The sequence below is a fragment of the Paraburkholderia xenovorans genome, assembly GCF_046030735.1.
Classification (GTDB): Bacteria; Pseudomonadota; Gammaproteobacteria; order Burkholderiales; family Burkholderiaceae; genus Paraburkholderia; species Paraburkholderia xenovorans_A.
Window position 1 is genome coordinate 57,672 of record NZ_JAQQBV010000003.1, and the last position, 230,686, is coordinate 288,357.

Annotated in this window: 174 protein-coding genes and 2 pseudogenes (2 of these 176 only partly in view); 75 read left to right on the plus strand and 101 right to left on the minus strand. The window is 62.9% G+C overall.

Translation table 11 applies throughout. From position 1 onward, the window contains the following. The 8 genes from PQQ51_RS03560 to PQQ51_RS03595 form a co-directional block, all read left to right on the plus strand. On the plus strand, positions 1-512 hold the 3' end of the coding sequence (locus tag PQQ51_RS03560; protein ID WP_408494897.1) for a TonB-dependent siderophore receptor. The gene continues 1,771 nt to the left of window position 1, outside the view; 512 of the gene's 2,283 nt are visible here — the last part of the coding sequence; the start codon falls outside the window, past its left edge; the stop codon is at positions 510-512. 19 nt (positions 513-531) lie between these two features. Continuing rightward, positions 532-1,428: an iron-siderophore ABC transporter substrate-binding protein gene (locus PQQ51_RS03565; RefSeq protein WP_408494899.1), complete on the plus strand. Its 897-nt coding sequence runs from the start codon at positions 532-534 to the stop codon at positions 1,426-1,428. Then, entirely contained in the window at positions 1,425-3,443 is a 2,019-nt protein-coding gene (gene fhuB, locus PQQ51_RS03570) for a Fe(3+)-hydroxamate ABC transporter permease FhuB (protein WP_408494901.1), read from the plus strand. Before PQQ51_RS03565 ends, fhuB begins: the two co-directional genes overlap by 4 nt. A 72-nt stretch (positions 3,444-3,515) precedes the next feature. Then, positions 3,516-5,177, plus strand: coding sequence for a cyclic peptide export ABC transporter (locus PQQ51_RS03575; protein ID WP_408494903.1), 1,662 nt, complete (start codon positions 3,516-3,518; stop codon positions 5,175-5,177). Between the two features lie 19 nt (positions 5,178-5,196). Next, positions 5,197-6,006, plus strand: a complete 810-nt coding sequence (locus PQQ51_RS03580) for an ATP-binding cassette domain-containing protein (RefSeq protein WP_408494905.1) — start codon at positions 5,197-5,199, stop codon at positions 6,004-6,006. A 402-nt stretch (positions 6,007-6,408) separates the two neighbouring features. Continuing rightward, positions 6,409-8,727: a sigma 54-interacting transcriptional regulator gene (locus PQQ51_RS03585; protein ID WP_408494906.1), complete on the plus strand. Its 2,319-nt coding sequence runs from the start codon at positions 6,409-6,411 to the stop codon at positions 8,725-8,727. Continuing rightward, positions 8,717-9,943, plus strand: a complete 1,227-nt coding sequence (locus tag PQQ51_RS03590) for an S-methyl thiohydantoin desulfurase domain-containing protein (RefSeq protein ID WP_408494908.1) — start codon at positions 8,717-8,719, stop codon at positions 9,941-9,943. Before PQQ51_RS03585 ends, PQQ51_RS03590 begins: the two co-directional genes overlap by 11 nt. Further along, complete coding sequence (locus PQQ51_RS03595) at positions 9,940-10,665, plus strand: aspartate/glutamate racemase family protein (protein WP_408494909.1); 726 nt, start codon at positions 9,940-9,942, stop codon at positions 10,663-10,665. The genes PQQ51_RS03590 and PQQ51_RS03595 overlap by 4 nt, the downstream gene beginning before the upstream one ends. Before the next feature lie 1,200 nt (positions 10,666-11,865). On the opposite strand, the gene PQQ51_RS03600 is transcribed toward PQQ51_RS03595, so the two are convergent. Further along, positions 11,866-12,006: a hypothetical protein gene (locus PQQ51_RS03600; protein ID WP_408494910.1), complete on the minus strand. Its 141-nt coding sequence runs from the start codon at positions 12,004-12,006 to the stop codon at positions 11,866-11,868. A 261-nt stretch (positions 12,007-12,267) separates the two neighbouring features. On the opposite strand from PQQ51_RS03600, the gene PQQ51_RS03605 reads away from it, so the two are divergent. Next, positions 12,268-13,446: an acyltransferase family protein gene (locus PQQ51_RS03605; RefSeq protein ID WP_408494911.1), complete on the plus strand. Its 1,179-nt coding sequence runs from the start codon at positions 12,268-12,270 to the stop codon at positions 13,444-13,446. Between the two features lie 99 nt (positions 13,447-13,545). Here PQQ51_RS03605 and PQQ51_RS03610 read toward each other — a convergent pair whose 3' ends face one another. Continuing rightward, positions 13,546-13,923, minus strand: coding sequence for a winged helix-turn-helix transcriptional regulator (locus PQQ51_RS03610; protein ID WP_408494912.1), 378 nt, complete (start codon positions 13,921-13,923; stop codon positions 13,546-13,548). A gap of 99 nt (positions 13,924-14,022) precedes the next feature. Here PQQ51_RS03610 and PQQ51_RS03615 point away from each other — a divergent pair, with 99 nt between their 5' ends. From PQQ51_RS03615 to PQQ51_RS03630, 4 genes are all read left to right on the plus strand, one after another. Continuing rightward, entirely contained in the window at positions 14,023-15,144 is a 1,122-nt protein-coding gene (locus tag PQQ51_RS03615; protein WP_408494914.1) for an NADH:flavin oxidoreductase, read from the plus strand. Between the two features lie 246 nt (positions 15,145-15,390). Beyond that, positions 15,391-16,014 carry a methylamine utilization protein gene (locus tag PQQ51_RS03620; RefSeq protein WP_408494915.1) on the plus strand — a complete coding sequence of 208 codons (624 nt, stop codon included), beginning with the start codon at positions 15,391-15,393 and terminating at the stop codon, positions 16,012-16,014. 24 nt (positions 16,015-16,038) lie between these two features. After that, positions 16,039-18,396 carry a putative bifunctional diguanylate cyclase/phosphodiesterase gene (locus PQQ51_RS03625; RefSeq protein WP_408494916.1) on the plus strand — a complete coding sequence of 786 codons (2,358 nt, stop codon included), beginning with the start codon at positions 16,039-16,041 and terminating at the stop codon, positions 18,394-18,396. 93 nt (positions 18,397-18,489) lie between these two features. After that, positions 18,490-20,040, plus strand: coding sequence for a methyl-accepting chemotaxis protein (locus tag PQQ51_RS03630; protein ID WP_408494918.1), 1,551 nt, complete (start codon positions 18,490-18,492; stop codon positions 20,038-20,040). A 74-nt stretch (positions 20,041-20,114) separates the two neighbouring features. Here PQQ51_RS03630 and argG read toward each other — a convergent pair whose 3' ends face one another. Next, complete coding sequence (argG, locus tag PQQ51_RS03635) at positions 20,115-21,449, minus strand: argininosuccinate synthase (RefSeq protein WP_408494919.1); 1,335 nt, start codon at positions 21,447-21,449, stop codon at positions 20,115-20,117. Positions 21,450-21,919: 470 nt separating this feature from the next. Here argG and PQQ51_RS03640 point away from each other — a divergent pair, with 470 nt between their 5' ends. From PQQ51_RS03640 to PQQ51_RS03680, 9 genes are all read left to right on the plus strand, one after another. Beyond that, the gene (locus tag PQQ51_RS03640) at positions 21,920-22,501 is read left to right on the plus strand and encodes an RNA polymerase sigma factor (RefSeq protein WP_408494920.1); all 582 of its coding nucleotides are present in this window, start codon (positions 21,920-21,922) and stop codon (positions 22,499-22,501) included. Between the two features lie 12 nt (positions 22,502-22,513). After that, positions 22,514-22,825: a hypothetical protein gene (locus PQQ51_RS03645; RefSeq protein WP_408494921.1), complete on the plus strand. Its 312-nt coding sequence runs from the start codon at positions 22,514-22,516 to the stop codon at positions 22,823-22,825. A 2-nt stretch (positions 22,826-22,827) separates the two neighbouring features. After that, positions 22,828-23,124 (plus strand): 4Fe-4S dicluster domain-containing protein, encoded by a 297-nt coding sequence (locus PQQ51_RS03650; RefSeq protein ID WP_408494922.1) that lies wholly within the window; start codon positions 22,828-22,830, stop codon positions 23,122-23,124. Positions 23,125-23,195: 71 nt separating this feature from the next. Beyond that, on the plus strand, positions 23,196-23,912 hold the full coding sequence (locus tag PQQ51_RS03655) for an O-methyltransferase (protein ID WP_408494923.1): 717 nt from the start codon (positions 23,196-23,198) through the stop codon (positions 23,910-23,912). A gap of 199 nt (positions 23,913-24,111) precedes the next feature. Beyond that, a complete protein-coding gene (locus PQQ51_RS03660) occupies positions 24,112-24,966 on the plus strand; it encodes a cytochrome c oxidase assembly protein (RefSeq protein WP_408494924.1) in 855 nt (284 codons plus the stop codon). A 276-nt stretch (positions 24,967-25,242) separates the two neighbouring features. After that, positions 25,243-26,082, plus strand: a complete 840-nt coding sequence (locus PQQ51_RS03665; RefSeq protein WP_408494925.1) for an ABC transporter permease subunit — start codon at positions 25,243-25,245, stop codon at positions 26,080-26,082. A 14-nt stretch (positions 26,083-26,096) separates the two neighbouring features. Next, the gene (locus tag PQQ51_RS03670) at positions 26,097-26,822 is read left to right on the plus strand and encodes an ABC transporter ATP-binding protein (protein ID WP_408495187.1); all 726 of its coding nucleotides are present in this window, start codon (positions 26,097-26,099) and stop codon (positions 26,820-26,822) included. Between the two features lie 32 nt (positions 26,823-26,854). Next, complete coding sequence (locus PQQ51_RS03675) at positions 26,855-27,859, plus strand: NrtA/SsuA/CpmA family ABC transporter substrate-binding protein (protein ID WP_408494926.1); 1,005 nt, start codon at positions 26,855-26,857, stop codon at positions 27,857-27,859. Between the two features lie 11 nt (positions 27,860-27,870). After that, complete coding sequence (locus tag PQQ51_RS03680) at positions 27,871-29,133, plus strand: acyl-CoA dehydrogenase family protein (protein WP_408494928.1); 1,263 nt, start codon at positions 27,871-27,873, stop codon at positions 29,131-29,133. Positions 29,134-29,152: 19 nt separating this feature from the next. Here PQQ51_RS03680 and PQQ51_RS03685 read toward each other — a convergent pair whose 3' ends face one another. From PQQ51_RS03685 to PQQ51_RS03705, 5 genes are all read right to left on the minus strand, one after another. Next, positions 29,153-29,620 (minus strand): MEKHLA domain-containing protein, encoded by a 468-nt coding sequence (locus tag PQQ51_RS03685; protein ID WP_408494929.1) that lies wholly within the window; start codon positions 29,618-29,620, stop codon positions 29,153-29,155. 87 nt (positions 29,621-29,707) lie between these two features. Next, on the minus strand, positions 29,708-30,043 hold the full coding sequence (locus PQQ51_RS03690) for a putative antibiotic biosynthesis monooxygenase (protein WP_408494930.1): 336 nt from the start codon (positions 30,041-30,043) through the stop codon (positions 29,708-29,710). A gap of 43 nt (positions 30,044-30,086) precedes the next feature. After that, positions 30,087-30,842 carry an SDR family oxidoreductase gene (locus PQQ51_RS03695; protein WP_408494931.1) on the minus strand — a complete coding sequence of 252 codons (756 nt, stop codon included), beginning with the start codon at positions 30,840-30,842 and terminating at the stop codon, positions 30,087-30,089. 33 nt (positions 30,843-30,875) lie between these two features. Next, positions 30,876-31,646 (minus strand): SDR family oxidoreductase, encoded by a 771-nt coding sequence (locus tag PQQ51_RS03700; protein ID WP_408494932.1) that lies wholly within the window; start codon positions 31,644-31,646, stop codon positions 30,876-30,878. 45 nt (positions 31,647-31,691) lie between these two features. Next, entirely contained in the window at positions 31,692-33,089 is a 1,398-nt protein-coding gene (locus tag PQQ51_RS03705) for an MFS transporter (protein ID WP_408494933.1), read from the minus strand. 225 nt (positions 33,090-33,314) lie between these two features. On the opposite strand from PQQ51_RS03705, the gene PQQ51_RS03710 reads away from it, so the two are divergent. Both PQQ51_RS03710 and PQQ51_RS03715 read left to right on the plus strand, forming a co-directional pair. Further along, positions 33,315-34,274 (plus strand): 2-hydroxyacid dehydrogenase, encoded by a 960-nt coding sequence (locus PQQ51_RS03710; RefSeq protein ID WP_408494934.1) that lies wholly within the window; start codon positions 33,315-33,317, stop codon positions 34,272-34,274. A gap of 34 nt (positions 34,275-34,308) precedes the next feature. Then, positions 34,309-36,150, plus strand: coding sequence for an IlvD/Edd family dehydratase (locus PQQ51_RS03715; protein WP_408494935.1), 1,842 nt, complete (start codon positions 34,309-34,311; stop codon positions 36,148-36,150). 40 nt (positions 36,151-36,190) lie between these two features. On the opposite strand, the gene PQQ51_RS03720 is transcribed toward PQQ51_RS03715, so the two are convergent. Continuing rightward, positions 36,191-37,243, minus strand: coding sequence for a LacI family DNA-binding transcriptional regulator (locus PQQ51_RS03720; RefSeq protein ID WP_408495189.1), 1,053 nt, complete (start codon positions 37,241-37,243; stop codon positions 36,191-36,193). 44 nt (positions 37,244-37,287) lie between these two features. Beyond that, entirely contained in the window at positions 37,288-37,446 is a 159-nt protein-coding gene (locus tag PQQ51_RS03725; RefSeq protein WP_408494937.1) for a hypothetical protein, read from the minus strand. Positions 37,447-37,666: 220 nt separating this feature from the next. Here PQQ51_RS03725 and PQQ51_RS03730 point away from each other — a divergent pair, with 220 nt between their 5' ends. Then, complete coding sequence (locus PQQ51_RS03730) at positions 37,667-38,566, plus strand: tetrahydrodipicolinate N-succinyltransferase N-terminal domain-containing protein (protein ID WP_408494939.1); 900 nt, start codon at positions 37,667-37,669, stop codon at positions 38,564-38,566. Positions 38,567-38,622: 56 nt separating this feature from the next. Here the strand turns inward: PQQ51_RS03730 and PQQ51_RS03735 are convergent, their stop codons facing one another. Next, a complete protein-coding gene (locus tag PQQ51_RS03735) occupies positions 38,623-40,500 on the minus strand; it encodes a methyl-accepting chemotaxis protein (protein ID WP_459252341.1) in 1,878 nt (625 codons plus the stop codon). 493 nt (positions 40,501-40,993) lie between these two features. Between PQQ51_RS03735 and PQQ51_RS03740 the strand changes: the two genes are divergently transcribed. Further along, a complete protein-coding gene (locus tag PQQ51_RS03740; protein WP_408494942.1) occupies positions 40,994-41,776 on the plus strand; it encodes an alpha/beta hydrolase in 783 nt (260 codons plus the stop codon). A gap of 40 nt (positions 41,777-41,816) precedes the next feature. On the opposite strand, the gene PQQ51_RS03745 is transcribed toward PQQ51_RS03740, so the two are convergent. From PQQ51_RS03745 to PQQ51_RS03760, 4 genes are read right to left on the minus strand one after another with little or no spacing between them, the layout of a single operon-like run. Then, positions 41,817-42,314, minus strand: coding sequence for a prolyl-tRNA synthetase associated domain-containing protein (locus PQQ51_RS03745; protein WP_408494944.1), 498 nt, complete (start codon positions 42,312-42,314; stop codon positions 41,817-41,819). Positions 42,315-42,329: 15 nt separating this feature from the next. Next, positions 42,330-43,766, minus strand: a complete 1,437-nt coding sequence (locus PQQ51_RS03750; protein WP_408494946.1) for an aspartate ammonia-lyase — start codon at positions 43,764-43,766, stop codon at positions 42,330-42,332. Continuing rightward, positions 43,759-44,742, minus strand: coding sequence for a LysR family transcriptional regulator (locus PQQ51_RS03755; protein ID WP_408494949.1), 984 nt, complete (start codon positions 44,740-44,742; stop codon positions 43,759-43,761). The genes PQQ51_RS03750 and PQQ51_RS03755 overlap by 8 nt, the downstream gene beginning before the upstream one ends. 11 nt (positions 44,743-44,753) lie before the next feature. Next, positions 44,754-46,124 (minus strand): MFS transporter, encoded by a 1,371-nt coding sequence (locus tag PQQ51_RS03760; protein WP_408494951.1) that lies wholly within the window; start codon positions 46,122-46,124, stop codon positions 44,754-44,756. 468 nt (positions 46,125-46,592) lie between these two features. On the opposite strand from PQQ51_RS03760, the gene atzF reads away from it, so the two are divergent. Continuing rightward, positions 46,593-48,455: an allophanate hydrolase gene (gene atzF, locus PQQ51_RS03765; RefSeq protein ID WP_408494953.1), complete on the plus strand. Its 1,863-nt coding sequence runs from the start codon at positions 46,593-46,595 to the stop codon at positions 48,453-48,455. A gap of 176 nt (positions 48,456-48,631) precedes the next feature. Here the strand turns inward: atzF and PQQ51_RS03770 are convergent, their stop codons facing one another. The 7 genes from PQQ51_RS03770 to PQQ51_RS03800 are packed head-to-tail and all read right to left on the minus strand — an operon-like array spanning position 48,632 to position 54,835. Beyond that, positions 48,632-49,531 (minus strand): ribokinase, encoded by a 900-nt coding sequence (locus PQQ51_RS03770; protein ID WP_408494955.1) that lies wholly within the window; start codon positions 49,529-49,531, stop codon positions 48,632-48,634. Then, positions 49,528-50,373, minus strand: a complete 846-nt coding sequence (locus tag PQQ51_RS03775) for a BtpA/SgcQ family protein (protein ID WP_408494957.1) — start codon at positions 50,371-50,373, stop codon at positions 49,528-49,530. The genes PQQ51_RS03770 and PQQ51_RS03775 overlap by 4 nt, the downstream gene beginning before the upstream one ends. A gap of 27 nt (positions 50,374-50,400) precedes the next feature. Continuing rightward, the gene (locus tag PQQ51_RS03780) at positions 50,401-51,048 is read right to left on the minus strand and encodes a TenA family protein (protein ID WP_408494959.1); all 648 of its coding nucleotides are present in this window, start codon (positions 51,046-51,048) and stop codon (positions 50,401-50,403) included. Then, positions 51,045-52,052, minus strand: coding sequence for an ABC transporter permease (locus PQQ51_RS03785; protein WP_408494961.1), 1,008 nt, complete (start codon positions 52,050-52,052; stop codon positions 51,045-51,047). Before PQQ51_RS03785 ends, PQQ51_RS03780 begins: the two co-directional genes overlap by 4 nt. Further along, entirely contained in the window at positions 52,052-52,846 is a 795-nt protein-coding gene (locus tag PQQ51_RS03790; RefSeq protein WP_408494963.1) for an ATP-binding cassette domain-containing protein, read from the minus strand. The genes PQQ51_RS03785 and PQQ51_RS03790 overlap by 1 nt, the downstream gene beginning before the upstream one ends. 6 nt (positions 52,847-52,852) lie before the next feature. Next, positions 52,853-53,797 (minus strand): ABC transporter substrate-binding protein, encoded by a 945-nt coding sequence (locus tag PQQ51_RS03795; RefSeq protein ID WP_408494965.1) that lies wholly within the window; start codon positions 53,795-53,797, stop codon positions 52,853-52,855. 21 nt (positions 53,798-53,818) lie between these two features. Further along, complete coding sequence (locus PQQ51_RS03800) at positions 53,819-54,835, minus strand: LacI family DNA-binding transcriptional regulator (protein ID WP_408494967.1); 1,017 nt, start codon at positions 54,833-54,835, stop codon at positions 53,819-53,821. A 240-nt stretch (positions 54,836-55,075) separates the two neighbouring features. Between PQQ51_RS03800 and PQQ51_RS03805 the strand changes: the two genes are divergently transcribed. Next, positions 55,076-55,843: a YkgJ family cysteine cluster protein gene (locus PQQ51_RS03805; protein ID WP_408494969.1), complete on the plus strand. Its 768-nt coding sequence runs from the start codon at positions 55,076-55,078 to the stop codon at positions 55,841-55,843. Positions 55,844-55,863: 20 nt separating this feature from the next. On the opposite strand, the gene PQQ51_RS03810 is transcribed toward PQQ51_RS03805, so the two are convergent. The 6 genes and pseudogenes from PQQ51_RS03810 to PQQ51_RS03835 form a co-directional block, all read right to left on the minus strand. Next, a complete protein-coding gene (locus tag PQQ51_RS03810) occupies positions 55,864-56,532 on the minus strand; it encodes a methionine ABC transporter permease (protein WP_408494971.1) in 669 nt (222 codons plus the stop codon). After that, positions 56,529-57,515: a methionine ABC transporter ATP-binding protein gene (locus tag PQQ51_RS03815; protein WP_408494973.1), complete on the minus strand. Its 987-nt coding sequence runs from the start codon at positions 57,513-57,515 to the stop codon at positions 56,529-56,531. The genes PQQ51_RS03810 and PQQ51_RS03815 overlap by 4 nt, the downstream gene beginning before the upstream one ends. Further along, the gene (locus PQQ51_RS03820) at positions 57,512-58,348 is read right to left on the minus strand and encodes a MetQ/NlpA family ABC transporter substrate-binding protein (protein WP_408494975.1); all 837 of its coding nucleotides are present in this window, start codon (positions 58,346-58,348) and stop codon (positions 57,512-57,514) included. The genes PQQ51_RS03815 and PQQ51_RS03820 overlap by 4 nt, the downstream gene beginning before the upstream one ends. 86 nt (positions 58,349-58,434) lie before the next feature. Continuing rightward, the gene (locus tag PQQ51_RS03825; RefSeq protein ID WP_408494977.1) at positions 58,435-59,190 is read right to left on the minus strand and encodes an isopenicillin N synthase family dioxygenase; all 756 of its coding nucleotides are present in this window, start codon (positions 59,188-59,190) and stop codon (positions 58,435-58,437) included. A gap of 22 nt (positions 59,191-59,212) precedes the next feature. Continuing rightward, positions 59,213-59,539, minus strand: a pseudogene (locus PQQ51_RS03830) (2-oxoglutarate and iron-dependent oxygenase domain-containing protein); the annotation flags it as partial. Positions 59,540-59,700: 161 nt separating this feature from the next. Beyond that, positions 59,701-59,988: an H-NS histone family protein gene (locus tag PQQ51_RS03835; protein ID WP_408494979.1), complete on the minus strand. Its 288-nt coding sequence runs from the start codon at positions 59,986-59,988 to the stop codon at positions 59,701-59,703. Between the two features lie 156 nt (positions 59,989-60,144). On the opposite strand from PQQ51_RS03835, the gene PQQ51_RS03840 reads away from it, so the two are divergent. Beyond that, positions 60,145-60,777, plus strand: a complete 633-nt coding sequence (locus PQQ51_RS03840; protein ID WP_408494981.1) for a TetR/AcrR family transcriptional regulator — start codon at positions 60,145-60,147, stop codon at positions 60,775-60,777. Positions 60,778-60,849: 72 nt separating this feature from the next. Here PQQ51_RS03840 and PQQ51_RS03845 read toward each other — a convergent pair whose 3' ends face one another. From PQQ51_RS03845 to PQQ51_RS03855, 3 genes are all read right to left on the minus strand, one after another. Further along, positions 60,850-61,281: a hypothetical protein gene (locus PQQ51_RS03845; RefSeq protein ID WP_408494983.1), complete on the minus strand. Its 432-nt coding sequence runs from the start codon at positions 61,279-61,281 to the stop codon at positions 60,850-60,852. A gap of 93 nt (positions 61,282-61,374) precedes the next feature. After that, positions 61,375-62,199: an N-formylglutamate deformylase gene (gene hutG, locus PQQ51_RS03850; protein ID WP_408494984.1), complete on the minus strand. Its 825-nt coding sequence runs from the start codon at positions 62,197-62,199 to the stop codon at positions 61,375-61,377. 35 nt (positions 62,200-62,234) lie between these two features. Then, entirely contained in the window at positions 62,235-63,200 is a 966-nt protein-coding gene (locus tag PQQ51_RS03855) for a LysR family transcriptional regulator (RefSeq protein ID WP_408494985.1), read from the minus strand. Positions 63,201-63,415: 215 nt separating this feature from the next. Here PQQ51_RS03855 and PQQ51_RS03860 point away from each other — a divergent pair, with 215 nt between their 5' ends. Genes PQQ51_RS03860 through PQQ51_RS03880 form a run of 5 tightly spaced genes read left to right on the plus strand, consistent with a single transcriptional unit; the run spans position 63,416 to position 68,747 of the window. After that, positions 63,416-64,603 (plus strand): NAD(P)/FAD-dependent oxidoreductase, encoded by a 1,188-nt coding sequence (locus tag PQQ51_RS03860; RefSeq protein ID WP_408494987.1) that lies wholly within the window; start codon positions 63,416-63,418, stop codon positions 64,601-64,603. 37 nt (positions 64,604-64,640) lie between these two features. Beyond that, positions 64,641-65,414: an electron transfer flavoprotein subunit beta/FixA family protein gene (locus PQQ51_RS03865; RefSeq protein ID WP_408495192.1), complete on the plus strand. Its 774-nt coding sequence runs from the start codon at positions 64,641-64,643 to the stop codon at positions 65,412-65,414. Continuing rightward, complete coding sequence (locus tag PQQ51_RS03870) at positions 65,411-66,361, plus strand: electron transfer flavoprotein subunit alpha/FixB family protein (protein WP_408494989.1); 951 nt, start codon at positions 65,411-65,413, stop codon at positions 66,359-66,361. The genes PQQ51_RS03865 and PQQ51_RS03870 overlap by 4 nt, the downstream gene beginning before the upstream one ends. Then, the gene (locus tag PQQ51_RS03875) at positions 66,358-67,071 is read left to right on the plus strand and encodes a HutD/Ves family protein (RefSeq protein WP_408494991.1); all 714 of its coding nucleotides are present in this window, start codon (positions 66,358-66,360) and stop codon (positions 67,069-67,071) included. Before PQQ51_RS03870 ends, PQQ51_RS03875 begins: the two co-directional genes overlap by 4 nt. After that, a complete protein-coding gene (locus PQQ51_RS03880) occupies positions 67,068-68,747 on the plus strand; it encodes an electron transfer flavoprotein-ubiquinone oxidoreductase (RefSeq protein WP_408494993.1) in 1,680 nt (559 codons plus the stop codon). Before PQQ51_RS03875 ends, PQQ51_RS03880 begins: the two co-directional genes overlap by 4 nt. A 20-nt stretch (positions 68,748-68,767) precedes the next feature. On the opposite strand, the gene PQQ51_RS03885 is transcribed toward PQQ51_RS03880, so the two are convergent. The 11 genes from PQQ51_RS03885 to PQQ51_RS03935 all read right to left on the minus strand — a co-directional run bounded on the left by PQQ51_RS03885 (position 68,768) and on the right by PQQ51_RS03935 (position 80,127). Then, positions 68,768-69,181 (minus strand): RidA family protein, encoded by a 414-nt coding sequence (locus tag PQQ51_RS03885; protein WP_408494995.1) that lies wholly within the window; start codon positions 69,179-69,181, stop codon positions 68,768-68,770. 92 nt (positions 69,182-69,273) lie between these two features. Beyond that, entirely contained in the window at positions 69,274-70,728 is a 1,455-nt protein-coding gene (locus PQQ51_RS03890) for an FAD/NAD(P)-binding protein (RefSeq protein WP_408494997.1), read from the minus strand. Continuing rightward, positions 70,725-71,957, minus strand: coding sequence for a YlbE family protein (locus PQQ51_RS03895; protein ID WP_408494999.1), 1,233 nt, complete (start codon positions 71,955-71,957; stop codon positions 70,725-70,727). Before PQQ51_RS03895 ends, PQQ51_RS03890 begins: the two co-directional genes overlap by 4 nt. Continuing rightward, positions 71,923-72,780, minus strand: coding sequence for an amino acid ABC transporter ATP-binding protein (locus tag PQQ51_RS03900; protein WP_408495001.1), 858 nt, complete (start codon positions 72,778-72,780; stop codon positions 71,923-71,925). Before PQQ51_RS03900 ends, PQQ51_RS03895 begins: the two co-directional genes overlap by 35 nt. After that, the gene (locus PQQ51_RS03905; protein ID WP_408495003.1) at positions 72,777-73,433 is read right to left on the minus strand and encodes an amino acid ABC transporter permease; all 657 of its coding nucleotides are present in this window, start codon (positions 73,431-73,433) and stop codon (positions 72,777-72,779) included. Before PQQ51_RS03905 ends, PQQ51_RS03900 begins: the two co-directional genes overlap by 4 nt. After that, entirely contained in the window at positions 73,430-74,077 is a 648-nt protein-coding gene (locus PQQ51_RS03910) for an amino acid ABC transporter permease (protein ID WP_408495005.1), read from the minus strand. The genes PQQ51_RS03905 and PQQ51_RS03910 overlap by 4 nt, the downstream gene beginning before the upstream one ends. A gap of 9 nt (positions 74,078-74,086) precedes the next feature. After that, positions 74,087-74,953 (minus strand): transporter substrate-binding domain-containing protein, encoded by an 867-nt coding sequence (locus PQQ51_RS03915; RefSeq protein WP_408495007.1) that lies wholly within the window; start codon positions 74,951-74,953, stop codon positions 74,087-74,089. A gap of 202 nt (positions 74,954-75,155) precedes the next feature. Beyond that, the gene (locus PQQ51_RS03920) at positions 75,156-76,163 is read right to left on the minus strand and encodes a sterol desaturase family protein (RefSeq protein ID WP_408495009.1); all 1,008 of its coding nucleotides are present in this window, start codon (positions 76,161-76,163) and stop codon (positions 75,156-75,158) included. Between the two features lie 69 nt (positions 76,164-76,232). Further along, a complete protein-coding gene (locus PQQ51_RS03925; protein WP_408495193.1) occupies positions 76,233-77,183 on the minus strand; it encodes a YncE family protein in 951 nt (316 codons plus the stop codon). Between the two features lie 230 nt (positions 77,184-77,413). Beyond that, positions 77,414-78,472: an MBL fold metallo-hydrolase gene (locus PQQ51_RS03930; protein WP_408495011.1), complete on the minus strand. Its 1,059-nt coding sequence runs from the start codon at positions 78,470-78,472 to the stop codon at positions 77,414-77,416. 185 nt (positions 78,473-78,657) lie between these two features. Further along, positions 78,658-80,127, minus strand: a complete 1,470-nt coding sequence (locus tag PQQ51_RS03935; RefSeq protein WP_408495013.1) for an MFS transporter — start codon at positions 80,125-80,127, stop codon at positions 78,658-78,660. A 159-nt stretch (positions 80,128-80,286) separates the two neighbouring features. Between PQQ51_RS03935 and PQQ51_RS03940 the strand changes: the two genes are divergently transcribed. Then, the gene (locus tag PQQ51_RS03940; protein WP_408495015.1) at positions 80,287-81,144 is read left to right on the plus strand and encodes a LysR family transcriptional regulator; all 858 of its coding nucleotides are present in this window, start codon (positions 80,287-80,289) and stop codon (positions 81,142-81,144) included. Positions 81,145-81,271: 127 nt separating this feature from the next. Here PQQ51_RS03940 and PQQ51_RS03945 read toward each other — a convergent pair whose 3' ends face one another. Together PQQ51_RS03945 and PQQ51_RS03950 are read right to left on the minus strand one after the other, a co-directional pair. Continuing rightward, positions 81,272-82,324 (minus strand): porin, encoded by a 1,053-nt coding sequence (locus tag PQQ51_RS03945; protein WP_408495017.1) that lies wholly within the window; start codon positions 82,322-82,324, stop codon positions 81,272-81,274. Between the two features lie 105 nt (positions 82,325-82,429). Next, positions 82,430-83,473 (minus strand): ABC transporter substrate-binding protein, encoded by a 1,044-nt coding sequence (locus PQQ51_RS03950; RefSeq protein ID WP_408495019.1) that lies wholly within the window; start codon positions 83,471-83,473, stop codon positions 82,430-82,432. A gap of 550 nt (positions 83,474-84,023) precedes the next feature. On the opposite strand from PQQ51_RS03950, the gene PQQ51_RS03955 reads away from it, so the two are divergent. Next, entirely contained in the window at positions 84,024-84,722 is a 699-nt protein-coding gene (locus PQQ51_RS03955) for an alpha/beta fold hydrolase (RefSeq protein ID WP_408495021.1), read from the plus strand. Positions 84,723-84,903: 181 nt separating this feature from the next. Here PQQ51_RS03955 and PQQ51_RS03960 read toward each other — a convergent pair. The 6 genes and pseudogenes from PQQ51_RS03960 to PQQ51_RS03985 form a co-directional block, all read right to left on the minus strand. After that, a pseudogene (locus PQQ51_RS03960) lies at positions 84,904-93,240 on the minus strand (autotransporter-associated beta strand repeat-containing protein); the annotation flags it as partial. Beyond that, entirely contained in the window at positions 93,237-94,568 is a 1,332-nt protein-coding gene (locus PQQ51_RS03965) for a beta strand repeat-containing protein (RefSeq protein WP_459252342.1), read from the minus strand. The pseudogene PQQ51_RS03960 and the gene PQQ51_RS03965, both read right to left, overlap by 4 nt. A 1,035-nt stretch (positions 94,569-95,603) precedes the next feature. Further along, positions 95,604-96,842: a serine hydrolase domain-containing protein gene (locus PQQ51_RS03970; RefSeq protein WP_408495026.1), complete on the minus strand. Its 1,239-nt coding sequence runs from the start codon at positions 96,840-96,842 to the stop codon at positions 95,604-95,606. Between the two features lie 302 nt (positions 96,843-97,144). Continuing rightward, the gene (gene bsh, locus PQQ51_RS03975; RefSeq protein ID WP_408495028.1) at positions 97,145-98,218 is read right to left on the minus strand and encodes a bile salt hydrolase; all 1,074 of its coding nucleotides are present in this window, start codon (positions 98,216-98,218) and stop codon (positions 97,145-97,147) included. A gap of 167 nt (positions 98,219-98,385) precedes the next feature. Continuing rightward, positions 98,386-100,359: an oleate hydratase gene (locus tag PQQ51_RS03980; protein WP_408495030.1), complete on the minus strand. Its 1,974-nt coding sequence runs from the start codon at positions 100,357-100,359 to the stop codon at positions 98,386-98,388. Positions 100,360-100,669: 310 nt separating this feature from the next. Beyond that, on the minus strand, positions 100,670-101,668 hold the full coding sequence (locus PQQ51_RS03985; RefSeq protein ID WP_527250796.1) for an NAD(P)H-quinone oxidoreductase: 999 nt from the start codon (positions 101,666-101,668) through the stop codon (positions 100,670-100,672). A gap of 191 nt (positions 101,669-101,859) precedes the next feature. Between PQQ51_RS03985 and PQQ51_RS03990 the strand changes: the two genes are divergently transcribed. After that, positions 101,860-102,744 carry a LysR family transcriptional regulator gene (locus PQQ51_RS03990; protein WP_408495032.1) on the plus strand — a complete coding sequence of 295 codons (885 nt, stop codon included), beginning with the start codon at positions 101,860-101,862 and terminating at the stop codon, positions 102,742-102,744. A 145-nt stretch (positions 102,745-102,889) separates the two neighbouring features. On the opposite strand, the gene PQQ51_RS03995 is transcribed toward PQQ51_RS03990, so the two are convergent. Then, positions 102,890-104,203, minus strand: a complete 1,314-nt coding sequence (locus PQQ51_RS03995) for an MFS transporter (RefSeq protein ID WP_408495034.1) — start codon at positions 104,201-104,203, stop codon at positions 102,890-102,892. A 148-nt stretch (positions 104,204-104,351) separates the two neighbouring features. Between PQQ51_RS03995 and PQQ51_RS04000 the strand changes: the two genes are divergently transcribed. Further along, positions 104,352-105,269, plus strand: a complete 918-nt coding sequence (locus PQQ51_RS04000) for a LysR family transcriptional regulator (RefSeq protein WP_408495036.1) — start codon at positions 104,352-104,354, stop codon at positions 105,267-105,269. A gap of 5 nt (positions 105,270-105,274) precedes the next feature. On the opposite strand, the gene PQQ51_RS04005 is transcribed toward PQQ51_RS04000, so the two are convergent. Beyond that, positions 105,275-107,026, minus strand: a complete 1,752-nt coding sequence (locus PQQ51_RS04005) for an IlvD/Edd family dehydratase (RefSeq protein ID WP_408495038.1) — start codon at positions 107,024-107,026, stop codon at positions 105,275-105,277. Between the two features lie 302 nt (positions 107,027-107,328). Then, positions 107,329-109,623 (minus strand): NADP-dependent malic enzyme, encoded by a 2,295-nt coding sequence (locus PQQ51_RS04010; RefSeq protein WP_408495040.1) that lies wholly within the window; start codon positions 109,621-109,623, stop codon positions 107,329-107,331. A gap of 134 nt (positions 109,624-109,757) precedes the next feature. On the opposite strand from PQQ51_RS04010, the gene PQQ51_RS04015 reads away from it, so the two are divergent. Beyond that, on the plus strand, positions 109,758-110,738 hold the full coding sequence (locus PQQ51_RS04015) for a LysR family transcriptional regulator (RefSeq protein ID WP_408495042.1): 981 nt from the start codon (positions 109,758-109,760) through the stop codon (positions 110,736-110,738). A 9-nt stretch (positions 110,739-110,747) separates the two neighbouring features. Here PQQ51_RS04015 and PQQ51_RS04020 read toward each other — a convergent pair whose 3' ends face one another. Beyond that, complete coding sequence (locus PQQ51_RS04020) at positions 110,748-111,656, minus strand: LysR family transcriptional regulator (RefSeq protein ID WP_408495044.1); 909 nt, start codon at positions 111,654-111,656, stop codon at positions 110,748-110,750. A 153-nt stretch (positions 111,657-111,809) separates the two neighbouring features. On the opposite strand from PQQ51_RS04020, the gene PQQ51_RS04025 reads away from it, so the two are divergent. Together PQQ51_RS04025 and PQQ51_RS04030 are read left to right on the plus strand one after the other, a co-directional pair. Beyond that, the gene (locus tag PQQ51_RS04025; protein WP_408495046.1) at positions 111,810-113,006 is read left to right on the plus strand and encodes an epoxide hydrolase family protein; all 1,197 of its coding nucleotides are present in this window, start codon (positions 111,810-111,812) and stop codon (positions 113,004-113,006) included. Continuing rightward, positions 112,999-113,895, plus strand: a complete 897-nt coding sequence (locus tag PQQ51_RS04030; RefSeq protein ID WP_408495048.1) for an alpha/beta fold hydrolase — start codon at positions 112,999-113,001, stop codon at positions 113,893-113,895. The genes PQQ51_RS04025 and PQQ51_RS04030 overlap by 8 nt, the downstream gene beginning before the upstream one ends. A gap of 72 nt (positions 113,896-113,967) precedes the next feature. Here PQQ51_RS04030 and PQQ51_RS04035 read toward each other — a convergent pair whose 3' ends face one another. Next, positions 113,968-114,582: an SAM-dependent methyltransferase gene (locus PQQ51_RS04035; protein ID WP_408495050.1), complete on the minus strand. Its 615-nt coding sequence runs from the start codon at positions 114,580-114,582 to the stop codon at positions 113,968-113,970. Between PQQ51_RS04035 and PQQ51_RS04040 the strand changes: the two genes are divergently transcribed. After that, positions 114,581-114,775: a hypothetical protein gene (locus tag PQQ51_RS04040; protein WP_408495052.1), complete on the plus strand. Its 195-nt coding sequence runs from the start codon at positions 114,581-114,583 to the stop codon at positions 114,773-114,775. The genes PQQ51_RS04035 and PQQ51_RS04040 overlap by 2 nt on opposite strands. A gap of 5 nt (positions 114,776-114,780) precedes the next feature. On the opposite strand, the gene PQQ51_RS04045 is transcribed toward PQQ51_RS04040, so the two are convergent. The 3 genes from PQQ51_RS04045 to PQQ51_RS04055 all read right to left on the minus strand — a co-directional run bounded on the left by PQQ51_RS04045 (position 114,781) and on the right by PQQ51_RS04055 (position 116,807). Continuing rightward, the gene (locus tag PQQ51_RS04045; RefSeq protein WP_408495054.1) at positions 114,781-115,164 is read right to left on the minus strand and encodes a nuclear transport factor 2 family protein; all 384 of its coding nucleotides are present in this window, start codon (positions 115,162-115,164) and stop codon (positions 114,781-114,783) included. Between the two features lie 81 nt (positions 115,165-115,245). Beyond that, positions 115,246-116,523 (minus strand): CDF family Co(II)/Ni(II) efflux transporter DmeF, encoded by a 1,278-nt coding sequence (gene dmeF / locus PQQ51_RS04050; RefSeq protein ID WP_408495056.1) that lies wholly within the window; start codon positions 116,521-116,523, stop codon positions 115,246-115,248. Positions 116,524-116,531: 8 nt separating this feature from the next. After that, on the minus strand, positions 116,532-116,807 hold the full coding sequence (locus tag PQQ51_RS04055; RefSeq protein ID WP_408495057.1) for a metal/formaldehyde-sensitive transcriptional repressor: 276 nt from the start codon (positions 116,805-116,807) through the stop codon (positions 116,532-116,534). Between the two features lie 248 nt (positions 116,808-117,055). Here PQQ51_RS04055 and PQQ51_RS04060 point away from each other — a divergent pair, with 248 nt between their 5' ends. From PQQ51_RS04060 to PQQ51_RS04070, 3 genes are all read left to right on the plus strand, one after another. After that, complete coding sequence (locus tag PQQ51_RS04060; RefSeq protein WP_408495058.1) at positions 117,056-117,700, plus strand: YbhB/YbcL family Raf kinase inhibitor-like protein; 645 nt, start codon at positions 117,056-117,058, stop codon at positions 117,698-117,700. Positions 117,701-117,850: 150 nt separating this feature from the next. Further along, a complete protein-coding gene (locus PQQ51_RS04065; protein ID WP_408495059.1) occupies positions 117,851-118,600 on the plus strand; it encodes a helix-turn-helix transcriptional regulator in 750 nt (249 codons plus the stop codon). Positions 118,601-119,112: 512 nt separating this feature from the next. Further along, positions 119,113-120,354, plus strand: a complete 1,242-nt coding sequence (locus tag PQQ51_RS04070) for an MFS transporter (protein ID WP_408495195.1) — start codon at positions 119,113-119,115, stop codon at positions 120,352-120,354. 132 nt (positions 120,355-120,486) lie between these two features. Here the strand turns inward: PQQ51_RS04070 and PQQ51_RS04075 are convergent, their stop codons facing one another. After that, positions 120,487-121,932, minus strand: coding sequence for a DEAD/DEAH box helicase (locus PQQ51_RS04075; RefSeq protein WP_408495060.1), 1,446 nt, complete (start codon positions 121,930-121,932; stop codon positions 120,487-120,489). Positions 121,933-122,471: 539 nt separating this feature from the next. On the opposite strand from PQQ51_RS04075, the gene PQQ51_RS04080 reads away from it, so the two are divergent. The 8 genes from PQQ51_RS04080 to PQQ51_RS04115 all read left to right on the plus strand — a co-directional run bounded on the left by PQQ51_RS04080 (position 122,472) and on the right by PQQ51_RS04115 (position 129,542). Beyond that, complete coding sequence (locus tag PQQ51_RS04080) at positions 122,472-123,473, plus strand: isopenicillin N synthase family dioxygenase (protein ID WP_408495061.1); 1,002 nt, start codon at positions 122,472-122,474, stop codon at positions 123,471-123,473. Between the two features lie 2 nt (positions 123,474-123,475). After that, positions 123,476-123,862, plus strand: coding sequence for a VOC family protein (locus tag PQQ51_RS04085; protein WP_408495063.1), 387 nt, complete (start codon positions 123,476-123,478; stop codon positions 123,860-123,862). A gap of 69 nt (positions 123,863-123,931) precedes the next feature. After that, positions 123,932-125,017, plus strand: coding sequence for a BMP family ABC transporter substrate-binding protein (locus tag PQQ51_RS04090; protein ID WP_408495064.1), 1,086 nt, complete (start codon positions 123,932-123,934; stop codon positions 125,015-125,017). 20 nt (positions 125,018-125,037) lie between these two features. Continuing rightward, positions 125,038-126,648: an ABC transporter ATP-binding protein gene (locus PQQ51_RS04095; protein WP_408495066.1), complete on the plus strand. Its 1,611-nt coding sequence runs from the start codon at positions 125,038-125,040 to the stop codon at positions 126,646-126,648. Next, positions 126,620-127,762, plus strand: a complete 1,143-nt coding sequence (locus PQQ51_RS04100) for an ABC transporter permease (RefSeq protein WP_408495067.1) — start codon at positions 126,620-126,622, stop codon at positions 127,760-127,762. The genes PQQ51_RS04095 and PQQ51_RS04100 overlap by 29 nt, the downstream gene beginning before the upstream one ends. A 1-nt stretch (position 127,763) precedes the next feature. Beyond that, positions 127,764-128,690 (plus strand): ABC transporter permease, encoded by a 927-nt coding sequence (locus tag PQQ51_RS04105; RefSeq protein ID WP_408495068.1) that lies wholly within the window; start codon positions 127,764-127,766, stop codon positions 128,688-128,690. Positions 128,691-128,741: 51 nt separating this feature from the next. Further along, entirely contained in the window at positions 128,742-129,389 is a 648-nt protein-coding gene (locus PQQ51_RS04110) for an isochorismatase family protein (protein WP_408495069.1), read from the plus strand. Positions 129,390-129,458: 69 nt separating this feature from the next. After that, positions 129,459-129,542: a hypothetical protein gene (locus PQQ51_RS04115; protein ID WP_408495196.1), complete on the plus strand. Its 84-nt coding sequence runs from the start codon at positions 129,459-129,461 to the stop codon at positions 129,540-129,542. Here PQQ51_RS04115 and PQQ51_RS04120 read toward each other — a convergent pair. The 6 genes from PQQ51_RS04120 to PQQ51_RS04145 all read right to left on the minus strand — a co-directional run bounded on the left by PQQ51_RS04120 (position 129,536) and on the right by PQQ51_RS04145 (position 139,772). After that, complete coding sequence (locus PQQ51_RS04120; RefSeq protein WP_408495070.1) at positions 129,536-129,976, minus strand: hypothetical protein; 441 nt, start codon at positions 129,974-129,976, stop codon at positions 129,536-129,538. The genes PQQ51_RS04115 and PQQ51_RS04120 overlap by 7 nt on opposite strands. A 324-nt stretch (positions 129,977-130,300) precedes the next feature. Further along, the gene (locus tag PQQ51_RS04125; protein ID WP_408495072.1) at positions 130,301-130,480 is read right to left on the minus strand and encodes a hypothetical protein; all 180 of its coding nucleotides are present in this window, start codon (positions 130,478-130,480) and stop codon (positions 130,301-130,303) included. Positions 130,481-130,528: 48 nt separating this feature from the next. After that, complete coding sequence (locus tag PQQ51_RS04130; protein ID WP_408495197.1) at positions 130,529-131,962, minus strand: efflux transporter outer membrane subunit; 1,434 nt, start codon at positions 131,960-131,962, stop codon at positions 130,529-130,531. 80 nt (positions 131,963-132,042) lie between these two features. Further along, on the minus strand, positions 132,043-135,366 hold the full coding sequence (locus PQQ51_RS04135) for an efflux RND transporter permease subunit (protein ID WP_408495074.1): 3,324 nt from the start codon (positions 135,364-135,366) through the stop codon (positions 132,043-132,045). Further along, the gene (locus tag PQQ51_RS04140) at positions 135,363-138,494 is read right to left on the minus strand and encodes an efflux RND transporter permease subunit (protein WP_408495076.1); all 3,132 of its coding nucleotides are present in this window, start codon (positions 138,492-138,494) and stop codon (positions 135,363-135,365) included. Before PQQ51_RS04140 ends, PQQ51_RS04135 begins: the two co-directional genes overlap by 4 nt. Positions 138,495-138,509: 15 nt before the next feature. After that, on the minus strand, positions 138,510-139,772 hold the full coding sequence (locus PQQ51_RS04145) for an efflux RND transporter periplasmic adaptor subunit (RefSeq protein WP_408495077.1): 1,263 nt from the start codon (positions 139,770-139,772) through the stop codon (positions 138,510-138,512). A gap of 913 nt (positions 139,773-140,685) precedes the next feature. Between PQQ51_RS04145 and PQQ51_RS04150 the strand changes: the two genes are divergently transcribed. After that, positions 140,686-143,442: a hypothetical protein gene (locus tag PQQ51_RS04150; protein ID WP_408495078.1), complete on the plus strand. Its 2,757-nt coding sequence runs from the start codon at positions 140,686-140,688 to the stop codon at positions 143,440-143,442. A gap of 39 nt (positions 143,443-143,481) precedes the next feature. On the opposite strand, the gene PQQ51_RS04155 is transcribed toward PQQ51_RS04150, so the two are convergent. The 3 genes from PQQ51_RS04155 to PQQ51_RS04165 form a co-directional block, all read right to left on the minus strand. Further along, a complete protein-coding gene (locus PQQ51_RS04155; protein WP_408495079.1) occupies positions 143,482-144,240 on the minus strand; it encodes an MHYT domain-containing protein in 759 nt (252 codons plus the stop codon). A 323-nt stretch (positions 144,241-144,563) separates the two neighbouring features. Next, positions 144,564-146,177, minus strand: coding sequence for a tetratricopeptide repeat protein (locus PQQ51_RS04160; protein ID WP_408495081.1), 1,614 nt, complete (start codon positions 146,175-146,177; stop codon positions 144,564-144,566). Positions 146,178-146,311: 134 nt separating this feature from the next. Then, positions 146,312-146,788, minus strand: a complete 477-nt coding sequence (locus PQQ51_RS04165) for a low affinity iron permease family protein (RefSeq protein WP_408495082.1) — start codon at positions 146,786-146,788, stop codon at positions 146,312-146,314. A 368-nt stretch (positions 146,789-147,156) separates the two neighbouring features. Here PQQ51_RS04165 and PQQ51_RS04170 point away from each other — a divergent pair, with 368 nt between their 5' ends. After that, positions 147,157-148,866 (plus strand): hybrid sensor histidine kinase/response regulator, encoded by a 1,710-nt coding sequence (locus PQQ51_RS04170; RefSeq protein WP_408495083.1) that lies wholly within the window; start codon positions 147,157-147,159, stop codon positions 148,864-148,866. Positions 148,867-148,973: 107 nt separating this feature from the next. On the opposite strand, the gene PQQ51_RS04175 is transcribed toward PQQ51_RS04170, so the two are convergent. Further along, a complete protein-coding gene (locus PQQ51_RS04175) occupies positions 148,974-149,765 on the minus strand; it encodes an alpha/beta fold hydrolase (protein ID WP_408495198.1) in 792 nt (263 codons plus the stop codon). A 1-nt stretch (position 149,766) separates the two neighbouring features. On the opposite strand from PQQ51_RS04175, the gene PQQ51_RS04180 reads away from it, so the two are divergent. From PQQ51_RS04180 to PQQ51_RS04190, 3 genes are all read left to right on the plus strand, one after another. After that, positions 149,767-149,934: a hypothetical protein gene (locus PQQ51_RS04180; RefSeq protein WP_408495084.1), complete on the plus strand. Its 168-nt coding sequence runs from the start codon at positions 149,767-149,769 to the stop codon at positions 149,932-149,934. Positions 149,935-149,963: 29 nt separating this feature from the next. Next, a complete protein-coding gene (locus PQQ51_RS04185) occupies positions 149,964-151,445 on the plus strand; it encodes an HD domain-containing phosphohydrolase (protein WP_408495085.1) in 1,482 nt (493 codons plus the stop codon). A 131-nt stretch (positions 151,446-151,576) separates the two neighbouring features. Further along, on the plus strand, positions 151,577-152,563 hold the full coding sequence (locus PQQ51_RS04190) for a LysR family transcriptional regulator (RefSeq protein WP_408495087.1): 987 nt from the start codon (positions 151,577-151,579) through the stop codon (positions 152,561-152,563). On the opposite strand, the gene PQQ51_RS04195 is transcribed toward PQQ51_RS04190, so the two are convergent. Beyond that, a complete protein-coding gene (locus tag PQQ51_RS04195; protein ID WP_408495088.1) occupies positions 152,527-153,504 on the minus strand; it encodes a cupin domain-containing protein in 978 nt (325 codons plus the stop codon). The genes PQQ51_RS04190 and PQQ51_RS04195 overlap by 37 nt on opposite strands. Positions 153,505-153,856: 352 nt before the next feature. On the opposite strand from PQQ51_RS04195, the gene PQQ51_RS04200 reads away from it, so the two are divergent. The 3 genes from PQQ51_RS04200 to PQQ51_RS04210 all read left to right on the plus strand — a co-directional run bounded on the left by PQQ51_RS04200 (position 153,857) and on the right by PQQ51_RS04210 (position 156,427). Continuing rightward, entirely contained in the window at positions 153,857-155,686 is a 1,830-nt protein-coding gene (locus PQQ51_RS04200) for an ABC transporter ATP-binding protein (RefSeq protein WP_408495089.1), read from the plus strand. Between the two features lie 61 nt (positions 155,687-155,747). Continuing rightward, positions 155,748-156,122, plus strand: a complete 375-nt coding sequence (locus PQQ51_RS04205) for a phage holin family protein (RefSeq protein ID WP_408495090.1) — start codon at positions 155,748-155,750, stop codon at positions 156,120-156,122. After that, on the plus strand, positions 156,119-156,427 hold the full coding sequence (locus PQQ51_RS04210; RefSeq protein WP_408495092.1) for a hypothetical protein: 309 nt from the start codon (positions 156,119-156,121) through the stop codon (positions 156,425-156,427). Before PQQ51_RS04205 ends, PQQ51_RS04210 begins: the two co-directional genes overlap by 4 nt. Positions 156,428-156,538: 111 nt before the next feature. Here the strand turns inward: PQQ51_RS04210 and phaP are convergent, their stop codons facing one another. Continuing rightward, entirely contained in the window at positions 156,539-157,054 is a 516-nt protein-coding gene (gene phaP, locus PQQ51_RS04215) for a phasin family protein (RefSeq protein WP_408495093.1), read from the minus strand. Between the two features lie 218 nt (positions 157,055-157,272). Here phaP and PQQ51_RS04220 point away from each other — a divergent pair, with 218 nt between their 5' ends. Continuing rightward, a complete protein-coding gene (locus PQQ51_RS04220) occupies positions 157,273-158,397 on the plus strand; it encodes an MBL fold metallo-hydrolase (protein WP_408495094.1) in 1,125 nt (374 codons plus the stop codon). Between the two features lie 83 nt (positions 158,398-158,480). Here PQQ51_RS04220 and PQQ51_RS04225 read toward each other — a convergent pair whose 3' ends face one another. From PQQ51_RS04225 to PQQ51_RS04295, 15 genes are all read right to left on the minus strand, one after another. Further along, positions 158,481-158,693 carry an MbtH family protein gene (locus PQQ51_RS04225; RefSeq protein WP_408495095.1) on the minus strand — a complete coding sequence of 71 codons (213 nt, stop codon included), beginning with the start codon at positions 158,691-158,693 and terminating at the stop codon, positions 158,481-158,483. Between the two features lie 65 nt (positions 158,694-158,758). Next, a complete protein-coding gene (locus PQQ51_RS04230; protein ID WP_408495096.1) occupies positions 158,759-159,289 on the minus strand; it encodes a sigma-70 family RNA polymerase sigma factor in 531 nt (176 codons plus the stop codon). An 80-nt stretch (positions 159,290-159,369) separates the two neighbouring features. Next, on the minus strand, positions 159,370-160,356 hold the full coding sequence (locus PQQ51_RS04235) for a TauD/TfdA family dioxygenase (protein ID WP_408495097.1): 987 nt from the start codon (positions 160,354-160,356) through the stop codon (positions 159,370-159,372). Beyond that, complete coding sequence (locus PQQ51_RS04240; protein ID WP_408495098.1) at positions 160,325-161,095, minus strand: thioesterase II family protein; 771 nt, start codon at positions 161,093-161,095, stop codon at positions 160,325-160,327. The genes PQQ51_RS04235 and PQQ51_RS04240 overlap by 32 nt, the downstream gene beginning before the upstream one ends. A 232-nt stretch (positions 161,096-161,327) precedes the next feature. Then, positions 161,328-162,425 (minus strand): GNAT family N-acetyltransferase, encoded by a 1,098-nt coding sequence (locus tag PQQ51_RS04245; protein WP_408495099.1) that lies wholly within the window; start codon positions 162,423-162,425, stop codon positions 161,328-161,330. 45 nt (positions 162,426-162,470) lie between these two features. After that, a complete protein-coding gene (locus tag PQQ51_RS04250) occupies positions 162,471-163,841 on the minus strand; it encodes a lysine N(6)-hydroxylase/L-ornithine N(5)-oxygenase family protein (protein WP_408495100.1) in 1,371 nt (456 codons plus the stop codon). 43 nt (positions 163,842-163,884) lie between these two features. Then, positions 163,885-172,503: a non-ribosomal peptide synthetase gene (locus PQQ51_RS04255; protein ID WP_408495102.1), complete on the minus strand. Its 8,619-nt coding sequence runs from the start codon at positions 172,501-172,503 to the stop codon at positions 163,885-163,887. Positions 172,504-172,573: 70 nt separating this feature from the next. Continuing rightward, positions 172,574-180,595, minus strand: coding sequence for a non-ribosomal peptide synthetase (locus PQQ51_RS04260; protein ID WP_408495103.1), 8,022 nt, complete (start codon positions 180,593-180,595; stop codon positions 172,574-172,576). A gap of 382 nt (positions 180,596-180,977) precedes the next feature. Then, positions 180,978-181,934 (minus strand): ABC transporter substrate-binding protein, encoded by a 957-nt coding sequence (locus tag PQQ51_RS04265; protein ID WP_408495104.1) that lies wholly within the window; start codon positions 181,932-181,934, stop codon positions 180,978-180,980. Further along, positions 181,927-182,904 carry a siderophore-iron reductase FhuF gene (gene fhuF / locus PQQ51_RS04270; protein WP_408495106.1) on the minus strand — a complete coding sequence of 326 codons (978 nt, stop codon included), beginning with the start codon at positions 182,902-182,904 and terminating at the stop codon, positions 181,927-181,929. The genes PQQ51_RS04265 and fhuF overlap by 8 nt, the downstream gene beginning before the upstream one ends. Beyond that, on the minus strand, positions 182,904-184,961 hold the full coding sequence (locus tag PQQ51_RS04275; RefSeq protein WP_408495107.1) for an iron ABC transporter permease: 2,058 nt from the start codon (positions 184,959-184,961) through the stop codon (positions 182,904-182,906). The genes fhuF and PQQ51_RS04275 overlap by 1 nt, the downstream gene beginning before the upstream one ends. Continuing rightward, positions 184,958-185,752, minus strand: coding sequence for an ABC transporter ATP-binding protein (locus PQQ51_RS04280; RefSeq protein WP_408495109.1), 795 nt, complete (start codon positions 185,750-185,752; stop codon positions 184,958-184,960). The genes PQQ51_RS04275 and PQQ51_RS04280 overlap by 4 nt, the downstream gene beginning before the upstream one ends. A 60-nt stretch (positions 185,753-185,812) precedes the next feature. Continuing rightward, positions 185,813-188,011 carry a TonB-dependent siderophore receptor gene (locus PQQ51_RS04285; protein ID WP_408495111.1) on the minus strand — a complete coding sequence of 733 codons (2,199 nt, stop codon included), beginning with the start codon at positions 188,009-188,011 and terminating at the stop codon, positions 185,813-185,815. A 161-nt stretch (positions 188,012-188,172) separates the two neighbouring features. After that, positions 188,173-196,326: a non-ribosomal peptide synthetase gene (locus PQQ51_RS04290; RefSeq protein ID WP_408495112.1), complete on the minus strand. Its 8,154-nt coding sequence runs from the start codon at positions 196,324-196,326 to the stop codon at positions 188,173-188,175. Then, a complete protein-coding gene (locus PQQ51_RS04295) occupies positions 196,326-198,269 on the minus strand; it encodes an amino acid adenylation domain-containing protein (RefSeq protein WP_408495113.1) in 1,944 nt (647 codons plus the stop codon). The genes PQQ51_RS04290 and PQQ51_RS04295 overlap by 1 nt, the downstream gene beginning before the upstream one ends. A gap of 244 nt (positions 198,270-198,513) precedes the next feature. On the opposite strand from PQQ51_RS04295, the gene PQQ51_RS04300 reads away from it, so the two are divergent. Next, a complete protein-coding gene (locus PQQ51_RS04300; protein WP_408495115.1) occupies positions 198,514-200,169 on the plus strand; it encodes a cyclic peptide export ABC transporter in 1,656 nt (551 codons plus the stop codon). A gap of 74 nt (positions 200,170-200,243) precedes the next feature. Here PQQ51_RS04300 and PQQ51_RS04305 read toward each other — a convergent pair whose 3' ends face one another. The 5 genes from PQQ51_RS04305 to PQQ51_RS04325 form a co-directional block, all read right to left on the minus strand. Beyond that, positions 200,244-201,161, minus strand: coding sequence for a sulfurtransferase (locus PQQ51_RS04305; RefSeq protein ID WP_408495116.1), 918 nt, complete (start codon positions 201,159-201,161; stop codon positions 200,244-200,246). Then, the gene (locus PQQ51_RS04310) at positions 201,158-202,375 is read right to left on the minus strand and encodes a phosphotransferase enzyme family protein (RefSeq protein WP_408495117.1); all 1,218 of its coding nucleotides are present in this window, start codon (positions 202,373-202,375) and stop codon (positions 201,158-201,160) included. Before PQQ51_RS04310 ends, PQQ51_RS04305 begins: the two co-directional genes overlap by 4 nt. A gap of 75 nt (positions 202,376-202,450) precedes the next feature. Beyond that, positions 202,451-203,077 carry a nicotinamide riboside transporter PnuC gene (gene pnuC / locus PQQ51_RS04315; RefSeq protein ID WP_408495118.1) on the minus strand — a complete coding sequence of 209 codons (627 nt, stop codon included), beginning with the start codon at positions 203,075-203,077 and terminating at the stop codon, positions 202,451-202,453. A 66-nt stretch (positions 203,078-203,143) separates the two neighbouring features. Continuing rightward, positions 203,144-204,064 carry an ABC transporter substrate-binding protein gene (locus PQQ51_RS04320; protein WP_408495119.1) on the minus strand — a complete coding sequence of 307 codons (921 nt, stop codon included), beginning with the start codon at positions 204,062-204,064 and terminating at the stop codon, positions 203,144-203,146. A gap of 39 nt (positions 204,065-204,103) precedes the next feature. After that, entirely contained in the window at positions 204,104-206,356 is a 2,253-nt protein-coding gene (locus tag PQQ51_RS04325; protein WP_408495120.1) for a TonB-dependent siderophore receptor, read from the minus strand. Between the two features lie 234 nt (positions 206,357-206,590). On the opposite strand from PQQ51_RS04325, the gene PQQ51_RS04330 reads away from it, so the two are divergent. The 5 genes from PQQ51_RS04330 (at position 206,591) to PQQ51_RS04350 (ending at position 211,871) form a co-directional block, all read left to right on the plus strand. After that, a complete protein-coding gene (locus tag PQQ51_RS04330) occupies positions 206,591-207,487 on the plus strand; it encodes a LysR family transcriptional regulator (protein WP_408495121.1) in 897 nt (298 codons plus the stop codon). Between the two features lie 246 nt (positions 207,488-207,733). Then, positions 207,734-210,079 carry a TonB-dependent receptor gene (locus PQQ51_RS04335; RefSeq protein ID WP_408495122.1) on the plus strand — a complete coding sequence of 782 codons (2,346 nt, stop codon included), beginning with the start codon at positions 207,734-207,736 and terminating at the stop codon, positions 210,077-210,079. Between the two features lie 22 nt (positions 210,080-210,101). Continuing rightward, positions 210,102-210,746, plus strand: a complete 645-nt coding sequence (locus PQQ51_RS04340) for a MotA/TolQ/ExbB proton channel family protein (protein WP_408495123.1) — start codon at positions 210,102-210,104, stop codon at positions 210,744-210,746. Next, the gene (locus PQQ51_RS04345; RefSeq protein WP_408495125.1) at positions 210,743-211,141 is read left to right on the plus strand and encodes an ExbD/TolR family protein; all 399 of its coding nucleotides are present in this window, start codon (positions 210,743-210,745) and stop codon (positions 211,139-211,141) included. Before PQQ51_RS04340 ends, PQQ51_RS04345 begins: the two co-directional genes overlap by 4 nt. After that, complete coding sequence (locus tag PQQ51_RS04350; protein WP_408495126.1) at positions 211,134-211,871, plus strand: energy transducer TonB; 738 nt, start codon at positions 211,134-211,136, stop codon at positions 211,869-211,871. Before PQQ51_RS04345 ends, PQQ51_RS04350 begins: the two co-directional genes overlap by 8 nt. A 52-nt stretch (positions 211,872-211,923) precedes the next feature. On the opposite strand, the gene cfa is transcribed toward PQQ51_RS04350, so the two are convergent. Continuing rightward, positions 211,924-213,132: a cyclopropane fatty acyl phospholipid synthase gene (cfa, locus tag PQQ51_RS04355; RefSeq protein WP_408495127.1), complete on the minus strand. Its 1,209-nt coding sequence runs from the start codon at positions 213,130-213,132 to the stop codon at positions 211,924-211,926. Positions 213,133-213,154: 22 nt separating this feature from the next. Then, on the minus strand, positions 213,155-214,216 hold the full coding sequence (locus PQQ51_RS04360) for an NAD(P)H-dependent flavin oxidoreductase (RefSeq protein WP_408495128.1): 1,062 nt from the start codon (positions 214,214-214,216) through the stop codon (positions 213,155-213,157). A 93-nt stretch (positions 214,217-214,309) separates the two neighbouring features. On the opposite strand from PQQ51_RS04360, the gene PQQ51_RS04365 reads away from it, so the two are divergent. Both PQQ51_RS04365 and PQQ51_RS04370 read left to right on the plus strand, forming a co-directional pair. Continuing rightward, positions 214,310-215,179, plus strand: a complete 870-nt coding sequence (locus PQQ51_RS04365) for a LysR substrate-binding domain-containing protein (protein WP_408495129.1) — start codon at positions 214,310-214,312, stop codon at positions 215,177-215,179. 3 nt (positions 215,180-215,182) lie between these two features. After that, positions 215,183-216,331, plus strand: a complete 1,149-nt coding sequence (locus PQQ51_RS04370) for a YbfB/YjiJ family MFS transporter (protein WP_408495131.1) — start codon at positions 215,183-215,185, stop codon at positions 216,329-216,331. A gap of 36 nt (positions 216,332-216,367) precedes the next feature. On the opposite strand, the gene PQQ51_RS04375 is transcribed toward PQQ51_RS04370, so the two are convergent. The 4 genes from PQQ51_RS04375 to PQQ51_RS04390 all read right to left on the minus strand — a co-directional run bounded on the left by PQQ51_RS04375 (position 216,368) and on the right by PQQ51_RS04390 (position 222,438). Beyond that, positions 216,368-217,339, minus strand: a complete 972-nt coding sequence (locus PQQ51_RS04375; protein WP_408495132.1) for a LysR substrate-binding domain-containing protein — start codon at positions 217,337-217,339, stop codon at positions 216,368-216,370. A 49-nt stretch (positions 217,340-217,388) separates the two neighbouring features. Continuing rightward, positions 217,389-218,225: a transporter substrate-binding domain-containing protein gene (locus PQQ51_RS04380; protein ID WP_408495199.1), complete on the minus strand. Its 837-nt coding sequence runs from the start codon at positions 218,223-218,225 to the stop codon at positions 217,389-217,391. Positions 218,226-218,339: 114 nt separating this feature from the next. Next, entirely contained in the window at positions 218,340-219,902 is a 1,563-nt protein-coding gene (locus PQQ51_RS04385; RefSeq protein ID WP_408495134.1) for an HAL/PAL/TAL family ammonia-lyase, read from the minus strand. A gap of 331 nt (positions 219,903-220,233) precedes the next feature. Further along, positions 220,234-222,438 (minus strand): OsmC domain/YcaO domain-containing protein, encoded by a 2,205-nt coding sequence (locus PQQ51_RS04390; protein WP_408495136.1) that lies wholly within the window; start codon positions 222,436-222,438, stop codon positions 220,234-220,236. 526 nt (positions 222,439-222,964) lie between these two features. On the opposite strand from PQQ51_RS04390, the gene PQQ51_RS04395 reads away from it, so the two are divergent. From PQQ51_RS04395 to PQQ51_RS04415, 5 genes are all read left to right on the plus strand, one after another. Beyond that, positions 222,965-223,294, plus strand: coding sequence for a hypothetical protein (locus PQQ51_RS04395; RefSeq protein ID WP_408495137.1), 330 nt, complete (start codon positions 222,965-222,967; stop codon positions 223,292-223,294). Between the two features lie 69 nt (positions 223,295-223,363). Then, positions 223,364-223,777: a DoxX family protein gene (locus tag PQQ51_RS04400; protein WP_408495138.1), complete on the plus strand. Its 414-nt coding sequence runs from the start codon at positions 223,364-223,366 to the stop codon at positions 223,775-223,777. An 83-nt stretch (positions 223,778-223,860) separates the two neighbouring features. Next, positions 223,861-224,475 (plus strand): thioredoxin fold domain-containing protein, encoded by a 615-nt coding sequence (locus tag PQQ51_RS04405; protein WP_408495140.1) that lies wholly within the window; start codon positions 223,861-223,863, stop codon positions 224,473-224,475. 243 nt (positions 224,476-224,718) lie between these two features. Further along, positions 224,719-225,888: an ABC transporter substrate-binding protein gene (locus tag PQQ51_RS04410; RefSeq protein WP_408495141.1), complete on the plus strand. Its 1,170-nt coding sequence runs from the start codon at positions 224,719-224,721 to the stop codon at positions 225,886-225,888. A 66-nt stretch (positions 225,889-225,954) separates the two neighbouring features. Beyond that, entirely contained in the window at positions 225,955-227,046 is a 1,092-nt protein-coding gene (locus PQQ51_RS04415; protein ID WP_408495142.1) for an SGNH/GDSL hydrolase family protein, read from the plus strand. Between the two features lie 70 nt (positions 227,047-227,116). On the opposite strand, the gene PQQ51_RS04420 is transcribed toward PQQ51_RS04415, so the two are convergent. The 4 genes from PQQ51_RS04420 to maiA all read right to left on the minus strand — a co-directional run. Then, the gene (locus PQQ51_RS04420; protein WP_408495143.1) at positions 227,117-227,977 is read right to left on the minus strand and encodes a carotenoid biosynthesis protein; all 861 of its coding nucleotides are present in this window, start codon (positions 227,975-227,977) and stop codon (positions 227,117-227,119) included. Positions 227,978-228,239: 262 nt separating this feature from the next. Beyond that, positions 228,240-229,778 (minus strand): MDR family MFS transporter, encoded by a 1,539-nt coding sequence (locus PQQ51_RS04425; RefSeq protein ID WP_408495144.1) that lies wholly within the window; start codon positions 229,776-229,778, stop codon positions 228,240-228,242. 42 nt (positions 229,779-229,820) lie between these two features. Further along, complete coding sequence (locus PQQ51_RS04430) at positions 229,821-230,336, minus strand: cupin domain-containing protein (protein ID WP_408495145.1); 516 nt, start codon at positions 230,334-230,336, stop codon at positions 229,821-229,823. Positions 230,337-230,422: 86 nt separating this feature from the next. Further along, positions 230,423-230,686, minus strand: partial view of a maleylacetoacetate isomerase gene (gene maiA / locus PQQ51_RS04435; protein WP_408495200.1) — the 3' end only. The gene runs 375 nt beyond the window's last position; 264 of the gene's 639 nt are visible here — the last part of the coding sequence; its start codon lies beyond the right edge, outside the window — the gene reads right to left on this strand; its stop codon occupies positions 230,423-230,425.

Below are 230,686 nucleotides of genomic sequence, written 5' to 3' on the forward strand. Positions count from 1 at the left end.
ATGTCGCGACGACCGATCCGGTCAATATCGGCTTCCAGGTGCAAACCGGCGAAGTGCGCTCGCAGGGTGTCGAGGTCGAGGCGCACGCCAGCCTGACCGACAACCTGCAACTGATCTTCGCGTACACGTACACGAATCTGCTCAACACGAAGAGCAATTCGGCGAATCTGGACAAGGTGCCGGTCGGCATTCCGCGCAACACCGCTTCGCTGTGGGCGGACTATGCGCTGAAGGCCGGCCCGCTCAACGGGCTGCAATTCGGCGGCGGCGTGCGCTATATCGGCGGGTCGTACGGCGACACCGCGAATACGCTGCTGACCTCGTCGGCCACGCTGATCGACCTCGCGGTGCGCTACGATCTCGGTCGCGCGTTTTCCGGGATGCACGGCTGGACCGCGTCGCTGAATGCAAGCAATCTGCTCGACCGTCACTACATGGCGTCGTGCAACAACGGCTCGTGCAATTGGGGCGAAGGGCGGCTGGTTCTGGCAGGACTGAAATATCAATGGTAACGACGTCTGGAACGCGCCGATGAAGCGGCGCTCGATGCTCCGCCTCGTCGCGGGCGCAAGCATGGCGGCGGCGGCTCGCGCGAGGGCAGGTACGCGCGCGCCGCCGCGGCGCATCGTCTCGCTCGACTGGGGGCTGGGCGAGATGCTGCTGTCGATCGGCGTCGTGCCGGTCGGCCTCGCGAATACGAACGGGTTTCGCAGCAGCTTCAGGACGTCGGCGCTGCCGGGGTCCGTCGTGGATCTCGGCCTGATGTTCCAGCCGAACATGGAACTGCTGCTGGCATTGCAGCCCGATCTGATTCTCGTGACGCCCGCGCATGCGGCGTTGCGCGCGTCGCTGGAGAGAATCGCACCGACGCTCACGCTCGGCATGTTCCGATTCAGCCCGACGCCGTACACCGCAGCCAGCGACGAAACGCTGCAACTCGCGCGCTTGCTTCAACGCGAGCCCGAAGCCACGGCCGCGCTCGCCGATGCACGGGGAAAAATCGACCGCGCTCGCAACAGGCTCGCCGCGTGCGAACCGGCTTGCGGCCGACCGCTTCACATCGCGCAGTTTCTCGACGAAACGCACGTCCGCGTCTTTGGCCCCCACAGCATGTACGGAGAAATGCTTAAGACGCTCGGTTTGCGCAGCGCATGGCAGGGCTCTGCGCATGCAGCCGGCGTCGCGACCGTAGGCTATCAGGCGCTCGGTTCCGCAGATGCTGCAACGCTGATCTGCCTGACACCGCTCCCCGCCTCCGTCGAATCGATGATGAAGACCAGTCCGTTGTGGCGCGCGATGGGCTACGCCGCCCCCGGCCGCATGCTTGCGTTGCCGTTGATTCCGCCGGGCGGCGGCGTGGTTTGCGCCGCTCACTTCGCCGAAGGGCTCGCCGATGCACTGGCGAAAACGGCGCAGGAGCGCGCATGAAAAGTGCCACCGCTACCGTGATGAAAGCGCCGCCACGCACACCGCTGCCGCTGCTGTGCGCGGTCCTCGCCTGCGCCGCGTTGCTGTTCTTCTATCAACTCGGCACGCATCTGCCGGCGTCGCTGTGGTGGCAGGCAATCGTCGCGCCGTCGCCCACCGATCTGCAGCAATTGCTCGTCCATGACAGCGCGTTGCCGCGCATCGCCGTGACCTGGCTGTGCGGCGCCGCACTCGGTCTTGCCGGCGTCGCGACCCAGCAGGTGCTGCGCAACGTGCTGGCTGAACCGATGACACTCGGCGTATTTCCCGGCGCTTATCTGGCGCTGTCGGCCGCCACGGTCTTCGCGCCGCACTGGCTTGCCGCGGGCCGCGACGTCGTCGCGCTGGCCGGCGCGGGCGCGGCGCTCGCCACCGTGTTCGCGCTCGCCGCGCGGCGCGGCATGTCGCCGCTCGCGCTGGTGCTGGCCGGCATGATCGTCAACCTGTGCTGCGGCGCGTTGAGCTTCGCGCTGTCGATCTCGCATTACGACGTGCTGACCGGCCTGATGATCTGGGGCGGCGGCTCGTTCGACCAGCACGACTGGCACGTCGCGTTCGCGTTGCTCGCGCGGCTCGCGCCGTGCGTCGGCTTGCTGTTGCTGTGCATGCGCCCGCTGACCATCTTCGAGGTCGGCGATGCAGTGGCGGGCAGCCTCGGCGTTTCGCTGCGCTTCACACGCGGCGCGGTGCTGCTTCTGACCTTGCTGGTGACCGCGTTCGTCGTGAGCGAAGTGGGCGTGGTCGGCTTCATCGGACTGGCCGGTCCGACGCTCGCGCGTCTCGCGGGCGCACGGCGCCTGCGCGACCGGATGGTGTGGGCGCCGCTGTTCGGCGCCGCGCTGCTGTGGCTCGCGGACGAGGCCAGCCAGCCGCTCTCCGCGCTGTACGGCACGGTGATTCCCACCGGCGCGATCACGACCTTGCTCGGCGCGCCGCTGCTGCTGGCGATGCTGCCGCGCCTGCACGGCACGCCCGACCTCGCGCGTGCCGCCCGGCTGCATCCCGCGCCGTTGTCGCGCCGCAGGCTGACCGGCATCGCGAGCACGAGCGCTGTCGCGTTGCTGATCGTCGCGCTCGTGTCGCTGAGCGTCGGGCGCGGACTGAACGGCTGGCATATCAGCAATGTCCACGAGATGAACGCGCTGCTGTTCCTGCGCCTGCCGCACGTGGTCGCCGCGGCGGCTGTCGGCGTTCTGCTGGCGCTTGCCGGCGGCATCGTGCAGCGTATGACGGGCAATCCGATGGCCAGTCCCGATCTGCTCGGCATCACCGCGGGCGGCGCGCTCGGTCTGATCGGCGCGCTGTTTCTGACCACCGGGCCGGGCGTGCCGACGTTCTTCGTCTGGTGTGCGGGCGGCGCGTTTGTCACGCTCGCCGCGCTGTTTCTGCTGAGCCGTTCATCGTCATATTCGCCCGATACGCTGGTGCTGACCGGTGTCACGATCAGCGCATTGTTCCAGGCGGTGTCGACGATCGCGATGGCCAGCAACGATCCGCGCGTGCTGGTCCTCTATGGACTTCTGGCCGGTTCCACGTATAACGTGAGCGCGTTCGCGGCGGCCGTCGTCGCGGTAATCGCGTTATGCTCGCTCGCTGTCGTGCCGTTATGCCGGCGCTGGCTGGACGTGTTGCCGCTCGGCGCGAACGTCTCGACGGCGCTCGGCGTGAACGTGACGCGCGCGCGTCTGTGGCTATTGCTGCTGGCCTCGCTGATGACCGCGGCCGCCACGCTGGTGATCGGCCCGCTGTCGTTCATCGGCCTGATGGCACCGCACATGACGCGTATGCTCGGCATCCGGCGTCCGCTTGCCCTGCTGTTCGTCTCGGCGCTGCTCGGCGCCGTGCTGATGGTGTTCTCGGACTGGCTCGGACGCTGGATCCTGTTTCCGCAGGAAATGCCGGCCGGCGTGATGGCCACGATGACCGGCGGTTTTTATCTGATCGTGACGATGCTCAGGCGCAATCGCGACAGTTGAGCACCCGACGTACCCCACACAGACGTACCCCATAAATAACACTCAGTTGACGTACAACTCTGAGGAAAATAGATGTCCCTACTCCTTTCGCTGACCCGCGGCTATCGCGGGATTCTTTTCATCGCGCTGGCCACGGGTCTGGTCAGCGGCTTCGGCAACGCGGGCCTCGTCGCGCTGATCAACCAGGCGCTCGGCGCGTCGACCCACACGCTCGCCGTGCTCGGCGAGCAGTTCCTGCTGCTCGGCATCGTCGTGCTGGTCACGCGCACGCTGTCGCAAACGCTGTTCATGTATCTCGGCCAGCGCGCGAAGGCGACGCTGCGCATGCGCACGATCGAACGCATCGGCGCGGCGTCGTATCAGCATCTCGAGAAACAGGGCGCGTCGAAACCGCTGGCCGTGCTCACGCAAGACCTCGACAGCATCGTCGTGTTCTTCGTCAATCTGCCGGTGCTCGCGATGCAAGGCGCGATCGTGCTCGGTTGTCTCGCGTACCTCGGCTATCTGTCGTGGCAGATCATGATCTTCGCGATTCTGACCATTTGCGTGGGCTCGCTCGGCTTTCGCTTCGCGCATCAGAAAGCGCTGTTTCATTTGCGCGGCTCGCGCAAGCGCGAAGACGATCTGATCCGGCATTTCCGCGGGCTGTTCGACGGCGCAAAGGAACTCAAGCTTCACCGGGCGCGCCAGCGCGCGTTCGTCGACGACACGCTCGCCACCAACGTGGAAGCGGTACGGGTTCAACGCACGCGCGGCTATGTGCTGTACGCGGCTGCGGCCAGTTGGGGCAACTTCATCCTGTTCGCGTTCGTCGGCATCACGCTGTTCGTGCTGGCGCGCCTCTTTCCCGTGGACACCCACGTGATGTCGGGCTATGCGATGACGTTTCTCTACATGATCATGCCGATCGAAGGACTGCTCGCCGCGTTGCCCACCATCTCGACCGCGCGTGTCGCGCTCGAACGGATCGAGCAGGTCAACGCCGAATTGCCGGTCGAGGAAGCGCGCAATGTGCCGCCGCCGGCGTCGTTCGACAGCATCGTGCTCGAAGGCGTCACGCATCGTTACTTCCGTGAACGGGAGAACAGCATGTTCACGCTGGGTCCGATCGATCTGAGCTTCCGGCGCGGCGAACTCGTCTATCTGATCGGCGGCAACGGCAGCGGCAAGACCACGCTGGCGAAGATGCTGGTCGGCCTGTACGCGCCGGAAAACGGCCGCATTCTGCTCGACGGACAAAACATCGACGCAGCGGCGCGCGACGGCTACCGCCAGTTGTTCTCGGTCGTGTTCAACGATTTCTTCCTGTTCGACAGCCTGCTCGGCTTCGGCCCGGAGCGCGCCGCGAGTCTCGACGCCGACGCGCGCGCATTGCTCGAACACCTGCAACTCGACCACAAGGTGGACATCGCCGACGGCAAATTCTCGACGCTCGATCTGTCGCAAGGTCAGCGCAAACGCCTTGCGCTACTGGTCGCGTATCTCGAGGACAGACCGTTCTACGTGTTCGACGAATGGGCCGCCGATCAGGATCCCGCGTTCAAGGAAGTGTTCTACCGGCGCCTGCTGCCCGAGCTCAAAGCGAGAGGCAAGACGGTGCTCGTGATCACGCACGACGACCGCTATTTCCACCTCGCCGACCGCTTCGTCAAGCTCGAATACGGCCAGCTCATCGAACAGGGCAGCGGCGAGCAACTCGATACCGGGCGCCGTCATCCGGCGTCGGCACTTTGAACCTGATCCGCTTCCGAACATGACCCCATCGTTTCAACGCGACCCCGCTGAACTGAACCCGATGTACGAACTCGACAACGTGTCGTTCAGCGTCGGCGAGCGCACGCTGCTGCATCCGTTGACGCTCGCGCTGCCCGCACAGCGCGTATGCGGTCTGATCGGTCACAACGGCTCGGGCAAGTCGACGCTGCTCAAACTGCTGGCGCGCCAGCAAACGCCGGGAGCGGGCGAAGTGCGCTTCGGCGGCCGGCCGCTCGCGCAATGGGACCACCGCACGCTCGCGCGCAAGATCGCCTATCTGCCCCAGCAACCGCCGGCGGCCGAGGGCATGACGGTGCGCGAACTGGTGGCGCTGGGCCGCTATCCGTGGCACGGCGCGCTCGGCCGCTTCACCGGCGACGACGCGGACAAGGTCGCGCAGGCGCTGGAACTGGCCGACGTCGCGAGTCTCGCGGAACGCGCGGTCGACAGCCTGTCGGGCGGCGAACGCCAACGCGCGTGGCTCGCGATGCTGGTCGCGCAGGACAGCGAATGCCTGCTGCTCGACGAGCCGACCTCCGCGCTCGACATCGCGCATCAGGTCGAAGTGCTGCAACTCGTGCGCCGCCTCAGCGCGGAACGCGGACTCGGCGTGGTCGTGGTGCTGCACGACATCAACATGGCCGCGCGCTTCTGCGACGACATGATCGCGCTCAAAGCAGGCCGGGTAGCCGCGCGCGGCACCCCCGCGCAATTGATGCATCCCGACACGCTCGGCGCCATTTACGGCATTCCGATGGGCACCGTCGGCCATCCCGGCGGCGGCGTGCCGATCAGCTTCGCGTGGTAAGGACCTCACGGCGTTAGCCCGCCCGTTACGCCGTAAGCGCGCACATTAAAGTAACGGCGCCCGGGCGCCGTTATCGCAACTACGTATCGACGAATCTCTACGACGCCATGCTGCCGTTGGCGCGGAAACTTCGTTGCTACGGCAACCGTTTGCCCGCCGGACAATCCAGCCCTGCTCGTACGACTTCACGATGACGCCGCCAGCGCCCCCACGGCGTTTAAATTCCAGCGACAAGACCGACCGCCAGCCGTCATACTCTGACACTTGTTGCGGCGGATGGTCCCGGCAACACAATCGAAAGACTTCTCCAGCTACACGATCGAAGCATGACCGTCCGCCTCGTCTCGTTCGCGGCAATTCCCGCGTCACGCCACGCGCGGTTCATGTGGAGCGTATTTTGTAATGAGTGACACCCTTGCCGCTCCGTTTGCTGACGACAACGCCCATTCGGGCGCCTTCGTGGGCAACGCGCCCGCGTTTCGTCAACTGGTCCGCATGATCGACCGGATCGCGCCGACCGATCACCCGTTGCTCGTTTTCGGGCCGACAGGCTCCGGCAAGGAACTGGTCGCACGCCGGGTCCATGCGCATAGCTCACGGCACAATCAACCATTCGTCGACGTCAACTGCGGCGCGATTCCGGAAAATCTCGTCGAAGCCGAACTGTTCGGGCACGTGAAAGGCGCGTTCACCGGCGCAGCCGAGAATCGCCAGGGGCTTCTGCAGCAGGTCGGCAAGGGCACGCTGCTGCTCGATGAAATCGGCGAACTGCCGCTCGCGCTGCAACCGAAACTGCTGCGCGTACTCGAAACGCGAACCTTCCGGCCGATCGGTTCGTCGACGAGCCTGCATTTCGAAGGCCGCGTGGTGGCCGCAACCCACCGCGACCTGCGCGAACTCGCGCGCGAGGGACTGTTCCGCGAAGATCTGTTCTACCGGCTCGCGGTGTTCGTGCTGGCCGTGCCCGGACTCGAACAACGCATCGAAGATATCCCCGCGCTCGTCGCGCACTTCGCGTCGCAGCACACACGCCGCCTCGAGTTTTCGCCGGCCGCGGTTCGCCGGCTGAGCCAGCACCCGTGGCCGGGGCACATCCGGCAACTGCGCAATCTGATCAGCCAGTTGAGCGTGCTCGCCGAAACGACGCTGGTCGACGCCGATTCGCTGGAGCCTTTTCTCGCCAACGAAGCCGGCGGCCCGGTCTCGCGCGCGAGCCTCGCCGACATGCTGCTGCAACTCGAAGGACGCGACAAGCTCGCCGCCGCCGAAGATCTGCTGATCGACCGCGCGCTGGAGCGCACCGGCCGCAACAAGAGCGCGGCGGCCACGCTGCTCGGCGTGGGCCGCAAGACCATCGAGCGGCGCTTGAAGTCGCGCGAGGAACATCACCGTGAGGCGCGCAAGAGTCTCGAACATGCGAGCGCGCTGATCGAAGAATCGAAATTCGCCGAAGCCATTCCGCTGCTGCGCCGCTGCCTCGACCTGCTGCAGACGCCGCATGAACCGGAAGCCGCGCGCCGTCTTCAATTCGACGCGTACCGGCTGCTCGGGATGAGCCTGCGCAGCGTACACGGCTGGCTGTATGCGGAGGCCACCGCCTGCTATTCCGCCGCGCTGGCGATCGGCGAAGGCGTGTGCGAGCCCGCTGAAATCGCCGCGATCCAGTTCGGCATCTGGACCACGCAACTGACCACGCTGCAACTCAAGCATGCGCGCGCGACCGCGCAGAACATGCTGGAGCGCGCGCAAAACGGCGGCGACCGGGTATCGCTCGACGAGGCGCATGTCGCGATGACCAACACGCTGTTCTGGCTCGGCGACAGCGAGGAAGCGCTCGCCTGCCTCGCGCGCGGCAACCTGCTCGGCGTCGCGCGCAACGACACCCGCACCGGCTCGCAAGGGGTCGATCTCGCGAGTCTCGCGCTGACGTTCGAAGGACTCGCGGCCTATCAGATCGGCGCGTTCGGCCAGGCGCGGCGCGCGATGGAAATGCTGATCCTGCGCGCGTCCGAACCCGGCTCGCATGCGTTCGCTCACGCGGTCAATCTACAGGGCGCCGCGTGGCTCGCGTGCCTGTTCGAAGACATGGAGCGGCTCGGCGAAGTGGCGAGCGAACTCGAATCGGTGTCGATTGCGAACGGCTTTGCGTTCTATCGCGGCGTCGGCCAGATTTTGCGCGCCTGCCATCTCAGCTGGCACGGCCATTCGGAAGAAGCCGAGACCATCATGCTCGACGGCTACGACAACCACGTTGTGTGCAACGGCGGCGCGCTGTTCTATTCGTTCAAGACGTGGCAGCACGGCGAACTGCTGCTGCGCGCCGGCGAAGCGAAGACCTGCGACACGCTGCTCGCCGCCGCGATCGACGAAACTCTCGCGCGCCAGGAGCGGGTGTATCTCGGCGAACTGCTCGTCACCCGAGCGCGCGCGCAGTGGGCGCTCGGCGACGTGCACGCGGCCGAACTGGGGCTGCGCACTGCGCTGTCCACCGCGCTCGCATTCGGTTCCGTGCCCGCGCGCGTGGACGCCGCCCGCTACCTTGCCGACCTGCTGCGCTCGACCGGCCGCAACGCCGAAGCCATCGACATTCTCGGGCGCGGTCTGCGCTCGCTGAAGTCGGATCCGACCACGCGCGTCACCCGCGCCGTGAACCTGCTGGCCGAACTCCAGCAGGAAGCGTCTTTTAACCTCGACAGTAAAGGAATCGCAAATGGCTTATGAGTTACGCCGGGAAGATCTGGAACCGCTGTTATTGGGCGCAGCGTTCTTCGGAAGCGGCGGTGGCGGCACGATCGAATCCGCGCGGCACCTGGCCGCGCATTTTGTACGCGGCGACTACTACCCGGCCGACACGGTCAAGGTCGTGTCGGTTGAAGAAGCCACCGAGGGCGCGGCCGTCATGGTCGCGTATCTCGGCGCGCCGGAAGCGATCAACTCGGCGACCTATCCGCTCGGGCCGGTGACGGCTGTGCAGAACGTCCAGAGCCGGCTCGCTTCGCAGGGTACGACACTCGCGTACGTGATGCCGCCGGAAAGCGGCGCGCTCGGCTTCACGGTGGCCGCGCTGGTGGCGGCGAAACTCGGTCTCGCGGTGATCGATGCCGACGGCGCCGGCCGTGCCGTACCGTCGTTGCCGATGCTCACGTTCGCGGCGGCCGAAATCGATCCGCGCCCGGCGTTTCTCGTGAGCCAGGGCGGCTTGTGCGTCGAACTCGACGTGACGCCTCGCGCCGACAGTAACGGCGGTCCGACCCATCAGCGCGACGTGTCGGCGATCGTCGAGCAGATGATGCGTCCGGTCGTCGCCGATCCGGAATTCGGGCAGTTCGGCGGCCTCGCGATGTGGGTCATGAAACCGGACGACATCCGCCGCGCAACGCCGATTCACGGAACGTTGACGCGCGCGCTGGAACTCGGCCGCGCGGTGCAAGCCGGGCAGATCGGCAACGCGCAGCAGATGATCGGCTATCTCGTCGAACGCTGCGGTCTTGCCGCGCGCGCGATCTCGGAACCGGGCGAACTGGTCTCCGCCGAAGTAGATACGAGCGGCGGCTTCGACGTCGGCAAGGTGCACATTCAGGCCGGCAAGCATACGTACACCGTGCTGTATCAGAACGAATCGCTGCTCGCGTGGGACAGCACGAATCCGCAACCGATCGTGCTGGCGCCGGACAGCGTCGCGTATTTTGTCGGCGGCGAAGGCCAGTCGATCTTCAGCAACGGCGATCTCGTGCAGGACAACGGCTCGCTGAATCCGGCTATCGGCAAGCGCCCCGTCACGCTGATCGGCTGGCGTGCCGAAGCCGAGTTGCAGAAGCCCGGCCTGATTCTCGACAGCTTCCTGCAAGTACTGAACACGCTCGGTTATCTTGGGCCTTATGTTCCGCTTGCATCCCTTCATTCGCTTCATGCCGCTCACAACGGAGACGCATCGTGACCTCACCGCTTCGCATCTGCGTACTCGTGCCCGTCGCCACATCGCAATACAACGACCGCATTCTGAAGGCGCTCGCACCGGTCGTGCCGCCGGACGTCGATGTCGAGATTCGCAACATCACGCAAGGGCACCCCGACATCGAGAACCGCACGAACTGGCTGCAGAACGGCATGCCCGTGGTCGAACTCGCGCAGGCGATCGCCAGCGACGGTTTCGACGGCATCTGGCTGACCGACTTCGACATGTGCGGCGTCGAAGCCGCGCGCGAGGTGATCGATATTCCGATCATCGGCGGTTTTCCGGCTGCGGCCTTCACCGCGCTCGCGCTCAGCCAGCGCTTCTCGATCATCACGATCCTGCAAAGCACGCTCGCGATGCAGCGCGGTCATCCGCAGAGCTACGGCATTCAGGACACGTTCGCGTCGATCCACGCGATCGATTGCCCGGTGGCGCAGCTCGACAACGTCGACGTGGTGGTGGTGCGCACGTTCGAGGCAGCGCTGAAAGCGATCAAGGAGGACGGTGCGCAATCGATCCTGCTCGGCTGCACGGGTTTCGTCGACGTCGCGAGCCGCGTCTCGACACTGCTCAGCGAGGCATTGGGCAGTTATGTGCCGGTGATCGATCCGAATCAGGCGGGCTTCAGCTTCCTCGTCTCGCTAGTGCGGATGCGATTGCGGCCGAGCCGATTGACGTATAGCAAGGTCAGTCTGCAGGCGTAATTCCAGCCCGTTTTCCCTCCACTCCGGCGCGGCGCACGGTCGCTGCGTTGCGCCGGAGCTTGCCGCCTACCCCTCTTCGCTTGTCTCGATATCGTCCTGCGGACGGAAAAGTCCTTTTTGCGCGTCGAAATGGCAGAATGGCCGAAATCGTCCATTCGGTAAAAAATGACCGGACGATACTGTCCAATGCATGTCGTCCATTTTTTGAATTCCTCTGCGTTTACATGGCCCTAATATTTGGCACGAACGTTGCTTTAATGAGATAGCAATCGCCGCCCGGTATGACCATGAACCGGGCGACGGCAGTGCCACAAGCACTCACCCAACGATCGAATGCCGGGAGCCTGAGAGACCAGAAACAGATCGCGCGCAGCTACGTTCGGATATCCCACGCCCCGCGGTGTGCGAGTTGTCCACTAGCCGACGCGCAGATCGACGCCGACGATACCAGGTCGTCGGCGACAGACCTGAGAGGGCTGTGCTGTTGTTGTAGTGACTGTCGTTTATCGACAGGTGGCAACGAAGTGCTTCCGCAGAGAACACCGTTGCAATACGTAACGCCAACATGGCGGAATCCGTCTGGCTATGTACCGGGCGGACCGTTGCTGGGCTCGGCCGTCGTTGCTCTGCTTCATTGAACGGGCAACGGCGGCTCGTCCTTTTTGTTCTTGCTGTATGTGTGTATGTGCAGTACGTGCGGTTCCGGTTTTTCCTGCTGTCCCTGTTGTCCCGTTGTCCGCTCCAATCGAGGCTTATTCAACGATGCTCCGCGAAGCAGTCGCTCACCGACTGCGGCCGCCGTACGTCCATTACCCTCGACAGCTTTTGCCGTATTGCCTGTTGCATGAGCGCAGAGATTTTTTGCGTGTAATAGAGATTGTTTATAGAAACCCTACGCGACGCCAGATTGTTAGCGGCCTCGCGAGCGATACCATTATGGCCATCCACGGGGAATTACACAGTGCACCACCATATTTTTGAAAGTGAACTCGTTCATCTCGAACGGGTGATTGCCTGCGCACCGCGAGAACCGTTTCCGCCGAAATACTGGCGAGATCGCGTCGAGCACTTGAGAAACTGTCCACAAGCCCCGCTGTATCGATACCGTATTGCCCGGCTGTCCCAGCTCGTCGCCGAGCTTGGCGCGGCTGCTTGATATCGACTTAATATCGGCTTGATATCGGCACGAAGGGCCTATTTTCAGGCATTGATATCCCGGCCTGGAATCTCCATCGTCTTTTTATCGGAGATAAAGCACGATTCGACCATTGCGACCGCGCGCGAATAGTGGTCGTCTCCGTACGGCAAGAAATACATCAACACGCCATTGCCTTTCAGCAAACCGCCATCCGGCTGTGCGAGACGCAGGAAAGCGATCGCGTGTATGCCGCTCTGCTTGAGAAGCGGCCAGGAAGCGGCCAGGCATAGGTTGCCTGACGGCCAATCTATTGTGCATGTCGGCCAACGCTGCGGCGTCGCGTTTCTGACGCAGTAGGCTTCGAGGCGTGCGTCGGGCGGTTTTCCGGGCCTTGTGCGCTTCGCGACCGAGCTGCTTGAGTCGATTGATTTGCCACCGTCGTTTCACTGACCGAGGTTTCAGGCATGGAATCCGACGCCCGCCACATTCGCGGCTTCAACGGTCTTCGCGCGATCGCAGTCGCGCTCGTCTTCATCGCGCACAAGCTGGGGCTCGGTCAGGTCGATATCGGCCGTGTCGGTCTGTGGCTGTTCTTCGTGCTGAGCGGCTACCTGATTGTGGGCATTCTGCATCGGGAAAGAATCGGTTGCGAGAGCGGTCGAACCAGTCCGGGCCCAGCCATCAAGCGGTTCTTCTTTCGACGCACACTGCGCATCTTCCCGATCTACTATCTGCTCCTCGCCGCCTGCGCGCTGGTTCTGGCGTATGCGCACTACACGGCCAATCAGTCGATCGCGGCGCTTTTCATCGGCGGCGCCACCGGCCTGATCTATCGCGCGTTCTATCTGTCGAATTTCCTCGTAGGCGTAAAGCTTCACCACTGGGTCGGTCTGCTCGATCATCTGTGGAGTCTTTCAATCGAAGAACAGTTTTATATCGTGATGGCCCCGCTCGTGCTGTTGATGCCGTCCAGACACCACATGAAACTCTGTATCGGGGTGTTCGTGATTGGCGTCGTCAGCATCTTTCTGCTGCGCGGTTTCAAGGTCGACGAAACCTTCACTTATACATTCACGCTGTGCAACTTCGCGATCATCGTTTCTGGCGCAATGGGCCGTCTTGCGTCGACCTGGCTCAAGCCGCATCTCAGCGGCCGCGCGCTGCCCATGGCGCTTGCATGTGCGGTTATCGTGCTGACGCTCGACCGTGACCTGATAGTCGGACCGGCCTCGGCGCCCGTCATCCAGGCGGTGATCGATCTCGCCATCATTGCCGGCTGCGCGACGGTGGTCATATGGATCGCGAGCAACCAGTTCTCGCGCATCACCGGGTGGCTCGAGTGGCGGCCGCTCGAATATGTCGGGCGGATCAGCTACGGCGTCTATCTGTATCACATGTTCGTGCCTGATTTCGGCAGCGGCGGCAAGCTGGCCGCGAAGTTCGGCTTGCCGATTACCCCGTTGACCGTCGTCGTGGGCTTGCTGGTCTGCTTCGCGATGACAGTCGGCGTTGCGCATCTGTCGTGGCGCTATATCGAGCAGCCGATCCTGCGCCTGAAGGATCGGCGTATCGGCCTCGAAATCGGTGGACGCACAGGCGGCGCAACCCCGCCGGCGACAACGACGACGATCGTCGAATCCTAGCGGCCTGCGTGCGGTGCTCGTATTCGACGATTCGCATCACGGAGCGACGAACTGCGTCGGTGCGATTGCAAGCTTCAGCGTTCAGGAACGACTGCGCCGCTACTCCTGCACCGCGCGCTCATCGTAACGAGCTCTCGCCCGTTCGACTTCAGGCAGATATTCAACCGTCCAGACATAAAGCGCTTCGAACGGCTGATCGAGCGAGCGTCCCAGCGAAGTAATTTCATACTCCACCGAAATCGGCGAAGTCGCGATCACCCTTCTCTCCACGATGCCGTTTCTCTCGAGCCTGCGCAGACATTGCGTCAGCGCTTTCTGCGTCACCCCTTCGATACGACGCTTGATTGCGTTGAATCGCAACGGCCCTTTGCGAAGCACCGCGAGAATCAGCACCGACCATTTATCGGCAATCTGGTCGAGCAATAAACGACTCGGACAATCCGCTACGGACAACACCTCTGTTTGATTCTTGTGCATGACGGTTTCCTGAATGCTACCTGGTTGCATTGTGGTGACTCATTGACACCTAGTATAGAACAGATACCATCGCCCTTTTCCTCCGAGAGGGTTTCAGTAATGACGAATACGCAACTCGACGTGTTGTTCAAACCGTTCCAATTGAAAACGTTGAATCTGAAAAACCGCATCGTCATGGCGCCGATGACACGCTCCTTCTCTCCAGAAGGCGTGCCCGGCGCCAATGTTGCGGAGTACTACAAACGCAGGGCAGCGGGTCAGGTCGGCCTCATCCTGTCCGAGGGCACGGTGATCGACCGGCCGTCGTCGCGTAACGATCCGGGTATTCCGTTCTTCCACGGCGAGGCTGCGCTGGCCGGTTGGAAGAAGGTCATCGACGGTGTGCACGAAGCCGGCGGCAAGATGGCGCCGCAAATCTGGCACGTCGGCTCAGTGCCGAACCCATTCACGGAATGGACACCTGATACGCCGGCCGAGAGTCCTTCCGGGCTCGTCGCGCCCGATAAACCGCGTGGCAATACGATGACCGACGAAGACATCGCGGACACGATTGCAGCCTTCGGACGCGCGGCCGCGAACTCGAAGCGACTGGGCTTCGACACAGTCGAAATCCACGGCGCTCACGGTTATCTGCTCGACCAGTTCTTCTGGGAAGGAACCAACAAGCGCACCGACCGTTTCGGCGGCAGCACGATCCGCGAGCGCTCGCGCTTCGCAATCGAAGTAATCAAAAGCGTGCGGGCCGCCGTCGGTCCCGACTATCCGATCATCATTCGCCTGAGTCAGTGGAAGCAGCAGGACTACGCCGCGCGGCTCGCGAATACGCCGGACGACATGGCGGACTGGCTGGTGCCGCTGGTGGATGCCGGCGCCGATATCCTGCACTGTTCTCAACGGCGCTTCTGGGAAGCCGAGTATCCGCAAATCGACGGCGAAAACGGACTGAACTTTGCAGGCTGGGCAAAGAAGCTGACCGGCGCGGCCACGATCAGTGTGGGATCCGTCGGGCTTTCAGGCGACTTTCTCGGCACGTTCGGCGGCGAGAGTTCTTCGCCGGTGGGACTCGACAATCTGCTCGAACGCATGGAGCGCGACGAATTCGATCTGATCGCCATTGGTCGCGCGATTCTGAGCGATCCGGAATGGGTCACGAAAATCCGTACTGGCAATACCGATAGCCTGAAAGACTTCAGTGCACAAGCATTGGGCGAGCTTTACTGATCGGGTCTCGATCGGCTACGCAGCGTCTGAAAGCCGCCGTTCATCATCTGAGCGGCTTTCACGGCGACGCGTAGCCGTCGGCTGATTACATTTTCATTCGCATTCCGTCCTCATAGCGTTTTCCGATCCTCCCATTGAATAATTTCATGTGACCCGAGTGGAATAACTTCACTCATAAGGTGTTGTATACGGCGAAACCAGAATAATACGGTCGACGTCCAGTCGCCCTTGCCGACCAACAATCACATGAAAACGAATAATCTACGGATGATGCTCGCCGGCCTCGCGGCCGCCCTGGCGAGTGCGATGTTCGCGGGCCCTGCGCTCGCCGCATCGTTGAGTGTTCACGTGTCCGATCAGAGCGGGGCGCCCGTGCAGGACGCGGTCGTCTACGCCATGCCCGTCGATGGCCGGCTGCCGAAGCGTGAGCCGGTCGGCGCCGAGATCGCGCAACAGAACAAGATGTTCACGCCGCTTGTTTCGGTCATTCAGACCGGCGCGTCGGTCAAGTTGCCGAATCTCGACGACATCGCGCACGAGGTTTACTCGCTATCCGCCCCGAAGCATTTCGAACTGAAGCTTTATCGGGGCGTCCCCGCGCATCCGGTTCTGTTCGACAAACCGGGCCTCGTCGTGCTCGGATGCAATATCCACGACATGATGGTCGCGTACCTGTACATCGTGGATACGCCCTACTACGCCAAAACCGATTCGAGCGGCAATGCGACGCTAACCGATTTGCCTTCTACGCTCTATCGCGTGACGGTCTTGCACTATCGTCAAAGCGACGCGAATGCGCGGCCCACGCAAACAGTCAACACATCGGCCAAAAGTCCCGCAACGTTCACCGTCAAACTGGACGCCGGTTGACCGGCGTATCGAGTGGGAAACACTATGCGCCTCCATCGTCTGTGGACGAGAATTGCACTGGTCTTCGTGTTGCTGATGCTCGCCGTGCAGGCCACGGTTTTCGTGGCGACGAGTACGGTCATCCGGTCCGTCGCGCGGGCCAACGCCGATAGCGATCTGGCCGTCGGCGAGCGCGTGTTCGAGCGCGTATTGCAATCGGACATCGAAAAGCTGACCCAGGCCGCCGCAGTGGTCGCGGCGGACTTCGGTTTTCGTGAGGCAGTCGCGTTGCGCGATCAGACGACGGTACTGTCCGCGCTGCAAAATCAGGGCGACCGCATTCACGCCGACATGGTGATGCTGGTCGGACTCGACGGCAAACTGATCGCCGACAGCCGCAGCCCGGCGAGTGCCGGAACGCCGTTTCCGTTTCCGTCACTGCTTCAGCATTCGGCGCGCAAAGACGCGGTGTCGCTGATCGGCGTGATCAACGGGCAGCCGTACGTGATCGTGACGGTGCCGGTAAAAGCGCCATTGACGATTGCATGGGTCGCGATGGGCTTTGCGATCGACGATGCCCTTGCACGTGATTTGCAAGCGGTGACGTCGCTCGAGGTTTCGTTCGTCGCGAACTCGGGCGCCGCGCCGTGGACCGTGCTTGCAAGCTCGCTGCCCGCGCAACAGCGCACCGAGCTGCAACTGGCGAGCCGCACCGCGATGCGGGTCGAACCGAAGAGCGCCAACGTAGTGCTGAACGACGGTTTCGGATCGCGCGTGCTGCCGCTTGCCTCGCCGGGAAAACAGGTCGTCGCGGTACTCCAGAAATCGCTCGACGAAGCGATGGCGCCTTACCGGAAACTGCAGTCGATGCTGCTTCTGCTGACTATGGGCGGCGTCATCGTCTCGATCGCAGGCGCGGCACTGACCGCGCGCAGTGTCACCCGTCCGCTTGCGGAACTGACGCGTTTCGCGCGACGCATCGGACACGGCGACTACAGTTTGCCGATCCCGACCGAGCGCAAAGACGAGATCAGCGAACTGGCGGTCGCGTTCGGACAGATGAGCGAGGGTATCGCCGAGCGTGAAGCGCGCATCACGGAACTCGCTTATGTCGACGGATTGACCGGCCTGCCCAACCGGGTCTCGTTCAACGAGCGCTTCCAGCAGGCAATCGCATCGGCTGCCGAGCGCGGCGGTTCCATCGCGATGATGGTGCTCGACGTGGACCGCTTCAAATATGTGAACGACGTACTCGGCCACCACCTGGGCGATCTGCTGCTGTCTGAAGTCGGTCAACGCCTGCGCGCCTGCCTGCCCGGCGCCTCGGATATCGTGGGCCGCCTCGGCGGCGACGAATTCGCCGTTCTTCTGCCCGACGCCGATCTGAGAGCCGCGCAGCGCGTCGCGAGCGTGCTGCTGAAAGCGCTGGAAGAGCCGATTCAGATCGAAGCGCACATCGTGGACGTGGCGGCGAGCATCGGTGTCGTCGCCTTTCCGGAAGACGGCACCGACATGCACGTGTTACTGCGGCGCGCCGACGTTGCAATGTACGCGGCAAAGCGCACCAACGCGGGCATGTCCATCTTCGATCATGGCGAAGAAATGCATGGCGCGGAACGGCTCTCGCTGATGAGCGGATTGCGTCATGCGATCGAGCACGCCGAACTGCGGCTCTTCTACCAGCCGAAAGTCCACCTTGCGACCAACGTGATGACGCATGTGGAAGCACTGGTGCGTTGGCAACACCCGACGCGCGGCATGGTGCCGCCCGGCGAATTCATTCCGTTCGCGGAACAGACCGGCTTCATCCGCTGGATCTCGCGTTGGGTCGCCAACGAGGCGATCGCGCAGTGTGCGCGCTGGCACGCAAAAGGATTGAAGCTCAGCGTGTCGGTCAATTTGTCCGCGCGCGATCTGTTCGATACGGATCTGCCCGATGTATTCGAAACGATATTGCGCCGGCACGGCGTCGAGCCTCGCTGGTTGTGGGCCGAGATTACCGAGAGCGCGTTAATGGAAGACCCGTCCAAGGCAATCGCGATACTCGAACGCTTGCGCCGCTTAGGCATCCGTCTTTCGATCGACGACTTCGGCACCGGCTATTCGTCGCTGTCGTATCTGAAACGAATGCCCGTCGACGAGATCAAGATCGACCGTTCGTTCGTGGCCAACATGGCAAAAGATACGGATGACGAAGTAATCGTCCGTTCGACAATCGCACTCGCGCACAACATGGGGTTGAGCGTGGTGGCCGAGGGCGTCGAGGATGCGGCGACGCTCGCGGCCTTGAGAGCGTTGCAATGCGATGTTGCGCAGGGCTATTACCTGAGCCGGCCATTGACCGCGGACGCGCTCGAAGCATGGATAGCGAAGCGCGACACGAATGTCCCGGCCACGATCTGAAGCGCTACCGCAGACCGTGAACCTTAACGAACGTCTACCCGACACGATGAACTCGTTGTACAGACGAAAGTGAAATGAAGAGAGAGTGAGATCATGACAATCGTTCGCCGTCTCGTTGTGACTTTAGGTGGTGTGCTGCTCGCGCTCGGCGTAGTCAGCGGTTATGGACTGGTGCAATTGCACGCGTCGTATCAGCGGATCGAAAACGTGGAAACCCGCACGATTCCGAGCCTGAAATCCATTTCCGCGGCGCTCGACAATGTGGCCGCAATGCGGCTCGCAGTCTATCGCTATGTGGTGGACGGAATCGACGAGGCGAGCCGCGCGGGAATGGAGCGAGAGATCGCCGAAGCCGACCATCGCTTCGACGACGCGATCTCGGCCATCCAGCTTCAGGACTCCAGCGACGGCGCGGACCCCAGGCTGCTCGACGCCGATCGCGCCAATATGGACGCGTACCGCGCGGCCCGTCACACGTTCTTCGAAAAGATGCATGCGGGCGACCGCGACGGCGCGCTCGCGATGCTTCACGACGGTGGCGGCGTACACAATGCCGCGCTCGCGCTGAGCGATGGCTTGCACGACCATCAGAACAACGAAATCGAGCGCTCGAATCATGTCAGAGAAGACAATGCGAGCGCTTATAAGCTGGCGTTTTCGTTGATGCTCGCAATTGCCGGCTCGGCTCTCGTGCTGACCGGCATCCTCGGCGCTCGTCTTTATCAATTGATCGGCGGCGGCCTGCGTCAGATGCAGGACACCTTGCGGGAACTGAGCCAATCGCTGGATCTGTCGGTGCGCGCACGCGTCGAACGGATGGACGAGATCGGCTATACGGCCACCGCGCTCAACAGCCTGCTCGATCGGGTCGCGAGTGTGGTTGAGATCACGCGGGCGTCGAGCGACGCAGTCGGTGTCGCGTCCCGGCAAATCGCCGCGGGCAATCTGGACCTGTCGTCACGCACCGAACAGCAAGCCGCTTCGCTTCAGGAAACTGCCGGCACGCTCAGCGAACTCACGGCCACTGTGCAGAAAAACGCGGACAACGCGCGGCAAGCGAATCAGTTGATGGTCGGCACCACGCATGTTTCCGACGAAGGAAGCCGCGCGGTCGAAAGAATGGTCGGTACGATGAATGAGATCGCGTCGAGTTCGTCGCGAATCGCGGAGATCATCGCGCTCATCGAGGGCATCGCGTTTCAGACGAATATTCTGGCGCTGAACGCGGCGGTCGAAGCCGCACGCGCCGGCGAAGAGGGACGCGGTTTCGCTGTGGTCGCTTCGGAAGTGCGCGCGCTTGCGCAACGGTCTTCGTCTGCTGCGAAGGAGATCAAGAACCTGATCGAGCAGTCGGTCGCGACAATGTCCTCGGGTTCGCAACAGGCCGAGGACGCGGCCCGCGCGACCGCCGAAGTGCAGCAGGCGATCCGCCGTGTGGCAAGTATTGTCGAGGAAATTGCGGCGGCGTCCGATGCGCAAGGCAACAGCATCAACGAGGTCAACGTCGCGATCAATCAGATCGACGAGGTCACGCAACAGAATGCGGCGCTCGTTGAAGAATCCGCGGCCGCCGCACAATCGCTCGACGAACAGGTGATGCGTCTCGACGAAACGGTCTCCGCGTTCAAGATGAGCGGCGCATAGCGTTCAATGGCATCCCGGCAGCGTGCTGAACGCACGCTGCCGGGATTGGGATTGCAAAGAACCCACGCTCCAGCTTACTCGGCGTCTTCTTTCAGTTGCGGCAGCGCTGAAGATTCACCCGGGGTCAGGAGGCCGACCTGTGCATACACGCGAAGCTTGTCGCGCGTATCGGTGATATCGAGGTTGCGCATGGTGAGCTGGCCGATCCGGTCTTGCGGCGAGAACGTCGACTCGACCTTTTCCATCGACAGACGTTCCGGCTGATAGGTCAGGTTCGACGACTTCGTGCTCATGATCGAATAGTCGTTGCCGCGCCGCAATTCGATGGTCACTTCACCGGTGATCGCACGAGCGACCCAACGTTGCGCGGCTTCGCGCAGCATGATCGCCTGCGGATCGAACCAGCGGCCCTGGTACAGCAGGCGGCCGAGACGGCGGCCGCTTTCGCGGTACTGCTCGATCGTGTCTTCGTTGTGGATGCCGGTCACGAGGCGCTCATACGCGATGTACAACAGCGCAAGACCCGGAGCTTCGTAGATGCCGCGGCTCTTCGCCTCGATGATGCGGTTTTCGATCTGGTCGCTCATTCCGAGCCCGTGGCGGCCGCCGATACGATTCGCTTCCAGCAGCAGTTCCACCGCGTCCGTGAATTCCACGCCGTTCAGCGCGGTCGGGCGGCCCTCTTCGAAGCGGACCGTGACCTGCTCCTTCGCGATCTGCACGTCGTCGCGCCAGAACGCGACGCCCATGATCGGGTTGACGATCTGGATGCCGCTTTCGAGGCTCTCGAGGTCTTTCGCTTCGTGAGTCGCGCCCAGCAGATTGGAGTCGGTCGAATAAGCCTTCTCCGCCGACATCTTGTAGTCGAACCCAGCCTTGCGCATGAATTCGGACATCTCGGCACGGCCGCCCAGTTCGTCGATGAACGCCTGATCGAGCCACGGCTTGTAGATCTTCAGGTCCGGGTTCACCAGCAGGCCGTAGCGATAGAAACGCTCGATGTCGTTGCCTTTGTACGTGCTGCCGTCGCCCCAGATATTGACGCCGTCCTGCTTCATTGCGTTGACGAGCATCGTGCCGGTCACCGCGCGGCCGATCGGCGTGGTGTTGAAATAGGTGACGCCGGCGGTCGAAATATGGAATGCACCAGACTGCAAAGCCGCGATGCCTTCGGCCACGAGCTGCGCACGGCAGTCGATCAGGCGCGCGCCTTCCGCACCGTATTGCATCGCGCGGCGGGGAATCTCATCGTAGTCGTCCTCGTCGGGCTGGCCCAGATTGGCCGTGTAGGCGAACGGTACGGCACCTTTGAGGCGCATCCAATGCAGCGCGGCGCTCGTATCCAGGCCGCCGGAGAACGCGATACCGACGCGTTGCTGGACGGGAAGGCTTTTGAGAATGGTGGTCATGATGAAATAGTCTGGTTAAGGTCGGCGTACAAACTGGAAAAAGTGGAACCGCGTGCTGAGCCGTGGGCGCCATGAATCCGCCCGATCGCCCCAGGTGAGCGCAGACACGCCGCGCACCGGTGCCGTTCGGCGCGCCGCGGCGTCAAAAATTGCCGGCGAAACCGCTATTTTGCCTCGATATTGGGCAAATGACGACCGGAACCGCGCTTGGACGCGTGCCGGCGACCCCGATTGCGGGGTCGTGCCGGCGGTAAATTGGCTGAAAATCGACGGAAAGGTGATGTTTTAACACACTGCCAGCGTGCCGCAGAGCGCGGCCCGGCGGCGCGTCCAGAATATCCGACCGGATCGCGGGCCTATACTTCTGCCCGACGCGTTGCAAGCGACCGCGCCCCATCAACCAGCGAAGCCTGACGAATAAATTTTCGCACTCGACACAATATCCCCGTTCCTGATCCGTCTTCACAGGCATGGAACAGCCACCCACATCGGACACGATGACCGACCGAGACAGCGACATCACCGCGGCCGTAGTGCGTGAGCGCGCGAAGCTCGGGAATTTCATCCGGCGTCGTGTGCGCGATCCGAACGATGCCGAGGACATCCTGCAGGATGTCTTCCACGAATTCGTGCAGGCGTACCGCCTTCCCGCTCCAATCGAGCAGGCGAGCGCGTGGCTGTTCCAGGTGGCGCGCAATCGCATCATCGATCGTTTTCGCAAGAAGAAAGAGCAACCGCTGGCCGAGGTTTCCAACGACGAAGATGAAAACAGCAGCGAGTACCGCCTCGATCTCGCGCTGCCGGCGCACGACGCGGGACCCGAAGCGCTGTATGCGCGCGCCGTGGTGCTCAAGGCCTTGCAGGACGCACTCGACGAATTGCCCGCGAATCAGCGCGACGTGTTCATCGCGCACGAGCTGGAAGGACGGAATTTCAAGGACATGGCCGCGGAAAGCGGCGTGCCGGTCAATACGCTGCTCGCGCGCAAACGCTATGCGGTATTGCATTTGCGCGCGCGGCTGCAGGTCGTTTATGACGCAATGGATATTTAAAGGAGTCGACGGATGAAGTTTCGGATCAGATGTATTGGAAAGGTGATCCTCGTGCTGGTCGGGATCGCGGTGCTCGGATGGGCAGTCATGACGCTGTGGAACTGGATCGTGCCGGCATTGTTCGTCGGCGCCCGCACGATCGACTTCGCGCGCGCTCTCGGCCTGCTGGTGTTGAGCCGTATCCTGTTCGGCGGATTCCGCGGACACGGCGGCGGCTGGCACAGACGGCATCACTGGCGCAAATGGCAGGCGATGACACCCGAAGAACGCGAGCGTTTCCAGGCCGCATGGCAATCGCGCCCTTCACGGCACAGTGGAGACTGAGCATGCGCGAAACAGCAACAGCCGACTGCAAACAGAGACCGGGCGTGATCGTGCCCGTCGTCGACCTGCGACGCTGCGAAGGCAAGGGCGATTGTCTGGATGTGTGCCCCGAAAATGTGTTCGAAATCCGGCGCATCGACGAAGAAGACTATCTCCGCCTCGGCACGCTGCAGCGCTTCAAGCTGCGCGTGCATGGAATGAAAGTCGCCTACATGCCTAACGCGGATGCGTGCCGCTCATGCGGTCTATGCGTGACGGCCTGCCCCGAACGCGCGATCAAGCTGGCGCGGGCGTCGTAGCATCGCCTGATTTTCGAGCAGCGATCGGATACATCGTCAGTAAAACGATTCGTCAAAATCAAGGAACACACATGGTTTCATCGAACGCAGTACTTCTGCAGCGTCTTCATGAACAGAGTCAGGCAGAAGTGATGACACGGGCACGCGCGCAGTTCCAGGGCTCAAACGAAGAGTTCATCGATCTCGCGGAGCAATACGATTCGCTCGCTCCCCGGCTGCGAGGACAGTTTCTCAGCATGTACGGGCTATCCACCGAAGACTTCGACACCTCGCAAGGCACGGCGCTTTCGTTGGCGATCTCCGCGGAATTGGGCCAGTTCCTGAGCAACATGGTGCTGTCGCACCGGCCGACCAGAATTCTCGAACTCGGCAGTTCCTGCGGCGTATCCACGCTGTATTTCGCCGAAGGACTTCGTACCTTGGGACGCGGCTCGGTTGTCGCGACCGAACTGGATCCGGCGAAGTGCGCGCAGCTTCGCGCTCACGTTCGCGCCGCGTCGCTCGAACACTATGTCGACCTTCGCGAGGGCGATGTCTTTCAGACCCTCACAGAACTGGATGGAACGTTCGACATCGTATTTATCGATGTATGGGCGAATGCGTATCTGCGTCTGTTCAGGGAAATCGAGCACCTGCTGCGTCCGGGGTCGATCGTTCTCGCGGACAACATGTACACGTCTGAAGATGCCGCGCAGCCCTACAAGGCATATCTCGACCAGCATCCGCGCTATTCGACTACGACGCTGAACTTCGAATCGGGACTCGAATTTACGGTTGTCATGTCCTGACCGTAGCGATCGGCCCGCGAATCAGGGGTACGCCGCGACCGCGACTTCGGGCGGATACGGTACCGCGCGATCGTGCAAGGCATCGAGCGGATCGGATATAAGGGCTGAAGAGGAGCGGCGCGCCCAACGGTCCTGTGCGTCACCTGCTAATATCCACGCACTCGTACCCGCGTCCTTTTCATTTCAGTTCTTTCTAATCATGTCCCTGCTGAGCCTGCTCGACCCATGGGAGCCTTCGTTCAGCCTCGTCGCAATTTTCGTCGTGGCTGCCGTGCTATTCGCGCGCGGCTCAAGCCGTATCCGCATCAGCTTTGCTCGACGTGCCGCCTTCTGGATCGGTCTTGCGTTGTTCTATATCGCTCTGCACACGCGGCTCGACTATTACGCTGAACATCAATTCTTCATTCATCGGCTTCAGCATCTGGTGCTGCACCACCTCGCGCCGTTGATCCTGATGGCGTCGTATCCGGGCAGCGCCCTTCGTGCCGGACTGCCGCTACGCTGGCGCATCAAGCTGCGACGCTGGCAGCATGGCCGGCCGGCGCGCGTTATCGCAGCCGTCGTATTCAATCCGGCGTTCATCTCGATAGCGTTCGTCGTGTCGGTCGTCTTCTGGCTGATCCCTTCCGTGCAATTCGTCGCGATGCTCGACTGGCGCATCTATCGCTTCATGAACTGGTCGGTTGCGATCAGCGGCCTGCTGTACTGGTGGATGCTGCTCGATCATCGCCCGTTTCCACCGAGCCGCACGCGCCCGGGTTTGCGTGTGCTGTCGCCGGTCATCACGATGACGCCGCAGATTCTGGTCGGCGCGATCATCACGTTTTCCTCCCGCGATCTTTATCCGATCTTCACGTTGTGCGGGCGGGCTTTCACGTCGGTGCCCGTTACGCTCGACCAGAGCCTCGGCGGCCTCATCATGTGGGTGCCGGCAGGCGTGCTCGAAGCGATCGGCGCGATGATGGCGCTGCGTCATCTGATGCGTTTGTCCACGTTGCCTCAGCGCGTGCCGGTGAAGCGCGCGACGAAAATCACGTCGCGCACGGCGATTTGATTCGACGATAGAACCGCAAAATCTCCGCATCGCGCGGCGGCCTGTCGCGCCACGTAAAGCCGTCATCGAGCGCGATCAGGTCCTTCATGTCGGGCCAGCACCCCACCGCCAAACCGGAGAAACAGAAAAGCAAAGCATAAAAAACCGTTTGTCATAGCGACGTTATGCGGCCTCTAATAGCAGGCTAAACGTCGCAAGACGGAAAAGCGGACAGGCTGAACCTGAACCGGTTCAGCCTCCGAGGCAGTCTCTTTTCACGGTTAAATTGGAACTGGCATGGCTGACGTAACTTCCTCCGGCAACAGCTATGTCTCTTCGAGACGAACGCATTCAGGAGCGTCGAAAACCGTACTGTACAGATGGCTCTCCTGGCTCGTCCCCGCTTTCGTGGTGGTGTTTTGGGAAGCGGTCGCGCGCCTCGGACTGGTCGCGCCGCAAGTACTCCCCGCCCCAAGCAGTGTCGCCGTCACCGCATTCGATCTCGCCAGAAACGGCGATCTGTTCGTTCACCTTGGCGTTTCGCTATTGCGCGCCGCCGCCGGCTTTGTGATCGGCGGCATCATCGGTCTTGCGCTTGGCATCGTGGTCGGCTTCTCGCCGCTGGCACAGGCGCTTCTCGATCGTTCGATCCAGATGGTACGCGCAGTCCCCTTCCTCGCGATGCTGCCCCTCGTGATCGTCTGGTTCGGCGTGGGCGAAGTCGCGAAAATTTTTCTGGTCTCGCTCGCAGTGCTGTTCCCGATCTATATCAACACGATGCTCGGCATCCGCCAGATCGATCCGAAGCTGATGGAGCTCGCCAAGGTAGTCGGGCTCAGCTGGAGCGCGGTCGTGCGCAGAATCATCCTGCCCGGCGCGATGCCGTCGATTCTCACGGGAGTCCGTTATGCACTCGCTCATGCGTGGCTCGCTCTCGTAATCGCCGAGACGCTTGCGACAACGAAGGGGATCGGCTTTCTCGCGATGGATGCCCGCGAATTCCTGCAAACCAATGTCATTCTGTTGACGATGATCATCTACGCGATCATCGGTGTCGTCGCGGACACGCTGGTGCGTTCGCTCGAAGGCCATTTCCTCGCGTGGCACGCGAATTACGCCAAAGGAGCGCAGAAGTGAGCCGAAGCATTGCAATGCCCCGAGGTTTCGACATTCCCGCATCCAACGACGAGCGCGCCGCTCATTCGCCGCTCGCCGTATCGGTTCGTGGACTGCAACGCAGCTATGGCGCGCGTGTCGTCATCGAGGCGCTGGATCTGGATATTCGCAAGGGCGAGTTCGTCGCGCTGCTGGGTGAAAGCGGATGCGGAAAGACCACGCTGCTGCGTTCGCTGGCAGGACTCGATCAGCCGGACGCCGGACAGATCAATGCGCCCGAGCGTCCTTCGGTCGTGTTCCAGGAGCATCGTCTGCTGCCGTGGGCTACGTTGTGGGAGAACGTCGCACTCGGCCATGAAACCACGATCGGCCGGGCCGGCGCGGCTCGTGCATTGGCCGAAGTCGGACTTTCAGGTCGCGAGGACGACTGGCCGCGCAATCTGTCGGGCGGTCAGGCGCAACGCGTGGCGCTGGCGCGCGCGCTCGTTCGCGATCCGGTGCTCCTGCTGCTGGACGAACCGTTCGCGGCGCTCGACGCGCTTACGCGAATAAAAATGCACGGGCTCGTGAAAGAACTCGTTGCTCGCCATCACCCGGGTGTGCTGATCGTGACGCATGACGTCGACGAGGCGCTGATTCTCGCGGACAGAATTCTCGTGATGCGTTCGGGACGCATCGCCGCTTCGTTCGAACCCAAAAACCACACGCCGCAGCAACTGCGATCCACCCTGCTCGAAGAGCTGGGCGTTCAGTCTCACTGAGCGTTTTCCTGCATGACAAGGACCTGAAAAGAATGAATGATTCATCGTTGAGCCGCCGCCAGCTATTGCGCGCGGCGGGCGGCCTGCTGGCCGGCGTCGCCGCGAGCAGCCTGTTGCCGGTGCGGGCAGCCGAGCCGCGCAAACTCACGCGCAACACGGATACGGTGCGCATCGGCTGGGGGTATGGCGCGCTGCCCGACATCGCGAAACAACGCGGCGTATTCGAAAAGACGCTCGCAGCAAAGGGCATCAAGGTGGAATGGGGCGGACCGTTTCCGAATCATGCACCGTCGATTCAGGCGGTAGTGGGCGGCAGCGCGGACTTCGGCTTCTGGGGGTCGACCACACCGGCGTTGGCCGCGATGCTGGCCGGCTCACCGATCGTGTTCAACGCATTCGACGTCTATTCCCCGCGCTCGACTGCGATCATCGTGAAGAAAACGAGCGGCATCAATTCGGTCGCCGATCTGGCGGGCCGCAAGGTCGCCGTCAATCGTTCGGGGCTGGGCGAATTCCTGCTGATCGCCGCGCTGGAGAAGCATCACGTCGACCGCAGCAAAGTCGAATTCGTCTATCTGAATCCGCCCGATGCAGCGCCTGCATTTGCGCAAGGCAAAGTCGACGCGTGGTCGATGTGGTCGCCGGCCGTGGATATCGCGCGCTTCTCGAACGACGCAAAGGATATCTTCAACGAAGGACGCGACCTCGACTTCCTGATCGACTATAGCTCGCTGGTGACGCGTCGAAAATTCACCGAGGAGAACTCCGAACTGATTCGCGCGGTGCTGGACGCATATTACGTCGAAGGTGCATGGCAGTCTGCGCACTCCGTCGAATCCGAGCAACTCGTGCAGCGAGAAGCGAAATATCCGGATCAGGTGCGCGACTATCTGGCCAGCCTCAAACGCGTGAATCAATTCCACGAACCGGACGACGCCGCTTTCATCGCGCAGTTCCAACGCGCGGCCGACTGGCTCGCGGAACGCAAGATCATCAACTCGCGCATCAAGGTCGCGGATTACAGCATCAAGGTATAAAGGATCAGGCGATGAGCGCAGCAAACACACACGCGGGGATCCATGTCGGCGCCAACGGAGGTGCGGGAAAACTCGTTTCACCGCTGTCCGTCACGCTGGGTTTCGCCGCGACTATCTCCGATATCGCGGCGACCGCGGCGGAGCGTGAACTCGCACATCGTCTGCCGAACGAGGAGATCGCGACGCTCAAGGCGCTCGGCTTCGGCGCATTGCGGCTGCCGGCGGATGCAGGAGGCTCGGGGCTTTCGTTGAGCGAGCTTCTCGCCGTAGCGCGCGACATCGCCGCAGCGGATTCGAATATCGCTCACGCTTTTCGCAATCATCTGTGGCAAGTGGAAGCCGCACTCAGACGGCAAGATCATCCCTTTCATGCGCACGTCCTCGACCTGACGAAGCAGAAGAAAACGGTCGGCCTCAGTTTTACCGAAACCGACACAGTCGCAGCCGGTGCTCGCCCAGGCCAGGTCCTGACCCGGCTCGAATGGGACGAAAACCGGCACACGTACGTGGGATCGGGCGAGAAGGTCTACGCAACGGGCAACCTGTACAACGACGCATTCGTCGGCATCGCCGTGGAAAGCCGCGCGGGTCGAACCGTGCAATATGTGCTGGAACGCGGCGAAGGCGTCGGCAATGACGACGACTGGCAAGGATTCGGTCAACGGCTGACAGGCTCGGGCACCGCGAAATTTCACGCGGTGACCGTGCCCGCCGACCATGTCTATCCGCCTGATCCGCCGAAGTCTGACGAAGCCGCGCCGTGGAGTTACACGTTCCATCAGGTCTATCTGTCGAACTGCATTGCGGGCATCGTGCGGCGAGTGGCGTTGGACGCCGCAGAGGTCTTGCGTACTCGTGGGCGCAACTTCTATCACGGCGAAGCAGCGCATCCGTCGGAAGAAACTGCGCTGCAAGCATTGCTCGGCCGCATCCGCGCTTACGCGGCAAGCGTGGAGGCGACGGTGGATCGCGCCGTCGCGGCGCTGCAACTCGCGTGGAATCACTACGGAACGAGCGACGAGTACGAGACCACGCTCGCCGCCACTCTGTCGGCGGCGGAAGCCAAAGTCGTGATCGACGATCTCGCGCCGCAGATTGCCAGTTGGCTGATCGACCTGGGTTCAGGCTCGGTCGTTTCGCGCAAGGGCGCGTTGGACCGGCACTGGCGCAATATCAAGGTGATTGCCTCGCACAATCCAAGGCTTTATAAAGAGCGGCTGCTCGGGCAGAACCTGCTGACCGGGCACTTGCCGCCCACCGGCGCGTTCTTCTGAATCGGAATAAGCGGCGGGCTCAGATATCTCGCGTCCGCGGAATGACGACTGCCTGGCCGTGCAGTTTTCCGTCCGCGTCGAACAGTTGCCACAGCGTGGCTTCCTCGATCATGAAGCGCTCGCCTGACTTGGTGACCCGCACGCCTTTATAGCCCGTCTCGTAGCCGAGCCGCTGAACGCGTGCGAGAAATTGCTCGCGCTCTTCGCGATTCGGCGCTTCCGCGGAGAGCCGCGACGGCAGCCGGGTGATTTCATCCCAGTCATATCCGAAGCGGCGCTGCGCGGCCTTGTTGCCGTAAATGAAAACCGGATCGGGGTTGGTGTTGTGCGCGAGCACGGCAAAAGGTGCGCTTTCATAAAGCCATTCGGTGGCTTCGGCTACCGGCATGGGCTGCGGCAAAAGCGGCCGGCCGAGCAGCCGCAGATAGCTGTCGGCAAGCAAGCTGTAGAAATCTGGGTTGTTGTGAAGCGGGATCGTCTGGGACATGTCGATGGAAATGATGACGCGTGCGCAAAGAAGAAAGCGCTAACGATATCAGTTCTACTTTTCTGTCTTATTACGGCCCACGTCTCGTCACGTTCCCGTCGGAAACACCTGCGCGTCGAATACGGTGTGAAAAACCGTACCTTCGAACATGTCGATCAGCACACGCGATTCGACCTGGCTTTCGCGTCGAACCGGCGAAGCCAGTGCCGCGTCGATATCGTCCTGACTATCGAACAGCATCGCGATCGCAAGCGGAATGGCGGGATCGTCCACGTCGCTATGCCGCTGGCGAATGACCCGCACGTCTTTCGCGCCGGGAAAACGCGTCCACAGCGGCACGAGCTTGTCTTCCACCTGACGGTAGAAGCGGCTTTCCATGCCGGGCTTGATACGCCCTTTGAAAAAGGCACAACGCATTAACATGTTTGCGTTCCTGAAGAGCGCGGCGCGCGCCGCATCATCACGTTCAGCCGCGCCCGATGAACGGCATATGACTCGCCATCACGGTCATGAACATCACATTGGCCTCGAGCGGCAGGCTGTCCATGTACAGAATGGCGCGCACCACGTTGTCCATTTTCATCCGCGGTTCCACCATCAGCGAGCCGTCGGCCTGCAACGTGCCTTGCGCCATCAGGTTGCTCATATCGCTGACCACGTTGCCGATATCGATCTGACCACACGCGATGTTGTAGCGGCGTCCGTCGAGTGAAGTCGCCTTGGTCAGGCCGGTGATCGCGTGCTTCGTTGCCGTATAGGCTGCCGCCTGCGGGCGCGGCGAATGCGCGGAAATCGAACCGTTGTTGATGATCCGGCCACCAGCCGGAGACTGGTTTTTCATTAATCTGAACGCACGCTGCGTGCAGAGAAACGCGCCCGTTAGATTCACGTTCACCGCCTGGGTCCACTGCTCGTACGGAAGGTCTTCGATCGAACATTGCGGCGTGAAAACGCCCGCATTGTTGAACAGCAGATCGAGCCGCTCCCACTTCGCTTCAATGGATTCGAACAGACGACGCACCGATTCGGAATCGCTGACATCGCAACTGACGCTCAGCGTTCGGGAGGCCGCGTCCGGTCCCGCTTCCTCCACTACGCTGTCAAGCGCGGCGGCGTTGCGCGCGGCGAGCACGACGCGATAACCGGCGTCCAGCAAGCCGAGCGCGACGCTGCGTCCGATGCCGGAGCTCGCGCCCGTCACAAGAGCAATTTTTCTGTTCATGCTTCACTCCAATGTCTATAAGATGCTTCACGCTCAGTTCGACCAGCCGCCGTCGATCACGTGGATCGCACCGGTGGTGAACGACGATTCATCCGAAGCGAGATACGTGACCAACGCGGCGATTTCTTCCGCGCGCCCTACTCGCCCGATCGGCTGCCGGGCGACAAATGCGGCACGCACCTGCGCGGGATCCTGACCGCTCTGCGCGGCCTGCGACGCAATGCGCCCATTCAGCGAAGGCGATTCAACCGTACCCGGACATATCGCATTGCAGCGCACGTTCGCCGTGATGAAATCGGCCGCGACGGCCTTGGTCAAGCCGATCACCGCCGCCTTCGTGGCACCGTAGACAAACCGGTTCGGCACGCCTTTGACGCTCGATGCGGCCGAAGCCATGTTGATGATCGATCCGCCTTGACCGGACTCCAGCATCGCGGGGACAAATGCGCGGATCGTCCGATACATCGACTTCACATTCAGATCGAACCCGAAGTCCCATTGATCTTCCGTGCACTTCAGGATATTGCCATCGTGCACATAGCCCGCACAATTGAAAAGCGCGTCGATGCGGCCCACGCGCGAAGCGAATGCGAGCACTGCGGCGTTGTCGAGCACGTCGAGCCTGCTGGTTTCGATGTGTGCGCCGTCCGGCGCTTCGTCCTTCAGTTTCGCCAGCGCGTTGTCGTCCACGTCGGTAGCCCAGACCTGCGCGCCTTCGGCGGCGAGCATGAGTGCGGACGCTTTACCGATTCCGTTTCCCGCAGCCGTGACGACCACGATCTTTCCTGCGACGCGATTACCCATTGCGACATTCCTCTTCAAAGTTGATTGTGCAGCGATGCATTGGCACTAGTGGATGGCGTCTTGCAGATCGGTGAGATCGCGCCCGCGCGTTTCCTTCGACAGGCTCACGCCGATCAGCGTGAACACCGACAGCACAGCGGTGTACACACCCATCACCCAGAACGCGCCGCCGGCAAGTCCGATCAGATAGATGCCGAGAATCGGCGCCAGTCCGCCCGACAGCACCGCGCCGATTTCTCTCGACAACGCCACGCCCGAGTACCGATAGCGATTGCCGAACAGTTCCGCGAAATGCGCGCACTGCGCACCGAGCATGCTGTTCGCGCCGATTGCCAGTCCACCGAACATCGCGATGGCGACCCACATGAACTCGCCGGTGTTGACCATCCACCACGAGGGCACCGACCACAGCAGCATGAAGATCGCGCCGCAGCGATACACGGTCTTGCGGCCGAAGCGATCCGACAACGCGCCGAACATCGGTGTGGTGATGACGCTGGACAGCGTGGCAATCAGCGCGCACGTGGTCCCCATCCGCGCAAGTTCCGTCGACGCGATTCCATGCCGTGCCGCCACCGTGCCGCTCAGGAACGCAATCACGATGGTGGTGTAGATGGTCGAGCCGCCCTGCTCGGCGAAGCGCATCAGCACGGCGGCGAGTACCGGGCGGCGGGCTTCTTTCATCACGAGCCGCATGGGAGAACGCACGACCTTGCGCCCGCTTTCGAGCGCGGCAAAAGTGGGGCTTTCACGCAAGCGCAAACGAATCCATAACGCGAGGCCGATCAGCGCGATGCTGCCGAGGAACGGAATACGCCAGCCCCAGGCGAGCAACGTGGTCTGATCCATCAAGTGCTGCATGATGCTGAAGGTCGCGGCCGCGATGCCGAAGCCCGCGAAAATACCGACGAAAGGCAACGCGGCATAGAAGCCGCGCCGCTTGACGGGGGCGACTTCCGCCATCAACGTGGAAGCGCCCGCCTGTTCCGCGCCCGCGCCGAAACCCTGAGTCAAACGCAGCAGCACGAGACCGACGGCGCCCAGCGGGCCCGCCGGCAGCAATCCGACCAGTGTCGTGGAAATACCCATGATCGCGATGGTCAGCAGCAGCACGAACTTGCGGCCCTTGCGATCGCCTAGCGAGCCGAAGAACAATCCGCCGAGCGGCCGCGCGAGAAAACCCACGCCGTACGTGGCGAAACTCGCCAGCAGGCCGGCATGCGCGTCGAGCGTCGCAAAGAAAACACGGCTGAAGATCAGCGCCGTGGCCAGTCCGAAGATCGCGAAGTCGTAATACTCGAGCGCACTGCCCACCGCGCTCGTCAGAATTGCCCGCCGCAATTGCCGCGTCGACACCTGAGCAGCAGGTGATTCTCCGGCGCCGTGCCGCGGGGAGCCGGCGAGCGCGTTGGCTGGTGTCACAGCCTTGTTGTGGGGCGTCATGTCGTCTGTCTCCTGATTCCTGCATGTGTCATCGCATATGTCATCGTTACCCCTTCGTCCGGCGTGGCGACGTGCCGGACGGAGTTCGCACTCTTGGCGGTGCGTGAAGACTCTGCTGCTGTCTTTTTTTGTTGCGTTCTACGGAAACGGCTTACCAACTTGCGTGGCTTGGGCTAAACTTGGTTATCGGTAACCACGAACAAAATCTAACACAAGGAGATGCAGATGCACAAGACAGAGATACTGGTCGTTTCCCCTTATCCGGACGCCGACATGGCGCTGCTCGCCGAGCAGTTCACGTTGCATCTGCTGCCCGCTGCGGAGGACCGTAACGCCTATCTGGCAGGCCTTGCGCCCCGAATCCGTGCGCTCGCCACCAACGGCGAATCCGGCGCGGATGCCGCGTTGATCGACGCGCTGCCGAATCTCGAAGTGATCGTTTCATACGGCGTAGGGGTGGATGCGATCGACCTCGCGCATGCCGCGCGGCGCGGCATTCGTGTCACGAATACGCCGGATGTGCTCACCGAAGACGTAGCCGACCTGGGCATGGCGCTGATGCTGTCGGTTGCCCGGGAGATCCCGCAGAACGACGCCGTCGTGCGTGCCGGACAGTGGGGCAAACGCCCTATTGCACTCGCGTCGCGGATGTTCGGCAAGCGGCTCGGCATTTTCGGCCTGGGTCGAGTCGGCCGCGCGGTCGCACGTCGCGCAGTCGCGTTCGATATGAAGATCTCGTATCACGATCGCGCACGATTCGACGACGTTGCCTATCCTTATTATTCGGATGCGGCCGCACTCGCGAGCGACTCGGACTTCCTGATGGTGTGCGCGGCGGCCGACAAGATTGCGCGCGGCGCATTGGGTCGCGACGTGTTCGACGCGTTAGGCCCGGAAGGCTTTCTGATCAACATTGCGCGCGGCAGCATCATCGACGAACCCGCACTCGTCGAATACCTGATCGACGGACGTATCAAAGGCGCAGCGCTCGACGTGTTCTGGAACGAGCCGGCCATCGATGCGCGCTTCCTGACGTTGCCCAACGTCGTGTTGCAGCCGCATCGCGCGAGCGCTACCGTCGAAACGCGCGCCGCGATGGCGCAACTCGTGCGCGAGAACCTGCGTGCATTCTTCGACGGCAAGCCGCTCGTGACAGAATTCACCGCTCATCTCGCCGGGCTTTGACTCGCCCCATATCAATGTTCTCGAGTATCCATTCATGACACAGACCAACAATCCCGTCTCCGCAAGCATTCAGCCGTCCGCAACGGAATCCGGTCAGGACGCCAGCGGGAAACGACTGCGCAGCCGCCGCTGGTTCGACGATCCGTCGGATCCCGGCATGACGGCGCTGTATCTCGAGCGCTACATGAACTACGGGATCACCCGCGAAGAGTTGCAATCCGGCAAGCCGATCATCGGCATTGCGCAGACGGGCTCGGACCTCGCGCCGTGCAACCGGCATCATATTGAGCTGGCCAAGCGCGTACGCGACGGCATTCGCGACGCGGGCGGCATTCCGCTCGAGTTTCCCGTGCATCCGATTCAGGAAACGGGCAAGCGTCCCACCGCGGCGTTGGATCGCAATCTCGCGTATCTCGGGCTGGTCGAAATCCTGCACGGCTATCCGATCGACGGCGTCGTGCTGACGACCGGCTGCGACAAGACCACGCCCGCCTGTCTGATGGCGGCGGCCACGGTGAATATTCCTTCGATCGTGCTGTCCGGCGGACCGATGCTGGACGGCTGGTGGAAAGGCAAGCTCGCGGGGTCCGGCACAGTCATCTGGGACGCCCGCAAGCGCCACGCGATCGGCGAGATCGACTACGAAACCTTCATGGAAGAAGTGTCGTCGTCCGCGCCGTCCGCCGGCCATTGCAACACGATGGGCACGGCCCTTTCGATGAATTCGCTCGCCGAAGCGTTGGGCATGTCGCTGCCGGGTTGCGCCGCGATTCCGGCGCCGCATCGCGAGCGCGGCTGGAGCGCGTATCGCACGGGCCGGCGCATCGTCGAAATGGTCGCGGAGAATCTGCGTCCGTCGGACATCATGACCCAGGCCGCGTTCGAAAACGCGGTGGTGGCCGCGGCGGCGCTCGGTGCGTCGTCGAATTGCCCGATCCATATGGTGGCGATCGCGCGGCACATGGGCGTCGACCATACGCTCGAAGACTGGCAACGGCTCGGGCCGAACATTCCGCTGCTGGTGGATTGCCAGCCCGCGGGCCGTTTCCTCGGCGAAGCGTTTCATCGCGCGGGCGGCGTGCCTGCCGTGATGCGCGAGCTGCGCGATGCCGGCAAGCTCAATACCGATGCGCGTACCGTCACGGGCAAAACGCTTGGCGAAGATCTCGCGACGGTGGCCGAGCCGGATCGCGAAGTGATCCGCGCCTATGAGCAACCTCTGAAGCCGGCGGCCGGTTATGTCGTGCTCACGGGCAATCTGTTCGACAGCGCGGTGATGAAAATCAGCGTGATCGACGACGCATTCAGAAAGCGTTTTCTGTCCGACCCGGAACACCCGAACGTATTCGAGGGCAAAGCCATCGTATTCGAAGGCCCCGAGGATTATCACGCGCGAATCGACGACCCGGCGCTCGACATCGACGAGCGCTCGGTTCTGGTGATCCGCAATTGCGGACCGGTCGGCTATCCTGGCGGTGCGGAAGTCGTGAACATGCAGCCGCCCGCGGCGCTCATCAAGCAGGGCATCACGGCATTGCCGACGTTGGGCGATGGGCGGCAGAGCGGCACCTGCGCGACGCCGTCGATTCTCAACGTGTCGCCCGAAGCAGCGGTAGGCGGCAACCTCGCCCTGCTGAAAACCGGCGACAAGCTGCGAATCGATCTGACGCGCTGCCAGGTCAACGTATTGATCTCCGACGACGAAATGGCGACCCGCCGCGAATTGCACGTGCCCATTACGCTTCACCACAAGACGCCGTGGGAAGAGATCTATCGCAGCATGGTGGGACAGCACGACACGGGTGCCTGCCTCGAACCGGCGACGCGGTATCTCGACATCGTCGAAACGCGCGGCGAATCGCGGCATAACCATTGACCTGGCCGCTGACTGTGCCGATGATCGCCTCGCGAAACCGTCACGCGCTTTCGCGGGGAATCACCTCGTAAGGAATGCGGATCAGCGCGGGCACGTCCTGCTGGGCAGGACGCACTCGTGCGATTTCGCGGCGCGACGTGTTCGGTGCTTCCGAGTTGTCGATCGCGGCAAGCAACGATTCGCCGGTTGAATGTCCGATACCGTAGGGATCGACCGAGACGGTCGTGATGGTCGGATAACAGTGGCGCGATACTTCGAAATCGCCGAAGCCCGCCACCGCGATGTCTTTCGGCACGACTAGCCCGCGCCGATGACTCGCCATGATCACGCCGAACGCGTGGATGTCGCTCGTGCACATGATCGCGTCCGTGTCCGGCCACTTGTGCAGTATCTGTTCGAGCGCCGCGCCGCCGTGGCCCATCGCCGCGCCGTGCGCCATGTCGGTGGTCCATTCCGTATGCGCGATTTCGCGAGGCTCGTGAAAACCGGCTTCCTCGACCGCGCTCAGATAGCCGTTGCGCCGCGCGATACTGCGCAAGTCGAGATGCGAAGCGCTACTCACGAAAGCAATGCGGCGATACCCGCGTTGATATAGATGTCGCATCATCGCCGCAGCCGCATCCGCATTTGAAAAGCCCACCACCCGATCGATGGGCCGCTCGGGAATCTCCCATATCTCCATCACCGGAACGCGGGCCTGCTTGAGCATCGCACGCGATTTGGCGGTGTGCTGGCCGCCGGTGATCACGACCGCACGAGGCTGATGGGTCAGCAGCTCACGAATGAGCGCTTCTTCCCTGTCGAGCAGGTAATCGGTGTTGGCCAGCAACAGGCGCAGATTGCGTTTTTCGACGACGTCGTTAATGCCGCGAACGGTCTCCGAAAAATTCGAGCTCGACAGCGACGGCACGATGACCGCGACGACATTGGTGCGGCCCGACGAAAACGCGCCGGCCACCGCGTCCGCTACGTAGCCGGTTTTGCGCACTGCGTCCATGACGCGCGCGCGGGTCTCGTCGCTGACGTGTTGGCCGGTCAGAACGCGCGAGACGGACATTTTCGACACGCCGGCAAGCCGCGCGACGTCGGCCATGCGCACGGGGGTGCCGGAGGAGGATACGGAATCGTTGCTGGAACTCATGCGCGAACCGAAGACGTGAGCAACGCAATGAAACCTTCGACCGCGTGCTCGTAAAGCGCTGTCGAGTTGGCCGCGTGCGCCAGCACGTAGCCGCCCTGGCGCACCGCCTGCGGTGCCTGGTTCGTGTCAATCAGCCGGTTGAAAGATGTGCTCATGGGCGCATTGTACGTACCCGTATGTTTCCATGCTACAGGCCGGAGACGCCAGCCGGCACGTAAAGGAAAACCATGACGCCCGCTGCGCAGTACATCGCCGGTGAAGTTCCCCGTCGCGCCAGAATCGGCCCTTCGGGCCTCGCCGCCGCCATTTCCTCGTTCAGCTATGATGGCCCGGTATTTCCGATCAATCGCCGCATGTCGACAAGAGGATTCTTCGATGGCTATTCAGCGAACCGGCCACCGGTACCGTGATGCTGCTACAGGCAAGACCATTGATGTCTGGTTTCCCGCTTCTGGCGCTGCAAAAAAGCGCGGTTGCCTTGCAGAGAAAGTCGGTGTCATTGCGGGTGAATTCGTCGATGTAGTCATTGAATCGCTCGACGCTCCACCTATCTCGACTGAAGATGCCTACCTGCGTTTGCACCTGCTCTCCGAGAGAACCGTCAAGCCCAACGAAATCAACCTCGACGGTATCTTCGGCCTGTTGCCCAATATTGCGTGGACCTCCGCAGGTCCCGTGCTCCCAGGCAATATCGACGACCTCCGGGACCGGCTCGCGTCCGAGCACCATCATCTAACGGTGTCGTCGGTAGATAAATTTCCGCGGATGACGGACTACGTGGTGCCGGAAGGCGTGCGGATTGCCGATGCCGATCGCGTGCGGCTCGGCGCACACCTCGCCAGCGGTACGACGGTGATGCACGAAGGCTTCGTCAACTTCAACGCGGGCACGCTCGGCGAGTCGATGGTCGAAGGGCGCGTGACGCCGGGCGTTACGGTCGGCAAAAATTCGGACGTCGGCGCTGGCTCGTCCATCATGGGAACGCTGTCGGGCGGCGGCAAAAGCAGGAACTCCATCGGCGAGCGCAGCCTGCTCGGCGCGAATGCCGGCATCGGTATTTCACTCGGAGACGAGTGTATCGTCGAAGCCGGCCTGTACGTCACTGCCGGTACGAAAGTGAAGTTGCCCGACGGCAACGTCGTGCCGGCCCGACAGTTGTCCGGTCGATCCGGCCTGCTGTTTCGCCGAAACAGCCAGACCGGTGCAGTCGAAGTGCTGCCTACCGATTCGTCCCGCTGGGGCGGGCTGAACACGAACCTGCACAGCAACGATTAAGCAGCGGCAATCCGCGGTTCACAGAAGCGAACCGCGGATTGAACGACGCAGAAACGTCACGCCCCCACCTTGAACGCCGACACAACCTGTTCCATTCGGCGCGCCTGTTCCTTGAGCGACGCGCTCGCCGCTGCCGCTTCTTCCACCAGCGCCGCATTCTGCTGGGTGGCCTGATCCAGTTGGGTCACGGCGATATTGACCTGCTCGATACCTTCGCCTTGTTGGGTCGAAGCATGAGCGATCTCGTTGACGATCGTGTCGACGCCTGAAATCGATTCGATCACGCTTCGAATCACCGAGTCGACATCTTTGAATAGCCGGGTCCCGCCGGTGACGCTTTCCGACGAACGGTCGATCATCTCCTTGACGTCCTTCGCGGCTGTCGAAGTCCGATGCGCGAGCGTGCGGACTTCCCCTGCGACCACCGCAAATCCTTTGCCCTGCTCACCGGCTCTCGCGGCTTCGACCGCAGCGTTGAGCGCCAGAATATTCGTCTGGAAAGCGATGCTTTCGATCGTGGATATCATGTCGGCCATTTCGGTCGAGCGCTTGCCGATTTCGTCCATGACGGCTGCCGCACGCGAAATGACTTCCCCACTGTTACTCGCCCTCGTCGACGCTTCGCGACTCAGCACACCGGCCCGTTTTGCGTTATCGGCGTTATGACGAACGGTCGACGTCAGCTCTTCCATACTGGCCGCCGTCTGCTCCAGCGAGGCCGCCTGTTCTTCCGTTCTGCGCGAGAGGTCGAGATTGCCGGAAGCGATCTCCTCACTGCCGACGAGTACCGCCTCCGCACTCGTCTTTGTCGTCGCGATGGCCGCGCCTAGCGACACGAGAAGCTTGTTCAACTGGTCTCGCACAGAGGCGAGTTCATCGCGGCCGTCGACCGCCAGTCGATGCCGCAGGTCGCCCGCGCTTGCCAGCCTCATGCTCTCTGCAATTTCCGCGACGTCACGATTGGTCTGAAACGCGAACGCTATGAACAGATAGAGCGCGAGCGCCACCGAAGTGCCGCTGACCACGCACATGAGCACGAAGTGCTCTGCGTCGGATTGGGCTCGCTCAGTCAAAAGATTGCGCAACATCACCGCAAGTTTTCCATGCGCGGCGTAAATCGAATCGACTGCCCGAGTTCCCAATGCGAAGAAACCGGCGCCATCCAGCGACTGGGTATCGTGGCCTTCGGCGGCAAGATCGCTGAGCACCTTTCCGAAGTCATCGAAATCATTGAAGCTCAGCTTCTGAATATCGTCGGCCTGCGCTGTGTTCGCGAGCGCGAGTTGCGCTCTTTGCAAATCTCCTCGCACCGTCTCCATCTGGTCCCGCAACAAGCTGGCGTGCACACCCAACGCGCCTTCGTCGTTCGGACTCAACTTTCCGTGACTCAATGCCGTGGCGCCTTTACCCCGTGCAATCGCCGCCATTTCCGCGAGACTCGGCAGCGAAAATGCAACGGCGTTCATCAGGTAATCGGTCTGCGCCGCAGGGTCCAATGACAGTTGCGAAGCGTCCGCGAGATCGCCGGTGAAAGAGAAGATCGCGCGCACAAATGCGGTGTGCGCGTCGAAAACGTCTTTGCCCGCTCCACTAAGCGGCATGGCCGCCAGTTTCGCGTACTGATCGGATAGCGCGTCGACCTGTTTCGCGATCGAGAACGTCTGCGTCGACCTGGCCTGATTCTGCAATGCGCTCATCAATCTGGCGGAGTCTTCATTCGCGGAATCGAAGGTCGCCCGCATCGCTTCATTACCCGCGATAACAGCGCCGCTCGCGCCTCGTCGTTTTTGAACGGCTTTGATCAACGCCTGGCTCGTCTCGAGCAACGACACGCCATCGAGTTCCTGCTGCGTGGCTCGATATGCGTTCGCGTCTTCGCGCAAAATGGAAAACAGACAGACGGAAAGCGGAAGTAAGAATAGGAGAGCAAGCACTACGAGCTTCCTCGACATTTTCAGTCGATTCATCAACGCCATGCCGGGAGCAAACAATCGCATTTTTCAACATCCTTTGTTCAACCAGTGCGTCGGCCGACCATCCGTTGGTTCGCCGCGAACCTGACAGGCCCAGAGAGCATATCGGCGCGCTCAGGCCAATCTGAAGCATTCCAGGAAACGTTTTTTCCGAAGCACCCCATTGGGGCGGCATCGCATCAAAAGAGTGCGAAAGAAAGCGAAAGGATGCGCGTAAAGCGGCATATCCAGATGAATGCCGGCGCGCGCCGCGACCGCTTAAAAAATTTTTCAGCCAACGGAATGTTTGCTCCGGGACCGTGTTTGCCCCTTCATACACCAGCATCCAGCGTCCGCTTGCAGTCGTAAGCATCGACCGGATAACCGACTGGGTATGGTTCGTCCGTATCGACTCGCCGCAACGGTTGAGCGAGATCCGCGAACCCGATCCTTCACACACCTCGGAGAAGTCCTCATGAAGTTGAATTCGTTCGTCCTCGCCGGTTTCGCCTGCGCCACGTTGCTGAGCGCAACCACATCGTTCGCGCAGGACAACGCCGCGGCCCCGTCCGCGCCGATCAGGAATGTCGTGCTGGTTCACGGGCTGTTTGCAGATGGTTCGAGCTGGCAGAAAGTGATTCCGCTGCTGCAGGCAAAGGGCCTGCACGTCACGGCGGTGCAGAATCCGACGACCTCGCTCGACGCGGACGTGGATGCGGTCAAGCGCGCGCTTGCGCAACAGGACGGTCCGACGCTGCTGGTCGCACACTCGTACGGCGGCATGGTGATCAGCCAAGCGGGTGACGATCCCAAGGTGGCGGGTCTCGTGTACATCGCCGCACGCGCGCCGGATGCCGGCGAAGACTATCCGGCGCTGACGAAAAAGTACAAGGCCGCGCCTGCGTCAGCGGGGCTGCAGTGGTCGACCGACGGTTACGGCAAGCTGTCCGAGCAGGCATTCGTGCACGACTTCGCCGGCGATCTGCCGACGGCCGAAGCCGAAGTGTTCTATGCGGTTCAACAGCCGATCGGCAAGGCGATTACGATGGCGAAGACAACTGTCGCCGCGTGGCACGACAAGCCGACCTGGTATGCGGTATCGACAGAAGACCGGACTATCGATCCGGATCTGGAGCGCTTCATGGCGAACCGGATGCACGCGCATACGATCGAGCTCAAGTCGAGCCACGTGTCGCTGATTTCGCATCCGACTGAAGTGGCCAATCTGATTCTCGAAGCGACCGGCGTGCAGAAGTAAGGCAGGGTTCGCGTCGAGACAAGCGCTCACGAAAAATCGTTCACGTCCGTGCCGCAAGGAACGTCCACGCAGGTGGATGCGCAATGCTCTCCAGAAAAGCTTCGAGGTCCCGTTTCGTCAAAGCGACGGTAGCGGCACTATCGAGCGGATGCAACAGGAAGGTCGACTCATTGCGCAGGTCTTCGTCGATTACGAGGTGAACTTCGTGCGACGCGTCGTTCACCAACGCAAGCGGGCTTAACGAGCCCGGCCGTACACCGAGCAGTTCACACAGGCGATCGGCGGAAGCGAATGAAAGACGCTTGCTGCGCAACGTATTCGCAACCGCCGATAACTCTAGCGATTTGTTCGCGGCCGTCATGACGAGATAGTAGCGACCGCTCTTGTCCTGAAGCAGCAAATTCTTGCAGCGGGCGCCTTCGAGCGAGAGTTCGAGCGCGCCCGATTCCGCCATATTGCTCACCGGTTCATGGTATTCGCACGCGAACTCAATGCGACCGTGCTTGAGCAAGCCGATAAGCTCTTCTCTTCCTAGCATTTTTCTATCATTTCTCTATCGTTGTCCTGTCGTGCCTGGTTTCACGTCGAAAACCGGATGCGAGGCCGTTTGAATCGCCGCCAACGCGTCGGCTTTGGTCAGCAAGCCGGACTCCTCCAGAATGGTCAGCAGCGGGCGCCCTTCCGCAACAGACTGGCGAGCCAGTTTGCTCACACGAGCGTAGCCAAGTCTGGGCACGAGTGCGGTGGCGACGGCCATCGAATTCATCAGATGCTGCTCATTTTTTTCGACATCGACTGTGATGCCGGCAACGCACTTTTGCGTGAACCGCTGGATGCCGTTTGTCAGCAACATGATGCTATCGAACACACGGGACGCGACGACGGGCTCGAAGTGATTGATCTCCAGTTCTCCATACTGAACCGCTTGCGCCACGGCAACGTCATTGCCGATCACAGCGAAGCTCAACTGGATCATCGCCATCGGCAAGACCGGGTTGACCTTGCCCGGCATGATCGACGAACCGGCTTGAGCTTCAGGAAGACGCAATTCCCCCAGCCCGCCCACCGGCCCGGACGACAGCACCGTGAGATCCGACGCGATCTTCGCGAGAGACGCTGCACAGGTACGCAGTTCGCCCGAAACGCGAGCAAACACGTCCAGATTCTGCATCGCGTCGAATGGGTTTGACGGTGCAACGTACTCCACGCCGACAACGCGTGACAGGTGCAGATAGACCGCCGACCGGTAACCAGCCGGTGCGCCGAACCCCGTGCCAATCGCGGTGCCGCCGAGCGGGAGCGTGCGTAGCTTGTCGCGAACAGCCGCCAGTTCCTCCGCGAGACGTCGGGCGAGCGACGCGTAGCCGCCAAAAAGTTGTCCCAATCGCATCGGCTGCGCATCTTGCAGACAAGTGCGGCCGAGATGCAACACGTCGGCGAACTCCGTCGCCTTGCCGTCCAGATGCGCGGCAAGCTGCTGAACTTCCGAGATCAGCGGTCCGAGCATCGCGTGCGTTGCAATTTTCAGAGCGGCCGGATAAACGTCGTTTGTCGATTGCGAACGATTGACGTGGTCATTGGGATGGATCACTTCATAGGACCCGGCTGCATGCCCAAGATGCTGTTGCGCCCGATTCGCGATGACCTCGTTGAAATTCATGTTCGTCGAGGTGCCGCCAGAACCTTCCAGCAAATCGACGATAAGCGAATCGTCAAACCGTCCTGCAATGACTTCCTGACACGCCGCCACAATCGCATCGCACTGCTGCGCACTCAGCCCGTCGTTATCGCAATTCGCGAGTGCGGCCGCCCACTTGCATTGCGCAAACGCCGTACGGAACTCAGGATAGTGCGCGATGCCGAGCGGGGACACAGTGAGATTGTCGACACCTCTCACCGTGTTGACCCCATACAGTTTGTCCACCGGTATCGCGACGTCGCCGACATAGTCGTGTTCGGTTCGCGATTCGGCGTGCGTAAGCTTATTCATGTGAGTTCCTTTCACCAACATTGACCAGTTCTTCAATACCCCGGCCCAGCGCTTTCAGTCTGGGCAGGAAAGATGTTTCAACCACCTCGCGCGCCGTCTCGCATGCTTCTTCGAAAAACGCACTGTACTCGTCGCGCCGCGCGACGAGATAAAGCGACCGTTCCAGTCCAAGGTTCTCCACCACATGCGTGGCGACCTGGCTTGCGTACGCCGCGCCCTGCAGCAGGCACATCGGCGAAGTCACCGCCCATCCAATACCTTCGGCAACCATCGAAGTCAGCGCATCGGCGTTATCGAGTTCCAGACGGATCGGCATACGCAATTCGATTCGGCGCAGGTAGCGTTCGATTTGCATGCCGACCTGCGAATTCCGGTTAAAGCGTACGATCGGCAGCGAATTCGCGAGCGCCCGCACGTCGTCCACCGTCTTGACGGACTTACGCCAGTCTTTAGGCGTGACGACGAGATATCGCTCTGAAAAAAGCCGGTAGCGGACCACGTCGTTGGCATCCATCAGCGCATCGCTCGTGACGATGAGATCCAGATCTCGCCGTAACAACGCCTCGCCCTGTTGAGGACTCAATCCGGTGCGGATGGAAAGCTGCGAAACTTTCCCCAGCAGGCTTTTGGTGAAGACCGAACCGCAGGTCGCCGCAAACGAATCGACCAGTCCAATCCGCAGGTCGGGCTTGATCCCTTGCCCTGCTTCGACAACCTGAGCCTTCAGATTCGCGATTTCCTCGTTCAGTATCGCGCCGCGGTTTCGCAACGCGATGCCGAACGGCGTCAGCGCGAGCGGACGAGTGGTCCGATTGACGAGTACGACGCCGAGTTCGTCTTCGAGTTGCCGGATGATCTGCGAGACGCCCGACTGAGAAATACCCATCCGCGCCGCGGCCCCCGACATGCTGCCTTCCTCCGCAACTGCAACGAAGACTTGTACTGCGTGCATATCGATTGGCTTGTTCGGCGACATGATGGGCTCTTCTAAACGTTGTTTCTGGATGACGTCGCCAATGCATCTTGTCGCGCGTCGCTTTCGTCACGTTGATCGGGCTTCATATCCGCAAGGTTCTTACTCCCCGTTTCCGGCGCAAAGATGTGGCAGAACACCCCACCGAACACCAGTACGCCGATACATACGCCCAGTGCCGAATGAATACCGACGTTGTGCATCGCCACCGGAAGAAGGAACGTGCTGATCGCCGAGCCAAAGCGGCTCGCCGCAACCGCGAGTCCAACACCGGACGCACGCAAGTCGGTCGGAAACAGCTCGGGCGGATACACAAACTCGAGATTGGCGGCCGCTGACAGAATGCAGGCAAAGATACCAAATGCGAGCATGGTTCCAAGCGGCCCGAAACCCGCGTAAGCCAGTACAGCGAGACTCACCGCAGCAAGGTAGAACGTGCCGATGAGGAATGCGCGCCGCGATAGCTTGTCGACGATCAGAAGACCGACAATGGCTCCAGCAAAAAGCAGCGCGTTATAGACAAGGCCCCCGACAAAGTTGTCTTTCACCTGCAGGGCCTGAAGTACCTTCGGCGAAAACGTGCCCAGCGCGAAATACGGAATGACCTGGCAGGTGTAAAACACGCAACCGACCAGCGTGTTCTTGCGCCAGCGCGGCGAGAACAGTTCAGACCAGGCGCCGCGCCGTTGCAAAGGAAGCGCCGAAGGTTTGGACAGGATCACGTCGGGTCCGAATTTGCCGCGAATGATGGAGAGTGCCTCGTCGCTGCGCCCGCGTTTCATCAACCACATCGGCGACTCCGGCACGCCAAGTCGAAACGGCAGAATCAGCAATGCCGGGATTCCGCTCGCCGCAAGCATGATTCGCCATGCGTCGGGGCCGATGTCACGAATGACGAACCCGACGATGTACGCGCCGACATAGCCTGCAGCCCATGCAGCGGCGAGCACGCTGAGCAAACGGCCACGATAGCGGCGCGGCGAGAACTCGGTCACGAGCGATTTGCTGACCACGTAATCGGCGCCGAGAATCAATCCCAGCAGCAGCCGGAGCACCAGCAGTTGCGCCGGTGACGTCACGAAATATTGCGCCGCCGAGATGATCGCGAATAACAGCATGTCGAATGCGAAGATGGTGCGCCGACCGTATTTGTCCGCAATCGGACCGGCAAACATGCTACCGAGAAACAGACCCGCCAGCGATGCCGCGCCGAGCAGCCCCATCCACAGCGGCGTCAAATGAAGCGATCCGGAGGCCATGCTCACCGCGATGCCGATGATCCCCAGCACGAAGCCGTCGCTGAACTGGCCGCCCGTTCCGCTGAACGCTACGCGCAAATGGAAGCGGCGCAGAGGAAGATCCTCTAGCAATACCTGGTTGCTCACTTTCGTCTCCTATGACTTTGATTATCGAGGCGCGTCGTTCGCCGCCCTGAAAACCAGTGTAGAGAGTCAGATTCAAGAAAACAGCAGGTGCAGTGACAGTATCAAACAATCTAATACTGAGTCATGCGCGTGCTGAAGGTGGAATGACCAACAGATCGTCGATATCCGACGCAGACGAGTCTAGTGACACCGAGACCTAGACAAATTAGCGGGTGGCCACCATTAGAAAAGCTGATTGTGTGGTGAAGCAGAGATGAAGTCGTGCGTTGGAACAGCGCGCTTGCGTCACCGATCCGCACTGCGGACGGCGATAAGCACAGTCTTTCCGCCGCTCGCACCACCAGCGGTTTCACGCCCACCGATCGGGCATCTCGCGCCACAGTAGTGCATCGTTCTCGGGCAACCGGAACCCGTAACCCCCTGCTACGACGTTAAAACAGGAGGCGCCGTCGTTGGCACAACTCTTGAATGCAGTTTTCCAAACTTGTACACAAGAAGGAATACGAGATGCTCGGCTGGACGATTTCGGATTGGCAGGACGCTTATCAGGGCGGCGCTACGCCCGCGTTATTGCTTGGCGAACTGATTCGCGAACTCACGCCAGACGACCCCGCCTGGATTTCAATCGCGACACGAGCCGTACTCGATGCGCAACTCGCACGCCTCGACGCGAAGCTTGCAGCGGCCGGCGGCGATCTGACGAAACTACCGCTTTACGGCGTGCCCTTTGCCGCCAAGGACAACATCGACGTACCCGGCTTCGAGACCACGGCCGGATGTCCCGCATTCGCGTACTCGCCGGAGCGCAGTGCAACCGTCGTTCAGCGGCTGGTGGATGCCGGCGCGATCGTCATCGGCAAAACCAATCTCGATCAGTTTGCAACCGGCCTCGTCGGCGTGCGCTCTCCTTACGGCATACCGACCAATGCGTTCGATCCCGGGTACATTTCCGGCGGCTCGAGTTCGGGCTCGGCTTCGGTCGTGGCGCGCGGGATCGTGCCTTTTTCGCTCGGAACCGATACCGCCGGCTCCGGACGCGTACCAGCGGGCCTCAACAACATCGTCGGACTCAAGCCGACTCGCGGCGCGTTCAGCAATACCGGCGTCGTTCCTGCTTGCCGCACGCTCGATTGCGTGTCGGTATTCGCAACCACCGTCGACGACGCAGCGCTCGTGTACGACACAGCGGCAGCGCTCGATCTGGCCGACGGTCTCTCTCGCGAAGCGCCCGCCTCTGTTCGCCACTGGCGCGTGTCGTCAACGCCTCGCTTTGCGGTGCCACTGCACCCGGAATTCTTCGGCGACGAACTCTCCGCGAGTGCTTTCGACGCGGCGATTGCACACATCGAAGCGCGCGGCGCGACCTGTGTTCCAATCGACTTTTCAATGTTCGATGAAGTCACCGCATTGCTGTATGACGGTGCGTGGGTGGCCGAGCGCTATGCGGCGACTCGCGAATTTGCCGATCGGCACGAGGCGGAAATTCATCCGGTGGTGCGCGACATCATCTTCAAGGCGAAGGAGTTCTCCGCAGCGGACACGTTCGATTCGATCTACAAACTCGCCGACCTCAAGCGCCGCGCCGATGCAATGCTCTCGCAATTCGACGCACTGCTCGTCCCGACCGCGCCGACGCACTACAAGATTTCCGAGTTGCTGGCGGACCCCGTGCGTCTGAATAGCAATCTCGGCAAGTACACCAATTTCGTCAATCTGCTGGACTGGAGCGCGGTGGCAGTACCGGCAAACCTGCGCGATGACGGCTTGCCATTCGGCATCACCTTGATCGCCGACGCGTGGCGGGAACGCGCACTCGCCGACTTCGCTGCGCAATGGCACGCATCCACCGGCCTGTTGCGCGGAGCAACGGGGCTGCCGTTACCGCCGAGTCGCGCCGGGCACACGCCCGAGCCAGCGATCGACGAGACCCGCAGCACGATCCGCATTGCGGTAGTCGGCGCGCATCTGCGAGGGATGCCGCTCAATCACGAGCTGACGAGTCGCGGCGCGCTCTTCGTGGAGAGTACGACGACCGCAGCCAACTACCGCCTCTTCTCGCTTGCGAACACCACGCCGCCGAAACCGGGACTGCTGCGATCCGACAGCGGCTCGGCCATTCAACTCGAACTCTGGGATGTGCCCGCCGCCGCATTCGGCTCATTCGTTGCGGGTGTGCCGGCGCCGCTGGGCATTGGTACCGTGACACTTGCCGACGGCAGGCAGGTCAAAGGCTTTATTTGCGAACCGTATGCGTTGCAGGACGCACACGAGATCACCGTGTTCGGCGGCTGGGCTGCATGGCTCGCCAGCCGGAAAGCGGCTTCGACGTGAGCCGGTTCCTGAGCTGAGACTGCCGTGCTCGATACCGTGCTATTGCCAATCGCGTCACGACGATTTAGTGCTGCCCGGCATCCTGGTCCTCACCAGGTATCCTTCGTCAAGCTCCCGTCTTACAAGCCGCCTTTCGTGAGTCGCTCGCCGCGCGGTGCCGCCTGATACTTACTCAATCACGCGGTTCCAACAATATCGCGCAGTTCGGCGACTGACGGAATCGCCGTATAAGTTCCGCTGCGTTCCACTGTCAACGATGCCGCCTTTTGCGCCGCGTCGATAGCGGTTCGCAGCGGCTTCCCCAGCGCAATCGAAGCCACCAGCACCCCCGAAAAGACGTCGCCGGCGCCTGAGGTGTCTTTCGCTTTCACCGGCTTCCCTTCGACAACGACGACGCCCTCTTTCGAAGCCAGCAGGCAACCACGCGCACCGAGTGTCACGATCACCCACTCAGGTCCTCGACTTTGTAGCCAGGTGGCCGCAAATTCAACGTCTCTCATGCTGGAGATGTCGCATATCTCGCCTTCGTTAGCGATGACGCCATCGCATTTCTCGAGAATCTCAGTACCGTCCCAATGCCAGGGCGCGGCGTTCACGATAACTTTACCGCCCCGTGCCCGTGCGAAATCGACGATTGTCTTCGTGCTCCCGGAGGACAGGTTTCCCTGCAGCAGCGCGTAATCGCCTGGCTGCAAGTCCCTTAGACAATTCGTAAGCTCGGTTGCATGGCTTGCTTGAGTACAGCCCACTGTCGTGACGATCGAGTTCTCGCCGTCCGCGGTGACGGTCAGGATAGAGACGTCGGTGGCCAACGGCAGCTTCAGCAAACGCAGGTCGCTAAAACGCTCCCGGGACAGCGCCGCTTCGATTTCAACTCCGGTGGCGTCCGTGCCGATAGCGGATACAAATGCCACGTCAGCACCCGCGCGTCGGGCCGCGACAGCCTGATTCAGTCCCTTGCCGCCGGGCGCGCGTGCGATTGAATCGGCAAGAACCGACTCGCCCGGCCGCGGGGAACGCCGCACCGAGAGCGTCAAATCCGCGACCGAATTGCCGACTACATAAACGCGTGTCATGAGCGGGCCCGATTCGCCGCGTTCATGAATTCACTCAGCCGACCGGCATCCACATCGTTCCACCATAGACCGTCTTTCTTGAGGTAGCTCGCCACGATGACTGCATCGGCAATGGTGAACATGTCCGCGACATTGCCGGGCGTGACACCTGAGCCGACCACTACGGGTAGCGACGTTCCCGAGCCGATCGCTTCCAGTTCGTCGAGGCTTGCGGAATCTCCAGTTCTCTGGCCGGTCGCTACCGCCGCATCCGCATCGAAGAACTCGACGTCGCGCGCCAACTCAGGGATCGAGCGATCCGCCGTAATCGCATGAGCACCATGTTTGACGTGAACATCGGCAAAGATCTTGATGTCCCGGGCATGCAACCACGAGCGATAGCGTGTTGCCTGTGCCGCCGGACCCTCGACGAAACCTTCGTTCGCTATATAGGCGTTCGCCCATTGGTTCACACGGATAAACGAAGCCGACGCCGCCTTTGCAATGGCGAGAGCCTGAATCGCACCGTTAGCTAACACGTTGATGCCAACCGGGCATGGCACCGCGCGCTTGACGGCGGCAGTGACAATCGTCATCGCAGCCACGGTCTCCGGTCCGATATCGCCCGGCTTTGCGAACGGAATGTCACCGTGATTTTCGACAATCAGGCCATCCACGCCGCCGTCAACCAGAATCCGCGCTTCGTTGCACGAGAACTCGATAATCTCTTCCATGCTCTGACCGTCATATCGCGCGGACCCCGGCAGCGGAAGACAGTGAAGCATGCCGATGACCGCCTTCTTCCGACCGAACAGGCTGGCGATGACGTTCTGCTTCTGATTAAGCACAAGTTTCTTTGACATGATTTGGGTGTTCGTTTGCTGTTGGGTTTACTCGTAAGCGGCGCTGTGAAAATCGATTTCCAGCGCAAGCGCCTTGGCGAAGACCGCATTCGTCTGCTCGAAGTCGAACTGGGCATCCGGCAAAGAGTCGATCTGGTGTCTGAGCCAGAGCGCCTGTTTCCTGAAGGTTTCGTCGGTGTGTAAAAGCACCCACGCGTTAATGCTCTGATTGGCAATCGCCACCTGCCCCGCCTCCGCGCACCAATCGGCGTACATCCACTCCGCACACATCATCGCGACGATGACATCGTGAAAGGAACCCTTTTCGGCGATTTCGAGCATCCCGTAGTTAAAGGCCCTCACATGATCCGGAAGCGAGTCGTCCGGACTCAGCGGTTTAACATCCAGCGCGTCGAACACCGCTTCGAAATACGGGATCTGCTCTGTCGCCAACGCATGCAGGACGCCAGCCAGCCAGCGCTTGCTGGCAAGGTCCGGCGCCTTGACGAGCGCATAGCCGAAGATCGTGATGGCGGTTTCGACGAACAGGTGTTCGTAACGCAGATAGTTGGCGAATACGGCGTCAGGGAGCACATTTCTCTTGATGTCGCGAACGAAGCGATGCGCCTGCATTTCGTTCCAACGCTCAATATTCTGTGCCTTCAACCGTTCCGAATGAGACAGTCGTACCATCATTTCTTTCCTTTTCTAGCCGTACGTAACTTGCTGAAGAACCGGGCGTTCGACCAGATGGCGAGCAGAATGATGACGCCCGTCACGATCTGGGTGAAGAACGGCGATACATGCAGCAGGATCAAGCCGTTTCCCAGCGTGGCAATCGTGAGCGCACCGAGGATGGTGCCGATTACTGTCGCTCGGCCACCCATCAACGACGTTCCGCCAAGAACCACGGCAGCAATCACATCGAGTTCGAATCCGGACGCGGCATTCGAAGAACCTGAACCGAGCCGTGAGGCCAGTACTAAACCGGCCAATGCGGACGCCGCCCCCGAGATGACGAATACCGATGCCTTGATGATGAGCGCCGGCATACCGGCACGTCGTGCTGCTTCGCTATTGGAGCCCACCGCGATGACTTGCCGCCCGTATCGCGTCCGGTTGAGCGCGACGTAACCGACAATCGAAGCGAGCACGGCAATGATCGCGGGCACGGGAACCCCGGCCACTGTTCCGGCACCGAAGAAGTCGAATCCTGTGCCGGGTTCGATAGGCACGGAAAAGCCTTGCGTCGAGTACAGCGCAATACCGCGAAGCGTTGAAAGTCCGGCGAGTGTGACAATAAAAGACGGGATCGCCTGGCTCGCGGAGAACCATCCTTGAATGAATCCGATACCTGCGCCGAGCAGTAGCGTGATGACCATCGCCAGCGGCCACGGAACGCCGGCCTGCATGACAATCGCAGCCAGAGAGTTGGTCAGCGCGACAACGGAGCCGACGGACAGATCGATGCCGCCCGTCGCAATCACGAACGTCATGGCAATCGCGACGATCAGCATGGGCGCCAGTTGCCGCAGGATGTTCAGAATGTTGGCGCCTGTCAGGAACGACTGCGTACTCAAACTGAACAGGACACAACACAACACGAAGAAGACCGCGATAGACGCAACCTGTGCGTGAGACAAAAGAAAGTCCTGATACTTCGAACCCTTTTGCCGTTCCGTATAGACCGAGGCGTTCATTAGTGACGCTCCCCGACAATGAGCTGGACAAGTTCTTCCAGCGATGTATCCGCTACACGTCGCTCAGCCACTTTCGTCCCCTCATACATGACGGCGATCCGGTCGCATACACGAAACAGGTCCTGAAGACGATGCGTAATGAGGACAACCGACACGCCTTGCGCCTTCACCCGATTGATCAATGCAAGCACAGCTTCGACTTCGGCGACGGCCAAAGCCGACGTGGGCTCGTCCATAATCAGCACGCGTGGTTCAAAAGAGGCGGCACGAGCAATGGCGATGGCCTGACGCTGGCCACCCGACAATTGTTCGACATTCGCGCTGAGATCGGGTATCCGGATCTTGAGATTGGCGAGCAGTCGTTTACCTTCTTCAAGCATCTTCTTGCGATTAAGGAAGCCCTTGCTGCAAATTTCGCGACCCAGATACAGATTGCCGGCAACATCGATCGCATCGCAAAGACTCAGATCCTGATAGACCATCTCGATGTGCCGTCCTCGCGCATCGGCGGGGTTCGCCAGTTTCACCGGCTCACCGCCGACGAAGATTTCGCCGCTATCGGGTATGTACGTACCCGCCATGATCTTGGTGAGCGTCGATTTACCCGCGGCGTTGTCCCCAATCAGCCCGAGACATTCTCCCGGATACAAGTCAAGGTCAACGCCTCTCAGGGCCTGAAACGAACCGAACGAGATCTTGATCCCGCGCAACGAGAGTACAGGCGCAACCTGCGAAACGGCTTGGGCTGCATTGCCTGTCCGCTCCGTCGGAATAGCGGTTTCAGTCTTTTCCATTTCGTCTCACTTCTTGAAATTGGCGCGGTACGGATCAACGGTTGCCTTCGTCACGACTGCGAGCGGAACGGTGATGGTCGGCGCAACGCTCTTTCCGCTGTGAACGTCGCTCAGTGCCTGAATCGCGGCACTGCCCATTCCCGCCGGGTCCTGCTGGACGACGCCCAGTACGACGCCACTATCCATGCCGCGGATAACTTCGGCCGCGAGGTCCCACCCGACCACCTTGACCTTCTTGTTGAGCCCTTGCGCATTGACAGCCGCAATGGCGCCGAGCATGGCCGGTTCACCCGTTGCATAGATGATGTTCATGTCGGGGTTTGCCGTAATGAGGTTCTCTGCGGCAGAGAGCGCAACGTCCTGGCTGTTTCGGCCGTCTACCGTGCCGACAATCGATATGCCGGGAACCTTTGTCCATTGGTCGATCGCGGCCTTTTGCCGGGCGTTCTGAATCGTCGAACTGAGCGCGCCGACTATACCGATCTTTGCTTTGCCACCGAGACTTGATTTCACGTAGTTAGTCGTGAAGTCGGCGATCATTTTTCCGCCGACTCCGTTATCCACGCCAACCTGCGACTTTTGCGGTCCCGTCGGCAGTACAGCGTCGATACCGACCACCGGAATCCCAGCGTCTGTTGCGGCTTTGATAGACGCACGCAAACCGTTGACGTCAATCGCATCCACCGCGATTCCGTCCACTTTCTGCTGGATGTAGTCGTCCATCGCATTGTTCTGCGCGCTCGGCGCATCGTTCGCGTTGAAAACGACGAGCTTCGCACCGAGTTTGTCAGCCTGCTTCTGTGCTCCCTCGCGCATCTGATTGAAGTAGGTGGCCTGCTGATTAATAAGGATCAGACTATATGTAGGTGCCGCCATGGCAGGCAGCGAACACGATAGTAGTAGTCCTAATGTAATATGGCGAAAATTCGTCAGACGAAAAGTGCGACGCATAAAGACCTCCAGATCAGATGGTTATGTTTCTCGGGGTACCGAGACAGACCCTCGCGCGATAAGCTCCACCGGTAACTTGAATTCAAGTTGGCCCGGACTTTCTTTCGATTCTGCCAACGCCAGCTCGACTGCTTTTCTTCCCATTTCCCGTATCGGTTGCCGGATTGCGGTTAGAGGCGGGTTGAAAAGATGTAAAGGACCGGCATCATCGAAAACAATCAACGACAGGCGTTCGGGCACCGCTACACCGGCAGCCTGAAACGCTTCCAGCAAACCAAACGCAATCTCGCCGCTCGACACGAAAACGGCGGTGGGATCTTCACTTGACTGGAGAATTTCTTCTGCGGCCAGTCTCCCGAATGTCGGAGAGTAGTTTCCAAAAGTACTTAAAACCACGCGGGCACCGTGTGCTTCAGCTGCGTCCCGTAGTCCACTCAAACGCTCTGTCGTACTGCGCAATCTCTCCGGTCCTCCAACGAATGCGATCCGCTTATGCCCGAAAGACGCAAAGTACTCGCCGGCCATGCGACCGCCGCCTTCGTTGTCGCAAAACACCTTTGCGCATTCGATTCCCGGCACGTCCTCATCGATCAGCACCAAACTGGGAACCGTGCCCAACGTGTGAGCCAGTTCGCGAGAGTTGTGATGTCCACTCACGAACAGGAGGCCACTCACCCGATTGCGAAGCATTCTGTCGACGTAATCGGCTTCTCGCGCGGCGCTATTCGACGTGGCGCTCAGCAGGACGCCTTGACCCCGCTCCTCCGCGGCTTGCTCGACCGCAGACGCCAACGCCGCAAAAAATGGGTTTGCGATGTCAGGTATCACCAGCCCCACCGTATCCGAACGGCCGCGACCCAAGCTCCTTGCGGCAGGGTTAGGAACGTACCGAAGCGCACTGATGGCCGAATCGATTCGTTCCGACGTTGCCGCGGGCAGCTTGATTGCCGAGTTCAGATAGCGCGACACCGTCGACGGCGAAACGCCCGCCGCCGCGGCTACGTCGTTCAGACTCGCTCCATACTTCTTCTGGGCCAAGTTTCCCTCTACGAAAGCGCTTTACTAAACCGTTTTCGTATTGAATTTGGCCATTAAGCCTGTGTCAAGCGCTTTTTCATATATGATAATTGTCAAGTCTCAGACCGGTTCGCCGCGGCTCGCACACATTCCGTGCGCTGGGCTCACAGCCAACACCTCGACTTTTTTAGTCATGTCCTGTCAGAATTTCAGCGCTGCGCCGACTAAGCGCGACACAACCGACCTGATAGGACAACCAGAGTGGACGATCTCGACTTCGCCTGCACCACATGTGGCCAGTGCTGCCACGATTTGCGCCTGCCGCTGACGATCGTTGAGGCGATCGATTGGCTGGGTCGCGGCGGACAGATAGAGCTGTTGTGCGAAGCCATTCCCTGGCCGGTCGAGCCTGAGCCCGAAAACGCGCAGGCCGCGTACAAGCGGGCACGTTCGTCGGCCGCCGCGAGCGGCACGTTGCCCGTGCGCATTACGGTCATTCTCACTGCTACGTTTGCCGGCGCGTGCCCCAATCTTCGAGCCGATATGCTCTGCAGCATTTACGAAGACCGCCCGCTGGTCTGCCGCATTTATCCGGCGGAAATCAATCCTTTTGTGTCGTTGGCGCCGGAAAACAAGGGGTGTCCGCCGCAAGCATGGCAAACGGCACCCTTTCAACGGGGCGGCATCCTTGTCGACGCGACGACCCATCAGTTGATCCAGCAGTCGCGTCTCATGAATCAGTCGGAAGCCTCGTTACGGATGCAGATTTGCGACGACCTTGGAATCGACCAGGCCGCACTCGCGAATGAGGGATTTGTCATTCATTCTCCAGACAGCCAGGCCTTACTCGCGGCTCTGGAGCGCTGCCGCCTGTCGCCGGCAGCGGATAATGAATCGGCGCAATGGACGTTCGTTTCGAATCGCTCGGAGACGATTGAAACACTCGCCAGTGTCGGCGCTGTCGGTCACTCCGATCGGTCCGCTGCCAATGACACGTGCGGATATCTCGGCTTCTTTCCGGCGTCGTAGATCATCAGGCAGTCGCCGGATCAGCGGCGATGAGCCAGCGAACGCACCACCCGGTCTCCCGTCATTTGCACGGCCTGCACCAGCACGACCAACACCACTACCGTGGCGGCCATGATCTGATTGTTGAAGCGCTGATAGCCATAGCGGATCGCCAGGTCACCGAGGCCGCCGCCGCCCACCACCCCCGCCATCGACGAAAAGCCGATCAACATCACCACGGTCAGCGTCAGTCCCGCCAGCAGCGACGGAAACGCTTCGGGCAGCAACACCTTCTGGATCACGTGGCGCGCGGTGCCGCCCATGGCTACCACGGCCTCGACGCGGCCACGGTCGATCTCGTCGAGCGCCGCTTCGACCACGCGGGCAAAGAAGGGAATCGCGCCGATCGACAGCGGCACCACCGCCGCCGAACTGCCGAGCGTCGTCCCGACGATCGCGCGGGTCAACGGAATCAGCGCGATCAGCAATACGACGAACGGCACCGACCGCCCGACGTTGACGATCGCGCCGAGCACCGCACCCAGACGCGGTGCATCGAGCGCGCCGCCGGCCCGCGTGACGAACAGCAGCACACCGAGCGGCAAGCCGACCACCAATGTCACGAGCGCCGATAACGCGACCATATAAAGCGTTTGCGAAGTGCCACGGAGAACTAGCGGCACGATGTCGATCCATGCATCGGGATTCATACTCGCTCCGCCCTCACGCCGCGATCGTTCAGAAATGCCAGCACGGCGCCGAAATCGAGGCCGCCTTCCGGCGCATGAAAACCGACGCGCAAACGGCCGACCCGCTGACCGCCGATATCTTCGACTCCACCGCCGAGCAGCGTCACGCCGATCGCATGCTCATGAGCGAGCGTACTAAGCGCGGGCGATGCTTCGACGGAATCGGTGAAGGTCAACTCGGCCACTGCATCGTGCCCCTGCGATGCGCTCGCGCATGCCGGCAACAACGCCCTGCCGAGACGCGACCTAGGATCGCCCAGCAAAGCCGCCAACGGCCCGGCCTCGACCACTTTGCCCGCTTCAAGCAACGCTGCCGAATCGCAGATCGACTTGACGACATCGAGTTCGTGCGTGATCAGCACGATCGTCACGCCAAGGCGTTCATTCACATCGCGCAGCAACGCGAGGATCTGCTGGGTGGTCTCGGAATCGAGCGCGCTGGTCGCTTCATCGCACAGCAGGCAGGACGGCTCGGCCGCCAGTGCCCGCGCGATCCCCACGCGCTGTTTCTGCCCGCCGGACAGTTGCGACGGAAACGCGTGCGCCTTGTCGGCAAGACCGACCAGGTCGAGCAGTTCGGCGATCCGTTGCTTGCGCTGCGCCCGCCCCATTCCGACGATCTCGAGCGGCACCGCGATGTTGTCGGCGACATTCCTCGCATGCAGCAGATGAAAGTGCTGGAAGATCATCCCGATGCGTTGCCGCTGCCGCCTGAGCGCGGCGGCCGGCAGTGCGGTCAGCTCTTCGCCGGCCACCCACACGCGCCCCGACGTGGGACGCTCGAGCAGATTCAGGCAGCGAATCAGCGTGCTCTTGCCCGCGCCGCTGCGCCCGACGATGCCGAAGATCGAACCGTCGGCGATCTCCAGTGAGACGCCGTCGAGCGCGACGAATTCGCCGCTGCCTGAGCGATAGACCTTGCGCAGATCTTCGACGCGAATCACGCACCGCTCCCGGCGGCATGAACCGGTATCACCGAGCCGCGATAGTGGTCGACGATGAACTTCGCGACTTGCGGCGACGCGAGCACGGCGGACAGACGCTTGATGCGCGGATCGTTGGCGAGTTGCGGCGTGGTCACCAGCACGTTCGCGTACGGATTGCCTTCGACCTTCTCGAGACCGAGCGCATCTTTCGCGGGCACCAGGCCCGCTTCCAGCGCGTAGTTGCCGTTGATCACGGCGAGATCGACATCGTCGAGCGAACGCGGCAGTTGCGGCGATTCGATCTCGACGATCTTCAGGTGCCTGGGATTCGACGCGATATCACGCGGCGTCGCGAGACTCGCTTCGCTGCCCGAAATACCCGGCTTCAGTTTGATCAGCCCTTGTGCCTGCAATAAAAACAGCGCGCGACTCAGGTTGGTTACGTTGTTCGGCACCGCCACCGAACCACCGTCCGGCACCTGCGCGAAACTTTTGTACTTGTGCGAATACACGCCAAGCGGCTCGATATGCACGGACGCGGCCACCGCGAACTTCTTGCCGAGCGCCTGTTCCTGCGAATGCAGAAACGGCACGTGCTGGAAATAGTTCGCATCGACGTCGCCGTGCGCAAGCAGTTCGTTCGGATTGACGCCGTTCGCGATCTCGATCACGTTCAGCTTCAGATCCGGCGCGATTTTTTGCACGTACGCGAGAATCTCGGCATGAGGCACCGCGTCGGCGGCGACGCGCAACGGCGGCGCATCGGCCGCGCTCGCGTGAGCCGCAAAAGTGAACGGCAGCACGGCAAAGGCCGCGTTGCGGACAAGGCGAAGCATCGCTGAACGGAGCATGGAGATCCCGGGTTTTAGACGAGTTGAACAACGCGCGAGCTGTGCGTCGCGCGTGAAGACACCACAAGAAAAACGGTCCGGACAGTTCAGGCCGACTGTGCGCCGAGCACGTCCTGGTAATGACGCTGAGCGACATCAGGATGCGAGCGCAAACGGCCCTTCAGATAATTCGAACCGGCGTCGTGAAAGAGCGGATTGTCCGGATCGCTGGCGGGGCCGCGCGCTTCGCCAGCCAGCGTGGGCGGCAAGCTCAACCGCGGCACCGTCGCGTCGAGCCGGGCGCCGAGAAAGAACGCGACCGACAATCGCTCGCGGCCCGCCGGCGGACTCACCACGCGATGCACGGTGGCGCGCAGATAACCGTTGGTCGCCAGTTCGAGCAGCTCACCGATATTCACGACAAAGGTATTCGGCAGCGGCACGGCGTCGATCCACCGGCCGTCGTCGGTAGCGACTTGCAGACCCGCTTGCGTGTCCTGCAGCAGGAAGCTCAGGAACTCCGAGTCCTTATGCGCGCCCACGCCCTGATCGCTCTGCGCCGCGTCGCGGCCTGGATAGCGAATGATCTTGATGTGCTGGTTCGGCGTGTCGCGGTAGACCGTTTCGAACGCATCCGCGGGTTGTTCGAGCGCCGCGGCAAATGCGCGAAGCAAACGGATCGCCACGCCGGTCAGTTCGGCTTGCCAGCGCAGCAGCACGGGTTGGAGTTCGGGCAGTGCGTCCGGCCATTGATTCGGACCTTGCAGACGGGTCCATACCGGCACGCCCTCCCCCTGTGCAATCGGTGACCGCTCGGCGCCGATGTCGAACTGCTCGCGCCAGTCGGGCTGGCCGCGCGTCAACTCGCCGCCGGCACTCGCCGCCGGCTCGCGTATAACCGCGAAACTGCGGCGAGCGCACCATATCGAGAGCGCGTTTATCTGATTCGGATAACTGAAAGAAGCGCCGCGACAGGGTTTGTACCTCATCGATCAGCGACGCGCTCACGCCGTGACCGCGCAAGTAGAAAAAGCCGATTTCGCGGGCGGCGTCGCGCAGATTCTCCAGAAAGGCCGCGCGCGTGTCTGCGTCGCTGTGATCGAATTGCGCCAGATCGAGAATCGGCAACGCTGGTGTGGTGATGTCTTGTGGGTGATTCATGCATTCTTCTTGTCGGGTATGACTGGCGATCCGGCGGCGACTACCTGCCATGCCGCGGATGTCCTTTGCTTCGCGCTGTGTTGCATCGTGCCATAGGCAGAATTCGTCGGCCGCAACGAATGTCTGAACCTGTCAATCGATGCTAGCAGCAGCGTTTGCGGAGCCCAACCAACAATTCACGCTTTCGATATGCTGACTCACTTCAATACGGACTACTTGACGAGAAAATCGTTGTAGTTCCGGTTCCGTATCCAGGACGGCGCGCGACCACGACCGCTCCATGTCGCACCCGTAACGGGGTCCCGATACTTCATCTGAGGCGGTTTGGTGTTGTAGGTGCCGCGCCGGTCGACGCGTAACTGGTTCGGCACGAGGTTGAAGAAGTTCATGACCTGGCGGACATGTTCGATAGCCGCTATCTGCTCCTGCTGCCAGGCGATCAGGATCCGTTCGTCGAGTTGCGCGAGTTGCTGCTTCAACCTCTTTACCCTGCTGCTCATGCTCTCTTTCCGTGTACGTGACCAGGGTGTCGCATCGCGCTCCCGGTCTTTGCGGTTGGCTTCACGCCCCACACCACCACATATCAACCGATATATGAAATGCAAACGTAATAATATCGAGTTGAATTTTAAATATCAACTGATATCCTTGCGGCCATGAAAACGGCGACCAAACCCACCCGGCTGAGCCGCGAAGAAAGTCGATTGCAGACTCGCGCCCAATTGCTTGCTGCGGCGAAGCGGCTGTTTGTCGACAGGGGTTTCGGCGCTACATCGCTTAGGGATATCGCGGCCGAGGCGGGTTATACGCAGGGCGCGTTCTATTCGAATTTCGCGAGCAAAGAAGATCTGTTTGTGGAATTGATGCGAGAGCGCTCAAAGACACAAACCGCCGATATCGCGCAAACGCTGAGTGACCCATCCGCGTCTGCGGACGACATATTGAGCGCGTTGGAAGTGTGGGCGCAGACCCTCGACGCCGAGCCCGAATGGTCTGTCTTGGGCGTTGAATTCAAGCTTCAGGGGCGCCGCAACCCTGTTTTTGCCACAGCCTCGCAGGCGTTGCTGGACGCGCACCGCGATGGCCTCGCCTATTGCATCGAGCAGATTTTCGCCAGGTTGGATCGCGTGCCGCCTGAATCGCCGACCGTGCTGGCCGCGTCCTTCATGGGGCTCTCACAAGGCCTCGCATTGCAACGCTCGATGCTCTCCGAGGCGCCCATTGGACACATGATCATGGTGTTCCTGCGCAGCCTGCTGGCAGCGGCGCCGCGTGTGAGTTGCGGCTGAGTTGCGTGTGAGTTGATAGAGACGCCCGTCACGACAGTGAACTCGTTGCCCCGATCTTCACCGATGCGCCGCTCAATGGTATGTCGTCGTGGACGACTGTAGTTTCGTCAGCTCGCCGCGTTTGAATCGGAACCAGCCTTGCGAGCTCTGCATCACCACTTCGTCGCTTTGCCAGAACACACGCCTCACCGTCATGCGCTTGCCCGAGCGCTGCACGAGCGGCGGACGCGTGCGAAAGTCGTACAGCACCGGGCCCGCGTCGGTCTGCACGAGCATCCGCGTGACGGTGTTGCCGGCGTTGCCGACGTCGTCGAAATGCGTGAGTGTGCTCGCGCTGAAACGATCGACGGTGTCCTTGTCGAGCATCACGACAAAATCGCGGTCAGCGCGCACGAATTGCAGTGGGCCCGCAGGCGTCGCGAGCGGGCCGGACTCGTTGCTTTGCGCATAGACGCCAGCCGCGCAAAAGGTCGTGGCGAGTGCAGCGAGGAACAGTCGTCTCATGGTGTCTTTTTAGATTCAGCGGCGTCTGCGATGACGGAAAGCGGCTCGCCTAACAGCGTATGTTAAACGACACACCTTCAGAGCGTGCACGATTCACAGACGCGAAGTGTCGACGTTCGACGCAGCGAGCTTGCGCACCGCATCGAGCGACGCGCCGACCATGCGTCGCAATGTCGACTGCACCGCGTCCGCGCGCGCGGGCAGGTAGTCGAAGGGCGCGTCTTCACTCATGTAAGTGGACTTGCACATCTCCAGTTGAATCGCATGAATGCCGCGCTCGGGCGCACCGAAGCCGCGCGTAATGTAGCCGCCCTTGAAGCGGCCGTTGGCCACCGACGTGTAAGGACTCTCGGACATCGCGTCGACAGCGGCGTGCTGCACGGCTTCAGCGCAGGTGCGTCCATCCTGCGTGCCGAGATTGAGATCGGGCAGCTTGTTATCGAACAGACGTGGCAGCACGCTCGCGATCGAGTGCGCTTCCCATAGAAGCACGTTCGCATGGTGCTCGCGCAAGCGCGCCAGCTCCGTGGCGAGCGCGTCGTGATAGGGCCGCCAGTACGCGGCGACGCGTGCCGCGCGTTGGGCCGCATCCGGCGCGCAGCCCGGCTTGTACACGGGTTCGCCAACAAACGTTTCACCGGGACACAGCCCCGTGGTGGTCTGCCCAGGATAAAGGCTCTCGTCGTTCGACGGACGATTCAGGTCGATCACGTAGCGCGACACGCGCGCACCGATCACGGTCGCGCCCATCTCACGAACGAACGCGTAGAGGCGATCGAGATGCCAGTCGGTATCGGCAACCGTCAGCGCCTCTTCCGTATAGAGATCGCGCAGACTCGCCGGAATGTGCGTGCCGAGATGAGGGATCGAAACAAGCAGCGGCGCGTCGCCGCGCGCCAGCGAAAATAATTCGTTCATTGGATTGATTCTCTCCGTGAGTACGTTGGCAAACGCTAGATCAGCGCGTCTGCCGGCAATTGCGGGACCGCCCGCGCAAGCGCGGGCTGAATCGAGCCGGCCAGCACGCGCCGGGTCAGCGTCACGATCTCGTGCGCGAATTCATCCCACTCGCCCTGCCGATGCAGCAGGAAAAAATCACGCCGCCCGAGGCGGCCGCCCGGCAGCGGCAACACCGCGATCTCGGGCAAATAATGGCGCGCCTGCCACAGGCAGAGCGGCGTCGACAGAGCGAAGCCCAGCCGCGCCGCGACGAGGCTGAGCAGCGGATCGGTGGCGTCGAACTCGAAACGGCGCGGGCTGTCGATGCCGAGGTGCCGGGCATAGCGCTCGGCCTGCTGGCCGATCACGGAGCGCGCGGTGTAGCGGATCATCGGCATTTCAAGCGCGAGCGTGCGCCAGTCGGCGCCGGGGTGCTCCGCGAGCCAGTCGCGTGAGACCACCGCGACGAAGGCCTCCGAAAACAGCGGCACTTCGACGATGCGAGCGTCGTTGAGCACGGTCTGCGTGCACACGGCAAGATCGAGCTCACGGTCGTGCAACTGCTTGCTCAAGCCCGGCGTCAGGCCGGACCACAGCGAAATCTGCCGTGCCGAGCCCGACACCGCGCGGATCAGTTCCGGTCCCACGGTAGCCGCGAACGAGTCCACGCAGCCGAGACGCACCGGCACCCTGCCCGCGTTCGACGCGTCGCCGATGCGCGTGCTCACCATCTGCGCATGCTCGAGCAATGCGCCCGCGAGCTGGAGCAGCGCGCGGCCCGCCGTGTTCGGCCGGGGCGGCCGGCTCTCGCGGTCGAACAGGGTCACGCCCTGGTCGCGTTCGAGCGCTGCGATGGCCTGACTCACCGCGCTCTGGCTCACGCCAAGCTGTTTCGCCGCGCCGGTCATCGAGCCGGTGTCGCATACGGCGAGAAAAGCCTGCAATGCATTCAGGTCGATGGGCGCTCGGGTTTGCCTCATAAAGACTCCACGGAAAGCCTGCGCGAACACGCCGCGTATTCGTCATTCATCGCTTCACGCTACCTATGATGAATCGCTCGAGATGCTGCCGCACCCTGTGCGGTATGCGCTGACGATGAGCGAATACGCTCACCCACCATAAGTTTGCCTAATACAAAAAAACGGCGAACGGCAAGGTCGCAAAATTCTACACATCATCAAATCAAGGGGGGCTCATGAGCCACTATGACTATGTCGTGATCGGCGCCGGCGTGATCGGCACGTCCGTCGCGCACCATCTGGCGTCGCTCGGGGCGACCAGCGTCCTTGTCGTCGATCAGGGGACGATCGGCGCCGGCACGACGTCGCAATCGTCCGGGCTGTTGCGCACGCACTATTCGGTGCGTCAGAACGTTGAACTCGCTCGCGCGTCGTGGTGGGCCTTCAATAACTTCGCCGACTATCTCGGCGACGAAGAAGCCTCGTGCGGTCTCGTCCGATGCGGCTACATGATCAGCGCGCCCGAAGGCGACAAACTCGACCCGCTGGCCGCGTCGCTACGCGCGCAGCAGGAGATGGGCATCGAAGTGCAACTGCTCGATCGCCACGAAGCGCACGCGCGCCTGCCGATCGCCACGTTCGACGACGCCGCGCTGATCGGCTTCGAGCCCGAAGCCGGTTTTGCCGACGCTTACCTGGTAGCCACGAGTTTTGCACGCTCGGCGCGCCGCCGCGGCGTGAAGATCACCGAGGGCGTGCGCGTGACGGGGCTCATTCGCGACGGCCGCCGCGTAAGCGGCGTGGAAACGACGGCGGGCCGCTTCAGTTGCGGCCATCTGATCAGTACGCAGAACATCTGGACGCCGGAGCTCGCCGAATGGATCGGCGTGCCGTTGCCGGTGAAGCCCGAGCGTCACACGGTGCTCGCGCTCGAATGCGAAGCCGCGCCGTACACGTTCGCGATGCCCGCGTTCAAGGATCTCGGCTCGCCAGGCATGCTGTATTTCCGCAGCTACGGCGGCAGCCAGATGCTGGTGTCCGAGGGCGTGGTCGGCGATACGCTCAACGCGCCCGAAACCGAGCAAGGGGACATCTCGCTCGACTACGTGGCCGAAGTCGGCGCGCAGGTCGCGGAACATTTTCCTGCGTACGAAACGGCGGGTCTCGCTTCCTCCTGGACCGGCGTGTACGACGTGACGCCCGACTGGAATCCCGTGCTCGGCAGCGTCAGCGACGTGGCAGGACTCACCGTGGGTTTCGGCTTCTCCGGCCACGGCTTCAAGCTCTCGCCGGGCATCGGCAAGCTGCTCGCACAACACGCGCTCGGCCTGCCTACCGACGTGTCGCTCGACCCGTACGCGCTCGACCGCTTCGCGCGCGGCGCACTGCTGACCGGCAAGTACGGCCTCGGCGCGGTGTCGTGACCCGCATTGAAATGCGACAAGGAATAAGCCAATGACTATCCGTATTCTGGTGCCCGTCAAGCGTGTGGTCGATCCGAACGTGCGCGTGCGGGTGAGCGCCGCCGGCACGATCGACACCAACGGACTCAAGATGTCGCTGAATCCGTTCGACGAATGCGCGCTGGAAAAAGCACTGCAACTGAAGGAGGCGGGCGTGGCCTCGCAGGTCACCGTGCTGACCTGCGGTTTGCCCGCGTATCAGGACGTATTGCGCACCGCGCTTGCAATGGGTGCCGACGACGCCGTGCTGGTCGACACCGGCGCGGCCACCGCAACGCTCGATTCGCTCGCCGTCGCGCGGCTCGTCGCCGCGCACATGAAAGAGGCGGAGTACGGCCTCGTGCTGTGCGGCAAGCAGGCCATCGACGGCGACGTGGGCGGCATGGCGGCCATGCTCGCCGCACTGCTGGGCTGGCCGCAGGCGCTCAACGCGAGCGCGCTCGAGCCTGTCGACGGCGGCTGGCGCGTGAATTGCGGCGACGACGCGGGCACAGCGACATGGCAGCTCGACGGCCCCGCCGTAATCAGCGCCGATCTACGCCTTGCTGAGCCGCGACGCGTGACGCTGCCGAGCATCGTCAAGGCAAAGCAGAAGCCGCTCGCGACGCGCGAGGCCGCCGCGCTCGGCGGCGCGTCCGCTGCGCAAAGCCGCGTGCTGACGCTGAACGATCCGCCCGCGCGCGAACCGGGCGTGAAGGTGGAGAGCGTAGCCGCCCTGCTCGACGCGCTCGCCGTTCAACGCGTCTTCGAAACCGTGGGAGCCCGACAATGAGAACGCTGGTCCTGTGCGATGGCGAAGCACGAACAATTTCCGACGTGACGCTGCGCGTCGTGAGCGCGGCCTTGCAACTGGCGCAGCCCGTCGATCTGCTCGTCTTCGATGACGCGAGCGCTGCGGCGGCGGCCCACGTGCGCGGTGTCGAGCGCGTGCTCGTCGCGTCGGCGGGCGCGGCCGATACGCTCGCGCCGGAAACGGTCGCGGCGCAGTTGCAGTCGCTTTCCGCTGAGTATGCAATCGTGCTCGCCGCGCATCGCTCGCTGGGCCGCGCAGCGTTGCCGCGCGCAGCGGCGTTGTGCGAAGGCGCGTTCATCGCCGACGTGACCGGAATTCGCGAGCGCACGCAGTTCGTGCGCGGGCTTTATGCGGGCAGCGTCGTCGCGACCGTCGCGAGCGCTGCCGCACGCACCTTTGCAACCGTGCGGCCTTCGTCTTTTCCGTCCGCTGCGGCCGAAGGCGGCGCTGCCACGCTTGTGCCGATTGTGCCGCTGGCGCCGATCGTGCCGTTTGCGAAGACCCGCCTCGTCGAACGGCATGCGTCCGCCCAGAGCGGACTCGATCTCGGCAGCGCGCGCGTCGTGGTCGCGGGCGGCCGCGGCCTCGCCTCGCAAGACAACATGACGCGTCTCGGACGCCTGGCGGCCAACCTGAGCGCAGCGCTCGGCGCGTCGCGGGCCGCCGTCGACGCCGGCTACGCGCCGAACGCCGCGCAGGTCGGACAAACCGGACGCAGCGTCGCGCCTGACGTGTACGTGGCCTTCGGCATCTCGGGAGCGATCCAGCATCTGGCCGGCATGAAGGACTCGAAGTTAATCGTCGCCGTGAACAAGGACCCGGATGCGCCGATTTTCTCGGTTGCCGATGTGGGCCTGGTCGGCGATCTGTTCGATGTGATCGGGGCGCTCGAAGCTCACGTTCAAAGCGCGGAGCAACACGTATGAGCGTGAATCGGGATGCTTCTTTGCGCGATGCGGGCATGGGCGTCGGTGTCAACGTCGATAAGGAAGCCCCTGCTTTCGCTGGCGATGCGAATGCCCCGGCCGTGCGCATCGTCGATTATTCGCGTATGCCGCCCGAACGCTGGGCCAACGGCGACGGCACCACGCGCACACTCGCGCGCGGCCCCGAACAGAATGGCGCTGCGACCTGGCGTCTGAGCGTCGCGACGCTCGACGGTGCTGCGAAATTCTCGCAATTCCCCGGTTACGACCGCACGCTGCTGCTCATCGACGACGGTGCGATCGATCTGCTTTCGCAAGACGGCAAGTTGCTCGCACGCGCCGGTCAACCGGTGCATTTCTCCGGCGAACTGCCCGTGTGGATCGATCTGCCCGTGCGCCCGGTCAATGTGCTCAACTTCATGCACCAGCGCGGCGCGCATCGGGTGCGGGTGAGCGTCGACACGCATTCGTTGCGCGTGACGCCCGCCGCCACGCATCTGTTCGTGAGTCTCGCCGGACAATGGGACGTGCAGAGCGCGGTCCTGCGCGATGTGACGCTGCCGCCGCTCAACGCGCTATGGACCAGCGGCCGCTCCGACGACCTCGTGTTGCGTCCCACTGCGCCGGGCGCGCAACTGGTATCGATCGCGATCGATGCCGATACATCAAATACAACCGACACCACCGGCATGGAAGGACATTCGCGATGACGAATCAGCTGGACGCGCTAATCGCCCAATACGGTCCACGCGAGTCGATGGAATACGACGTCGTGGTCGTCGGCGGCGGCCCGGCTGGCCTGTCCGCAGCGATCCGCCTGAAACAGCTCGCCGCTGAAAAAGGCGTCGAGATCGGCGTGTGCGTACTGGAAAAGGGCTCGGAGATCGGGGCGCATATCCTGTCGGGCGCGGTGATGGATCCGCGCGCGATCACCGAACTGATCCCGGACTGGAAGGAAAAAGGCGCGCCGCTCACCGTGGACGTGACCGAAGACAGATTCCTGTTCCTCACCGAAACCGGCTCGAAGAGCGTGCCGGCCTGGGCATTGCCCGATAACTTCAGGAACCACGGCAACTACGTGATCAGCCTCGCGAACGTCACGCGCTGGCTCGGTCAGCAGGCCGAGGCGCTGGGTGTGGAGATTTTCCCGGGCTTTCCGGCCGCTGAAATTCTCTATCACGACGACGGCTCGGTCAAAGGCGTTGCCACCGGTAATCTCGGTATCGGCAAGGACGGCGAACCCACCGAAAACTTCCAGCTCGGCATGGAATTGCACGCGAAGTACACGCTGTTCTGCGAAGGCGCGCGCGGACATCTGGGCCGTCAACTGGGCGATAGATTCAAGCTGCGCGAAGGCGCCGACCCGCAGGTCTACGGGATCGGCATCAAGGAACTGTGGGAAATCGATCCCGCGAAGCACAAGCCGGGTCTCGTGATGCACACCGCCGGCTGGCCGCTGGAGAACGACACCTACGGCGGCTCGTTCCTCTATCACATGGACAACAACCAGGTGGTGGTCGGCTTTGTCGTGGGTCTTGGGTACACCAATCCCTATCTGTCGCCGTTCGAGGAGTTCCAGCGCTACAAGACGCATCCGGCGATTCGCGCGGTGCTCGAAGGCGGCAAGCGCGTGTCGTACGGCGCACGGGCGATTACGGCCGGCGGCCTGCTGTCGCTGCCGAAGCTGGTGTTCCCGGGCGGTGCGCTGGTCGGCGACGATGCGGGTTTCCTGAACGCGTCGCGGATCAAGGGCTCACACGCGGCGATCAAGACCGGCATGCTGGCGGCCGATGCGGCGTTTGAAGCCGTGCAGGCTGGCCGGACCAGCGATGAACTCACGGCCTATCCGGAGAGCTTCAAAACGTCGTGGCTGCACACCGAACTGCATCGCGCCCGCAACTTCAAGCAGTGGATGAGCAAGGGCTTGTATCTGGGCACGCTGATGGTCGGCGTCGAGCAGAAGCTGCTCGGCGGCAATGTGCCGTGGACGCTGCATCACCAGCACTGGGATCACGAGATGCTGAAACCGGCCTCGCAGTGCAAGCCGATCGTGTATCCGAAACCGGATGGCAAGCTGACGTTCGATCGTCTCTCTTCGGTGTTCATCTCGAACACGAATCACGAGGAGAACCAGCCGGCTCACCTGACGCTGAAAGATCCGTCCGTGCCGGTGAACGTGAACTGGCAGACGTACGCAGGCCCGGAATCGCGTTATTGCCCGGCGGCCGTGTACGAGTTCGTGAAGAACGACGACGGCAGCGAGCGCCTCGTGATCAACGCGCAGAACTGCGTGCACTGCAAGACCTGCGATATCAAGGACCCGACGCAGAACATCGTATGGGTGACGCCGGAAGGCGGCGGCGGTCCGAATTATCCGAATATGTGATCGCGAACTCGCCCCGACGCTTAACGGTTCTTATAACCCACGAGATCGATTTCCACGAGCGCGCCGCGACCGAGTTTCGCGACACCGATGGTCGTGCGCGAAGGCAACCGCAGGCCATCCTGACGGAAATACCGTGCGTAGACCGTATTGAACGCCGCGAAATCACGGTCGAATTCGCTCAGGTAGATTCGCACAAACACGGTGTCGTCGTAGACATAACCCGTGTGCGCGAGAATCCGTGACAGGTTCTTGAAACAGAGTTCGGCCTGGGCTTCGATACCCGACGGCAAGTCGGCCTCGGGCGCATCGGGGTCGCTTGGAAGCTGACCGGTCACATAAAGCCAGCCGGCCGCTTCCACCGCGTGGGAATAGAGCGACGACGGAGGCGGCGGGCTGGCATCCGGAACGACGTGATGGATTTTCTGTGCGGACAATTTGAGGTTTTCCGAAAAGTTGAAAGTGGCCTGATAAATGGTTTCGACTACGACAAAGCGATGCAAAAACGCACACGTTGCCGGTCGTCTTGTCAGACCGGCACGCTGAGGATCGAGGTCTTCTCATCCTTGAGCAACCGCTCGATATGCCGGGCGATATCGGGAGCGCCGCTCATTTCACCGAAACTGCCGCGCGTGATCGGGCCAAAGGCAAAAAGGCCCGCAACAAGACCGCCGTCACGCTCCCTGAGTTGACTGTGCGAGTCGACGTCGAGGCCGATACCCGCGCCATCGAGACGCGCCCGACCGGCGGCCAGCAGCGAATGAACGAGTGGATTGGCGGAAATATTGCGCGCCGGCCCCGTGCAAAACACGATGCGATCGAATACGCGCTGCTCGCGTGCGCCCGACCGCTGTTTAAGTGTGACGACGAAGCCATCGCGCGCATTGTCGTCAATGCCGGCGATCCCCTTGGTTTCGACGACGATCCGGCGCGCGTCGATGGCTTCCCTGAGCACGGCATGAACCTGCGGCGCCACCCGAAACCGATGAACGTCCCAGAACGGCAGCAACCGTCTGACGACGCGCCGTTGTTCGCTGGGCGGCAAAGCCTGCCAGACCCGCGCAAGATCGAAGCGCAGCGCATCGACCGCGGGCTGCCAGCCACGCAACGGCATCTCGCGGGCAATCCGCTCGCGCAACATGCGGAGCAGCGCGCGAACGGTCGATGGAGGCTGCGCGTCGCCGAGAAAATCGGCCTCACTGGAAAAGAGGCCTTGCGGCTGTGCGAGTAGGCCGCGCCGCGAGATCGCGGTAATCGGTCCACGGTGGCCGCGTTCAAGCAGACTAACCGCGCAATCGGCCATGGTCAGTCCGGTGCCGACGACGAGTACCGACGCGTGCTGTGGAATGCGCTCAAACGCTTGAGGCGCCCACGGGTTCGTAATCAATGCCGGATTGCGCAGTGTGGCATCGGAAATCTCGCACGGCAGTGCCGGTGCCGCATGGCCGATGCACAGCGCGATGCGATCGGCCTCGATGGAAACGCCCGTGTCGAGTATCACCTCGTGTACCGTACCGGCGACGTGAATGGCCGTTGCCGATGCGCGCCAATGCGTGAAGCGCACCCGGTCGCCGGCGGCGGCAACCGTGTCGCGCAAGGTCGCGGCAACGTAAGCGCCGTAGTGTTCGCGCGAAACGTAGTGATGACCGTTTGCATCGGTGCTGCCTGGATCGAGCAAATCGTGTGCGATCAGCCAGCGCGTGGCATGCGTCGGGTCGTCGCAGAACAGACTCATCCGGTCGCTCGGGACGTTGATCCGGTGCAACGGATCTCGCGTGCTGTACGCGATGCCGCGGCCGATTTCCGCCGAACGTTCAATCAGATCGAACTGGAGCCTCAGAGCGGTCTCATCACCGGCCGCAGACTGACTTGCGTGGATCGCATGGATAATGAACGCAGCGCCGGTAAACCCGCCGCCGATAACGGCGATACGCAGCATATCGGACGACCTGCCTGCGGCAACCTCACCTGCCCTCGTGTTCATGACATCTCCAGCGCGTGAACGGCGGCTTCGAAACAGGCCACGGGCGCAGTGGCCACGCCGATGCCAATCCAACCGGTAGCGCCATCCCGATGGGCAATACCAGTATGAATGCGAACCGGCTCGCCGGCAGCGACGACCTTGCGCGCATCCAGCCCCAAGCCTACGCCTGCCGGACCTGCGAGTACCGGATCGATAACCGGATGGGAAACGTCGAAAAGCGCACGCATGCGCTGCCCCGCTGCGCTCGCCGCCGGCCACTCCTGATGCATGAGTCGCGCAAGCTCGGGAGAACAGTGGGCGATCGCGCCGCCCAGCCCATATGCTTCCATGATTGCGCTATCGCCGAGATCACCTTGCGCGTTTGCCCGTGAGTGCGGCGCAAAAAAGCCGCCGTCCGGTATCGAGGCCGGAGCCGTAAACCAGCGCGAGCCGCCGCCCGCAATGCGCACGCCGCACACGGTGCCATTACGCGCAATCGCGGTGACGATGCTCGATCCCGCGATACCCTGGGCGCGATCCAGCGCAAGCTTCGCAGCGGCCATCGCATAGTTGAGAAAATGCTGCGGATTATCGAGCAGCCAGGCCCTCACCGGATTGTCGAGTTGCGCGAGGCTGCGCACGAAGCCATACATGCCGCCGACGTTGCGTTGATGCACATCGTCGCCAAGCGCCACACCGTGGGCGATCAACGGCAGAAGGGGCAAGCCGCCCGCCGGCAGCGCCCGTTCGATAGCCGGACCGACGACGCGATCGAGATGATCGAGACCGGCCGCAACCTTGTCGTCATAAAAACCGAACCGCAGTACGAGACGCCCTGCTTCGGCGAGCGTCGCATACGTGACTCCCGCGCCGGCGCGGTTTTCGATTCGCATCACGGTCTGGTTTGGCCGCACGACGCCGGTCATCGGCGATACGGTGCCGAGGTCGTGATTCGACCGCAGGCGGATTTCGCCGCGCTCGATCAAGCTGCGCGCCGCGTCTCGCGTGCCCGCCCAGCCTTCGTGAAGTACGGCGCCGATCAGCGCGTTGAGCACCGGTGCGGGAATTTCCGCGAAGGACACGAAGGGCGGCCCTGCGTGGCCGAGTTCGCCGTCCGCGAGGCCTAGCGCGCTCGACGCAAGCTCGCATCCGGCCAGCACGGGCTCGGTTGCGATAATGCGCTCGACGGCAAGACGATTCGCGCCCGCGTTTGCGTCAGGAAGAGGACTCGGTGAGTTCCGGGTGGTCATGGCGGAATGGAAGTCGTGTGGTGTAGTTGGCTAGAAAGCTACGCGCGCGCTCAGTTTGCGGATTCGAGAAAAAAGCCTCCGGCGCGCCCGTCTCGACGATCTTTCCATTGTCCATAAATACGATGCGATTTGCGCTGCGGCGAGCAAAGCTCATTTCGTGCGTAACCACGAGCATGGTCATCCCGCGTTGCGCAAGATCCTGCATGATGCGCAACACGCCGTCGACCCGCTCGGGATCGAGTGCGCTCGTCGGCTCGTCCAGCAGGATGAGCGGCGGCCGCCCAGCCAGCGCGCGAGCAATGCCGACACGCTGACGCTGGCCGCCGGACAGTCGTGCCGGATAGACATCGCGCTTGTCGGCAAGACCGACCAGTTCGAGCAACGCTTCGGCCTCTTCACGCACTTCGGCACGGGGCCGGCGCTGCACGTGGAGTGGCGCTTCCATGATGTTCTGCAACACGCTCAAATGCGGCCATAGCGCAAAATGCTGGAACACCATCCCGATCTGCGTGCGTATCGACGCAAGCTCCCGATCCGACATCCTGTGTCCGTCCGCCCGCACGCCGACGCGTTGGCCGAGCAGTCGTACCGTGCCTTCATCGGGCGCTTCGAGCCAGTTGATACAGCGCAGTAGCGTCGATTTTCCCGATCCCGACGGGCCGAGCAGGCAGACCGTTTCACCGGCCGTCACGTTCAGATCGATAGCATCGAGAACGGTATGCCCATTGAAGCGCTTGGTCACGCCAGCCAGTTCAAGTACGGTTTCCGGCGTGGCGGCAGCAACGGGGGCGGCCACGGAGGCCGCGTGCGCGGACAGACTCATTGATATTGCTCCGAGACACGGCGCACTGCCGATACGCAGAATTCGATCGCCGAACACAACACCCAGTACAGCAGCACGGCCACGATAAATGCCGTGAAAGGAATGTAGTAATTCGACTGGATATTGTTCGCTGCATAGGTCAGTTCCGGCACTGCAATGATCGTGAGAAAGGAACTGTCCTTGACGATCTGGATGAACTGATTGCCTAGCATCGGCGCTGTCGAATAGAAAACCGGTGGCAGGATCAGCCGCCGGACCAGTTGGAAGCCATGAAAGCCGAACGCATAGCTCGCTTCGATCTCCTCGTGCGGGCGGTTGGCCCAGCCCGAGCGCAGTATCTCGGCAATATAGGCGGTGTTATAGAGAAGCAACGCCAGAAAACCCGCCGGCTCGTTGTCGAGCCGGATGCCGAAAGACGGCAGCCCGTAATAGATCAGATAGACCAGCAACAGGAACGGCGTGCAGCGCATCAGATCGACGAAACCCCGTGCCACCGTTGCAAGCGCGCGTCGCTTCGACATCAACACGACGGTAAGCAACGCACCAGTAACGAGCGAACACGCGCCCGTGAGCGCGGAAAGCACGGCTGTCGTCACCGCGCCGCTCAACAGTTCGTCTTTGTGAGCCCAGATAATCGCGAGATCGTGGGTCATCTCGCGTACCTCACAGCAGACTTGTGTTCGAGATACTTTTGCAGCCTCAGAAGACCGAACACGATGACGATGTAGATCAGTAGCGCACCGATGAGCGGCGGCAGCGGACGATAAGTGTCGGCGCCGATGCGAACCGCTGCGCGCGTCAGGTCGACGATGCCGATCACCGAGATTGCGGGGCTGTTCTTGATCAGCACGGTCATTTCATTGACGAGCGGCGGCAGATTGCTGCGTGCAACCTGCGGCAGCATGATCCGGCGCAACAGCAGGCCGCGATGCATGCCGGCCGCGCGCGCGGCCTCGATCTGCTCGCGCGGGAAGTTCTCCAGTCCCGCGCGCCAGATTTCGCAATTGAACGCAGAGGTGTTGACGGACATCGCGATGATCGCCGCCAGCGAAGCAGGCATGTCATAGCCGGTGGCGGCCGGAACCAGAAAAAATACCACCAGCGCTAGCGTCAGCAACGGCGTCGCCCGCACTACGCTGATATAAAGCGCAAGTAAGCGACCGAGTCCGGGCAGTCTGAGCCAGCGAAGAATGCCAAGCGCAAGTCCGAGTACCAATCCGACCACGATCGCAAGTACGGCAAGCCCGAGGGTGGTAACCGCTCCAGCCAGAAGCGACTCGATTCCCAAAGTTTCCACCACTCGATGTCAATACTCGGAAACGAAATGCTCAGGAGGAGCCGGGAAGCTGGTGCCGAACCACTTTTGCTGGAGCTTCGCGATATCGCCGTTCTGACGCTCTTCAGCCAGGAAGTCGTTCAGATACTTGAGCAGCGTCGTGTTGCCTTTCGCCACGCCCCACGCGACATAGGTTTTGCTCGATACCGGCTGGCCGAGTTCGAAGACGTCGCCCTTTTCCTTGATCAGCGTATTAAGTCCGACAATGTTATTGACGACATAGTCGGTGCGGCCCAGCGCGAGATCCTGATAGGCCTCGGGATACGACGTGTACTGCACGATCTTGCCGATCTTGCCGCCCGATGCCGCCAGCAGTTTTTCAAGCTCGGGCAGGCGTTGATACATCGCGCTGCCGGCCTGGACGCCGATCGTGAGGCCGTTCAGATCCGCCACCTTGTTGATCCGCTTGTCGCCCTTTCGCTTCACGTAATAGATCGTCGCTTCGGCGATCGGCGTGGTGAAGTCAAGCGACTGCTGACGTTCCTTGGTGATCAGCAAACCGGTTGTCGCGACATCGTATTTGCCGCTGACCACGCCGGCGAGCAGGCCCGTGAACGGAATGATCTGCTGGTGAACATCGAGCGGGCCACGCGCTTTGAGCTTCGCGACCAGTTCATTGTCGAAGCCGGTCGGCTTGCCGTCCTGAACAAATTCGAATGGCCGGAAATCGTCTTCGGTGACGACATTCAGAGAGCCGCGCTGCTTGATCTGGTCGAGCGTCGCGGCTGTGGACGGCACAGCTTGCAGAAGACTTGCGGCGCCAACCAGCGCGGCGCACATGACGACGGTGCCACGACGCCGAAACCATTCGGCGCGCGAGAGAGCTGAAGCAAACATTGAAGTCTCTGGAAATGGAAAGTGAAGAACCTGCGGAACTCGATGCGGGATGGATCGAAAAGTCTAGGGGACAACGCCACTTGCCAGCTAATAACAAATCAAACAATCGTTATCAGCAAAAAGAAAATGGAGCGTTGTCGCACACGAGTTCCGCGGCCGCTTCAATGCCGGCTTCGTCAGTTGCAGGGTTGGCCGGCTTCACTCACTCCATCGCACCGCCTGCGTAATTCCGCTGCCCGCGCAAACGCTTTGCAATCCGGCCAAACGCGAGCCACTGCTGCGCGATCAGTCCGTTGCCATACGAACGCCCTGCGCCGTGCGGCACGGGTTGCTGGTCGCGAATGCCGGTCGGCTCGACGGCCGGATTCCACGAAGCGGTGCGGAACATCATGTCCCACCATGGAAACAGCACGCCGAAATTACAACCGTAAGCCGTCCCTTCATGGCCGTAGCCGACCGCGTGATGGCGGCGATGGAAGACGGGACTGACGATGATGCGCTCGAGCAGCCAGCCGTACGGCAGACGCGCGTTGACGTGCTGAATGCTCTGCATGAAGTTGCTGAGCGCCACCAGCACCACGAACTGGTTCGGCTGCACGCCGATAAACAGCGAGATCGCGGCGAAGAACGCAGCCTGGATGATGTCGTCGAGAAAGTGGTTGCGGTCGTCGTTCCACAGCGACATCTGCTGCTGGCTATGATGCACCGCATGCAGTTCCCACCACACACCGAAACGATGCTGCCAGCGGTGATACCAGTAGCCGGCGAAATCGAGCACGACCAGGTAGATCAGGAACGACACGACCGGTTGATCCGTCACCCCTGGCCAGAGGCTGTCGATATCGATGTTCGGTATGCCGTAGATCGCGATCAGACTTTGCCAGTGATCGAATACCGGCTGAAGCATGAAGAAGAATGCAATGTTGATGATGCCGAGCTTGGCAATCCACGTATAGATGACGTCGGCACGCAGCGCCTTGCGATCCTGCCACTGCTCGACAGGGCGCAGCGCTTCGAGCGGCCGCAACGTCAGATACGTGACGACGATTTCCAGCACGCCGATGATCACCCAGTACAGCGCGTCATAGGTGTCTTCGTCGTACCCCATCAAGCCGAAGCGATAAAAGAACGGCTGCACCACGTCGACATAGAGCAGCGTCTGCAGCGCGGACACCATATTGTCGAGCTGTGCGACGATTTCATGAAACATCACAATCCTCGTGTTCTAGCAGTTCTGCCGATACTCATGTAACAACACGTTTGAAGCGGCCTGGCTGCCTCAGTCCGGATTAGGCGACACGACCGGCGCACGGTTGTCGAAGAAGATGCCGTGCGGCGAGCGGCCCACCGCAATGGTGTCGATCAGCTTGCGGGTCGTCATGTCGATGATGCCCACGTGCCTCGCGAAACGGAATCCCACCCATAGATAGCGCTTGTCGGGTGTAAGTTCCATATCGTCGGGACCGGGCAGCAATCCGGTGATATCGCCGGCATTGGTGAGCGTGGTGTAGTCGATGATGCTGATCGTGCTGTCGACGCGATTGGACACCACCACATGCTTGCCGTCGTCGAGGTTGCGGAAGTTGTGTGCGCCACGGCCGGTGTGGATCTTCTTGACGATCTGCTGCTTGTGCCAATCCACCACGGTCACGTCGTCTTCGCCGGTCATTCCAACCAGCAGGTAGCGCTCGCCCGGGATCATCCACAGACCTGCGGGTTCGTTGCCGACATGCATTTTCCAAAGCACGGTTTGAGTGGGCAGATCGATCGCCGCGAGTTCGCCGGAATCCTGCAGCGTGACGAACACGGTGCGGTTGTCGGACGAGAAAGTCATGTGGCTAGGCGTCCTGGCCAGTTCGATATGCTTGACCAGCGCCATATTCGTGCCGTCATAGCGGTAAATGTCGACACGATTCATGCGCAGCGCCGCCGTGACGAACCACTTGCGATCCGGAGAGAAGCCCAGTTGATACGGGTCTTCGATGTCTTCGACGGTGCGCTGCACCTTACCGGTGTGCGGGTCGAGAAACATCAGGTTGTTCGACACCGAATCGGCCACGATCAGCGAGCGGCCGTCGGGCGTGATCATCAGATGGTGCGGCTCCTTCCCGGTCGGCTCCGTGCCGACAACCTTGCGCGTGGCCGGGTCGATGAGCGTCAGTTGCGCTTCGCCGGAATCGAGCACGATCACGTTGTCTGCGGCATTCGCGTAGTTCGTGATGGCGAGCATGCCGCACAGCGACGCAGCGAGCGCTCCGATCCTTGTAATGGAAATGATAGAAGATGGCATGGGGATCGTAGTCACGTAGAAAGATGCACTGAGGCTGGATGCAATGAATATGTCGGCGATTCGTCAGCCGAACTCGACACGGCTATCGCTCTAACGTTTGAACCGCCGCTGCCGATGACACGGCAGACGGGGATAGATGCGGAAAAAAAACCTGCATCGCGCTTTCCACATTAGCGAGCGTCATCGGCACCCAACCGGAGCGTTTCTCCGTGATGCAATACTGAAAACAGGTTATCGGCCAACCCCGCTTTCCGGGTCGCTTCCTTGAGCAACCTGGGTGGTTCGTCGAACGGCTCTCCGGCGAGGGGGAACGTTCCCCAATGAATGCCGATTGCTCTTTTGGCCTTTACATCCTGAAAGATCTGCACGGCCTGCGCGGGATCGACGTGCTGCCCTTCCATGAACCACCGTGGCGCATACGCACCGATCGGGATAAGCGCGAGATCAAAGCCCCCAAATGCGGCGCCGATGTCTTTGAAGTCCTTCGAATAGCCGGTGTCGCCGGCAAAATAAAAAGAGAACGGTCTGCTTGCCCCCTTTCTCGTTTTTGCGACCCAGCCTCCCCATAGTGTTTGGGCACGATCAAATAAGGTTCGTGCAGACCAGTGCTGAGCTGGAACAAACCATACTTCGAGTCCATTCGACTCGACGTGATCGCCCCAATCCAGTTCGCAAGCGTTCTCGATGCCTGCCGTCGTCATCCACGACTTGACTCCCATTGGCACGAGAAATAGCGGTGGTCCTCCGCGCTGAGCATTGATCGCCACTACGCTGGCGGCATCGAGATGATCGTAGTGGTTATGGGAAATCAGGACTAGATCTATATGCGGCAACTGTTCAATCGACAATGCCGGCTCGACTTTTCGTCGGGGCCCGGTAAACGAGAACGGAGACGCTCGATCCGAGAAAACTGGATCGGTGAGGATATTCACACCTTGAATTTGCACCAGAGCACTGGCGTGACCGATCCACGTCAACGTGTCAACTGTCCGGTTCTGTTTGAGCCAGCTTACATCGGGGTAGTGACCTGGAAAGGCGTATCCGTTGACTGCCGGCTTCGGATAGCCATGTACCCGCTTCTCCCATTGCCACCGTAGAAACGACCTGCGTATCAATTGCGTGTAGTTATTTTCGAAGCCCGACGGCGTTCGTTTGGCATGGTGCAACGCAATGGGATCGGTATCATCTGCTTGCTGGATAGTGGGTATCGCAGCGGGAGTGTTGCACATGAAAGAACTTGATGAAGAGGTTAAAAAGTTCAGGCGATCCGATGCGCGTTACGCATCCACTGCACCATGAGGAGTTCCATCTTTCTTATGATTCGCTGGCATCCCCAGAGGCATGATATAGCGAGACGACATCAATCCGACAGATCGGATTCCATGGAGTATTTGGAGAAAAACGGGGCGGTCCCTCAACCGCGGCTTGCCTTGGTAGGCGCCGCTTTCGCGAGCGTGTCCCGCTGATCCGGCAGAAATAATGAAAGCACTCCGCCAATAACCAGCAACACCAGGTTGCAGCCGAGCGCAACCGCAAAGGCGTGACCGTACGCAACTGCTCCGCGGCCAGCACCCAACTCGGCATAGAAAACACCGCCGATGATCGCAACACCCAGCGCCGACGCGATCTGAAACGTCGAAATGACGATCCCAGAAGCGAGACCTGCATGCTTCGGCGCCACCCCGCCGATCACCGCTTTGATGACTGTCGGCATGACCGTGCCAAATCCGAGTCCGGCGATCGCAAGACCGGGAGAAAGACTGTCCGGCAGCGTTCCCGCCGCCGCAAGCAGCACAATGCCGAAGCCGACCACCTGCAGCGCGAAGCCGAGCGTCAGTGCGAACTTGCCAAGCCGCAGCATGACGTGAGCGGACGCAAGCGACGCCAGAAAATATGCAACGGCGTACGGCAACGTCGCGAGACCCGCCTGAAGCGGCGAGAGATGCAATCCGCCCTGCAGGTACACAGAAAACGTCAGATAGAACGAAGAAAGCATATACAGCGCGAGTGCCATCGCAACGCCGACCGCGAAGCCCGGTTCGCGGAACAACGCGAAGTCGACAAGGGGCGAACCACCGCTCGCCGCGAGGCGTCTTTCGAAACGCACGAACAGCGCGAACGCAAATGGCGCGACAACAAGCATGGCGATGATCCACATCGGCCAGCCGGTTTCCCGGCCCTCGACGAGTGGATAAACCAGAAGACCGAGCGCGACCGAAAGCAGTACGACGCCGCCGATGTCGAGACGTTGCGCGTGCTCGGCTCGCGAATCGCGCAGAAACGCAAGACCGCCGACGAAGGCCACGAGGCCGATCGGCACGTTGATCAGAAAGATCGCCTGCCAGGTGAATCCCAACGGATGGAGCGATACCAGCGCGCCGCCCAGCAACTGGCCACAGATGTTCGCAAAGCCGAACGTCGCGCCATAGAGCGCGAGTGCGCGCCCCTGTTCTGCGGGCGGGAACAGCACGCGGATGGAAGCCAGCACCTGAGGCGCCATGATGGTCGCGGTCAGACCCTGCAGGATGCGCGCCGCGACGAGTATCGCGGCGCTCGGCGCAAGTCCGCACAATGCCGACGCGAGCGTGAAGCCGGCAACGCCGGTCACGAACATTCTCTTGCGGCCGAACAGATCGCCGAGCCGTCCGCCGGTGATCAGGAACACCGCGTAGGTTGCCGCATACGCCGAAATGATGAATTCAATCTCACTCGACGTGGCGCCGAGATTCTGCCTGATCGACGGAAGCGCGAGATTGACGACGTTGAAGTCGAGGATCGGCAGGAACGCGCCCGTCAGCAGCACGGGCAGCGCGAGCCAACGCCGTGGGTCACCTGCGTGCGTGTCGAGTGGAGAATGCAGGCGCGCTTTGTCGAGTGTGCTCATCGGTGTCGTCGTTCGTCGAAAGGATACGGGGACGCGTGTCGCCCGGACAGTGCGGTCCGGGCTGAACGGGTGGTCGATGAAGCGCACTATGCGATACCTCTTGCCATAACTCAATGGGATGAGTGAAGATATCAGTGATAACGATTGGAGATGATAGACATGGCAACCCTCGATGTCGACGCGGTGCGCGCCTTCACGCTCGTCGCGGACTTTCAGAGCTTCACGCGCGCCGCGGAGGCAATGGACACGACGCAAGCCGCGATCAGCATGAAGCTGAAGCGGCTGGAGGAACGGCTAGGCCATAAACTCATCGAACGCACGCCCCGGCTGGTGCGACTGTCCGCACGCGGCGCCGCGTTTCTGGATGCGGCGCGCGAGTTTGTCGCCGCGCATGAGCGCGCCCTCGCCGAACTATCGGGTACCACGCGGCGTCTTGCGCTCGGCATCAGCGACCATGTGGCGGGTCCTGATCTGCCGGTTCTGCTGACGAGGCTGCATGCGTACGATCCCACGCTGCTGATCGAAGTCCAGATCGAATCGTCGCGCGAACTGCTCGACGCGTTCGAGCAAGGCAAGCTCGACGCTGCGATCCTGCGTCGCGAAGACGATCGCCGCAACGGTGAAGTGCTCGCGCTGGAGCCGTTGGGCTGGTTTGCATCGCCCGGTTTCGTGCATCGGGAAGGCGCGCCGCTGCGGCTCGCGGCGCTCTCGGCATCGTGCGGAATACGCAACGTGGCAACGCGCAAACTGGACGCCGCGGGGATTGCGTGGACCGAAGTATTCATCGGCGGCGGTACGGCCGCCGTCACTGCCGCCGTATCGGCGGGTCTGGCCGTTGGAGCGTTCGCTCAGCGGGTCGCGCCGCTCGGTGTCGTCGAAGTCGGCGCGCTGCTGGGTCTGCCCGCGCTTCCTCCGTCGGAGATCGTGCTGCATTCGAGTCTCTCGGACAGGAAGTCCCGCGAGGCCTTGCGCACGGTTGCAGCTGCATTTCGGGAGCATCGGCCGGCCACTCAATAAGGGGCTCGGCCGAAGGCTGCACGGTCAGGTTATTTTAGTCTGCGTCAATTCCCCGAGCGCCCTGTGAGCGGCGAGTCGCATTGCAGTCGCGTAGCCGCCGACGCTCGGGAGATCGCAAACAGGTTTTTTAGAACGCCGTTCTGAGTCCGCCTCCCACGGTATAACCCGAGGAACGCCTCGTCGCCCGATCGGACAGTACGGCGGTATAAACGTCTGTCCGTTTGGACAGCGAATAGTCATAACCCAATGCCCACGTGTTGCGATACACCGTGCTATGACCGCTACTCTTCGAATACGCATCAGATCCGAGAATATGTCCCTGGCCGACTGGTATCGAGAAACCCAATTGCCCGGTGTTGACGCCGACGTTGCCTGTCGTGTCGTAATCCCAGATATGCTGGTACTGGCCAAAAAGTTTTACCACGCCGAAGTCATCTGATACGCCAATGTTCATCACCGACTGCGTTGTCAAACCGGGCAGCGACGTTCCAAGATCGCCAGGCGTAATGCTGAACTTGACTTGCTGCCACACAGCGGACGCAGCGAAGCCCCCCATATTGTAGGAAAGCTGCCCGCTCCACTTGTTTTGCCCCAGATGCCCCGCTTCGTTTCCAAAGGAATACGCCGCTTTTCCGGAAAAAGGACCCATCTGCGGGCTCACGTACATCACGGAATTCGACCACTCGCCGGCATCGCCAAATACACCTTGCCCATTAACCCCGACGTAAGTTTGCAGAATCATCGGGGAAAAAACAAAGGAGTTGAAAAACGGATTAAAAAATATCGCGGAAAGCCATAGCGGAGGAGTTAGCCACCCGGCTGTCACCGTTCCATAATTTCCTTTGAGACCAACGAAAGCGTTTCGCGAAAAAAGACCATCAGACGGAAAACCGGTACGGCCGAACTGACCGTTCATGATGTTGATGTAGCCTTCGAGCTCGAATATTGCGCTAAGGCCTCCACCGAGATCTTCAGTGCCTTTCATTCCCCAAAACGAAGCAGTCATGCCACCGCTTCCCGCAAGGACTTGAGATTCGCCACCCAGTGCTTTCTTTGCGCCGACAAAAGCATCGAGTACGCCATAGAGGGTCACGCTAGATTGAGCAAAGGCCGCCTGGCTGGTAATGCCAACACTCAAAATACTCAATTGAATCAACCGATTCAATTTCTTCTTCCTCACGATCATTCTCCTTGGTCTTGGGATTTTTTATATAACGGTGCTGCAGTTATCGGTTGCGGTCGTCGTCCTGTCGACGCGGGTTCCGCGGCGCTCTCCAAACCCGATTCATCTGTTGGACACGGATAGGGCTGCGCGATCGAGGTACTGGAAATCGACATACTTGAGCGGATCTCGCAGCTCCTTCTTTGGCAAACCGAATTTGGAGCGCAGTTCCAGAACGCGCCGTATGCCTTCGATATTCGGGCGTGCATCGCGAAACACGCCCCCATCGGGATCGGTCGCTATTCCGTAAGTCCTGTGCGCAAGATCCGGCGTCATTCCGGGGACATTGGCGACGAGAATTGCTTCGACGGCGTCACGATTGGCGGGCTGGTAAAGCCAGTCGATCCCCTTCAGAAGCGCGCGCGTGAATCCCATTACTTCGGCGTCATGGGCCGTTGCCCACGATCTCTTCGCTGTCGCCACGAATCCCTGATAAGGCCCTAGCTCATCTTTCACTCGCAGCAGCGTGTGAAACCCTGCTCGCTCACCCATGAACTCAAAGGGGGTACCTTGAATTGTCGCCACGTGGTTCGGGTCGGCCAGCATGTCCTGAAGCCGTTGGGGAGTGCTCCCCATCTTGACAAAGGTGACGTCGCTGCCATTCAGGCCATGCCGCTCCAGAATTTCCCGCAACACGAAAGCGAACCCCGTCGTCATGGCATCCACCGTGAGCGTTTTTCCCCGAAGGCTTTCTACACTCGTGTATTGAGGCTGACTGACCAGCGACAGAAACGAATTGTCGGTACCGGCAAACACAAACAGATCCGGGTTCGGCGGAATCGGCACCTCGTTCTGCCCCTCCTGGTAAGCGACGACATTGTCCATCGCCGTCATCGCGAGATCGTACTTACCGGCAAGTAATTGACTCATCTGCGACGCGGAATTGGGGGTGTAGGTCAGTCGCACGTCCAGCCCTTCCGCCGCAAAAAATCCCTCCCGTTGCGCAACCCACATCGGCAGATTCGAAGCGCCACCGAACGTGACGACGGTTAACTCATGCGATGACGCCTGCGACGAAAGAGAAACGACTTTTGCATACGACCCTGCCGCACAAGTAAGTGTCAGGAAAAATGCGATTGCTTGCCCAAGGCAGCCAGCAGATTTCATTTCGTAATCCTGTCTAGCATGATGATGAATAACCCATAAGATCTGACAATTAATTCCGGACACATTCCAGTGAATAGCCGGCGACAACGTCCCAGCGTCGCCGGAAACATTCCTACGCCTTGTATAACGCTGCATTGCCGGCAGACCGGTTCACGGCGAACTCCATCGCGACCTCCCCGACGACCGGGTAGCCATTGGCGACAGCCGGATGATTTTGCGGAAACATTATGCAATCGATTGCATTGTTTGACGGCCAATTTTAATTTGTCAATCTGTTTTTGCGGGACGGTCCGGGCGCCAGGACCGGCTCATCGCATCGCCGCCGCAGCAACCCAGCGAGCAGCGGTGCGGCAGGATGGGCTGAGTTCGATTGGTCAGTCCGGCGCTAGCACAGCCAATTTGATGAAAAAACCGCAATCGATTGCATGCAAATCCCCCGAATGGGGAACCCAACCGCGTCGACAAGCAGTTTTCCGCTAATTGATAGAATCGGGCCGAAGAAATACTTGATCGCAACCCAGCTCAACCCACCGCGCACCTGTGAATGCCCATGCAACCTATTGTTCTCGTTCCCGGATTGCTCTGTTCGGCAGAAGTTTTCGCATCCCAGGTCGCCGCTTTGTGGCCGTTCGGACCTGTTACGGTCGCATCGACGCTGGAAGGTAAAACAATCTCCGAGATGGCAGCCGCGATCCTCGCCGCGGCGCCTTCGCGCTTCGCACTCGTCGGCTTTTCAATGGGTGGTTATATTTGCCTTGAGATCATGCGACAGGCGCCGGAGCGTATTCTCAAGCTGGCGCTTCTGGACACGTCGGCGCGCCCCGATACCGCTGAGCAGAGCCAACAACGGCGGGCTTTGGTTGCTGCCGCCCGGACGGGCGACTTCAGAAAACTCGTGTCGGAAACTTTGACTTTCCCGCATCCTTCGCGCAAGGACGACGCGAACCTCCGCGAAATCAACCTTCGCATGGCGATGGCGGTGGGTGTGGAGGGTTTTGCACGACAGACTGAGGCAATCATCACGCGGATCGATAGCCGCCCCAGTCTCTCCGCTATATCCGTACCTACGCTGGTGCTCGTCGGAGATGCCGATCCTTTCACGCCGCCAGAGCGATCCGAGGAGATCGCGGCGGCAATTCCCAACGCGCGCTTGACCGTCGTGCCTCATTGCGGTCATGGGTCGACGCTCGAACAACCTGACGCCGTGAACAAAGCGTTGATCGAGTGGATCGCCGGCCCGTCACGTTGAAGGTCGCAACCTCCGACCTTCAATGCTCAACCTCCGACCTTCAATGCTCAACGTTCAACGCTCAACGCAACTGACTTCGCGGCGTCACATCTGGCTGAGTATCCGCGCTTAGGCCACGTAGAGCGCTAACCTGTTTGCCGACTACATCCGGCAAACAGGTCGGCCCAACGCATCCAGCCGCTCAGAACTTCCACCCGAGGCGCCCCCAGATCGCATTGTCGTGCGAGCCGCCGCCGTACTGTCCGCTGTACGACACACCGAGCGTCATGTTCTTCGCGACGTTCGCGTCGAGCCCCAGTTCCAGCACCGCAGTATCGCGCGCGATCGGCACGCCGGTCACGTCGAACGACGAGCCGCCGCTGACGAATGCGAGCGTCGAACCCGGCTGCGAATTGCCGAACGCGTGACGCCAGCCGGCCATCGCGTGTGCGCTGAACACCGCGCTCGGCAGTGAGCCGAGACGCGTCGCAATGCGCAGACCCAACGTCGAGAAACCGATGTTGTCGGTCTCGCCTGCGCCGCGCAATGCACCATCGCCGCCGTTTTCGGTGAAGCCGTCGGTACGCAGGTTCACGTACGCGAGGCCCGCGAACGGTTCGAGCGCGAAACGGTTCAGCGGAATCGCGTAGCCGACTTCACCGAACACCTGCGCGGTCTTCGCCGAGTAGTCGGCCTTGTCGTGATCGCTGAAACCGGTGAAGTTCGGATAGCGGTCCATGCCGATGTCGTTCCACGTGTACGACGCACCGAGCCGCACGCCGACCGGCCCGTACTGCGCGCCGCCGTACATCGCGACGTGATAGCTGTCCACCGACGCCGACGAGTTCAGCGCATTGTCGAGCGAGCTACGCGCGAAGCCGCCCGCCAGACCGAAACGCCACGTGTCGTTCAGCGCCATATCCGCACCGCCGATAAAGCCCGCCGTGCTGCGGTCGATACCGGACGCGTTGCTGTTGCCGGCCAGCTTGCTGTCCGAACCGTAGGCTTGAGCCCACACCACCGGTTGATACGGCCGCGGATCGACGCACGCATCGCGCGAGCCGCCGTGCACCGCGTCGGCGCTGCCCGGCAACGCGCCCTGCGCAAGCCGCGTGTCGCACTGCGCCGAGCCCGACGACAGCGCCGCAAGCGGCCCGCTGGTCGGAGCGAGACCCTGGCGCAGCCGGTCGGTCACCGCATCGCGCACATAACGGCTGTCGATCAGCAGCATGCTTCGGGTGCTCGCATGCAGTTCGCCGTCGAGCTGATTGAACGCGGTGCGCGCGGTTTGCGCATCGGTCGACAGCAGCGCCGGGATCAGCGTGCCGCTGGTCGGCACTGTCGCCAGCGCGCCGGCTACCGCGCCTTCGTTCGGCGTGGTCGCGACCGACGAGAACGCCGTGCCATTCGGCTGCAGCCGAACGTACGCATGCGTCGGGTCGTACGACAGCGTCGGCGTGAGGAACGCGAGGTTCGACGACACACCTTCGAACGTGCCGTTGATCCCGCCCGTCGCGGTAATGATCGGATAGCTCGTCGACGGCGTATAGACGCCCTGTCCGGCCAGCACCTGCACCTGGCCGCCCGCGAGCGTGGTGCTGCCGCTCGAAGTCACCGCGCCGCTTTGCTGCGGATTGGCCACGACGTTCAGTTGCGAGCCCTGCTCGAACAGCACCGTGCCCGCGACGTTCAGGCTCTGGCCCGGCGTGCCGGCCGTCGCGGTCGCGCCGGTGCGCACGATCAGTCCGCCGATTGTGCCGATGCCGGTCAGCGCAGCGCCGGATTGCACGGTCACCGTCGAATTGGCGGCCGAGCCGTTCACCGCGAGCGTGCCGCCCGCCACCGTGGTCGGTCCGCTGAACGTGTTGACGCCGCTCAAGGTCAGCGTGCCGCCGCCGGCCTTGGTCACCGAGCCGGTGCCCGACAGCGCGCCGCCGAAGGTACCGCCGCCGTTCACCGTCAGATTCGCATTCCCGAGTTTGATCGACGCGCCGGCCACGCCGTCCAGCGACGCGAAGTTCAGATCGAGCGGCGGCGTGCCGACGCTGCCGCCGGCATTCAACGTGCCGCCTTTCATCGTCAGGCCGCCCGTGCCGAGCGCACCGTTCGACGCGAGCGTCAGCGTGCCGGCGTTCACGACCGTGCCGCCCGAGAAGGAGTTGGCGCCCGCCAGCGTCAGGTCGGCTGCGCCGTTCTTGACCAGACCGCCGCTCCCCGACACGACGCCTGACAGCGTGGTATCGGCGCTGCCGCCGATCGTCGCCATGGCGTTCACCACGAGCGGATTGGCGAGATTGACACTGGTCGTCGCATCGAGCGTGGCCGGCGCGTTGAAGGTCAGTGCACCTGTACCGAGCGCCGCGTTGTTGCCGACGACCAGCGTGCCGCCGGTCACCGTCGTGCCACCGGTGTACGTATTGGCCGTCAGCAGCGTCTGCGTGCCCGCGCCGGCCTTGATCAGCCCGCCATTGCCGCCGATGGTGCCGCTGAAGGTGCCGTCCGTACCGCCGCCGAGCGTCAGCGTATTCGCGCCCAGCGCGACGTTGGAACCGGCCGCGCCGGACAGCGAGCCGATTGTCGGCGTGCCGGTCGCACCGCTGATGTCGAACGCGGTGCCCGCATTCGCCAGGTTGACGTTGGTCGTCGTCGACAATGTGCCGCCACCGGCTAGCGCGAGCGTGCCGGCGTTCACCGTGGTCGCGCCGGTGTAGGTATTGATGCCGGTTAGCGTCTCGGTGCCGGTGCCCTGCTTGATCAGGCCGCCGCTGCCGCCGACGCCACCGGTGAACGTGCCGTCGGTTGCATCGCCGAGCGTCAGCGTGTTGGCGCCGAGGTTGACGCTGCCGCCGCCGGTCAGCGTACCGAACGTCTGCGTGCCGTTGCCCGCCGACAGGTCGAAGGTCGCGCCGTTCGCGACGTCGACGATGCCGCTCGCGTTCAGGCTCGCGTTCGCGCCGAGCGCCAGCGTGCCGGCGTCGATCTGCGTGCCGCCGGTGTAGGTGTTGGCGCCGTTCAGCGTCAGCGTCGCGAGACCGTCCTTGGTCAGCCCGCCGGTGCCCGACAACGAGCCGTTCAGCGTCAGATCGTTCGCGCCGTTCACCGTCAGTCCGGCGTTCATCACGATGTTGTTGGCGAGCGTCGCCGCGGTGCTACTGGCGAGCGTCGCCGCGCCGCCTACCGTCAACGCGCCGGTGCCGAGCGCCGTATTGCTGCCGACAATCAGGCCGCCCGCGTCCAGCGTGGTGCCGCCGCTGTAAGTGCTCGCACCCGACAGCGTCGTCACGCCGCTACCCTGCTTCACCAGGCCGCCCGTTCCAGTGATCGTGCTCGCCACTGTCTGGTCCGTCGCCGCGCCGAACGTCAGCGAATTGCCGCCCAGCGAGATCGTGCTGCCCGCCGCGCCCGACAGTGCGCCGACCGTCTGGCTGCCCGCCGCGGCGCTGATGTCGAAGCCGGTGCCCGCGCCGGCCAGATTCACCGCACTGCCCGACGCAAGGCTGCCCGCGCCCGACAACGCGAGCGTGCCGGCATTGATCGTCGTGCCGCCGGTAAAGGTGTTCGCGCCGGTCAGCGTTTCCGTCCCGTTGCCCGCCTTCACGATGGCACCCGTGCCGCCGATCGAGCCGCCGAAGGTCCGGTTCGAGCCATCGCCGAAAGTCAGCGTGTTCGCGCCGAGCGTCACGTCGCCGCCCGTGCCCGCCAGCGCACCGATGGTCTGGTTCGCGCCCGCGGCGCTGATATCCAAGCCGGTGCCCGCGCCGTTGAGCGTCACGCTGCCGGTCGCCGCGAGACTGCCGCCCGCGCCGAGCGCGAGCGTACCGGCATCGATCGTGGTGCCGCCGGTAAAGGTGTTCGCGCCCGTCAGCGTTTCGGTGCCCGTGCCAACCTTGAGCAGCCCGCCGGTGCCGCCGATCGAACCGCTGAAGGTGCCGTCAGTGGCATCGCCGAGCGTCAGCAGGTTCGCGCCGAGGTTGATCGTGCCGCCGCCGATCAGCGTGCCGAAGCTCTGCAGGCCGTTGCCGGCGGACAAGTCGAAGGTCGCGCCGGTTTCCACGTCGACGATACCGTTCGCGTTCAGGCTCGCACCCGCGCCGAGCGCCAGCGTGCCCGCATTGATCGAAGTCTGGCCGGTGTACGTGTTGGTGCCGTTTAACGTCAGCGTGGCGAGGCCGTTTTTGGTCAGGCCGCCGATGCCGGAGAGGCTGCCGTCGAGCGTCAGGTCGTTCGTGCCGAGCACGGTAAGGCCGTTGTTCAGCACGATATTGTTGGCGAGCGTCGTGGCGGCGCTGCTGTCGAGCGTGCCCGGGCCGTTCACCGTCAGCGTGCCGGTGCCGAGCGCCGAGTTGTTGCCGACGATCAGGCCGCCCGCGTTCAGCGTGGTGCCGCCGCTATACGTGTTGGCGCCGGATAGCGTCTCGACGCCCGAGCCGTTCTTGACGAGGTTGCCGGTGCCCGTGACCGAACCCGCAAAAGTCTGGTCCGTCGCATCGCCGAACGTCAGCGCATTGCCGCCCAGCGCGATCGTGCTACCGGCTGCGCCGGACAACGCGCCGACCGTCTGGCCGGTGGCCGCCCCGCTGATGTCGAAGCTTGCGCCCGCGCCGGCGACGTCGATCGCGCCAGTGGCCGCGAGGCTGCCGTTGCCGGCCACCGCCAGTGTGCCCGCGTTGATCGTGGTGCCGCCGGTGTAAGTGTTCGTGCCGGTCAGCGTTTCGGTACCGCTACCGTTTTTCACGAGACCGCCGCTGCCGCCGATCGTGCCGCCGAACGTGCCGTTGTTCGCGTCACCCAGCGTCAGCGTATTCGTGCCGAGCGTGACGCTCGTGCCGCCGACGCCATCGAGTGCGCCGATCGTCGGTGCACTGGTCGCGCCGCTAACGTCGAGGCTCGCGCCTGCGTTCGCCAGATTCACATCGCTCGATGCCGACAGGCCGCCGGCCCCCGACAGCGCCAGTGTGCCGGCGTTGATCGTCGTACTGCCCGTGTACGTGTTCGCACTGGTCAGCGTCTGGGTGCCGCTGCCGTTCTTGACGATGCCGCCGCTGCCGCCGATCGTGCCCGCGAAGGTCTGATTGGTCGCATCGCCGAAGCTGAGCGTGTTCGCACCGAGTAGCACCGTGCTGCCCGCCGCACCGGCGAGCGCGCCGATCGCCTGGTTCGCACCGGCATTGCCGATGTCGAACACCGAGCTCGCGCCCGCCAGATTGACCGCGCCATTTGCCGCGAGACTGCCGCCCGCGCCCAGCGCGAGCGTGCCGTCGGCAATCGTCGTACCACCGGTGAAGGTGTTCGCGCCGGTCAGTGTTTCCGTGCCGCTGCCGGCCTTCACGATGCCGCCCGTGCCGCCGATCGAGCTGCCGAGCGTCTGCGCGGTGGCATCGCCGAAGGTCAGCGCATTGGCGCCCAGCGTGATCGCACTACCGTTCACACCGGACAGCGCGCCGATGGTCTGATCGGCGCCCGAACCGCTGATGTCGAACCCCGCGCCGATGCCGTTCAGCGCGACTCCACCCGTTGCCGCCAGCGAGCCGCCTGCGCCGAGCGCGAGCGTCCCCGCATCGATCGCGGTGCCGCCGGTGAAGGTGTTGGTGCCGGTCAACGTTTCGGTGCCCGTACCGACTTTCACGAGACTGCCCACGCCGCCGATCGAGCCGCTGAACGTGCCGTTGCTCGCATCGCCGAGCGTCAGCACGTTGGCGCCGAGAATGATGTTGCCGCCGCCCGTCAGCGTGCCGAAGGTCTGCAGGCCGTTGCCCGCCGACAGGTCGAAGGTCGCACCGGTCGCGACGTCGACGATGCCGGACGCCGCAAGGCTCGCATTCGCGCCGAGTGCGAGCGTGCCGGCGTTCACCTGGGTGCCGCCGGTGTACGAGCTGGCGCCGTTTAACGTCAACGCGGCGAGGCCGTCCTTGGTCAGGCCGCCGGTGCCGGAAATGCCGCCGTTCAGCGTCAGGTCGTTGCTGCCGAGTACCGTCAGGCCCGCGTTCAGCACGACGTTATTGCCGAGCGTGGTCGCGGTGCTCGTATCCAGCGTGCTCGCGCCGCCTACTGTCAATGCGCCGGTGCCGAGCGCCGAGTTGCTGCCGACGATCAGGCCACCTGCGTTCAGCGTGGTGCCGCCGCTGTAGGTGTTGGCGCCCGTCAGCGTCTCGACGCCCGCGCCTGCCTTCACCAGACCGCCGGTGCCCGCGATCGTGCTGGCGAGCGTCTGGTTGGTAGCGTCGCCGAAAGCCAGCGTGTTCGCGCCCAGCGCGAGCGTGCTGCCCGCCACGCCCGACAGTGCGCCGACCGTCTGGTTCGCGCCCGCGTTGCCGATATCGAACACCGAGCCGTTGCCCGCCAGACTCACCGCGCCGCCCGCCGCCAGGCTGCCGCCCGCGCCGAGCGCCAGCGTGCCGGCATTGATCGTGGTGCCGCCGGTGTAGGTGTTCGCGCCGCTCAAGGTTTCGGTGCTCGCGCCCTGCTTGACGAGGCCGCCGGTTCCGCCGATCGTGCCGGCAAAGGCGGCGTCGACCGCATCGCCGAGCGTCAGCGTATTTGCGCCCAGCAAAACACTGGTGCCGGCCGTGCCGTTTAATGCGCCGATCACCGGCGCGCTGGTCGCAGCGCTGACATCGAACGCGGCGCCCGCGTTCGCGAGGTTGACGTCGGTCAGTGCCGACAGATTGCTTGCACCCGACAGAGCCAGCGTGCCCGCATTGACCGTGACCGGCCCGGTGAAGGTGTTGGTGCCCGCCAGCGTCAGCGTAGCCGCGCCGTTCTTGGTCAGGCCGCCCGTGCCCGACAACGCGCCGCCCAACGTCAGTGCGTTCGAGCCGAGTACCGTCAGACCAGCGTTCAATGCAATGTTGTTCGCCGCCGTGACCGCGACGCTGGAATCGAGCGTCGCCGCGCTGTTGACCGACAGTGCGCCGGTGCCGAGCGCCGCGTTGTTGCCGAGCACGAGGCCGCCACCGTTCAGCGCGGTGCCGCCGCTATAGGTGTTGGCGCCGGACAGCGTCTCGACGCCGGTGCCCTGTTTGATGAGACCGCCCGTGCCGGTGATCGAGCCGCCGAGCGTCTGATTGCTTGCGTCGCCGAAAGTCAGTGAGTTCGCACCGAGCGCGACCGTGCTGCCGGCCACGCCCGCCAGCGCACCGATGGTCTGGTTCGCGCCAGCGGCGCTGATATCGAAGCTGGATCCCACACCGCCCAGCGTGACGAGGCCGCTCGATGCCAGGCTGCCGCCCGCGCCCAGCGCGAGCGTGCCGGCGTTGATCGTCGTGCCGCCGGTGTAGGTGTTGGCGGCTGTCAGTATCTGCGTGCCGCTGCCCTGCTTGACGAGGCCACCGGTACCGCCGATCGCGCCGCCGAAGGTGCTGCTCGCGGCGCCCCCCAACGTCAGCGTATGCGCGCCGAGCGATACCGCGCTACCGGCCACGCCGGTTAGCGTGCCGATCGTGCGGTTGCCGCTCGCCCCGCTGATGTCGAAGCCGCTCCCCGCGTTGGCGAGGTTCAGGCTGGTCGCCGAGGACAGCGCGCCGGTGCCCGCCAGCGCCAGGGTGCCCGCGTCGACCGTCGTCGCGCCGGTGAACGCATTCGCACCGGTCAGCGTCTGGGTGCCGGCGCCCTGCTTGACGATGCCGCCGCTGCCGCCGATCGAGCCGCCGAAAGTCTGGCTCGTCGCGTCGCCGAACGTCAGTGTGTTCGCGCCGAGCGCGACCGAGCCGCCAGTGCCGGCGAGCGCGCCGATCGTCTGGTTGGCGCCGGACGCGCTGATGTCGAAGCTCGCGCCTGCGCCGCCAAGCGTCACGCCGCCGCTCGACGCCAGGCTGCCGCCCGCGCCCAGCGCGAGCGTGCCGGCGTTGACGGTCGTGCCGCCGGTGTAGGTGTTCGCACCGGTCAGCGTCTCGGTGCCGATACCTTGCTTGACGATGCCGCCGGTGCCGCCGATCACGCCGCCGAATGCGCCATTGGTCGCGTCGCCGAACGTCAACGAGTTCGCGCCGAGTCCGAGCGTCGTGCTGACCGAGCCGGTCAGCGCACCGATGGTCTGCGGACCGCTCGCCGCGCTGATGTCGAACCCCGCGCCGGCGTCGCCGAGCGTCACAGCACCGGTCGACGCCAGGCTGCCGCCCGCGCCGAGCGCGAGCGTGCCGGCGTTGATGGTCGTGCCGCCGGTGTAGGTGCTGGCCGCCGTGAGCGTCTGGGTGCCGCCGCCCTGCTTGACAATGCCGCCGGTGCCGCTGATCACGCTGCCCAGAGTCTGGCTGGTTGCGTCGTCGAAGGTCAGCGTGTTCGCGCCAAGCAACACTGCGCTGCCTGCCACGCCGGAAAGCGCACCGACCGAGCGCCCGCCCGCCGCTCCGCTGATGTCCAGTTGCGCGCCGCTGGCCGCGAGGCTGACCGAACCGGTCGACGTAAGGCTGCCGGCGCCGGACAGCGCGAGCGTGCCGGCGTTGATCGTCGTGCCGCCGGTGTACGTGTTCGCACCCGTCAGCGTCTCTGTGCCACTGCCTTGCTTGACGATGCCGCCGGTGCCGCCGATCACGCCGCTCAACGCGCCATTGGTCGCATCGCCGAGCTCAGCGTGCGCGCGCCGAGCGCCACATTGCCGCTGCCCGACAGTGCGCCGATCGTCTGGTTCGCGGTAGCGGCACTGATGTCGAGCGCGGTGCCTGCGCCATTCAGCGTCACCGCACCTGTCGGAGCCAGCGTGCCGGCGCCGCTTAGCGCCAGCGTGCCGCCGTTGACAGAAGTGGCGCCGGTGAAGCTGTTCGAACCAGTCAACGTCACCGTGGACGCGCCGTTTTTCGCGAGGCCGCCAGCGCCGCCGATCGCGCCGCTCAACGTCAGCGGATTGGTGCCGGCGAGGTTCAGTACCGCCCCACTGGCGACATTGACTGCGTTGCCCAGCGTCATGGCCGCGCTGGTATCGAGCGAGCCGGTCGCGTTCACATTGAGCGCGCCGCTGCCGAGCGCCCCGGCATTGCCGAGCAGCAGCCCGGCGCCCACTGCATTCAGATTCGTGCCGCCCGTATACGTGTTGACGTCGCCAAGCGTGACCACGCCCGTGCCGGCCAGCGTCAGGCCGCCAGTGCCGCTAGCTGCGCCGGACAGTGTCAGCGCGTTGACACCCTGCACCGTCAGACCGCCGGTGCCGAACAGCAGCGTGTTGTTCAGATTGAGGCCGGCGACGCTCGCCGCCAGCGCGCCGCCATTCGACGTGATCGTGCCGGTGCCGAGACCTGCGGCATTGTCGAGATTCGCGACCGAGCCGGACGCGAGCGTCGCATCGCCGACCGCCGACGCGCCGCTGATGTTCCACGTGCCGCTGTCGAGCGCGAGATGCTGGAAGTTGATGTAGTTCGGCATGCTGATCGACCCGCCGACCGGCCCACCCGTGCCTTGCTGCAGATGCAGCGTGTTGTTTCCGCCGGCGCCACCGTCGACGACGCCGGCCGCCGCGAAGCCGAGCGAAAAGCCGAGCACGCCGAGTATATTGCCGCTCGCGCCGGTACCCGCCGACACCGACGAGCCGGTCAACGCATTGAACGTGTTGGTCGCGCCCGCGCCTAGCGACACGCTGCCGGTGATCGTGCCGGCATTGGTGAACGTATTGCCGAGGCCTGGCGTACCCGGCGCCTGAAACGCAACCCGTCCGTTGATGACGCCTGCGGCGCCATTCGTGAAGCTGGTCTGGCCGCCGCCGTACACGGCAATCGTCGGCATGTCGCCGATACCGATGCTAAGACCGACAAGCGGCGTCACGCCGATCGAGCCGGTGTTCGAAATATTGGTCACGCCGCCAGTGCCGTTCTGCACCGCCAGCGCTAGGCCGGTCAGACCGTTGAGGTTGACGCCCAGCAAGCCCGTCGTGCCCTTCATCGTGCCGCTATTGGTCACGCTGACCGTGCTGGCCGTCGCGTTGCCGATCACGATGCCGCTCGACAGAATGCTGCCGAGACCGAGCAGTGACGGATCGACGGTGCCTGCGTTGTTCAGCGACACGTTGTTGCCGGTGAGCGTCAGCGCGGTGCCTCCGACGCCCAGCAGTACGCCAAGGCTCGCTCCCGGATTGACGGTGACCGACACGTTGTTGGCCCCGTTTGAGTAATTGGGCGCCAGCGGATTGGCCGCGCCGTTGCAAGTGACGACCGAACCGGCTGTCGAGCAGGCGGCCTGCGCTGTTTTAATTCCGGCCCCGCTGAATACGAGAAGCACGCTCACTGCGAGCGCGGTCTTTTGCGAATTGAGTTTGTATTGACCGGCGGCGTTTTTCAAAGCTCCCCCTCGATAACGGCAATTGACCGAAAATCAAATAAACCGACTAGGCGTTTTAAACGCGATAACACTGATCCCGCCCGGTCGAATATCGACAGGCACGATTGACAGCGGTTATGCCGGCTCAACGCCTCAGAGCGCGCACGCGAGCGCCGCGCCTCGCCAGGCACGGGTTAACGGCAACAGTGAGAAAACGGCTACAGGCGCGACGCCTGCTCAGGAAAAGCACATGGTTGACGGCCCTCAGGTTGATATGCTCTCTCGTATATCTTTTTTTACAACCTTACATCGCTTTCATCAGCATATACAAAGTTATTTGCTCCGCCATGCCTATTGCTTATCTTTTTTTGAATTCAAAAATCAAAATGCATAGGCGAATGGCAAATATGTCCGAATGACCTTTCGCACTGCACTAATTACAACGGATTTAAACCATCTTGAATAAATGTGAACGAATGCAAACCAATGCAAACCAATAGGGAATAGTCCGCAGTTGTCGTCGATCTCGATGTCGAGGTATCGAATCGTGCTTTCCGGCGGAAGAAGAGAAAGTCCGAGGCCATCGGTTCACCCATCGATGGCTCGTCGCTTCAAGAAGAACTGGCGTTTAACGTGAATGTCGGCGCGATGTGACGACAGTTATCCATATTGCGCAACGAGTGCGTACCACAACGCATAAATTTCCCGCATGCCTGGGTCGTGATCATTAGTCCATACAGCCGTTTGCACGAGTACGAGTTTCGAACGTGGATCGACAATGATTCTTTGCCCGTCCATGCCTTGCAACGCGAACATACGGTGGTCGCCCGGCAGTATCCAGACCTGATACCCATAGCCGAAAATCGGGTTGGCCTTCCCGGCTGCCAGAAAGCTATCGGGAGAGGTCACGCTCGTCGTTTGTAGTACCCAGTCGTGCGGAACAATCTGTTGACCGTTCCACTTGCCGTCATAGGCCAGCATCAGTCCGAGTCTCGTCCAGTCGCGCAATGTAGCGCTCACGCAGCAGTAGGTAACGTCTTGCCCGGTCGGATCGCGTCCCCATGATGCATCCGACTCCATGCCCATCTTCTTCCAGATGCGCTCGCTCGCGTACTGTGCCACCGACATATGCGTTGCCTGGCTCAAAACCAGTCCCAGCACTTCTGTTTCAATACTTGCGTAGCTGAAATGCGTACCCGGTGCGCGCTCGCGTGTGTCGAAGCGCTCGACGGCTTTGATTGCCCCTACGCCGTTCCTGCTCAAAAGATCGCGGCCCAGTTTGTCGCGATCGTCGCCGGGGTTGCTGTCTTCAAAGAAATGGACACCGGAAGACATATGCAGCAGATCGCGAATTGAAGTCTGGCCGTACGCATTGTTAGCCAACTCCGGGACATAGGCATCCGCGAGATCGTCAATCGAGTGAATTGCGCCTTCCGATATGGCGATGCCGATCAGCATTCCGACGATGGTTTTCGCCATAGATTGCGACATGAACCGGTCGGTGTCTTTGCGAGCGTAGCGATAATGTTCGTAAAGGATCGTATTGCCGCGCGCGATCAGCAGACCGGTCACCGGATTGCGGTCGAGATAATCGTTGACACTCCGATACTGGCCTCCGTACGGGTAGTTCAGGCTTAGTTCGTGTTCGGAGGCTTTGAGTGTGGACGGAGCGCCGTCTCTCACAATCGGATCAGTCGGATGGACCTGATCGAAATGGGTGTAGTAGCCGACAAACTGCTTTTGCGTTCGCGCCTGCCCCGGTGCGGGTACGGGATAGTGGTCTGCTGCACCGTAAGCGTCTGCAGCGTAGCCGGTGTCGGAGAACACCGCGTCCGACTGCGCCATCGCGCATGACAACGCCAGAATGCAGCCTACAGTTGCCTTAATGCTTTGCAGCATTGCAGAGTTCCTTTTTCACTTCAACGAAGCAGCGTTGGACGGATGACGAGCATTATTTCGTATGTTCCGGTTAAACGGCGGATTGCGCTAATTCCCGTCGGTGACCGCCTTATGGTTTGCGTGGGTGCCGGATGAAATGCGCGAAGAACAGTTTCTCGTGACCACTGGGCCGGCTAGCCGAGGCACGGGAATAACGGCATCCGCCGGTCAAAGCGTTTCTTTCCTGGCCGCAACAGGAGTTGCCGCGCTGAGTTCGTCGACGGCAAGCCACGATACAACACAGCATCCCCTGATCGTCAGCGTTACTCGCCGGCGCCCAGGCCAAGGAATCGAAACGGGGGTGCAGGCTGAAAGTACCTCGATACTTCGCCATCGAAAGTATTGCGCTGGTCTTTACCGAGGTCGAGACGTTTGACGGGGGCGTTCATGGAGAAGTCGACCTTCTTCAGATCGACCCAGAAGGTGTTTGGCGTTAGAGCCGATTCAAAGAAATAGAGCAGGCGCTTGTGATCGGCGACAGTGCGCCAGCGGGTGGATGAAATATTCGGCTCATCCGGAGTGGTGATGCCAAACGGCACGGACACGTTTCGGATCACACTGAACACGCTGGCCAGTGCGAGAACAGGGTCTTCGTTTTTAGGAATGGCATTGACGTAGAACGAAGCGCGCGCAAACCGGTCGGCGGAGCGGTTTGTGCCGGGCAGCCAGACTGTGCCGCCAATGCCCTTCCAGTATTCGTTAAGCGCGAGTTGCTCGTCAAAAGTCGGCGAGTTGGTCATCACCTGATATTGCCTGCCGTGATGGATGACCTGCTTGCCGGCGATGTACTCGACGATCGCGCTGTCGCCGGTGGCATCCGACATCGCGAGGTGCAGGGTGGCGAGGCGCTGTTCTCCGGGGACGTTGTCCGTGACGATGGTGAAAGGCTCTTTCTCGAGCGCCGCGACAGCTTCCGAAACGGTGGCGAAGTTATCCAGCACGTATTGCGCCCACGCGGCGATGGTCAGTCCCGGCTTCGAGTTTTTGTCGAAAGCCGGGTATTGCGATTCGACGAGCCACAGAAGTTCCGCGGCGAGCCCCTTCTCGTTCATGCCGTCGGTGGTAGAAACGTCATAGCCGGTAGCGACGACGCTACCGTATCTGGCGGTCCATTTGAGTGAGTTCGGCCCGGCTTCGCCGGTGCGGGCCATGCCGCGCGGCAGAATGTACAGATTGGTGGCGATGTCGAGCTTCCAGTCCATCGATCGTGCCGTGATGACGTCGTTGTTGTCGCCAAGATAGACGACTCGCGTGCAGGCGAGCGACGCAAAAGGAATAGCAATCAGCGTCGCCGCGGCAAAAAGACAGGGAAGCATTGACCGGGCGACGTGGCGCATGGCGATTCCTTACGATTGTCGATGGATGCGGATCGATTGATTTCCGGTACTCGCAACTGAAGCGGTCAGATGACTCTGGAAGCAATATACCGTGGCGGCGAACGCCACGCTTTTCGATACGTGGGCCTGGCTGCAGCGAGACCCGGCGTACCGGGTTTGGTCGAGTACTAACTCTTCCGGGAAGAGAAGCTCTCCCTGATCTGCTCCAGCCAACCTCCGATTGCACCCAGCTTCTCACTACCCTTGCCGAGTAGATGCTTCAACTCATTGTCCGCTTCGGCGCGCGTAGAGCGCTCCCCGCTCGGGAGCGGCGGCAGAATATGAGCGTAATAAGTCCTGGCCAGCAACCGATGCAGCAGCCGTTCGCCGGGGAACGGCTCGTTGTTGTTCAACGCCCGCGCGGCCTTCAGCATCGAGCGGATATCGTATTGCGCCGGACTGATGTCCGGCACCTGCTTGCGCAGACCGAGCAGCGTATAGACGGCGATCCGCGCAGTGCGAATCGAACTGTCCATCGTAAAGATGATGTCGTTCGACGTTTCCACGAACTGCCCCATCAGGCCCAGATTGGTGCACCCCTCCGGCACCACGTGCGGCCGATCGCCTGCCGCGCGCGGCATGAACATCGCGGTGATGTAAGGCATCGTCGCGAGGCGCACCTTCGTGTTCGCGGCCACTGCATCGAGCTGATCGGCAATGCCGAGGTGATAGCAAAGCTCCGCCAGAATGTCGTGCCCGGTGCACGCCGGCATCGGCTTTTTGACGTGATTGCCGTCCTTGTCCATCAACAATGCATACGCCCACAGCACCAGCACGTCCTTCGGCTGGTCGGGAAAATGCGGCTGACGATTGCAGGTCACGCTCAGCACCCAGTTGGAATCGGTGAAGGTGATGATTCCACCGGTTACCGTCTTGCCCGAATAAGGATCGTTGACCGAAAGTTCTTTCAGCCGTTCGATCAACGGTGACGGCTTGCACGTGAGCGTCACTGATTCCCACATCGACCGATCGGTATCGCCGTAGAACTTCTCCGGCTTACCGAAGATCGGCGATTGACTGGCAAGGTTCTTCCAAAGTGCCCAGTCGCTGTCGTCGCCGGGATCATGCTTGCTGCGTTCGAGCACCGGCGCATGCTCCATGTCGCCATAGGCCGTGCCCTCCGTCATCGAGCCGGTCAACGCAAAGACCACATCGTTCGGGCCGATCGGAATGACCGTGTCAGTGCCGTCGACTTTCGCCCGAATGGCTGTCACCGTGCGCGTGTCACCGTGGACACGCATGTCGAGGTCGTAGACCCGCGTGGCGAACTGCACCTTCACGCCGGCTTGCTTGAGGTGCTTGACCAATGGCCGAACAAAGCTGTCGAACTGGTTGTACTTCGGAAACACCAGCGCGGACATGTCGGCAAGTCCATCGATCGCGTCGAGGAAGCGGTGCATGTAAAGCTTCATTTCGAGCAGGCTATGCCAATTCTCGAACGCGAACATCGAGCGCCAGAAGTACCAGAAGTTGGTCTCAAGAAAGCCGGCGCTGAAATATTGCTCGATGGTGATGTCGTCGAGATCCTCTTTGCGCTTCAGAAACAGGCGGATCAATTCCCATTGCTGGGATTTCGACAGGCCAAACGTGGAAAAATCACGAATCTGCCCTTGCTTGTGCATGAGCCGTGCTTTCGAATAATTAGGATCGTTGTCGTTGACGAGCCGATACTCGTCCAGCACGCTATATCCTTCGGGCAATTCGAGCGCCTGGATATCCTGGAACATGTCCCAGAGATTGTCGTAGTTCCAATTCATCTCGCGGCCACCGCGGATGATATAGCCGTCCTCCGGATTGCCTGCGCCGTCGAGCGAGCCGCCCTCGATCTTCAGCGCGTCCAGTATGGTGATATTTTCACCGGCCATGCCGCCGTCGCGGATCAGATAGAAAGCTGCGGAGAGACCCGCGATGCCGCTGCCGATGATCCATGCCTTACGCCCTTCCACGTCCTGATCTGGCACGGGCCGGTTGCGCATATAGGCGCCCATCATGTCGGGTGGCGGAAGAGGATTGTCCGGGCTGTTGTGCCAGTAGGCAGCCGATGCGTCGGTTTCGACGACAAAGTCCTTCCCGGACTCGCCGACGGATTTATGAATGCTCATGACAGGCCTCTCAGATAAATTGGAATTCTATTCGCGCGGCGAATAGCGCTTTTGTGTTTCGTCATGCGCCTTTCTTCTCTACGTTCTAAATTGCAAAAGACGAGATACTAATAACTTGATCCATCACGTTGGAAAAGGTTCCTGTTGCGAGTCTAAAGGACTACCGGACTACCGCTGTGAGTGCGACTCTATGCCACATAATGCGTGATAACGATCGGCAGTACGGTGCCAACATCATCCCAGTACATCGCAATTCGCAATGAATAAAAGGTATTCACCGGGCAACCGATCGTCGAGCAGATAGCAGATATCAGCCGATGAGATCGGCACCTGTCGTCAGCACAATCTTTCCAAAGTGCGTACCGGAATCGATCAACTCATGAGCGCCACGAGCATCGGCAAGCGCGAAGGTCTTGTAGACAACCGGCTTGATCTTGCCGCTCTCGATGAGTGGCCAGACCTGCCGCTCGAGTTCATTGATGATGGTCGCCTTGTCCGCGGAGGAACGCGATCGCAATGTCGAGCCCATATGCGTCAAACGTTTCGTCAGCATCGGCACGATGTCGAGATTCTTCGCCGGCCCTTTGATCACACCCACCTGGAGAATCCGTCCGTCCATCGCCGCGGCGTCGTAGTTTCTGGCCACGTAGTCGCCGGCAATGATGTCGAGAATCACGTCGACACCTTTGCCATCGGTCAACCGTTTCGTTTCGGCGACGAAATCTTCGTCGCGGTATTCGATCGCGAGGTCTGCGCCTAGCGCCAGGCTCGCTTCCCGATGCGCGGGCGAGCCAACTGTCGTGATGATCTTCGCGGCGCCGAAGGCCTTCGCCAGCAGGGTCGCGGTGGTGCCGATACCCGACGCGCCGCCATGAATCAATACCGATTCGCCGGCAACCAGCTTGCCACGCTGGAACAGGTTCAGCCATACCGTCATGAGCGTTTCGGGCATCGCCCCCGCTTCTACCAACGTCAGGCCTTTGGGGATATGCATCGTATTGTCGGCATGCGCGACCGCATATTCTGCGTAGCCACCGCCGGGAATCAACGCACACACCAGTTCGCCGATCTGGAATTGGGACACGTCCGAGCCAACGGCAACGACCTGGCCCGCCACTTCCAGCCCTGGAATGTCTGAAGCGCCGGGAGGCGGATCGTACAGCCCTTTGCGCTGGAAAACGTCTGGACCGTTGACGGCAGCCGCGTGGACGCGGATCAGAACCTGATCGGCGGCCGGCGTCGGCACAGGGCGCGTAGTCGGCACCAGGACCTCGGGACCGCCGGGCTGTTTGATCTCAATCGCCGTCATGGACGACGGCACACGATAAGTTGATGCAGACATGGATACCACTCCTTCATATGGATGAAGCTCGATTGATCCGGCGGAGCATTTGATACGAGCAACCTCATGACGGAGTTCAGTATAGGTCTCGACACCACTGCATATATGCAGCAATATTCGTACTTTGAGATGCAAATTTGCATCATTGAGGCGACGCGATGAACTGGGATGACGCGCGAGTGTTTCTCGCGGTGGAGCGCGAAAAAACGCTCCGTGGCGCGGCCAGAACACTCAATCTCGATCAGGCGACGGTCGGCAGGCGCATTGCTGCACTCGAGCACGCGCTACGTGCAACGCTTTTCCTGCGCACGTCCGACGGATACAAGCTGACCGCCGCAGGCGAGGCCGCGCTGCGATCGGCGGAGAAAATGGAACACTCCGCACACGAACTCGTCCGACGAATTCAAGGCACGGATACCCGGCTTGCGGGAGACGTAAGAGTCACCAGCACCGATTCGATCGCGTTCGAATTCCTGCTGCCCGCCATCGAGCGTCTGCATGCTGCGCATCCGGAAGTCCGCGTGCTGTTGGACACGTCCACGCGCATGCTCAATCTGGCCAGGCGCGAAGCGGATATTGCAGTCCGCTCGGTCAGGCCGGATAACCCCGATCTTGTCGCGCGGCGCCTGGCTTGCTGGCCCATGGCGCTCTTCGCATCGCATACCTATCTCGGGCAGCACGGCAAACCCGCCGTGGGCTCCGCGTTCGCGGGCCACGATCTTGTCCTCTATCAGGGAAACGGAACAGCCAATCGATCGCCGACTCTTGCTGGCGAGCCGATACACGCGGGACGCATCGTGTCGACCTTCAATTCCAGCCTCATGCTGCGTGCCGCGGTAAAGGCCGGCATCGGCATGGGCGAGCTTCCGATCCATCTGGCTGAACACGACGGCCTCGTGCAGATATGGCCGGAATCCGCGCGTGCGGCGGTCTATGAAGTCTGGCTCGTCACACATCAGGATCTTCGGCATACCGCGCGCATCTCAGCCATGATCGACGGCATCGTGTCGGCGTTCGAAGATCACACGAACCACTCAAAATAGTCCCGCACCCTGCTTATACAAAAGTCACGCTTGTTAAGCGGTTCTTGTCTACTGCACTCATGTGACTCCTTGCATCATGTTGACGCAGTGGGAGCCTATTTCCTGAAGGCCGCGTTGCCCGCATCTCCGTAGGAACTCGCTTTCGTCAGCGATTCACTACACGCGCCGGAATGAAGGCCCAGACCAGAAACGCGGACAAACACAGCGTACCGGCAACCAGATACAAGCCGGACGACAACGTTCCGGTTTGCCCCTTCAGCCAGCCAATCACGGTCGGACTGACGAACCCCGCCAGATTCGCGGTCGAATTGATCAGCGCAATGCCGGCGGCGGCGCCTGCTCCGCCCAGAAACGACGTAGGTAACGCCCAAAACATAGGTAGCGCGCTGACAATGCCTACCGCGACCATCGTCAAACCCAGCATCGACAGCGCCGCACTGCCGGCCGTATTCGCACACAACACGAAGCCGCCGGCCGCGAACACGGCCGGCACGATCACGTGCCAACGTCGTTCGCGCCGCTTGTCCGCGCTGCGTCCGATCAGCAGCATCGCAATCAGCGCGGCGGTATAGGGAATTGTCGTCATCAAACCTATCAGCGCCGGACTTCTGATGCCCGTGCCTTTGATGATGGTCGGTTGCCAGAAGCTCAGCGCATAGGAGCCCATGATGATGCCGAACAGGATCAATGCAAGCAGCCAGACACGGCCTGAGCCGAATACCTGGCTTACCGAACCATGCGTCCGGGTTTTGCCTTCCGCATCGAGCTCGAGCTGCACCCGTGTACGCTCCTCGACACTGAGCCACGTTGCGTGCGCCACTTTGTCGTCGAGCCGACGATAGACCATCACGCCAAGCAGAATGCCCGGCAACGCTTCCAGGATGAACAACCACTGCCAGCCATGCATGCCGGCGAAACCGGCCGTCGCGGTCATGATGTAGCCCGACAGCGGGCCGCCGACGATGCCCGACACCGGATTGCCCGCGGTCAGCAACGCGACCATCCGGCCGCGTCTGTGCGACGGAAACCAGTACGTCAGATAGAGCAGCATGCCCGGATAAAAGCCGGCTTCCGCAATACCGAGGAGGAAACGCACGATATAGAAATGCAGCGGCGTACTCACCCACGCCGTGCACATCGAAAGGATCGCCCACGTGATCATGATCCGCGCGATCCAGCGCCTCGCGCCGACCTTGTGCAGCAACAGGTTGCTGGGCACTTCGAAGAAAAAATAGCCGATAAAGAACATCCCCGCGCCAAGTCCATATACCGCTTCGCTGAACCGCAAATCGTTCAGCATTTGCAGCTTGGCAAAACCGACATTCACACGGTCCAGATAAGCCACCACGTAACAGGCGAACAGCAGCGGCAGGAAGCGCCAGGCGATGCGCCGATAGACCGCGTCGGCGGATCCGGCAATGCCGATGCCGGCCGCAACATTGTGGGGATGGGAATTCAATGCGTGTCTCCGTTTTTTCAATGGCAATTGAAGCGGTATCGATGCTCGCAGTGTCACTTGTTCGGAGCACTCGAAAAAGCACCTTCCGGTGCGTTTAGACCATAAAATATTTTTCGTCTGAATGACCCTCACCGGCTAAGCTAATACGATGAATACCGAATACTTGGAAAGCTTTGTAGCTGCTGTCGATTGCGGCTCTCTGGCGGAAGCAGCCCGCCGTCTCGACGTGACGGCGGCCGCGCTGGCGGCCCGCGTGCATGCGCTGGAAGTGGACCTCGACATGCAGCTTCTCAAGCGTTCGGGCCGGGTCGTCAAGGCAACGGAAGCCGGCCTCAAGATTCTCGAACCGGCGCGCGCACTGTTACGCGACGAGCGCAATTTGCGTGTCATCGCGAGCGACGGCGCGCGAGTCGGCGAGTTGCGGCTCGGCGCTTTCGTTTCCGCGCTCACCAACGTTCTGCCGCCGGTGCTCAAGAACCTCTATGCGCGCTACCCGGAGGTGGCGTTGTTCATCACACCGGGGGCATCCATCGAGCTATGCCGCAAGGTTGGCAGCGGCGAGCTCGATGCAGCGGTAGTGGTCGAGCCGCAGTTCGCCATTCGCAAGACCTGCGAATGGCGTCCCTTTCTGGAAGAACCGCTGGTGGTCGTGGCGCCTGCCGCAATGGCCGGCCGCGATGCGCACGAGGTGCTGCGCACCGAGCCGTTCATTCGCTACGAGCGCTCTGTGCTCGGCGGTCAACTGGCCGATCGCTATCTGCGCGACCATCAGATCCATCCGCATCAACGGCTTGAGATCGACGGCCTGCTAGCGATCGCCGCGCTGGTCGACCAGGGCATCGGCGTATCGCTGTTGCCGGACTGGGTGTCGCTCTGGTCGAGCGGCATGTCGCTCGCGCGGCTGCCGTTGCCGGGCCGCGCGCCCGTGCGGCGCAGCGGCTTGATCTGGGCCAGCAACGGACCGCACGCGGCTCTCGCTCGCGATTTCTTCGAGGAGGCGCAAGCGATTTTCAGCACCACGCAGACAAAAACACGCGGTGCGGCACGGGGCCGCTCAACCCGCTAACGCCTCTAACCCTTCGGCGTCGTGTCGTGAATCTTCGCGGCCCGCAAGAAATCGAAATCGACGCCCTTGTCGGCCTGCAACACCGTATCGAGGAACAGTTTGCGATATCCGCGTTCAGCGGTCGGCACGTCGACAGGCGCGGCGGCTGCCCGGCGCGTCAGTTCGGAATCCGACACGAGCAATGTGATCTCACGCGCCGCCACGCTGAGCCGGATACGATCGCCGTTCTGAACATACGCGAGCGGACCGCCGACGGCCGCCTCAGGCGTCACGTGCAACACGATCGTGCCGAACGCCGTGCCGCTCATGCGTCCATCGGAAATGCGCACGATGTCCTTGACGCCGGCCCGCGCCAGCTTTTTCGGAATCGGAATATAGCCGGCCTCGGGCATCCCCGGTGCGCCTTTCGGACCGATGTTCTTCAGCACCAGAATATCGTCGGCGCTCACGTCGAGATCGTCCGAGTCGATGCGCTCGGCCATGTCCTGCCCGTTCTCGAACACCACCGCGCGGCCCTCGTGCTCCATCAGTTTCGCGTCGGCCGCGGATTGCTTGATGATCGCGCCGCCGGGTGCGAGATTGCCCTGCAAAACGGCAAGGCCGCCTTGCGGATAGATCGGATCGGCGATCGTGCGCACCACGTTTTGGTCGAAGCCGGGGCCGGCCCGTTCGATCTCCTCGCCCAGCGTGCGCCCGGTCACGGTCATCGCGTCGAGCTTGAGCAGCGGCTTGAGTTCGCGCAGCAACGTCGCCATCCCGCCGGCATGGTGGAAATCTTCCATGTAATGCTGGCCGGAGGGTTTCAGATTCAGCAGCACCGGCGTGTCGCGGCCCATCCTATCCAGCGCCTTCAGATCGACATCCAGGCCCATGCGTCCCGCAATCGCGGTCAGGTGCACGATGCCGTTGGTCGAGCCGCCGATCGCAAGCAACACGCGGATGGCGTTTTCGAATGCATCGGCGGTCAGAATCTTGTCGATGGTCAGGCCGCTGCGCGCCATCTGCACTGCCTGCGCGCCGGTCTCCTCGGCGATGCGGATACGATCGGCCGTCACGGCCGGCGGCGACGCGCCGCCCGGCACGGTCATCCCGAGCGCTTCGGCCACGCAAGCCATCGTGCTTGCCGTGCCCATGACCGAGCAGGTGCCGACGCTGGCCACCAGCTGGTTGTTCACGGCGGCGATTTCCGTACTGTCGATCTCGTCGGCGCGGAACTTGCCCCAATAGCGGCGGCAATCGGTGCACGCACCGACGCGCTCGCCGCGGTGCGAACCGGTCAGCATGGAGCCGGTGATCAGCTGGATGGCGGGAATATTCGCGGATGCAGCGCCCATGAGCTGCGCCGGCACGGTTTTGTCGCAACCGCCGATCAGCACGACCGCATCCATCGGCTGGGCGCGGATCATCTCCTCGGTATCCATCGACATCAGGTTGCGCAGATACATGCTGGTCGGCTGCGAAAAACTCTCGTGGATGGAAATGGTCGGGAAATCCATCGGCAAGCCGCCAGCCAGCATCACGCCGCGTTTGACCGCTTCGATCAATTGCGGCGCGTTGCCGTGACAGGGGTTGTAAGCGCTACCGGTATTGGAGATGCCGATTACCGGTCGATCCAGCGCTTCGTCGGTATAGCCGGCGCCTTTGATGAATGCTTTGCGCAAGAAAAGGGAGAAGCCGTTGTCACCGTAGTTGGTGAGACCTTTACGGATCCCGGTGACCGGTGCGACCGGCGAATCGTCTGGCTTGGTCTTGGACATGGAGCAACCCAACATGAGAATGAGTGAGAAAGAGGCGTCGCGCGGACTGCGGGCGCTGCTGCGCACGTGCTTTGCGGACGCCGTTCACATCCATTATGGGAAACGCTGAACAACAAAAAAACCGGCTTTTGATATCTTCAAACAACAAAAAAATTTCTATCTGGAACGGCCGCCGTCGCGCATTCGGCTCGCGATCTTCTCGAGCACCTCGCGCACGCGCAGGGCGGCGAACTCAAGAAAGCGGCGCCTCAACGGACACCGCGACTTCGACCGCCTTACGCAGAACGAATCCAAAAGACCGATCACGCCCTGCGATTCGCCTCGATCACCGTCAACGCCGCCATGTTGACGATTCGGCGGACCGTGGAGCTCGACGTCAGAATGTTCACCGGTGCGTTGACGCCCAGCAGAAAGGGGCCCACTGCCACGTTGCTGCCTGCGCCGGTCTTGAGCAGGTTATAGGCAATGTTCCCCGCATCCACGTTGGGACAGACCAGGAGATTGGCCGCGCCCTTGAGGGACGACGTCGGCAGAATGCGTGAACGGAGGGCTTCGTCGAGCGCACAGTCGCCATGCATCTCGCCATCCACTTCGAGATCCGGCGCAGCTTCACGCACGATCTCCAGCGCGCGGCGCATTTTCACACCCGAAGCCGCACTGCCTGAGCCGAAGTTCGAGCGCGACAGCAACGCGGCCTTCGGCGTCAGATTCAGCCACTCCATTTGCCTCGCCGCAGCAATGGTGAATTCGGTAATCTGCTCCGCGTCCGGATTGTCGTTGATGTGCGTGTCCACCAACGCCACCGTGCGCTGATCGAGAAGCAGAATGTTCATCGCCGCATACGTTTTTGCGCCGCGCTTCTTGCCGATCACTTCGTCGACGAAACGCAGGTGATCATGGTACGCACCCACGGTGCCGCAGATCATGCCGTCGGCGTCGCCGAGTCGCACCATCATCGCGCCGATCAACGTCAGGCGGCGGCGCATTTCAACGCGCGCCATCTCCTTCGTGATGCCGTCGCGGCACATCAACTCCCAGTACGTGGTCCAGTACTGCGGAAAACGTTCGTCGTATTCAGGGTTCGTCACTTCGACGTCCTGCCCGAGGCGCAGCCGCAAACCAAATCTCTCGATGCGCGCCAGCAGCACCTCTGGACGCCCGACCAGAATCGGGCGCGCCAGCTTCTCGTCGACGATCACCTGCACCGCGCGCAGCACGCGCTCGTCTTCGCCCTCGGTGAAGACGATGCGCGCATTGCCGCCCTCGCGCACAAGCTGTCTTGCCGTCGAGAACAGCGGCTTCATAAACGCGCCGGAGTGGTAGACGAATTGCTGCAACTGTTCGACGTAGGCGTCCAGGTCCGGCAGCGGCCGCGTCGCTACCCCGCTCTCCATCGCAGCCTTGGCGACAGCAGGCGCCACCCGCACGATCAGGCGCGGATCGAATGGTTTGGGAATCAGATATTGCGGACCGAATGCTGCGTCGTGCGCGCCATACGCGGCAACCACGACTTCGTTCTGCTCCTCCTGCGCGAGTCCCGCGATAGCATGCACCGCGGCGATTTCCATCTCGCGCGTGATGGTGGTCGCGCCCACGTCCAGCGCGCCGCGGAAAATGTACGGAAAGCAGAGGACGTTGTTGACCTGGTTAGGGTAGTCCGAGCGGCCGGTCGCGATGACGACGTCGTCACGCGTTGCATGAGCCAGCTCCGGGAAGATTTCCGGTGTGGGATTGGCCAGCGCGAGAATCAGCGGACGCGGGCCCATGCTCTTCAGCATCTCGGCGCTGACGATGCCACCTACCGACAGCCCCAGAAACACATCCGCGCCCTCGATCACTTCAGCCAGCTTGCGCGCGCCGGTTTCCTGCGCAAAGCGTGCCTTATCCGGATCCATCAAGGCGACCCGTCCGCGATAGACGACACCTTCGATATCGGTCGCCCAGATGTTCTCCACCGGCAATCCCAGATCGACCAGCAGATCGAGACAGGCCAATGCCGCGGCGCCCGCTCCCGACGTCACCACCTTGACCTCGGAAATGGTTTTGCCCACCACTTTCAGGCCATTGATGAACGCAGCCGCTACCGTAATGGCAGTGCCGTGCTGATCGTCGTGGAAGACCGGAATCTTCATGCGTTCGCGCAGCTTTCGCTCGACGATGAAGCACTCCGGCGCTTTGATGTCTTCGAGATTGATGCCGCCGAAGGTCGGTTCGAGTCCGGCGATGATCTCGACCAGCTTGTCCGGGTCGGTCTCGTTGATTTCGATGTCGAACACATCGATACCGGCGAACTTCTTGAACAGTACCGCCTTGCCTTCCATCACCGGCTTCGAGGCCAATGCACCGATGTTCCCGAGGCCCAGCACGGCGCTGCCGTTGGTAATCACGCCGACGAGGTTGCCGCGACTCGTGAAGCGATGCGCCAGTTGCGGATCTTCTGCAATGGCTTCGCAGACACTGGCCACGCCAGGCGTGTACGCAAGCGCCAGATCACGCTGGGTGACAAGCGGCTTGCTGGCCGTCACGGAGATCTTTCCGGGCGTGGGAAACTCGTGATAGTCGAATGCGGCTTGGCGATCTGTCTCTGTCTGCTTCATGTTTTTACCTCGGTGAGTGCGTCGGGCCCATCCCCACGCGATCCGTTGAGGCGATTCTAGAGACCTGCCATAAGGTGATAATTTTGTTTTAGTATGGGTCCATCATTTTTTCGTGATGCATCCGTCGGCCGTCAATGACATTTGAATCGAACGATATAGTCAGGCGGCTCAGCGCGCGCCTGAAAATACGGCACCTCGTGCTGTTGTTGCAAATCCAGCAGCAGGGATCGCTTACGCGTGTAGCGGAACACATGGCCAGCAGCCAGCCTGCGGTGACCAACGCGCTGGCGGAACTGGAAAGCATGTTCGGCACGCCGCTCTTCGAGCGCTCGTCTCGCGGCATGCTGCCCACAGCACTCGGTTCGGTCGTGCTCGAACGAGCCCAGGCGATGATCCACGATCTCGATCATCTCGCCCGCGACATGAAAGCAGTGGCTTCGGGGCATGCGGGGCATCTGCATATCGGGGTGATTCCGTTTATCTCCGGCCAGATGCTGTCGGCGGCGCTGAAGCGGCTGCAATCCGGCATGGAGCGGCGCCTGACCGTGACCATCCATGAAGGAACCAGCGATCAACTATTGCTGCAATTGCAGGACCATACGGTCGACATCGTGATCGGGCGGGCGTCGTCGGTGATCGATCTGAAGCAGGTCGGCTTCGAGGTGCTGTTCCGGCAGCAACCCCGGCTGATCGCGAGCCGGCGTCTCGCATCAAGACTGGCGCGCACGAAACTCGACTGGAACCAGTTGCTGACGCTGGACTGGATTCTCGGTGCGCCTCATACGCCGATGAGAGAACAGGTGGCCGACCTGTTTCTCGCTGCCGGAACGGCTCCTCCCGTGCCCGTGGTGGAAAGCTACTCGTCCAAACTCATCGGCGAAATGATTGCTTCGAGCGAAGGCGCGGTCTCCATCGTGCCCGCGGATATCGCCGAGGAACTGGTTCGAATCGCCGGCGTGGCTATCGTGCCTTATTCATTTGAATGGACACTTCCGCCTATCGCGCTGTTCACCCGTTCACAGGGGGCGCACTCCACGGCGCAGGATCTGTTCGTCGATGCGCTGCGTCAGATCTGCAAGGAAACCTATGCCGAGGCACGGAGCCCGGACCGATGAGCTGCGCGCTCAGGCACTGCGTGGATGCACCTGGCGCGACGCGAAGCACTCGATCAGATAATCGACAAAGCAGCGCACGCGAGCCGGCATGTGCGCGCCGCCGACGAACACCGCATGAATTTCCTCACCATCGCCCGGATTGAACGCTTCCAATAGCGGTACCAAACTGCCCGCTTTGATCTGGTGCTCCACCGTCTCGATGCATACGCGCGCTATCCCGACGCCTTCCGCAGCGAGTTGCCCCTGGGTGTCGCCATTGTTGGTCTCCACACTGCCTTTGACCATCAACGAGTAATCGTTGCCATCTTTGCGAAACGGCCAGCCAGGCGCAGCACGCTTGAAGTTGAAATTGACGCAGTCGTGGTCGAGCAGGTCCTCCGGTATCTGTGGCGTGCCGCGACGGGCCAGATAGTCCGGCGAAGCGACGATGACCTTGTGCGTCTCGCCCAGTTTGCGTGCCGTTAGCGGGCCGTCGGGAAGCGGCCCTAACCGCAAAGCGACGTCGGCCTCGCCTGCGGCAATGTCCACGACAGTGTCGGTCAAGTTGATGTCGACGAGGATGCCCGGATGCCTTTGAATGAAATCGCGGAGTAGCGGCACGAGGAATGCTTTGCCATACAGGATCGAACCGCTTACCCGAAGGCGTCCTCGTGGCGAACTCTGATCCGTGATCAGTTGTTCGGTTTCTTTGAGGTCCGCGAGAATCCGTCGGGCCGAGGAAAGGTAAGTCGCGCCTTCCGCAGTCACCGTCAGCGAACGGGTGGTTCGTAGCAGCAAGCGAACACCGAGCCGCGCTTCGATGCGATCGATTACGCGCGCAACAGATGAAGGCGCGAGGTTGAGCAGGCGACCGGCCGCCGAGAAGCTGCGGGTTCCGGCCACCAGCGTGAAGATTTCCAGATCGCCGGCAACGTCCATGAGAATTGACTTGTGCGCCAAACGCAAAAGCGCCTGGCAGTTTCAGGGGGTACACGTGCAAATCTTAAGGGTCTAGTATTGCGTAAAACAACGTAATCGGCAATTAACCGTCACAGGCGTCAGGCCCGATCCGTTGGCGAAGGTGCCAACTGCATGCTTCGATCAGGCAGCCCTTTCGAGGATAAATTTATGGTTTCGCCTTACACGATCCACCTATCCGAAGAGCGTCTCGCAACCATCAAGGCCAAGGTCCGCGCCTATGACTGGGACCAGCTTCCCGATGCCGGCGGATGGAAGTCCGGTGTAGGCATCGACGACCTCAAGCGTCTCGTCACTTACTGGGACGAAACCTATGACTGGCGCCGAGTCGAACGACGCCTCAATCAACTCCCCCACTTCACGACGGACATCGACGGCGAGCGCATTCACTTTCTCCATGTTCGGGGTAATGGCTCGAAGCCACCACTTCTTCTTCTCCACGGCTGGCCGGGCTCGTTCCTTGAATTTGAGCAACTGCTGGAACCTCTCGCGACAGACGGACACGATGTCATCGTGCCGTCGCTTCCTGGCTTCGCGTTCTCCACACCGATCACCGGCGTCATCGGCCCGCGTCGGGCCGCCGAACTCATGCACACACTGATGGTTCGACTGTTTGGGCAATCGCGTTACATCGTGCAAGGCGGAGACTGGGGACACGGCATCGCGGGCTGGATGGCGCACGACCGACCCGACGCATTGTTCGGCATCCATATCAACATGGTCAACCTCGTCGCCGAAGACGCGACGCCAACCACCGCCGAGGAGAAGGCCTATGTCGCGAGACGGGACGCGATCTTCGACTGGGAGAGCGGCTACAACCACGAACAGGAGACGCGCCCGCAGACGCTGGGCGTCGCGATGGCGGACAGTCCGGTCGGCGTGGCCGGGTGGATACTCGAAAAGTTTGGCAAATGGGCCGATCTACCGACCACAGCCGATGGCAGCCCCGACATCTGGAGCAAGTTCTCGGAAGAGGCATTGCTCACCAACATCATGCTGTATATCGCGCCATCGTCGGTCGTGACGGCGACGTGGATGTATCACGGCAAGCGGCTCGAAGGGTCGCACGTGTTTCCGGCTGGCACACGCATCCGGGTGCCGACCGGTGTCGCTGCCTTCCCCGATCCCGTGTTTCTGCCGCCACCGCGTTCGCTTGCCGGGAAGACCTACAACATCGTTCATTGGAGCGAGATGTCGTCGGGCGGGCACTTCGCGGCGCTGGAACAACCCGACGCGATGCTTGCCGACCTGCGCGCGTTCGTCTCCACCGTCACAGCGTCTGCGCGACCGCAGGGAGCATTTCATGGCTGAGCGTGCACTAAAGACCGTCGAAACCGATGTTCTGCGGATCGGTTATATCGAGCACGGGCCTGGCAGTGGCTGGCCGGTCATCCTGTCGCACGGCTTCCCCTACGACGTGCATTCATTCGATGAAGTCGCTGCAATACTCGTGCGAGCAGGGGCGAGGGTCATCGTGCCCTATGCCCGCGGCTTCGGTCCAACGCGTTTCGTATCCGACGATCTCATGCGAAGTGGCCAACAGGCTGCCCGCGGCCGCGACATCGTCCAGCTTGCCGACGCACTCGGTCTGGAACGTCCGATCCTCGGCGGTTTCGACTGGGGCGGCAACGCGTCCTGCGTGGCCGCAGCGCTGTGGCCGGAGCGTATTAGCGGCCTCGTGTCATACGCGGGCTACGACGTGATCGATGTGAGTCGACAAAGACACCCCGCTGCGCCATCGCTCGAGCGCATTTGCTGGTATCAGCACCTGTTCCAGACCGAGCGCGGGCGTGAATGCCTGCGAGAAAATCGTCGTGACCTGTGCAGGATATTGTGGGCCGAATGGTCGCCCGGTTGGCAATTCGACGATGCGACCTTCGCCCAGTCAGCAACCTCTTTCGACAATCCCGATTTCGTGGAAATCGTGATCCATTGCTATCGCCACATCTTTGGTCTGGAGGCGGGCGATCCTGCGTTGCAATTGCTCGAAGATCGCCTCGCGCAAAAGCCCACGGTCAAGGCGCCGACGGTGACGATCGACGGTTCGGCGGATCCGCTCAAACCCGGCGGGACCGCTGCGCACGCCGCCATGTTTGTCGGACTGCATGAACATCGCGTCGTCGATGCGGGACATAACCTTCCGCAACAAGCACCGCAGGCTTTCGCCGACGCTGTCATCAAGGTACGTGAGTGGCAATAAATTTGACGGCCAATGGCGGCCGCCCGTTCAGTTGAATGGTGAGGGTCTACTTATCGATGCTTACAGCGGACCTTACGACAGGTTTGTCATGATTCCATCGGTTTCCCGTTGGCTACTATCGGCTTTTGTCACCGTGCCGGAACCTCTGTGCGCGGGCCAGAAATACAAGGCGGCCGCGCCGCGCAGTCCGGGCCCCTCCCGGACCGCTGCGACTTGCCGTTCACGAAACCAGAATGTAAGCGATATCACCGGCGTACCGGGCTCGAGCATGCGATCGAGGAGAGCCGCCAATTTAGGCATAGGCTTTATCATCAGGTAGCAGGTAACCGCGTGCGCATCCCGCAAATCGCACTCGTGGAAATTACCCCGTTGCAAAAATACATTGGGCATTTTGCGCGTCCGGAAGCGGGCTACCCAATAAGGCAGCGGCGACGCTTCGATGCCTCGAATCCGCGCATCGGGAAACGCTCTTGCCAGAGCGATGACGAGCGAGCCCCAGCCGCTGCCCAGTTCGTAAACATTAGCCTGTTTCGGCAAGCCTGCCTGCTTCAACAATGCAACGACATCGGCCGCTTCCGATGCGCTTGAAGACATCGGAGGCACGCCAGTCACGATCTGAAAAATCAGCAGCGACGAGCAGATCGAGACTGCGATCAGCAGCACTACAAGCGACGGGATATCCAGCATGAAAGACTTACCTTGTGATGGTGACGACCTTGTACCCGATGAATGGATGAGGGCCGTGCTGCAACGAGAAAGCCAACACGACTGGTTCCGCCACCAGGACGAAGCGAGTTCTGCGGTGATTGTCAGCGATTCAGGCGGCGATGTCGAACGCGTCAAACTGGCGGATCACACTCCGACGCTGAATGAATCATAGCGTCGTCACGCGAGTTGCTGAACCCATTGACTGCGCCAACCCGGCGCTTCAAATGGATCCGAAAAATACTGTGTCTCGTGAATGACCTTGCCGTTGCGGAACGCCATGATGCTCACCGTGTAAGCCAGCCGCTCGTTATATTTGATCGAGTATTCCGTAATCCATAGATTGCCTTCTCCCTGAATTCGCCTGACATCGAAACCTGCTGGCTTGCCGGGATGATGACTCCGCAGTGCCTGCAAATTCTTTCGCCCAAGAATTCGCTCACCTGACTGGGGATAGTCACAGATGGCATCGTCATCGTAAATATCGTGCTCTGCATCGAGATCGCCGGCCGCCGACGCTTGCCAGTGCGCATTCAGGGCCTCACGTGTTTGCTCTTCCTGCATGGGGTGCCTCCGGATATCGTCTATGTTCAACCAGGGCGTGCGAACTTCATTTTGAGCTCGTACTGACTTGACTGCCACCAATCAGGCCACTGCCTGTAACGGCTGCACCTCGACAGTGATATGAGACAGTCCCTTGAATCGCCCGAGCACAGCATGATAGAAGCGCGAGTCTCGCTGGGTTTCATCCGTTGCCACCGACACCACGGCGCTCATGTGACCGGGACCCACCCGCCATACATGCAGGTCCACCACCTTGTCGCCGCGGTCCTCGATCGCATGACGCATGTGCTCCGCCATGCGCCGGTCGGGGTTCATGTCGAGCAGGATCGCACCCGTGTCACGCATCAAGCCGTACGACCAGTTTGCAATCACCAGTGCGCCGATGACACCGGCAAGCGGGTCCATCCAGAGCCAGCCAAATGCGCGTGCCAGTACAAGGCCGATGATAGCCAGCACGGAGACCGCCGCATCCGCCATCACATGAACGTACGCCGACCTGATGTTGTGGTCGCGCGTCGCCGCTTCACGCGCGTCGTCGTGATGTTCATGTTCTTCGAATTCGACTTCGTGCTCGCCGTCCGGCATCCGCACGATGGCTTTGAATGCGTGCGGCTCAGGAATGTCTTCCTTCGATTCCAGATAGCCGCCACGGTCAGCGAGCGTGAATACCTGCTCTGTCCCATCGGGCCGAACCGTCATAAGGAACACGGCTGACGCGTCCAGTTGTGAGTTCCCGGTCGCAGGCGTCATGCGGAAAACGGGTGGCACGCCGTGCTCGAAGATGGAGATTTCAAACACGCCGGATGGGGCAAAAATCTTCTGCGCCTCATCTTCGTGAGAGTGGCTATTTTGATCATGCCCGTGCCCGTGGCTATGACCGTGGACGTGTCCGTGATCGCCGCCGCTCAGAAGCCACACGCTCGCCAGATTGACAAGCAGGCCGACCACCGCGATGGGAATTGCTTCCCCAAAATGAATAGGTACCGGCGACAGAAAACGTGACACCGCCTCATAGCCAATCAGCACGGCAATCATTGCAAGCACGATGGCACTCGTAAACCCTGCGAGGTCGCCCAGTTTGCCCGTGCCGAACACGAAGCGGGAGTCGCCGGCGTGCTTGCGCGCGTAGGTGTATGCAAGGGCTGCAATCAGCATCGCGCCGGCATGGGTCGACATATGCAGGCCGTCGGCGACGAGCGCCAGCGAACCGAACATACTGCCACCGACGATTTCAATAAGCATCATCGCACTGCACAGTGCAATCACAGCCCACGTCTTGCGCTCGTTCTCTTCGTGACCCACGCCCAGAAAGATGTGCTCATGTGCCGCGCCGAATGCGCTGTTTTTGAAATCACTCATTTTCGACTCTACTTGAAATAGCTGTGTACCACTTCGATCAATTGTTCCGTCGCGCTACCACCGTCTTCCTCGCCGTGATCCGCATCGACAAGGTGGTTCCGGATATGGTCTTCCAACACCACAGCCAGCAATCCGTTCATCGCCCCTCGACAACTCGTAATCCGTTGCAGCACATCCGAACAACCGTGCTCTTCCTCTAACGCACGCTCGATGGCTTCTACCTGCCCTTTAATACGGCGAACCCTGTTAAGAAGCTTTTGTTTCTCCTGAACCGTGTGACCCATCACATCCTCCCAATACCCCTAGGGGGTATACAATTTCTGGAAGTCTATCATAGGGGGTGGGGGTATAGATACGGTATGTACCGATGCCGCAGTTACTCGACAAATGATCCTTAAACAATCAAATTGATTGGATATGGCGCACGGTTGACTGCCTGAGCGATCATTCGCTGACTCGAAGTACTTACAATGATTGGGTCGCATACGAATGCGTACTCAAATCTTCTTCGATCAAATGGAATGAACTTCATATGAAACTCGTCAGCCAGAGCTTCCAGGACGGCCAGCCGATCCCCGGTGAATTCGCGTTCGCCGTAACCGACGCAGTGAACCGCATCTCGCTGTCGGCAAACCGCAATCCGCACCTCGCGTGGAGCGACGTGCCCGAAGGTACGCAATCGTTCGTCGTGGTTTGCCATGACCCGGACGTACCGAGCCGCGGCGACGATGTGAATCAGCCCGGACGAGTCGTACCGGCCTCACTGCCGCGCGTCGACTTCTTTCACTGGTTGCTGCTCGACATCCCGGCCAGTCGCACGGAAATCGCGGCAGGCTCCCATTCCGACGGCGTGACGCCGCGCGGCAAGCCGGGGCTGGATGCGTCCGCAGGCCTGCGCCACGGCATTAACGACTACACAGGTTGGTTCGCCGGTGACGAGCAGATGAAGGGGGATTACCACGGCTATGACGGCCCTTGCCCACCCTGGAACGATACGCTCGTCCACCACTACGTCTTCACAATCTATGCGCTCGCCAATCCGACTCTGGAAATCAACGGCCCGCTGACCGGCGCGAACGTCCGCGCGGCCATCGCCGACGCGCACGTGCTTGGCGAGGCCAGCCTGACCGGCTTGTACAGCCTGAACCCCGACGTCGTGATCGACGCAATGGCATAGGCGAGAGAATCGAGTATGGCATTGATACCTTCAGCGGCCGGCATGCGGGAGCCTGTGTCCGAAAGATCAAATACGGATTTCTCATCGTCGCGATCTTCGTCTGGTGTACCGGTTTTAAGGCGCGCGTTGTGCGGCCTCGCAAAACCGCGCTTGAAACTGCCGCAACATACCTCGCGGTTCACGTTTCACGACGCGACGGTCCTGCTGATCGTATCCGGCCAACTCGATCTAGACGACGGCGTCAACGCGATGTCGGCGGACGGACCGGAATCGCTCGTATTGGTTGAACCCAATACCCGTGTGGATCTGCTGAAAACGCCGGGAGGAAGCGAACAACGTTTCCGCTCGATCTTCCTGACGTTCTCGTCCGTCTTGCTGGACAGCTTCCACCGCACTTATCCGGGCACAAGGAGCGAATGCACGCCCGCGATACCGTTCCGCACGTTATCGCTCGATCACGAACTCTCCGATACGCTGCGTCATGTCGTCGAAAGCATAGAGAACGGTTCCATCAGCGACGAGCGGCTTCGATGCCGGCTCATGGATCTGCTTCTCGCATTCGCCGAGCGTGGCCATTCGTTCGGCCGAGTCGATCTGGACAGCACGGCGGGGCGGCTTCGCGCCCTTATCGGTGAAGCGCCTGCGCACCCCTGGACGGCACAGAGCGTAGGCAAGGAATTAGCGATGAGCCCCGCCACGCTACGACGGCGCCTTGCCAGCGAACACGTCCGATTCGAGGACCTGTTGATCGATGTGCGCATGCATCACGCGATGATGCTGATCCAGACCACCGCATGGGGTATCGGGCGAATCGCGGAGGAGTGCGGCTACAAATCACGGGCACGCTTCACTGAACGATTCCAGGAGCGATTCGGGTATCTTCCTTCGGCTGTTCGATAAACGGCGCGAATACCTCATGACATCACGACACCGACGTGTCACGATTGTTGCAGGTCAATCGCACCGAACCGTTGCGCCGAGCAAACTGCCGCTACCGTCCTGGCGGAATAGGTTGCGGCAATTGCACTGCTTTGGAGAACATTGCAATCGCAATAGGTTACCGATCCTGCAGCGCCTTCAGTATCGCTTTTCGTCATGGAGTCGGCACGACAATCGGCGCTTCCCTTGAGCGACGTTTTGTGCGACATTAAGAACGGGTGCAGCTCCTACCGACGCCACCCGCTTCAAAGCGCCGACGAAAAAGTTATCTTGATCATTCAGTCGCCGGCCGACCATTGAGTGCAATCGCGCTCATATCAATCCAGACTGTTCTGATGTGCTGAACGTCGATCCGTTCGCACAACACGTCACCTCGTTAAAACTTCCCCGGCAGACATGAAGTGCTGCTGCCGCTTTCTGCTGGCTGTCGATATATCGCAGCCAGCCCGTCGTTCTTTGACTTCAGCCATCCTATGTCGACACTCGAGTCATTCTCTTCCAATCGATCACTGCGTTTTCTGCTGCGGATTCTAGCCATCATCGCGGGCGTTGCGATCGCCAACATTTACTATAACCAGCCGCTACTCAATAACATTAGCCACACGTTTCCTCACGGTGCTGCGTGGATCGGCGCCATACCCACCGCAACCCAGATCGGCTTCGCCGCCGGCATGCTGCTGCTCGCCCCGCTGGGTGACCGCCTTGATCGTCGCCAGATCATTTTGTGGCAAATCGCTGGAATCTGCGCGGCACTTCTCGCTGCGGCAACCGCACCGACATTGCTTGTTCTGATCTTTGCAAGCCTTGCAATCGGCGTGTTCGCGACCGTCGCGCAGCAAGCGGGACCGTTTGCCGCCGAGCTTGCGCCGACCGAACAACGAGGTCACGCTGTCGGCACTGTGATGAGCGGTCTGTTGCTGGGTATCCTGCTCGCGCGCACGGCGTCGGGTTTTGTCGCCGAACACTTCGGATGGCGTATCGTATTTGTTGCGGCCATTGTTTCGATGCTAGTCCTGGCCATCATGGTGATCAGGTATTTGCCCTCCAGCAAGCCGGCCTCGACACTGTCCTACGGCAAGCTCATAGGCTCGTTGTGGAATCTCACAGTCGAATTGCGCGGACTTCGCGAAGCCGCGCTTACCGGTGCGGCTCTGTTTGCCGCCTTCAGTCTCTTCTGGTCGGTACTGTCGTTACTTCTCGCTCGTACGCCGTTTAATCTCGGACCGCAGGCCGCAGGACTGTTCGGTATCGTCGGCGCAGCAGGCGCACTCACTGCGCCGTGGGCGGGTAAATTCGCGGATCGACGCGGGCCGCGCACAGCCATCTCGTTCGCAATCGGTCTTGTCGCATTGTCCTTTGTCGTCTTCAGCCTCTCGGGCTCGAGTCTCGTCGGCCTTGTAGCAGGCGTCATCGTGCTGGACATCGGCCTGCAAGTCGCACAAACGCCGAACCAGTCGCGCATTTTCGCGCTCAGACCCGAAGCGCGTGCACGAGTGAATACCATCTACATGGTGTGTTATTTCGCCGGCGGTGCCGTAGGTTCGGCAGCGGGGATCGTTGCGTGGCAGACATGTGGCTGGATCGGCGTATGCATCACCGGAATGATGTTTTCTGCCATTGCAGCGGGGAGTCACTTCAGAGGGAGTTGGCCTGCGCTGCTATCGGCTTTACCGGTGGGAAAAAATCGCGCAGAGGATCAGGGTCCGAGCCAGTAGGATCGGGGCACTGACAGGCTTCGCTAATCCGTTTGAATGCCCGGTCCTGATCGACCTTTGGGCATTCATGCCGGTTTGCCGACGGCCTCCCCCGCCAGGCTATTCCAGGCACGCGTTACTCATCCCCTCGGATCAGGGTTGGCGTTTGCTGCGGCCACCAGCGGGTTTGCCAACCGGCTTACGTGAACCCGCAGCTGGCTTGCTGGCGGGTTTGCTGCGTGGCTTTTGCACGCTGAATGGGCTACCGCTGGACGAGCTTGTGCCACCACCTGCGACGACAGCGCGCTGCGCTGCAGGCTTGCGTTTGTTCTCGCCACTTTGCGGACGCGGATTTTTGCTGAGTACCTGCATGGTGCCCGGCGCAGATTGCGGCACTTTCGGCTTCTTAGGCTTTTTGGGCTTCTTGATGATCTGGCCCGTCGCGCTAGTTTGCGGCACGCGATGTTCCGCTTCAAAACCCGGCTCTTCTTCACGAGGCAGCGTTTGCCGGATCAGCGCTTCAATCGCGGCCAGTTGCGGCGCTTCATCGGCACACACCAGGGACACCGCCACGCCGCTGGCACCCGCGCGGCCAGTACGGCCGATACGGTGCACATAGTCTTGCGCCACGATCGGCAGATCAACGTTGATCACCAGCGGCAGGTCGTCGATATCCAGCCCGCGCGCGGCCACATCGGTGGCTACCAGCATACGTACTTCGCCCGTCTTGAAGCGCTCCAGCGCACGCAGGCGGGCCGGTTGCGGTTTGTCGCCGTGGATGGTGTCGACTGAATAGCCCGCTTCATCCAGTATGGCTGCCAGGTAATCCACGCCATTGCGGGTTTTGACGAACACCAGCGCGTGCTCCCAGTTGTTCTCAGCCACGAGGTGCATGAAGAGATCAGGCTTGTTCTTTTTATCCACCGGCACCACCCACTGCTTGATCTTGCTGGCCGTGGCATTGGGTGGGCTGACACTGATATTGACCGGACCGCGCAGAATGCCCGCCGCCATGGCGCGGATATCGTCGGTAAAGGTGGCAGAGAACAGCAAGGTCTGGCGCTGAGCGGGCAACACAGCAAAGACGGCGTTGAGTTCGCGCGCAAAGCCCAGATCCAGCATGCGGTCGGCTTCATCCAGCACCAGCGTTTGTACTTGATCGAACTGCACTGCGTTCTGGCGATTGAGATCTAGCAGACGGCCCGGCGTGGCAACGAGCACATCTACGCCTTTGCGCAACTTCAGCATCTGCGGATTGATACTCACACCGCCGTAGGCGGCCAGAAATCGTAAGTCGAGACCTTTGCCGTAATCGATAAAACTTTGCAGCACCTGTTCGGCCAGTTCACGCGTGGGCACCAGCACCAGAACACGCGCGCGGTTGCTGGACACCGCGGGGCCATGTTGCACTAGCCGCTGCAACAGCGGCAGCGCAAAACCCGCGGTTTTGCCAGTGCCGGTCTGGGCTGCAGCCATGACGTCCTTGCCGCTGAGCACGGCGGGAATCGCCTTGGTCTGCACCGGCGTAGGTGTCTGGTAATTGAGGACCTGCAAATTACGCAGCAAGGGATCGATCAGGCCAAGCGACGCGAAAGACATCGGCGTGTTCCAGACTAAAGCCGCAATTCTAGCGGTTACCGCTTGATTGCGGCGCGTAGTTCAATGGTCCTGGTTACTCTGAAGTCTGGGATCAGATCGTCTGCATTGTTTTCTGTGTGAAAAGTCTGGACTGAAAGCAACACTCGCAGCAGCGCCCAACGCGCCACTTTGACATCCAGTGCCGCTGGCCGCATCCGCTGCACAACCGAGCAGTCCATGTGCGGCCAAATACTTACCCCCCGCCCCAAACCAATCCTGACCAACTGGTCAAAACCGGTGCGCAAACCCACCGCACTCGCCCCGGCAATGTGCCGCTCGCACGATTTATGTGCCGCGCTCACCGCGAGCGCCCCGATCGCGCCAACCTCGAATCACGTCTTCACGCCCACAACAACCTTCCCTATCGGCGCTGTCGCGCGAGGAACCTGTTCAACCGGTCAGATTGGCATGATCGTTGCATTGACGGCTGCGGATTGCGCCAACCCTACATACACAGCCGTTGCATCTATTCGACGACGGTTCAGCTTGAGGAAATAGCCATGACACTGCTGCATGTGCCCGTGATCGACCTTGCGCCTTATTTCGAGGGCACGCCCGAAGGCCGGCTCGAGGTTGCGAAGGAAGTGAACGACGCCTGTCGTAGTATCGGCTTCCTGGTCATCAGGAATCACGGCGTTCCGGAAGCATTGATCGAACGCGTATCCACGTTGTCGCGCGAGTTTTTCGCTCTGCCTCTCACCGAAAAGCGCAAGGTGGACAGGCCGCGTATCGACGCGGTACGCGGCTACAGCGCAGTCGGCGAAGAGGGTTTGTCGTACAGTCTGGAAGAAGCCACGCCCGGCGATCTGAAGGAATCCTTTTCGATCGGACCGGCCGATGTTCCGAATGACAACTATCATCGCGGCCCGGCCGCAGGCCCCCACTTCGAGCCCAATGTCTATCCGCCAATAGCGGGTTTCCAGCAGACATGGGACGAGTACTTCCAGCGAATGAGCGACCTGTCGCGTTCGTTGATGCGCATCTTCGCGCTGGCGCTCGAACTCCCCGAGACATTCTTCGACGAACGCATCGATCGTCATATCAGCATGTTCCGCGTACTGAGCTATCCGCCGCAACGCGAAGCGCCACTGCCGAACCAGTTGCGCGCCGGTGCCCATAGCGACTACGGCAGTCTCACGATCGTGCGCCCCGACGACAAAGGTCTGCAGGCATTGAACAAAGCCGGACAGTGGGTGGACGTACCGCTGATCGAGGGCGCGCTGGTCGTGAACATCGGCGATCTGATGATGCAGTGGACCAACGACCTGTGGATCTCGACCATGCATCGGGTCGAGAACCCGCCGTTCGAAACCGCCAGTACGAATCGCCGGCAATCGCTGGTGTTCTTCCATCAGCCGAACTACGACGCGATGGTCGAATGTCTGCCGAGCTGTCTCGCTGAAGGTGAAACGCCAAAGTACCAACCTGTTTCATCGGGCGATCATCTGCGGTCGAAGTTCGTCAAGCAGACGACCTTCGGCGGCACGGTCGAAGCGGCCTGACCATGGCGCATCTCTCGTATGTGAATGTGTTCGCGCGTGACGTGGTCGCGCTCTCGGGCTTCTATCAGCGCGTATTCGGTTTCGCTGAAATCGAGGCGATCCGCTCGCCGATCTTTCGCGGCCTCGACACCGGCAAGTCCAGCCTCGGCTTCAATGCGCTCGATGCGTACGCGCTATTGCATCTCGACGACTACGCGGAAACGCGCGGCGTGAAGTTCCTGCTGAACATCGACGTCGACTCCGAGGCGGACGTGGACCGCATGGTGCCGCTCGCGCTGGAAGCCGGCGCGACGCTCGTGAAACCGCCCTACGTCACCTACTACAACTGGTATCAGGCCGTGCTGCTGGACCCCGAAGGCAACGTCTTCCGCATCAACTTCATGATGTAGCAGTCCCCGAGCATCCCCGCGGCCATCGTGTCGCGAGGGCCCTTCGATCCCACGATATGACCACGTCCCATGCTACGTAAGCTGATTGAACGTATCGCACTCGCCGCGTCGATTGTCTGCTGTGCTGCCCCCGCGTTCGCCGACGGTTTCACGCTCAAGGCGCCGCCTAAAATCGCGATGCTCTACTTCGGGCCGAAGAACGACGGCGGCTGGAGCGAGTCATTCGACGAGGCGCGCAAGAAGATGGAAGCGGCACTCGGCCAGAAAATCCAGTTCGTGGAAAGCATCCCTGAAGACTCGTCGGCCATCACGCCGGTGGCGGAGCGCTTCATTCAGCGCGGCGCGAACATCATCATCGGCACCGCGTTCGGCTATTCCGATACGTTCAGGCAGCTTGCCGCGAAGCATCCGGACGTGGCGTTCCTGGACGGCTCGGGCACCACCAATGGACCAAACCTGGAGTCGTTCTATGGCCGCACTTACGAAAGTCAGTACTTGTGCGGCATGGCGGCGGCCGCTGCATCGAAAACGGGCAAGCTGGGCTTCGTCGCGGCGAACCCGTTCGGGGTCGTCAACTGGACCATCAATGCCTACGAACTCGGCGCACAGAAGATCAATCCGAATGCGACGCTGACCGTGGTCTACACAGGCGCATGGAACGACCCGGTCAAGGAACGCGCCGCGGCCACCGCGCTGATCGATCATGGCGCGGACGTGATCGGCCAGCACGTCGATACGCCCACGCCGCAACTGGTCGCGCAGGAACGCGGCGTATACGGCACGGGTCACCATCGCGATCTGCGCGAGTTCGCACCGAAGGCGACGGTCTGCTCGTCGGTGTGGGTGTGGGACAAGTTCCTGATTCCGGAAGTCCGCAAGATCGAGGCAGGCAACTGGAAGCCGTCGCCGACCGGCGCATTGATCGAGATGAAGGACGGCGGCACCGACATCGCGGGCTTCGGCGCAGCGGTGCCCGCGGACAAGCAGAAGCTGATCCTCGCCGAGCGCGACGCGATCATGCACGGCAAGCAGGTGTATGCAGGCCCGCTCTACGATCGCGACGGCAAGCTGCGCGTTCCGGCCGGCGGAGTATTGAGTGACGCCGATCTGTGGAAGATGGACTGGTTCGTCAAAGGCGTGGTCACGCAAAAATAACCGTGAAATCGGGAGTCCCTATGCCGGAGGCTTTATCGCTCACGGGCATCCGTAAGAGCTTCGACGGTTTCGTCGCGCTGGACGACGCCGATTTCACCGTGCGCTGGGGCGAAGTCCACGCGCTCCTCGGCGAAAACGGCGCGGGCAAGTCCTCGCTGATGAATATCGCGGCGGGGCTCTACACGCCCGAAGCGGGCACCCTGCTCGTCGATGACAATCCGGTGCGCCTCGCGGGTCCGCGCGACGCCGCGCGTCAGCGAATCGGGATGGTGCATCAGCATTTCAAGCTGGTGATGCCATTCACGGTGGCCGAAAACATCCTGCTTGGATTGCCCGACGGAAGCGTCGACCCGACACGCTCGCACGGACGCAAGCTGGCCGCGTTGCGTGAGGCCATCGTTCGGCAGGCGCAGGCGCTCGGCTTCGATATCGACCCCGACCGGCGCGTCGCACAATTGTCGGTGGCCGAGCAGCAGCGCGTCGAAATCCTGAAGGTGATGCTCGCCGGAGCGCGCATTCTGATTCTCGACGAGCCGACTGCGGTGCTCACTGCTGCAGAAGCCGCCGCGTTGCTCGGCACCGTGAGTCAGCTCGCGCGCGACGGCGCGGCCATCGTGCTCGTCACGCACAAGATCGCGGACGTGCGGCGTTACGCCGACCGCGTCACCGTGATGCGTGCCGGCCGCACGGTGACCACGCTCGATCCGCGCGAGGTCGACGAAGACGAACTCGTACGACTCACGGTCGGCGATGCCGTGGCGGTTCCGGCCCGGCCACGCGCGACGCCGGGTGCTGCCCGCCTCGTGTTGCGCGGTGTACGCACCTCGTCGGCGAAAGGACCGCCCGCGCTCGCCGGAATCGATCTGAGCGTGCGCGCAGGCGAAATCTATGGCCTCGCGGGCGTAGGCGGTAACGGTCAAGGCGAACTGGTCGCGGCGATCATGGGTCTCATGCCGCTCGCGGACGGTGCGATCGAACTCGCCGAAGTGGGCGACTTGCGCGCACTCGACACCGGCGCGCGACGCGATCTGGGTATCGCGTGGATTCCCGCCGACCGCTACGGACTCGCGTTGGCGGGCACGCTCTCCGTCGCGGAAAATTTTGGCGTCACGCAGGCGGATACCGGCCGCTTCGGCGGATTGCTGCGACTGGACCGCGCGCGCCTCGACGCCGCTGCGCTCGCGGCCGTGCACGCATTCGACGTGCGCGGCGTACGCTCGCCACGCCAGAAGACCGCGCTGCTGTCGGGCGGCAACGCGCAGAAGCTGGTGATCGCACGCGAGTTCGGCCGCACGCGCACGTTGCGCGTCGCGATCGCGCACAGTCCGAGCCGTGGGCTGGATGCACGTGCGGGCGCCCAGGTGCATGAACGTCTGTGCGTTGCGCGCGACGAAGGCGCGGCGGTGCTGCTCATCAGCGAAGACCTCGATGAAATTCTCGCGCTTGCGGATCGCGTCGGTGTGATCGTGCGTGGGCGCATCGTCGCCGAATTTACCGCGCCGGTGGATCGCCAGGCCGTCGGCCAGGCGATGGTGGCCACCGCAAAAGCGACGGCCCGCGATGCGCTTCACGAGCGCCCTGCCAACCCTCATGGACAGCAGCATGCCTCCGACACCGCCGAACACCCATAACCTGCCGGGCGTGAGCGCACCGGTACCTGTCGCACGACGTACGCCGCTGCTCGCGCGCCGCTATACGCTCGAGTTGCGTCAAAACGTGAGCGTGGCACGGCGCGCGACGATGTTCGCGTTGTCGCTCGCGGCAGGGTTGCTCGTCAGCGCGGCGATCCTGATCGCGGCAGGCGTGTCGCCCGCCGATCTCGTCGACGAGTTCCTCGTGCAGACTTTCACGGACCCCGAAAACCTCCGCGCCGTACTGTTCCAGGCGGCGCCGCTGATCGTGATCGGCATCGCGGCCGCGTTGGCGTTTCGTGCCCGCTTCTGGAACCTCGGGCTCGAAGGGCAAATGATTTTCGGCGCGATCGGTGCAACAGGTATTGCGTTCTATCACGTGGGGCCGCCCGCCGCGCAACTCTGGCTGATGCTGCTGGCCTCGCTGCTGGGCGGCCTGCTGTGGGTCGCGTTGCCGCTGTTGCTGAAGGCGCGGCTCGGCATCAACGAAATCATTTCGAGCTTGATGCTGAACTACGTCGCGTCGAACGGTCTGCTGTATCTCGTCTATGGCCCCTGGCAGGACCCGAAAGACGGCTTCCCGCATTCGCCGCTGTTTCCGGATTTCGCGTTGCTGCCGCATCTGCCTCACCAGGTCAGCAGCGCGATCGTGCTGGCCGCCCTGGTCGCGCTCGCGGCGTGGTGGTTCACCGAGCGCAGCCGCGCGGGGCTCTATCTGCGTTTTGTCCATGCCAGCGAAAGCGTCGCCGGCGCGCTCGGCGTGCCGGTGCAGCGGATGCTCGTCGCGACCGTGCTGATGTCGGGCGCGATCGCCGGAATGGCCGGTTTCGTGGTTGCCGATGGCCAGGAGGGACGGCTGACCGAAGCGTTCTACACGGGCTACGGATTCTCCGGTGTGCTGATCGCTTTTCTCGCCCGCAACAACCCGCTCGGCGCAAGCGCGGTGGCCGTACTCGTGGCCGTGCTGTTCGTCGCGGGACGCGGCTTGCAGGTCTTCTACCAGATTCCGTTTTCGATGGTTCAACTCATCCAGGCGATCCTCGTGATCAGCGTGGCGGCCTCGGACTTTTTCGTGCGTCACCGGTTCTGCCCGGTGCTCGCCGACGAGCAATGACATGACACTGATCGCCTCCTGGCTCACCAATCTCCCCGACTTCGCGACACCCTTCGCACTCGCCGCGCTCGGCCTGATCATTCCGGAGCGGGCGGGGATTCTGTCGCTCGGCGCGGAAGGCCTGATGCTGGTCGGCGCGCTGGTCGGCGTCGGCGCGCAACTGCAGTTTCACTCGCCGGGGCTTGCACTGGTTTGCGCGATGGCGTCGGCGTCGGCGGTGTCCGTGATATTCGCGACGCTCACGGTGTGGCTGCGCATCAACCAGATCATCGCGGGTCTGGCGCTGGTGTTTCTCTGCGAAGGCGGCACGAGCCTCGCGGGCACGATGCTCGACTGGACCAATCATCCGGTGACGGGACTGGCGGCGATTCCGCTCGGACCGCTCGCGCAATGGCCGGTAGTGGGCGGCCTGTTCAGACAGAACCTGCTGGTCTATCTGACGCCCGTGCTGTTCGCCGCCGTGACATGGTATTTGCAACGCACGACGTCGGGTCTGCGGCTGCGCGCGGTCGGCGAGAACCCGCAGGCGGCGGACGCGGCCGGCGTGCACGTGCTGTCGTACCGCTTTCTCGCGGTGCTGGCCGGCTCGGCGCTGGTTGGACTGGCGGGCGGTTATCTGTCGCTGGTCAGCACCAAACTATGGATTGCCGGGATGACGGGCGGCCGCGGCTGGATCGCCGTGGGCCTCGTGATCTTCGCGCGCTGGTCGCCGTGGCGCGCGTTGGCGGGCGCGTTGCTGTTCGGCAGCATCGAGGCGCTGATCCCGCAGCTTGCCGCCGCCGGTATCGCGTTGCCGCAGTATTTCGTGCTGATGACGCCCTACGTGGTCACGCTGGGCGTGATGGTGTGGGTCGCACTTGCGAAGCGCGGCGAAAACGATGCGCCAGGCGCACTCGGCGAGCCGTGGTTGCGCGAGGAGCGTCGCTGATTCTTTTCAATTTCCTGTTGATACTTTTCGACCATGACACTGCCGTTGCCGATGAAAAAAGTTAGCTGGAATCTGGACCCGCGTCGCACGGCGCTGATTGTCGTCGATATGCAGAAGGTGTTCTGCGAACCGGACGGCGCACTCTATGTGCCGTCCACCGTCGAGATCGTCGAGCGTATTGCGGGACTTGCCGAGGCATGCCGTGACGCGTCGTTACCGGTGATCTATCTGCGTCACGTCGTGCGTGGCGACGGCAGCGATACCGGCCGCATGCGCGACCTCTATCCGAACGTCGACACGATCCTCGCGCGCGGCACGCCGGGAATTGAGATCATCGACGCGCTGGCTCCGCAGCCGGGAGATATCGTCGTCGACAAGCTGTTTTACAGCGGTTTTCACAATACCGATCTCGACACCATCCTGCGTTCGCGCGACATCGACACGATCATCGTGTGCGGCACCGTCACGAACGTCTGCTGCGAAACGACCGTGCGCGACGCCGCGCATCGCGAGTACAAGGTGATCGTACTGGCCGATGCCAACGCTGCGATGCCCTACCCTGACATGGGATTCGGCGCAGTGTCCGCGCAGGACGTGCAACGCGTCGCGCTGACGGCGATGGCCTATGAATTTGCCGAAGTGATGGATACGGCAGGGTTGATCGCAAGGCTTGGAGCGGCCGTTAGTTGTGAGCGGTGATTGGAGATTTGCCGGTCCGGCAATCCAGGTCAATGGCGTGCCGGCACAACGCAAACCGGCACGATTCCATTGACCGTTCAGTATATTTCGACGGGCACTGTAACGGCAGGCACCGTCAAGGCCATGGCAACCTACACGCTGAGCTATCAGTAACCGCCAGGTCGCAACACCGCGCCACTCTCGGTCGCCGACCCTTTGTGCTGCGAAATGTCTACGGAGGCGTCAATTCCATTTCCCCTCCCTGCCGCCTCTGCCAGCAACTCCGCCGCATGCCGTGCCGTCATCCGGCTCTGCGCCACGCCCTTCGCATCGAGTGCGATCACCTGATAAAGCTCGCGATCGCATTCGAGTTCCTGCTGATACTGCTCGGCCGTCTCCACCAGCAATTCGAGCAAAGTCTGACGACGCCGTCTTTCTTCGCTCGTGATCGCAGGATTCCTACATATCGAAGACGCGAGTGTGATCAGCGTATCCAGTTGACCCACACTCCGGTCGCATAGATCGAATGCCGACAGCGCAAGCTTCTCGTACTGGAGGGCGTCGACAGGCGGACGCGAAGCCGGTCGAATTTTGTTGGATTTGCTCATGGTGCGATCTCCCTGTTACTTCTCGGATCGCCCGACACTCGCTTGCAAGGTGGGTGAGCGGGCACGAAGTGGGTTAGCAGACCGGGCTTGAAACAAACCGGCGAGCCTTGCGGCTCCCCACCACGGCCCGCCCATAGAGATATAGACGTGCAGAGGTAGACGCACGCCCCGCCGCGGCGGGTGTGCGGTTTCAAGCGCAGGCTGCTAAACCCGGTCATCGGGTGTTTCCCAACGACCCGAAGATTATAAATCAGACCACCCGATTTGCTTTCAGTCCAGCAAGCAAAAATTTGCTTTTGGCCGAACGGATAAGCCATGCTCACCTCAAAACTTCAGGCCGCGCACCATGAACGATGAAATGGCTGCCGAACGATGCGAGCCCGCCACGCAGCGCATGAGCGGATAGGGCGTGTCTCCGTCGATAAGATCGAGAAAGCCATTGCAATCGGCGCAATGGCGAGTGCCGACCGAGGCCGCCAGAAGAAGCGCGATGCTCGCAGCCACCTCGCCTCATGCCAGCACTCTGCGGCGTGCACAAACGTCGACGGTTTTTCACTGACCCGTCGCAGTGCCACTCCCCGTATCATTCGACAATTGCCTCTGCACATGCCGCGGATCATGCAACTCATCCGCCGACCATCCTCCCCCGAGATCGCCGAACAACGAAGCCGCATCCAGAAGCCGCGTCTCCTGAACATTCAACGCGGTCTGCTGCGTGTTCAACTGCGTAGCCTGCGCGGTCGCGACCGTCGTGTAGTCGACCGTTCCGGCCTGATATTCGTTGAACGCGATTTCCGCGCCTCGCGTGGCATCCTGCACCGCCCTATCCAGCACAACCGACTGTTCGGCCAGAATCCGCAACCCGCTCAAATCGTCTTCGACATTCTGAAACGCGGTCAACACCGTGCCGCGATAGGTGGCGACGGCCGAGTCATAAGCCGCCTTCGCCGCATCGACATTGGCGCTGCGCAAGCCGCCGTCGAACAGCGTCTCAGTAGCGCTGCCGCCCAGCGACCACACGTAGTTGGCCACATTGAACAGACCGGACAACGGCGACTGCGTGAGCCCGGCCAGCCCCGATAGCGAGATCGTCGGGTAATACGCCGCCACCTCCACGCCGATCGCCGCGTTTTGCGCGGCCATCCTGCGCTCGGCGACGGCAATGTCGGGCCGGCGTTCGAGCAGCGTCGACGGCACGCCGACGGGCACGCCCGGCAGCACCGGCATCGTGGTGCTGTGCGTGATCGACAGCTCTTCCGGGTTCTTGCCGACCAGCACGGCAATCGCGTGCGCGTCCTGAGCGCGCGCGACGCCGAGATTGATCAGACTAGATTGCGCCGATTCGAGTTGGGTGCGCGCAGTAATCACATCGGACGGCGCGATCGTGCCCGCCTTGTCCTGATCGGACACGACATCCAGATAGTGCTGATACGCAGTCACCGTTCTCTGCAGGAGGTCGATGTTGGCGTCGCTGGTGCGCAGTTCGATGATCGCGGTGGCCAACGCCACCTGCTCGGAGAGCGTCGCATTGGCAAGCGTCGCTTCGCTCGCCTGCGCAGTCGCGGCGTTTTCTTCGATCGTGCGCCGCACCTGCCCCCACAGATCCGGCGCCCAGCTCACGTTGCCTTCGAGCGAGCCCGAGTTGACCACGCGCGCCGTATTGCCGATCGAACTCCGCGCCTTGGTTCCCGAACCGGTCGCGCCGATGGTCGGAAACAGGCTCGCATGCGCGGCCCGCACTTCGGCCAGCGCCTCCTGATAGTTCGCGTAGTCCGCTCGTACGGTCTGATTCGATACCGACACCAGCGGTTCGAGCTGGTCCATCAGCGGATCGTTGAAGGCCGTCCACCAGTCGCCTTTCGGTTTGTCCGCTGCGGGTTCGGCTTGCGTCCAGCCCGGCAATTCCGAATACGTAGCGGGCACGTTGACTTGCGGCCGACGGTAATCGGGGCCGACCGTACAGCCGGCGGCCAACACCGCCAGCATCGCGACGGCCAGCGGCCGAAGCGGAGCACCACCGGACGTGTCGCCCGCCGTCGCAAAGCGGTTCAGGAAAGTCTTCATTTTCATGCCCTCGTATCCGGTTGTCCGGGTCGCTGCGCGTCGCGATTCCATGGCAGGTTGGCGGACCATCTGACCAGCCTGAATCGCAAGCGGTCGAGGTAGAGGTAAATCACCGGCGTCGTGTACAAGGTAAACACCTGACTCAGAATCAGGCCGCCCATCACTGTGATACCGAGCGGTTGCCGCAGCGAAGCGCCCTGGCCGATCCCGATCGCCAGCGGCACCGCGCCGAGCACCGCTGCGAAGGTGGTCATCATGATCGGCCGCAGACGGACCACGGCGGCCGAGTGAATCGCGTCCCGTGCCGGCATGCCTTCATTGCGCTGCAACTGGATCGCGACATCGACCATCATGATCCCGTTCTTCTTCACGATGCCGATCAGCAGAATGATCCCGATCATCGCGATCACCGAGAACGGCGTGCCGAAAATCAGCAACGCGAGCGTCGCGCCGATGCCGGCCGACGGCAGCGTCGACAGAATCGTCAACGGGTGAATCGAGCTTTCGTACAACACGCCGAGCACGATATACACAACGCCGAGCGCGGCGAGAATCAGCAGCGGCACCGTGCCCATCGACTGCGAGTAAGCCGCCGCCGCGCCCGCGAACGAGCCGTGAATGCTCGCGGGCATGCCGATCTCGCGAATCGTATCGTTGATCGACACGGCCGCCTTGCTCAACGATCCGCCGGCGGGCAGGTTGAACGAGATCGTCGCCGCGACGAGGCCGCTCTGGTGATTCACCTGCGTCGCCGTATGGCTGTTCGAATACGACGCCAGCGCCGCGAGCGGCACCATCGTTTCAGCCGACGTGCTGTCCGCGCTGCCGGTCGAACTGCCGCCCTTGCTGTTGGCGATGCTGTTGGTGGTCGCGTTGGCCTGCGCGTTCGAATTGAGCGCGTTCGTGCCCGACGACTTGCCCGTGCTGCTTTCGGTCGGCACGATCACGCCCGACACCGTCGCGCCCGGCATCTGCGTGCCTGCCGTGCCGGTGGCATTGCCCGACGCGGTGCTCAGGTAGATCTGGTTCAGCGCTTGCGGGTACTGCCAGTAGTCGGGCGCCACCTCCATCACCACGAAATACTGATTCAGCGGGTTGTAGATGGTCGACACGGTCCGCTGGCCGAATGCGTCATACAACACGTTGTCCACCTGATTCGGCGCGAAACCGTAACGCGCGGCCGTCGAGCGATTGACCTTGACGTAGGTTTGCAGACCGTTTTGCTGCAAGTCCGAATTCACGTCGAGCACCTGGTCGCGCTCCTTGCTGAGCGCGGCGACGAGCCGCGGCGTCCACTTGAACAGCGCGGCGGAATCGTCGCTGGTCAACGTGTACTGATACTCGGCTGCGGATTGCCGTCCGCCGATGCGCAAATCTTGCTGCGCCTGAATGAAGAGCCGCGCGCCCGACACGGCATTGAGCCTGGGCCGCAGACGATTCACGACGTCGGTGGCGGTGACATGGCGCTGAGCCAACGGCTTGAGTTCGATGAACACGTTCGCGGTATTCAACGCGCGGCCACCGGTAAAACCGGCCACCGACTGCACCGCCGGATCCTTCTGCACGATCTCCTGCAATTGCGCGAGCTTCTTTTGCATCGCGGGGAACGAGATGCTCTGGTCGGCAATGATCTGCCCGATCAGGATGCCCGTGTCCTGCTCGGGAAAAAAGGTGGCCGGCACCAGCTTGAACAGAAACACGTTAGCCACCAGCAGCCCGATCAGCAGCAGTATCACCAGCAGCGAATGATCCAGCACCGCTGTCAGCGAGCGCGCGTAGCCATTCTTGAAGCGGTCGAACTGCTTCTCGACCCAGATCGCCCAACGCGCTTTTGAGTGCCCCGCGTTATCGCGGCTCAGCACGTACGCACACATGGCCGGCGTCACCGTCAGCGAAATCACCAGCGAAATCAGAATCGCGATGGACAGCGTGACCGCGAACTCATGGAACAGCAGCCCGACCACGCCCGGCATCAGCATGATCGGCAGAAACACCGCGATCAGCGAGAGACTCATCGAGATCACCGTGAAGCCCACTTCGCCACTGCCTTTCAACGCGGCTTCTTTCGGACTGAGGCCAAGCTCCATGTGACGCACGATGTTTTCCAGCACCACCACCGCATCGTCGACCACGAAACCGGTGCCGATCGTCAGCGCCATCAGCGAAAGATTGTCGATGCTATAGCCGAGCAAATACATCGGCCCGAAGGTGCCCACGATCGACAACGGCAGCGCGACCGCCGGCACCAGCGTCGCGCGCGGCGACTGCAGGAAGATGAACACCACGCCCACCACCAGCAGCACGGCGATGAACAGCGTGCGCTCGGTGTCGCCCACCGACGATCTGACCGACTCCGAGCGGTCGATCGCGACGCCCACGTGCACACTGCTCGGCAGCGTCGCCTCGATCGACGGCAACACCTTGCGGATCTGCGCGACGGTGCTCACCACGTTACTGCCCGGCATCGGATACACGATCACGAGAATCGCGGACTTGCCGTTGAAGAGCCCGGCATTACGGATGTTTTCGTTCGAGTCCCTGACCTCGGCGACGTCGCGCAACTGGACCGGCGCGCCGTTGCGGTACGCGACTACGAGGTCGCGATACGGCGCGGCATGGGTGATCTGGTCGTTCGACGTGACCACGTAGCGCTGATCGCCTTCGTCGAGATGACCCTTCGCGCTGTCGGCATTGGCCGCGCTGATCGCCGCGCGCACGTCTTCGAGACCGATCCCGTAGCTGTTCAGCTTGCCTGGCTGCAACTCCACCCGCACCGACGGCAACGCGCCGCCGCCGAGCGTGATCTGCCCGACGCCGTTCACCTGCGAGAGCTGCTGCTGGATCACCGAATCCGCGGAATCGTAGAGCTGCGCCTTGGTGAGCGTGTCGGAGGTCAGCGAGAGCACCATGATCGGCGCATCCGCAGGGTTGTACTGGCGATACGTCGGGTTGCTGCGCAGCGTGGTCGGCAAATCGGCGCGCGCCGCCTGAATGGCCGCCTCGACATCGCGCGCGGCGCCGTTTATATCGCGGTTCAAGCCGAACTCGACCACGATCTGCGACGAGCCGACGTAGCTGATCGAAGTCAGTTCTTCGACATTGGCGATGGTGCCGAGCCGCCGCTCCAGCGGCTCGGCCACCGTCGACGCCATGATGTCCGGGCTCGCGCCCGCCATGTTCGCCTGCACGACGATCACCGGAAACGCGATGTTCGGCAACGGCGCGACCGGCAACCGGAAGTAGGCGAGCGCGCCGGAGATCAGGATCGCGACGGCCAGCAGCGTGGTTGCGACAGGCCGCCGGATGAATAACGCCGAGATGTTCAAGGCGCCTCCTCCGCCCCGCCTTCGGGCGAATCCACCGGCTTATTGCGGTTGCGCCAGCGGCGCGTGCGCTCGGCCATTCTGTCGAAGAACAGATAGATCACGGGCGTGGTGAATAGCGTCAGCATCTGGCTCAGCGTCAGACCGCCGATGATCGCGAGCCCCAACGGCCGGCGCAATTCGGAACCCGTGCCGGAGCCGAGCAGCATCGGCAGCGCGCCGAGCATGGCGGCGAGCGTGGTCATCAGGATCGGGCGGAAGCGCAGCAGCGACGCTTCGAAGATCGCGTCGCGCGGCGCCTTGCCGTGATTGCGTTCGGCGTCCAGCGCGAAGTCGACCATCATGATCGCGTTCTTCTTCACGATGCCGATCAACAGCACGATCCCGATGATGCCGATCACGTCGAGGTCGCTGCCGGCGATCATCAGCGCGAGCAGCGCGCCGATCCCCGCCGACGGCAACGTGGAGAGAATCGTCACCGGATGGATGAAGCTCTCGTACAGCACGCCGAGCACGATATACACCGCCACCAGCGCCGCGATCAGCAGATAGACCTCGCTCGACAGCGAATCCTCGAACGCCTGCGCCGCGCCCTGCAGCGACGACGTGATCGACGGCGGCAGGTTCACGCCCGCTTCGGCCTCGTGGATCGCCTTGACCGCCGTGCTCAACGACGCGCCCTTCGCGAGGTTGAACGAGATGGTCACCGAAGGGAACTGCGCGAGATGGCTGATCACGAGCGGCGACTTGGTGATCTCGATCTTCGCGATGCCCGACAGCGGCACCTGGCCCGTGCTGCTGGTCTGGCTCGGCAGATACAGATTGCCGATCGACTGCACGTTCGGCAGGCTCTCCGGTTTGGCGACCAGAATCACACGGTACTGATTCGACTGCTCGAAGATCGTCGACACGATCCGCTGACCGAGCGCGTCGTACAGCGCGTTATCGATCGTCGCGGGCGTGATGCCGAAGCGCGCCGCCAGTTGCCGGTTCACTTCGACGTTCACGCTGAGGCCGTCGCTATTCATGTCGCTTTGCACGTCGGCGAGCGACGGAATCTGCTTCATCTTCGCGATGAGTTCCGGCACGTACTTCTGGAACGCCTGCTGGCTCGGTCCGCGCAGCACGAAGCTGTACTGGTTCGGCGACACCGTGGTGTCGAGCGTCAGATCCTGTTCGGGCTGCATGTAGAGCTTCACGCCCGGCACATCCGCAACCGACTGTTGCAGACGCCGCGCGATTTCCTGCGCGGTATCGGACCGTTTGTCGCGGTCGCGCAGATTGATCAGGAAGCGGCCGTTGTTCAGTGTCGAGTTGGTGCCGTCGATCCCCACGTAAGACGTGAGCGACGTGACGTCCGGGTCTTTCAGGATCACATCGGCGAGCGCGCCCTGGCGTTTCACCATCGCCGAGTACGACACCGAGTTGTCGGCCACGCTGATCCCCTCGATCACGCCGACGTCCTGCACCGGAAACAGGCCCTTTGGAATCATCACGTACAGAATGCCGGTCAGCACCACCGTGCCGATCGCCACCACCAGCGTCAGCACCTGGTGATCCAGCACCCAGCGCAGGCCGCGTTCGTAGGCGTTGAGCGTCTTGTCGAACAGGCCCTCGCTGATCCGCTCGAAACGGCTCGGATGCCGCTCGGCCTGCGCGCGCAGCATCCGCGCGCACAGCATCGGCACCACGGTCAGCGAAACGATCGCGGAGATCACGATGGTGACCGCGAGCGTCACCGCAAACTCGCTGAACAGACGCCCGATCACGCCGCCCATGAAGAGCAGCGGAATCAGCACCGCGATCAACGAAATGGTCAGCGACAGAATCGTGAAACCGATCTGGCCCGCGCCTTCCAGTGCGGCTTCGAGCGGCGTCTTGCCCTCCTCCAGATAACGCACGATGTTCTCGATCATCACGATCGAATCGTCGACGACGAAACCGGTCGCGATGATCAGCGCCATCAGCGAGAGATTGTCGATCGAGTAGTTCAACTGGTACATCACAGCCAGCGTGCCGATCAGCGACACCGGCACCGAGACGCTCGGAATCAGCGTGGCCGGCACGTTGCGCAGGAACACGAAGATCACCGCCACCACCAGCACGATCGCGAGAATCAGTTCGAGCGCCGCGTCGGACACCGACGAGCGGATCACTCCCGTGCTGTCCGACACCACGGTGACTTTCATGCCGGCCGGCAGCGTGGATTCGAGCTGCGGCAGTTGCTTCATGATCTGGTTGACGGTCGCGATCACGTTCGCGCCCGGCTGCCGCTGCACGTTCAGCACGATCGCGGGCGAGCCGTTGTACCAGGCGCCGCGCTCGACGTCCTGCGCGGCCTGACTGACCCGCGCGACGTCGCGCATGAACACCGGCGCGCCGTTCTGATACGCGATCACCGTGTCCAGATAGTCTTTCGGATCGGTGATCTGATCGTTGCCGTTGATCGTGTAGTCGAGGTCCGGGCCGTCGAAGTTGCCCTTCGGCTGGCTCACGTTCACGTAGCTGAGCAGCGTGCGCAGATCGTCGATGTTCAGGCCGTAGGCGGCCAGCTTGTGCGGGTCCGCTTCGACGCGAATCGCCGGCACGTTGCCGCCGCTCGTGGTGACCACGCCCACCCCGGACACTTCGGAAATCTTCGTGCCGAGCCGGTTGTTCGCGACGTCTTCGAGCTGGGTCAGCGACATCGACTTCGACGTGACCGCGAGCGTCAGGATCGGCTGGTCGGCCGGATTCACCTTCGCATACGTAGGCGGCGCCGGCAGCCCGGACGGCAGGTAGCTGTTCGACGCGTTGATCGCCTGCTGGACGTTCTGCTCGGCAATGTCGAGGTTCAGCGAGAGATCGAACTGCAGTGTGATGACCGACGCGCCGTCCGAGCTATACGACGTCATCTGCTGCAAGCCGGGGATCTCGCCCAACTGCACTTCGAGCGGCGCCGTGACCGTGGTGGCCATCACGTCCGGACTCGCGCCCGGATAGAAGGTCTGCACCTGAATGGTCGGATAGTCGACGTTGGGCAATGACGAAACCGGCAGCACGCGCATCGCGACGAGGCCCACCAGCACGAGGGCAATCATCAGCAGCAGCGTGGCGACCGGTCGAAGAATGAACAGACGGGAGATATTCATCGGCGCGCGAGCCTGCTACGACGAAGCCGCATCGGCCGAGGCCGAGGTCGCCGCGGAAGCGGCGGCCGGCCGGGAAGCGGGGCGCCCGGCGGGCTCAGCAGCGGCGCCACTGGCCGCCGCGCCCGCAGATGCCGCTTTCGGCGCGGCCGCTTTGATCTTCGCGCCGTCGTTCAGACGGTCGGTGCCGTCCGTCACCACCTGGTTGCCTTGCGCCAGACCCGACTCGATCACCGTGTTCTTGCCGTCGCTCGGGCCGAGTTTGACCTTGTGCACCGAGACCGTATTGTTCGCATTGACCAGATACACGAAGTCCCCCGGCGCGCCGGTTTGTACCGCGGCGGTCGGCACCAGCACCGCGTTCTGCAACGTATCCACCAGCAGCTTGACGTTGACGAACTCGTTCGGGAACAGCGCTTCGTCGTCGTTGGCGAATCGGGCGCGCAACGTGACGGTGCCGGTGGACGTCGCCATCTGGTTGCTCACCGCGTATAGCGTGCCGGTGGCGACTGCGCGCGCGTTGTCGCTCGTATAGGCGGTGACCGGCAAGCTCGCGCCGCCGTTCAGGCGCTGCACGATCGAAGCCAGCGCGTCTTGCGGCACCGTGAACTGTACAGTGGTCGGCTTGATCGTGGTGATCACGACGATCCCCGTCGACGAAGAAGCGGTCACGTAGTTGCCCGGGTCGACGAGGCGCAGCCCGACCTTGCCCGACACCGGCGCGGTGATGCGGCAATAGGTCAGATCGAGGTCGTATTGCGCGATGGTCGCGAGATCGGACTTCACCGCGGCTTCGTCCTGCTGCACGAGGAATTGCTGATCGGCGAAAGTCTGCTGCGCGATCGATTTACGCTCGTTCAACTCCGTGTAGCGGACGAGATCGGCACGCGCCTGCGCGAGCGACGCGCGGTCTTTCGCGAGCGCCGCCTCGGCCTGCTGCTTGCTGATCTGATACTGGCGCGGATCGATCTGCGCGAGGAACTGGCCTTTCTGCACTTCCTGGCCTTCGTGATACCCGACCTCGGTGAGGTAGCCGCTCAACTGCGGCAACACGGTGACGGTGGCGGTCGGCGTGACCGTGCCGAGTTCGCTCAGCGTGACCGGCATCGAACCGAGCGTGGCGCTCGCCACGCTGACCACAATAGGAGCGACGTCGCGCGTGGGTTTCTTTCGGGTCAACAGGTGGACGACGACCAGCGCGATCAGCGCCAGCACGACCACCGCGAACAGAATGAGCCCGCGTCGGGAGCGCTTGGGTTGGCTGGGCGCGGCTTCGCTCATAGGTTTCTCCGAAAACAGATGCTGCCGTTAATGATTATTGGGGGAGCCGTTTTCTGCCGGACTCTTCGGACCATGCCACGGTTCGCGCAGGTTGTCATAACTCATGCCCCTTTTCCGCGATTTGTTATTCAATTGAAAGCAATGCGGACTACGAAAATACAACGCGTAATCAGCCGTAATGTTTTATCAAGGCGGCCCGGCGAGATAAAGAAGACGGCGTATGCCCGAGCGCCACATGACACTCGCAAGCGCGTTGTGGATGGATCGTATGTCGCGCATCCTGAGCCTGAAGGCATTGACTGGACAGTGATTGAGAAGCATGGCCCCAATGTACCAGGGACGCGCAACGCTTGAGTTACGGGTCTGAAACAAATTCAGAATTCGCAAGGTTGCGGTGGCTATCCGTGAGATACGCACCGAAAGCTATTTGAAATTTTTATTCGAAAACCGCTGCCCGTCTCAATGGAATTCTCCTGACATTTAATCGGCGCGCATTCTTCGAAAATTACGCGGTGAAATTCCGTTTTCGGGCGGCCACTTCGCATATCGGGCGAAGCGGGTCGCCGAATTGTGTAAGCGTGTGAGCAGGAGGCCGGCCGGTCGATACCGCAGTCGATACTGCGGTTTATACGATTGCGCGCCGAAGCCGAAGCGTTCATAACAAGAGACAGAGACATTGAAAACTATTTTTAGACCCCGGCTCGAGACGCCGACGATATCCGCTGACGCGCAAGCCGTGCAGGCACAGAGACCTGCGTCCCGCTCTACCCGCTCGTCTGGCAATGCGTTGATGCGAGGTCTCGCCGCAGTGCGGTCGACGCTGCCCGAGCGCGCTACGACTTCCCGCAATGCAAACGCGCCGGCCGCGTCGGCCCCGCGTCTGGGTGAACTGCCGGGCCCGCCTATGAGCGCGATGAATAAGGTCTCCGCCGCGCTGTCGAAAGCCACTCACATCAACGGCAACCTGCTGCAGCCCATCCTCACCACGAGTTCGACGCGCAACGGCCGCACCAGGATTCACTTCGGCGACAGGAAGTTCTTTTCCGGCACGGTCACGATCGAGCGTGACGGCCAGCCGCCCAAGCGTATCCAGGTCATCGCGGAGCGAGGCTTTCAGGGCGACGACATGAAGAAGTCGCGGCAAGCGTTCTATCCGCTCGACAACAATCTGCTGCCGGACACGTCGACCCGGCTTTATAAAAAGCCGGACGGCGAGTGGGGCATCGCCGAACAGAAACAGGACGACCCGTCGGCGCACTGGCTTCCCGCCAACGCGTTCGACAAGATCGCGAAAGACGGCTTCAAGTCCGGTTTTCACCGGGTGGGCAACCGGGAATTCTGTGTCGCGCCGACCATGCAGCATTCGAAGATGTCGAAGCAGTCGAAGCCGGTGCTGATCGAATGCCTGCGCGGTGCGACTCCGGGCGAAGACCGGTACTGCAGCGTGAACGCCGACCTGAGCGAGGGCGGCGCCGTCAAGCTGCCCGCGGACATGGCATCCGCCGATCCGTTCATCGGGCAGATTTCGAGCCGCATCGGCGCGATGTCGTGGACGAATGCCGACGGCAGCCAGCCTGCGAGGGCGGCAGCCATCAGTGCGTTTCGCGGCGGCGCGTCGGTCGTCGACGCGATCGCGTTGGGGCAGGATCTGACGCTCCGCGCGAAAGTCAATCTCGACGGCGACTCGTCGACTTATGCGGCGGCGGGCGCCAGCGCCGGCATCCTGCTGCGCGCCGGCGTGGCTCAGGACACGGCGAACCAGACAGCACAAACCGTCATCAGAATGGCGGAGACCATGCAGGCGGCGGCCGGCAACCCAACGCCACCAGTTGATCCGACTACGCTGCCGCCAGGACCGCAACGTCAATACGGAATACTGAAAGAATCCTATGACAAAGCGGCGGCCGGCTTCGGCGACACGAAACGCCAGCTTCGCGACATGGACCGCAGTGCGTTGGGCGCCGATCTCACCGGACTGACTGCGGCTGCGCGGCAATTGTTCATCGAAAAGCGATACAAGCCCAACGAGTTGGCCGACGTCGCGAAGGGATCGGCAGACAGAAGCGTCGCGCAGCTGCGCAAAGCAGTCGACCACACCGAAACGCAAGTGGTTGCGACACGCAACGCGTTGCTGGCAGCCGAGGCCGTAATCGCCGATCTCGAAGCACAACTCGCTCACCACGCACATCGACAGGGCAACGCTAATGCGACCAGCGGCACGCGGTTCGGCGCATCGCTGTTCTCGTCGCGACGCGGCGACGCGACCAACGCGAGCCACCCGGATGCGAACGTCATCGCGATCGAACGCCATCTGACGCTGGCAAAAGCAAAGTTGTCCGAGACGGAGCGCACCCACCAGACCGCATTGCAGGCACGCTCGCTCGCGGTTCGCGACCTGGACGGCGCGGGCCGCAATCGGAACGCGCGTCTTGACGTGGCGGTCAAGGCCCTTCTCGCGGCCCACACGGCCGCACCGAACGATCAGAACATCGCCCTCGCCGCCGCGCGCGCCGCGAGTGAGACGTTCCACGAGCCCGGCGACGAGCAGAAGGCCGAATGCGCGGCCGCGACCGCGCATCTCGCGATGCTGGCCGGCGCGTCGGAAAACGACGCGATGGCAGCCGCGCACCTGATCGCCGGCACATTCGATACAGGTGCCGCCTCGTTCAATACGACCGATCTGCACACGATGCAGGTCGCGTACGCACAGATCGCGAGTGCTTCCGGCAGAGCACCGACGGACGATGCCCAACTGCGTCCGCAGGTACTCGCCGCGACAGCCGCGATCGATACGCTGGGTCGCACGGGCACGAACGCGAACAACGTGACGGTTGCACGACTGATGGGCAAACTCGTTTCGGATGCCAAACCGTTGCCGGCCCAGCAGCAAACCGCGCCCGCACCGCTCTTCCAGTTCGACGAATCGCCGCCGGCGAAGACTGGCGCGCGGCCGAAGCTGAGCGCGATACCCGAGCACTACGAACCTGTCGAGTCCGAACTCGATGCGGACAAGGCGCCCTTTGTACAGGAATGGGGTCACGCGAAAATCCGCCAGGTCGAAAATCTTGGCATCAATCAAGGCGCGGGCTCGGCGACGACCACGTATCTCGTCCAGATGAAAGGGCCGAAAGGCATGATGTGGTCGGACTTCGCGTGGTCGCCGAACGCCAATCAGTTGTACGGGGAAATCCCGGTCAAGCCGCGCAACGCGCAGGCGGGGCAAACCGCGGGCCACGCCAAGGTGCTCGTCGCCTTCAACGGGATCACGGGCGAGTGGGAATCGTTTGAGCAGCGCTCAAGAGATCTGCTGGCAAAGACGACAGCGACGTTCAAAGAGATCGAGCAGGTGGTCAAATCTCGCGACGACCGGCTCGGCTTCATGCGACTACCGTATCGCGGCAAGGAGAGCGGCTACGTGCAGAACGTGCTCGATCATTTCAAAACCCAGGCGGAAGAGGAGATTCGCCTGTTCGTGCAAGGCCGCCGCAGCCAGCCGGCGTTCAAGAGCAAGATGGCTACGCTATTCATCGATCTGTCGACGAAGCTCGAGGGCGATCGCAGCCGCAAGAAGGCGATCATCCGGCATCAGATCGACTCGCTGATGCGCCTTGCGACGATTGCCGTCGGCGCGAGTTTCGGCGGCGCCCGGGTCGCCGCGGCGTTCGAATAATCCGGCCGGGCTACGCTCGCACTGCACGCAGTACCGGACTTATCGTACCGGCCCGCGGATGCGGTCGAGCGTATCGTCGATCCGCGCGACCGACCTGGCGAGAAACGCAACTCGCGCATCGAGGCGGGACAGCAGCAGCGTGGCGATGAGAATGGCGAACGCGAACGCAATCACCGCGGCTGCGAGCCATTCCGGTTTCACGCCGTTCGCCGCGCCACAAACCGAGCCGATCGGGAAATCGGCTGCGGCCATGCCCGTGTAGTGCATGCCCGCGATCGCGATGCCCATCACACAGGCCGCGCCGATGCGCTTGCGCATCACGTGCTGCTGATCCGCGCCACGCAGCGTGTTGGCAACCCAGAGCGCCACCGTGGACGCCGCGATCGCAATGACAATCGACGCGGCGAAAATTTTGGGATCGTAGCGAATCGCGGGGTTCATCAGCATCGCGGCCATGCCCATGTAGTGCATGCCGGCGATCCCCACTCCCATCAGAATGCCGCCTGCGAGCAAATGCGCGAACTTCAGACGTTCCCGCGTGACCACGTGCAATGCGAACCACGAAACGAGCACCGCGATAGCGAGCGAATAACAGGTGATCGCGAAATCGTAGCCGACCGGAATACTCAACGAAAACGATAGCATCCCGATGAAGTGCATCGACCAGATGCCGACGCCCATCGCCAAAGCACCGGCCCCGAGCCATAGAAGCCGGGCACGTGCGTAAAGGAGAATGGAAAGCCGGTCGGCGAGATCGATCGCCGTATAGGAAGCAAGCGTCGCCACAAGCAGTGACACGGCGACTAAGCCAAGGTTGTAGCTACTTTGCATAGGTGGGCGGCTTTTTCGCAAAAGCTCGATTAGTGTTAGGTCAGCAGCCCACGCGGCCCCAATGCCGGCGAAGACTGCGCTCTCAGTTCGCACTGGCCCGTGCGATTTATTCATTCTGGATTATTTGCGCCGCTCGATTGATTGCGCGGCAGTGCCGATTCTAGAACAAGTTCGCGTTTAATAGACTGTGATATTCCTCTATCGACCACGACGTCTGTCAAGATAAAAAGCAATGGAGCATCCGCTGTAATGGCTGCGGCCTCGATGGCAAATGCTCTTATTCAGCGTTTTTATCCCGCGAACGCTTCAGCACACGCTTGCCTCACCCGTTCGATGACCGCCGGCCATGCTTCGTCCAGCGTCTGCCGGAACAGACGAATCGTTTCCGGATACCACGGCGAGTCGGTGCGTGCGTGCATCCAGCGCCAGTCGGTTTGCTCGGCGGGCAGCATCACCCAGCAGCGCGTGCCGACGGACGCAGCGAGATGGGCAATCGACGTATCCACGCAGATCACCAGATCGAGTTGCGCGACGATCGCGGCGGTATCGGCGAGATCTGTGACGTCGGAGCCGAGGTGCAGCAAAGGCTGGCCGGCCGGCGGCGTACGGGCTTCGTCCTCGCCTTCGCCTTTTTGCAGACTCACGAAGCGCACACCGGGCACGCTCCAGAGCGGCGCGAGCATCGCCAGCGAGCGCAGCGAGCGGTTTGCATCGTTCTGATGCAGCGCGTTGCCTTTCCAGACGAGACCGATTGTGCGGCCCCCAGGAAGTGCGGCAAGACGGTCTCGCCAGACATCGACGAGAGACGGGTTCGGGGTCAGCCGCGCCGGCGGCGGGATGGTTTCCAACGTCGTCCCCATGTACAGCGGCACGCTCAACGGGCTCACCCAATAGTCGTAATGACGCGACGCCGCCCAACCGGCTTCGTGATCCAGCAACACATCGACGCCATCGAGCCCCGCCAACACGCGATGCAACTGCGGCGCGCAGGCAAACGCGATCTCGGCCGCGCCCTGCGCCTTGAGCCACGCAAAATAACGGCTGAAATGAATCGCGTCGCCAAGGCCGCCCTCCTGCCAGACCAGCAGCTTTTTGTCTGCCAGTGCTTCGCCTTGCCAGCGCGGACGGCCGATCACGTTCTGCGTCTTATGCTGGACCGAGTCGGGGTCTGCGTGACGCTCTTCGTAGAGCCGCCATCCTTCGTCGAAACGGCCGGTGCTGATCAGCAGTGTCGCGAGACCGAATTTCGCCGTCGGGTAATCGCCGCGAATCGCCAGCGCCTGACGGTAAGCGGCTTCGGCTTCCGGCAGGCGTCCCAGTTCTTTCAGCACGTTGCCGAGATTGCTGTGACCCATCACGAGGCGCGGGCTCGTTTCGACTGCCCGCTGATACGCTTGCACAGCCTCGTGCCAGCGACCGAGCGGCCTCAGGACGACACCGAGGTTGTAGTGAAACTCGGCGCGATCGGGGCGCAGCTGCGCAGCTTGCCGATAAGCCGCTTCCGCGTCGGACAAGCGCCCCTGGTTCTGCAACACGGAGCCGAGCTCGTTATGGATATCCGCGAGATCCGGATGCACTTCCAGCAATTGCCGGAACAGCAGCTCCATGTCGTGCAGGCGGCCGAGTCCTTTCAGCAGCACGGCGAGATTGACGTACGCGCCCACAAAGCCGGGATTCACGGCGATCGAACGACGCCAGTACGACTCGGCGTCGTCGAGCAGGCCGAGGCCGAGCGAGCTGACCGCCGCGATCTGCAATAGCTCGGCGAGCTGGTCGCCAGCTAAAGGCGGGTCAATGTCGAGCAACGGCTTCACCTTCGCCAGCGTGTCGACGTATTGTGCCGAAACGTCGGGCTGCGCGCGGTTGTCAGTGCCGGACGGCTCGCCGAGGGACGGTGAACTCATGGGGAATCGGAGCGATTGAGACGCGACGTTGCGCGCCAGCGGTGGACGACATTCGCGGATACGACATCGACATGCCCGCGGCCTGGTTTTGAACCGGCTCGATTCTACAGCCCACCCAGGTCCGGCATGCGTTTCTAGCCTTCACGTTGAGCCGGCTGATTCGCATCAGACTGAGTGGACAACCTCAAATACGCCGCGGCCAGTCTTCGCAATTCTTCCTCCGACGCATCTTCGATACCGATCAGATGATTGTTCGCGGCCCGATGCGACGAAAGCAGTTCGTTGAGCTTCAGATGCAGCGCGACACTATCCTTGTTCTGGCTCTGCTGGATCAAAAACACCATCAGGAAGGTCACGATCGTGGTGCCGGTGTTGATGACCAGTTGCCATCCGTCCGAGAAGTGGAAGATCGGCCCCGTCACGACCCACGCGACCACCGTCAATACCGCGAGACAGAATGCGGCCGGCGAGCCGGCCCATCGCGTGACGAGACTCGCGAAATGGTCGAACAAACGCGTGAGCGGGTGATGACCCGCATAGGCCGGACTCGCGGTGTCTGGGACGGTGCCGAGTTCGTCGATCGGCGAAGGTGTGGCGGGTTTGTTGGTCATGACCGGCTCCAGAGGTTGGCCTGGGGTTGAGCCCGAGGGTGAGCCCGTTCTGATCTGCAAAATACATGCCGCTACACGATGAAATGGATTTGCAAGGGTAAGCGCCTTAAAGAAAACCCAGCGCGCCCAACCAATCGCGGTCGCCCGCCTCGTGCGTCGGCAAGCGATACCGGATTTGCACTTTTTTCCGGGTAAGACTGACTGCCGCGACCATCGTCACGACAAGCCGCTCGCATCGCACCATGCGCCCTCACCCGCTCGCCGACAAAGCCCCGTACAATTCTTCAGGTGCCGGTCTGCAAACACGCGAATCACGCGCACCGTTGCAACCGTCCACCTCAATCTCTCTCCCAGCGCGACCCGAAGCCATGGCAAGCAATCGCAAACCCGCCCAGGCGAACGAACTCGGCACGCGTCCCGCCAGGCCGGCGGATCATGCCGCGGAAAACGGCGTTTTGCTCAGACTCGCCCGTGCTCAGTCAGGCTCGCGCGAGCAGTTGCTGCAAGAAATCGCGGAAGCCGCGCTGTCGCTGTGCGATGCGGGCAGTTCCGGCATCAGTCTCGTCGAAGGCGCCGCGCCCCATAAACAATTTCGCTGGCGCGCGGTAGCGGGCTTGTGTACGGGCCTGCAAGGCAAGACCACCGCGTGGCAGGAATGTCCGTGCCGGCTGGCGCTGGAATCGGCCGCGCCTCAGCTATTCGTGCGGCCACAGGAACATTTTGCGAGTCTGCAATTTCCCGGCGTCGATATCGCGGAAGGACTCGTCGTACCGATTCCCACCGATAGCGGCTTTGTCGGCGCGATCTGGGTGATGTCGCATACGCCCGCACGCCGCTTCGATCTCGAAGATGTGCGCCTGTTGTCGAATCTCGCGGTCTCGGCCGGCGCAGCGTTGACCATCGTGGATGCGCGCGACACCGGCGAGGAAAGCGAACGCCGGCATAGCGAGTTCATCGCGATGCTCGGCCACGAACTGCGCAATCCGATGGCGCCGATCGACAGCGCAATCGGCGCCGCCCAGCAATTGTGCGCGGACAACGACAAGGCGGTCGAAGTGCTGACCATCGCGCAGCGGCAGATGAGACATCTGCGAACGCTCGTCGACGATCTGCTCGACGCCGCGCGTTTGAAGCACGGCAAGCTCGCGATCAAGCATAGCGATACGTCGCTCAACGACATCGCGTTCGACGCAGTGACCGCGGTCAGGCATCACATCCAGTCGCGGCGGCATTCGCTCAGGCTAACCGGACTCGACATGCGGGTGCCGGTGCGCGCCGATCACGTGAGGCTGAGCCAGGTACTCGGCAACCTGCTGTCCAACGCCGCGAAGTACACGCCGATCGGCGGCACGATCGAGCTCGCAGTGAAAGTGGTCGACGACGAAACGGGCTCGGGCAACAAGGACGTGGTCGTGATCGAAGTGAACGACAACGGTATCGGCATCGACAGTTCGATCCAGCCGCATGTGTTCGAACTGTTCGCGCAGTCCGCGCGCGGCAATGCACGCGCCGAGGGCGGCCTGGGTATCGGGCTCGCGGTCGCGAAGCGCATGGTCGAGCTTCACGACGGCACCATCTCGCTGCAAAGCGAAGGAACCGGCAAAGGCACGTCGGTCAAATTGCGGCTGCCGATTCTGCGCTCCCACAGCGATTCGCCGGGCACCGCCGATGCGCCCCACGATACGGAGGTGGGCCCCGTGCGTCTGCTGCTCGTGGACGACAACGCGGATGCGTTGCAATCGCTGGGCGTGCTGCTGGAACTCGAAGGACACCAGGTCACGCTGTGCGACAGCGGGCGCGAGGCAGTCCATCTGATTCAGGAAACGTTGCCCGAAGTCGCGATCATCGATGTCGGCATGCCGGAGATGGACGGCTTCGAGGTCGCGCAGGCAGTCCGCGCGGATAACCGTCTCGACGACGTGATGCTGGTCGCGCTCACCGGCTATGCGGCCGAATCCGATAAATCCCGCGCGCTGGCTGCGGGTTTCGACTATCACCTCACCAAGCCGCTGTCGCTCGAAAAGCTGCAGTACATTCTCGTGAATCGCGCGGGCGGCAAACTCGGCGGGATTGTCTGATTCTTCTTTGACTTCTGTTACGAAGGCGCGCATCAGCGACCTGGCGCAGATGGCAGATGCGCGCCCGAGGCAGCCCAGGCATCGATCGATCGCCCAGGCTGCCGCGCTCACTTCGCCGTGCGAGCCGCCGCGATAATCGCCGCTGCGACTTCCGTCGGCTTCGACAGCATCGCGACATGGCTCGCATCCACCTTCACCACCGTCGCGCCGATCTGCTGCGCCATGGCTGCCTGCAACGGCGCGGGGATCATGCGGTCCTGCTGCGTCAGCACGTACCACGACGGCTTGTTGTGCCACGCGGCGTCGCTCACCTTGTCGTCGGTGCAGCCTGCAAACCACGGGCCTTGCGTCGCTGCTACGATGCGGGCTTGCGCCGGCGGCAGGTCCTGCGCGAAGTCCTTGAGGATCGCGTCTGTGGACAGTGTCAGGTAACCCGCCGAATCCTTGCGCAGTTCAGGCGCCCAGACCGGCGCCGGCTTGCCTTTGAGGATGTCGTTGATCGATTGGCCGCTGTCCGGCGCGAACGCCGCCACGTAGACAAGCGCCTTGACCTTGTCGTCGTTGCCGGCCTGCGAGATGACCGCACCGGCCCACGAGTGGCCGACCAGGATCACCGGACCGGTCTGCTGTTCGATCACGCGATGCGTGGCCGCGGCATCGTCGTCGAGCGACTTCAGGGAGTTTTGCACCGCCACCACGTGCAGGCCTTTTGCTTCGAGCAGCGGAATGACCTTGTTCCAGCTGGAGCCGTCGGCAAATGCGCCGTGCACGAGCACGACGCTCTTGCCCTTGAGGTCGTCGTTCGACGTTGCGGCGCCGGCCGGCGTCACGGCGGCCAGCGTCAGCAGGCCTCCGAGCATCAGCGTGGCGGCCAGGCATTTTTTGAGCAGGGTGTTCATCATGTTCATCCTCTTTGAAGGCTTGATCGGTTGGGAAAAAGTCGTGCAGCAGTTGGGAAGCAGCGAGCGGATTGAAGGATGCGCTGTTCGGCCGGATTCCTGTATCGGTCGAATGACCGAGTCGGCAAATCGAGCGGCAAACCGGGTCGGCAAACACGTCGCCGGATAAGCAGGTCATCACAACGAAGGTCGAAAGCTATGCAAGACGTTTCTGCAATCCGCGTGCTGGATGCCGCCAAGGCGCTAGCGTTCATCGGCGACCTCAGCATGGGACAGCCGACCGACCACTCGCCGCGCACCGGCTGGCTGGCGGCACGGCTCGCGGCGGAGGCGGGTCTGGACGACGCGCAGTGCGACGCCGTGAAGGAAGTGTCGCTTCTCAGATGGTCGGGCTGCACCGCGAATGCCGCCGGATTCTCCGACTGGCTCGGCGACGACGTCGGCGCGCGCGCGGCGATGCTCGCGATGCGGCCCAACTGGAGCGGGCGCGAAGAATCGCCGGCGCAATTCGGCGCCGCGATCACGCCGCTTGCGCAGATACATTGCGAGGTGTCGGGCGAAGTGGCCCACATGCTCGGTCTCGCCGACACCACTCAGGAAGCGCTGCGGCGCATCTTCGAAAGCTGGGACGGCGGCGGCTTTCCAGACCAGCGCGCGGGGCGCGACGTGCCCGCTGCGGTGTTCATCGTCGCGGTGGCCGGCGACCTCGAGATCCTGAGCCGCGTGTATGGCCTTGAAGGCGCGCAAGCCTTGATCGCGCAAAAGGCGGGGCGGCAGTATCCGAAGGAAATCGCGCAGCTCGCCTGCGCTCGTGCTGCAACGTGGCTCAAGGAACTCGACGCTTTGCCGGCGCAACCGCATGACGACCCGTTGTCCACGCAGGCGTTGCAGCTCGTCAGCAGGCCGGAAATCGTCGCCGACGTGATCGATCTGAAGCTCCCGTGGATGACGGGCTATTCACGCCGAGTGGCCGAAACAGCCGCTGCATGCTGCGCGCGTCTCGGGACCGGCGACGAAGTTCGGCGCACGACCTACACGGCAGCGCTGCTGCATGGGATGGGACGCATGGCGGTTCCCAACACGATCTGGAACACTGCCGGCGAACTCACGCGCGCGGCGTGGGAAAAGGTGCGCCTCGTGCCTTACTGGACCGCGCGCGCGGGCCAGCAGATCGAAGGGTTGGCGCGGGAGTCGGAGATTGCGTCCTTTGCATACGAACGTCTGGACGGCTCGGGTTATTTTCGGAACAGCGCCGGCGCTGCAATCGGACGCGAAGCGCGGATTCTGGCCGTCGCCGCCGCATGGACTGCGCTGCGCTCGGATCGCCCGTGGCGAGCGGCATTCTCCGCGGAGCGCGCCGCAGCGTTGCTCGATGAAGCAGCGCAAACAGGCCGCTTCGACGCCGAGGTGGTCAAGGCCACCGTTGGTGCGGAGCTCGACGAACCAGCCGGTTCCATCGACCGTGCGCGCAGCCCGAAGTCCGGACTGCTGTCGCCGCGAGAAGCGGAAGTGCTCAAACACATCAGTCTCGGCGCGAGCAACAAGGAAGTCGCGCGCATTCTGGACCTGAGCCCGAGCACCGTGCGCACGCATGTGGAAAGCGTGTTTCGCAAGCTCGAATGTTCGACGCGCGCCGCCGCTACCTTGAAGGCTTCGGCGCTCGGCTATCTGGGCGCGTAGCGTGCGCGCCGTATACTTGCGGGCGAGGCGCTCCGGATCATCGGTTTCGCCGTCATCGGTATTCACTTTCACCCAATCCTCTTCGGAAGAACGCCCGGTTCGCGTCAGAGAATCGGAGCGTCAGACACGCCATGGATTATTTTGCCGCGGTACGGGCCTTTGTTTGCGCAGCGGAACTGCAGAGCTTCAGCAAGACGGCTCATGAACTCGCCGTCAAAACCTCGACTGTTTCGCGCTATGTGAGCGAACTCGAAAAAGATCTGGGCATCGCGCTATTCAACCGCTCGACGCGTGGGCTCGTTTTGACCGAGGGCGGCCGGGTATTTCGTGAACACGCGCTGCTCGCGCTCGAAGCACTCGACGACGCGCGCCAGCTCACGTCGTCGCTGAATCTCACGCCGCAGGGCGTATTGCGCGTGACGATTCCGTCGGCATTCGGACGCCGTCATATCGTGCCGCATCTGCCTGCGTTCATGGCGCGCTTTCCCGATATCGACCTGGACATCGTGTCGACCGACGCCACACTCAACATGATCGAAGCCGGCATCGACGTGGCGATCCGGATCGGCGTGCTGTCCGATTCGTCGTTGATGGCGAGACGCATTGCGCCGCATCGGCGCATCGTCTGCGGCAGCCCTGCGTATTTCGAACGCAACGGAATGCCTCGGATCCCTGAAGATCTGGCCACGCACAACGCGCTACGCCTCGCGCTGCTGCCGGACGACAAATGGTCGTTCACACGCGCGACGGACGCAAAGGCATCGGCGGAACAGGTACTGGTGGAACTGCAAGGCCGTTTGCGCGCCGACGACTCCGAAGCCGTGCTCGAACTCGCGGTGGCCGGCTGCGGCCTCGCGCTTCTGCCGACGTGGCTCGCATCCACCGCACTGCGCGAAGGGCGCCTCGTGCACGCGCTGCCCGCCTGGGAAGCGCGCACCGGGCGCGCCGAACCCGCGATCTGGGCGGTCTATCCGCCGAAGAAAATCGTGTCGTCGAAAGTGCGCGCGTTCGTGGATTTCTACGCGGAGGCAATCGGCGAGCCGCCATACTGGGACGGCGAACTCGCGTCGACGCTTCAACCTCAGCGGGCAAAGCGGATATCGAGCGTGCGCAAGTAAGTCTGCAAGCCGGCGTCCTGAATCGGAATCACGTACGCGTTCTCGTCGGTTTCATTGAAATGCGCGTGCCAGTATCCCGGCGGCGTCACGAACGCCATGCCGGCCTCCCAATCCACCCGCGTCGGATTCGCGATATTGCCGTGCTCGTCCAGTTCCGTGCCGACCAGCGTATAGACGCCCGGCTGGCCGCCCGCAATGAAATCGAGCGCGATCGACTGGTGGCGGTGCGGCTTTTGCACCGAGTTGGGCGGCACGATCCCGAACATCGCCCACAACACGTGCGTGACGGTCCGCGTCTGCGGGAAGTGTGCGTTGCCCATCAGCACGCTGATGCGATTGCGAAGGCCCGCATTCGCTTCCTCCGACACTTTGCGCAACGCTGCCTGCGCCTGTGCGGCGGGATAGAGCGTCGGCGCGAAACGCGCATTCACGCCCGACACGCCGAGATACGTGAGCAACGGCGCGTCGTTGACGTAATAGAGCGTGGCCGTTTCGTCGGCGGACAGCACCGCGGCAGCGCCGCCCGGCAGCGTGAAGAAATCGCCCTGCGCGAACGGGAAACCGGTGTCGCGCTGCGTCACGCTACCCGTGCCGCTGATCACGTAGCAAACCTGCGAGGTCGCGTTCGGCGCGAGCGTCAATGCCTCTCCCGCGTTGATGCGCAGAAAATTGGCGCTCAGACCCGGACCGGTCGCCGGGCCGGGGCAACCTAATTCCTCGGAGAGATCGAGCGGCACGATGCGGGTCGCGCCGTCCGCATAAAGCGAAGGCGCGAAATTGCGGAACGGCACGCGCGAGATCAGCTTCGCGCCAATCGGATTCGCGGACGACGTGTATTCGAAGTATTGCGCGTCCGCTGTCACGTCCGCGGCGGCATTTGCCGCGTTTGCGTTGTCATCAGCGGATTCGGCGAGAAGCGCGGCGGAAGTCCTGGTCAACATGAGTCTGCTCCTTTCGATGAGGGGAGCTTCGGGCGACGCCATCGTCGAGTGTGGGCCGGCGTCCGAAGCTGACCCGACTATAGGTGCGGGGCCGCGGCCTCAGAAGTGCCGGGAATCGAAATCACCTTTGCGTAAAAGGGCACGCTCGTATCGCCGTCGAGCCTGATAAAAACGCTCGCAAACCATGCACTGCGCCGCTGGCGGGAATAAACGGGATTGTGGCGCGCCGCGTGGCACGGCGGTTGCGCTTCTCGTCTGCGGGAGCGAACCATCCCATCCTTCTTGCCGCCGTCGAGTGCGCTCGCCGCCGCCAGCAAGGTCCTCGCTCTGTCACCGCTACGGAGCCGATGCAATGCAACTTGCAGACGATGCCGACCACAGTCGCGCCGGACGGGTGCGCCGACGCCGGCGCTCGCGTGAAATCTCGCGATATGCGGGCAAACCGGTGCGCCTGCTCTGGCGCTATATCGGCCGCCGCAAGCTTGCGCATGGCGTGGTGATGGCGAGCGTCCTGATCGCCGTCGGCTGCGCGCTGGCGTCGCAATACGGGATCCGCAACCTGATCGACGCATTGCCCAACGGCCGCACGCATCCGGCAACCGTCATTCGCGCGTTCACGATCCTGGTCGTGCTGATTCTGGCCGACAACCTGTTCTGGCGGATCGGCGGCTGGGTCGCCGCGCGTGCGTTCGTCGCGGTGACAGGCGACATTCGCAACGAGATGTTCTCGTATCTGAGCGCGCACGCGCCGGTGTTTTTCTCCGACAAACAACCCGGCGTGCTGTCGAGCCGCGTATCGGCAATGGCGAACGCCGTCTATACCGTCGAGAACACCGTCGCGTGGACCGCGCTGCCGCCGTGTCTGACCGTGGTGGGCTCCATCGCGATGGTCGGGATCGTCAGCATCCCGATGAGCATGGCGCTCGTCGCGGTGTCGGCCGGCCTCGCGTTATGGCTGTTCCGGCTCGCGAGCAAAGGAACGGCGCGGCATCAGGCGTTTGCGTCGCAAGCCGCGTCGGTGGATGGCGAAATGGTGGATGTCATCGGCAATATGAGTCTCGTGCGCGCGTTTTCCGCGCTGATGCTCGAACGCAAACGGCTCGACACTCATTTGCGCAGCGAAGGCACGGCCCGCACGCGAAGCCTGCTCTACCTCGAAAAACTGCGGCTGCTGCACTCGATCGCCACCGCGCTCTTCTCCGCCGGGCTGCTCGGCTGGACCTTGTGGCTCTGGACCCAGGGCCGCGCGACGACCGGCGACGTCGTGCTGATCAGTTCGCTCGGCTTCGCGATCCTGCACGGCACGCGCGATCTCGCTGTCGCGCTCGTCGATCTGACGCAGCACGTCGCGCGTCTGGGCGAAGCGACGCAAACCCTGCTGATTCCGCACGAGATGGCCGAACGCGGCAATACGCAGCCGTTGCAGATCGACCAGGCTACCGTCGAATTCGACAACGTGTCGTTCGCTTATGCCGGCCGCCGGCCGCTGCTGAACGAATTCAATCTGAGCATTCGCGCCGGCGAGCGGGTGGGTCTGATCGGTCCTTCCGGAGCGGGCAAGTCGACGCTGTTCGCGCTGATCCAGCATTTTTACGAGCCGCAAACGGGTTGCGTGCGCATCTCAGGGCAGGACATTTCGCGCGTCACGCTGCACAGCCTGCAAACGGCGATTTCGATCGTGCCGCAGGACGCGTCGCTGTTTCACCGCTCGTTGCTCGACAACATCCGCTACGGTGTGCCGGACGCGACTGAGGCTCAAGTTCGCCGCGCCTGCGAAGACGCCAACTGTCTCGACTTCATCGATGCGTTGCCCAGTGGACTCGACACGATTGCCGGCGATCGCGGCGCGAAACTGTCCGGCGGACAACGGCAACGAATCGCCATCGCGCGCGCGGTTCTCAAGGATTCGCCGATTCTGCTACTCGACGAAGCGACTTCGGCGCTCGACACGACATCCGAACTCGCGATCCAGTCGGCGCTCGAACGCCTGATGCAGAACCGCACCGTGATCGCGATCGCTCACCGGTTGTCTACGTTGCAGACTTTCGATCGCATCGTCGTGATCAATCGCGGCCGTGTGGTTCAGGACGGCACGCCCGCGCAACTGGCGACCGTCCCCGGCATCTATCGGGAAACGCTTGCGCGACAACGCAGGCGGGTCGCCGCGCCGGAGATGAGTTGAAGTGATTGGCGTCGCCTGGCGGCGACGTCCACGCAAACAGGCCAGCATGAGGAGTTCCGCAATGTCCATGCGTTCGAAAGTGACGAAATGGCGCAACGTCGGCAGATTCTGCGTCGAACGGGCGACCGATTACGGCGAGCTCCTCGGTGTCGAACTCGAGGAGACGAGGAAGCGTCTGGTCCGCGAGTTGAGCGCATTCGTCGCGCTGGCTGTCGCGGGTCTGTTCACTCTTTCGTTCGTGTGCATTGCGATCATCGCCACGGCCTGGGGCACGCGCTATTTCATCCCGGTGGTATGGGGTATCGCGGCGATGTGGCTGGTGGTATTCGTGGTCTCGCTGCTGATCGTTCGCGCGCAGAAGCCGGGACGGTCGCTCCATATTCTGCAGAAGGAGATCCGCGACGATCTCGACACGTTGAAAGAGGCGCTCAAATGAATCACGAACCTATCCCTAACGAAACCGAGTCCGCGATTCTGCTGCGCATGGCGGCGTCGCGCGAGGCGCTGCTCGTGGCGAACCGCACGCCGCCATCGGTACCGGTCGTACGCGGGCAGACGCGGCCCGCGGTGGCCACGCTTGTTACATCGCTTGCCGAGGCGCCGCGCGTCACGCTGTTGCTGGCGCTGTGCGTCAGCGCGATCGTGCTCGGGCCGCGCCGGACAATCGGCGTTGCCGGTCGTTCGGGGATCGCTACGTGGTTGGGCGGCACGGTCCGCAAGGCATTTCGTCAAACCGCGTGAGCGATTGCGATCGAGCGGTGCGCGACACGCGTGAGCGATGAGGACGGCGCGTCTGTTCCGGCGCGTCCCCGTCCTTATCGCCAGGTTACCCGCGCCATTAACGGCGCAAAACTAGTGCAGATCGCGCCGCGCATCTTCTGAAGAAACCACCTGGCCCAAACTGTCCACGATCGCAACCGGCCCGGCAGAAGCGGCAACGGCCTGCTCCGTGACCAGCACACTCGTCTCGCCGAGTTGCTGCACCTCGTCCTCGACTACCTCAGACGCAACGCCGACCCTATCCGCGAACGTCCTGAGAGAACGATCGAACTGCTGCTGCCACGCCGTGAAGAGTCCTTCCCGCGTATGGGCCGCGATGTCTTCCACATGCCGCCAGTAGGCAAACGTCTTGGTAACGGCGGCAGGAAGCTGCTGCGATTGCAGATCGATGATCTCGCTGAGCGATTGGGCGGAAAGAGCCGCGTCCGCCAATGCCTGTTGCTCGGAAAGCGATGTTTTTACGGTCTGTACATTCAACTCGACCAATTTCTCGACGCCGGCAAAAACTTCACTGGAGTAATCGAAAGCCGTTGCAGCGGCGGTGTCACGTTGATGCGAGGCAATCTGGTTCACGGTTTCAGAATACATAGAGGCTCCATTGCGGTTAGGCGCGCACAGCACCGTCATGAGGATCGTCGTCCGGAAACCGGGCGCGTTCCTCCGGGTTCGCATGCGTCATGCCCGGAATGAAAATTCCCTGCACAACGGAGAAGCCGTTACGGCCACGGCGAACTCAACCACCGCCGGTTACACTGTGACACCCAACACGCTCTGCTACAGCCGCCTGGCGGCTTCGTCCATTGCCGATGCCACGTTCATTGCGCCTGCCCCTGCTTTGCATCGCCTTCACGCTGTGCGCCGCTACTTCGATCTGCACGGCAGGCGCGCAGGAAATCGATCCGTCACCTGAGCGCATCGCCGCGAGCGGCATTCATCATGCGCCGCACACGGAGAACGGTTTCGAAAACGCGGACGGTCCGCTCGCCCGCGGCTCGGTCTGGAAGTGGCGTTGGGAGCGTCTGATTCATCATCTGCCGCTGCCGCCGGAGAACGGCTACGCATTTCCCGTCGACCGTCCGGACGTTGCGTGGCTCAAGCAGAACCGCAGCGAAAACACGCTGACGTGGATCGGCCACGCAAGCGTGCTATTGCAGATCGACGGCGTAAACATCCTCGCCGATCCGGTGTTTTCCGAACGCGCGTCGCCGTTCTCGTTCATCGGACCGAAGCGGCACGTGCCGCCGGGTTTGTCGCTCGCGGAACTGCCGCATATCGACATCGTGCTGATCTCGCACAGCCACTACGATCATCTCGACGCGGCGAGCGTTCAGGCGTTGAACGCACAGCCCGGCGGGGCGCCGCTGTTTCTGGTGCCGCTCGGCATCAAGGACTGGCTCGAGAGAAAAGGGATCGTCAACGCGCAGGAACTGGACTGGGGCGACCACACACGAGCCGCGGGGCTCGACTTCTGGTTCGTGCCGTCGACGCACTGGTCGGCGCGCAGCCTGACCGACCGCAACGAAACGCTATGGGGCGGCTGGGTCGCGAAAACGCCGCCGCACGCGGCGCATCCGTTCTCGCTGTATTTCGCCGGCGATACCGGCTATTCGGCCGACTCAAAACGGCTCGGTGCGGCGTTCGGCTGTGTCGACCTCGCGCTGATTCCGATCGGCGCGTATGCGCCGCGCTGGTTCATGGGACCTCAGCACGTCGATCCGCAGCAGGCCGTGCAGATTTTCCAGGACGTGCATGCAAAAAAAGCGATCGGCATTCATTGGGGAACGTTCGAACTGGCCGACGAGCCGCTCGACGAACCGCCGAAAAAACTCGCCGAAGCCACACACGAAGCCGGCCTGCCCGCCGATGCATTCACGGTACTGCATCACGGGCAGATGATCCGGCTCGATACGTCGGATACCTGCTCGCGATGAACGCGATCGGGGCGCCACGATGTCGCTGAATCGCGCGTGACACCCCACACCCTCATTGAGCGAATCGAACCGATCACCCGGCGTCAAGCAGACTGCTGCTCGAGCGCGCGGCGCAAACTCAGCGGCCGCATATCGGTCCACACCTTTTCGATGTGTTCGAGGCATTCCTGCTTCTTGCCCTGCACGCCCACCTTGCTCCAACCTGCCGGCACTTCCTTGAAATCCGGCCAGATCGAGTACTGCTCTTCGTGATTGATGACCACCTGGTAGATGGCGTCGTCGTTATCGAAACTCATGATTTACTTCTCCTGGTTAGCATGACTCGAGTAGGTTCGCGCGAACAGTGCCGCGCGGATCGCATTCATTGACCCGGCCGGTACGCTTCGAGCCGCGCGCGGCAATGCACGGTCGCATCGCGCACCATGCAATTGACGAGCGTCGACGAAACACCGAGACGATCCGAAATCTCGCGCTGCGTGTATCCGTACACGTAGTACAGGCAAAAGGCCGTGCGCGAGCGTTCGGGCAGCGCGTCGAGCGCGTCCTCCAGCATGCACATGGCCTGGCAATTCATATTGGCCTGTTCGGGCGACGGCTCGTCGCACGCGATGTCGAGCGCGGCCTCTTCCGGCGCGCCGTAGCAGGCTTCGAGATTCAGGCGGCGGCAACGGTCGATCGCATGGTTGCGGACCATCCGCGCAATGTAGCCGCCGGGCTGGCGGATCTCGCCGAACTCGTCGGCTTCTTCCAGTCGCAGCCAGATGTCGTGAACGACATCCTCGCCGCCGCGCCGGCAACCGACGATGCGCGAAGCGGTATCGATCAACGCTCGCCGCGAAGATATCAGCGCATGCGCCAGCGCCTGCTTCTGAACCGGTCTCGGTTCTTGCATGATGGGACCTCGTGTACGTTCAAACAGATGGATTGGCGATCGCAGCAATCGCAGCGATGGCAACGATGAGCAATGGGCGCTTACGCGCCGTGCGGCTCCGCCATCGCCACGACGATTCGCCGCGGCCCGGAAAACGGCGCGCGGCCGTGGGTCAGCAACATGTTGTCGAGCATCATCACGTCGCCGCTTTGCCATGCGAAATCGAGCCGGTGCGCGTCGTACACCGCGCGCACGCTGTCGAGTTCGTGATCGGCGATCGGCGTGCCGTCGCCGTAATAGACGTTGCGCGGCAGGTCCTCTTCTTCGACGATGTCGAGCAGCGCCTCGCGGGTCACCTCCTCCAGCGACGACACATGAAACAGATGCGCCTGGTTGAACCAGACGTCCTCGCCCGTGCGCGGATGCCGCGCGACCGCCTGGCAAATCTGCCGCGTGCGCAGGTTGCCGTCTTCTTTCCATTCCCACTCGATCTGGTGCGCGCGGCAATACGCTTCGGCAACTGCCGTGTCGTCGGTGTTGAAGACCTGCTGCCACGTCAGATCGAGACCGCCGCCGTAGTTGCGCACGTACATCAGCTTGCGGCTCGCGAAGCGCTCGCGCAGCGCGGGATCGATGCCCTGGTACACGGCGCGCGCATCGGCCACCGGCGTTTCGCCGCGATCGGCCGGCGCGATGTCGCAGTAGAACCAGATCTTCATCGGCCAGTTCGTCGTGTACGCCTGTTCGTTATGCTGCGGAATCCATTGATGCGCGGGATAGTCGGTCGACGAATACACGCCCTTCTTCACTTCGCTGCGCGGTGTCGAGCCGAACTCGTACGACAGCAGCGGCGAACCGAAGCTCTTCGCGAATTCGTGAAAGCGCTCGATGCTCATGTCGGCGAAACCGCGCAACAGCACGCCGCCGTCGCGCGCCAGATGCGCGTGGATCGCGGCGTGCCAGCCACGCTCGAGAATGTCGGCGGCGCCGGCGGGCGCGCTCATGACCGGCAAGCGCGTGCGGCCTTTCTGCAAAACGGTATCGGTGAGCTGGATCTCAGCGGGTGCTTCCCGGACGTCGATCGACATGCGTGGCTCCTGACAGAATTGAGTGAAGGGGGGCGCCCGGCGAACTGCCGAGGGCGTCCATGACCGCCGCGAAGGCGGCGGCCGGATCGTCGCGAAGAAACAGGTGTCCGCCGTCGATTTCCCGGCCGGTGGTGGCGCCGCTCGACTCGTCGCGCCATGCCGCATACGCGGGCGCAAACGGGCAGCCGCTGTCGTCACGGCCGGCGAGAACATGGATCGGCGTGGCGAGCGGCGGGCGCTCGCGATAGCGGTAATCCGCGCAAAGCTGGAAGTCGTTGCGCACGACCGGCAGCATCAGCTCGCGCAACTCGCGGTTCTCCCACGCAGGATCGGCGCCGCCGATTCCGAACAACGTGTCGAGCACATGCCGATCGGAACAGGTGCGCCAGTCGGTGTCGGACAAACGGTGAGCGATACGAGGCGGCCGGCTCGCCGATACGATCAGCAACGCCGGTGCGGGCAGCCCGCATTCGCGCAGGCGGTGGGCCAACTCGAACGCGATCAGCGCGCCCATGCTGTGGCCGAACAATGCATAAGGCTCCCGCGCGGACGACTCGATCTGCGCGTACAGACAATCGAGCAACGGCGCCCATGCGCCAACGAGCGGCTCGCCCCACTGTGCGCCTCGTCCCGGCAAAGCGAGCGGCGTGACGCGCAACGTGTCGGGCGCGATAGCGCGCCACGGATGGAAGACCGCGCCGCTGCCGCCCGCGAACGGCAGGCAAAAGAGGTTCGACACAGCGCTCACGGCGTAGGCGGCGCGTCGGCCAGCGCGCAGATGAGGCGATTCGATACTGCGTATCGACGAGTCATTGAGTGACGTTCTCTCACGATCCAAATCGCATCACAATTGATAATGATTCTTATTTAATCCTGGCGACAAAACAATTGTCAAGTGACGTTTCGTTGAATGATTTCGCTCTCCGAAGCTAAAGGAGCGCCGAAGCGCTCCTTCTTCCCGCATTGCGGCTCTATCGGGGTCCAAAGTGTTCGAAGTAGGTTTCGCGCGCGAGGCTGACGAGAGCCGCGCGTTTATGCGGAAAGTCGAATTCCCTCTGTTTCACGCCGCCCTGCTCCTGCATGTAATCGATCCATCGCGCATTATCGATACGCGGTTCGCCGTAAATCGTCTGGGTGCGCGGATCGTCGAGGAACACGTAGTGGAACAGCGAACGCAGCCATGCTTCGAGTTTGGCCGGCCCCTGATGACGACGGTTGCCCACCAGGATGTGAATACCGCGGTCGTAATCGCCCGCGTTGCAGAACGGCGCGAGGCGATCCTCCTTCACCCAGTACACCTCGAAGTACGCGAACGGCTCGCCGTTGAAGCAGCCGAAAAGCGTCTGCGTATGCGGATCGGCTTCCTGGTCGGCCAGAAAGCGCGCATGCGTGATCGTGTCGTCGGCCTGGTCCCACACGCTCGCGACGTTCGGCAGATTCATCCAGCGATTGAACAGCTCGAGATCGCGTTCGCCGTCGATCGTGCGCAGCGAGAACGTCAGATCGAGATGCGGCAGTTGCCGCTCGTACACGACGCCGCGCGGCTTGGGCGGCCGCACCGGATGCCGGTGATGATTCGTCAGCGTGTAGCGCTGCGCGAAACCCGCGCTCGACGGCGCGCGCAACCACATCGCCGGATGCTGCCAGAAGCTCGCGCGACGGCAGCGCAGACGGCAACCGCCGGAGGTTTCACCGATTTCGTCGAAGATACCTTTGCGCACTGCTTCGAGCGCCCACGCGCGGTCCACCGGCAACGTGATTTCGATGGTCGACACGTGGGCCGGACGGCAAAAATACTCGGCGAGCAGCGGCAGAAAGATTTCCGCCGGCTGGCGCGCGATGCTGCTGGCGTCGGCCGCGAGGTTGTCGATCGACACGTGGGTGGAATCGAAGCGCGCGGTCAGCAGCGCCTGGGCTTCGCCGTCGACGTGCAGCGCGACGCTGCCGCCCGCGAGCACTTGCACGCAGCACACGCGGCCGTCGGGCAAAGCATGGGAAAACGACGAATATTCGCTGTCGCCCGCGCTGGTCGTTTCGCGCAGCGGCGCGGGGCTCAGAGCCTGGTTCATGGTTGTGTTCCGTGACTTGTCAAAAAATGGTTTGCCGTGCGTGCGCTACGCGACGGCATGCGCGCGCTGTTGCGCGAGCGTTTCGTAAGCGTCGTGCAGCGACGCGCAAATCTCGGCCGAACGGGTTGCGAGAATCGACAGCAACGTGTCGCTCAGGCCGTGGGTGGCTTCGCAGCCGCCTTGAATCCAGATGCCCGGCAGAAAATCCTCGCGGGTTTCGAGCCGGTAATCGCGGCCCACCGCGTGGTCGCCGAGATACGGCGCAAGACCTTCGAGCAGGCGTCGATGGTCGTCGCGCCGGTAGCCGGTCGCCGCGACCACCACATCGAACTCGCTGGTTTCGGTGACGTTGCGCGCGAGGTCGTCGAACGTCAGCGCGAGGCCGTGCCGGCCCGGTGTCGCAGCGGTCAGATGCCGTTGCGTCAGCAGCGTGTGACGCGGCTGCGCGCTGACCTTCTGCATGTAGAACAGCTCGTAAAGGCGTTCGAGCAGATCGACGTCGACCACCGAATAATTGGTGCCGCGGTATTCGTCGAAAAAGCGTTGGCGCTCCTCCGGCGAGCGGCGATAGATCGAATCGGTGAAGTCGGCATTGAAGATTTCGTTGACGAACGGGCTGTCGTCGGCGGGCTTGAGCGCGCTGCCGCGAATCACGAGGCTCACGTCGAGATCGTCGTCGAGGCTGCCGCGCTGAACCAGGTCCTGGAAGATCTCCGCGCCGCTCTGTCCGCCGCCGAGCACGGCCACGCGCACGCGGCGGCCGGCCGCCTGCGCCTCGGCGCGGCTCGCGCTCAACGCCGCGTCGATCTGCGGCAGATAGCCGGACGAATGCACGAGGCGGCGCGCAGCCGGCGCACCGCGTTCGACGAGCGCCGCAAGCGGCGCGGGCAGCGACGGACGGCCGCCCACCGCCATCACCAGGTTCGCTGCGATGCGCGTGGTTTCGCTGCCGTCCGCGCGCCGCGACGTCACCTCGAGCGCGCGCACCTTGCCGCCGGCGCTGCGCGGTTTGACGCCGAGCACGGCCTCGCCGTAATGAATCTGCTCGCCAAACGACGACGCGGCCCAGCGCAGATAACCGTCGTACTCGATGCGGGTCGGCAGGAAGCTGCGCAGATTGACGAAGTCTTCGAGCCGTCCCTGCGACTGCAGATACTTGAGAAACGAGAACGGGCTGCACGGATCGCGCAGCGTGACGAGGTCCTTCAGAAACGAAATCTGCATCCGGCTGTCCTGCAACAGCATGCCGTTGTGCCACGCGAAGTCCGGCTTCTTTTCGATGAAGCCGGTTTTCAGGCGACGTCCGGTCGCGCGCGCGTCCTCGTCGAGCGCAATCGCGAGCGCCAGATTCGAAGGACCGAAACCGATGCCGAGCAGATCGAGCGTCGGCAAAGAAACAGAATGATCGACGGCCATGCTTACGCACTCCTTCTGGAAATGATCGGGATGGGAAAGCCGCTCATTGCGGCCGTCCGTTGTCTACGGTGGCGCCGCCCGCGCGCAGAAGCGCGCGCACGGCGCTCAGCACCGACGGGTGATGAACGATTGCGTCGTGAGTCGTATCGAGCGCCGCCACGACGTGCGCGCGGCCTGCGGTGACCACGCTCCACGCGGATGCGCCGCCGCGCGTCGCGCCGCTGACATGCCAGACGTCGATGTCGGCGCGCAGCCGCGCGGGACGCCGTGTCGTGAGCAGACGCCGTTGCAGGCGCACCACGTCGACGAGGCTGTGCAGCGTGGCCGCTTCGTCCGCGTCGATCAGCGCTGCGGCGCGGGCCCGGGCGAGCAGCGCGGCGGCGTCGCCGGACGGCTCGGCGCCCAGCGTGTCGAGCGCCGCCGCGCGCTGCGGCGCGCGCGGCGCAAGATAGTCGCGCAGCGTGTCCACATCGAGCACGCTGGCGTTCGGATCGACGGGCACGGGCGCCGGATCGGCATCGAGCACGCCGAGCCACGCCACGCGTTCGCCCGCGCGTTCGAGCGCCTCGGCGATATGCGCGGCGAGCAGACCGCCGAGCGACCAGCCCAGCAACCGGTACGGACCGTGCGGCTGCGCCGCGCGAATCCGCGCAACGTAATCGGCGATCCAGCCGGCGAAGTCGGCGGGCTGCCATTGCGCTTCGGTGTAGCGCGGCGACTGCACGCCGATGACCCGCACGTCGCGTTGCAACGCGGCGGCGAGCGGCGCGTAGCCGTTCACGAGACCGAAGCCCGGATGAATGCAGAACAGCGTCGTGCCGGCTGTCTGCGGCGCGCCGTTCAACGCGACGAGATTGCCCGGCCAGTCCGCTGCGCCTTCCTCGATCGCCGCGGCGAGCGCGGCCGGCGTGCGCTGCACGAACAGCATTTCAAGCGAGCACGCCGCGACGCCGGCCGCGCGCAATTGCGCCATCACGCGCATCGCGGCGAGCGAATCGCCGCCGAGCTGGAAGAAGTCGTCGTCGATGCCGATTGCGCTTTGTCCGAGCACGCGCTGCCACGTCTGCACCAACGTCGCTTCGAGCGGACTGCGCGGCGCGCGTGGCGCGGCTGCGGGCGCGGCGTCGTCCGCGCAGGCCTGCGCGAGCGCGCGGCGGTCGAGCTTGCCGTTGGGGGTTTGCGGCAGCGCTTCGCAGATTCGCCAGACGGTCGGCACCATATGCGACGGCAGCGCGGATGCCACCGCGGTCTGCACAGCGGCCAACGCCAGCTCCGCGTGTTCGGCCGGCACCAGCGCCGCGGCGAGCCGCGCGGCCGCGCCTTCGTCGAGCAGCACGACGGCCGCATCGCGCACGCCCGGCTGCGCCCGCAGCACCGCTTCGATTTCGCCGATCTCGATGCGGTGGCCGCGCAGCTTCACCTGCTGATCGAGGCGGCCGAGGTAGCGCAGGCTGCCGTCCACGCCGACACGGCACGCGTCGCCGGTGCGGTACAAGCGCGCGCCCGGCGCGCCGAACGGATCCGGCACGAAGCGTTCGGCGGTCAGGTCCGCGCGGCCGAGATAGCCGCGCGCCAGATTTTCACCGCCGATGTAGAGCTCGCCCGCCCCGCCTCGCGGCACCGGGTGGCCGTGCGCGTCGAGCACGCGCAGCGCGGTGTGGCCGATCGGCGCGCCGAGGGTGATCGGCACGCCGGCGTCGACGCGCGCCACGCTCGACCAGACGGTCGTTTCGGTCGGGCCGTACAGATTCCACAACTCGACGCCGCGTGCGCGCAGCGCCGCGGCGAGATCGTCCGCGAGCGCTTCGCCGCCGCACAGCGCGCGAAAACCCGCGGGCGCTTGCCAGTCGGTTGCGAGCAGCAGTTTCCAGCCGCTCGGCGTTGCCTGCATCACGGTGGCGCGGGTCTGCGCGAGACGCGCGGCGAGCCGTTCGCCGTCGACCACGTCGGCGCGCGACGCGATTTCCACCCGCGCGCCGACCAGCAGCGGCGCATAGGCTTCGAGCGCGAAGATGTCGAACGACGGCGACGTCACCGACAGCAGCACGTCGCCGCGGTTGAGTCCGGGCACGTGCGTCATCGAATGGAGGAAGCGGTCGAGTGCGCCGTGGCTGATCGCGACGCCCTTCGGGCGGCCGGTCGAGCCCGATGTGTAGATCACATACGCGAGTTGTTCCGGCAGCAGTTCGGGGAGCGAGATTGGAGCCGTAGTGGCCTCGATGACGCTGCGGCTCGCGGTGTCGACATCGACGAGCTGGAGGCCGTCGAACAGCGCCTCGCTATCGGCAAGCCGCGTGCGAGTCGCGGCATCGGTGACCACGGTCCGAATGCCCGCGTCCTCGATCATCTGACGCAGACGACCGAGCGGATAGTCGGGATCGAGCGGCACATAGCACGCGCCGCTCGTCAATACGCCGAGCAACGCGAGCGGCAGCATCTCCGAACGCGCGACGCACACGCCCACGCGCGCTTCGCGAACCACACCCGCGCCGAGCAGGCTGACGGCGAGCGCCTGCGAACGCGCGCTCAGCGTGCGGTAGTCGAGCTGCCGTTCGCCGCAAGCGATTGCGATGCGTGCGCCATCACGCGACGCGGCTTGCGCCACGCGCACCGGCAGCGCGACAGCCCGCGCGAGTGCGCCGGTCGCATCGACGCCGGCAGCGGCAGCGGCATCGGCGCCGGCTTCAGCGTGTTCTTGCCGCACACCGATCGACCCGACTGTCGCCACCGAATCCACGGCCGACGCGTCGGCAAGTTGTTCGAGCAGATCGAGATAATCGGCAGCCAGCCGCGTGACCGTCGCGCGATCGAGATGTTCGCCGTCCCATGCCCATTCGAAGCTCAGCGTGTTGCCGGGCGTGACGCTCAACGTCAGCGGATAGTGCGTGCGATTGACCGCCGCCGCCGCACTGACCGTCAGACCGCCTGCATCGGCCGCGGAGTCTGCACGCCGCTCGCCGCTATCGTAGTTCTCGAAAATGAGCAGCGTGTCGAACAGCGCGCCGCCGCTGCGGCCGAGCCAGCGTTGCAGTTGCGCGAGCGACACGTGTTCGTGTTCGCGCAACTCGGCGTTGGCGCGCTGCAGTTCGCGCAGCCACTCGGCCGCCGGGCGCGCGGCGGGCACCCGCACGCCGAGCGGCAGGCTGTTGATGAAGAGCCCGAGCATCGCGTCGATGCCGGGCACGCGCTCGTTGCCCGCGCTGCGTCCCGAGGTCGTCACGCCGAACATCACTGCGTCGCGGCCGCCGTAGCGCGCGAGCAGCAGTGCCCAGCCGCCCTGGATCAATGTGTTGAGCGTCACCTGCGCGCGTTGCGCGGCGGCGCGCAACGTCCGTTCGACGTCGTCCGATATGCTCTGCTCAAAATGGAACAGGCCCTGGCGCGGCTGCGCCGTGCGTCCGAGCGCGCCGTCGAGCGTGACCGGATCGTCGAAGCCCACAAAGCGTTCTCGCCACACCGTTTCCGCCGACGCCTGCGCGCCCAGCCACGCGACGTAGTCGCGATAGCGCCCCGGCGGCGCGAGCTGCGCGGTCTCGCCGCGCGCGGCGGCCGCGTAGTGCGCACCGACCTCGTCGAGCAGACGCGCGCTGCTCCAGCCGTCGGTGAGCGCGTGGTGACTGGTCCAGATCAGATCGTGAGAACCGTCCGGGCGCTCGAACACGTTCACGCGCATCAGCGGCGCGCTCCCGATCTCCACGCCTTGTGCGAGATCCTGCGCGCACCACGCATGCAGCCGGTCGTCGTAGCGCACGCCGTTGCTTTCGCCGCGCCACGCGTGAAACGCCACCGGCAACTCGGCCGCGCGATACACCACTTGCAACAGTTCGCCGTCGCCGCGATAGTGGAACGCCGTGCGCAGCACGTCGTGACGCGCCAGCACGGCACGCCACGCGTCGGCGAGACGCGCCGGGTCGAGCGCGCCGCTCAGCGTCAGGCGCAGTTGATTCACGTAAGTGCCGCTGCCCTGGCGCAATTGCGCGTGGAAAATCAGACCCTGCTGCAACGGCGTGGCGGGATAGATATCGTCGACCTTGTCGAGCGGCAGAGCGAGCGCTTGCAAGCCGGCTTCGTCGAGACCGGCGAGCGGAAAATCCGCGGCCGTCGCGGCGCGCGGCGCCGTCGCGCAATGGTCGATCAGCGCTCGCAGATGCGTGTCGAAAGCGCTCGCGAGCGTATCCGCCACAGCCGGACTCAGCGCGCCCGGCACGTGGCGCCATTCGATCGACAATGCGCCGTCGACGATCCATGCATTGAATGCGAGCGCATGCCCGCAGCGCTCGAGCGGACTCGCGGCCTGGCCCGCGTGCTCGCCGGTAGCAATGCGCATGCGGCTTTCGCTCGCGCCTTCGCTTTGGCCGAACTGGCCGAGATAATTGAAGCTCACCTGCGAGCGCGGCAACGCAGCGATCGCCGCGCGCTCCTCTGCGCCGGCGAGGTACGCCAGCACGCCGTAATGCAAGCCTTTGTTCGGCACGCCGCGCAATGCGGTTTTCACCGACGCCAGAGTTTTCACGCCGTCGTCCGCGGCTTCGAACCACACCGGATAGCGTGTGGTGAACCAGCCCACCGTGCGCGTCAGGTCCACGCCGTCGATCACCTCTTCGCGGCCGTGGCCTTCCAGTTCCACCAGCACGCCAGCCGCTTCGCTCCAGCCCGCCAGCGTCTTTACCAGCGCCGCCAGCAGCACCTCGTCGATCCGGCTGCGATAGGCGCCCGGCACGTCTTGCAGCAGCGCCCGGGTACGCGCGCTATCCAGTTGCCGCACAATCGTCCGGCTCGCGCCGAGCGTGCAATCCACTTCATCGACGCGCGCCGCGAGCGGCAAGCCACCGTATGCGCGTGCTTCGCCGCTCCAGTTCGACGCCGCCGACAACTGCGTGCGCCAGTAGCTCAATTCATCGCGGACCACCTCGCGCTGCGCGTGCGCGGACAGCGCCACGCTCCATTCGCTCCAGCTGAGGCTGGGCGCCGGCAATGCGACCGGCTGGTGGGCCAGCGCCTGTTCGTAGGCGTCGTCGAGGTCTTCGAGCAGCACGCGCCACGACACACCGTCGATGCTCAGGTGATGCACGGCCAGCAGCAGACGCGATCCGCCATCCGGCACGTCGAACAGCATCGCGCGCCACACCGGGCCTTCGCCGATATCGAGCGAGGTCTGCACCTTCTCGCCATGCACCGACAAAGCCGCCTGCCAATCCGCGTCGTCGCTCAGATCGACGTGCTCCACGCCGCCCGCATCGGACGGCGCGCAGCGCTGCGTCCAGTGGCCCGCCGCATCGCGTGCGAAGCGCAGACGCAACGCGTCGTGGCGTCCCATCACCGCCTGCACGGCGACGCGCAACGCCTCCACCGACAAACGCTGGCCGGCGGCCAGCAGCATCGATTGATTCCAGTGATTCGGGCCGGCCGGATGCTCCGCGAAAAAACGCGCCTGAATCGGCGTGAGCGGCAACGTCGTCGATGCCGCCGCACGCTCCGGCTGGCTCGCGCGCGGCGCTTTCGACGTGACCGCGCGCGCGACCGCTGCGGCCGCTTCGATCGTCGGGTGTTCGAACACCTGCTTGGGAGTCAGACCGAGTCCGGCCTGGCGCGCCTTCGCGATGATGCGCAAGCTCAGAATCGAATCGCCGCCGATTTCGAAGAAATTGTCGGTGACGCCGATATCGTCGCGGCCGAGCGCCGCCTGCCAGATCGCCAGCAACGCCGCCTCCGCTTCGTTGCGCGGCTTGACGAGCGCGCGCGTCGCGGCGCCTTCACCCTCTTCCATCGGCGTCAGCGCGCGGCGGTCGATCTTGCCGTTCGGCGTGAGCGGCAGCGCGGCCAGCACCGTGAACGTGTCCGGCACGAGCGCGTCCGGCAGCGTGCGCGCAAGCGCGGCGCGCAGTGCGTCGGGGCGCAGGCCGTCGCCGGTCGCGAACGCGTGGAGTTGCACGCGGCCGCTTTCGTCGGCACGCGCCACCACGATCCCATCACGCACGCCCGGCAGCGCGCGCAGGCACGCGCCGACTTCTTCCGGCTCCACGCGATAACCGCGGATCTTCACCTGATCGTCGCGGCGGCCAAGAAACACGAAGCGCCCCTGTTCGTCGATGCGGCCACGGTCGCCGGTGCGATAAAGCCGCGCGCCGTGTCCTGCCGGATCGGGAACGAAGCGCTCGGCGGTCAGACCCGGCCGCCCCGCATAACCGCGCGCGACGGACGCCCCGCCGATGCAGATTTCGCCGTAAGCGGCGTCGCCCGCCCGATTGCCGTGCGCGTCGAGCAGTTGTACGTTTGCATGCGGCAACGCGTGGCCGAGCGGCAGGCTCGCGATGTCCGCGGCGCGCTTGCGCCAGGTCAGCGCGCCCACGGTGGTCTCGGTCGGGCCGTAGTGATTGAGCAGCACGCAGTCCGGCGCAAGCGCGGCGATCCGTTCGAGCAACGCACCGCTCGCCGCTTCGCCACCCAGCACGAGACAGCGCGCGGGCAGCACCTGTTCGGGCTGCGCCGCCTGCAACAATCCGCCGAGATGCGAAGGCACGATCTTCAGGATGTCGATCCGATGGCGGCGCAGATACTCGCCGCAAGCGTCGGGATCGAAACTCAGTGCTTCAGCGGGCATGTGCAACGTCCAGCCCGCCCACAGCGCGCCGAACAGCGTCGTGTGGCCGAGGTCGGCGGCGGGTGTCGATAGACAGGCCGCCCGTTCGATGCCGGCCGGCACGCGCGTGAGCAGCGCGTCGAGGTACGCGGCGAGCGCGTCGTGCGCGATCATCACGCCTTTGGGACGGCCGGTCGAACCCGATGTGTAGATCAGGTAGGCAAGTTGGCCCGGCAGTGGCGGTGCAAGGTCGACGCTACGCCACGATGCGTCGGCCTCGTCGCCGCTATAAGTCCCGGCCGGTTCGATCCGTGTCGTGCCGGCGGGCAGCCATGCGTCGACCGTGTGCGTGGCGATCACACACCGCGCTTGACTGTCGCTCACCTGCCACGCGAGCCGCTCGACCGGCGCGGCGAGATCGAGCGGCACATAGGCGCCGCCCGCGCGCCACACCGCGAGCACGCTCAGCACGAAATCGACACCGCGCGGCAACACCACCGCCACGCGTGATTCGCGGCCTACGCCCGCTGCCGTGAGGCGTTGCGCCAAACGTCCCGACGCGTTCCACACTTCGCGCCAGGTCAGCGATACGGTGCCGTCGGCGAGCGCCGCCGCGTCCGGTCGCGTGCGCACGTGTTGCTCGATTCGCGCGAGCAAGGTGTCGGAGGCGGCGGGCGGTGTGTACATCGCATGCGAAGTCGACGCAACAGAACTCGCCGGCAATCCGATCTCCCCCAGCGCACGCTCCGGATGCGCGGCGAACTCCGCGAGCAGTCCGCGCAATTGTTCACCGACCAGCGCAACGGCTTCATGCGTAAAACGTCGCGTGTCGTAGGCCAGCACGTAGTCGAACTGCGCGCCCGGCGCAACGATCAGGCTGAGCGGATAAGGATTGCGCCCATCGGTATAACGCATGCCGGGCTCGTGGACCTCGGCCGCGCCGAGCATCCTGACTTGCAGATCGCCCGCTCGCGCGCCGCGCGCGTCGACCGGATAGTTCTCGATCACGACGATGCTTTCGAACAACGCACGGCCGCCATTAGCCACCGCCTGAATCCGCGCGAGCGGCACGTGTTCGACCGCGCGCAGCGCGAACGACTGCGCCTGCAACGCGCGCACCCAGTCGCCCAACGGTTGCGCCGCCGACAACCGCACCGGCATCGGCACCGTATTGATGAAGACGCCGACCATCGCGTCCATTCCGTCGATCTCCGCCGGCCGTCCCGCAGCGGTCACGCCGAACATCGCTTCGTCGCGGTCCGCGCGGCGCGCCAGCAACAACGCCCACGCGGCCTGCACCACCGAGCCGAGCGTCACGCGCTGAGCGCGCGCGAAGTCGACGAGCGCGGCGCTTGCTTGCGAATCGAGCCGCAGACGCAACTCCGCATAGCGACGCTGCGCATCCTGCTGCGCCGCGCTCGCGGGCAATGGCGTGGGCACGTCGAGATCGGCGAGCGCGTCGCACCAACGTGCCTCGGCGGCGTCGCGATCCTGCGCGTCGAGCCAGCTTCGATAGCGCTTCAAGCTCGGCGCGTGGGCGAGCGGCTCGCCGAGCCCCGCGCTGCGTGCCGCATAGCGCGCCATCACTTCGCGCAGCACGATCGGCAGGCTCCAGCCGTCGAGTTGCACGTGATGCATCCGCCACACGAACCAGAAGCGCTGCGCCGCGACCTGGATCAGGTGCAATTGCAGCGAAGCCGCGCGCGCAAGGTCGAACCCCACCGCACGGCGCGCGTCCCATTCCTGCACGAGGCGCGCGTGCTGCTCGGCCTGCGGCAGTTCGCGCCAGTCGGCATATTCGCAGCCGGCGTCGGTCTGCCGGTAGACGATCATCGCGGGCTGCGCGAGCCCTTCCCAGCGGAAGTCCGCGCGCAATATCTCGTGACGCGCGACGACATCGCGCCATGCGCCGTCGAATGCGTCGATCGACAACGCGCCTTCCAGTTCGAACACATATTGCGAGTAGTACGGATCATCGCCGCCTGCCTGCAACGCCTGGGTCAGCAGGCCCGGTTGCACGCCGAGCAAACGGTGCACGGATTCGATGTTGCTCTTGCGACGGAAATCCGCATTCGTCGTCATGGTTGGTTCACTCATTAATGAGAATCGCTACTGTTTTTCGTTGGAACAGGCCGCCCTTGGGCGGCCGCGTTCAGTCGCCGATCTGGTCGAGCAATGCGTCGAGGTCTTCGCCGGCCAGATCGCTGTCGAAACTGTGGGTTGCCGCCGCGGCGTTGCTGTCGCGGTCCGCCAGCAACGCATCGAGTTGGGCTTCGAACGTATCGGCGAGCGCTTGGGCGCGAGCGGTATCGATCAGGCCCGGCAAGTAGCGCCAGTCGATCGACAACGCGCCGTCGACGATCAGCGCATTCAGTTCGAGCGCATACGAGAACGCGGTGTGCGCGCCCGCCGCCTGGCCCGCGTGCTCGCCGGTGGCGATGCGCATGCGGCTTTCGCCGGCACCTTCACCCGGACCGCTTTGGCCGAACTGACCGAGATAGTTGAAGCTCACCTGCGAGCGCGGCAACGCCGCGATCGCCGCCTGCTCGTCTGCACCGGCGAGGTACTCCAGCACGCCGTAATGCAGGCCTTTGTGCGGCACGCCGCGCAGCGTCGTTTTCACCGACGCCAGCGTTTTCGCGCCGTCATCGGCTGCTTCGAACCACACCGGATAGCGCGTGGTGAACCAGCCGACAGTGCGCGTGAGGTCCACGCCGTCGATCACCTCTTCGCGGCCGTGCCCTTCCAGTTCCACCAGCACGCCCGCCGCTTTGCTCCAGCCCGCCAGCGTCTTCACGAGCGCCGCCAGCAGCAGTTCATCCACGCGACCCTGCGGCGCCGCGGAGGCTTCCTGCAACAACGCGCGCGTACGTGCTTCGTCGAGCTTGCGGCGAATCACCTGGCTCGCGCCCAATGTGTGCTCCGCGTCGTCAAGACGAGCCGCGAGCGGCAAGCCGCCGCGTGCCTGTACTTCATCGCTCCAGTTCGAAGCCGCCGACAACTGCGTGCGCCAGTAGCCCAACTCATCGCGCACGGATGGCTGCTGCGCGTGCGACGACAACGCTTCGGTCCATTCACCCCAACTGAGGCTTTGCGCCGGCAACGCGACCGGCTTGCCGGCCAGCGTCTGCTCGTAAGCCTGAGCGAGCTCTTCGAGCAGAATGCGCCACGACACGCCGTCGATGCTCAGGTGATGGACGACCAGCAGCAGACGCGATCCGCCGTCCGGCACGTCGAATTGCACCGCGCGCCACGGCGGACCTTCGCCGATATCGAGCGAGGCCTGCACCTCGGCGCCACGCGCGGATAACGCCGCTTGCCAGTCGGCCTCGCCGCTCAGATCGACGTGCGCCACGCGGCCCGCCTCGGCGGGCACGCTGCGCTGCGTCCAGTTGCCTGCCGCGTTCGCGTCGTGTGCGAAGCGCAGACGCAACGCGTCGTGACGTCCCATCACCGCCTGCACGGCCGCTTGCAGCGCGGGCATCGACAGACGCTCGTTAGCGGCCAGCAGCACCGATTGATTCCAGTGCGCGGGACCGTCCGGATGCTCGCTGAAGAACCAGCGCTGGATCGGCGTGAGCGTCAACGGCCCTGCGAGTTCGCGGTAGGCGCGCGTCGGCGCGGCTTGCGGAATGCGCTGCGCCAATGCCGCCACGCTTTGATGCTCGAACAGTTCCCGCACCGTCAGCACCATGCCTTCGGCGCGCGCGCGGCTGATTGCCTGAATCGCGAGGATCGAATCGCCGCCGAGCGCGAAGAAGTTGTCGTCGACGCCGATCTCGTTGCGGCCGAGCACGCCGCGCCAGATCGCGAGCAAACGCGCTTCGCGTTCGTCACATGCGGCCGTGGTCACGCGCGGCGTGTCGGACTCGCCGATCAGCGGCTGCGGCAACGCGCGCTTGTCGACCTTGCCGTTCGGTGTGAGCGGCAAGGCGGCGAGCGGCACGACGGCCGCGGGCGTCATGTAGGCCGGCAGGCGCGCGGCGAGCGCCGCGTGCAACGCATCGGCCGCGCCTTCGCGCTCCGGTTCGTCGACCACCGCGTAGGCCAGCAGCTTGCGCGCGTCGTCCGCGCCGCTGATCAGCGCGACCGCCTCGCGTACGCCCGGCAGCGCGCGCAGCGCGGTTTCCACTTCGGTCAATTCGATCCGGTAGCCGCGCAGCTTGACCTGACGATCGTCGCGGCCGACATAGTCGAAGCCGTGCGCGGCAGCGCCTGCGCGCAGCACGCACACGTCGCCGGTGCGATACAGCCGCGAGCCGGGCGGCCCGAACGGATCGGGCACGAAGCGCTCGGCGGTGGTCGCCGGACGCCCCAGGTAGCCGCGCGCGAGCGCGTCGCCGCCAATGCACAATTCGCCCGCCGCGCCGGCCGGCAGCGGATTGCTCCATGCGTCGAGCAGCCGTGCGATACGGCCGGGATAAGGCAAGCCGATCGTCACGACCGGCGCGTCACGGTCGGCCTCCGCAGTCCGGCGGCTGAGCGCGGAAATCGCCGCTTCGGTCGGGCCATATGTGTTTTCGAAACGCACGTCGCGCAACGGACTGCTCTGCCAGCGCGCGAGCGCCGCGCCGTTCAGCGCTTCACCGCCGATCGTCACGAGCCGCAACGCGGGCAGCGCCGCCGGCAGATCGCGCAGCCATTGCTGCCAGAACGCGGTCGGCAGATCGGCGACGGTCACCGCCTCGTCGCGCAGCACCGCATTGAATTCCGGCCAGCTCCACAGATCCGGGCCGCGCAATACGACGCACGCGCCCACGCACAGCGCCGGCAGCAACTGCTCGAGCGCCGCGTCGAAATTGATCGTCGAGAACTGCAACACGCGATCGCCTGCGTGAACGCCGAAGCGCGCAATCACGTCGTCCACGTGCACGGACAGCGCCGCATGCGTCATCGCGACGCCCTTCGGCACGCCGGTCGAGCCGGACGTGTACATCACGTACGCGAGTTGTGCGGCCAGCGGCGCGCGCGGCTGGAAAGAGGACGCGGGCGCGGTACTCATGTCTTCTTCCAGCACGTGCAGCGTCAGGCCGGCGAGCACGCTACCCAAACGAGCCGCGCTGCTCCGATCCACCACGACATGTTCGATGCCTGCGTCGGCGACGATCTGCGCGAGCCGTTCGGGCGGATAGTCGGGGTCGAGCGGCACGAAGGCCGCACCCGCGTGCCAGATGCCGAACAGCGCCGCGACCATCGACGGCGAGCGCGACACGCACAAACCGACACGTGCTTCGTCGCGCACGCCGGCCGCATGCAGGACCGCACCGATGCGCGTGGCGCGCGCGGCGAGCGTCGCGTAGTCGAACGCGGGTTCGGCGGGCGTAGCCGGCGAACGCAATGCGGACGCGGCCGGTTGCGCGAGCGCCTGAAGAGCGAAGCGCTCAGGCACCGACAGATACGGCTGAACCGCCGCGGCGCGCGGGCCGGCTGCGAGTGTCAGCGGGAGTGCCGCGAGCGCGCGGCCCGGCGCGGCCAGCACCGCGTCGACGAGTTCGAGATAGTGATCCGCCAGTTGCTCGACCGTGGCGCGGTCGAAAATGTCGCTGGTGTAGCCGAACGACACGCGCAGCGACGCGCCCTGATCGATCACGTCGAGTGTGAGATCGAACTGCGCGGTCTCGCCGCCGAGCTCCGGCAGATCGAGCGCGCTGACCGTAATGCCGCTCAAACTCGCGAACTGCTCGGCAGGCGTGACCTGCAAATTAAACATAGTCTGAAACAGCGGCGTCAGACCGAGATCGCGTTGCGGCTGCACCGCGTCCACGAGTTGCGCGAACGGCACCGACGCATGCGCCTGCGCGGCGACCACCTCGGCGCGCGTGGCGGCCAGCAATGCGTCGAACGGCCGATGCCCTTCAGGCGCGCCGCGGATCACCAGCGTATTGATGAAGAAGCCGATCAGCGCTTCGGTTTCGAGACGCTCGCGGTTCGCAACCGGAATGCCGATGCGAATATCGTTCTGGCCGCTGTATCGATGGAGCAGCGTCTGATAACACGCGAGCAGCACCATGAAGAGCGTTGCGCCTTCGCGCTGCGAAAAATCGCGCAGCGCGCGGGTCGTCGCCGGATCGAGGTGACGGATGCAGCGGCCGCCCGCCGCGCTGCGCTTAGCGGGCCGCGCGCGCGCCAGCGGCAGATCGAGCACTGGCTGTTCGCCGCCGAGCCGCTCGCGCCACCAGCCGAGATCCGCCTCGCGGCGGCCGCCGTCGGCGCGTTCCCAGTGAGCGTGATCGGCGCACTGGATCGGCAAAGGCGGCAGTTCAGCCGCGAAGCCGCGCCGCGACGCTTCATAGCATGCGCAGAATTCTTCGATCAGCACATCCATCGACCAGCCGTCGGACACGATGTGATGCATCACGACCGCGAGCACATGTTCGCTTTCACCCGACGACAACAGCGCGACGCGCAGCAACGGCCCGTGTTCGAGATCGAACGGCTGGCTCACGCATGCACGCAGCGCGTCGGCCAGCGCGGCGGGATCGGCGCGATCGAGCGAGGTCTCGCGCCAGTCGTAACGCGCCGCGTCGGCGATGCGCTGGACCGGCTTGCCGTCGACGGTGGCGAACGTCGTACGCAGCGCTTCGTGACGCGCGACGATCGTGTCGAACGCGGCGCGCACGGCGGCGGCGTCGAGCGAACCGCTCAAACGCACCGCGCCGGGCACGTGATAAGCGACGCTTTCCGGTTCGAGTTGCCACAGCACCCACAGCCGCTCCTGCGCGAACGATAGCGGCACATGTTGCAAACCGGCCGGACGACGCGCGATCAGCGGCTCGGCGCGTTCGCCTTCGGCCGACGTTGCGGCTGCGATCGCCTGTGCGAGCTGCGCGAGCACCGGCAGACTGAACACGCTCTGCAACGGCAGCGTTACGCCCAGATGTTGACGCACTCGCGCCACGACCTTGACGGCCGACAGCGAATGGCCGCCGAGCGCGAAGAAGTCGTCATCGGCACCGGGCAGCGCGCCGCCCAGCACGTCCTGCCAGATTTCTGCGAGCGCGATTTCCTGCGGCGTGGTCGGCGCGACGCGCGAACGCCCGGCGACGATTTCGTCAGGCGCAGGCAATGCACGCACGTCGAGCTTGCCATTGAGCGTGAGCGGCAATGCGTCGAGCGCGACGAAAGCGGCCGGCACCATATGCGCCGGCAAGCGCGCGGCAACGTGCTCGCGCAGCGCCGCCATATCGGTTTTCCCGTTCAATCCGCCGACGTAGTAAGCGATCAGACGCAGCCCGCCTTGCGGATCGGCACCGGGCACGACCACGGCCGAGCGGATCGCCGGATGCGTGAGCAGCACGGCCTGAATTTCGCCCGGCTCGATACGGAAGCCGCGAATCTTGACCTGCGCATCGTTGCGGCCGAGGTATTCGAGTTCGCCGTCGCGACGCCGTCTTGCCACGTCGCCCGAGCGGTATAGCCGCGCGCCCGGCGCGCCGAACGGGTCCGGCACGAAGCGGCTCGCGGTCAGCGCAGCGCGGCCCAGATACGCGCGCGCGAGACCCGCGCCGCCCACGCACAGTTCGCCGCACACGCCGTCAGGCGCCGGATTCAGATCGGCGTCGAGCACGTGCAGGCTCAGGTCCGCGATCGGTGCGCCGATCAGGCTGGGCGCGTTCGCCGCTTCGGTGTCCGCGAACACGACGTCGCGCGCGGTCACGTGGACCGTCGTCTCCGTGATCCCGTACATGTTGACGAGACGCGGCGCGCTTTTACCTCGCCATGCGAGCCAGCGCGACAGCGTCGCCGGTTCGAGCTTTTCGCCGCCGAAGATCACGCAGCGCACGTCCGTCAGCGGTGCGTTCAGATCGCGCTCGATTTGCGTGAGCGGCAGGAACGCGGAAGGCGTCTGGTTCAGCACGGTCACGTGGGTGTCGCGCAGCAGCGCATGAAAATCCTGCGGCGAGCGCGCGACCCAGTGCGGCACCACCACCGCCACGCCGCCGAACGACAGCGCGCCGAAATACTCCCAGACCGAGAAGTCGAACGCATACGAGTGGAAGCAGCTCCACACGTCCGATGCGTTGAAGCCGAACTGCGCGTGCGTCGCATCGAGCAGCCGCGTGACGTTGCGATGGGTCACGCCCACGCCCTTGGGTTGACCGGTCGAGCCCGACGTGTAGATCACGTAGGCGAGCTGGTCGGGATGCGGCGTCGGCAACGCGACGTCATGTGCATCGCGGTCCTCTTCATCGGACACGACGGCGATGCAGTCGAGCGGCGCCAGCAGCGCGCCGACCCGTTCGCGCGACACCGCATCGACGACCACGCGGCGAATCCCCGCGTCGGCGATGATGTATTGCAGACGCTCGGGCGGATAGTCCGGGTCGAGCGGCACGTACGCCGCGCCGCTGCCCAGCACGCCGTATAGCGCGACCGGCAGCGCCGAAGCGCGCTGTACGCAGATGCCCACCCGTTCTTCCGGCTGAACGCCAGCGCGCAGCAGCCGCGCCGCCAGCGCGCGAGCCGACGTTGCCAGTTGCGCGTAATCGAGTTGCGCATCTTCAGCATGCACGGCGCGCGCGGAGGGCTGTGAACGCGCCAGCGCGAACAGACGATCCGCCAGCGACACGAACGGCCACGTCGGTAATGCAACGGCGGCACCGGCGGCAACGGCGGCAACGCCGGCAGCGGCCGATGGCAACGCACGCCCACCTACCCGCAGATTGCCCAGAGCGAGCGCGGGCTCCGCGACGATCTGGTCGATCAGGTTGACGTAGTCGTCGGCGAGTTGCGCGACGGTGGCTTCGTCGAAAACGTCGGTCGCATAGATGAACGCGCATTCGAACGTATCGGCGTTATCGCGGATGTCGAGCGACAGATCGAAGCGCGCGACCGGATGCTCGCCGCGCCACTCCGACGCGCGCAAACCGGGCAGCGCCGGCAGGCCGTCGTTGGACACGTCGAGCAGATTGAACATCGCCTGAAACACCGGCGTGACGCCGACGATCGCTGGCGGCCGCAGCGCTTCGACCACGCGTGCAAACGGCACCGACTGATGCGCGAGCGCTTGCGTGACGCGCTGCTGCACTTCGCTCAGCAGTGCGTCGAAAGGCGCGGCGCTGTCCGGCTGCGCGTCGATCACCACCGTGTTCACGAAGCAGCCGATCAGCCCGGCCGTTTCGGCGCGGTCACGGTTCGCGAGCGGCATGCCGACGCGCAACTCGCGTTGTCCGCTATGACGCGCGAGCAGGATATCGAAGACCGCCAGCATCGCAGCCGACACGGTGCCGCGCCGGCTGCGCACGAACGCGCGCCACGCGTGCGCGCGTCGTGCATCGAGTACGCGCACCACGCGCGCGCCGTGCGTGCTGCGGGCGCCGTTGCGCGCGCGGTCGTACGGCAGCGCGAGCGGTTCGTGCGATTCGCCGAGGCGGCTGCGCCAGTACGCGAGATCGGCTGCTTCGCGTGCGTCGTCGCGCCATTCGTTTTGCCACACCACGTAGTCGCGGAACTGGATCGGCAGCGCTTCGCGCGGCTGGGTGCCTGCGTCCGTTGGGTCCGCGTAGCCCGCGACGAAATCTTTCACGAGCACGCCGATCGACCAGCCGTCGGCAATCAGGTGATGCATCGTCAACAGCAGCAAGTGCGCGTGTGCGCCGATCGTCAGGAATGCGATGCGCCACAACGGTCCGCGCTCCAGATCGAACGGCCGCAGTGAAAACGCCTGCGCGAACGCGTCGATCCGGGTTTGCGGCGCGGCTTCGCCGCCCTCGCGCAGATCGTGAAATTCGCATAGGCGTGCGGCCTGCTCTGCGTGATACGCATCGGCGATTTGCAACGGCTCGCCGTCGCGCTCGACGATGCGGGTGCGCAAGCTCTCGTGCCGTTCGACCAGACTCGCGACACCGGCGCGCAACCGGTGTTCGTCGAGCGCGCCGTCGAGCCGCACGCCGCCGCTCACGTGATACGCGGCGCTGTCCGGCTCGAGCCGCGCGAGGAACCACAGTTGGGCCTGGCTGCCGGACAGCGGCGCAGAGCCGGCATCGGCGCCGGTTCGCGCGGCGATCGGCACGATCGGCAATTGCGCGGGATCGATGTTCAGTTCGACGACGCGAGCGCGCAATTGCGCCCGCTTGTCCGCACTCAGCGCGGCGTACTTGACGGAAATCGCGCGGCGGTCGCGCACTGCGGTGGCATTGCCCGCGTTGTCCTGAGCTGCTGGTGGCTGTTTCATGGTTACGTCGTAATAAGCGTCGGGGGCGCGCCGCGTTGTCGCGGCATCTGCGTCTCACCTGCTTGACGAATGGGAGGGGAGATTTGTTTAGGAGAATGATTCGTCCACGCTCGCGCAAGGCGTTCGACGTTCGAGCGGAACGCCGTCGACGAAGCACTGTGGGGAGAGAAAACTGCGGTGGGACTGGATGCGTGTATGCGTCGTGGATGACGCGTACAGCGTGTGATGCGCGGGTCAGGCGATAGCGTCGTTTTCGATCAGAAAACCGCTATGCGTGCAGCACGCTTAGGTGAATGCGTTGACGTCATCGGCATGACACGCTCGACGCCGAGCATGGACGCTGATGCATCGACGTCGAGTTTATTTATTTACCTGGCGATGCTCATGCCGCAGCAGCGTGAGGAGCAGTGCGATCGAGCGGCGGCAGCGCGGCGGCGACACGCTCCACGAAAGTCGTCATCGCGACGGGACCGCCGAAGGTCCACGTGCTGCGCGGCAGATAACCGACACGCCCCGCCTTCACCGAGGGCAACTCGCGCCACAACTGTTCCGTGTAAAGCGGCTGGTCCGGCGCATCGAGCAACAGCAGCATCCAGTCCGGATGCTCGTACAACGCGTCGAAGCCGAGCCGCACGCCCATCCGGCGGACCGAGGTCGTCGACCATGCGTTGCTCAGGCCGACGTGGTCCAGCAACGCGCCGACCGAACTGCGCCGGTCGAAACCCCAGAAGCCGTCGTCGCTCGCAAGCGGCGACATCAGCGCGGTAGGCCGGCGCGCGAGGCCCAGCGTCTGCACGTGTGTGCGTGCGGCGGCGAGCGCGGTGTCGAGCTTGCCGCGCAGCACGCCGGCCGCCTGCTGTGCGCCGACGCGGCTCGCCAGATCGTCGTAGACGCGCAGCAGGCGTGTGTACGCGTCGTCTTCGCCGGGCGGCGGTTCGAGGTCGTAGATCACGGTCGGCGCAATGCTCGCAAGCCGCTCGGCGATCCGCGCGTGACGCTGCGCATAGCCGACGATCAGGTCGGGACGCAGCGCGGCGATCGCAGCCAGATCCGGCTGCTGACGCGTGCCGACCGATACGGTGTCGCGTAGCGCGGGCGCGTCGATGCCGACCCATCGGCGATAGACGTCGGGGTCAGCGGTGCCGATGGGCGCGCGGCCGAGGCCGAGCAGCGATTCGGTGAACACGAATTCGAGCGAGACGATCCGGCGTGCGTCGGTGGTCGTGTTCGTGGAGCTGAGGCCGAGCGGCGTCTTTACGATCGCGCTGGATGAACGGCCGCAGCCGACGAGCGGCAATGCCAGCGAGGCGGCGAGCAGGCGTCGGCGGGTGCTATTCATGATGCGTGCCTCGGCGAGCGGGTTCATGCGGATCGGCGTGCGGGGGGCTTTTTTCGTGGGCGTGAGCGTGTTTATGGCCGTGCTCGTGCTCGTGCTCGTGCTCGTGCTCGTGCTCGTGGTCGTGATCATGCTCGACCGCCGCCAGCCTGTCGAAATGCGCATCCCGCTCCGCCATCGGCAATTTGCGCAGCAGCGGACAGGTCGTGCAGTACTTGAAATGATCTTCAAACGCGTAGCGCAAACAACAATTGCGCCGCACGCGAAACGGCTCCGACGCGAGCGGATGCACATCGTGCTGCAAACGGAACGCGTTGCGGTACGGATTCTCGCTCACGCCGTCCAGCGCGAGCGGCGCGGACAACAACGCGTCGCGTTCGGCCAGCGCAGCATCGGCGAGCGAAGGCACATGCTCGGCGAGCGACACGAACACCGTATCGATGCGCGTCGCGAGATTCACCCACAAGATATCGGCGGAGATTCCGCTCGCCCGCTGCAACGAATTCACGAGCGCCGGAAACACGTCGCCGAGCAACACGCGATAGCGCGACGCAAGATCGGCGCCGACCGGCTGCAATTCACGCGCAAGCCGCGCGCTTTTCGGATAGCCCTCAGGCGCAAACGAAAGCGCCGCGAGCGACAGATCCGGCACCGCGTTCAACAGCAGCGCGGGCACCGCGACCAGATACAGCATCGTGCCGGCAAAATAGATCGACCACTCGGACGCGTAAGCCCGCGTCAACATCTTCGCTTGCGACGCCGCGCCCGCTCGCGGGGCATCGTCCGCGACACGCACGCCGGCTGCGCGATCGCGCTCGGCGCAGCGTTGCAGTTCCTGCGCGAGCGCGTCCGGATCGAGCAGGATCGTGCCGGGCACGCGGCGCAGGCCGTCGTCCGCGAATGTGCAGTAGTCGCGCAGTTCTGCAAGCGCGGGTTGCGCGAGCAGCGCTTCGTAGTTCAGTGCGGTGCTCATCAGCCGGTACGCCGCAAATAGCTGCGCGCCAGCAGCCACAGAAAATAAGGAGCGCCGAGCGCGGCGGTAAGAATGCCGAGCGGCAGATCGCGCGGCGCAAACGCGACTCGCCCGATGCAATCGGCCACACCCAGCAGCAGCGCGCCGATCAGCATCGACGCGCCGATCTGCTGACGCTGCCCGCGCAGTCCGAGCAGACGCGCGGCATGCGGCGCGATCAGCCCGGCGAACGCGACCGGGCCGGTGCCTGACACCGCCGTCGCGGTCATCAAACTCGCCACCGCGAGCAACGCGAGCCGCACGCGCGACACATCGAGTCCGAGCGACGCCGCCGACGCATCGCCAAGCGACAGCAGTTCGAGCCAGCGTCCCGCGCGCCATGCGAACGGCAGCGAGAGGATCGCCCACGGCAGCATCGCGGCGAGCGCGCCCCAGCCCTGCGCATAGGTGCTGCCGACGAGCCAGCTGAGCGCCTGCGTAATGTGCACATGAAACTGCAACAACACGACGTTCAGGAATGCGGCCAGCAATGCGGAGCATGCGAGACCGGTCAGCGTGACGCGCATCGGTTCGAGCCCGCCGCGCCAGTTGAGCGCAATCACGAAGCCAAGCGCCGCAGCGGACGCGGCCCACGCAAGCGGCACGCCCCAGAACGCCATCGAAGCGGAAGCGGACGGCACGAGCAGCATCATCAGCAGCATCGCGAGACTGGCGGCCGCAGTGCCGCCGAACATCTCGGGACCGGCGAGCGGATTGCGCGTCATGCCTTGCAACAGCGTGCCGCTCGCGGCGAGCAGCGCGCCGCCGAGCATCGCGATCAGCGTGCGCGGCACGCGCAGTTCGGCGAGCGCCAGTGCCCGCGCGTCGCCGGCCAGCACGCCGTGCAGCAGCGCCGGCAGCGACACGCCGCTCGAATCGTGCGAAGCCGTGACGACGAGCACGCCGAGCAGCACCGCGCCGCCGCCCCAGAACAAACGCCGCGGCGAAACCGCGCGGGCACGAGCGTCGGCCACGCTCATCGTCAGACGCGCGGAGCTCGGCGCCGCGCTTCGGCGCAGGATCACCAGCAGCACCGGCGTGCCGATCAACGCGGTCATCACGCCGAGCGGCAACAGGCCGTCGTCGCCGGCAGCGATCACGACGGCATCGGCGATCAGCAGCAGCACCGCGCCCCACAGCGCGGATAGCGGAATCAGGCGCGACGGCCGATGCATGCCGGCCGCGCGCAACAGATTCGGCGCGATCAACCCGACGAAGCCGACCGGCCCGGCGCGGCCGATCGCGATCGCAGTCAGCCAGGTGGCGAGCAACACGCACGACGCCCGCAGCAACTGAGGCCGCAGACCCAGCAGGCTCGCCTGCTCGTCGCCGAGACGGATCAGATCGAGGCCGCGCGCCAGCAGCAACGCCAGCGCCAGCACCGGCAGCGCGAGCAGCGCGGCGGTTGCGATCCCGCCCGCGCCGATCTGCTGCAACGAGCCGGTGCTCCATTGCACGATGCTGACGGCGGAGTCGTCGCTGATCGTCAGCACCAGGCTCAGCAGCGCGTTCAGCGCGAGCGCGGTGGCCGCGCCGGCCAGCGTCATTCTGAGCGGCGACGCGCGCCAGCCGCCGGCAACCGCGAAGGTCAGCGCGGCGGCGATCAGGCCGCCCGCAAAAATGGTGGGCGCGACGGGCAGCGCGCTCCAGATGAAAGTCGCGACCAGCCCGAGCTGGGCGCCGGTCGTCACGCCGAGCAGATCGCTCGACGCAAGCGGATTGTGCGTGACGGTTTGCAGCAACGCGCCGGCCATCCCGAACGCGGCGCCCGCGAGCGCACCGGCCAGCGCGCGCGGCAGATGCAGATCGAGAAACAGCAAACGCGCCGCCGATGCCGGCTCGCCGAAAACCGCCCAGCCGGTTGCGGGCGTCCCGTAAGCGAACAGCGTGTTCCACGCGAGCATGGCGGCCAGCGCGACGAAACCGCCCGCGGCGAGATAGCGATACAGATCGAGCCGCGGCCGCAATCCCGCCGCCTCCGCCCCGTGCGCCGAGTGTGCGGTGTCGGCGGCGCTCATGGCGCCATCCGCGGCAGACACACGGGTTCGCCGTCTACGGTGAGACGCCGCATCGGCGTGTCGAATACCGGTTCGAGCACCTCGGGTTGCATGATCGTTTCGGGGACGCCGCGCGCGCGAATGCTGCCGTCCTTCATCAACATGATTTCGTCGCTGAAGAAGGCCGCCTGATTCAGATCGTGCAGCACCCACACCACCGTCAGCGACATCTCGCGCGCGAGATCGCGGATCAGCGTCAGCACTTCGACCTGGTGATGGATATCGAGGAAGGTGGTGGGCTCGTCGAGCAGCAACACGCGGCCGCCTTGCGCGAGCGCCATCGCGATGAACGCGCGTTGCCGTTCGCCGCCCGACAACTGCACGAGATCGCGCTTGCGCAGCGCCTGCAGATGCGTGCGTTCGATCGCACGTTCGATCGCGGCGGTATCGTCGGGACCGGGCCGCGCGCCGATGCCGGTGTAGCAGTACCGCCCGGTCGCGACGAGTTCTTCGACGAGCATCCCTTCGGGCACCAGCGGATTCTGCGCGAGCATCGCGAGGCGCTGGGCCCGTTCGCGCGGCGCGAAGCCGCCGAGCGGGCGGCCGTCGAGCCAGATCTGACCGCTGCCCGGCCGCAACAGCCCGCCGAGCGAGCGCAGCAACGTGCTTTTGCCGCAACCGTTAGGACCGCATAACGCGGTGATCTTGCCGGCTTCGAACGCAACCGACAAACCGTCGAGCACGGTGCGCGCACCGAGCCTGACGGTCAGATTTTCCGCGCGCAGCGCGGCTGCGGCGTGGACTTCATTCATGCGCATGACAGCTCCCTGGCGGCGGCTTGCGAGCAGTGCGACGTGATACCTACCACGCGCTTACCACGAATAGCGGGCAGTCAGCAGGACGTTGCGGCGTTCGCCGTATTGGCAACGAGTCGTGTTGCCGCAACGGGCCACATACGTGCGGTCGAACAGATTGTTCGCCGACAGCACGAAGCGCCAGTGCGGAATCGCGTAATGCACGGCGGCGTCCGCGACGGTGAACGAGCCGACCGACAACGAGTTATCCGAAGTCGCAAACGACGAACCCACGTACTGCACGCCCGCGCCGAAACCGAGGCCGCGCAGCGGACCCGCCGACAGCGAATAGTCGAGCCACAGCGACGCCAGGTTGCGCGGCGTTGCGGTCGGCGTCTTGCCGACAGTCGGATCGAGCGGGCTGCCCTGCGTGATGCCGACGTCCTGATACGTGTACGCGGCGAGCAGCTTCAGATTTTCGGTCAGTTCGGCGGTGGCCTCGAGTTCGAGACCGCGGCTGCGAATCTGGCCGGTCTGCACGCTGCCCGTCAACGCCGGATCAGGCGCGTCGGTCAGCGCGTTGTTCTGACGCAGATCGAAGAGCGCGGCGGAGAACGTCGCGTTCATGAAGGTCGGCTGATACTTCACGCCCACTTCCACCTGCTTCGAGCGCAGCGGCGTGAACGGCGTGTTGTACGCGCTCGTGCCGATCACCGGCGTGAACGCCGTCGAATAGCTGACGTACGGCGCGATACCCGAATCGAACAGGTACATCAGGCCCGCGCGACCGCTGAACGCGCTGTTGTGCTGGTCGGTGTTGGTGCCCGCCACGAGTTCCTTCGATGTCGACGAGACCCAGTCTTCCCGGCCGCTCAACACCAGAACCCACTTGCGGTACTTCATCTGGTCCTGCACGTAGACGCCGAACTGGCGCTGCACCTGATGCAACTGCGTGTCGTTGAACGACGGCGCGATGATCGGGTCGTTCAGCGTGGTCGGGTTGTACAGATTCAGCGGATGACCGTATGAATACCCTTCGCTATCGTAGAAGTTCTGGTTCGTGAAGTTGAAGCCGACCAGCACCGTGTGGTCGACCGGCCCCGTCTTCACCTTGCCCTGCAACTGGTTGTCGACGTCGACGTCGTTGAAGCTCGACTGCAGATTCATCGCCGCGCGCTGGATCGTTTGCTGATCGGCGCTCAATGCATAGCCGAACAGCGCCTGGTTGTTCAGGTCGAGGTGCGAGTAGCGGAAATTCTGCTTGAACGTCCAGTTCGGATCGAAGTGATGCTCGAACAGGTAGGAAAACGAATACTGCGTCTTGTCGTAGTTTTCGTAGTTCGGGTTGCTGGTCGCGAGGCTCGGCGAGATGTGCTGCCCGAAGATGGTCGGCGCAACCGTGCCGTAGTACGGCAGGAAGTTGTTCGAATCCATCGTGTTGTCGTGCAGATACGTCGCCATCAGCGTGAGCGACGTGTCCGCGCTCGGGCGCAGCGTAACGGACGGCGCGACCAGCGTGCGCGTGCCGTGCACCGAGTCCACCTGATTCTGGCTATAGGTTTCCTGCGCGATGAAGCGGTACAGCAGACGCTTGTCGGCGTCGACCGGCCCGGAGGTGTCGATGCCCACGCCGTAGTGGTTGAAGCTGCCCGCGAGCAGATCGACCTGGCCGCGCGTGTAGTCGGTCGGCATCTTCGACACCATGCTCACCACGCCGCCCGGCTCGCCGAGGCCGTACAGCACCGACGACGGCCCCTTGACCACTTCGATGCGTTCGAGCTGATACGGATCGACGCGCCACTGGTCGAGCGCGCGGCCCGGCACGGCGGGCAGGCGCGAGCCGTCGAGATAGAAGAAGTCGGAGCTGAAGCCGCGAATGTTGAATGCGTCGTTACGGGTGTCGTTGCTGTAATACGTGGCGACGCCCGCCGTATAGTGAAGCGCGTCGTTCAGCGTCGTGACGTTGCGGTCGTCGAGCTGGTCGCGGCCGATCACCGAGATCGATTGCGGGGTTTCATGAATCGGCGTGCCGGTCTTGGTCGCGGCGCTGCCCTGATACGCCACGAAGCCGTTGACCGGGCCGTCCGCGCGTTCCCGGTCGCTCTGCACCTTGATGCCCGGCAGCGTGCTGGTCGCGCCGGCGCCCGGCTTCGTGCCGTTGGCGGTGTCGTCGGGCGAGGCGGTCGTGGCCGCTGTGTCCGCGGCCCATACCGGCACCGTTCCCACCATCATTCCGACCAGAATGGCCAGTGTTTTCTTCTGAAACCCTGCTGTCATTTTTATCCCGTGTGGTCTGCAATTCGTCACTCGAGGCGCGTGCGATCCCCATCTTCGCGGCCTTGAGTTCACCCAATATTTCGTATGACGTGACAAACTCAAATGATAATCAATATCATTATCAAATGTAAAGTGACGCGTCGCGCATGACTCGCTTTCGCTCAATCCACGCTCAATTCGTCCAGCAAAGCATCGAGTTGATCGAGCGATTCCTCTGTTGCAGCAGAACCGCGGACACTGTCGACGCACGCGCTGAACGCTCGCAGCGTGGGCGCTTCGAACACCGTGCGCAGCGGCAACTCGACACCGAAATGCGCGGCGACTTGCGCGACTAGCCGGGTGGCCAGCAGCGAATGACCGCCGAGCGCAAAGAAATCGTCGCCCGGCGTAATCGTCGACACGCCGAGCAGCGTTTGCCAGATCGCCGCCATGTCGTCTTCGAAGGCGGTGCGCGGTTCGCTCGCGGCGTCCGTACGGTCGTCGTCTTGCGGATCGGGAAGCGCGCGGCGATCGAGCTTGCCGTTCGGCGTGAGCGGCATCTCGTCGAGGATCGCGATGTGCGCCGGCTGCATGTAAGCGGGCAAGCGGCTCGCGAGCGCCGCGCGCAACAGCGGCACGTCGGGTGTACGCCCGGCGCTCGCGCACACGTAGGCGAGCAGACGCAATCCGCCGGCACCTTCACGCGCGACGACCGCCGCCTGCCGCACGCCCGGCTCGCCGGCCAGCACGGCTTCGATCTCGCCCAGTTCGATGCGGAAACCGCGCACCTTGACCTGCTGATCGATACGGCTCAGATATTCGACGCCGCCGTCCGGCCGCCAGCGGACCAGATCGCCGCTGCGGTACATCCGCGCGCCCGGCGTTGCGGCCGACGCGAACGGATCGGGCACGAAACGTTCGGCGCTCAGCGCGGCGCGCCGGTGATAGCCGCGTGCGAGGCCCGCGCCGCCGATATACAACTCGCCGGCCACGCCGACCGGCGCGGGCTGCAATGCCGCGTCGAGTACATACAGCGTGGTGTTTCCGATCGGACGTCCGATCGACTGGTTGATCGGCTCGACGGTGTCGATGCGAGCCGCGCTCGTCCAGATCGTCGCTTCGGTCGGTCCGTACAGATTCCACAACTGCGCGCCGGGAACCGCGAGCGCGGTCGCCAGATCCGCAGGCAATGCCTCGCCGCCGCAGAACATGCGCAGCGCCGGTGTCGGCTGCCAGCCGGCTTCGACGAGCAGCCGCCAGGTGGCGGGCGTCGCCTGCATGACGGTCGCTTCGGCGAGCGCGCGTGTCAGGAAAGCGGGATCGCGCGCCTCGTCGTGTTGCGCAATGTGCACGCGTGCGCCGACGATCAACGGCAACACGAGTTCGAGCACGGCGATGTCGAAGGACAACGAGGTCACGGCGAGCAAGCTGTCGCTGCTATCGAGACCGGGTGAGCGCTGCATCGCCTGCATGAAGTTGGCGAGCGCGTCATGCGTGACAACGACGCCTTTCGGACGACCCGTCGAGCCTGAGGTGTAGATCACGTAGGCGGCCTGGGTTAGGGCGAAGGGGCGCGGCGGCGCGGTGACGGCGTGGCCCGCGCCGGTGTAGTCGCCCGCTTCGGCTTCGTCCGGCGCCACGATCGGCACTTCGGGCGACGACGGCAAGCGCGCGCGCCCCGCATCGTCGGCGATCGCGGCTCGCACGCCGGCGTCTTCCAGCACGTACGCGATCCGGTCGAGCGGATACTCGGGATCGAGCGGCACATAGGCCGCCCCAACCTTCCACACCGCCAGCATCGCAACCGGCATGTCGGCCGAGCGCCGCAACGCGATCGCGACGCGATCTTCGGTGCCGATCCCGAGGCTTTGCAGACGTCGCGCGAGCCGGTCGCTGCGCTGCTCCAACGCGGCGTAATCGAGTTGCACATCGCCGCAAGCGACGGCAATCGCCATCGGCATCGCCTGCGCACGCCGTGCAATCAGACGATGCACCGGCTCGCTCACAGGCGCCGACACAGGACCCACGCTATCGCGTTCGAAGATCGCGCGTTGTGCCGCATCGAGCAGCGTGATGTCGCCGAGCGTGACGATCGACGGATCCATCAGTTGCGCGGTCACCTCGCGCAAATGCACCGCGAGCCGCTCGACCGCGACGCGCTCGAAGCGTGCGGTATCGAAGCCGAACCGCACCCGCAACCCGGACTCGACAGTCGCCACGACGCTCATCGCATAGCCGGTCGTCTCGACCGTGGCCACGTCGCTGTAGCGCAATGCGCGCGGATCGTCGGCGTGTTCGTGCAGCGATGCATCGAGCGGATAGTTCTCGAACACCAGCAACGTATCGAACAGCACGCCGCCACCGTTGCGCAAACGCTGGATCTCCGCGAGCGGCATGTGCTCGTGTTCACGCAGCGCGAGATTTTCGTCCTGGAGCGCGCGCAGCCACGCATCGCGGCGCTCGCCGGGCGCAACCTCGCGCACGATCGGCAGCGTGTTGATGAACAGCCCGACCATTTCCTGCGCACCGGGCAGCGCATCCGGACGGCCGGCCACCGTCGCGCCGAACGCCACGGTGGCCTGGCCCGTGTAGCGCTGTAGCAGTACGAGCCACGCACCTTGCAACAGCGTGTTGAGCGTGATGCGCTGCGCGCGGGCGAACGCGGTGAGCGACGCGGTCTGCGCTTCGCTCCAGCCGAGGTCGAGATGATCGTGGCGCGGCGCGTCGGCAGGTTTCGTCGATGAACTTGCCGATGAATTTGCGGCCGGATTTGCGGTTGGATTCACGACCGGCGCAGGCAACGCGGCGGCCAACAGAGTCGGCGCGTCGGGCGCGTTGACGCGAGTGCGCCAGAAGGTTCGCCCTGCTTCGTCGAGCGACGCGCGCTGCGCCGTAAGCCAGCCGATGTAGTCGCGATAACGCGGCACCGCCGTCGACCACGCGGCCGAACCCGGATCGCGATACCGCGCGACCACTTCGGCCAGCACGCGCGCGCTGCTCCAGCCGTCGAGCAAAAGATGGTGACGTGTCCACAGGAACCGGTAGCGTCGATCCGGCAGCCGCACCAGCGCGGCCCGCATCAACGGCGCGCGGCTCAGATCGAACGGCGTCTCGCGATGCTGCTTCGCGAGCTGGGCAAGCTCGGCCTCGGGCGCCGCCGACGCGCTCAAGTCATACCGCTCGATCGGCATGCGCGCCGCGCGGTCCACCCATTGCAGCGCGATGTCGACGCCGTCGGCATCCACCGCGCCGGTCGTCGCGCAGATCGCCGTGCGCAATACCGGATGCCGCTGCAAGCTCGCTTGCCACGCCGCCTCGAAACGCGCGACGTCGAGGTCGTCCAGCGTCAGCGCGAACTGGTTCAGATAGCGCGCTTCGTCCGGCGCGTACTGCACCTCGAACAGAATGCCGCGCTGCATCGGCGACAACGGATACAAATCTTCGATCCGCGTGCGCGACGCCGGCAATCCGGACAGTTGTTCGACGCCGCGCGGCGCGGCCGGGAAATCGATCGGCACGAGCGTCGCGAAGCCGTCCTGCGTGCACAACGCGATCAACTCGTGCAACGCCTGCTGGAATGCAGCGGCCACCGCGTCGACGTGGGCCTGCGCGCAACGCGCGGTATCGAAGGTCCAGTCGGCGTGAAGCCGGCCGTCCTGCACTCGCGCATCGAGCGCGAGACCGACGGGCGGCGGCGCCAGCGGATCGCGCTCGCTGCCGCGCGGCTCGTCGCTCAATGCAAACAGGCCCGACGCATCGACGCCCGCGTCGATGCGTCCGAGATAATTGAAGCGCACCGTCGGCAGCGGCAATGCGCGCAGCCGCGCCTGGGTCGACGGATCGCCGAGTTCGCGCAGCAGACCGAAGCTCACGCCGTCGTCGGGCAGCGAGTGGCGGTGCTGGCGATTGCGTCCGAGCGCCACGGCGAGATCGTCGACGGCGCTCAGCGCGACCGGATAGAGGCTGGTGAACCAGCCGATGCTGCGGCTCAAGTCCGGCACATCGCGGTACGCCGCCAGTTCGTCGCGGCCGTGGCCTTCCACCTCGGTCCATACGACGGTATCCGTCTTTCCTGCCGCGCGCGCCAACGCTTGGGCGAACGCGGTCAGCAGCAGGTCGTCGATATGCAGACGCCGTTCGGCGCCGGGCAGCGCGAGCAATGCTTGCGTGGCCGATGCGTCGAGCGCGCTGCGTACGCATGCGACGCGCGGAGCGTTGTCGTGTGTGCGTTCGTGTTCGAGCAGTGGGTCCGCGGCTTCTCTACGTCCGAGGGAATCGAGCGGCCAGGGTGTGACGCCCTCGCCCGCTGCCAGCCATGCGCTCGCCGAGTCGGCAAGCGCGCCGTTGGCGAGACGCCGCTGCCATTCGGCTGCCCACGCCTGCGGACTTACGCCAGGCTCGGGCAAGTCGACCGCGCGGCCCGCCAGCGCCGCCTCGTAGGCCAACTCCAGTTCGTCGATCAGAACGCTCCACGACACACCGTCGACCGCCAAATGGTGAATCGCGATGAACAGACGCTCGCCGGAATCGGACGTGAGCTGATTCGGCAAGTTCAGATGCAGTGCGCGCAGCACTACGCCCGCTGCGGGATCGAGGCTGCGCTGCGCGGCGTCGCATTGGCGTTCGAGATCGGCGTGATCGGCAGCGGTGCGATGTTCGATGCTCGGCGCAGGCACTGGAGCGTGCGTGTGCGCTTGAGCCAGCGTCTGCGATTGCGCCAGCACCTGCGATTGCGCCAGCGCCTGCCCCCGCGCCACATCGCTCGCCACAACTGCCCGCACCTCCCAACGCCCATCCGCCCCTCGCGCAGCCCGCAGACGCAAAGCATCCTGACGCGCGATCAGCACCGCAAACGCCGCATCCAGCGCGACCGGATCGAGCGGCGTCGTGCAACGCAGCAGCACCGACTGATTCCAGTGCGCAGGGTTAGGCAGATCCAGCGCAAAAAACCGCGCCTGCGCGGGCGTCAACGCCGAATCGAGCACCACGCGCGCCGCATCGGCCACCTTCGGCTTCGCGGCCGCCGCGGCAAGCGGCACCGCGACCAGCGCCAACGCGGCGATGCTCTGCTGCTCGAACACCTGACGCGGTGTGAGCTTCAACCCTGCACGCCGCGCCCGTCCGATGATCTGCAAACTGAGAATCGAATCGCCGCCCAGATCGAAGAAATTCGCGTGCCGGCCCACCGCCGGCAGTCGCAGCACCTGCTGCCAGATATCGGCGAGCGTGCGCTCGGTTTCGCCTTGCGGCAACTCGTCGGCGGGTGCAGCGTCCGCCACGGGCTGCGGCGCGGGCAACGCGCGACGGTCGAGCTTGCCGTTCGGCGTGAGCGGCATGCGTTCGAGCGCAATCACCTGCGCGGGCACCATGTAATCGGGCAATTGCGCAGCGAGATGCGAGCGCAATGCGCCGGGCTCGACCACTCGACCCGCAGCAGCAACAAAGTAAGCGAGCAGTTGCAAAGCGCCGTCGTCGCGCGGCACGGCGATCACCTCGGCCTGCGCGACATCCGCGTGGCCGCGCAACACGTGCGCGACTTCGCGCGGCTCGACGCGATAGCCGCGAATCTTCACCTGATCGTCCGCGCGACCGACGAACATCACCGAACCGTCGGCGGTCCAGCGCGCGCGATCGCCGCTGCGATAGAGCCGTTCGCCCGAACCACGCGGGTCGGGCACGAAGCGCTCGGCCGTCAGACCCGGTCGGCCCAGATAGCCGCGCGCGACGCCCGGTCCGCCCAGATACAACTCGCCCTCGACGCCCACCGGCACCGGTTCGAGCCGCGCATCGAGAATCTGCGCATACGCATTGGGCAGCGGCCGGCCGATCGGCACTTCGGCGCCGACGCTGCTTTCGCCGACCTGAGTCGCCAGCACGCCGACCGTGGTTTCCGTCGGCCCATAGTGATTGAAGATCCGGCACGCGGGTTTCAGCGCGCGCACCCGCTCGACCAGCGACGCCGGCAGCGGCTCGCCACCGAGTACGAGCGCGTGCGCGGGCAGCGCGTCGGCCGCGCACTCCGCTTGCAGCAACGCGCCGAGATGGCTCGGCACGATCTTCAGCACATCGATCCGATGACGCGCGATGTAATCGGCGAAGCGGCCCGGGTCGAATGCGCAATCGGCGTCCGGCAGATAGAGCGCGGCGCCGCTGCAAAGCGCGCCGAACAACACCGTGTGGCCCAGATCGGCGGCGACGGTCGAGACCATTGCCATGCGCAGATTCGCGTCCCACGCGAAGCGCTCGACTACACCCTGCGTGTAGTCGGCCAACGCGCCGTGACTGATCAGCACGCCCTTGGGCTTGCCGGTCGACCCCGACGTGTAGATCAGATAGGCCGCTTGCTGCGCGGCAATGCGCGGCGCGCTGAACGCGTCATCCCGAGCACCCGCGGGTTCTGCGACGGATTCGTCCAGCAACGGCGCCGCCGCGTCGCCGGTCAGGATCAGCGGCTCGCAGCCTGCCGCGCGCAACGCGTCGACGCCCTCGCCGAAACCGAGCGCGCACCGCGCGCCGCTGTCGGCCAGCATTTCCGCGAGACGCGCGGGTGGCGCGGCAGGATCGAGCGGCACATAGGCCGCGCCGCTTTTCAGAATGCCGAGCAGTCCCATCGCGAACGCCGCCGACCGCGGCGCGCACAACGCAACGCGGCTTTCCGCGCGCGCGCCGAGCGCAGCCAGCCGTCGTGCGATCCGATCGGTCGCCGCGTCGAGTTCGGCGCGCGTTACTGCGCCGGCGGCGTCGGTATGCAGTGCGGGCGCGTCCGCGCGCGCCGCCACCTGCGCACGCCATGCCGACACCACGTCGTCATGCGGCCACGCGCGTGCCGCGCCGCTTGCTCCGTCGCGCGCACCCGGCAGCGTCAGGCGGCCAACCGGCGTTTGCGGCACTTCGGCGATCTGCGCGGCCACACCGGCGAATGCATCGGCAAGACGCTCGATCGTCGCGTGGTCGAACAGTTCGCTCGCGTAGCTGACCACGCCTTCGATACCGTCGGGCAAATCCGTCACGTCGAGACCCACGTCGAAACGGGTCGCGTCGTCGTCGAGCGCGAACGGCGTCACCGTCAAACCGCCCGGCAACGTATGCGCGACGAGGGGCAGTTGCTGCGTGAACTTCACCTGGAAGAGCGGATTGGCCGACAGGCTGCGATCCGGCTGCAATGCTTCGACGATCTGTTCGAACGGCACGTCCTGATTCGCATGCGCGTCGAGCATCGCGTGATGGGTGGCCGCGAGCAGCGCGTCGAACGGCAGGTCCGGCGCGGGCGTCGCGCGAATCACCAGCGTATTGACGAAGAAACCGACCAGCGGCGCGAGTTCGGCGCGCGCGCGGTTCGCGCTCGGCACGCCGACACGGATATCGGTTTCGCCGCTCAGGCGTGCGAGCACCGCATGCAAAACCGTCAGGAGTACGTTGAACAGCGTGGTGTCGCGAGCCAGCGCGAGCGCGCGCAGTTGCGCCGACAACGCGGACGGCAACGTGAAGCGCAGCCGCGCGCCGACAAAACTCTGCACCGCCGCTCGCGGACGGTCGGTCGCGAGCGGCAGACGCGCGCCGCCGGCGCCGAGCTGTTCGCGCCAGTAATCGAGTTGCCGTGCGAACACGCCGGTGCCCGCCAGATCGCGCTGCCACAGCGCGTAGTCGGCGTAGCTGATCGGCAATGGCGGCAGCGGCATCTGCGGCGCGGTTTCCGTTGCGCCATTGGCGAGCGCCGCATAAAGCGCGCACAGCTCGCGCAGCATGATGTCGCCCGACCAGCCATCGGACACGATGTGATGCATCGTCAACGCGAGCCAATGGCGGTCTTCGTCGAGTGCGATCAGACGGGCGCGCAGCAGCGGCGGCGCCGCGAGATCGAACGGGCGGTTCGCGTCGTCGCGGGCGAGCGCCTGCGCGCGGCGCTCGCGTTCGGCCGCGGGCAGATCGCGCAGGTCACGCAGATCGCTGAACACAATCGGCGTCGCAACGCGCGGTTCGACCGTCTGCCACGGCACGCCGGCCGAATCTTCCGCATAGCGGCTGCGCAGCGTGTCATGGCGCTCGACGAGGCTATCGAGACTGCGTTGCAGCGCGACGCGGTCGAGCGCGCCGTCCATGCGCAGCAGGCCGGAAATGTGAAACGCCGATTCGGCGCCGCCGAGACGCGACACGAACCACATCCGCTGCTGCTGGAACGACAGCGGGCGTTCCGCGTGAAGCGTCTTCGCGGGCACGATCGGCAACATCGCGAAATCGATGCCCTTCTCCGCCAACGCGCTCAGAAGACGGCCCCGCGCATCCGGCGCGAGCGCGGCAATGCGGCGCGCCAGCGCGTGTTTGTCGAACTGCTGCATCAGTTACGCTCCTCTTCGCTCAACAAGGCTTCGATCTCGGCGAGCGCACGCGCTTGCGCGTCGTTGCCCGTGTCGCGTTCGCCGTCGATGCGGCGTGCGAGGTCGGCGAGGCGCGGCGCGTCGAACAACGTCTCGATCGCGAAATCTGCTTGCAGACGCTCACGCACGAGCGCCTGCAAGCTGGCCGCCAGCAACGAATTGCCGCCGAGCTCGAAAAAATGGTCGTCGGCGCCGATCGGCGCGACATTCAGCAGACCGGCCCAGATTCCCGCGAGCGTCTGTTCGACTTCGCCGGAAGGCGCCCGATAAGGCGCGCGTGGAATCTCGGGGGCGGGCAATGCCGCGCGGTCGAGCTTGCCGTTCGGCAGGCGCGGCAACTTGCGCAGCGCGACGAGGCTGGCCGGCACCATGTGCGCGGGCAACTGCGCTTCCAGCCGCGCACGCGCGGCGCTTACGTCGGGCAACGAGAGATCGGCGACGTCGGCGGCCGCACCGGACGAATCGACACCCGCCGCCAGATAGCCGACCAGTTGACGGCCGGCCGCGGTCTCGCGCACCACCACGGCGGCTTCGCGCACGCCGTCGCAACCGAGCAGGCAGCGCTCGATCTCGCCCGGCTCGATACGCAGGCCGCGCAGCTTGATCTGATCGTCGGTGCGGCCCAGATACGCGTAGCCGCCGGTGGCGAGCGCTTCGACGACGTCGCCGCTGCGATAGCGGCGCGATCCTGGCGCGCCGTCCGGATCCGGTTCGAAACGCTCGGCCGTCAGCGCGGGGCGCCGGTGATAGCCGCGAGCAAGTCCGTAGCCGCCGATCAGCAGTTCGCCGCGCCGTGTCGGCGCGGCGGGTGCGCTCGCTGTCGCGTCGCTATCGTTGTTATCGTCCTGCGCATCGAGCGCGACATGTCTTTCGCCTACCGGCGTGCCGATCGGCAGATAAGCGCTGTCGCCGACGCCGGTTGCGTCGTCGCTCGTCCACAGCAGCGGCGTGATGACCGTCTCGGTCGGACCGTAGCCGTTCACCAGCCGCGGCGGCGCGAGCGCCGCGTCGATCACCACGTGGGTCTCGCGCGACATCGCTTCGCCGGCCGTCGTGTACGACCGCACGCCCGGCAGCCGGATCGCGCGCGCCGCGCACCATTCGGCCACCTGTCGCAGATACGCCGGTGGAAACGCGACCACGGTGATCGCCTCGCGCTGGATCGCGTCCACGGTTTGCGCGGCGTCCCACAACGCATCCCCACTGACGACGATCGCCGCGCCGGCAATCAGCGGCGCCAGCCAGCCTTCGTGCGCGCCGTCGAAATTGACCGACGCGAAATGCAGCACGATGTCGTTGTCCACGACGCCATAGCGCTCGACGATCGCTTCGCAATGCATCGACAGCGGACCGTGCTCGACGGCCACGCCCTTCGGCGCGCCGGTCGAGCCCGACGTGTAGATCAGATAAGCAAGCTGACGCTCATGCACTGCGCCGGCGAATGACACCGGCGGCACGGACGCCAACGCGCCGTCGAAGCCGTCGAAGGCCATCACGCGCGCCGGATCGAAGCCTTCGGACGCCGTGATACCGGGGCCGACGAGCCATAGCGCGATGCCCGCGTCGGCCGCGATATAGTCGAGACGCTCGCGCGGATAGGCGAAATCGAGCGGCACGAATGCCGCGCCGGCCTTCATCACCGCGAGCAGCGCGACGAACAGTTCGGCCGAGCGCTTCACGCTGACACCCACCGGCACTTCCGGGCCGGCGCCGCGTGCGGCAAGACGCGCGGCCAGCACGTCGGAGGCGGCGTCGAGTTCGGCGAACGTCATGCGGCGCGTGCCGTCCACGATGGCGAGCGCGCCTGGGCGCTGCTTCGCGCGCTCGCGGATCAGTTCGTGAACCGGTCGCGGACGCGCCGATGAGGAATGCGTGGATGCGGTATGTGCGTTTTGAATAGCCATGTCAGTCCGGCGAAAACCGGCAAGAGAGCAGCGACACCCTCCTGACGAACGGCAGGCAAAAATGTACAGTCCGCGGGCGGGGTTTTTTTTTCTGGCGCTCGTTCGTCTAAACAGCAGAACGCCGCGCTTTGCGCTCACATTGCGCTGTCAGGTCTGCTGTTTCGTCCGCTGGTTCGTCAACCCGGCAAGGACGGCCGGCGGCCCCGCGGCGGCAGGCATCCCACCATCAGCAGACAGGAATTCGATGAGACCCAACGTATCCCAACCTCCGCGCACGCTGGCCCTGCTGATCGGCCAGGTGCGCGGCCGGCTCGCGCTTGCCACTGGAGCCAGCATTCTGAGCGGCTTCGCGGGCGTCGCGCTGGTCGCGCTGCTGAATACGGCGCTCAACGTTCCGGCCGCCGAGTTGCCGGGGCTCGGCTGGCGCTTTCTGGCGGTCTGCAGCGCGGCACTGCTGTTGCGGCTCGTCGCCGTGTCGGTGTTCGTCAATCTGACCCAGACGACGCTCGCGAGCCTGCGCCGGCATCTGTCGACGCATATCCGCCGCGCGCCGTACCGGCAGCTCGAAACGATCGGCGCCGCGCGCCTGCAATCGCTCGCCAGCGACGACGCCGCGCTCGTCGCCACGCTGTTCGCCAGCTTGCCGATCATCGTGATGAACGGCGCGATCGTGGCGGGCAGCCTCGTGTATCTCGGCATGCTGTCCTGGCGCACGCTGCTGTTCGTCGCCGCGGCGCTCGCGCTCGGCTCGCTCGCGTTTCACCTCGCGCATGGCCGCGCGATGGTGCATCTGCGCAAAGCGGGACGCCTGCAGGATGCGTCGCTCGGCTATTTCGGCTCGCTGATCGCCGGCGCGAAGGAGTTGAAACTGAACCGCGCGCGCGGCGACGATTTTCTCGACAACGTGTTGAGCCCCGCACTGGAGTCCGTGCGCGCGACCCGGGTGCGCGGCATGCTGATCTACACCGGCGCAAGCAACTTCGGGCTGTTTCTGCTGTATGTGATCATCGGCGTGACGACGTTCTTTTTCACGCGCTACGCCGGATTGGACCCGCATACGAGTTCCGGCTTCGTGGTGGTGTTTCTCTACCTGATGGTGCCGCTCGACAGCCTGCTCAACAACTTGCCGCAAGTGCAACTCGCGCGCGTCGCGCTCGAACGGATCGAGACGGCCGTGCAGCAGATGCACAACGAAGAAACCGCCGCGACGGCCAACGTCGCGCCGTCGTTCACGCGCATCGACGTGAGCGGCCTGCAACACAGCTACTACCATGAACGCGCCGACGAGATCTTCCAGCTCGGACCGATCGACCTGTCGTTCGTGCCGGGTGAAATCGTCTTTCTGGTCGGCGGCAACGGCAGCGGCAAGACCACGCTCGCCAAACTGCTGACAGGGCTCTACGTCGCGGAGCGCGGTGAAATCCGGATCGACGGCCGGCTTGTGGACGACGCATCGCGCGACGCGTATCGCCAGCATTTCAGTGCGATCTTCTCGGACTTCCATCTGTTCGATTCGCTGGTCGGGCTGCCGCGCGAAGGACTCGACCGGCTCGGCAACGAGTTGCTCAAGCGTCTGCACCTCGATCACAAGGTGCGCGTGAGCGAAGGCGCGTTCTCGACGCGCGATCTGTCGCAAGGTCAGCGCAAGCGGCTGGCGCTCGTGGTCGCCTATCTGGAAGACCGGCCGTTCTACGTATTCGACGAATGGGCGGCCGACCAGGACCCGGCGTTCAAGGACGTGTTCTACCAGGTGCTGTTGCCCGATCTGCGCGCGCGCAACAAGACGGTGCTCGCGATCAGTCACGACGACCGCTACTTCCATCTCGCCGATCGCCGCATCAAGCTGGAAGACGGGCAAGTCGTCGAGAATGTCGCGTTGAAGGAAGGGGTGAGTGTGTGAATGCGATATGAGGCGGGATGCCGGCCGCGGCGCGATGCGTGGTACGGCGTTCAGGCGTTCAGTTGTTCAGGCGTTCAGTCTGAAATTTCGAGCGGCAGCGTGAAATCGGCCGCCCACTCTTGCAAGGAACCGTCGTAGACGCTGACATCGGTGCGGCCGGTCAGCGTCAGTGCGAGCGCGTCGACGGCGGCCGAAATGCCGCCGCCGCAGTACAGCAGCACCGGCGTGTTCGCATCCAGCGACGCAAGCGCGGTTTGCAATTCGGCTTGCGCGAGGTAGCGGCCTTGCGCATCGAACAGATCGCGTGCGGGCAGATTGACGCTGCCGGGGATATGCCCACGGCGCGCATACCGGCTCGGCGCACGGCCCGAGAAAGCCGCCTCCGATAACGCACACACCAACGTGCGCGACAAACGGCCCGCGAGCGCCGCTTCGACGTCTTCGCGCGCCGCCCACAAGCCCTCTCTGACCCGCGCGACGAGCGGCCGCGCAACCACGGGCGACGCAGCACCACGCTGCGTCGGCAGTCCCGCCGCGAGCCAGCCCTGCCAGCCGCCGTCGAGCACCTGTGCATCGATGCCGATCCAACGCAAAAGCCACCACAGCCGCGCGGCCCAGAAACCGTCGGCGCGGTCGTAGACCACCACGCGTGCGCCTTCACCGACACCGAGTCGGCTGAGCGCGTCGGCCAACGCATCGGACGTGGGTCGCATGAAGCTCAAACTCGCATGAGGCGCGGAGAGCGCATCGATCAGATCCGCATGACGTGAGCCGGGGATACGTTCGGCTAACCACGCGTCATAACCGCTCGTCACCCGATAGTCGCCGTCGAAACGCGGCGATGGCAGATCGACGTGCGCGTCGAGCACTACGGTTGTGTCGTCGTCGAGACGTTGCAGGAGCGCTTGCGGGTCGATCAGCATGCGGGCGCGCAGGTCATCGTTCGCCCCGCCTGCACCGCTGTCTCGCGGGTCGCGAATGCTGTCGTTCATACCGTCTCCCTGGGCCGCCGCGCACGACGTTCCAGCAACGCCAGCAACGCCTGCCCTTGCGGTTGCTCGAACCAGCGTGTGTGACCGATCAGATAGCCGTCGTACGCGACGTCCCCCGTTTCACGCGACTGCAGAATGCCCTCGAAGTACGCAACTTCAGAGAGCGCAAACTCCGTATGGACGATCGGCAACAGCGCGACCAATGCGGCGGATTCGTCGTCGCTCAACGGCGCGAGCGACTCGTAGCCGTCGAGCAACGCATCGACGTGATCGAGATGCACGTGGCGCGTCTCGGACGGCTCCAGCCATTCGATCGCATTGCGCTCGATCGCCAGCGCGAGATCGTAGACCGCGCAGGTCTTGTCCGACAAACCGAAATCGAGAACCGTGCGGACCTGGGCGCCGGGCGCATCATCCGTCCAGAGAAGGTTGGACGCATGCCAGTCGCCGTGCGTCCACAGCGGCGCGAGGGCCGGTAATAACGGCACGAGGCGTGCATGGTACGGCGCGATGATCCGCGCGATGTCGGCACGCCAGTCGCGCGTAGCAAGCGAACTCACCAGCAACGGCTGCGCGGCGACCCAGCGATCGAGCGCAGCCGACAGATCCGCGCAACTCAGCACGCGAAAGCTCGATAGCAGCGGCCGGATCGCGCGCGCCGGCGCCGGGTAGTCCGCAGCGGCGGCATGCAGACGCGCCAGCGCTCGCCCCGCCGAATACGCATGAGAAACATCAGCGAACGGCGTCCACGACATCGCGCCCCGATAGGCGTCGACGCCGGGCGCTGCGCCGTGAAGCTCATAGGTCCACTCGGCCTGCGTGACGGCTGTCACGCCCTCGCGGTTCGCCAACACATCGGCCACCGGCACACCGCGCGCGCGAAGATGCGCAATGAACGCATGCTCTTCCAGCAAGCCTTCGACGTCGCGAATGCTGACGTGATGACGCTTGACGAAGACGACCTCGCCCCGCACGGTAGTCACCAGAACCGCCGCGGAAAACGGTCGCGGACTATGCCACGACAGCCTCGCCACCGGACCGATCGCGGGATAGCCGGCAAGCACGCGCTCGACTTCGTCGCGGGTCATCAGCGGCCAGTCGCGCTCGGCCTTCTCGCCGCTGACGCCGAATTGCGGCGGCGCATCTGGCGTCGGGACCCTGGCGGGTTCGTCCTCGCGTGGGTGCCCGGCATCGTTCGATTGTCTGGATATCAAACTATTTTCCTGTGAACGGGTTCGGGTTCGGAAAGCCGCTCTTCTGGCTCTTGTGGCTCGCGTAGCGCGCCTGGTTCAAGCCGCCCGCGCCGCCGTGTCGTGATCGCCGGTGTCGGGCGTCGGCGCGTCGTTTTCCAGCGCCTTGCTCCAGTCACGCCATCCGATCACGGCCAGCACGATAAAAAACGCGTACAGCCCCGAGGTCGGATAAAGCCCCTTGAACACGAACATGCCGACGTATACGACGTTCACCGCGGTCCAAAGCCACCACGACGCGATATAGCGGCGCGCGGTCCAGTACTGCGCGACGAGGCTGAACGACGTGAGCGAAGCGTCGACGAACGGCAACGCGGCGTCGGTCAAGCGCGCCATCAGCCAGCCGAGCGCAACGCTGCCGACGGCCGCCGCCAGCAGTCCCGGCAGCAACCCGATCAGCGGGACCACCCGCACTCGAACTTCGCCGCCGCTCGCGGGCGCTTCGTCATTGCGCTGTTGCGCGAGCCAGCGCCACCAGCCGTACACCTGCAACACCGCGAATGCGCCCTGCAACAGCATGTCCGAATAGAGTTTCGCGTCGTAGAAAATCCAGCCGTACAACGCGACCGAAACCAGCCCGACCGGCCAGCACAGCATCTTGCGTCGCGCGGTCAGCCAGATCGCCAACGCGCTGACGATCACGCCAATGATTTCAAGAACGGACATCGTAGTCGCCTCGTGTCAGGGAAGGTGCGGTTCGTGTGGTTCGTGTAGTTCGGGTGGTTTGGATCATCAACGCGCGCCGTCGGGCAGAAAGGCGTTCGTCCACGCATGCCGGCTTTGCGCGGGATCGCGCAAGATCGCATGACTGGCGAGCCATTCGGCGTAAGGGCCGAGAAGCGCGTCGCGTTGGCGGCCCCACTCGCCTTCATGAGTCCACGTCGACGCGATCAACGGCAGCGAACGGGTCAGCAGCGCGCGCCGGAAATACGGAATCGTACGCTCCAATACCGGCAACGCGCGCAGCGGATCGGCGGCCGCCGCCAGATAGCCCCGCTCGGTTGCGCGCAGGAAGTGGCGCACCACTTCGCCGCGCGTCGCCAGCGTCTCTTCGTGTGCGCCCAGCAGATAGCTGTGATACGCGGGCGCGCCGATTTCGTCGACAGGCCAGATGCGGCGTTCTGCATCTGGCACATGTGTGTCGATCAGCGTGTCCCATGCCCAATAGCTGCCGAACGACGCATCCGCCTCGCCCGACTCGAAGCTATCCGGTTGCAATTCGCGCACCCCGCTGTCGACGAAGATGATCTGCTGCGGATCGCCACCGTCGGCCGCCACGAGGTGACGCGCCATCGCAATTCCGCGCGGCGTCGGATTGAGCGCGAGTCGCCGGCCCGCGAGATCGCGCGGCCGCTCGATGCCGGTCGACGCGATGGTCTGAATGGTCTCGAGCCCGCGGTGATTGATCGCGGCAATACCGACGAGCGGATTGCCGAGCTCGCGCTGAACGAACAGACGGTTGGCGGGAAACACGCCGAAATCGACATCGTGCCGCGCCAGATGCGCGAGCGCGTCACCGCGATGCGGGTCCGGCACGACGATCTCCACATCGAGTCCGAGTTCGGCGTACCAGCCCTCGTCGCGAGCCAGATAGAAGCCCGCTGAGTTGGTCCAGGGGTGGAAGTATTCCAGCATTACGCTGATCCTGGTCATGCGTGAAACCCCTGCCTGTAAATCCATTGTTCGTGCATGTCAGAAGTTGTAGGTCACCGAGAGGCGCGCGGTACGCGGCGCGCCGAGGAACAGATAGGCGTCGCCCTGTTGCTCGCCGGCGTCCTGCCAGTAGTACTTGTTGAACAGATTGTCGATCGCGAGTCGAACCACGGTCTTGTGTCCGCCGAGTTTCGTCGTGTAGCGCGCGCCGAGATTGAACACGAAATACGCCGGCACGCTCGCCGTGCCTTCCTCATTCGCCGCTTTGCTGCCGCTGTAATTGACGCCGCCGAGCAGATCCAGACCGGCGACGCCAGGCACCGCATAATCCGCGTAGAGCGCTGCGCTCAATCGCGGCACGTTGATCACCTGATGGCCTTCGTAGGCCGGCGTGCCCGAGTCGTACGCGCGGGCGCGAATCGCGGCGAGACTCGCGGTCAGCGACAGGCGCTCGGTGACGCGCCCCGCAGCGCTCAATTCGATCCCCTGGTGGCGCTCGGTGCCCTGCTGCACGAAGGTGTAGCCGGCGTCGCTGGAATCGGGCTTCGCGTATTCGAACGGCTTGCTGATCGAGAACACCGCCGCGGTGAGACTCAGGCGATCGAGCCAATCGTACTTGGCGCCCACTTCGGTCTGATTGGACACCACCGGCGGCAGAAAAGCGTAGGCGTTGCTCGCACGCACCGGCGCCTGGTCGCCGAGCGACAGTGCCTTGCTATACGATGCATACAGCGACAACGGCGCGACCGGCTTGTACACCACCGCGACCTGCGGCAGGAAGATGGAGCGGTCCGTCGTGGTGGACGGGCCGTCGATTTCCGTCCAGCTACGCTGGCGCAGCAACACGCCACGTCCTCCGGCGAGAATCTGCCAGTGTTCGTTCAACGCAATCCGGTCGGTGCCGAACACCGAGTACTGCCGCGAATCGAGTTGCCGGAACGACGCGCTCGGAGAATTCGGCGAAGGCGCGAATGTCTGGTCCGGCCCATCGATGTTTTCGCTGCCGACATAGTCGTACACCGCATCCGACAGATCGACGACCCGCCGTTCGACGCTCATCCCCAACGTCAATTGATGCCTGATCGGTCCGGTCGCGAATTTGCCGGTGAGCACAGCCTGCACCTCGTCGTTGCGACGATATTCTCCGGGGCTGCGGTAATCGTAGACGTCGAAGTCTCCGTTGGCGCTGAAGAAGTAAGGGGACGTGCCGCCCGCGCCGCAACTCGCCACGTAATAGCAGCCGTACGCGAACGCGGTGTTGTCGTCGATCATCGTGTGGCTGCGGCTGGCGGCGATATAACCCTGCCAGTTATCGCTGAAGCTGTAGTCGAAGCGTGTGTTCAGATTCAACGCATCGGTGGTCACCGGTTTGGCCCAGGGTTGCGCGCCGAGCAGCTTCGACGAGGACGGCGCCGACGGCACCACCGTGCCGCCCAGCAACTGGTAGCCGGACGCCGAACGCTGGATCAACTGCTGGAATTCGGCGTCGAATTGCAGGCTCGCGCGCGGGCTGATGACCCAGTCCGCCGCGATCGAGCCGAAGGTGCGCCGGCCGTTGGCGCCGTCCACGTACGAGTGAATGTTCTCCTTCGCCGCATTGATCCGGATTCCAAACTGATTGTCGTTGCCGAAGCGCTTACCGAGATCGACGGCGGCTGAAGTCGAGCCGCGGCTATCCACGTCGGCGGTAACGCTCGCGACATCTTCAGGACGTTTGGTCACGTAGTTGATGATCCCGCCGGGTGCGACCACACCGCTTTCGATGCCGGCCAGCCCTTTCAGAATCTCCACACTCTCCTTGTTTTCGAGCGCGACATTCTGCTCGCCGGAGATCGTCAGGCCGTTGATCTTGATCGCGCTGGCAAGATCGATCGGAAAGCCGCGGATCGTGAATCCCTGGTAATAGCCGACCGGCGCGTAATCGTTATTGACCGATGCGTCGTTGCGAACCACGTCGCTGAGCAGCTTCGCCTGCTGATCTTCGATCACCGCGCGCGTGATCACGTTGATCGACGCGGGCGTGTCCTGCAGCGGCGCCGAATCGAATCCGGCGACGGACGCCGAACGCGCGCGATACGAATCGCTGCGCGCGCCGGTGACGGTCACTGTGGGCAACGCAAGCTCATCGGGCGGCGTCGCGACATTGGCAGGCGCAGCGGGCGCTGCCGTTTGCGCATATACCGCGTGAGTGGCAAACAGTGCGGCGGCGGCGATCACGAACGCCGTTCTGCGCGGCGGCGTCACGCGCCCATACTGCCTCGGCGGAATCCGCCCTGGTCGATTATTTTTCATGTTGTTCTGGAAGAACTTCGAACTGCCCTGCGTCAGGCGACGACGACATTTAACGAATGTTGTGAGAATTAAAAATCAACCAATAAATTCGAATAAGGAAATCAGCGCTGCAATGATATAGAACGCGCGTCGAACACTCGTTAAATCAGCGCTAATCGATACAGGACGCGATTCGAACATGCAGTCAGAATGCCGTCAAATGACATATCTTCCAGCCGGTGATAACTTCGCGGAATGAACTTCTACCTGCTCAAATCGTTCGTTACGTTGGCCGAGTCTTTGCATTTCGGAGCAGCATCGCAAGAGTTGAATCTCTCGCAACCTGCATTGACCAAACAGATCAAGCGCCTCGAAGAGTATCTCGGCGCCCCGCTGTTTCGGCGCAGCCGGCATGGTACAGACTTGACCGAGTTCGGACGTTTTTTTCTGCGGCAGGCGCAGCCCTTGTTGCTCGATGCCGACAACGTGTTCCGGCAGGGACGGCGTGCCGCGCGCGGCGAATTGGGCAGCCTCGCGATCGGCTTCAGTTTCTCGACCGTCGACATCGTGTCGAGGGTATTGCCGCAATTCAGGCTCAGATATCCGGAGGTCGAAGTCACATTGCACGACCTCTCTTCAGCGGAGCAGATGCAGCGATTGCTGGAAGGCAGCCTGCAGGTGGGCTTCGTGCGACTGCCGGTTCACGAAGGTTTGTCCTGCCAACGCATTCTGTCCGATCGTCTCGCACTCGTCGTGCCGCGATCGATGGCCGGGCAGATTACGTCGTTCGACGTGCGCTCGATTCGGGACTTGCCCTTTCTGCTGTTGCAACGGGCACGCGCGCCGGGACTTTACGATCACATTACGCGCTTCTGCGCATTGCACGACTTCCATCCGCAAGTACTTCAGCACGCCAATGAGTCGTTGACGATATTGTCGCTGGTGGGGGCCGGTGTCGGCGTTTCGCTGATGCATGAATCGGCGTTGCGCACGCCGGGAGAATCGGTGGTGTGTCTGCCGATCACGGACCCACGCGCGCAATGGGACGTGGGACTCACGTGGCGCACCGACGAGCCCGATCCTGTGATCGAGAAGTTCGTCGAGCTGGTGTCGGCCATCGCTCCGCAACTCGCGCCGCCGGCGCTCGCCTGAACCAGGCGACGCCAGCAGCGTCATCCGCTTTCCCTTCGCACTTTCCTTACGATTGAAAGCCAGGGATCGTTCTGCGAAAAAACCACAGCAGCAGGTTTTATTTCTCAACGCAATAATATAACATTGCGCACGCTTACTTCCTCCGTGCTGAACCACACCTGCGCATAGCGTGAACTCGCGCTGATACGAAATCGATTGCCACGCGGTCGGACCACCCATTGGCATACCTAACAAATAACTGACAAGATGAAAAATCGCCGTCACATCACAACCGCTGCTTTGCTGCTGTTCACGCTTGCCTCTCACGCCTACGCGGCGGACGACGGTTCGATCACCGGCGCAATCTCCGACAGCACAGGCAAGCCCGTCAGCCAGGCCACCGTCACCATTCAGGATGCGAGCGGCAAAGCGGTAGGCGCAACGCAAACCGACGCCGGCGGCCATTTCACTGTCGACCACGTCAACCCCGGCACGTATGCGGTTGTCGTCACCGCTGCCGGTTTTGCCAGTGGCAACAGCATCGCTACCAGTGCACCGGGTCAGCAAAGCTCGGTGTCGATCGCGCTGGCGAAGAGCGACGCTCTCGACGTGCAGGTCAACGCTCAGCGTCTGAACCGCGCGCGCAACGACCTGCAGCCGGAAACGGGTAGCAGCATCTATCGCTTCAGCCAGAGCGACATCAACAATCTGCCGGCCGGCCAGGACACCGCACTGAACCAGGTGTTGCTGCAAGCGCCCGGCGTAGCGAGCGACTCCTATGGTCAACTGCATGTGCGAGGCGATCACGCGAACTTGCAGTACCGTATCGACGGCATCATCATCCCTGAGCCGATCAGCGGCTTCGGGCAATCGCTGGATACGCGCATCATCGATCAGTTGAATCTGCTGACCGGCGCGCTGCCCGCGCAGTATGGCTACCGGACCGCCGGCATCGTCGACATCCGCACCAAAACGGGCGACGACGGCAGCGGCGGCTCGATCGATGTTTTCGGCGGCAGTCACCAGACGATCCGCACTACCGCCGATGTGTTCGGCAGCCAGGGGCCGTTCAGCTATTACTTCAGCGGCTCGCTCGGCGAGAACAATCTCGGGATCGAAAATCCGACCTCGAGCGCGAGCCCGCTGCACGATCACACGCGTCAGGGCAATGCGTTCGGGTACATGTCGTACGTGATCAATCCGCTCACGCGCGTGAGCCTGATGTTCGGCACGACCAGCAACCAGTTCCAGATTCCGAATACACCGGGCCTCACGCCTTCTTTCACGCTGAACGGCAACAGCAATTTCGATTCGAGCCAGCTCAACGAAACACAATCGGAATTGAATGAGTTTGCCGCGTTGGTCCTGCAAGGAACCAACGGCGGAGCACTCGACTATCAACTGTCTTTCGTGACTCGCTATTCGCGCACGCAATTCAACCCGGACCCGATCGGCGATCTGCTGTTCAACGGTGTCGCGTCGAGCGATTTCCACAGCGACACCGCCAACGGCGTGCAGCTCGATACGACATACCGGCTCAACGACAAGCACACGATTCGCGCGGGCGTGTTCGCTCAACAGGAACATGCGGTATTCGACAACAATCTCTCTGTCTTCCCAGTCGATCAGAACGGCAATCAGACCTCCGATCAGCCGATCAGCATTCCCGACTCGAGCAGCAAGACCGGTTATCTCTACAGTGCTTATGTGCAGGACGAGTGGAAGCTCACCAGCAAGCTGACCATCAATTACGGCCTGCGCTACGACAAGATGGACGAGTACGTCAGCGCCAGCCAGTTGAGTCCGCGCGTCGGTCTCGTGTATGCGCTGACGCCGTCGACCACGGTTCACGCGGGCTACGCGCGTTACTTCACACCGCCGGCATTCGAACTGGTATCGAACTCGGACATTGCGCGCTTCGCGGGCACGACGGCCCAGGTGTCCGGGCAGAACGATCCTGTACAGCCTGAACGCAGTCATTATTTCGACCTGGGCGTGACGCAGCGGCTGACGCCGTCATTGACCGTCGGTCTCGACGCTTACTACAAGAAATCGAGCAACCTGCTCGATGAAGGGCAGTTCGGCACCGCGCTGATTTTCACGCCGTTCAATTACCAGTACGGTCGCGTGTATGGCCTCGAATTCACAGCCAACTACAAGCAGGACAATGTATCCGCGTATATGAACGTCGCGTTCAGCCGCGCGCAGGGTAAAGACATCGACTCGGCTCAATTCAACTTCGGCCCGGACGAACTCGCCTATATCAGCAGCCACTGGGTGTATCTCGACCACGATCAACGCGTGACCGCGTCGTTCGGCGGCACGTATTCGCTGGGGCAGACTACGTTCACGTTCGACGGCATCGTCGGCAGCGGCCTGCGCAGCGGCTTCGCGAATACCGATCGTCTGCCCGTCTATACGCAGGTCAATCTCGGCGTGATCCAGCACTTCAACTTCAATAATCCGCTGATCGGCAAGTTCGATGGACGCCTGTTGCTGGTCAATGCATTCAACCGCGTGTATGAGCTGCGTGACGGCTCGGGCATCGGCGTGGGCGCACCTCAGTACGGCCCGCACATCGCTGTGTATGCAGGCCTCACCAAGAAATTCTGATGCGTGATCAACGGACGCTGAAATGAAAGACTGGACCACTGTTCTGGACGCGGTGCGGCTTGGCGGATGGGTGATCTATCCGCTGAGCGTGCTGGCCATCCTGGCGATCGCGATTGCGATCGACCGCGCTTATGTTTTTGTGCGCTTTGCCCGCCGGCCGGATACGGGAGCGCCGCGTCCTGGCGACGGCGGCGCCCCGTCCTCGACGTTCGCTGAAGATCTGGATTCACTGCCGGCACGCCATGTTTTCCGGCGCCTGAGCGCACCGCTGGCAGATCGTCCGGCCGCACCGATCTGGTACCGCGAAGCAAAAGCCGAAGCGATTGCAGCGACGATCGAGCGGGACATGAGCAAGGGTTTCTGGGTACTCGAAACGATCGTGACCGCAGCGCCGCTACTTGGATTGCTCGGCACCATCGTCGGGATGATGCATTCCTTTCAGCTATTCGGCGGAAACGGCCTCGTCAATCCGGCCGGTGTGACCGGCGGCGTCGCGCAGTCGCTGGTCGCCACCGCCGTGGGCCTCGTCGTCGCGTTGTTCTCGCTGTTCACTTTCAACTATTTTTCACGCCGACTCGAAAGATTGATGGATGAACTCGAGTCGTTTGCGAACGAGCGGATCAGCGAAATTCGTCTTGCTACCGAAGAACAGGGTGCCGCGCCGTGAAGTTTCGTCGCTCTCGCGCCGCGAAGCGTGGCCGCATCGAGATCATTCCGATGATCGACGTGATGTTCTTTCTGCTGGCGACGTTCATGCTGGCCTCGCTTGCCATGCAACGGCTGGACGCCGTGAAAGTGAATCTGCCGTCGGGTAGCGCGCAACCGCTATCCGCCGATGCGCCGCCCACGCTGAGTATCGACCGAAGCAACGGGATTTTCGTCAACCGTGACGCGGTTCGCTCCGATCAGGTCGAGGCGGCCGTCAAGCGCGTATTGCACGCGGACCATACCGTCGTCATCGCCGCGGACGACGCGGCGGGACACGGCGTCGTCGTACAGACGATGCTCGCGGCCCGTCGCGCGGGCGCGGAGCATTTTCTGATCGCGGTGCATCGTGAATAACGTTTCGCGGATCGTCGTCAAAGCCGGTGACAATCAGAAGGCGAGAGTCGTCATGGCGGCGGCGCTGGGCGCATTGGTATGGGTAATCGTTCTTGTCGTGTTGGGGCGGGGTCTGCGTAATGCTTCCGTACCTGAACCTGCGCCGGAGCCGCCGCTGGAGATGAGTGTCGTTGAAATGCCGGTGCCTGCGCCGGAGCCAGTGGCACAGCCGGCTGCTGAACCCGTGCGACTTTCCTCTCCGAAACAGCCACCTGTCAAAGCCGTACGCACGCAAACGCCGCCGCTTCGCATGTCGACGCCGGCGCCGAAGTCCGAGCCGGTAACGCCTGCGGCGGAACCCACACCGGTCGCGGCGCAAGCGAGCCATTCGGCCGCTCAAACGGCGACGACCAGCGCGGCGTCGCCATCGCCCGAACGCAGCGCACCAGGCGCCGAACCGTCGTCGACGAGTTCGACAGCCGGCAACTCGCCCGCGCGCGCGATTTCCCAGCCGTTGCCCGCCGTTCCGGATGAGTTACGCGAAGAGGCCTACCAGACGGTTGCGATTGCTCATCTCGTGATACATACCGATGGTTCCGTCGCTGTCGAACTCACCAAGCCAACCCGGTATCCGCGCCTGAATCAGATTCTTCTGGAGACCTTGCGAAACTGGCGCTTCTTCCCGGCGATAAGAGACGGACATCCGGTTGAAACGCAGCAGGACGTCCGCGTACATTTCGACGTGAGTTGATCGCCTCGCGCATGCGCGTTCCGCGAAACACCGCCGCGCCCCGACGAAACCATTAACTCACTCGCCGATAGCCGTTCTCAACGCCAGACGGCGACAACACGATTTGCCAAAGCTGGGTTGCACGCGCCCTGAAGGTTCCTGCGCATGCCAGCAGATAGTAACGCCACATCCGGTAAAAGCGTGGGCCGTAGCGGTCGGTAAACTTCGGCCACGCGTGCTCGAAACGTGCATGCCATGCCATCAGTGTCCGGTCGTAATCCGCGCCGAAGTTATGCACGTCTTCGATGATGAATTCGCGCTGACTCGCATCGGAAATAGCGCCGAGATCCGGCAGTTCCCCATTGGGGAAAATGTACTTGTTGATCCACGGATCGACGCCGCCTCGCCGCTGATTCTTGCCGATCGTATGAAGCAGAAACAGCCCGTCGTCTTTCAGCGATCTTCTCGCGACCGAAAAATAAGCATCGTAGTTCTTGCTGCCGACATGCTCGAACATGCCGATAGAAGCAACGCAGTCGAACTTCTCCTTACCGTCGACGTTGAAAGCGCGATAGTCCGCCAGACGGAACTCGATGGGAAGTCCGACAGCACTGGCATTGTCATTGCCAAACGCGGCCTGCTCCCGTGAAATCGTCAGGCCGACGCACGTCACGCCATAGGTTTGCGCTGCGTACTTCATCAGGCTTCCCCAGCCGCAGCCGATATCCAGAAGTCTCATGCCCGGCTTGAGTCCGAGTTTCCTGCAAACCATATCCAGTTTTGCAACCTGCGCTTCATCGAGATCGGTAGCGCGATTCCAGTACCCGCACGTATAAGTCAGCCGCCGATCGAGCATGCTGGCAAAGAAATCATTGCCCAGATCGTAATGGACCTCGCCTACTTCGTACGCTCTTCGTCCACTCTGGAGATTGACGAATCGCGCACGAAGGCTCTGCCACACCAAGGCCGATCTCGCCACTTTCTCGTCCAGTTTTTCACGCAGCACACGTGTAAAGAATTCGTCCAGCCGGTCGCAGTCCCACCATCCGTTCATGTAACTCTCACCGAGTCCGAGGCTGCCGTGAGCCAGAACTCGCTGTACGGTGCGCAGGTCGTGAATCCGGATGTCCCATGGCCGCGAGCCGTTGATCTGAATATCGGCCTTGCCCAACAGATCACTCAGGAAATCCAGCCCCTGAACGACCGCGCGTGACGGAACGGCATCTTGCGCGCGCTGGAACGAAGAAACCAGCGCACTTGATTTTTGTGAGTTTTCGATCATGGTGTTTGACTCGTCAGATCAGTCAGCCTTGCAATTCCCGAGCAAGGGTCTCGACCAGTTGCGCTGCGGTCAGCTCGCGTGCCAGAGGCGCGCCCTGTCCCGCCCAATGCGCGGCAAACTCGTGGTTACCGAGTTTCGCCGCGGCCGCGTTCAATTGCTTGGCAGCGTCGTAAGCGACCGGGTAGGCCGCACGCGCCGGACTGCCCGCGGATTCGCCGAACGAGATGAGACGATTGACCATGCCGCGCGCCGGCCGACCGGACAGCACGCTCGTCAACCGGGTGGTCGCCGCACGCGCGCTCTTCAGATTGGCGCGGTAACTCGCATTGGCCGCGGATTCAGGGCACAGAACGAAAGCCGTGCCGAGTTGCGCGGCGGCAGCGCCGAGGTCTAGCGCGGCCTTGATTCCCTGGCCGTCCATGATGCCGCCGGCCGCAATCACGGGCAGCTTCGTGCGCTGAACCAGCAAGCGGACCAGCACCGCCGTACTCAACTGTTCGTCGATAGCGTTCGGGTCGAATACCCCGCGATGGCCGCCGGCCTCGATTCCTTGCGCCACGATCGCGTCGACGCCGGCCTGCTCGATGAGTTCCGCTTCGCGCAGGCTGGTGGCGCTCGCCAGCGTCGTGATACCCGCCGCGCGCAATGCCCGGATGCGCTCCGCAGACGGCAAGCCAAAGTGAAAACTGACAACCGCCGGCTGCTGCTCGATCAGCAGATCGAAGGTCGCATCGTCATCGAGAAAGGTCTTGTAGATCTCGTCGAGCGCGGCGGGAGGCTCGATGCCTGCCTCGGCGAACAGGGGCGCCAGGTACGTCAACCATGCCGTTTCACGCGCCACATCCCGCTCTGCCCGCACGTGGCAGAACACATTCACGTTGAACGGTTCGCGCGTCAGGCCGCGCGTTTCATCGATCATTTTGCGAGCCTGTTCTGCCGTGCTCGCCCCGATACCGAGGGAGCCCAGTCCCCCCGCATTGGAAACCGCGGCCGCAAGCTGCGGCGTGGAAACGCCCGCCATCGGCGCCTGAATGATGGGGAACTCGATGCCAAGTCTTGCGATGAAAGGATGTAGCGAGCTCATGTCGACTCCTGTTCTGGAACGGGTTGAACTGTCCGATGACAAATTCTCTACTTGAGAATACAATTCGTCAATCATTTCTTATACGAGAACCAAATGGATCTGGAGTCGCTCAATATTTTCTGCACCGTCGCCGCGGAGCTGAGCATCACGCGCGCGGCAAGCCGCCTGGGCCGGGTGCAGTCCAACGTGACCACGCGGATCCAGCAGCTGGAAGCGGATGTGGGCGTGGAGCTCTTCGTGCGCACGAGCAAGCGGCTCAGCCTGTCGACGGCCGGCGAGCGCTTTCTGGACTACGCGAGGCGGATGCTGGCATTGGAGGAGGAAGCGCGGCACGTGGTCACGGGCGGCCTCGACGGCGGGATCCTGCGCATGGGCTGCATGGAAAGCACGGCGGCCAGTCGTCTGCCCACCGTGCTCGCTGCGTACCATGCCCGCTACCCCACCACACGGCTTGAAGTCACGACCGGCCCGTCACGTCAGCTACTGGAGCAGGTCCACACCGGCAGGCTGGATTGCGCATTTCTCGCGCTGCCGCCCGCAACCAGCGACGACGCATCGCTGGCCGAGATGGGCCTCGTCGCGGAAAAAGCATGGCACGAGGAACTGCTGCTGCTGGCGCCCACCAGCGAAGCGTCTGCCGAAAGCGCGCGGGACATTCGCACGCGGTCGCTCGCAGCCTTCGCGCAGGGTTGTTCCTACCGCGCCATTGCGGAGAAATTGCTCGGCATTCCTGATGCCCCCGGTTGGCAGATTCAGGAAATGGGCTCGTACCACGCAATGATCGCGTGCGTTTCCGCCGGCGCTTGCGTCACGGTGCTGCCGAAGAGCGTCCTCGAACTGGTCAAGGTGCCGACCGGTCTGAAGACGCTGCCCGCCGGGCAGGTGGAAACCTGCCTGTTGTGGCGATCGGGCTATGACGTTCCCGCCTTCCAGAATCTGCTGAATCAGATGAAGAGAGTTTGAAAGATGAACACAATCGCAGCACGAACCGGCGCCACGCTGCGCCCGGCTATCGACGCAGCCTTGATCATGGCCATCGGCATGGGCTTCGGTCGCTTTGCATTCACCGCGATCTATCCGCATATGGTCGACGAGGGACTGCTTAGCCTGCATGGAGGCAGCCTCGCGGCATCCGCGAACTACGCGGGCTATCTGGTCGGCGCGTTGCTGGCGATCCGCGCGCAGGCACACAGTGCGCACCGCTTGTGTCTCTGGTCCATGGCCGGCACGGCGCTTTGCCTCGCCATCCTGTCCATCGTGGAGGCAACCTGGATCATCGTCGCGGTCCGAGGTATTGCCGGTGTGTTCAGTGCGCTCGCGATGGTCGCGGCTTCACTCTGGCTCCTCGAACATCGCCGGCAGCTTCACCACGCGCCACTGCTTTATGCGGGCGTCGGCCTGGGCATCGCGGTGTCCGCCGAACTGCTGGTGCTCGGCACGCATGTCGGGCTGCACAGCAAAGGGCTGTGGCTGCTGCTCGGCGTGACGAGTCTGATCATCGGGCTCGCGGCCACGCCGGGGTTGGTTGCTCGCGGCTCCGCGACGCTCGCTTCATCGCCGGGAGCCACGGCGGGCACACAGAAAACGGTCAAGCCCTGGCCGCTCGTGGCGATCTACGGGCTGGCGGGGTTGGGCTATATCGTCACCGCAACCTATCTGCCGCTGCTGGTCAAAAGCACGTTACCCAACGTGGACCCGGCTCATGTGTGGGCGGTCTTCGGATTGGGCGCCGCGCCTTCGTGTTTCTTGTGGCATCGTCTTCACGAGCGGCTCGGAACGCGTGCGGCACTCCTGACCAATCTAGTCATTCAGGCGGCCGGCGTCGTTCTGCCGATCGTTGCGCAATCCGCGGCCGGGTATCTGCTGAGTGCACTGCTCGTAGGCGGAACGTTCATGGGAACAGTCACCATTGCGATGCCCGCGGCGCAGCGCGTAGCGGGCAAGGTGCGCGGCAACCTGATGGCGATCATGACGGTGATTTACGGCATCGGGCAAATCGCCGGGCCGATGGTGGCCAACGTGCTCTATGCGCACAGCCACACCTTTTCCAGTTCGCTGGTTGCCGCTGCCGGCGCGCTGATCGTGGCCGCAATCATGAGCGTTCTCGCGCTGTAAGCAGTCGCTGCCGACGCGCGATACATCCGCTCGGTTTCAGTCGCCAAACATCGCTTTAATGTCGCGTCCCGTCTGCTCGGCCTCCTCGATCAGCCAGTCGAGAAATTGCCTGGTTGCAGGGGAGTCCGCCGCAGTTTGCTTCCAGCAAATGAAGTACGGGAACGGCATGGGTAAGGAAACCTTGAACGGCGCGACCAGTTCGTTTCGCTTGATGCTATCGATGGCAAAGAAGCCTTGCCCCAACGAAATGCCTCTTCCCCGAATTGCTGCATCGATTGCCATGCCGGAAACCGAGTAGGTGAGCGGCGCCCACACCTCGGGCAGGGCCACGCCAACCGCATGCAGCCAGTGTCCCCACGTGGGTGGCGACAGATTTGCCCATCCCCACTCGACGTGAATCAGCGGGTAACGCAAGATGTCCATCGGCTGCGCGATGGGTTTTCCTGTCTGCAACAGCGAGGTCGCGAACACGGGGGCAACCCGGTCCGTAAAGACAACGTGATACGGCGTTCCGTCTTTGGGTAAGGCCCCGTACGTTAACCGGATATCGGCATTTCTCGCAGCGACACTGGTTTCGTGGTCGACAACCTCGACATGGACCTGCACATGAGGGCAGATGGTGTGCCACTTGTCCAGTCTCGAGGCAAGCCAATGGGTCGCGATCGACGGGAAGGTCATCAGCGTGAGTCGGCGGCCCGTCTCCGCTTTGAGCGCGGCCTGGGCGCTATGAAAGCATTCGAACCCGCGAGCAATGTGCGAGTGGTATAGCTCGCAGAGCGGAGTCGGTCGCAGGCCCGTGTTTTCCCGCTCGAAAAGCGCGAACCCCACAAAGTCTTCCAGGACGCGAATCTGCTGACTAATCGCGCCGGGCGTCACGTGAAGCGCCTCGGCGGCGGCCACGACGCCGCCGTAACGAATGACGGCGTCGAATATCTGCAAGGCTCGAAGAGGAGGTAGGCGGTTCATGTCGTTGATCTGGCCAATGCCATCGTGAAGCCAGTCTAGCAAAGACTGATCTCCGCCTCGACGCACAACGGCGTCATGCCATTTCACACGCTTACGGCTTCACATCGGTCTTGAACCACTTTTCCGACAACCGCGTCACGGTACCGTCCGCAAGTGCTGCTGTGATGGCTGCGTCGAATTTTGCTTTCAGATCCGCATCCTGCTTGCGAAACCCAAGGCCTTCTCCCGGCCCCCACACCGCGCCGCCAATCGTGGGGCCTGCGACACGGATTCGAGCGGTCTCCTTGTTATCCGCGATTCCGGCGTAGTAGGTGACGTCGTCGAAGGCGACGTCGACGCGTCCGTTGACCAGGTCGAGATCACGTTCGGCCGACGTCTTGTAGAGGCGTATGGACGTGATGTCCTTGAAGTTGTCGGTGATGAACTTCGTATAGACCGTGCCGGATTGGATTCCGATCGACTTCCCTTTCAGTTGATCGCGCAGCGGGGCGACCAGCGGGCCATCGGTTTTGGGATCGCCAGTCAGCTTGAGGGAAGCGACTTTTCCTGCCGTGTTCGCCAGCCCATGCCCGTCTAGCGTCGCGAACGCGGCCGGTGTTGCGGCATAGGGGCTCGAGAAGGCGATCGCCTGTTGACGTTCTGGGGTGATCGCAAGTGCATCCATTACGGCGTCGAATTTGCCGGCCTGCAAGCCTGTGATCAGGCCGTCAAAGTCCTGGGCGACCGTCTCGCAGTGCAGGTTGACCCGCTTGCACAGATTGTCGAGTAATTCCGGTTCGAATCCCGAGATTTTTCCATTCGGCAAGGTCAGATTCCATGGAGCGTAACTGCCTTCCAGCGCAACCTTCACGGTCTTCCATTCTTTTGCCTGCGCGCCGTTTCCTGCGAGTGCCAGCACGCCGAAAAAGGTGACGAGAGAAGTCTTCAGGACTCTTGTGTAAATCGTATTCACATTACACCTCTATAGTGTCGAATCAGGGTTGTGCTTCGATTGAAAATACTTGGATCGCCACGTTTCGCGGCATGACTGGCGCTACCGGTTTCAGCTGTGCAATGTGCCTGCGATGCCTTCCACAATGCTGAGCAAGTCACCCTGTTCGACGAGACGGTGAACGCCCATCATGTCCGGATAGAAAAACCGGTCGCCTTCTGCTGTCGGAGCAACCTGTCGAATGCGCGCATACACTGCCGCGGTTGCGGGCGACGCGTCGGCGGGATCGAAGAAGTCCAGCGCCTGTGCGGCGGTGAGTAGTTCGATCGCCAGCACGTGCTGCAATTTTTGCGAAGTCGTATAGGCTTTTCGCGCCGCGTGATACGCAAAGCTCACCGGGTCTTCCTGGTTGCCGCTTGTGGGTACGCTATCGACGCTTGCTGGTTGAGCAAGGGTGCGCATCTCGCCCAGTAATCCAGCCGCCGTGTACTGAATGATCATGTAGCCGCTATTCAGTCCAGGATCTTTCGCGAGGAACGCGGGCAGTTCGCTGAAGTACGGGTTGACGAGGCGGTCCGTCCTGCGCTCCGAGATCTTCGCGAGCGTGGTCATGGCGATGCAAAGGAGATCGCACGAGATGCCGACGAACGTACCGTCGAAATTGGCGCCGGATATCGCGGTACCGTCCTCGCCTTCCGGATAGATCACTGGGTTGTCGCCGCACGATCCCACCTCGTCGAGAATCGCGTCGTACGCGTCCTTGATCGCCCGTTTGGACGCCCCGTGTACCTGAGCAATGCCGCGAAGGCTGTACGTGTCCTGTAGCCGGTAATCGGCAAAGCGCTCGCATAGCGCGCTTCCGGCCAGCAGGCGGCGGATGTTGTCGGCCGCGTTCCTCTGATCGACATGTTTCTTGACCGAGTGATAGCGCGCATCCAGCGAACGCGTGGTGGCCTTGAGCGGCTGCATCGACATCGATGCGGCAATGTCGGCCACCTTCGAAAGCTCGATCGCGTTATAGAGCGCCAGCATTCCGATTGCGGTCACCGACGTGGTGCCGTTGGTGAGCGAAAGCCCCTCTTTACAGCGCAGCGAGTGAGGCTTCAGGCCCGCTCGCTCCAATGCTTCGGCGCCGCTTATGCGTTCGCCGCGGTAGAACGCTTCTCCTTCGCCGATCAGCACGAGCGCCATATGGGCCTCGGGCGCGAGATAACCGACCGATCCGTCACCCGGCGCGAACGGCGTGATGTCGTTGTTCAGCAGCCCGGCGATTTGCTGTAGCAATTCGAGGCTTACGCCGGAATACCCCTTGCCGAGGCTGATCAACATCATCAGAAGCGTGGCTCGGACAATCTCGCGAGGCAGCGGCTCGCCAACCGAAACGGCATGGGAGCGCACGATATTTCGCTGAAGCTGCTCGGCGTCCTCCGGGCTGACGACGCGTGTCGAATTTGCGCCAAAGCCCGATGTCACACCATAGACGAGCCGGTTCTGGCTCAGAAAAAGATCGACGAGTCGCCGCGAATTCAATACACGCGCGCGATAGACGGGAGAAAACTTTATCTGTGCGCCATGTCGGGCTACCGCAATGAATTGCTCGATTGAAATATCGGATTGTCCGAGTTCAACTTCGGATATCTTGCCGGGTCGAGATTCGATGTGCGCCAAACTCATCTTTAATTCCTCTGTCGAATGCCTGGGATAAAAGGAATGGCAAAATCGGCTTTAAAGCTCGATGTTTTGCCTTGAGGTCATTGCAGCGCAATGTAGCGGCAGCAAAATTGGCGCACAAACGATTTGATTTGAGTTCGGATTTTAGTTTTACTAAAACGCAGGTATCGGATTATGGTGGATTTTAATTACCCACGCTGCCCGATTTTAAAATGAGGATTTTATTAGCCTTCAATGGCATGTTGCTGCTTATAAGCAGCAACATGCATTTCATCTGCTGCGCACATGCCGTTTCTGATCGGGTTATTGTGGCGGCACAGCAGATTCTCTAACTCTAACTGGCTGTAGCCGCTACTTCGGCCCGCGCCTTATGCAATTTCTTGTAGCTGTCGATCAGGCGGTGGTGCCTATCGAAACCCTCCAGCTTCATACTCGTCGGCGTGAGCCCATAGAAGCGCACGCTGCCGTCCACCGATCCCATTACCGCGTCCATTCGAGCGTTGCCAAACATCCGACGGAAGTTGACCGCGTAGTCGTCCATTTCCAGGTCGTCATCGAGCAGCACCTCCAGCACCGCATTCAAGGCCTGGTAAAACAATCCGCGCTCAACGGTGTTGTCGTTGTATTGCAGGAAAGCGCCCACCAGCTCTTGCGCCTCCTCGAATTGCTGCAAGGCGAGATGAATCAGCAGCTTCAACTCGAGAACGGTTAGCTGCCCCCAATCTGTATTCTCGTCAAATTCGATGCCGATCAACGTGGCAATATCGGAGTGCTCGTCCAGCTCACTGTTCTCCAACCGCTCAAGCAGGGCGGCCAGGGCGGCATCGTCGAGTCGATGCAAGTTCAAAATATCGGCGCGGAACAACAGCGCCTTGTTTGTGTTATCCCAGATCAAATCCTCTACCGGGTAAACTTCCGAATAATCGGGCACCAGAATCCGGCAGGCGACGGCACCCAGTTGGTCATACACCGCCATGTACGATTCTTTGCCCATGTCTTCAAGAATGCCGAACAAGGTGGCTGCTTCGTCGACGTTGGAGTTTTCACCCTGGCCGGAAAAATCCCATTCAACAAACTCGAAGTTCGCTTTGGCGCTGAAAAAGCGCCACGACACCACACCGCTGGAATCGATGAAGTGCTCAACGAAGTTATTCGGTTCAGTCACGGCGTTACTGACGAAGGTGGGCTGCGGTAAATCGTTCAGGCCTTCAAAACTCCGTCCCTGCAGCAATTCCGTCAGACTCCGCTCCAGCGCCACCTCGAAGCTCGGATGCGCGCCGAACGAGGCAAAGACGCCGCCTGTGCGCGGGTTCATCAGCGTGACGCACATCACCGGATAAGTCCCACCCAGCGACGCATCCTTTATCAGCACCGGAAAGCCCTGCTCTTCCAGCCCCTGAATCCCGGCCAGAATGCCGGGGTATTTCGCCAGTACTTCGTGCGGCACATCAGGCAATGCGATTTCACCTTCCAGAATTTCGCGCTTTACCGCCCGTTCGAAAATTTCGGACAGACATTGCACCTGCGCTTCGGCCAGCGTATTACCGGCACTCATGCCATTGCTGACGTACAGGTTTTCGATCAGGTTGGAGGGGAAATACACCACCTCGCCATCCGAGTGCCGCACAAACGGCAGCGAACAGATACCGCGCTGCGCATTGCCGGAATTGGTGTCGATCAGATGCGAGCCCCGCAACTCGCCATCGGGGTTGTAAATTGGCAGGCAGTAGTCGTCCAGAATCTCAGCCGGCAGTGCATCTTTACGGCCAGGTTTGAACCAGCGCTCGTTCGGGTAATGGACAAACGCCGCGTTGGCGATGTCTTCGCCCCAAAACGCACCGCCATAGAAATGGTTGCAATTCAGGCGCTCGATAAACTCGCCCAATGCCGACGCCAACGCGCTTTCTTTGGTTGATCCTTTGCCATTGGTAAAACACATCGGCGAGTGTGCATCGCGGATATGCAGCGACCACACGTTGGGAATGATATTGCGCCACGAAGCGATTTCAATCTTCATGCCCAAGCCGGCCAGAATGCCCGACATATCGGCGATGGTTTGCTCTAGTGGCAGGTCCTTGCCTGGAATGTAGGTGCGGGCATCGGAGTCGGGATTGAGCGTGAGCAACGCCTGAGCATCGGCGTCCAGATTCTCCACCTCTTCAATTACGAACTCGGGCCCGGCTTGCACCACTTTTTTGACCGTACAACGGTCGATGGAACGCAAAATACCCTGGCGGTCTTTGTCCGAGATATCCGCCGGCAACTCAACCTGAATCTTGAAAATTTGCTGATACCGGTTTTCCGGATCGACAATATTGTTTTGCGACAGACGGATATTTTCGGTAGGAATATTGCGAGTTACGCAGTACAACTTTACAAAATAAGCTGCACACAAGGCCGACGAGGCCAGAAAATAATCGAAGGGTCCCGGCGCCGAGCCATCGCCCTTATAACGGATAGGCTGGTCGGCCACGACCGTGAAGTCGTCGAACTTGGCTTCAAGACGTAGCTTATCGAGAAAATTGACTTTAATTTCCATGGGGAAATTCCAAAAATGGTGCTCAAAACAAAGATAAGGCGCTGTAAAAAACAGGGCTTTAATAGCCAATCAACTAGCGAATGACGTTCCTGGCGGGGATTCTACTCCCCCCGCTCGCGAACAGGCTTGCTTGCCCCCGTAGCATGGCGCTTTCGCCGATTTCGTGTGTGCAGATTGCAGCCGCTACGACTGCCAGCGGGAAAACAGCGCAACGGTGGCCATCCGTTCGCGTCAACTCCAACCGGTTTTCCGAACTCGGCTCGAACAGAGGGTGAGCGCACATCGCATCGAGGCGTGCGTCCGTCATCGCGAAAGCTCTCGACGACAAACATCGGATAAAACTGGAATTTTCTACGCGATCTACAACAGCAGGGGTAGGGGCCCCGCGCGAAGCCAGGGAATCCGTGGCTGCATATTTGAATATTCAAGTATATACTTCGATGAATTAGTTGATTTTTCAAATTTACATGGGTGGCGGCGGCCAGCGCGCCGCGCCGCGTTCCGTTCTCTCTACTGGCCTGCCGTCATGAATGACAAGATTGAGCTGAAAGAGCATTTCGCCATCGATCTGACAATTGAAGATTCACCGGTCTACGCCTACCCCCGAGGTCTGGGTGCGTCGGAAGGCGCAGTTGCTCGACTTCGAGCGACTGCGCCTTCTCGCGATCGCAGCGACCATGTACGTCTACCTGCCCGAATCGATGCGGTTTCTGATGTTGCGCCAACGGCAAACCGATCGGGTCGCGGTGTGGTGGCGAAGAATCGCACCGCATGGGTGGCGAGCTCGTTCGCAAAAAATTCGTTGGCAGCCCAAGGACAGATGCAAAGCCAGCGAGTACCGCGGGGCGGATCTTAAAAGCTCCGCCATCGCAATTTTAAGAGTAGTTATGCTACTCAATTTTTAAACCATCAGCCAGGAATAACCATGCGCTATTCAATGTTTGAAAAAACAAAAGATGAACTGATTTTAGTCTCGCGAATTCTTTTAATGATCCTCTTCATCGTGTTCGGATGGGAGAAGATGACCGGGTTCTCAGGAACTGTCGAGCATCTGGCTGCCATTGGCACTCCCGCGCCGACCCTTGCCGCAATCGTCGCGGTTGTGTTCGAGGTTCCACTGGCAATTGCTATTCTAGTCGGGTTCTACACCCGCCCAGTAGCCTTCTTATACGCTTTCTATACCATCGCCACCGCCTTGATCGGGCATCAGTTCTGGAAGTTAACTGGAATAGCTGCCGTAGGAAGTGAAATCAATTTCTTCAAGAATGTCAGCATCATGGGCGGTCTGTTTTTGCTGTGCGTGACGGGGCCCGGGAAGTACTCTTTCGATAAAAAGTAGTTGTTCGCCCTGAAAATTGCCAGATCAAACGGAAATGGTGGCACGCCGCAGCTGTTTAATCGACCCACGAATGGAAGATCGTCATGTTGAAATACGCCAGATTTTTTGCTGCCGCAGTTGCCATTGGTTCCTCTACTTTGGTTTTAGCGGCGAAGCAAGACGAACCCAACTACCTTGCGGCGTCCACCATGCCGGCGTTGAACAACGCATCCGCGATTGTCGAAGGCGCCTCGGGCAAAGATGTCAAGTCAACGATCTATGTGTTCATGGACCCTAACTGCATTTTTTGCCATTACGCCTGGGAAGCTTTGCAGCCATACGAGGCTGCGGGGTTGCAGGTGCATTGGATTCCATTAGGTTTTCTCAAACCGGACTCAATGGGTAAAGCTGCTGCGTTGCTCCAAAGCCAGAATGGCCCCCAATTGATGCGCGTGCTCGAAACCAGGTTTTCGGAGAAAAATGAATCCGGAGGTATTGACCCGTTGCGTGACATCCCTTTTGCCACGCAAATGAAGATCAACAGTAATGCACAACTATTCAAAAAATTGGGTTTCGATGGAACACCTACGATCATTTATATGACCAGCACCGGAAAATGGGCTGATGTCAGTGGTCTTCCGCCGCTCACATCATTGCCGGAAATCCTACGCCTACCGGAGCAGCCGGAAAACGAGCCGAATTTGCAGCGATTCCGCTAGCAAGCGTCGCGACTACGGCTTGTACTTACCGGCATACGAACCCGCGGCTCAACTGACTTCTTAAGAATCTGCGCAGCGTGCCGGAGCCGTCGGAATCGAATTGCGCCGACGCGCGCCGGCGTGTGCGGCGAGTTCGCTCGAGTAGCGACCTCGATGGAATAAACGGCAGCGCTCGAATGTTCAATACGGTTAGATTCTCGTTTTCACGAGACAGAACCCGTTATTCAACTGAAAGCAATCCACATGAATTCCTTTTTTTCGTCCGCGCTCAAACCGCTTTACGTCGCCTGTCTAATCGCCTGTAGCTTGAGTCTGCAAGCGCATGCCGAGGTGAAAATCGGCGTGACCGTCTCGGCAACCGGCCCCGCCGCATCGCTGGGCATTGCGCAGAAGAACACGATCGCGTTGTTGCCGAAGGAGATAGCCGGACAGAAGGTCGACTACATCGTGCTGGACGACGCGTCCGATCCCACCGCGGCGGTCAAAAACGCCCGCAAGCTCACGAGTGAAGATCACGTCGACGCATTGGTCGGCTCCACGATCGTACCGAATTCGTTGGCAATGATCGATGTCGCCGCCGAGAGTTCGACGCCGATGATCGCGCTGGCCGCCGCTGCATCGATCGTCGAGCCGATGGATGCGAAGCGTGCGTGGGTGTTCAAGACGCCGCAGAACGATGCGCTGATGGCAGGCGCAATCGTGCAGCACATGGTCGCGCATCACGTCAAAACGGTAGGCTTCATCGGCTTTGCGGATGCGTATGGCGAAAGCTGGCTCAGCGAATTCAAAAAGGCCGCCGACAAGGCGAATCTCAAACTGGTGGCGAGCGAACGCTTCGCGCGCAACGACACGTCGGTCACGGGACAGGTGCTGAAGATCGTCTCGCAGAATCCGGATGCGGTCCTGATCGCCGGTGCGGGAACGCCGGCCGCGCTTCCGCAGAAGACGTTGAAGGAACGCGGCTATAAGGGCCTGTATTATCAGACCCACGGCATCGCGAACAACGACTTCCTGCGCGTGTGCGGCAAGGATTGCGACGGCACATTTCTGCCGGCCGGCCCGCTGCTGGTGTCCGGACAACTACCGGATTCGAATCCTGTGAAGCGTAGTGCAATTGCCTATCGGCAGGCCTATGACGGCGCATACGGCGCGAATACCGTATCGACGTTCGGCGGCAATGCGTGGGATGCAGGCTTGCTGCTGCAACATGCAATACCGCTCGCGCTGAAAAAAGGCCAGCCCGGCAGTCAGGCGTTCCGCGAGGCGCTGCGCGCGTCGCTCGAAAACACCAGCGATCTTCATACGTCGCAGGGTGTCGTCAATATGACCGCGGCCGATCATTCCGGCCTCGACGAGCGCGCTCGCGTGATGGTGCAGATCGTGGACGGCACGTGGCGGCTCGCGCCCAACTGACCGCGACGTCGGATCGATGCAAACATATCGTCAGTGCTTTCATTTTTTGAACCTTCCGAGACTCCCATGCTAAAAATCCGTCGTCGCGCATTGGTTTCGTTGACCTGCTCATTGACGTTTTCAGTCACCTGCTACGCTGCGGGCGCTTCGCCAGCATCGAATGCAGCGGGCGATTTCGCCCATGCACAACCCTCGCAGAAGCAAGTCGTCTCGTTCGGCGACAGTCTTTCGGACGTCGGCACCTACGCGTATGCCCGGCAATTCGGCGGCGGCAGCTACACGACCAATCCCGGCGCCACTTCGGTCCAGGTTATCGCGGAACACTATGGATCGCATCTGACGCCGGCGTTAACGGGCGGCTTCGGACGCCCGAGCGTCACCCATGCGGAAGGATTGGGCTATGCGCAAGGCGGCGCCCGAGTCGCCGCGCCGCCGAATCCCGGCGATGCGACAGGCGACACCGGCGAGTTGCAGACGCCGCTGACCTTGCAGGTGGCCGCCTATCTTCAGACGCATGCACGCTTCACTGCGAAGCAACTCGTACTGATTCAGGGCGGCGCGAACGATGTGCAGGATGCGTACGGCGCGTGGGCCGGCATGGTGGCGAGCGGTGGCGATCCGGCTGCATCGCTGCAAACGGTGCTGCCTTCGCTGCGCCAGGCCGCGCGCCAACTGGCGGAGCTCGTGCAAAACGTACGGCAGCATGGCGCCACACATGTCGTCGTGCAGAACGTACCGGACATCAGCAAGGCGCCGGTCGCGAACCTCGCCGATCAGCAACTGCCTGGGTCGGCGAAAGTGCTGCGCACTATGGCGCAAATATTCAATGCCGAATTCGATAGCACGCTGCCCGCATCGCCCGCGATATTGCGTATCGACGCGTTCACGTTCATCGATCAGGTGTCGAACAACTATCGCCAGCTCGGCTTCCGTTTCGACGGCAGCCGCGGCGCCAACGTAGCCTGCGCGCCCGCGAAGCTGCCGCAGGCTTTCCAGGCTGATGACACCAGTGCGCTCTTCTGCTCGAAATCGACGTATGTGTCCGCGAACGCCGACAAAATCTATATGTTCGCCGACGCTTATCATCCGACCACCCATCTGCAACAACTCGTGGCGGATCATGTCGTCGCGCAGATCGATAAGTGGTTGCACGAGTAAAGCGTTGTCCTGTCATTCGGAATCGAGCATCGATTCGCCGATACCGAATGACAGGTCTCATCGAAAGCCATTACACGGGGACGTTGTCCCTTGCTTGCCTCGCGATTCCGATCAACGCCAGCAGTGTGATGAATCCCATCGTGAACACGTCGACGACGCGCAACTCGGGGATAGTCTGCGCGATCAGATGATCGATGGCGACCATTGCGTAGCAGATCGCCGGTAGCGCGCTAAAGACGCGTGTTTGCGCAGCGTGCGCTGCGTCCGGCCGAATACGCCGGGACACAATGCCGAACAGCAGATAAACGATGAACGTCGTTGCGAGCCAGCCTGCGTAGTTGTGCAACGGCACGCCGAAATAGGCGCCGCCGTTTTCCCACACCCAGTTTCCCGCGCGGCTCATGCCAGGATCCATCACCGCGTCCCACGCCGTCATCACCATCGATGCAACGACCGCCCGGCTCACGATGCCCGTGGACGTGTCCCGGGCCGCGAGGCCCAGCAATGCCGATGCGACGACCCACGACGGGTAGATCATCATGAACCACGCGAGCGGGATGATCGCGGGGACCAGACCGAGCTTCGGGCCCAGCATGTTGCTGTAGTGATAGTGGCCGTACACCCAGCCCGTCGCGACACCCACTTCTTCCAGCAGCCAGGAAACGACGGCGGAGATCGCGAAGAACGCCAGCGTCCGGTACCGACCCAGCGATACGCCGCTATGCAGCAACGCGAAGCCGCTGAATATCAGCGTATAGGCGACGTTGCCGAGCGATGGAAGCGGCCAGCCGGTGAGAAACCGGATCCAGTTGTCGAGGTGCCGAAGCGCGATGACGACGAACAGCAATATCGCCAGGCGCGCGGCGAGCGACATGCCGGTAACCGGTGGAACAGGCGAGTGCTGCGAGGTATCAGGCAGTGTGCGATTCATGAAGATCCGGGAAGTTGAATACGTCGGGTGTCAACGGCCAGCCGCTTTCGGCATCGCGCTGTCGAGACGCAGCTTACCCGCTACGGCGTAGTTTCGTTGCTGCGCGACCGCATGTTGAGCGCGACCTGGAAGTCGCGCAGGCGCCGTTGCAGCGGCGAACTGTCATAAACGGCGGAGCCGCCGACCACGCGCGCCCGATTCACTCGCGCAAGCTGCCCCTTAGTCAGTGAGCATCAGGCAGCTTTTTCTAACTATTCCGTCTCTACACCCCCGCATCCTTCGTGGCTTCAAACCGCGCCGCAGTCGTGCGGAACGGGATCACCTGAAGGTTGTTCAACACCAACCATGCCAAAGCCAACGTAGCCGCGCAAGCCGCGAAAAAAACACCGAATGCGTGGGTCACGTTGACTGCGCCGGCGGCCGCTCTCGCCAACCCTTCCGATACCCCCGCATCCGCGGCATGCAGACCGGCATGTCCGGCATGCCCGCTACCTGGCAGATTCGCATCCGTGCCGAGCAGATGCAACACCAGCGCGCTGAACACCGCGACTCCGATCGTCCCGCCCACTGCGCGGAAAAACGTATGCACGGCGGTCGCGATGCCGATATCGCTCGCCGGCACGGAGTTTTGCGACGACACCATCATCGGCGGCAGGCTCGCGCCGATTCCGACGCCCTGAAAAAACGTCAACACGACGATCGCGGCCACCGGCAAGTCCGCAATGCTGTAAGCGAGGATCGCCAGCATTGGGGCGGCGACCGCCAGACCGGCCAGCGGCGGTAGTTTGTATTTGCCGCTGTAGCGCATGTATTGCCCCGAGAGGTAGGAGCCGAGCACGACGCCGAACAGCGGCGCCGTCAGCATGCCGCCCGCCTCGCCGACGCTCTGTCCGCGACCGATCTGAAGATAGAGCGGCAGATAGATGCTGAACGCGATGTTGACCATCGTGATCAGCACAGCGCCGATCGAAGTGACCACAATAATCCGGTTATGGAGGATCGACAGCGGCAACAGCGGCTCGACGGCGCGCTTCTGCCAGCCCACGAAGAGCATCGCAAGCACGATTGTCCCGACGAGCAATGCAACGGTGGGCCACGCGTCCCATGCGAAGCGGCGGCCGCCCCAGGTGAGCGCGAGCAGAAGGCAAACGGTCGAGCCGACCATCAGCACCGAGCCCAGGTAGTCGATTCGGTGCTGCGTGCGCCGCGCGGAGAGACCGCTCAGCGTGACCCAGCTCAGCGCGGCGGCGATCACGATCAACGGCAGGTTGATCCAGAAGATCCAGCGCCACGAGTAGTGGCCGGACAACAGTCCGCCGAGCACCGGACCCGCAAGGCTCGAGACGGCATAGGTGCCCGAGATATAGGCCTGATAGCGGCCGCGCTCGCGCGGCGACAGGATATCGGCGACGATCGTGTTGGGCAGCGCCATCAGCGCGCCGCCGCCGAGGCCCTGGATGCCGCGTCCGACGATCAGCGTGTTCAGGTCGGGCGCCCAGCCGCACACCACGGAGCCCGCCAGAAACAGCACCAGCGCACCGATCACGACGCTACGCCGTCCGTGGATGTCGCTCATGCGTCCCGCCACGGGCGTGCTCGCCGTCGAGGTCAGCAGATAGGCGGTGACCACCCAGGAAACGCTGTCGAAGCCGCCCAGCTCGTTGGCGATCGGCGCGAGCGCCGGCGCGACGATCGCCTGATCGATCGTCCCGAGCAGCATGATCAGAACCAGCCCGCAGAAGATGGTGTGAATCTGTCTGCTGGTGTAACGCGTTTGCACATCCGCAATAGAACGACTCATGACTGATTGCCTGTCCGCCTGATTGAAATGGAGCGAGATTGCTCAGACCGCCGCGACGTGTTCGTTCGCGTAGATATGCTTCAGGTGCCCGTCGTCCTCGCGCGCCAGCGTCCCGAGACTCGCATTCTGAGGCAGGTTCTGCAAGCGCAATAGCACCAGCGGCACCTCGCCTTCCAGGTTATGGACCGCATGCGTGTGCCAGGCCGGCACGAACAGCACGTCGCCCTCCGCGACGCGTTGCCGCCGGAGCTCGGCGCCAAGGCTCACTTCGCCGGCCCCCGCACGCACGATGTAGAGATGCCAGAACGAATGCCGGTGCGGCTTCGTCGTTTCGCCAGCCTTGAGGACCTGCACCACCAGCGAGAGGCCGGGCGCAATGGTGGCGCGATCGACGGCCTCGCCGTCCGCGAGCACGAGCGTGCCCTGCACGTTGTGAGGCCGGCTGGCGAGCGACGCCGCAACGTCGTGCCATTTCCAGACCACCGCCTCCTGCGACGGACGCGCGGTCTGTTCGAGGTAGGCGGAAAAATCCAGGATGTCGCCTTGGGCTATCTGCATTGCCGAACTCCTTCGAAAGTGTATTGCGTGGTCATGCTCGCCTTGTTGAACTTGCGCGGTAAGTGCCGACATTTCACGCTCATTGCTCATCGAGCCGGGTTGTGCCGGTCCGGATGCGCGTCCTGAAACCCCTTCTCGTCCTGACAAGCCTCGACGATTCGCGCGAGCGTCGGCCATCTGCCGATATCCAGATCGAGCCGCCGCGCCGCGAACACTTGCGGCACCAGCGCGAGATCGGCAAGCGTGGGGCGATCGCCGTGACAGAAGCGGCCGGTTGCCGGGCTCTTCGTCAGCAGTTGTTCGAACGCCCCAAAACTTTGCGTCAGCCAGTGGTGCTGCCACGCGCGCAG

What these genes read in the sequence shown, in the direction of transcription:
- PQQ51_RS03565 (WP_408494899.1), top strand. Translation starts at nt 532, where the DNA reads ATGAAGCGGCGCTCGATGCTCCGCCTCGTCGCGGGCGCAAGCATGGCG.
- fhuB (WP_408494901.1), top strand. Translation starts at nt 1,425, where the DNA reads ATGAAAAGTGCCACCGCTACCGTGATGAAAGCGCCGCCACGCACACCG.
- PQQ51_RS03575 (WP_408494903.1), top strand. Translation starts at nt 3,516, where the DNA reads ATGTCCCTACTCCTTTCGCTGACCCGCGGCTATCGCGGGATTCTTTTC.
- PQQ51_RS03580 (WP_408494905.1), top strand. Translation starts at nt 5,197, where the DNA reads ATGACCCCATCGTTTCAACGCGACCCCGCTGAACTGAACCCGATGTAC.
- PQQ51_RS03585 (WP_408494906.1), top strand. Translation starts at nt 6,409, where the DNA reads ATGAGTGACACCCTTGCCGCTCCGTTTGCTGACGACAACGCCCATTCG.
- PQQ51_RS03590 (WP_408494908.1), top strand. Translation starts at nt 8,717, where the DNA reads ATGGCTTATGAGTTACGCCGGGAAGATCTGGAACCGCTGTTATTGGGC.
- PQQ51_RS03605 (WP_408494911.1), top strand. Translation starts at nt 12,268, where the DNA reads ATGGAATCCGACGCCCGCCACATTCGCGGCTTCAACGGTCTTCGCGCG.
- PQQ51_RS03610 (WP_408494912.1), bottom strand. Translation starts at nt 13,923, where the DNA reads ATGCACAAGAATCAAACAGAGGTGTTGTCCGTAGCGGATTGTCCGAGT.
- PQQ51_RS03615 (WP_408494914.1), top strand. Translation starts at nt 14,023, where the DNA reads ATGACGAATACGCAACTCGACGTGTTGTTCAAACCGTTCCAATTGAAA.
- PQQ51_RS03620 (WP_408494915.1), top strand. Translation starts at nt 15,391, where the DNA reads ATGAAAACGAATAATCTACGGATGATGCTCGCCGGCCTCGCGGCCGCC.
- PQQ51_RS03625 (WP_408494916.1), top strand. Translation starts at nt 16,039, where the DNA reads ATGCGCCTCCATCGTCTGTGGACGAGAATTGCACTGGTCTTCGTGTTG.
- PQQ51_RS03630 (WP_408494918.1), top strand. Translation starts at nt 18,490, where the DNA reads ATGACAATCGTTCGCCGTCTCGTTGTGACTTTAGGTGGTGTGCTGCTC.
- argG (WP_408494919.1), bottom strand. Translation starts at nt 21,449, where the DNA reads ATGACCACCATTCTCAAAAGCCTTCCCGTCCAGCAACGCGTCGGTATC.
- PQQ51_RS03640 (WP_408494920.1), top strand. Translation starts at nt 21,920, where the DNA reads ATGGAACAGCCACCCACATCGGACACGATGACCGACCGAGACAGCGAC.
- PQQ51_RS03645 (WP_408494921.1), top strand. Translation starts at nt 22,514, where the DNA reads ATGAAGTTTCGGATCAGATGTATTGGAAAGGTGATCCTCGTGCTGGTC.
- PQQ51_RS03650 (WP_408494922.1), top strand. Translation starts at nt 22,828, where the DNA reads ATGCGCGAAACAGCAACAGCCGACTGCAAACAGAGACCGGGCGTGATC.
- PQQ51_RS03655 (WP_408494923.1), top strand. Translation starts at nt 23,196, where the DNA reads ATGGTTTCATCGAACGCAGTACTTCTGCAGCGTCTTCATGAACAGAGT.
- PQQ51_RS03660 (WP_408494924.1), top strand. Translation starts at nt 24,112, where the DNA reads ATGTCCCTGCTGAGCCTGCTCGACCCATGGGAGCCTTCGTTCAGCCTC.
- PQQ51_RS03665 (WP_408494925.1), top strand. Translation starts at nt 25,243, where the DNA reads ATGGCTGACGTAACTTCCTCCGGCAACAGCTATGTCTCTTCGAGACGA.
- PQQ51_RS03670 (WP_408495187.1), top strand. Translation starts at nt 26,097, where the DNA reads ATGCCCCGAGGTTTCGACATTCCCGCATCCAACGACGAGCGCGCCGCT.
- PQQ51_RS03675 (WP_408494926.1), top strand. Translation starts at nt 26,855, where the DNA reads ATGAATGATTCATCGTTGAGCCGCCGCCAGCTATTGCGCGCGGCGGGC.
- PQQ51_RS03680 (WP_408494928.1), top strand. Translation starts at nt 27,871, where the DNA reads ATGAGCGCAGCAAACACACACGCGGGGATCCATGTCGGCGCCAACGGA.
- PQQ51_RS03685 (WP_408494929.1), bottom strand. Translation starts at nt 29,620, where the DNA reads ATGTCCCAGACGATCCCGCTTCACAACAACCCAGATTTCTACAGCTTG.
- PQQ51_RS03690 (WP_408494930.1), bottom strand. Translation starts at nt 30,043, where the DNA reads ATGTTAATGCGTTGTGCCTTTTTCAAAGGGCGTATCAAGCCCGGCATG.
- PQQ51_RS03695 (WP_408494931.1), bottom strand. Translation starts at nt 30,842, where the DNA reads ATGAACAGAAAAATTGCTCTTGTGACGGGCGCGAGCTCCGGCATCGGA.
- PQQ51_RS03700 (WP_408494932.1), bottom strand. Translation starts at nt 31,646, where the DNA reads ATGGGTAATCGCGTCGCAGGAAAGATCGTGGTCGTCACGGCTGCGGGA.
- PQQ51_RS03705 (WP_408494933.1), bottom strand. Translation starts at nt 33,089, where the DNA reads ATGACGCCCCACAACAAGGCTGTGACACCAGCCAACGCGCTCGCCGGC.
- PQQ51_RS03710 (WP_408494934.1), top strand. Translation starts at nt 33,315, where the DNA reads ATGCACAAGACAGAGATACTGGTCGTTTCCCCTTATCCGGACGCCGAC.
- PQQ51_RS03715 (WP_408494935.1), top strand. Translation starts at nt 34,309, where the DNA reads ATGACACAGACCAACAATCCCGTCTCCGCAAGCATTCAGCCGTCCGCA.
- PQQ51_RS03720 (WP_408495189.1), bottom strand. Translation starts at nt 37,243, where the DNA reads ATGGCCGACGTCGCGCGGCTTGCCGGCGTGTCGAAAATGTCCGTCTCG.
- PQQ51_RS03725 (WP_408494937.1), bottom strand. Translation starts at nt 37,446, where the DNA reads ATGAGCACATCTTTCAACCGGCTGATTGACACGAACCAGGCACCGCAG.
- PQQ51_RS03730 (WP_408494939.1), top strand. Translation starts at nt 37,667, where the DNA reads ATGGCTATTCAGCGAACCGGCCACCGGTACCGTGATGCTGCTACAGGC.
- PQQ51_RS03740 (WP_408494942.1), top strand. Translation starts at nt 40,994, where the DNA reads ATGAAGTTGAATTCGTTCGTCCTCGCCGGTTTCGCCTGCGCCACGTTG.
- PQQ51_RS03745 (WP_408494944.1), bottom strand. Translation starts at nt 42,314, where the DNA reads ATGCTAGGAAGAGAAGAGCTTATCGGCTTGCTCAAGCACGGTCGCATT.
- PQQ51_RS03750 (WP_408494946.1), bottom strand. Translation starts at nt 43,766, where the DNA reads ATGAATAAGCTTACGCACGCCGAATCGCGAACCGAACACGACTATGTC.
- PQQ51_RS03755 (WP_408494949.1), bottom strand. Translation starts at nt 44,742, where the DNA reads ATGTCGCCGAACAAGCCAATCGATATGCACGCAGTACAAGTCTTCGTT.
- atzF (WP_408494953.1), top strand. Translation starts at nt 46,593, where the DNA reads ATGCAGTTTTCCAAACTTGTACACAAGAAGGAATACGAGATGCTCGGC.
- PQQ51_RS03770 (WP_408494955.1), bottom strand. Translation starts at nt 49,531, where the DNA reads ATGACACGCGTTTATGTAGTCGGCAATTCGGTCGCGGATTTGACGCTC.
- PQQ51_RS03775 (WP_408494957.1), bottom strand. Translation starts at nt 50,373, where the DNA reads ATGTCAAAGAAACTTGTGCTTAATCAGAAGCAGAACGTCATCGCCAGC.
- PQQ51_RS03780 (WP_408494959.1), bottom strand. Translation starts at nt 51,048, where the DNA reads ATGATGGTACGACTGTCTCATTCGGAACGGTTGAAGGCACAGAATATT.
- PQQ51_RS03785 (WP_408494961.1), bottom strand. Translation starts at nt 52,052, where the DNA reads ATGAACGCCTCGGTCTATACGGAACGGCAAAAGGGTTCGAAGTATCAG.
- PQQ51_RS03790 (WP_408494963.1), bottom strand. Translation starts at nt 52,846, where the DNA reads ATGGAAAAGACTGAAACCGCTATTCCGACGGAGCGGACAGGCAATGCA.
- PQQ51_RS03795 (WP_408494965.1), bottom strand. Translation starts at nt 53,797, where the DNA reads ATGCGTCGCACTTTTCGTCTGACGAATTTTCGCCATATTACATTAGGA.
- PQQ51_RS03810 (WP_408494971.1), bottom strand. Translation starts at nt 56,532, where the DNA reads ATGAATCCCGATGCATGGATCGACATCGTGCCGCTAGTTCTCCGTGGC.
- PQQ51_RS03820 (WP_408494975.1), bottom strand. Translation starts at nt 58,348, where the DNA reads ATGCTCCGTTCAGCGATGCTTCGCCTTGTCCGCAACGCGGCCTTTGCC.
- PQQ51_RS03835 (WP_408494979.1), bottom strand. Translation starts at nt 59,988, where the DNA reads ATGAGCAGCAGGGTAAAGAGGTTGAAGCAGCAACTCGCGCAACTCGAC.
- PQQ51_RS03840 (WP_408494981.1), top strand. Translation starts at nt 60,145, where the DNA reads ATGAAAACGGCGACCAAACCCACCCGGCTGAGCCGCGAAGAAAGTCGA.
- PQQ51_RS03845 (WP_408494983.1), bottom strand. Translation starts at nt 61,281, where the DNA reads ATGAGACGACTGTTCCTCGCTGCACTCGCCACGACCTTTTGCGCGGCT.
- hutG (WP_408494984.1), bottom strand. Translation starts at nt 62,199, where the DNA reads ATGAACGAATTATTTTCGCTGGCGCGCGGCGACGCGCCGCTGCTTGTT.
- PQQ51_RS03855 (WP_408494985.1), bottom strand. Translation starts at nt 63,200, where the DNA reads ATGAGGCAAACCCGAGCGCCCATCGACCTGAATGCATTGCAGGCTTTT.
- PQQ51_RS03860 (WP_408494987.1), top strand. Translation starts at nt 63,416, where the DNA reads ATGAGCCACTATGACTATGTCGTGATCGGCGCCGGCGTGATCGGCACG.
- PQQ51_RS03870 (WP_408494989.1), top strand. Translation starts at nt 65,411, where the DNA reads ATGAGAACGCTGGTCCTGTGCGATGGCGAAGCACGAACAATTTCCGAC.
- PQQ51_RS03875 (WP_408494991.1), top strand. Translation starts at nt 66,358, where the DNA reads ATGAGCGTGAATCGGGATGCTTCTTTGCGCGATGCGGGCATGGGCGTC.
- PQQ51_RS03880 (WP_408494993.1), top strand. Translation starts at nt 67,068, where the DNA reads ATGACGAATCAGCTGGACGCGCTAATCGCCCAATACGGTCCACGCGAG.
- PQQ51_RS03890 (WP_408494997.1), bottom strand. Translation starts at nt 70,728, where the DNA reads ATGAACACGAGGGCAGGTGAGGTTGCCGCAGGCAGGTCGTCCGATATG.
- PQQ51_RS03895 (WP_408494999.1), bottom strand. Translation starts at nt 71,957, where the DNA reads ATGACCACCCGGAACTCACCGAGTCCTCTTCCTGACGCAAACGCGGGC.
- PQQ51_RS03900 (WP_408495001.1), bottom strand. Translation starts at nt 72,780, where the DNA reads ATGAGTCTGTCCGCGCACGCGGCCTCCGTGGCCGCCCCCGTTGCTGCC.
- PQQ51_RS03905 (WP_408495003.1), bottom strand. Translation starts at nt 73,433, where the DNA reads ATGACCCACGATCTCGCGATTATCTGGGCTCACAAAGACGAACTGTTG.
- PQQ51_RS03915 (WP_408495007.1), bottom strand. Translation starts at nt 74,953, where the DNA reads ATGTTTGCTTCAGCTCTCTCGCGCGCCGAATGGTTTCGGCGTCGTGGC.
- PQQ51_RS03920 (WP_408495009.1), bottom strand. Translation starts at nt 76,163, where the DNA reads ATGTTTCATGAAATCGTCGCACAGCTCGACAATATGGTGTCCGCGCTG.
- PQQ51_RS03925 (WP_408495193.1), bottom strand. Translation starts at nt 77,183, where the DNA reads ATGCTCGCCATCACGAACTACGCGAATGCCGCAGACAACGTGATCGTG.
- PQQ51_RS03930 (WP_408495011.1), bottom strand. Translation starts at nt 78,472, where the DNA reads ATGTGCAACACTCCCGCTGCGATACCCACTATCCAGCAAGCAGATGAT.
- PQQ51_RS03935 (WP_408495013.1), bottom strand. Translation starts at nt 80,127, where the DNA reads ATGAGCACACTCGACAAAGCGCGCCTGCATTCTCCACTCGACACGCAC.
- PQQ51_RS03940 (WP_408495015.1), top strand. Translation starts at nt 80,287, where the DNA reads ATGGCAACCCTCGATGTCGACGCGGTGCGCGCCTTCACGCTCGTCGCG.
- PQQ51_RS03950 (WP_408495019.1), bottom strand. Translation starts at nt 83,473, where the DNA reads ATGAAATCTGCTGGCTGCCTTGGGCAAGCAATCGCATTTTTCCTGACA.
- PQQ51_RS03955 (WP_408495021.1), top strand. Translation starts at nt 84,024, where the DNA reads ATGCAACCTATTGTTCTCGTTCCCGGATTGCTCTGTTCGGCAGAAGTT.
- PQQ51_RS03965 (WP_459252342.1), bottom strand. Translation starts at nt 94,568, where the DNA reads ATGAAGGGCACGACGGGCTTGCTGGGCGTCAACCTCAACGGTCTGACC.
- PQQ51_RS03970 (WP_408495026.1), bottom strand. Translation starts at nt 96,842, where the DNA reads ATGCTGCAAAGCATTAAGGCAACTGTAGGCTGCATTCTGGCGTTGTCA.
- bsh (WP_408495028.1), bottom strand. Translation starts at nt 98,218, where the DNA reads ATGCGCCACGTCGCCCGGTCAATGCTTCCCTGTCTTTTTGCCGCGGCG.
- PQQ51_RS03980 (WP_408495030.1), bottom strand. Translation starts at nt 100,359, where the DNA reads ATGAGCATTCATAAATCCGTCGGCGAGTCCGGGAAGGACTTTGTCGTC.
- PQQ51_RS03985 (WP_527250796.1), bottom strand. Translation starts at nt 101,668, where the DNA reads ATGACGGCGATTGAGATCAAACAGCCCGGCGGTCCCGAGGTCCTGGTG.
- PQQ51_RS03990 (WP_408495032.1), top strand. Translation starts at nt 101,860, where the DNA reads ATGAACTGGGATGACGCGCGAGTGTTTCTCGCGGTGGAGCGCGAAAAA.
- PQQ51_RS04000 (WP_408495036.1), top strand. Translation starts at nt 104,352, where the DNA reads ATGAATACCGAATACTTGGAAAGCTTTGTAGCTGCTGTCGATTGCGGC.
- PQQ51_RS04005 (WP_408495038.1), bottom strand. Translation starts at nt 107,026, where the DNA reads ATGTCCAAGACCAAGCCAGACGATTCGCCGGTCGCACCGGTCACCGGG.
- PQQ51_RS04010 (WP_408495040.1), bottom strand. Translation starts at nt 109,623, where the DNA reads ATGAAGCAGACAGAGACAGATCGCCAAGCCGCATTCGACTATCACGAG.
- PQQ51_RS04015 (WP_408495042.1), top strand. Translation starts at nt 109,758, where the DNA reads ATGACATTTGAATCGAACGATATAGTCAGGCGGCTCAGCGCGCGCCTG.
- PQQ51_RS04020 (WP_408495044.1), bottom strand. Translation starts at nt 111,656, where the DNA reads ATGGACGTTGCCGGCGATCTGGAAATCTTCACGCTGGTGGCCGGAACC.
- PQQ51_RS04025 (WP_408495046.1), top strand. Translation starts at nt 111,810, where the DNA reads ATGCTTCGATCAGGCAGCCCTTTCGAGGATAAATTTATGGTTTCGCCT.
- PQQ51_RS04030 (WP_408495048.1), top strand. Translation starts at nt 112,999, where the DNA reads ATGGCTGAGCGTGCACTAAAGACCGTCGAAACCGATGTTCTGCGGATC.
- PQQ51_RS04040 (WP_408495052.1), top strand. Translation starts at nt 114,581, where the DNA reads ATGAAAGACTTACCTTGTGATGGTGACGACCTTGTACCCGATGAATGG.
- PQQ51_RS04035 (WP_408495050.1), bottom strand. Translation starts at nt 114,582, where the DNA reads ATGCTGGATATCCCGTCGCTTGTAGTGCTGCTGATCGCAGTCTCGATC.
- PQQ51_RS04045 (WP_408495054.1), bottom strand. Translation starts at nt 115,164, where the DNA reads ATGCAGGAAGAGCAAACACGTGAGGCCCTGAATGCGCACTGGCAAGCG.
- dmeF (WP_408495056.1), bottom strand. Translation starts at nt 116,523, where the DNA reads ATGAGTGATTTCAAAAACAGCGCATTCGGCGCGGCACATGAGCACATC.
- PQQ51_RS04055 (WP_408495057.1), bottom strand. Translation starts at nt 116,807, where the DNA reads ATGGGTCACACGGTTCAGGAGAAACAAAAGCTTCTTAACAGGGTTCGC.
- PQQ51_RS04060 (WP_408495058.1), top strand. Translation starts at nt 117,056, where the DNA reads ATGAAACTCGTCAGCCAGAGCTTCCAGGACGGCCAGCCGATCCCCGGT.
- PQQ51_RS04070 (WP_408495195.1), top strand. Translation starts at nt 119,113, where the DNA reads ATGTCGACACTCGAGTCATTCTCTTCCAATCGATCACTGCGTTTTCTG.
- PQQ51_RS04075 (WP_408495060.1), bottom strand. Translation starts at nt 121,932, where the DNA reads ATGTCTTTCGCGTCGCTTGGCCTGATCGATCCCTTGCTGCGTAATTTG.
- PQQ51_RS04080 (WP_408495061.1), top strand. Translation starts at nt 122,472, where the DNA reads ATGACACTGCTGCATGTGCCCGTGATCGACCTTGCGCCTTATTTCGAG.
- PQQ51_RS04085 (WP_408495063.1), top strand. Translation starts at nt 123,476, where the DNA reads ATGGCGCATCTCTCGTATGTGAATGTGTTCGCGCGTGACGTGGTCGCG.
- PQQ51_RS04090 (WP_408495064.1), top strand. Translation starts at nt 123,932, where the DNA reads ATGCTACGTAAGCTGATTGAACGTATCGCACTCGCCGCGTCGATTGTC.
- PQQ51_RS04095 (WP_408495066.1), top strand. Translation starts at nt 125,038, where the DNA reads ATGCCGGAGGCTTTATCGCTCACGGGCATCCGTAAGAGCTTCGACGGT.
- PQQ51_RS04100 (WP_408495067.1), top strand. Translation starts at nt 126,620, where the DNA reads ATGCCTCCGACACCGCCGAACACCCATAACCTGCCGGGCGTGAGCGCA.
- PQQ51_RS04105 (WP_408495068.1), top strand. Translation starts at nt 127,764, where the DNA reads ATGACACTGATCGCCTCCTGGCTCACCAATCTCCCCGACTTCGCGACA.
- PQQ51_RS04110 (WP_408495069.1), top strand. Translation starts at nt 128,742, where the DNA reads ATGAAAAAAGTTAGCTGGAATCTGGACCCGCGTCGCACGGCGCTGATT.
- PQQ51_RS04120 (WP_408495070.1), bottom strand. Translation starts at nt 129,976, where the DNA reads ATGAGCAAATCCAACAAAATTCGACCGGCTTCGCGTCCGCCTGTCGAC.
- PQQ51_RS04130 (WP_408495197.1), bottom strand. Translation starts at nt 131,962, where the DNA reads ATGCTGGCGGTGTTGGCCGCCGGCTGTACGGTCGGCCCCGATTACCGT.
- PQQ51_RS04140 (WP_408495076.1), bottom strand. Translation starts at nt 138,494, where the DNA reads ATGAATATCTCCCGTCTGTTCATTCTTCGACCGGTCGCCACGCTGCTG.
- PQQ51_RS04145 (WP_408495077.1), bottom strand. Translation starts at nt 139,772, where the DNA reads ATGAGCGAAGCCGCGCCCAGCCAACCCAAGCGCTCCCGACGCGGGCTC.
- PQQ51_RS04150 (WP_408495078.1), top strand. Translation starts at nt 140,686, where the DNA reads ATGAATAAGGTCTCCGCCGCGCTGTCGAAAGCCACTCACATCAACGGC.
- PQQ51_RS04160 (WP_408495081.1), bottom strand. Translation starts at nt 146,177, where the DNA reads ATGAGTTCACCGTCCCTCGGCGAGCCGTCCGGCACTGACAACCGCGCG.
- PQQ51_RS04165 (WP_408495082.1), bottom strand. Translation starts at nt 146,788, where the DNA reads ATGACCAACAAACCCGCCACACCTTCGCCGATCGACGAACTCGGCACC.
- PQQ51_RS04170 (WP_408495083.1), top strand. Translation starts at nt 147,157, where the DNA reads ATGGCAAGCAATCGCAAACCCGCCCAGGCGAACGAACTCGGCACGCGT.
- PQQ51_RS04175 (WP_408495198.1), bottom strand. Translation starts at nt 149,765, where the DNA reads ATGAACACCCTGCTCAAAAAATGCCTGGCCGCCACGCTGATGCTCGGA.
- PQQ51_RS04180 (WP_408495084.1), top strand. Translation starts at nt 149,767, where the DNA reads ATGTTCATCCTCTTTGAAGGCTTGATCGGTTGGGAAAAAGTCGTGCAG.
- PQQ51_RS04185 (WP_408495085.1), top strand. Translation starts at nt 149,964, where the DNA reads ATGCAAGACGTTTCTGCAATCCGCGTGCTGGATGCCGCCAAGGCGCTA.
- PQQ51_RS04190 (WP_408495087.1), top strand. Translation starts at nt 151,577, where the DNA reads ATGGATTATTTTGCCGCGGTACGGGCCTTTGTTTGCGCAGCGGAACTG.
- PQQ51_RS04195 (WP_408495088.1), bottom strand. Translation starts at nt 153,504, where the DNA reads ATGTTGACCAGGACTTCCGCCGCGCTTCTCGCCGAATCCGCTGATGAC.
- PQQ51_RS04200 (WP_408495089.1), top strand. Translation starts at nt 153,857, where the DNA reads ATGCAACTTGCAGACGATGCCGACCACAGTCGCGCCGGACGGGTGCGC.
- PQQ51_RS04205 (WP_408495090.1), top strand. Translation starts at nt 155,748, where the DNA reads ATGTCCATGCGTTCGAAAGTGACGAAATGGCGCAACGTCGGCAGATTC.
- PQQ51_RS04210 (WP_408495092.1), top strand. Translation starts at nt 156,119, where the DNA reads ATGAATCACGAACCTATCCCTAACGAAACCGAGTCCGCGATTCTGCTG.
- phaP (WP_408495093.1), bottom strand. Translation starts at nt 157,054, where the DNA reads ATGTATTCTGAAACCGTGAACCAGATTGCCTCGCATCAACGTGACACC.
- PQQ51_RS04220 (WP_408495094.1), top strand. Translation starts at nt 157,273, where the DNA reads ATGCCACGTTCATTGCGCCTGCCCCTGCTTTGCATCGCCTTCACGCTG.
- PQQ51_RS04225 (WP_408495095.1), bottom strand. Translation starts at nt 158,693, where the DNA reads ATGAGTTTCGATAACGACGACGCCATCTACCAGGTGGTCATCAATCAC.
- PQQ51_RS04230 (WP_408495096.1), bottom strand. Translation starts at nt 159,289, where the DNA reads ATGCAAGAACCGAGACCGGTTCAGAAGCAGGCGCTGGCGCATGCGCTG.
- PQQ51_RS04235 (WP_408495097.1), bottom strand. Translation starts at nt 160,356, where the DNA reads ATGTCGATCGACGTCCGGGAAGCACCCGCTGAGATCCAGCTCACCGAT.
- PQQ51_RS04245 (WP_408495099.1), bottom strand. Translation starts at nt 162,425, where the DNA reads ATGAACCAGGCTCTGAGCCCCGCGCCGCTGCGCGAAACGACCAGCGCG.
- PQQ51_RS04250 (WP_408495100.1), bottom strand. Translation starts at nt 163,841, where the DNA reads ATGGCCGTCGATCATTCTGTTTCTTTGCCGACGCTCGATCTGCTCGGC.
- PQQ51_RS04255 (WP_408495102.1), bottom strand. Translation starts at nt 172,503, where the DNA reads ATGACGACGAATGCGGATTTCCGTCGCAAGAGCAACATCGAATCCGTG.
- PQQ51_RS04260 (WP_408495103.1), bottom strand. Translation starts at nt 180,595, where the DNA reads ATGAAACAGCCACCAGCAGCTCAGGACAACGCGGGCAATGCCACCGCA.
- PQQ51_RS04265 (WP_408495104.1), bottom strand. Translation starts at nt 181,934, where the DNA reads ATGAATAGCACCCGCCGACGCCTGCTCGCCGCCTCGCTGGCATTGCCG.
- fhuF (WP_408495106.1), bottom strand. Translation starts at nt 182,904, where the DNA reads ATGAGCACCGCACTGAACTACGAAGCGCTGCTCGCGCAACCCGCGCTT.
- PQQ51_RS04275 (WP_408495107.1), bottom strand. Translation starts at nt 184,961, where the DNA reads ATGAGCGCCGCCGACACCGCACACTCGGCGCACGGGGCGGAGGCGGCG.
- PQQ51_RS04280 (WP_408495109.1), bottom strand. Translation starts at nt 185,752, where the DNA reads ATGAATGAAGTCCACGCCGCAGCCGCGCTGCGCGCGGAAAATCTGACC.
- PQQ51_RS04285 (WP_408495111.1), bottom strand. Translation starts at nt 188,011, where the DNA reads ATGACAGCAGGGTTTCAGAAGAAAACACTGGCCATTCTGGTCGGAATG.
- PQQ51_RS04290 (WP_408495112.1), bottom strand. Translation starts at nt 196,326, where the DNA reads ATGCAGCAGTTCGACAAACACGCGCTGGCGCGCCGCATTGCCGCGCTC.
- PQQ51_RS04295 (WP_408495113.1), bottom strand. Translation starts at nt 198,269, where the DNA reads ATGGCTATTCAAAACGCACATACCGCATCCACGCATTCCTCATCGGCG.
- PQQ51_RS04300 (WP_408495115.1), top strand. Translation starts at nt 198,514, where the DNA reads ATGAGACCCAACGTATCCCAACCTCCGCGCACGCTGGCCCTGCTGATC.
- PQQ51_RS04305 (WP_408495116.1), bottom strand. Translation starts at nt 201,161, where the DNA reads ATGAACGACAGCATTCGCGACCCGCGAGACAGCGGTGCAGGCGGGGCG.
- pnuC (WP_408495118.1), bottom strand. Translation starts at nt 203,077, where the DNA reads ATGTCCGTTCTTGAAATCATTGGCGTGATCGTCAGCGCGTTGGCGATC.
- PQQ51_RS04320 (WP_408495119.1), bottom strand. Translation starts at nt 204,064, where the DNA reads ATGACCAGGATCAGCGTAATGCTGGAATACTTCCACCCCTGGACCAAC.
- PQQ51_RS04325 (WP_408495120.1), bottom strand. Translation starts at nt 206,356, where the DNA reads ATGAAAAATAATCGACCAGGGCGGATTCCGCCGAGGCAGTATGGGCGC.
- PQQ51_RS04330 (WP_408495121.1), top strand. Translation starts at nt 206,591, where the DNA reads ATGAACTTCTACCTGCTCAAATCGTTCGTTACGTTGGCCGAGTCTTTG.
- PQQ51_RS04335 (WP_408495122.1), top strand. Translation starts at nt 207,734, where the DNA reads ATGAAAAATCGCCGTCACATCACAACCGCTGCTTTGCTGCTGTTCACG.
- PQQ51_RS04340 (WP_408495123.1), top strand. Translation starts at nt 210,102, where the DNA reads ATGAAAGACTGGACCACTGTTCTGGACGCGGTGCGGCTTGGCGGATGG.
- cfa (WP_408495127.1), bottom strand. Translation starts at nt 213,132, where the DNA reads ATGATCGAAAACTCACAAAAATCAAGTGCGCTGGTTTCTTCGTTCCAG.
- PQQ51_RS04360 (WP_408495128.1), bottom strand. Translation starts at nt 214,216, where the DNA reads ATGAGCTCGCTACATCCTTTCATCGCAAGACTTGGCATCGAGTTCCCC.
- PQQ51_RS04365 (WP_408495129.1), top strand. Translation starts at nt 214,310, where the DNA reads ATGGATCTGGAGTCGCTCAATATTTTCTGCACCGTCGCCGCGGAGCTG.
- PQQ51_RS04370 (WP_408495131.1), top strand. Translation starts at nt 215,183, where the DNA reads ATGAACACAATCGCAGCACGAACCGGCGCCACGCTGCGCCCGGCTATC.
- PQQ51_RS04385 (WP_408495134.1), bottom strand. Translation starts at nt 219,902, where the DNA reads ATGAGTTTGGCGCACATCGAATCTCGACCCGGCAAGATATCCGAAGTT.
- PQQ51_RS04390 (WP_408495136.1), bottom strand. Translation starts at nt 222,438, where the DNA reads ATGGAAATTAAAGTCAATTTTCTCGATAAGCTACGTCTTGAAGCCAAG.
- PQQ51_RS04395 (WP_408495137.1), top strand. Translation starts at nt 222,965, where the DNA reads ATGAATGACAAGATTGAGCTGAAAGAGCATTTCGCCATCGATCTGACA.
- PQQ51_RS04400 (WP_408495138.1), top strand. Translation starts at nt 223,364, where the DNA reads ATGCGCTATTCAATGTTTGAAAAAACAAAAGATGAACTGATTTTAGTC.
- PQQ51_RS04405 (WP_408495140.1), top strand. Translation starts at nt 223,861, where the DNA reads ATGTTGAAATACGCCAGATTTTTTGCTGCCGCAGTTGCCATTGGTTCC.
- PQQ51_RS04410 (WP_408495141.1), top strand. Translation starts at nt 224,719, where the DNA reads ATGAATTCCTTTTTTTCGTCCGCGCTCAAACCGCTTTACGTCGCCTGT.
- PQQ51_RS04415 (WP_408495142.1), top strand. Translation starts at nt 225,955, where the DNA reads ATGCTAAAAATCCGTCGTCGCGCATTGGTTTCGTTGACCTGCTCATTG.
- PQQ51_RS04420 (WP_408495143.1), bottom strand. Translation starts at nt 227,977, where the DNA reads ATGAATCGCACACTGCCTGATACCTCGCAGCACTCGCCTGTTCCACCG.
- PQQ51_RS04425 (WP_408495144.1), bottom strand. Translation starts at nt 229,778, where the DNA reads ATGAGTCGTTCTATTGCGGATGTGCAAACGCGTTACACCAGCAGACAG.
- PQQ51_RS04430 (WP_408495145.1), bottom strand. Translation starts at nt 230,336, where the DNA reads ATGCAGATAGCCCAAGGCGACATCCTGGATTTTTCCGCCTACCTCGAA.